199 protein-coding genes, 4 tRNA genes, 1 other RNA gene, 8 pseudogenes and 1 riboswitch are annotated in these 230,100 nt (G+C 65.3%); of the genes and pseudogenes, 75 read left to right on the top strand and 137 right to left on the bottom strand.

Going from position 1 to position 230,100, the window contains the following annotated elements; translation table 11 throughout:
• Positions 1-80: 80 nt before the first annotated feature.
• The 6 genes from C996_RS0105085 (at position 81) to C996_RS0105060 (ending at position 4,857) form a co-directional block, all read left to right on the top strand.
• Entirely contained in the window at positions 81-914 is an 834-nt protein-coding gene (locus C996_RS0105085; protein ID WP_018866373.1) for an alpha/beta hydrolase, read from the top strand.
• Positions 915-1,052: 138 nt separating this feature from the next.
• Positions 1,053-2,081 carry a hypothetical protein gene (locus C996_RS0105080; protein WP_026279206.1) on the top strand — a complete coding sequence of 343 codons (1,029 nt, stop codon included), beginning with the start codon at positions 1,053-1,055 and terminating at the stop codon, positions 2,079-2,081.
• A 71-nt stretch (positions 2,082-2,152) separates the two neighbouring features.
• Positions 2,153-2,899 carry a class I SAM-dependent methyltransferase gene (locus C996_RS0105075; protein WP_018866371.1) on the top strand — a complete coding sequence of 249 codons (747 nt, stop codon included), beginning with the start codon at positions 2,153-2,155 and terminating at the stop codon, positions 2,897-2,899.
• A gap of 26 nt (positions 2,900-2,925) precedes the next feature.
• Complete coding sequence (locus C996_RS0105070; protein ID WP_018866370.1) at positions 2,926-3,183, top strand: DUF167 domain-containing protein; 258 nt, start codon at positions 2,926-2,928, stop codon at positions 3,181-3,183.
• Positions 3,184-3,239: 56 nt separating this feature from the next.
• The gene (gene pyrC / locus C996_RS0105065) at positions 3,240-4,274 is read left to right on the top strand and encodes a dihydroorotase (RefSeq protein WP_018866369.1); all 1,035 of its coding nucleotides are present in this window, start codon (positions 3,240-3,242) and stop codon (positions 4,272-4,274) included.
• Between the two features lie 103 nt (positions 4,275-4,377).
• The gene (locus C996_RS0105060) at positions 4,378-4,857 is read left to right on the top strand and encodes a hypothetical protein (protein WP_018866368.1); all 480 of its coding nucleotides are present in this window, start codon (positions 4,378-4,380) and stop codon (positions 4,855-4,857) included.
• A gap of 10 nt (positions 4,858-4,867) precedes the next feature.
• Here the strand turns inward: C996_RS0105060 and C996_RS0105055 are convergent, their stop codons facing one another.
• Positions 4,868-6,832 carry a bifunctional diguanylate cyclase/phosphodiesterase gene (locus C996_RS0105055; protein WP_026279205.1) on the bottom strand — a complete coding sequence of 655 codons (1,965 nt, stop codon included), beginning with the start codon at positions 6,830-6,832 and terminating at the stop codon, positions 4,868-4,870.
• A gap of 115 nt (positions 6,833-6,947) precedes the next feature.
• On the opposite strand from C996_RS0105055, the gene C996_RS0105050 reads away from it, so the two are divergent.
• The 4 genes from C996_RS0105050 (at position 6,948) to C996_RS0105035 (ending at position 10,209) form a co-directional block, all read left to right on the top strand.
• A complete protein-coding gene (locus C996_RS0105050; protein WP_018866366.1) occupies positions 6,948-7,322 on the top strand; it encodes a DUF1992 domain-containing protein in 375 nt (124 codons plus the stop codon).
• Positions 7,319-8,419, top strand: coding sequence for a PA0069 family radical SAM protein (locus C996_RS0105045; RefSeq protein ID WP_018866365.1), 1,101 nt, complete (start codon positions 7,319-7,321; stop codon positions 8,417-8,419). The genes C996_RS0105050 and C996_RS0105045 overlap by 4 nt, the downstream gene beginning before the upstream one ends.
• A gap of 77 nt (positions 8,420-8,496) precedes the next feature.
• A complete protein-coding gene (locus C996_RS0105040) occupies positions 8,497-9,306 on the top strand; it encodes a hypothetical protein (protein ID WP_018866364.1) in 810 nt (269 codons plus the stop codon).
• A 15-nt stretch (positions 9,307-9,321) separates the two neighbouring features.
• Complete coding sequence (locus C996_RS0105035; protein WP_018866363.1) at positions 9,322-10,209, top strand: mechanosensitive ion channel family protein; 888 nt, start codon at positions 9,322-9,324, stop codon at positions 10,207-10,209.
• Between the two features lie 17 nt (positions 10,210-10,226).
• On the opposite strand, the gene C996_RS0105030 is transcribed toward C996_RS0105035, so the two are convergent.
• Both C996_RS0105030 and C996_RS0105025 read right to left on the bottom strand, forming a co-directional pair.
• Positions 10,227-11,936 (bottom strand): ExeM/NucH family extracellular endonuclease, encoded by a 1,710-nt coding sequence (locus C996_RS0105030; protein WP_018866362.1) that lies wholly within the window; start codon positions 11,934-11,936, stop codon positions 10,227-10,229.
• Positions 11,937-11,955: 19 nt separating this feature from the next.
• A complete protein-coding gene (locus C996_RS0105025) occupies positions 11,956-12,393 on the bottom strand; it encodes an Rrf2 family transcriptional regulator (protein WP_018866361.1) in 438 nt (145 codons plus the stop codon).
• Between the two features lie 200 nt (positions 12,394-12,593).
• On the opposite strand from C996_RS0105025, the gene C996_RS0105020 reads away from it, so the two are divergent.
• Positions 12,594-13,901: a methyl-accepting chemotaxis protein gene (locus C996_RS0105020; protein ID WP_018866360.1), complete on the top strand. Its 1,308-nt coding sequence runs from the start codon at positions 12,594-12,596 to the stop codon at positions 13,899-13,901.
• A gap of 96 nt (positions 13,902-13,997) precedes the next feature.
• Positions 13,998-14,876 carry an undecaprenyl-diphosphate phosphatase gene (locus tag C996_RS0105015; protein ID WP_018866359.1) on the top strand — a complete coding sequence of 293 codons (879 nt, stop codon included), beginning with the start codon at positions 13,998-14,000 and terminating at the stop codon, positions 14,874-14,876.
• Positions 14,877-14,904: 28 nt separating this feature from the next.
• Here C996_RS0105015 and C996_RS0105010 read toward each other — a convergent pair whose 3' ends face one another.
• Together C996_RS0105010 and C996_RS0105005 are read right to left on the bottom strand one after the other, a co-directional pair.
• Positions 14,905-17,439 carry an ABC transporter permease gene (locus C996_RS0105010; protein WP_018866358.1) on the bottom strand — a complete coding sequence of 845 codons (2,535 nt, stop codon included), beginning with the start codon at positions 17,437-17,439 and terminating at the stop codon, positions 14,905-14,907.
• On the bottom strand, positions 17,436-18,146 hold the full coding sequence (locus tag C996_RS0105005; protein WP_018866357.1) for an ABC transporter ATP-binding protein: 711 nt from the start codon (positions 18,144-18,146) through the stop codon (positions 17,436-17,438). Before C996_RS0105005 ends, C996_RS0105010 begins: the two co-directional genes overlap by 4 nt.
• Here C996_RS0105005 and C996_RS0105000 point away from each other — a divergent pair.
• Positions 18,145-18,837 (top strand): arylesterase, encoded by a 693-nt coding sequence (locus C996_RS0105000; RefSeq protein ID WP_018866356.1) that lies wholly within the window; start codon positions 18,145-18,147, stop codon positions 18,835-18,837. The genes C996_RS0105005 and C996_RS0105000 overlap by 2 nt on opposite strands.
• 15 nt (positions 18,838-18,852) lie before the next feature.
• On the opposite strand, the gene C996_RS0104995 is transcribed toward C996_RS0105000, so the two are convergent.
• From C996_RS0104995 to C996_RS0104975, 5 genes are all read right to left on the bottom strand, one after another.
• Entirely contained in the window at positions 18,853-19,179 is a 327-nt protein-coding gene (locus tag C996_RS0104995; RefSeq protein ID WP_018866355.1) for a hypothetical protein, read from the bottom strand.
• Positions 19,180-19,244: 65 nt separating this feature from the next.
• Positions 19,245-19,321: transfer RNA gene (locus tag C996_RS0104990), tRNA-Arg, on the bottom strand.
• A 116-nt stretch (positions 19,322-19,437) separates the two neighbouring features.
• Positions 19,438-20,355: an HPP family protein gene (locus C996_RS0104985; protein ID WP_018866354.1), complete on the bottom strand. Its 918-nt coding sequence runs from the start codon at positions 20,353-20,355 to the stop codon at positions 19,438-19,440.
• 101 nt (positions 20,356-20,456) lie between these two features.
• Positions 20,457-21,269: an OmpA family protein gene (locus C996_RS0104980; RefSeq protein WP_018866353.1), complete on the bottom strand. Its 813-nt coding sequence runs from the start codon at positions 21,267-21,269 to the stop codon at positions 20,457-20,459.
• A 3-nt stretch (positions 21,270-21,272) separates the two neighbouring features.
• Positions 21,273-22,115 (bottom strand): motility protein A, encoded by an 843-nt coding sequence (locus tag C996_RS0104975; RefSeq protein WP_018866352.1) that lies wholly within the window; start codon positions 22,113-22,115, stop codon positions 21,273-21,275.
• A 133-nt stretch (positions 22,116-22,248) separates the two neighbouring features.
• Between C996_RS0104975 and C996_RS0104970 the strand changes: the two genes are divergently transcribed.
• The 4 genes from C996_RS0104970 (at position 22,249) to C996_RS0104955 (ending at position 27,460) form a co-directional block, all read left to right on the top strand.
• Positions 22,249-22,839, top strand: a complete 591-nt coding sequence (locus C996_RS0104970; protein WP_018866351.1) for a LemA family protein — start codon at positions 22,249-22,251, stop codon at positions 22,837-22,839.
• A gap of 13 nt (positions 22,840-22,852) precedes the next feature.
• The gene (locus tag C996_RS0104965; protein WP_018866350.1) at positions 22,853-24,820 is read left to right on the top strand and encodes a M48 family metallopeptidase; all 1,968 of its coding nucleotides are present in this window, start codon (positions 22,853-22,855) and stop codon (positions 24,818-24,820) included.
• Positions 24,821-24,876: 56 nt separating this feature from the next.
• Positions 24,877-24,963 (top strand) — tRNA-Leu (locus C996_RS0104960).
• Between the two features lie 334 nt (positions 24,964-25,297).
• Positions 25,298-27,460, top strand: a complete 2,163-nt coding sequence (locus C996_RS0104955; RefSeq protein ID WP_018866349.1) for a diguanylate cyclase — start codon at positions 25,298-25,300, stop codon at positions 27,458-27,460.
• Here C996_RS0104955 and mnmD read toward each other — a convergent pair.
• The 4 genes from mnmD to C996_RS0104935 all read right to left on the bottom strand — a co-directional run bounded on the left by mnmD (position 27,430) and on the right by C996_RS0104935 (position 32,724).
• Positions 27,430-29,235 carry a tRNA (5-methylaminomethyl-2-thiouridine)(34)-methyltransferase MnmD gene (mnmD, locus tag C996_RS0104950; protein ID WP_018866348.1) on the bottom strand — a complete coding sequence of 602 codons (1,806 nt, stop codon included), beginning with the start codon at positions 29,233-29,235 and terminating at the stop codon, positions 27,430-27,432. The genes C996_RS0104955 and mnmD overlap by 31 nt on opposite strands.
• A gap of 124 nt (positions 29,236-29,359) precedes the next feature.
• Entirely contained in the window at positions 29,360-30,868 is a 1,509-nt protein-coding gene (locus C996_RS0104945) for a peptidoglycan DD-metalloendopeptidase family protein (protein ID WP_018866347.1), read from the bottom strand.
• Positions 30,869-30,967: 99 nt separating this feature from the next.
• Positions 30,968-31,750, bottom strand: a complete 783-nt coding sequence (locus C996_RS0104940) for an ABC transporter permease (RefSeq protein ID WP_018866346.1) — start codon at positions 31,748-31,750, stop codon at positions 30,968-30,970.
• Positions 31,747-32,724: an ABC transporter ATP-binding protein gene (locus C996_RS0104935; RefSeq protein WP_018866345.1), complete on the bottom strand. Its 978-nt coding sequence runs from the start codon at positions 32,722-32,724 to the stop codon at positions 31,747-31,749. The genes C996_RS0104940 and C996_RS0104935 overlap by 4 nt, the downstream gene beginning before the upstream one ends.
• Before the next feature lie 118 nt (positions 32,725-32,842).
• Here C996_RS0104935 and C996_RS0104930 point away from each other — a divergent pair, with 118 nt between their 5' ends.
• Positions 32,843-34,228, top strand: a complete 1,386-nt coding sequence (locus C996_RS0104930; protein ID WP_018866344.1) for a M17 family metallopeptidase — start codon at positions 32,843-32,845, stop codon at positions 34,226-34,228.
• 56 nt (positions 34,229-34,284) lie between these two features.
• On the opposite strand, the gene C996_RS0104925 is transcribed toward C996_RS0104930, so the two are convergent.
• Positions 34,285-35,712, bottom strand: a complete 1,428-nt coding sequence (locus C996_RS0104925) for a Glu/Leu/Phe/Val dehydrogenase (protein WP_026279204.1) — start codon at positions 35,710-35,712, stop codon at positions 34,285-34,287.
• Positions 35,713-35,768: 56 nt separating this feature from the next.
• Here C996_RS0104925 and dusA point away from each other — a divergent pair, with 56 nt between their 5' ends.
• Entirely contained in the window at positions 35,769-36,758 is a 990-nt protein-coding gene (gene dusA / locus C996_RS0104920) for a tRNA dihydrouridine(20/20a) synthase DusA (protein WP_019592963.1), read from the top strand.
• A gap of 22 nt (positions 36,759-36,780) precedes the next feature.
• Here the strand turns inward: dusA and C996_RS0104915 are convergent, their stop codons facing one another.
• Together C996_RS0104915 and purB are read right to left on the bottom strand one after the other, a co-directional pair.
• Entirely contained in the window at positions 36,781-37,953 is a 1,173-nt protein-coding gene (locus C996_RS0104915; RefSeq protein ID WP_018866341.1) for a cupin domain-containing protein, read from the bottom strand.
• 11 nt (positions 37,954-37,964) lie between these two features.
• Positions 37,965-39,332, bottom strand: coding sequence for an adenylosuccinate lyase (purB, locus tag C996_RS0104910; RefSeq protein WP_018866340.1), 1,368 nt, complete (start codon positions 39,330-39,332; stop codon positions 37,965-37,967).
• 118 nt (positions 39,333-39,450) lie between these two features.
• Between purB and C996_RS0104905 the strand changes: the two genes are divergently transcribed.
• A complete protein-coding gene (locus C996_RS0104905) occupies positions 39,451-40,830 on the top strand; it encodes a lyase family protein (protein WP_019592962.1) in 1,380 nt (459 codons plus the stop codon).
• A gap of 21 nt (positions 40,831-40,851) precedes the next feature.
• Here the strand turns inward: C996_RS0104905 and C996_RS0104900 are convergent, their stop codons facing one another.
• From C996_RS0104900 to C996_RS0104870, 7 genes are all read right to left on the bottom strand, one after another.
• Positions 40,852-42,801 carry a bifunctional diguanylate cyclase/phosphodiesterase gene (locus tag C996_RS0104900; protein WP_018866338.1) on the bottom strand — a complete coding sequence of 650 codons (1,950 nt, stop codon included), beginning with the start codon at positions 42,799-42,801 and terminating at the stop codon, positions 40,852-40,854.
• A gap of 29 nt (positions 42,802-42,830) precedes the next feature.
• A complete protein-coding gene (locus tag C996_RS0104895; RefSeq protein ID WP_018866337.1) occupies positions 42,831-43,670 on the bottom strand; it encodes an HDOD domain-containing protein in 840 nt (279 codons plus the stop codon).
• On the bottom strand, positions 43,670-43,999 hold the full coding sequence (locus C996_RS0104890; protein ID WP_018875491.1) for a hypothetical protein: 330 nt from the start codon (positions 43,997-43,999) through the stop codon (positions 43,670-43,672). The genes C996_RS0104895 and C996_RS0104890 overlap by 1 nt, the downstream gene beginning before the upstream one ends.
• A gap of 66 nt (positions 44,000-44,065) precedes the next feature.
• Complete coding sequence (gene acnA / locus C996_RS0104885) at positions 44,066-46,819, bottom strand: aconitate hydratase AcnA (RefSeq protein WP_018866335.1); 2,754 nt, start codon at positions 46,817-46,819, stop codon at positions 44,066-44,068.
• Between the two features lie 16 nt (positions 46,820-46,835).
• On the bottom strand, positions 46,836-47,465 hold the full coding sequence (gene hflD, locus C996_RS0104880) for a high frequency lysogenization protein HflD (protein WP_018866334.1): 630 nt from the start codon (positions 47,463-47,465) through the stop codon (positions 46,836-46,838).
• A 78-nt stretch (positions 47,466-47,543) separates the two neighbouring features.
• Complete coding sequence (mnmA, locus tag C996_RS0104875) at positions 47,544-48,671, bottom strand: tRNA 2-thiouridine(34) synthase MnmA (RefSeq protein WP_018866333.1); 1,128 nt, start codon at positions 48,669-48,671, stop codon at positions 47,544-47,546.
• Complete coding sequence (locus C996_RS0104870) at positions 48,668-49,129, bottom strand: NUDIX domain-containing protein (RefSeq protein ID WP_026279203.1); 462 nt, start codon at positions 49,127-49,129, stop codon at positions 48,668-48,670. Before C996_RS0104870 ends, mnmA begins: the two co-directional genes overlap by 4 nt.
• Positions 49,130-49,284: 155 nt before the next feature.
• Between C996_RS0104870 and icd the strand changes: the two genes are divergently transcribed.
• The 3 genes from icd (at position 49,285) to clpA (ending at position 53,255) form a co-directional block, all read left to right on the top strand.
• Complete coding sequence (gene icd, locus C996_RS0104865; protein WP_018866331.1) at positions 49,285-50,541, top strand: NADP-dependent isocitrate dehydrogenase; 1,257 nt, start codon at positions 49,285-49,287, stop codon at positions 50,539-50,541.
• 111 nt (positions 50,542-50,652) lie between these two features.
• The gene (clpS, locus tag C996_RS0104860; protein WP_018140091.1) at positions 50,653-50,979 is read left to right on the top strand and encodes an ATP-dependent Clp protease adapter ClpS; all 327 of its coding nucleotides are present in this window, start codon (positions 50,653-50,655) and stop codon (positions 50,977-50,979) included.
• Positions 50,980-50,984: 5 nt separating this feature from the next.
• Positions 50,985-53,255 carry an ATP-dependent Clp protease ATP-binding subunit ClpA gene (clpA, locus tag C996_RS0104855; RefSeq protein WP_018866329.1) on the top strand — a complete coding sequence of 757 codons (2,271 nt, stop codon included), beginning with the start codon at positions 50,985-50,987 and terminating at the stop codon, positions 53,253-53,255.
• Between the two features lie 90 nt (positions 53,256-53,345).
• Here the strand turns inward: clpA and infA are convergent, their stop codons facing one another.
• On the bottom strand, positions 53,346-53,564 hold the full coding sequence (infA, locus tag C996_RS0104850; protein ID WP_012982660.1) for a translation initiation factor IF-1: 219 nt from the start codon (positions 53,562-53,564) through the stop codon (positions 53,346-53,348).
• A 210-nt stretch (positions 53,565-53,774) separates the two neighbouring features.
• Here infA and fabD point away from each other — a divergent pair, with 210 nt between their 5' ends.
• The 10 genes from fabD (at position 53,775) to C996_RS0104800 (ending at position 62,538) form a co-directional block, all read left to right on the top strand.
• Positions 53,775-54,725, top strand: coding sequence for an ACP S-malonyltransferase (gene fabD, locus C996_RS0104845; protein ID WP_081623671.1), 951 nt, complete (start codon positions 53,775-53,777; stop codon positions 54,723-54,725).
• Between the two features lie 57 nt (positions 54,726-54,782).
• Complete coding sequence (fabG, locus tag C996_RS0104840; RefSeq protein WP_018866327.1) at positions 54,783-55,520, top strand: 3-oxoacyl-ACP reductase FabG; 738 nt, start codon at positions 54,783-54,785, stop codon at positions 55,518-55,520.
• 128 nt (positions 55,521-55,648) lie between these two features.
• Entirely contained in the window at positions 55,649-55,888 is a 240-nt protein-coding gene (acpP, locus tag C996_RS0104835) for an acyl carrier protein (RefSeq protein WP_017941560.1), read from the top strand.
• Between the two features lie 129 nt (positions 55,889-56,017).
• A complete protein-coding gene (fabF, locus tag C996_RS0104830; RefSeq protein WP_018866326.1) occupies positions 56,018-57,238 on the top strand; it encodes a beta-ketoacyl-ACP synthase II in 1,221 nt (406 codons plus the stop codon).
• A gap of 15 nt (positions 57,239-57,253) precedes the next feature.
• Complete coding sequence (locus tag C996_RS0104825) at positions 57,254-58,603, top strand: aminodeoxychorismate synthase component I (RefSeq protein ID WP_018866325.1); 1,350 nt, start codon at positions 57,254-57,256, stop codon at positions 58,601-58,603.
• Complete coding sequence (pabC, locus tag C996_RS0104820; protein ID WP_018866324.1) at positions 58,600-59,412, top strand: aminodeoxychorismate lyase; 813 nt, start codon at positions 58,600-58,602, stop codon at positions 59,410-59,412. The genes C996_RS0104825 and pabC overlap by 4 nt, the downstream gene beginning before the upstream one ends.
• Positions 59,399-60,433: an endolytic transglycosylase MltG gene (gene mltG / locus C996_RS0104815; protein WP_018866323.1), complete on the top strand. Its 1,035-nt coding sequence runs from the start codon at positions 59,399-59,401 to the stop codon at positions 60,431-60,433. The genes pabC and mltG overlap by 14 nt, the downstream gene beginning before the upstream one ends.
• Positions 60,434-60,448: 15 nt before the next feature.
• A complete protein-coding gene (gene tmk, locus C996_RS0104810) occupies positions 60,449-61,105 on the top strand; it encodes a dTMP kinase (protein ID WP_018866322.1) in 657 nt (218 codons plus the stop codon).
• Positions 61,106-61,108: 3 nt separating this feature from the next.
• The gene (locus tag C996_RS0104805; protein ID WP_018866321.1) at positions 61,109-62,098 is read left to right on the top strand and encodes a hypothetical protein; all 990 of its coding nucleotides are present in this window, start codon (positions 61,109-61,111) and stop codon (positions 62,096-62,098) included.
• 101 nt (positions 62,099-62,199) lie between these two features.
• Positions 62,200-62,538, top strand: a complete 339-nt coding sequence (locus tag C996_RS0104800) for a PilZ domain-containing protein (protein WP_017941553.1) — start codon at positions 62,200-62,202, stop codon at positions 62,536-62,538.
• 105 nt (positions 62,539-62,643) lie between these two features.
• Here C996_RS0104800 and C996_RS0104795 read toward each other — a convergent pair whose 3' ends face one another.
• Positions 62,644-63,777 carry an aminotransferase class V-fold PLP-dependent enzyme gene (locus tag C996_RS0104795; RefSeq protein ID WP_018866320.1) on the bottom strand — a complete coding sequence of 378 codons (1,134 nt, stop codon included), beginning with the start codon at positions 63,775-63,777 and terminating at the stop codon, positions 62,644-62,646.
• Between the two features lie 289 nt (positions 63,778-64,066).
• On the opposite strand from C996_RS0104795, the gene C996_RS0104790 reads away from it, so the two are divergent.
• Positions 64,067-65,437, top strand: coding sequence for a KamA family radical SAM protein (locus tag C996_RS0104790; protein WP_018866319.1), 1,371 nt, complete (start codon positions 64,067-64,069; stop codon positions 65,435-65,437).
• A gap of 24 nt (positions 65,438-65,461) precedes the next feature.
• Positions 65,462-66,820 (top strand): adenosylmethionine--8-amino-7-oxononanoate transaminase, encoded by a 1,359-nt coding sequence (locus C996_RS0104785; RefSeq protein WP_018866318.1) that lies wholly within the window; start codon positions 65,462-65,464, stop codon positions 66,818-66,820.
• Between the two features lie 233 nt (positions 66,821-67,053).
• Here C996_RS0104785 and C996_RS0104780 read toward each other — a convergent pair whose 3' ends face one another.
• From C996_RS0104780 to uvrB, 5 genes are all read right to left on the bottom strand, one after another.
• On the bottom strand, positions 67,054-67,806 hold the full coding sequence (locus C996_RS0104780) for an S-methyl-5'-thioinosine phosphorylase (protein ID WP_018866317.1): 753 nt from the start codon (positions 67,804-67,806) through the stop codon (positions 67,054-67,056).
• Positions 67,807-67,820: 14 nt separating this feature from the next.
• Complete coding sequence (locus C996_RS0104775) at positions 67,821-68,372, bottom strand: hypoxanthine-guanine phosphoribosyltransferase (RefSeq protein ID WP_018866316.1); 552 nt, start codon at positions 68,370-68,372, stop codon at positions 67,821-67,823.
• A gap of 135 nt (positions 68,373-68,507) precedes the next feature.
• On the bottom strand, positions 68,508-68,876 hold the full coding sequence (locus C996_RS0104770; protein ID WP_018866315.1) for a DsrE family protein: 369 nt from the start codon (positions 68,874-68,876) through the stop codon (positions 68,508-68,510).
• Between the two features lie 114 nt (positions 68,877-68,990).
• A complete protein-coding gene (gene nagZ / locus C996_RS0104765) occupies positions 68,991-70,034 on the bottom strand; it encodes a beta-N-acetylhexosaminidase (protein WP_018866314.1) in 1,044 nt (347 codons plus the stop codon).
• Positions 70,035-70,075: 41 nt separating this feature from the next.
• Positions 70,076-72,106: an excinuclease ABC subunit UvrB gene (gene uvrB / locus C996_RS0104760; protein ID WP_018866313.1), complete on the bottom strand. Its 2,031-nt coding sequence runs from the start codon at positions 72,104-72,106 to the stop codon at positions 70,076-70,078.
• Between the two features lie 84 nt (positions 72,107-72,190).
• Here uvrB and C996_RS0104755 point away from each other — a divergent pair, with 84 nt between their 5' ends.
• Positions 72,191-73,381, top strand: a complete 1,191-nt coding sequence (locus C996_RS0104755; RefSeq protein WP_018866312.1) for a pyridoxal phosphate-dependent aminotransferase — start codon at positions 72,191-72,193, stop codon at positions 73,379-73,381.
• An 83-nt stretch (positions 73,382-73,464) separates the two neighbouring features.
• Positions 73,465-73,540: transfer RNA gene (locus C996_RS0104750), tRNA-Asn, on the top strand.
• 66 nt (positions 73,541-73,606) lie between these two features.
• Here C996_RS0104750 and C996_RS0104745 read toward each other — a convergent pair.
• Both C996_RS0104745 and C996_RS0104740 read right to left on the bottom strand, forming a co-directional pair.
• Positions 73,607-74,527, bottom strand: coding sequence for a cytochrome c (locus C996_RS0104745; protein WP_018866311.1), 921 nt, complete (start codon positions 74,525-74,527; stop codon positions 73,607-73,609).
• A 9-nt stretch (positions 74,528-74,536) separates the two neighbouring features.
• Positions 74,537-75,004, bottom strand: coding sequence for a cytochrome c (locus C996_RS0104740; RefSeq protein ID WP_018866310.1), 468 nt, complete (start codon positions 75,002-75,004; stop codon positions 74,537-74,539).
• A 215-nt stretch (positions 75,005-75,219) separates the two neighbouring features.
• Here C996_RS0104740 and C996_RS0104735 point away from each other — a divergent pair, with 215 nt between their 5' ends.
• Complete coding sequence (locus C996_RS0104735) at positions 75,220-75,894, top strand: L-fuculose-phosphate aldolase (RefSeq protein WP_019583554.1); 675 nt, start codon at positions 75,220-75,222, stop codon at positions 75,892-75,894.
• A 13-nt stretch (positions 75,895-75,907) separates the two neighbouring features.
• Here C996_RS0104735 and C996_RS0104730 read toward each other — a convergent pair whose 3' ends face one another.
• Positions 75,908-76,468: an NUDIX domain-containing protein gene (locus tag C996_RS0104730; RefSeq protein WP_018866308.1), complete on the bottom strand. Its 561-nt coding sequence runs from the start codon at positions 76,466-76,468 to the stop codon at positions 75,908-75,910.
• Positions 76,469-76,591: 123 nt separating this feature from the next.
• Between C996_RS0104730 and hspQ the strand changes: the two genes are divergently transcribed.
• Genes hspQ through C996_RS0104715 form a run of 3 tightly spaced genes read left to right on the top strand, consistent with a single transcriptional unit; the run spans position 76,592 to position 79,362 of the window.
• Complete coding sequence (gene hspQ, locus C996_RS0104725) at positions 76,592-76,912, top strand: heat shock protein HspQ (RefSeq protein WP_018866307.1); 321 nt, start codon at positions 76,592-76,594, stop codon at positions 76,910-76,912.
• Between the two features lie 56 nt (positions 76,913-76,968).
• Complete coding sequence (gene ilvD / locus C996_RS0104720; RefSeq protein ID WP_018866306.1) at positions 76,969-78,660, top strand: dihydroxy-acid dehydratase; 1,692 nt, start codon at positions 76,969-76,971, stop codon at positions 78,658-78,660.
• 15 nt (positions 78,661-78,675) lie between these two features.
• Positions 78,676-79,362, top strand: a complete 687-nt coding sequence (locus C996_RS0104715) for a rhomboid family intramembrane serine protease (protein WP_018866305.1) — start codon at positions 78,676-78,678, stop codon at positions 79,360-79,362.
• A 24-nt stretch (positions 79,363-79,386) separates the two neighbouring features.
• On the opposite strand, the gene galU is transcribed toward C996_RS0104715, so the two are convergent.
• The 17 genes from galU to C996_RS0104630 form a co-directional block, all read right to left on the bottom strand.
• Complete coding sequence (galU, locus tag C996_RS0104710; protein ID WP_018866304.1) at positions 79,387-80,274, bottom strand: UTP--glucose-1-phosphate uridylyltransferase GalU; 888 nt, start codon at positions 80,272-80,274, stop codon at positions 79,387-79,389.
• A gap of 105 nt (positions 80,275-80,379) precedes the next feature.
• On the bottom strand, positions 80,380-80,661 hold the full coding sequence (locus C996_RS0104705; protein ID WP_018866303.1) for a ComEA family DNA-binding protein: 282 nt from the start codon (positions 80,659-80,661) through the stop codon (positions 80,380-80,382).
• Positions 80,662-81,072: 411 nt separating this feature from the next.
• Positions 81,073-81,801 (bottom strand): orotidine-5'-phosphate decarboxylase, encoded by a 729-nt coding sequence (pyrF, locus tag C996_RS0104700; protein WP_155985240.1) that lies wholly within the window; start codon positions 81,799-81,801, stop codon positions 81,073-81,075.
• The gene (locus C996_RS0104695) at positions 81,798-83,030 is read right to left on the bottom strand and encodes a tetratricopeptide repeat protein (protein ID WP_018866301.1); all 1,233 of its coding nucleotides are present in this window, start codon (positions 83,028-83,030) and stop codon (positions 81,798-81,800) included. Before C996_RS0104695 ends, pyrF begins: the two co-directional genes overlap by 4 nt.
• A 66-nt stretch (positions 83,031-83,096) precedes the next feature.
• On the bottom strand, positions 83,097-83,414 hold the full coding sequence (locus C996_RS0104690) for a lipopolysaccharide assembly protein LapA domain-containing protein (RefSeq protein WP_018866300.1): 318 nt from the start codon (positions 83,412-83,414) through the stop codon (positions 83,097-83,099).
• 7 nt (positions 83,415-83,421) lie between these two features.
• A complete protein-coding gene (locus C996_RS0104685) occupies positions 83,422-83,718 on the bottom strand; it encodes an integration host factor subunit beta (RefSeq protein ID WP_018866299.1) in 297 nt (98 codons plus the stop codon).
• A gap of 93 nt (positions 83,719-83,811) precedes the next feature.
• Positions 83,812-85,518 (bottom strand): 30S ribosomal protein S1, encoded by a 1,707-nt coding sequence (gene rpsA, locus C996_RS0104680; protein WP_255349356.1) that lies wholly within the window; start codon positions 85,516-85,518, stop codon positions 83,812-83,814.
• Positions 85,519-85,567: 49 nt separating this feature from the next.
• A complete protein-coding gene (gene cmk / locus C996_RS0104675) occupies positions 85,568-86,275 on the bottom strand; it encodes a (d)CMP kinase (protein WP_018866297.1) in 708 nt (235 codons plus the stop codon).
• Positions 86,272-87,576, bottom strand: a complete 1,305-nt coding sequence (gene aroA / locus C996_RS0104670) for a 3-phosphoshikimate 1-carboxyvinyltransferase (RefSeq protein WP_018866296.1) — start codon at positions 87,574-87,576, stop codon at positions 86,272-86,274. Before aroA ends, cmk begins: the two co-directional genes overlap by 4 nt.
• 6 nt (positions 87,577-87,582) lie before the next feature.
• Positions 87,583-88,464 (bottom strand): prephenate dehydrogenase/arogenate dehydrogenase family protein, encoded by an 882-nt coding sequence (locus C996_RS0104665; RefSeq protein ID WP_018866295.1) that lies wholly within the window; start codon positions 88,462-88,464, stop codon positions 87,583-87,585.
• On the bottom strand, positions 88,461-89,618 hold the full coding sequence (gene hisC, locus C996_RS0104660) for a histidinol-phosphate transaminase (RefSeq protein WP_018866294.1): 1,158 nt from the start codon (positions 89,616-89,618) through the stop codon (positions 88,461-88,463). The genes C996_RS0104665 and hisC overlap by 4 nt, the downstream gene beginning before the upstream one ends.
• Before the next feature lie 32 nt (positions 89,619-89,650).
• Complete coding sequence (pheA, locus tag C996_RS0104655) at positions 89,651-90,766, bottom strand: prephenate dehydratase (protein WP_018866293.1); 1,116 nt, start codon at positions 90,764-90,766, stop codon at positions 89,651-89,653.
• Between the two features lie 3 nt (positions 90,767-90,769).
• Positions 90,770-91,933, bottom strand: a complete 1,164-nt coding sequence (locus C996_RS0104650) for a phosphoglycerate dehydrogenase (RefSeq protein WP_018866292.1) — start codon at positions 91,931-91,933, stop codon at positions 90,770-90,772.
• A gap of 49 nt (positions 91,934-91,982) precedes the next feature.
• Positions 91,983-93,065 (bottom strand): 3-phosphoserine/phosphohydroxythreonine transaminase, encoded by a 1,083-nt coding sequence (serC, locus tag C996_RS0104645; protein ID WP_018866291.1) that lies wholly within the window; start codon positions 93,063-93,065, stop codon positions 91,983-91,985.
• Positions 93,062-95,680, bottom strand: coding sequence for a DNA gyrase subunit A (gene gyrA, locus C996_RS0104640; RefSeq protein WP_018866290.1), 2,619 nt, complete (start codon positions 95,678-95,680; stop codon positions 93,062-93,064). The genes serC and gyrA overlap by 4 nt, the downstream gene beginning before the upstream one ends.
• A gap of 142 nt (positions 95,681-95,822) precedes the next feature.
• Positions 95,823-96,899: an S-methyl-5-thioribose-1-phosphate isomerase gene (gene mtnA, locus C996_RS0104635; protein ID WP_018866289.1), complete on the bottom strand. Its 1,077-nt coding sequence runs from the start codon at positions 96,897-96,899 to the stop codon at positions 95,823-95,825.
• 4 nt (positions 96,900-96,903) lie between these two features.
• The gene (locus C996_RS0104630; RefSeq protein ID WP_051076895.1) at positions 96,904-99,216 is read right to left on the bottom strand and encodes a DNA internalization-related competence protein ComEC/Rec2; all 2,313 of its coding nucleotides are present in this window, start codon (positions 99,214-99,216) and stop codon (positions 96,904-96,906) included.
• Between the two features lie 215 nt (positions 99,217-99,431).
• Between C996_RS0104630 and C996_RS0104625 the strand changes: the two genes are divergently transcribed.
• Positions 99,432-100,019 carry a DUF2062 domain-containing protein gene (locus tag C996_RS0104625; RefSeq protein ID WP_018866287.1) on the top strand — a complete coding sequence of 196 codons (588 nt, stop codon included), beginning with the start codon at positions 99,432-99,434 and terminating at the stop codon, positions 100,017-100,019.
• Positions 100,020-100,038: 19 nt separating this feature from the next.
• Here C996_RS0104625 and C996_RS0104620 read toward each other — a convergent pair whose 3' ends face one another.
• Positions 100,039-100,758, bottom strand: coding sequence for an ABC transporter ATP-binding protein (locus C996_RS0104620; protein ID WP_018866286.1), 720 nt, complete (start codon positions 100,756-100,758; stop codon positions 100,039-100,041).
• The gene (locus C996_RS0104615) at positions 100,751-102,001 is read right to left on the bottom strand and encodes a lipoprotein-releasing ABC transporter permease subunit (protein WP_018866285.1); all 1,251 of its coding nucleotides are present in this window, start codon (positions 101,999-102,001) and stop codon (positions 100,751-100,753) included. Before C996_RS0104615 ends, C996_RS0104620 begins: the two co-directional genes overlap by 8 nt.
• A gap of 123 nt (positions 102,002-102,124) precedes the next feature.
• Here C996_RS0104615 and C996_RS0104610 point away from each other — a divergent pair, with 123 nt between their 5' ends.
• From C996_RS0104610 to C996_RS0104590, 5 genes are all read left to right on the top strand, one after another.
• Positions 102,125-102,472, top strand: a complete 348-nt coding sequence (locus tag C996_RS0104610; protein WP_051074646.1) for a hypothetical protein — start codon at positions 102,125-102,127, stop codon at positions 102,470-102,472.
• Complete coding sequence (locus C996_RS0104605) at positions 102,469-103,542, top strand: agmatine/peptidylarginine deiminase (RefSeq protein ID WP_018866283.1); 1,074 nt, start codon at positions 102,469-102,471, stop codon at positions 103,540-103,542. Before C996_RS0104610 ends, C996_RS0104605 begins: the two co-directional genes overlap by 4 nt.
• Positions 103,543-103,563: 21 nt before the next feature.
• Complete coding sequence (locus tag C996_RS0104600) at positions 103,564-104,460, top strand: carbon-nitrogen hydrolase (RefSeq protein WP_018866282.1); 897 nt, start codon at positions 103,564-103,566, stop codon at positions 104,458-104,460.
• 278 nt (positions 104,461-104,738) lie between these two features.
• Positions 104,739-108,209 carry a transcription-repair coupling factor gene (mfd, locus tag C996_RS0104595; protein ID WP_018866281.1) on the top strand — a complete coding sequence of 1,157 codons (3,471 nt, stop codon included), beginning with the start codon at positions 104,739-104,741 and terminating at the stop codon, positions 108,207-108,209.
• Entirely contained in the window at positions 108,210-108,887 is a 678-nt protein-coding gene (locus tag C996_RS0104590; protein ID WP_018866280.1) for a CsiV family protein, read from the top strand.
• A gap of 15 nt (positions 108,888-108,902) precedes the next feature.
• On the opposite strand, the gene C996_RS0104585 is transcribed toward C996_RS0104590, so the two are convergent.
• The 3 genes from C996_RS0104585 to C996_RS0104575 are packed head-to-tail and all read right to left on the bottom strand — an operon-like array spanning position 108,903 to position 111,557.
• Positions 108,903-109,868 (bottom strand): S49 family peptidase, encoded by a 966-nt coding sequence (locus C996_RS0104585; protein WP_018866279.1) that lies wholly within the window; start codon positions 109,866-109,868, stop codon positions 108,903-108,905.
• A 13-nt stretch (positions 109,869-109,881) separates the two neighbouring features.
• Positions 109,882-110,577, bottom strand: a complete 696-nt coding sequence (locus C996_RS0104580; protein WP_018866278.1) for an HAD family hydrolase — start codon at positions 110,575-110,577, stop codon at positions 109,882-109,884.
• Entirely contained in the window at positions 110,574-111,557 is a 984-nt protein-coding gene (locus C996_RS0104575) for an RluA family pseudouridine synthase (protein ID WP_018866277.1), read from the bottom strand. The genes C996_RS0104580 and C996_RS0104575 overlap by 4 nt, the downstream gene beginning before the upstream one ends.
• A gap of 435 nt (positions 111,558-111,992) precedes the next feature.
• On the opposite strand from C996_RS0104575, the gene C996_RS0104570 reads away from it, so the two are divergent.
• Positions 111,993-114,953, top strand: a complete 2,961-nt coding sequence (locus tag C996_RS0104570; protein WP_018866276.1) for an Rne/Rng family ribonuclease — start codon at positions 111,993-111,995, stop codon at positions 114,951-114,953.
• Positions 114,954-115,080: 127 nt separating this feature from the next.
• On the opposite strand, the gene C996_RS0104565 is transcribed toward C996_RS0104570, so the two are convergent.
• Positions 115,081-115,572, bottom strand: coding sequence for a low molecular weight protein-tyrosine-phosphatase (locus C996_RS0104565; protein WP_026279202.1), 492 nt, complete (start codon positions 115,570-115,572; stop codon positions 115,081-115,083).
• A gap of 360 nt (positions 115,573-115,932) precedes the next feature.
• Between C996_RS0104565 and C996_RS0104560 the strand changes: the two genes are divergently transcribed.
• Entirely contained in the window at positions 115,933-116,997 is a 1,065-nt protein-coding gene (locus tag C996_RS0104560; protein ID WP_018866274.1) for a flagellar hook-length control protein FliK, read from the top strand.
• Positions 116,998-117,000: 3 nt separating this feature from the next.
• Positions 117,001-117,372: an EscU/YscU/HrcU family type III secretion system export apparatus switch protein gene (locus C996_RS0104555; RefSeq protein ID WP_018866273.1), complete on the top strand. Its 372-nt coding sequence runs from the start codon at positions 117,001-117,003 to the stop codon at positions 117,370-117,372.
• Here the strand turns inward: C996_RS0104555 and C996_RS0104550 are convergent.
• The 34 genes and pseudogenes from C996_RS0104550 to purL form a co-directional block, all read right to left on the bottom strand.
• Complete coding sequence (locus C996_RS0104550; protein WP_018866272.1) at positions 117,367-117,792, bottom strand: DUF2802 domain-containing protein; 426 nt, start codon at positions 117,790-117,792, stop codon at positions 117,367-117,369. The two genes, C996_RS0104555 and C996_RS0104550, sit on opposite strands and share 6 nt — an antisense overlap.
• Before the next feature lie 148 nt (positions 117,793-117,940).
• Positions 117,941-118,126: a hypothetical protein gene (locus tag C996_RS0104545; RefSeq protein ID WP_018866271.1), complete on the bottom strand. Its 186-nt coding sequence runs from the start codon at positions 118,124-118,126 to the stop codon at positions 117,941-117,943.
• A gap of 63 nt (positions 118,127-118,189) precedes the next feature.
• Positions 118,190-118,648: a chemotaxis protein CheW gene (locus C996_RS0104540; protein WP_018866270.1), complete on the bottom strand. Its 459-nt coding sequence runs from the start codon at positions 118,646-118,648 to the stop codon at positions 118,190-118,192.
• Positions 118,649-118,776: 128 nt separating this feature from the next.
• Entirely contained in the window at positions 118,777-119,469 is a 693-nt protein-coding gene (locus C996_RS0104535) for a chemotaxis protein CheW (RefSeq protein ID WP_018866269.1), read from the bottom strand.
• The gene (locus C996_RS0104530; protein ID WP_018866268.1) at positions 119,466-120,266 is read right to left on the bottom strand and encodes a ParA family protein; all 801 of its coding nucleotides are present in this window, start codon (positions 120,264-120,266) and stop codon (positions 119,466-119,468) included. Before C996_RS0104530 ends, C996_RS0104535 begins: the two co-directional genes overlap by 4 nt.
• The gene (motD, locus tag C996_RS0104525; RefSeq protein WP_018866267.1) at positions 120,263-121,165 is read right to left on the bottom strand and encodes a flagellar motor protein MotD; all 903 of its coding nucleotides are present in this window, start codon (positions 121,163-121,165) and stop codon (positions 120,263-120,265) included. Before motD ends, C996_RS0104530 begins: the two co-directional genes overlap by 4 nt.
• Positions 121,166-121,172: 7 nt before the next feature.
• A complete protein-coding gene (locus C996_RS0104520; RefSeq protein WP_018866266.1) occupies positions 121,173-121,916 on the bottom strand; it encodes a flagellar motor protein in 744 nt (247 codons plus the stop codon).
• A 1-nt stretch (position 121,917) separates the two neighbouring features.
• Positions 121,918-123,030, bottom strand: coding sequence for a chemotaxis response regulator protein-glutamate methylesterase (locus C996_RS0104515; protein ID WP_018866265.1), 1,113 nt, complete (start codon positions 123,028-123,030; stop codon positions 121,918-121,920).
• Positions 123,031-123,032: 2 nt separating this feature from the next.
• Positions 123,033-125,153, bottom strand: coding sequence for a chemotaxis protein CheA (locus tag C996_RS0104510; protein ID WP_018866264.1), 2,121 nt, complete (start codon positions 125,151-125,153; stop codon positions 123,033-123,035).
• A 45-nt stretch (positions 125,154-125,198) separates the two neighbouring features.
• Positions 125,199-125,975, bottom strand: coding sequence for a protein phosphatase CheZ (locus C996_RS0104505; protein WP_018866263.1), 777 nt, complete (start codon positions 125,973-125,975; stop codon positions 125,199-125,201).
• A gap of 95 nt (positions 125,976-126,070) precedes the next feature.
• The gene (gene cheY, locus C996_RS0104500; RefSeq protein ID WP_017942246.1) at positions 126,071-126,451 is read right to left on the bottom strand and encodes a chemotaxis response regulator CheY; all 381 of its coding nucleotides are present in this window, start codon (positions 126,449-126,451) and stop codon (positions 126,071-126,073) included.
• Between the two features lie 41 nt (positions 126,452-126,492).
• Positions 126,493-127,260 (bottom strand): RNA polymerase sigma factor FliA, encoded by a 768-nt coding sequence (locus C996_RS0104495; RefSeq protein ID WP_018866262.1) that lies wholly within the window; start codon positions 127,258-127,260, stop codon positions 126,493-126,495.
• Positions 127,257-128,081: a MinD/ParA family protein gene (locus C996_RS0104490; protein ID WP_038035638.1), complete on the bottom strand. Its 825-nt coding sequence runs from the start codon at positions 128,079-128,081 to the stop codon at positions 127,257-127,259. Before C996_RS0104490 ends, C996_RS0104495 begins: the two co-directional genes overlap by 4 nt.
• Positions 128,082-128,249: 168 nt before the next feature.
• A pseudogene (gene flhF, locus C996_RS0104485) lies at positions 128,250-129,357 on the bottom strand (flagellar biosynthesis protein FlhF); the annotation flags it as partial.
• 48 nt (positions 129,358-129,405) lie between these two features.
• Positions 129,406-131,508, bottom strand: coding sequence for a flagellar biosynthesis protein FlhA (gene flhA / locus C996_RS0104480; protein ID WP_018866259.1), 2,103 nt, complete (start codon positions 131,506-131,508; stop codon positions 129,406-129,408).
• Positions 131,508-132,659, bottom strand: coding sequence for a flagellar biosynthesis protein FlhB (flhB, locus tag C996_RS0104475; RefSeq protein ID WP_018866258.1), 1,152 nt, complete (start codon positions 132,657-132,659; stop codon positions 131,508-131,510). Before flhB ends, flhA begins: the two co-directional genes overlap by 1 nt.
• A gap of 1 nt (position 132,660) precedes the next feature.
• Positions 132,661-133,434: a flagellar biosynthetic protein FliR gene (gene fliR, locus C996_RS0104470; protein ID WP_018866257.1), complete on the bottom strand. Its 774-nt coding sequence runs from the start codon at positions 133,432-133,434 to the stop codon at positions 132,661-132,663.
• 4 nt (positions 133,435-133,438) lie between these two features.
• Positions 133,439-133,708, bottom strand: coding sequence for a flagellar biosynthesis protein FliQ (gene fliQ / locus C996_RS0104465; protein WP_018866256.1), 270 nt, complete (start codon positions 133,706-133,708; stop codon positions 133,439-133,441).
• 9 nt (positions 133,709-133,717) lie between these two features.
• On the bottom strand, positions 133,718-134,470 hold the full coding sequence (gene fliP, locus C996_RS0104460; protein WP_018866255.1) for a flagellar type III secretion system pore protein FliP: 753 nt from the start codon (positions 134,468-134,470) through the stop codon (positions 133,718-133,720).
• Positions 134,470-134,913: a flagellar biosynthetic protein FliO gene (gene fliO / locus C996_RS0104455; RefSeq protein ID WP_018866254.1), complete on the bottom strand. Its 444-nt coding sequence runs from the start codon at positions 134,911-134,913 to the stop codon at positions 134,470-134,472. Before fliO ends, fliP begins: the two co-directional genes overlap by 1 nt.
• Before the next feature lie 2 nt (positions 134,914-134,915).
• Positions 134,916-135,500, bottom strand: a complete 585-nt coding sequence (gene fliN, locus C996_RS0104450) for a flagellar motor switch protein FliN (protein WP_018866253.1) — start codon at positions 135,498-135,500, stop codon at positions 134,916-134,918.
• An 11-nt stretch (positions 135,501-135,511) separates the two neighbouring features.
• Positions 135,512-136,486 (bottom strand): flagellar motor switch protein FliM, encoded by a 975-nt coding sequence (gene fliM / locus C996_RS0104445; protein ID WP_018866252.1) that lies wholly within the window; start codon positions 136,484-136,486, stop codon positions 135,512-135,514.
• A 10-nt stretch (positions 136,487-136,496) separates the two neighbouring features.
• A complete protein-coding gene (gene fliL / locus C996_RS0104440) occupies positions 136,497-136,994 on the bottom strand; it encodes a flagellar basal body-associated protein FliL (protein ID WP_018866251.1) in 498 nt (165 codons plus the stop codon).
• 291 nt (positions 136,995-137,285) lie between these two features.
• Entirely contained in the window at positions 137,286-138,380 is a 1,095-nt protein-coding gene (locus C996_RS0104435; protein ID WP_018866250.1) for a flagellar hook-length control protein FliK, read from the bottom strand.
• A 65-nt stretch (positions 138,381-138,445) separates the two neighbouring features.
• Positions 138,446-138,892, bottom strand: coding sequence for a flagellar export protein FliJ (gene fliJ, locus C996_RS0104430; RefSeq protein ID WP_018866249.1), 447 nt, complete (start codon positions 138,890-138,892; stop codon positions 138,446-138,448).
• Complete coding sequence (locus tag C996_RS0104425) at positions 138,889-140,271, bottom strand: FliI/YscN family ATPase (RefSeq protein ID WP_018866248.1); 1,383 nt, start codon at positions 140,269-140,271, stop codon at positions 138,889-138,891. The genes fliJ and C996_RS0104425 overlap by 4 nt, the downstream gene beginning before the upstream one ends.
• Positions 140,268-140,987, bottom strand: coding sequence for a FliH/SctL family protein (locus C996_RS0104420; RefSeq protein ID WP_018866247.1), 720 nt, complete (start codon positions 140,985-140,987; stop codon positions 140,268-140,270). The genes C996_RS0104425 and C996_RS0104420 overlap by 4 nt, the downstream gene beginning before the upstream one ends.
• Positions 140,984-141,994, bottom strand: a complete 1,011-nt coding sequence (gene fliG / locus C996_RS0104415; protein WP_018866246.1) for a flagellar motor switch protein FliG — start codon at positions 141,992-141,994, stop codon at positions 140,984-140,986. The genes C996_RS0104420 and fliG overlap by 4 nt, the downstream gene beginning before the upstream one ends.
• A complete protein-coding gene (fliF, locus tag C996_RS0104410; protein ID WP_018866245.1) occupies positions 141,984-143,648 on the bottom strand; it encodes a flagellar basal-body MS-ring/collar protein FliF in 1,665 nt (554 codons plus the stop codon). The genes fliG and fliF overlap by 11 nt, the downstream gene beginning before the upstream one ends.
• Before the next feature lie 32 nt (positions 143,649-143,680).
• Complete coding sequence (fliE, locus tag C996_RS0104405; RefSeq protein ID WP_018866244.1) at positions 143,681-144,019, bottom strand: flagellar hook-basal body complex protein FliE; 339 nt, start codon at positions 144,017-144,019, stop codon at positions 143,681-143,683.
• A gap of 128 nt (positions 144,020-144,147) precedes the next feature.
• A complete protein-coding gene (locus tag C996_RS0104400; protein WP_018866243.1) occupies positions 144,148-145,518 on the bottom strand; it encodes a sigma-54-dependent Fis family transcriptional regulator in 1,371 nt (456 codons plus the stop codon).
• A gap of 199 nt (positions 145,519-145,717) precedes the next feature.
• Positions 145,718-147,092: pseudogene (locus C996_RS13750) on the bottom strand (sigma-54 interaction domain-containing protein).
• A 90-nt stretch (positions 147,093-147,182) separates the two neighbouring features.
• On the bottom strand, positions 147,183-147,719 hold the full coding sequence (locus C996_RS0104390; RefSeq protein ID WP_018866242.1) for a PilZ domain-containing protein: 537 nt from the start codon (positions 147,717-147,719) through the stop codon (positions 147,183-147,185).
• A 66-nt stretch (positions 147,720-147,785) separates the two neighbouring features.
• Entirely contained in the window at positions 147,786-151,661 is a 3,876-nt protein-coding gene (gene purL, locus C996_RS0104385; protein ID WP_018866241.1) for a phosphoribosylformylglycinamidine synthase, read from the bottom strand.
• Positions 151,662-152,014: 353 nt separating this feature from the next.
• Between purL and ssrA the strand changes: the two genes are divergently transcribed.
• Both ssrA and C996_RS0104380 read left to right on the top strand, forming a co-directional pair.
• Positions 152,015-152,375: a transfer-messenger RNA gene (gene ssrA, locus C996_RS14050) on the top strand.
• 60 nt (positions 152,376-152,435) lie between these two features.
• Positions 152,436-152,855, top strand: coding sequence for a secondary thiamine-phosphate synthase enzyme YjbQ (locus tag C996_RS0104380; protein ID WP_018866240.1), 420 nt, complete (start codon positions 152,436-152,438; stop codon positions 152,853-152,855).
• A gap of 8 nt (positions 152,856-152,863) precedes the next feature.
• Here the strand turns inward: C996_RS0104380 and rlmM are convergent, their stop codons facing one another.
• The 8 genes from rlmM to C996_RS0104335 form a co-directional block, all read right to left on the bottom strand.
• Entirely contained in the window at positions 152,864-153,940 is a 1,077-nt protein-coding gene (rlmM, locus tag C996_RS0104375; protein WP_018866239.1) for a 23S rRNA (cytidine(2498)-2'-O)-methyltransferase RlmM, read from the bottom strand.
• Positions 153,941-154,037: 97 nt separating this feature from the next.
• Positions 154,038-155,771 (bottom strand): thiosulfohydrolase SoxB, encoded by a 1,734-nt coding sequence (gene soxB, locus C996_RS0104370; protein WP_018866238.1) that lies wholly within the window; start codon positions 155,769-155,771, stop codon positions 154,038-154,040.
• A gap of 474 nt (positions 155,772-156,245) precedes the next feature.
• Entirely contained in the window at positions 156,246-157,250 is a 1,005-nt protein-coding gene (locus C996_RS0104360; protein WP_018866236.1) for a class I fructose-bisphosphate aldolase, read from the bottom strand.
• Between the two features lie 150 nt (positions 157,251-157,400).
• Positions 157,401-158,573, bottom strand: coding sequence for an NAD(P)/FAD-dependent oxidoreductase (locus C996_RS0104355; protein ID WP_018866235.1), 1,173 nt, complete (start codon positions 158,571-158,573; stop codon positions 157,401-157,403).
• 73 nt (positions 158,574-158,646) lie between these two features.
• A complete protein-coding gene (locus C996_RS0104350) occupies positions 158,647-159,195 on the bottom strand; it encodes an RDD family protein (protein ID WP_019583584.1) in 549 nt (182 codons plus the stop codon).
• Between the two features lie 68 nt (positions 159,196-159,263).
• Positions 159,264-160,826: a phospholipase D family protein gene (locus C996_RS0104345; RefSeq protein ID WP_018866233.1), complete on the bottom strand. Its 1,563-nt coding sequence runs from the start codon at positions 160,824-160,826 to the stop codon at positions 159,264-159,266.
• 153 nt (positions 160,827-160,979) lie between these two features.
• Positions 160,980-161,056 (bottom strand) — tRNA-Val (locus tag C996_RS0104340).
• Between the two features lie 267 nt (positions 161,057-161,323).
• Entirely contained in the window at positions 161,324-161,521 is a 198-nt protein-coding gene (locus tag C996_RS0104335; RefSeq protein WP_018866232.1) for a ribbon-helix-helix domain-containing protein, read from the bottom strand.
• A 144-nt stretch (positions 161,522-161,665) separates the two neighbouring features.
• Between C996_RS0104335 and C996_RS0104330 the strand changes: the two genes are divergently transcribed.
• From C996_RS0104330 to C996_RS0104315, 4 genes are read left to right on the top strand one after another with little or no spacing between them, the layout of a single operon-like run.
• On the top strand, positions 161,666-161,887 hold the full coding sequence (locus C996_RS0104330; RefSeq protein ID WP_018866231.1) for a hypothetical protein: 222 nt from the start codon (positions 161,666-161,668) through the stop codon (positions 161,885-161,887).
• Entirely contained in the window at positions 161,880-163,118 is a 1,239-nt protein-coding gene (locus tag C996_RS0104325) for a site-specific integrase (protein WP_018866230.1), read from the top strand. The genes C996_RS0104330 and C996_RS0104325 overlap by 8 nt, the downstream gene beginning before the upstream one ends.
• Entirely contained in the window at positions 163,108-163,398 is a 291-nt protein-coding gene (locus tag C996_RS0104320) for a hypothetical protein (RefSeq protein ID WP_026279201.1), read from the top strand. Before C996_RS0104325 ends, C996_RS0104320 begins: the two co-directional genes overlap by 11 nt.
• Complete coding sequence (locus tag C996_RS0104315; RefSeq protein WP_018866228.1) at positions 163,391-164,353, top strand: TraI domain-containing protein; 963 nt, start codon at positions 163,391-163,393, stop codon at positions 164,351-164,353. The genes C996_RS0104320 and C996_RS0104315 overlap by 8 nt, the downstream gene beginning before the upstream one ends.
• A gap of 195 nt (positions 164,354-164,548) precedes the next feature.
• Here C996_RS0104315 and C996_RS14530 read toward each other — a convergent pair whose 3' ends face one another.
• The 12 genes from C996_RS14530 to C996_RS0104255 all read right to left on the bottom strand — a co-directional run bounded on the left by C996_RS14530 (position 164,549) and on the right by C996_RS0104255 (position 182,641).
• A complete protein-coding gene (locus tag C996_RS14530; RefSeq protein WP_155985239.1) occupies positions 164,549-165,088 on the bottom strand; it encodes a hypothetical protein in 540 nt (179 codons plus the stop codon).
• Positions 165,089-165,353: 265 nt separating this feature from the next.
• A complete protein-coding gene (locus C996_RS0104310) occupies positions 165,354-166,151 on the bottom strand; it encodes an HTH domain-containing protein (protein WP_018866227.1) in 798 nt (265 codons plus the stop codon).
• A gap of 107 nt (positions 166,152-166,258) precedes the next feature.
• Positions 166,259-166,987 (bottom strand): M48 family metallopeptidase, encoded by a 729-nt coding sequence (locus C996_RS0104305; protein ID WP_026279199.1) that lies wholly within the window; start codon positions 166,985-166,987, stop codon positions 166,259-166,261.
• On the bottom strand, positions 166,977-170,057 hold the full coding sequence (locus C996_RS0104300) for a type I restriction endonuclease subunit R (protein ID WP_018866225.1): 3,081 nt from the start codon (positions 170,055-170,057) through the stop codon (positions 166,977-166,979). The genes C996_RS0104305 and C996_RS0104300 overlap by 11 nt, the downstream gene beginning before the upstream one ends.
• Positions 170,054-172,639: an AAA family ATPase gene (locus C996_RS14525; protein ID WP_038035632.1), complete on the bottom strand. Its 2,586-nt coding sequence runs from the start codon at positions 172,637-172,639 to the stop codon at positions 170,054-170,056. The genes C996_RS0104300 and C996_RS14525 overlap by 4 nt, the downstream gene beginning before the upstream one ends.
• Positions 172,636-173,982, bottom strand: coding sequence for a restriction endonuclease subunit S (locus C996_RS0104285; protein WP_018866222.1), 1,347 nt, complete (start codon positions 173,980-173,982; stop codon positions 172,636-172,638). The genes C996_RS14525 and C996_RS0104285 overlap by 4 nt, the downstream gene beginning before the upstream one ends.
• Complete coding sequence (locus C996_RS0104280; protein WP_018866221.1) at positions 173,975-176,422, bottom strand: type I restriction-modification system subunit M; 2,448 nt, start codon at positions 176,420-176,422, stop codon at positions 173,975-173,977. The genes C996_RS0104285 and C996_RS0104280 overlap by 8 nt, the downstream gene beginning before the upstream one ends.
• An 86-nt stretch (positions 176,423-176,508) precedes the next feature.
• Positions 176,509-177,435 (bottom strand): HNH endonuclease, encoded by a 927-nt coding sequence (locus tag C996_RS0104275; RefSeq protein ID WP_018866220.1) that lies wholly within the window; start codon positions 177,433-177,435, stop codon positions 176,509-176,511.
• Between the two features lie 47 nt (positions 177,436-177,482).
• The gene (locus C996_RS0104270) at positions 177,483-178,742 is read right to left on the bottom strand and encodes a hypothetical protein (protein ID WP_018866219.1); all 1,260 of its coding nucleotides are present in this window, start codon (positions 178,740-178,742) and stop codon (positions 177,483-177,485) included.
• Between the two features lie 419 nt (positions 178,743-179,161).
• Entirely contained in the window at positions 179,162-179,392 is a 231-nt protein-coding gene (locus C996_RS0104265; protein WP_018866218.1) for a hypothetical protein, read from the bottom strand.
• A gap of 95 nt (positions 179,393-179,487) precedes the next feature.
• Complete coding sequence (locus C996_RS0104260) at positions 179,488-181,626, bottom strand: AAA family ATPase (protein WP_018866217.1); 2,139 nt, start codon at positions 181,624-181,626, stop codon at positions 179,488-179,490.
• Between the two features lie 163 nt (positions 181,627-181,789).
• Positions 181,790-182,641, bottom strand: coding sequence for a zinc ribbon domain-containing protein (locus C996_RS0104255; protein ID WP_018866216.1), 852 nt, complete (start codon positions 182,639-182,641; stop codon positions 181,790-181,792).
• Between the two features lie 674 nt (positions 182,642-183,315).
• On the opposite strand from C996_RS0104255, the gene C996_RS0104245 reads away from it, so the two are divergent.
• Together C996_RS0104245 and C996_RS0104240 are read left to right on the top strand one after the other, a co-directional pair.
• On the top strand, positions 183,316-185,124 hold the full coding sequence (locus tag C996_RS0104245; RefSeq protein WP_018866214.1) for an AAA family ATPase: 1,809 nt from the start codon (positions 183,316-183,318) through the stop codon (positions 185,122-185,124).
• Between the two features lie 57 nt (positions 185,125-185,181).
• Positions 185,182-186,150 (top strand): sensor domain-containing diguanylate cyclase, encoded by a 969-nt coding sequence (locus C996_RS0104240; RefSeq protein ID WP_018866213.1) that lies wholly within the window; start codon positions 185,182-185,184, stop codon positions 186,148-186,150.
• Between the two features lie 203 nt (positions 186,151-186,353).
• Here C996_RS0104240 and C996_RS0104235 read toward each other — a convergent pair whose 3' ends face one another.
• The 9 genes and pseudogenes from C996_RS0104235 to C996_RS0104195 all read right to left on the bottom strand — a co-directional run bounded on the left by C996_RS0104235 (position 186,354) and on the right by C996_RS0104195 (position 195,326).
• On the bottom strand, positions 186,354-186,809 hold the full coding sequence (locus C996_RS0104235; RefSeq protein WP_018866212.1) for an RDD family protein: 456 nt from the start codon (positions 186,807-186,809) through the stop codon (positions 186,354-186,356).
• A gap of 93 nt (positions 186,810-186,902) precedes the next feature.
• Positions 186,903-186,971 (bottom strand): annotated as a pseudogene (locus C996_RS14805) (zinc-ribbon domain-containing protein); the annotation flags it as partial.
• A 99-nt stretch (positions 186,972-187,070) separates the two neighbouring features.
• Positions 187,071-187,418, bottom strand: coding sequence for a hypothetical protein (locus C996_RS0104230; protein ID WP_018866211.1), 348 nt, complete (start codon positions 187,416-187,418; stop codon positions 187,071-187,073).
• Positions 187,419-187,557: 139 nt separating this feature from the next.
• The gene (locus tag C996_RS0104225; protein ID WP_026279198.1) at positions 187,558-188,259 is read right to left on the bottom strand and encodes a YajG family lipoprotein; all 702 of its coding nucleotides are present in this window, start codon (positions 188,257-188,259) and stop codon (positions 187,558-187,560) included.
• A 1,074-nt stretch (positions 188,260-189,333) separates the two neighbouring features.
• A pseudogene (locus tag C996_RS14735) lies at positions 189,334-191,085 on the bottom strand (hypothetical protein); the annotation flags it as partial.
• 1,231 nt (positions 191,086-192,316) lie between these two features.
• On the bottom strand, positions 192,317-193,348 hold the full coding sequence (locus tag C996_RS0104210; protein WP_018866207.1) for a YafY family protein: 1,032 nt from the start codon (positions 193,346-193,348) through the stop codon (positions 192,317-192,319).
• Positions 193,349-193,510: 162 nt separating this feature from the next.
• Positions 193,511-194,137 (bottom strand): outer membrane protein, encoded by a 627-nt coding sequence (locus tag C996_RS0104205; protein WP_018866206.1) that lies wholly within the window; start codon positions 194,135-194,137, stop codon positions 193,511-193,513.
• Positions 194,138-194,267: 130 nt separating this feature from the next.
• On the bottom strand, positions 194,268-194,894 hold the full coding sequence (locus tag C996_RS0104200; protein WP_018866205.1) for a hypothetical protein: 627 nt from the start codon (positions 194,892-194,894) through the stop codon (positions 194,268-194,270).
• Between the two features lie 153 nt (positions 194,895-195,047).
• A complete protein-coding gene (locus C996_RS0104195) occupies positions 195,048-195,326 on the bottom strand; it encodes a hypothetical protein (RefSeq protein ID WP_026142898.1) in 279 nt (92 codons plus the stop codon).
• 142 nt (positions 195,327-195,468) lie between these two features.
• Between C996_RS0104195 and C996_RS14045 the strand changes: the two genes are divergently transcribed.
• The gene (locus C996_RS14045; RefSeq protein ID WP_081623672.1) at positions 195,469-195,744 is read left to right on the top strand and encodes a type II toxin-antitoxin system HicB family antitoxin; all 276 of its coding nucleotides are present in this window, start codon (positions 195,469-195,471) and stop codon (positions 195,742-195,744) included.
• 306 nt (positions 195,745-196,050) lie between these two features.
• Here C996_RS14045 and C996_RS14520 read toward each other — a convergent pair whose 3' ends face one another.
• The 5 genes from C996_RS14520 to metK all read right to left on the bottom strand — a co-directional run bounded on the left by C996_RS14520 (position 196,051) and on the right by metK (position 199,394).
• A complete protein-coding gene (locus C996_RS14520) occupies positions 196,051-196,554 on the bottom strand; it encodes a hypothetical protein (RefSeq protein WP_155985238.1) in 504 nt (167 codons plus the stop codon).
• Between the two features lie 118 nt (positions 196,555-196,672).
• Positions 196,673-197,101 (bottom strand): hypothetical protein, encoded by a 429-nt coding sequence (locus C996_RS0104185; RefSeq protein WP_018866203.1) that lies wholly within the window; start codon positions 197,099-197,101, stop codon positions 196,673-196,675.
• 40 nt (positions 197,102-197,141) lie between these two features.
• Positions 197,142-197,555: a hypothetical protein gene (locus tag C996_RS0104180; RefSeq protein WP_017940755.1), complete on the bottom strand. Its 414-nt coding sequence runs from the start codon at positions 197,553-197,555 to the stop codon at positions 197,142-197,144.
• A complete protein-coding gene (locus C996_RS0104175) occupies positions 197,552-198,169 on the bottom strand; it encodes an HD domain-containing protein (protein WP_017940754.1) in 618 nt (205 codons plus the stop codon). Before C996_RS0104175 ends, C996_RS0104180 begins: the two co-directional genes overlap by 4 nt.
• 40 nt (positions 198,170-198,209) lie before the next feature.
• Positions 198,210-199,394 (bottom strand): methionine adenosyltransferase, encoded by a 1,185-nt coding sequence (metK, locus tag C996_RS0104170; RefSeq protein ID WP_018866202.1) that lies wholly within the window; start codon positions 199,392-199,394, stop codon positions 198,210-198,212.
• A 336-nt stretch (positions 199,395-199,730) separates the two neighbouring features.
• A riboswitch (SAM-I-IV-variant riboswitch) is annotated at positions 199,731-199,837 on the bottom strand.
• Positions 199,838-199,897: 60 nt separating this feature from the next.
• Here metK and C996_RS14515 point away from each other — a divergent pair.
• From C996_RS14515 to C996_RS0104155, 4 genes are read left to right on the top strand one after another with little or no spacing between them, the layout of a single operon-like run.
• Positions 199,898-200,509: a hypothetical protein gene (locus C996_RS14515; RefSeq protein WP_155985237.1), complete on the top strand. Its 612-nt coding sequence runs from the start codon at positions 199,898-199,900 to the stop codon at positions 200,507-200,509.
• Between the two features lie 23 nt (positions 200,510-200,532).
• On the top strand, positions 200,533-200,727 hold the full coding sequence (locus C996_RS14730; RefSeq protein WP_026279197.1) for a hypothetical protein: 195 nt from the start codon (positions 200,533-200,535) through the stop codon (positions 200,725-200,727).
• Positions 200,728-200,784: 57 nt separating this feature from the next.
• Positions 200,785-201,777, top strand: a complete 993-nt coding sequence (locus C996_RS0104160) for a hypothetical protein (protein ID WP_012982514.1) — start codon at positions 200,785-200,787, stop codon at positions 201,775-201,777.
• Positions 201,774-202,577, top strand: a complete 804-nt coding sequence (locus C996_RS0104155) for a DUF3320 domain-containing protein (RefSeq protein ID WP_018866200.1) — start codon at positions 201,774-201,776, stop codon at positions 202,575-202,577. The genes C996_RS0104160 and C996_RS0104155 overlap by 4 nt, the downstream gene beginning before the upstream one ends.
• 1,248 nt (positions 202,578-203,825) lie before the next feature.
• Here the strand turns inward: C996_RS0104155 and C996_RS0104150 are convergent.
• The 4 genes from C996_RS0104150 to C996_RS0104135 all read right to left on the bottom strand — a co-directional run bounded on the left by C996_RS0104150 (position 203,826) and on the right by C996_RS0104135 (position 207,116).
• Positions 203,826-204,107, bottom strand: a complete 282-nt coding sequence (locus tag C996_RS0104150; RefSeq protein WP_012982512.1) for a helix-turn-helix domain-containing protein — start codon at positions 204,105-204,107, stop codon at positions 203,826-203,828.
• Entirely contained in the window at positions 204,104-204,454 is a 351-nt protein-coding gene (locus C996_RS0104145; RefSeq protein ID WP_018866199.1) for a type II toxin-antitoxin system RelE/ParE family toxin, read from the bottom strand. Before C996_RS0104145 ends, C996_RS0104150 begins: the two co-directional genes overlap by 4 nt.
• 171 nt (positions 204,455-204,625) lie before the next feature.
• Entirely contained in the window at positions 204,626-205,294 is a 669-nt protein-coding gene (locus tag C996_RS0104140) for an SOS response-associated peptidase (RefSeq protein WP_038034395.1), read from the bottom strand.
• 139 nt (positions 205,295-205,433) lie between these two features.
• Positions 205,434-207,116: a class I SAM-dependent methyltransferase gene (locus C996_RS0104135; RefSeq protein WP_018866198.1), complete on the bottom strand. Its 1,683-nt coding sequence runs from the start codon at positions 207,114-207,116 to the stop codon at positions 205,434-205,436.
• Between the two features lie 298 nt (positions 207,117-207,414).
• On the opposite strand from C996_RS0104135, the gene C996_RS0104130 reads away from it, so the two are divergent.
• The gene (locus C996_RS0104130; protein WP_038035629.1) at positions 207,415-208,224 is read left to right on the top strand and encodes a hypothetical protein; all 810 of its coding nucleotides are present in this window, start codon (positions 207,415-207,417) and stop codon (positions 208,222-208,224) included.
• 32 nt (positions 208,225-208,256) lie between these two features.
• Here the strand turns inward: C996_RS0104130 and C996_RS14510 are convergent.
• The 4 genes and pseudogenes from C996_RS14510 to C996_RS14030 all read right to left on the bottom strand — a co-directional run.
• Positions 208,257-208,529 (bottom strand): annotated as a pseudogene (locus C996_RS14510) (IS5/IS1182 family transposase); the annotation flags it as partial.
• 10 nt (positions 208,530-208,539) lie between these two features.
• Entirely contained in the window at positions 208,540-209,493 is a 954-nt protein-coding gene (locus C996_RS0104125; RefSeq protein WP_018866196.1) for an IS1595 family transposase, read from the bottom strand.
• Between the two features lie 89 nt (positions 209,494-209,582).
• Positions 209,583-210,293, bottom strand: a pseudogene (locus C996_RS14035) (IS5 family transposase); the annotation flags it as partial.
• Positions 210,294-210,404: 111 nt separating this feature from the next.
• On the bottom strand, positions 210,405-211,949 hold the full coding sequence (locus C996_RS14030) for a DUF945 family protein (protein WP_081623669.1): 1,545 nt from the start codon (positions 211,947-211,949) through the stop codon (positions 210,405-210,407).
• Positions 211,950-212,140: 191 nt separating this feature from the next.
• Between C996_RS14030 and lexA the strand changes: the two are divergent.
• From lexA to C996_RS13740, 4 genes and pseudogenes are all read left to right on the top strand, one after another.
• Positions 212,141-212,829 (top strand): annotated as a pseudogene (gene lexA / locus C996_RS14720) (transcriptional repressor LexA).
• 338 nt (positions 212,830-213,167) lie between these two features.
• On the top strand, positions 213,168-213,446 hold the full coding sequence (locus C996_RS0104100) for a type II toxin-antitoxin system RelE/ParE family toxin (protein ID WP_026279196.1): 279 nt from the start codon (positions 213,168-213,170) through the stop codon (positions 213,444-213,446).
• 11 nt (positions 213,447-213,457) lie between these two features.
• On the top strand, positions 213,458-213,730 hold the full coding sequence (locus C996_RS0104095; RefSeq protein ID WP_012982509.1) for a HigA family addiction module antitoxin: 273 nt from the start codon (positions 213,458-213,460) through the stop codon (positions 213,728-213,730).
• A gap of 87 nt (positions 213,731-213,817) precedes the next feature.
• A complete protein-coding gene (locus tag C996_RS13740; protein WP_038035627.1) occupies positions 213,818-214,108 on the top strand; it encodes a nucleotidyltransferase family protein in 291 nt (96 codons plus the stop codon).
• Positions 214,109-214,129: 21 nt separating this feature from the next.
• Here the strand turns inward: C996_RS13740 and C996_RS14715 are convergent, their stop codons facing one another.
• The 3 genes from C996_RS14715 to C996_RS14710 all read right to left on the bottom strand — a co-directional run bounded on the left by C996_RS14715 (position 214,130) and on the right by C996_RS14710 (position 220,447).
• Positions 214,130-217,291, bottom strand: a complete 3,162-nt coding sequence (locus tag C996_RS14715) for an integrase (RefSeq protein WP_231367131.1) — start codon at positions 217,289-217,291, stop codon at positions 214,130-214,132.
• The gene (locus C996_RS0104085) at positions 217,291-219,315 is read right to left on the bottom strand and encodes a hypothetical protein (protein WP_018866192.1); all 2,025 of its coding nucleotides are present in this window, start codon (positions 219,313-219,315) and stop codon (positions 217,291-217,293) included. Before C996_RS0104085 ends, C996_RS14715 begins: the two co-directional genes overlap by 1 nt.
• Before the next feature lie 634 nt (positions 219,316-219,949).
• A complete protein-coding gene (locus C996_RS14710) occupies positions 219,950-220,447 on the bottom strand; it encodes a hypothetical protein (protein WP_231291122.1) in 498 nt (165 codons plus the stop codon).
• 391 nt (positions 220,448-220,838) lie between these two features.
• Between C996_RS14710 and C996_RS0104075 the strand changes: the two genes are divergently transcribed.
• The 7 genes and pseudogenes from C996_RS0104075 to C996_RS14490 all read left to right on the top strand — a co-directional run bounded on the left by C996_RS0104075 (position 220,839) and on the right by C996_RS14490 (position 228,478).
• Entirely contained in the window at positions 220,839-221,741 is a 903-nt protein-coding gene (locus C996_RS0104075) for a complex I NDUFA9 subunit family protein (RefSeq protein ID WP_018866190.1), read from the top strand.
• Positions 221,742-222,070: 329 nt separating this feature from the next.
• The gene (locus tag C996_RS0104070; RefSeq protein WP_018866189.1) at positions 222,071-225,559 is read left to right on the top strand and encodes a DNA methyltransferase; all 3,489 of its coding nucleotides are present in this window, start codon (positions 222,071-222,073) and stop codon (positions 225,557-225,559) included.
• Positions 225,556-225,714: a hypothetical protein gene (locus tag C996_RS14505; RefSeq protein ID WP_155985236.1), complete on the top strand. Its 159-nt coding sequence runs from the start codon at positions 225,556-225,558 to the stop codon at positions 225,712-225,714. Before C996_RS0104070 ends, C996_RS14505 begins: the two co-directional genes overlap by 4 nt.
• 75 nt (positions 225,715-225,789) lie before the next feature.
• A complete protein-coding gene (locus tag C996_RS14500) occupies positions 225,790-226,842 on the top strand; it encodes a hypothetical protein (RefSeq protein WP_155985235.1) in 1,053 nt (350 codons plus the stop codon).
• Positions 226,843-226,998: 156 nt separating this feature from the next.
• Positions 226,999-227,340, top strand: a complete 342-nt coding sequence (locus tag C996_RS14495; RefSeq protein WP_155985234.1) for a hypothetical protein — start codon at positions 226,999-227,001, stop codon at positions 227,338-227,340.
• Positions 227,341-227,586: 246 nt separating this feature from the next.
• A pseudogene (locus C996_RS13735) lies at positions 227,587-227,952 on the top strand (nuclease-related domain-containing protein); the annotation flags it as partial.
• Between the two features lie 151 nt (positions 227,953-228,103).
• Positions 228,104-228,478 (top strand): hypothetical protein, encoded by a 375-nt coding sequence (locus tag C996_RS14490; RefSeq protein WP_155985233.1) that lies wholly within the window; start codon positions 228,104-228,106, stop codon positions 228,476-228,478.
• A 375-nt stretch (positions 228,479-228,853) separates the two neighbouring features.
• Here the strand turns inward: C996_RS14490 and C996_RS14010 are convergent.
• Positions 228,854-230,031, bottom strand: a protein-coding gene (locus C996_RS14010; protein ID WP_155985232.1) for an IS3 family transposase whose coding sequence is annotated in 2 segments (ribosomal slippage) — positions 228,854-229,764 and positions 229,764-230,031 — 1,179 coding nt in all. Because the reading frame shifts where the segments join, the coding sequence is not laid out codon by codon here.
• Positions 230,032-230,100: the final 69 nt, after the last annotated feature.

The following is a 230,100-nucleotide window of genomic DNA, read 5'->3' as shown; positions in this document are numbered from 1 at the left end:
GTCCGGGCGCACGGGCGAGAGCGCTTCACACGCTCGGTGTTTGCCTTGCACAGGGGCGACTGGGCGGTCAGGATCGGGATATGGCCAATCTGTTCAAGATCCTGGGACTCGCGGGGCTCGGATACGCCCTGATGACCGGGTTGATCTTCGTGACCCAAGACCGTCTGGTCTACATGCCTTCCAGCAACCTGACCGGCACGCCGGAACGCATTGGACTGGACTACGAAGACGTCGAATTGGTGACTGCCGACGGGGTGCGGCTGCATGGCTGGTTCGTGCCGTCGCCGCAGGGCGAGGAGTCGCCGGTCTTGCTGTTTCTGCATGGCAATGCCGGCAATATCAGCCACCGACTGCACTCCCTGCAGCTCTTCCATGAACTGGGACTGGCCGTCCTGATCATCGACTACCGTGGCTATGGCCGCAGCGCGGGCCGCCCGGACGAGGCGGGCACCTACGCGGATGCCCGCGCCGCCTGGGAGTACCTGACGGAAGCGCGCTCGATCGCCCCCGACTCGGTCGTGGTGTTCGGGCGTTCCCTGGGGGCGGCGGTGGCGGCGGATCTGGCCACCGGGGTGGAGCCGGGCGCGGTGATCCTGGAATCGGCCTTTACCTCGGCCGCGGATCTCGGAGCGCGCCACTATCCGTGGCTGCCGGTGCGGGCCCTGTTGCGCCACGAATACGACACCCTGAGCCGCATCGAGGCCATCACCGCGCCGCTGCTGCTGGCCCACAGCGTGGACGACGAGATCGTGCCGTTTGCCCACACCGAACGGCTGTACGCGGCCGCCGGGCAGGCTCGACTGCTGGAGATGGAAGGCGGCCATAACGAGGCCTTTCTGGCCACCGGGGATGCCTACCTCGAAGGCCTGCGGGGATTTCTGACCGACGCGGGTATCGAGCTTGACGAGCCCTGACGGAAGCCCAGCGACATTCTGGCGGGCCCCGGCCCGCCAGGAGACCGTGTCTCCAGCGCGGGAGATTGGTAGACTGCGCCGCTGTTCTGGCCGGAATGGATGCCGATAGAGAGGCGATGCGCCTCCCGCTCCCACCGAATGATGGAATCCGCTGACAAAGCCCCGCTGACGGTCACCTACCGTCGAGCACAGGATCCGGACGGCGCCTCGGCGTCCGTGGTGATTCGTTTTGGTCGCACCTGTGGTGTCGAGCGCAAGCCCGGACGCCTGGAGATCCACGTGGGGCTGGAGCCGCTGGGCCGCGATACGGACTGGGTGGAGTGCTGGTCGCTGCCGGACGGCGTACGCGGGGAGACAGGGGCAGACGGCTCGCTGACCTACCTGCGCGGCCGCGACTGCCTGGTGGGCTGCTGGCACGCGCCGCTGGATGCCCGCGCGGACCCGGAACCGCTGACGGAACGCGCCTACCGCGAGATCCTGTCCGGTTGTCGGGCGCTGGGCTTTGACCACCTGGTGCGGGTCTGGAACTACCTCCCGGCCATCAATGATCCGGTCGACGGGCAGGAGCGCTATCGCGGGTTCTGCAGCGGGCGTGCGCAGGTCTTCGAGGCCTTGCCGGAGTACGAGCGCATCCTGCCGGCGGCCACGGCGATCGGCACGCACTCCGACGGCCTGCTGATCTACTTCATTGCGACGCGCGAGCCCGCGGCGCGCATCGAGAATCCGCGCCAGGTCAGTGCCTACCGCTACCCCCGGCAGTACGGGCCGCGCAGCCCCTCGTTTGCCCGCGCCAGCCTCTGGCAGCCGGGCCCGCAGGCCGCCGAGCTGTTCATTTCGGGCACGGCCAGCATCGTGGGCCATGAAAGCCGCCATGTGGGGGATCTCGAGGCGCAGATTGACGAGAGCCTGCACAATATCGGGGCTTTGCTGGAGCAGGCCTCCACCCACCACCCGGTGCGAGCGGAAACGCCGCAGGCGCTCTCGCTGCTCAAGGTCTATCTGCGCCACGCCGAGGATGCGCCCGCCGCCGAGAACCACCTGCGTGCGCGCCTGGGTCACCACATCCCCTGGCTTCTGCTGCATGGCGACATCTGTCGCGAGGAATTGCTGGTGGAGATCGAGGGACAGTACTCGGAGCGCCTGTGCGAGGCGCTCGCAATGCCATGACGAACTGACGCCGGATCGGGTCGGCCGCCGTGTCTGGTCGGCCCCTGGTCCCCTGCCTGGGAGAATACGCAATGCAGCCAACGACCAAGAAGCCGCACCCGGTCCTGAAGGACTACTACGGGGACGAGGGCAGCCGCCGCGCCTACGTCGACGACCTGTTCGACCGGACGGCCCCGTACTATGACCGCATCCTGCGGGTCGGTTTTTTCGGGACGGGGCAGGCCTATCGCCGCTTCGTGCTGAAGAAGTCCGGCCTGAAGGCCGGGATGAACGTCCTGGATGTGGCGACCGGGACGGGGCCGGTCGCGCAGGAGATCCGGAAGGTGGTGGGCGACGACCATCTGACCTGCGTGGATCCGAGCCGGGGCATGATGGACATCGCCCGCACCAAGATGGACGCGACCTTCGTCCAGAGCCTCGGCGAGCAGATGCCGCTGCCGGACCGCCAGTTCGACCGCCTGTACATGGGTTACGGGCTGCGCCATGTGCGGGATCTGCATGAACTGTTCAGCGAGTATTTCCGCGTGCTCAAGCCGGGCGGTCGCTGCACCATCCTGGAGGTCTCGCGGCCACGGACCCGGCGCCAGTTCGCGTTGGCGCGTTTCTATTTCCGGGACTTCGTGCCGTTCGTCGGCAAGGTGTTGACCCGCGATCCCGACGGCCACCTGTTGATGCGCTATTTCTGGGACACCATCGACCAGTGCGTGCCGCCGGAAGAGATCCAGGACACCCTGCGCGCGGTCGGGTTCGAGGACGTGCAGCGGGATGTGCAGTTGGGCGTGTTCAGTGCCTACATGGCGACGCGGCCCGCCGAGTAGAGCGTATACATGGCTCAGTGTTTCGCATGGCGCGGCTGAAGGTGAAGGTCGCTCCGGGCAGCAAGCGCAACGCGGTGGCCGGCTGGATGGGGGAGGCCCTCAAGCTGCAGGTCCAGGCGCCTCCGGAGAAGGGCCGCGCCAATGCGGCCGTGATCGAGCTGCTGGAAGCGAAACTGGCATGCCCGAAGTCGGCTGTGCGGGTGGTGGCAGGCGCGAACTCGCGTAACAAGACGTTACTGGTGGAGGGCTGGTCCGAGACCGACTTGCGCTCCGCGCTATCCTGATAACTGATGACTGTGACGGGCCCGTACCGTGCGGGCCCCTGCGAAGGGAACTACGGATGAACCGCCTGACCCTGACCCGACCGGACGACTGGCACCTGCACCTGCGGGATGGCGATGTGCTGGCGTCGGTGCTGCCGGATACCGCGCGCCGCTTCCGGCGCGCGATCATCATGCCCAACCTGAAGCCGCCGGTGACCACGCTGGAGGCCGCGGCGGAGTACCGCGACCGCATCCTGGCGGCGTTGCCGGAGGAGGCCGATTTCGAGCCCCTGATGACGCTCTATCTGACCGAGGGCACGACCCCGGGCATGATCGACGCGGCAAAGGCCTCCGGCTTTGTGCACGGGGTGAAGCTGTACCCGGCCGGGGCCACGACCAACGCGGCCAGCGGGGTGACGGATATCCGCCGCTGCTACCCGGTGTTCGAGGCCATGCAGCGGGTGGATCTGCCGCTGTTGATCCACGGCGAGGTGACGGATCCGGACGTGGACATCTTCGATCGCGAGGCGGTGTTCATCGAGCGCCACCTGGAGCCCTTGATCCGCGACTTTCCGGAGCTGCGGGTGGTGCTGGAGCACATCACGACCGAGTCGGCCGTGCAGTTCATCCAGGACGGGCCGGCCAATGTCGCGTCCACCATCACGCCGCAACATCTGCTCTACAACCGCAATGCGCTGTTTGCCGGTGGGATGCGCCCGCATCACTTCTGCCTGCCGATCCTGAAGCGCGAGCGCCATCGCAAGGCACTGGTGGAGGCCGCGACCAGCGGCCATCCGCGCTTTTTCCTGGGCACGGACAGCGCGCCGCATCCGCGCCACGCGAAGGAGTCGGCCTGTGGCTGCGCCGGAATCTATTCCGCGCATGCGGCCATCGAGCTGTATGCGGAGGCCTTTGCCGCCGCGGATGCGCTGGATCGTCTGGAGGGATTCGCCAGCCATTTCGGGCCCGATTTCTACAAACTGCCGCGCAACACCGACACCCTGACGCTGGAACGCTCACCCTGGACCGTGCCCGAGGCAGTACTCTTCGGCCATGACCCGGGCGTACCGCTGCGCGCGGGCGAGACCATTGCCTGGCAGCTGGCCCGGTAATCAGGGGCCGGGCCGTAACCAGGGTGCGATCGGACAACGCGAACCCTGAAGGACGCGCGCGGTCAGCAGGTCAGGCAGCCACCGACAGGACGAGGACCAGGATATGACGGAACCGAATGTGCAACGCGGAACCCTGTGGTTCTGGCTGGCCATCAGCCTGGGGGTGGCGCTGCTGATCATTGCGCTGGGGGTCGGGCTGGAACCGGCCGGGGCGGCCATCCTGCGGGCCCCGCTCAGTTCGCCCGCGGCGGGTGCGCTCGGCTTCGGCCTGCTGATGGTCTGGGCCGCGTACGCCTATGCCCTGTCCGCCGGACGGGCGGCGGGGAGCCAGGAGATGGGGGTCGTGATCCTGAATCTCGGGCTGCCGGTGGCGCTCATCCTGCTGTGGCGCGCGGAGCTCAACGCCCTGGCGTTCTTTGTCGCGATCGGGTGGACGCTGACGCTGGGCGGGATGGCCGTGCGCCTGTTTCGGCGCGAGGCGCTGGCCGGGGTGATGATGCTGCCGATCATCGGGGTAAGCCTGACGGCGATCCTGCTGTCGCTCACGCTCTGGGTGGTGCCGGCCGCGACCGGCGGCGCCTGATCCCGGGCCGCTACCCTCCGGTCGACGGTGCCACCGCACGGCTCGGTGCCGGGATTCCCTGGCAATAGTCGAGAAAGGCGCCGGCCTCCATGGGGCGGGCGAACAGGTAGCCCTGGAAGCGCAGGTTCCCGTGCGTGGCCAGCCACTGGTACTGGGCCTCGGTCTCGACCCCCTCCGCGACGACTTCCAGCTCGAACTGCCGGGCGATGTCGCAGATGGTCCGCACCATCGCCTGATCACCGGGGTCGTGGTCGACCTGGCGCACGAAGCTGCGATCGATCTTGAGTTCGTCGAAGGGCAGGCGCTTCAGGTAGCTCAGTGACGAGAACCCGGTGCCGAAGTCGTCCATCGAGAAGCGCAGGCCCATGTCGCGCAGGGCTTGCATGATGTACACGACGCGGTCGGTATCCTCGGCGACGACGTGTTCGGTAATCTCCAGTGTGATGCGATGCGCGTGTTCACGGCCCAGGTGGCGCGCGATCAGCTCCTGCATGCGCTGCACGAAATTCAGGTGAACCAGCTGGCGCGGGCTGATGTTGATCGCGAGCTGTTCCAGGTGGAAGCCGGCGCGATCCCAGTTGCGCAGGGTCTGGAAGGCCCGAGCGATCACGGTGTCGCCCAGTTCGCTGATGAAGCCGGTCTGCTCGGCGATCGGGATGAATTCCGCGGGGGAAACCGGGCCCAGTTCGGCGCTGTTCCAGCGGATCAGGCTTTCGGCGCTGCGGATGCGGCCGTCGCGGTCGAGCTGCGGCTGGAAGAGCACCTCGATCTCCCGGTTCTGCAGCGCGAAATGCAGGCAGCGCTCGATCTGCAGGTGCCGTTCCACCGCCCGCGACAGTTCGTCGCTGAACACCACCACGCCGTCGCGCCCGCGGTCCTTCACCTCGTACATGGCGATGTCGGCCTCGCGAACCAGCTGGTGCGAGTCGATCCCCGGGTGCGGCTCGATCAGGCGGATGCCGATACTGGCGCTGACATGCAGGTGATGATTGCGGATGATGTAGGGCGTCTTGACCACCCGCAGCAGCGAGTGCGCCAGGCGCCGGGCCGCCCGTTCGCAGGTATGCCGGTCTTCCTTTCCGGGGGCGACGATCACGAACTCGTCGCCGCCCAGACGGGCGAGATGGTGGCCCGGCGGCAGGGTGTTGGCGAAGTCGCGGGTCACGGCTTTCAGCAACTCGTCGCCGATGTCGTGGCCCAGGAGGTCGTTGACCGTCTTGAAATGATCCAGGTCGATCAGCAGCAGAAACGAATGCTGGCGATGATGCTGCAGCACCTCGAGGCTCTGCTCGAGGTGCTCGATGAAGGCGGCGCGGTTGTTGAGCCCGGTGAGGGCGTCGTGCGAGGCCTGGTACAGGCTGTCGCGCAGCAGCCCGAAGCTGCTGCTGGCGGCGTAGTACAGCACCAGGGCCAGGGTCGCGGAGAAGGCGGCCAGCACGTAGCCATACCAGTCACCGATCAGCAGGAAGTAGCCGGCCAGCGGCACCATCATGGCCGGGATCAACGGGCGGAAGACCCACGGGGCCGGGTAGAGCAGGGCCGCGACGACCGTGGTGGCGCCGATCTGCGTGAAGATGGCGATGTAGTGCAGGTTCTGCGCGTCGAGGCGCACGAAGACCAGAAAGATCCAGGTCCACAGCGCCAGGTAGAGATAAAGAAAGAGCGTCAGCCGCAGGCGCCAGCGGCTGCGCTGCTCCGGTGACAGCGGCGATCGGTGGTACCGCCAGAAAAGCTGGACTCCCCAGAGCGAGGCGGCAAACATCACCGCGTACCAGGAGGCGGCCGCGACAAGCGCATCGTGCAGGGCGCCCAGCAGGATATACCCGAGCCCGGGCAGCAGCGATAATGCCACCAGCACCGGGATCTGCCGAGTCAGGTAGGTGTCGAAGCGCGGGTCCGCGCGCAGGGCCTCGCGGGCCGGCGCGAGGGAACGCACGGCGGACGCCGACGGGTTGTCTCGCGAAGTGGCTGCCATCGGGGTCCGTGCGCTGGTCGTGTTGTGCGGGTGCAGCGGACCTTACGGTAAACCCGTTCGGTCCTCAACAGGGCGGGTTCGGCCGGCATAACGGACGCGGTTGACGGGGCGAGCGATGCTGCTTAATGAGGCACAAATCGAGGCGAAACTGGCGGATGCGGCGCGTCGCGGGGCGTTCGACGACCTCCCGGGGGCTGGCCGGCCGCTGGAGCTGGACGATGACCGCGCGGTGCCGGAAGAGCTGCGCATGGCCTATCGCGTGCTGAAGAATGCCGACTATGTGCCGGAGGCGGTGCGGATCCGGGGCGAGATCGCATCGGCGGAGGCCCTGCTGCAGGCGGCGGATGACGAGGCCTCCCGGCAGCACGCCGCGCGGCGCCTGCGGCTCCTGCTGGACCGGCTGAACCAGAGCGGCGAAGGCCGGGCGATGGTGTCGGAGTCCGGCTACTTTCGCCAGCTGTGCGAGCGCATGGACGGGTCGGCCCGATGACCGAGCGCTGCGGTCCCACGAGGGGGCTTGCACGGGGGCGCGGGGCGACTCTGGACCCGTATGCCCGCTTCGAGCCCACCCGGAGCGAACCCTTCGATGATGGCTGGGAAGGCGATGGCGAGGCGCCGCCGCCCCTGCGTACGGAGGTGACCGTCGAGCATCCACGCCGCGTGCTGTCATGGAACCAGTCGCCGGATGTGCCCTTCGAGCTTTCGCTGAACCCGTATCGGGGCTGTGAACACGGCTGTGCCTACTGCTTCGCCCGCCCGGCGCATGCCTACGTCGGGTTGTCCCCGGGCCTCGACTTCGAGAGCCGGCTGTTTGCCAAGGTGGGCGCGGCCGAATGCCTGCGGCGCGAGCTGGCCCGCCCGTCCCACCGTGTGACGCCCCTTGCGCTGGGCATCAACACCGATGCCTATCAACCCGTGGAACGGGATTGGCGGATTACGCGGCAGCTGCTGGAGGTCCTGGCGGAGACCGGGCATCCGGTGTCGATCGTGACCAAGTCGGCCCTGGTGGAGCGCGATCTGGATCTGCTGGGCCCGATGGCCGAGCGCGGGCTGGTCCAGGTCGCCGTATCGGTGACGACGCTGGACCGCAACCTGTCGCGCCACCTGGAGCCGCGCGCCGCGGCTCCGCAACGGCGTTTCCGGACCATCCAACGGCTGAGCGCGGCGGGCGTGCCCGTGAGCCTTCTGGTGGCGCCCCTGATCCCGGTGCTGACGGATGGCGAGGTGGAGTCTTTGCTGGAGGCGGGTGCGACCGCCGGGGCGGTGGCCGCCGGATATGTGCTGCTGCGTCTGCCACGCGAGGTGGCGCCGCTGTTCGAGGACTGGTTGCGCCATCACCACCCGCTCAAGGCAGACCATGTGCTGCAGCGCCTGCGTGAGGCCCATGGTGGCAAGCTCTATGACGCGACCTTCGGGCACCGCATGCGCGGGGCGGGGGCGTATGCCGAGCTGCTGCGCCAGCGCTTCCGGCTGGCCCGGCGGCGGGCGGGCCTGGGTGGCCGCTTGGTGGAACTGGACTGCAGCCAGTTCGTGCCGCCGGCGCGCCCGCGGCAGAGACGCGAGGAGGGGCAGCTGGACCTTTTCTGAGCGGGGAACGCGCGGCGCCGTCTCCCGGGCGTCCGTTTCTGGTTTACAGTGAGGCGGTGCATGGCAAGGACGGGATGATGGCGGAGACCTCGACAACGCGAACCGATCCCGCGACCTGGTGGGGGCGCCGGCCGCTGGCCTCGGGCGCGCACGGTCGCTGGTCCATCGGTCCGCTGGACCTGTGGCTCCTGCATGGGGCGCAGGAATGGCAGATGGTGATGGAACGACCGCGCGACGCGGCGGACGCGACCCTGGCGATCGACGTCCCCTGCACTGAACCCTTTCCCGCCGGTGCCCGGGACCTGCTGCGGTTTGCCGGGGCCCCGGCCGATGCCGAGCCGGAACTGCGCGTGGCCCTGGCCGATCGTCCGATGGTGAGCCGCCCGCAGAATCCGTTCTACGTGCCGGCCCATGGGCAGGTCACCCTGTACCTCAGTTCGCCGGCCTGGGTGCAGCTGCACCTGGGGGCGGCGCGGGTGCAGGAATTCCCGGTGTATACGCCTTCCGATACCTGGTTCGGCCCCAACACCGTGAATGGCGAGCTGTGCTACGCGACCCGGACCCAGGCGCGCCTGGACCTGGCGGATGTGCCGGAACGGCCGCATCGTGTGGTGACGCCGCTGACCATCGCCAACAAGGCGGACGATGCCCTGTTCCTGGAGCGCGTGAACCTGCCGGTGCCGCGACTGCCGGTGTATGCCGATCGCCACCATCGGCTGTGGACCCCGGCCGTGCGCATGGAGCGCGAGGAGGACCGTGACATGGCGGCGATGAAGATCGACCCGGGGCCGCCCGGGGCCGCGACGGGGGCGCAGCGTATCGCCGAGCCCCGCGAGGCCGGCGGACGGCATTTGATGGTGCGGGCGTTCAGCGCCCTGTTTCAGTAGGGGGCGACGCACACGATGAACGAATGGCTACAGGCCGCGCAGGCCTTCGTCACCAGCGAGGCGTTCCTCGCGGCCGTCCGCGCGGCGGTTTATCTGCTGGTGGGTCTGCTGGTCGCGCGTCTGGTGTCGCGCGGGCTGGCGCGGGTGCTGGAAGACAAGCTCGATGCCCAGCAGGTGATGCTGACCCGGCGCATCAGCTTCTATGTAATCGTGCTCCTGGTGCTGGCCTCGGCCCTGCGCGAGCTGGGCTTCGACCTGACCGTGCTGCTGGGTGCGGCCGGGATCCTCACGGTGGCGCTGGGCTTTGCCTCGCAGACCTCCGCCTCCAACCTGATCTCCGGGCTGTTCCTGATCGGTGAGCGGCCGTTCTCTGTCGGGGATGTGATCAAGGTGGGGGATGCCACCGGCGAGGTGCTGTCCATCGATCCGCTCTCGGTGAAGCTGCGGACCTTCGACAACCTGATGGTCCGGGTGCCCAACGAGAGCCTGGTGAAGTCCCAGCTGACCAACCTCAGTCGGTTCCCGATCCGTCGGCTCGACATGCAGATCGGGGTCGCCTATCACACCGATCTCAAGCAGTTGCGCGACGTGCTGATGGGGGTCGCCGAGGGCAACCCGGTCTGTCTGGAGGAGCCCAAGCCGTTGTTCATCTTCCTCGAGTACGGCGACTCCGCGTTGAAGATCCAGCTCTCGGTCTGGGCGCGGCGGGAGAAATTCCTGGACCTGCGTAACTCCATGCACGAGGGGGTGAAGGCGGCACTGGACGAGGCCGGTATCGACATCCCGTTTCCGCAGAGGACCCTGGGCAGCCTGGGTGGGCCGTTGCCGGTACGGATTGTCGACAACGTGTCGGCGGCCGAGGCGGAGGCCGCCGTGCCTGCGGAACCGGACGCCCGCGACTGAGTGGCCGCAGTCACCGACTAGTCCAGGTACAGGTCGGCCCAGACCGGATCGTGATCCGAGGCGCGCCAGGGCCCGTCGGCGGGGGCGCGGCCATCAAATCCGAGGAATTCCGGCTCGTCGGCGTTGACGGGCCAGGTGGCGCCGTCCCGGACCCGTTCACGCAGCGTGTCGGGCCCCAGCAGGTAGTCCAGCTGCCCGGCCTGGCCGCGAAAGACGTAGGTATGGGCGGTACTTGGGTCGTCGTGCACGAGATCGTGTTTTCCTGCGGCATGGAGGACGCGCAGGGGGTCCTCGGCGGCATAGGCGTTGAGATCGCCCAGGACCACGACGGGAGCATCCGCGAACTCGCCGGTTTGCTGTTCGCGTATCCAGGCGACGAGACGCTCGGCCTGCGCGGTACGGCGCTGGTTCCAGCAGCCCTGGCCCCGGTCGATATCGCCACTGTCGGGGCAGCCGCTCTTGGCCTTGAAGTGGACGACCACGGCACCGAAACGCTCGCCGGCTCCGACCGATTCGAACCATCCCAGCAGCGGGGGGCGGTGATGGACGGTATCGCGGTCGGCGGCTGTGCCGACCAGACGCAGGCGCTCCGGCCGGTAGAGCAGGCCCACCTTGATCGCATCGTCCCCCGACGCCGGGTGCGCGATGGCCGAGTATTCGCCGCGCTCCCCGGGGCGGGCGTTCAGGCGCGCCACCAGGGTCTCGCGCGCGGACGCGGCATTTTCCAGCTCGACCGCGCCCAGCAGATCCGCATCCAGACCTTGCAGCAGCGCATCCAGCTTGGCGGTCTGGCGTCGACGCTCGGCCGGGGTTTGGGCACCACGCTCGCCCAGCGTGACGAAGTCATTCTCCATGTTCGCGGTGGCAATGCGCAGGTGATCTGCATCCGCGGCCGGCACCGGGCCGGGACGCTCGCCGCCGGTCCAGGCAACGGGCTCGATGGGGTGGACCCGGTAGGTGCCAAAGGCGTGGGTGAGGATGCCGGTGAGCCCTTCCACCGAGCTTCCCGCGCGGCGGGTCCCCTGATCGTCGAGGTAGGGGATCGGGTCGGGGTTCGCGCGATAGCTCCCGTCGTCCAGTTCGATCCGGCGGTCTGCACCCTGGTGCCCTGGACTGTCCGCGGGGTCGGTCTGGCCCGGGTGCATCAGGCGCCCGTCGGCGGCCAGCGTCAGGCTTCCGTAGCGCCCGAGGTCCCGGTTGTCCGTGACCGTCAGGCGCTGCGGGAAACGGATCGGCTGGTCGATATGGTCGCCCAGCCGGTCGGCATGGTCGGGCAGGCGCAGGTCGACGGGGGCGGGCGGTTCGCCGTCGGCGCAGGTGACCACCGTGTCCAGTTGCGAGAGTTGGGGGCGGCCCCGATGGCGGGTAAAGGTGCCGTGCACCTGCAGGCGCTGGCCGACCGCGACCGGGTCCCTTCTCGGGGCGTAGACGAACAGGCCTGTGGCCGCGGCGCCCGAGCCCTGTTGCAGGTAGAAGCCCCCCAGCTGGTCCGAGTCCATGAAGACGCCGGTTACGGTGCCTTCCGCGACCACCTCCGTTCCTTCGGGTACGGTCCCCGTGCGCAGTTCGGCGAGGGGGGTGGGTGTGGACCCGGGATCGGGACAGGCCTGGCGTGCGTCGGCGCTTGCGAGCGCCAGCAGGCACGGCACGGCCACGGCCAGCCAGCGGGCCCCGGCGCGCGCGTGCAGGGCGGTTCGTTTACGGGGTGCCGGATCGGGCCGTTCCATGGCCGAAGGATACCGGCGTTCAGGCACTCTTGCCGGGGTGGAGGAGCTCGTAGAGGTAGTCGGGCGCCTGGGTCACATCGGCAATGGTGTAGCGGTCGAGCACGGCGAGGAAGGCGTCGCGTGCGTCGTTGAGCACGCCGCGCAACTGGCAGCCGGGCAGGATCGGGCAGACGGGGTTCTCGCAGTCGACCACGTTCAGGTTCGGCTCCATGTCGCGGATCACGCTGCCGACGTTGATCTCCGCGGGTTCGCAGGCGAGGGAGATTCCACCCCCCTTGCCGCGCCGGGTGATGATGTACCCCTTCTGGCCGAGCTGGTGCACGATCTTGACCAGGTGGTTGCGGGGGATGGCGAACTGCTCGGAGATGTCGCTGACGGTTACGCGCTGCTCGCGCGGCTGCACGGTGAGGTACATCAGGACGCGAAGGGAAAAATCGGTATAGCGGGTGAGCTGCATAGGAGGGTTTCGTCGGTTCGCGGTGATCGAGGATATGCTTGAACGTATATTTCAGAGAACCTTAATTGGTCCGGACCTGCGTCACAAGCGCATGCGTTGCGTTCGCGTGAAGCACAGGTGCGCCACGGCCTATAGTTTCGGGCCGGTGGGTCGTTACAGCGATAACAAAAGCCGGAGTGTACCGGCATCAGGGGGCAGCAATGGAGCAGGAGAGTGGGTGGCTGAGTCGCCTTTCGCTGGCGGGACGTTTCTCGCTCGCATTGAGCGCGATTGTCGGGGTGTTTTTCCTGATCGCCGCGGCAGCGGTGTTCTGGCACACGGCCACGCTGAAGGGCGGGATGGAGGCGACCCTGGAGCAGGTGATGCAGGAGCACGAGACCACGCCGGCCCTGGAGACCGAAGTGGCCGCCGCGGTGGATCGGCTGCTGGATGTCGCGGCCTGGCAGGTCAACGCGATGATGCTGGGTGTGGCGATTGGCGTGATCGTGGTGGTGTACTTCCTGTTCGTGTTCATGATCCGTCGCCGCCTGGCTGGACTGGCCGGGCGCTTCCGTGCGGTCTCGGAGGGTGAGGGGGACCTGCGCCAGCGCATCGAGGCCCCGCGCAACGACGGCATCGACCGCCTGGCTCGTCTGTTCAACGCCTTCATCGAGCGTCTGCAGCGCATGGTCTCCGAGATGGTGGAGCATGCACGGGAGCTGGGGGAGTCGGTTGGCACCCTGCACCGCGTGGCGGAGGAGACGAATCAGGAGGTGCAGCAGCAACAGGCGCGGCTGGGCCAGGTGGCGACGGCCATGAACCAGATGACGGCCTCGGCCGAGGAGATCGCCCGCAACGCGCGCACGGCCTCCGAGGCGGCCGACCAGGCCGAGACCGAGACCCGGACCGGCTCCGGCGTGGTCGACACAACCGTGCGCACCATGCGCGAGCTGGCGAGCGAGATCGGCACCGCCAACGAACAGGTGGCGCGTCTTCAGGCCGAGTCGGACCAGATCGGGTCGGTTCTCGATGTGATACGCGGGATCGCCGAGCAGACCAACCTGCTGGCACTGAATGCGGCCATCGAGGCGGCCCGCGCGGGCGAGCAGGGTCGGGGGTTTGCCGTGGTCGCCGACGAGGTCCGGACGCTCGCGACCCGGACGCAGGAGTCCACGACCGAGATCCAGGCCATGATCGAGCGGCTGCAGGCGGGTGCGCGCTCGGCGGCCGGTGCGATGGAGCGCAGTCGGGAGAAGGGCGAAACGGGCGTGGACGAGGCCGCCGGTGCCGGCGAGGCCCTGCAGTCGATCCGCTCGGCGGTCGAGCGGATCCGGCATCTCAACAACGAGATCTCCGGTGCCGTGTCACAGCAGGCGGAGGTCGCGCGCGAGGTCGATGGCACCCTCACGGAGGTCAGTCAGGGGGCCCAGGTGACAGCGGCCAATGCCGAGGCCACCGCCAGCGAGACCGATACCCTGGTGGCGCGCATCGAGCAGTTGCGAGGTCTGACGACGCAGTTCCGAGTGTAGCCGGGCTTTTGCCGGCGGTGCGACGCCGGTACCGACGCCTGGTGGGTGGTTTGCGTATACTGCGGCCCGCCTCGGGATCACGGAGTCGCACCTGTCATGACAGTCTGGGTCGCCACCCTGCTCGGGATCGTGCAGGGCATCTTCATGTTTCTTCCGGTCAGCTCGACCGCCCACCTGGTTCTGACCCAGCACTGGCTGATTCGTCAGGGTGAGCCACTGCCGCCCCCGGAAAGCCCGGAGATGATCCTGTTCGATCTGGTGGTGCACGTCGGCACGCTGGTATCGATTGTCTTTGTCTTCCGCAAGAGCCTGCTGCGGCTGAGCGGCGGGATCGCCCGCGAGAGCTGGCAGTGGGCCTCCGCCCGGGGCTCCGCGGGGCGCGAGATGCTGTTCCTGCGCCTGGCGCTGCTGTGCGGGCTGTCGGTGTTCGCGACCGCCGTCGTGGGTTTTACCCTGAAGGCCGGGTTCGAGCAGGTGTTTGCCCACCCGACGCTGATCGCCGGGACGCTCAGCCTCACCGGCGTGCTGCTGTGGTGGACGGACCGGTTGCAGCGGCGCCCGCTGGGCCTGCGCCAATTGAGCCCGAAGATCGCGGCGATCATCGGCGTGGCGCAGGGTTTCGCGCTGATTCCCGGGCTCTCGCGCAGCGGTATGACGATCGTCTTCGCGCTCTTCACCGGGCTCAAGCGGCGCTGGGCGGCGGAGTACAGCTTTTTCCTCGCGATTCCCACGATCCTGGCGGCGACCGCCGTGCAGTCGCTGGACGTCCTGAACGGCAACGGCCTTGGGGACCTGAACTGGACGGCCCTGGCGGTGGGCTTTGTGGTATCCGCGCTGGTCGGGATTGTGTCGCTGAAGATGGTGTTGTTCTTCCTGTACCGCGCCAACCTGAAGGTCTTCTCCTTCTACCTCTGGGCGCTGGCGCTACTGGTCCTGTTCGGTTTCCTCGACGTGGACATCATGTACGGCCACTGATCGGGGCACGCGAGTACCCCGGCTCGGCTTATTCCGGGCCGCGCAGCACCGCCAGCGGGGCCTGGTCCAGCACCCGGCGCGTCCCCAGCCAGCCGGCCAGGGCGATCCCCAGCGTACCGCCCCCGATCCCGTAGACGAAGGTCAGGGGATTGACGCTGTAGTCGAACTCGAACACCTGCCAGGCGAGCAGGGCGCCCACTGCCGTGGCGATCACGGCCGCGAGCAGCCCGGCCAGCAGGCCCAGGGTCCCGAATTCCGCCAGCAAGCCGTTGCGAATGTGGTCGCGACGTGCCCCGAGGGTGCGCAGCAGGGCGGCCTCCCGTCGTCGGACGTCGCGGGTGGCCTGGACCGCGGCGTAGAGCACGGTCAGCCCGGCGATCAGGGTGAACAGGAAGACGTATTCGACCGCCCGCGTGGCCTGGTCCATCACATCGCGGACCTGCGCGAGGATGGCGCTCACGTCGATGGCCGATACCGCGGGGAACTCTCGCAGCCACTGGTTCTGGGCGCTGCGCTGGTCTTCGGGCACGTGCATGGCCGTGATGAAGGTCCGGGGCTGCTGGTCCAGCAGCGGAGGCGGGCCGATGACGAAGAAATTCACCTGGAAGCTGTCCCAGTCGACCTCGCGGACGCTGGTGATCGGACTGCGGATGGGCTGCCCCCCGACCCGGAACGTCAGGTAGTCGCCCAGTGCCAGGTCGAAGCGTTCCATGAGTCCGGCCTCCACCGACCAGCCCCGGTCGGGATCCTGCCCGGCCTCGCCGAACCAGTGTCCGTCGGCGATGCGATTGTGCGCCGGCGGGGTGTGCGCATACGACAGGTTGAATTCGCGATCCACCAGTCTTCGGTCGCGATCATCGTCAAAATCCTGCGGATGAACGCGTTCGTCGTTGATCTCGATCAGGCGGCCGCGGATCATCGGGTCGAGTTGCGGGCGTTCGAGGCCGGCCGCCTCGACCCGGTCGGCGAAGGCCTGCTCCTGGCCCGGCTGGATGTTGATGAAGAACTGGTTGGGGGCGTCCTCCGGGATGCTGGCATCCCAGGCCTCCAGCAGGTCGACGCGCACGATCGCCAGCAGCAGCAGGGCCAGGATCCCGACACTGAAGGCCACCAGTTGCACCGCGCTGAGGCCGCCGCGCCGGGACAGGTTGGCCAGCCCGAAGCGCAGGGCCATGCCGCCGCGGTTGCGCAGAGGCCTCAGGGCGAGCACCAGCCCCATCCCGAGGACGGCCAGCAACGCGATGGCCACCGCGGTGCCGATCAGGACCCAGGCGGCGAGTTGCGGGTCGGCGGCCTGCCAGTAGAGTAGGCCGCCGAAGGCGAGCAGTGCGAGGGCGCCGGAGAGCCATACCGAGGTGGGCGGCAGGCCCAGATCGCGGCGCAGGACGCGCAGCGGCGAGACCTGGCCAATGCGCAACAGCGCGGGGAGGGCGAAGCCAACGGCGGTAATCAGTCCCACGCCCAGGCCGGCGACCAGTGGCCGCGCCCCCGGAGGAGGGAGATCCCCGTCAAGCCAGCCGCCGAGCAGGGACGCGAGGACGAACTGCGCGGCGAAGCCGATGGCGAGCCCGACAGCGCTGGCCAGCAGGGCGACCAGCACCACCCGGCCGAAGTAGGTCAGCAGGACCCGGCGGCCCCTGGCGCCCAGGGCGCGCATCACGGCCGCCGGATCGGCGCGGCGCTGGGCGAAGTGATGGGCCGCCACGGCAATCGCGGCCCCGGCCAGTAGCACCGCCATCAGCGAAGCGAGCCCGAGGAAGCGCTCGGCGCGCTCGATGGCCGTGCGCAGCTCCGGGTTCGCATCGTCCAGGCCCAGGAGGCGTTCCCCGGCCTCCAGTTCGTCCCCCAGCCAGGCGCGGAAGGCGGCAACCTCCGCACTCGGTCCGGCGGCAAAGAACTCGTAGCGCACCCGGCTGCCGGGGCCGATCAGTCCACTGGCGTCCAGGTCGTCGAAGGCGAGCATCAGGCGCGGCGCGATGTCCAGCAGGTTGCTGCCACGGTCGGGTTCGTGCGCGAGGATGCCGGTGACCTCCAGATCCAGGTCACCGACCTCGACCCGGTCGCCGACCTGCAGTCCCAGCGCCTCGAGCAGGGTGGATTCCAGCCAGGCAGTACCGGGTTGCGGCCCGCGTTCGCGCGGTTGCTCCTCCCCGTCCGGTCCCGAGCGGGTGCGGGCCTCGCCCTTCAACGGCCAGCTGGGCTCGACTGCGCGCAGGGCCGCCAGGCGCGACTGGTCGTCCTTGCCAAAGACCACGCTGGGCAGCGAGGCGGTGCGCGCCGTGTCCAGCCCGCGGTTCGCGGCTTCGTCGGGCCAGCCCGCCGGCAGCGGGTTGTCACTGACCACCGCAAGATCACCGCCGAGGAGGGCGGTGGCCTGCTGGGCCATCCCGCGATCCACGCGATCGGTAAAGAAGCCGACGGCGGCGACCGCGGCGACCGCGACGACCAGCGCCGCGGCCAGTACCCGCAGTTCGGCGGAGCGCCATTCCCGCCAGGTGCCGCGCAGCAGCGCGCGCAGGGGATTGCGGCCCTGACCCCGGGTATGGATGTGGCTTGCCGTCATGCCAGCACGCCATCCTGAATGGAGATGATGCGGTCGCACTGCGCCGCCAGTTCCGGATCATGGGTCACCAGCACCAGTGCGGTGGCGGGCCCGTCGCCGTCCGGATGCCGGGCCAGGCCGAACAGCAGCTCGATGATGCGCTGCCCGGTCTTGCCGTCGAGATTCCCGGTGGGCTCGTCGGCGAACAGGACCGCCGGGTGGTCGACAATGGCGCGGGCAATGGCCACCCGTTGCTGCTCGCCCCCCGAAAGCTGGTGCGGGTAATGCGCGGCGCGTTCGCCAAGGCCCACGCGCTCCAGGGCCTGGCTGGCCCAGCGGTTCAGGGTGGCCTGATCTTCGCCGGCATGGGCCGGGTTCAGCTCCAGCGGCAGCAGGGCGTTCTCCAGGGCCGTCAGCGCCGGGAGCAACTGGAAGGACTGGAACACGAACCCGACCCGTCCGGCGCGCAACGCGGCGCGGCCATCCTCGTCCAGTTCGCTGATGGTCCGGCCCAGCAGGCGAACTTCTCCCGCGCTCGGGGCGTCCAGACCTGCAAGGAGCCCGAGCAGGGTGGACTTGCCCGATCCGGAGGCGCCGAGGATCGCGACCGTCTCGCCGGCCTGGACCGCCAGCGATATGCCGCGCAGGATGTCCAGCGGCCCGCTGGGTCCGCTGATCCGCTGTTCGATGTCCCGGGCCTCCAGTACATATGACGAGGATGCATCCATGTTGCGTATTCCGTTGGTCGTGATGGGCTTGATCGCGTTGCTATGGAGTCCCGTCGCGCCCGGGAATTCCCCGGAAGACGAAAATCGCTCCGCCGAGGCGCTGCGAATCCTGGTGTTCGGGGATTCGTTGAGTGCGGCCTATGGCATGCCGGAGTCTGCCGGGTGGCCGGCCCTTCTGGAAGAGCGCCTGGCCGAGCGCGAGCGGGAATGGGTGGTGGAAAACGTCTCCATCAGCGGTGACACGACAGCCGGCGGCCGGGCGCGTCTGCCAGAGGTACTGGAGCGCATGGACCCCGCCCTGGTGATCCTGGCCCTCGGGGGCAATGACGGCCTGCGGGGCCTGGCACCGTCGGCCATGCGCGAGAACCTCGAGGCGATGGTGGACGCGATCGACGCCGCAGGGGCCGAGACCCTGCTGCTGGGCATCCGCATCCCGCCGAATTACGGGCGGCGCTACACCGAACGCTTCGAGGCGGTCTTTGCCGACCTGGCGGCCGCGCGGGATCTGGCCTTCGAGCCATTCTTTCTCGAGGACGTGCTGCTGGAGGACGGCATGCTGATGGATGACGGCATTCACCCCAGCGAGGCGGCGCAGCCGCACCTGCTGGATGCCGTGTGGCCACGCCTGGAACCCATGGTGGAGGACGCCGAGGCGCGCAAGCCGCCACGCGGTGACCGCGCGGCCGGGTAAAGCCCGCGATTCGCCTCAGTCGGCCAGCAGCGCCCGCAACTCCGCCACAACGTTGTCCGGAAGCAGTTGCCGCAGGACGGGATGCAGGTCGCGCTCGACCTCGGACAGCAGGGACAGGGTGCGGACCTCCGAGTGCCGGCAGAGCGGATTGCCGTACTGGTTGGCCTGGATGCTGCGCCGGGAGCCCATGCTCATCAGGGCCACGCCGGGCAGCCCGCGCGGGCCTTCGTCGAGGACCTCGACCAGTTCCACCATGCAGCCATCCACTTCGCCCTGGATCCCGATCAGCGGGGCGAGGCGATCGATCATGCGGCTGGACTGTTCGGTCGTCAGCATGGCCATTGGCCTACCTTACGACCGTTGCGGTCGCGGCGCTAGGGGGAATCCCGACGGCCTGCGAGAGAAAATGGTGTCCCCGGCAGGATTCGAACCTGCGACCTGCCCCTTAGGAGGGGGCTGCTCTGTCCAGCTGAGCTACGGAGACCTGGCAACCTGTCGGACTGGGCTTCGCGATCCCGCCACGCTCGTGACGATCACCCTAACCCGACTTACGCCTGGCGCGAGAGTATAAGCGCCGGGTAGGTAGAGGCCCAAACGCACTTACTCGTCCGGGCCGTATTCCGGCTCCAGCCGGTGATGGGCCCAGGCGAGGAAGTCGTCCAGATTGGCGCGGTCTTCACCCGGGGCCTCGGGGCCCGCCAGGTGGCGGTAGATCACCTGCGCCCCGTCGCGCCGGAGCACGCGGCGAACCGCCCAGTCGGCGTCTGTTCCGCCGTTGCTGAAGCAGGCCCCGGGCTGGATGGCCTCCGGGGTGATCGGGTCGGGGTGCTGGTGATGGCGGCGGGCCAGCAGGTACAGGCGTGCCAGATCGTCCTCGGTCAGATCCAGATACAGGTTCATCTCGCGCATGGCGTGCTCGAGATCCTCGCGGCCGAGACCGGCCCGCTCCAGGGCCGCCAGCGGGCTGTGTTCCGGGCTTTCGGGGGACGGGGTCAGGCTCGCGGGATAGCGGCGCCAGGGGAACGGGTAGTTGATGATGACGGCCACCATCAGCATGACCCCGACACTGGTCAGCACAGGGTGCAGCAGGAACCACGGTCCCAGGGCCGTGACCGAGTCGCCGCCCACGACCGCATAGAGCGCCGTGGCGCCGCCAGGGGGATGCAGGCAGCGCAGGTAGTGCATCAGCCAGATGGCGAGGCCCACGGCGACGGCGGCGGCCAGCAGGGGGTGGGGCAGCAGGTCGCGTATCAGTATCCCTACGATGGCGGCAACGCCATGACCACCGAGCACGTTCCAGGGTTGCGAGAGGGCGGCATGCGGCGCGGCGAACAGCAGGACGGCGGTGGCGCCGAGGGAGGCGAGGATCAGACCGTTGATGCCGTTGTCGGTTACCGAGGCGGCGACCTCCAGCGACAGGTAAAGGCCGATCATCCCGCCCATCAGGGCAATGAGCTTGTCCCAGTGATTGGTGGTGTCGAGGAAGTCGCCCAGCAGGGACCCGCGTCCGGTACGCACACCAGCCTCCTTAAAGTGCAAGTGTTGCGCATCTTCTATGGGGGTCGCGCGGGCGTCAAGTGGCCCTGCGGGCTCGCGGAATGCGGGTGGGGCGTCGGGTATCAGTTCGCTTCGGCCTCCAGGATCAGTGACACGCGACGATTCTCGGCGCGCCCACCCGGTGTCTCGTTGCCGGCTACCGGCAGCGTGTCGGCGCGCCCGACCGCGCGCAGCCGCGAGGGCTCCAGCCCCTGCGCGACCAGGTGCCGCACGACGCTGCTGGCGCGCGCCGCGGACAGTTCCCAGTTGGAGGGGAAGCGCTCGGTCGCGATGGGGACGTTGTCGGTGTGCCCCTCTACGGTGATGAGGCCCGGGTGGTCCGCCAGGATGGTCAGCAGTCCTTCCAGGAGCGTTGCGCCGTCCGAACGCAGATCGGCCTGGGCGGTGGCGAACAGGATCTCGTCGCGGATGCGCAGTTCCAGACGGCCGGGTTGCTCGACGATATCGACCCCCTCCGGGGCCCGATCCCGCAGTTGATCGGCATCGGCGCCGGTTCCGGTTGTTTCGGCGGACGTTTCGGGGGGCGCCGGGTCCTCGGCGACGCTGTCGTCGAGGTCGGCAAGACCGAGCAGCGTGGGGTGGACCAGGGGCTCGACCAGCGCGCTGCGGTCGGGATGGGCCAGCGCGACGGGGCTGGCGGACACCGCGCGGGGATCGTCGTCGCGCGGGTCCATGAAGGTCAGCAGGATGACGAAGACGACGATGACCAGGGTCAGCACGTCGAGGTAGGTGAGGATCCAGGCGTGTTCGTCGTCGCGCTGGCGTTCGCCGGGGTAGGAGGCGAGAAATGCCTGTTCCGGGCGGGTCGCCGCGTGGGCGTCCATTTCGGCCTGCAGCGCGGCGCGCTCCGAGGTGGAGTAGGCGGGGCCGGGCATGGTTCAGCGACGCTCGTTCGACGGGTCCGGGTCCCGTGGGTCCGCGGCGGGTTCTTCGTCCCCGTTGGTGGGGGCGGCCTGGCGGATTTCGTCGCTGTGGTTCTCCATGAACGAGCGCAGGGTCTCGCGGATGTATCCGGGCGAACGGCCCTTGCGCATGAGCATGATGCCTTCCAGCACCATGGTCATGAGGACCACGCGTTCCTCGGTCCGTCGCTCCAGCTTGATGGCGATGGGGCGAAACACCAGGTTGGCCAGGAGGATGCCGTAGAAGGTGGTGATCAGCGCGATGCCGAGGTTGACCGCGATCACGGTAAAATCGTCGCTCTCGGTCGTCAGGAGCAGGTTGATCAGCCCGATCAGGGTGCCGAGCATGCCAAAGGCCGGGGCATAGGTGGCCATGGTCCGGAACATCTGGGCGTCGGCCTGTTCGCGGGCGCGCAGGCGGGCCATGCGCCAGTTCAGCAGGTCGGAGACGTCGTCCATCGGGGTGTCGTCGATGACCAGCTGGATGCCGGTGCGCAGGAATGGGTTGCGGATCTGGTCCAGGCGGTCCTGGATGCGCTGCAGGTTCTGGGAGAACCAGTAGCGCGAGACCTGCACGATCTCCTCGAGGTCCTGGCTGGCGTCGTAGCGTTCCTCGCGGATCGCGTTGGCCCCGGCGCGGAAGACGCGCATGACCTCGTGGAAGGGGTAGCTCATCAGGGTGGCCGCAATGGTGCCGCCCACCACGATCCCCAGTCCCGGCAGGTTCAGGAAGGCGTCGAGGTCCTGGGAGGAGAACGCGATGACACTGCCGAACACCAGCAGGCTGCCGAGGATGCCGAGCAGGGTGGAGAGATTCATGCGAGGTTCCGAGGATGGCCTGGCGCAAGGATAAAGCACGGCGGCGGTTGCCGTCTGCGCCCGAGAATCCTCTCGCGGGGGACCCGTCCGCCGCGTACACTCGGCCGGGTAAACCGCAAAGGAGCTTTGCACGATGGATACGAAGTGGGTGGTGCTGGCGATTCTGGTCCTGCTGGTGGTCTGGGGGGTATGGACGTACAACCGGCTGGTCACGTCGCGCAACCGGTACAAGAACGCGTTTGCCCAGATCGATGTGCAGCTGACCCGGCGCTACGACCTGATCCCCAATCTGGTGAAGGTCGCCGAGCGCTACATGAGCCACGAGCGGGATACCCTGGAGGCGGTCATCCAGGCCCGGAATCAGGCCCAGCAGAGCCTGCAGGAGGTGGCCGGCGACCCGACCAACGCGGAGGCCGTGCGCAAGCTGTCCAGTTCGGAGCAGGGGCTGTCCGGCGCCCTCGGGCGGCTGTTTGCGCTGTCGGAGGCCTATCCGGATCTGAAGGCTAACCAGAACATGATGCAGCTGTCGGAGGAGCTCACCAGTACCGAGAACCGGGTCGCCTATGCCCGTCAGGCCTTCAATGACGCGGTCATGCAGTACAACATCCTGCGCGAGATGTTCCCGAACAGCCTGATTGCCAACAATCTGGGCTTCCGTCCGGCGCAGCTCCTGGAGATCGAGGATCCGCAGAAGCGCGAGGCGGTCGAGGTGAATTTCTCCTGATGGCCCGGGCGATATGAACTTCTTCGAGCATCAGGACCGGGCCCAGCGACGCACCCGCTGGTTGCTGTTCCTGTTCGGACTGGCGGTGCTGGCGATCGTGCTGGTGATGAACGCCATTGTGCTCGTGCTTTTCGGGCAGGCCGAGCCGGTGGCGGCGGGGGAACCCTGGCTGACCCGGGAATTTCTGGCGCGCAACGTCGAGGTGATGGTCTGGACCAGCGTGCTGACGATCGGGCTGATCGGGGTCGGCAGCCTCTATCGCACCCTGGGGCTGCGCGATGGCGGCGGGGCCGTGGCCCGCGAGCTGGGTGGCACCCGGGTGGACGGCGATACCCGCGACCCGTTGCGGCGGCGCCTGATGAATGTGGTCGAGGAGATCGCGATCGCCTCCGGCGTGCCCGTGCCGGAGGTCTATGTGCTGGAGCAGGAGGCCGGTATCAACGCGTTTGCCGCGGGGTACTCGCCGGACGACGCGGCCATTGCCGTCACGCGCGGGGCCCTGGAACAGCTGGATCGCGACGAACTGCAGGGGGTGGTGGCGCACGAGTTCGGGCATGTCCTGAACGGCGATATGCGCCTGAATATCCGCCTGATGGGGATGTTGTTCGGGATCCTGGTGATGGCGCTCATCGGGCAGCGCGTGCTGCTGGCCATGCGCCTGTCGCGCAACAACCGCAACGCCGGGGGCATTGTTGCGGCGGGTCTGGCGTTGATGGTGGTGGGCTATATCGGGCTGTTTTTCGGGCGCTGGATTCGCGCCTCGGTCTCGCGCCAGCGGGAGTACCTGGCCGATGCCTCGGCGGTGCAGTTCACGCGTCAGCCGTCCGGCATTGCCGGTGCCCTGAAGAAGATCGGGGCCGGACACACTGCGTTGCGCGCCGATACCGAGGAGGTGGGGCACATGCTGTTCGCCTCCGGCGCCCTGGGCCAGATGTTCGCGACCCATCCGCCGCTGGTGCGGCGCATCCAGGCCATCGAGCCCGGGTTCCAGCCGGAAGAACTGGAGACCATCCGCGAACAGATGGAGCGGGATGCGCAAACCCGTCGCAGGGAACAGGAGGCGCAGGCCGAGGCGGAGGCGCGCGAGCGCGAACAGCCGCGCGAGTCGGGCAATATGCTGCTGAATCCGGAACGCCTGATGGAGAACATCGGGGATCCGGGCCTGGCACAGATCCTGGGCGCCGGACTGTTGGTCGCGGCGATGCCGGGACCACTGGAGCGCGCCGCGCATTCCGATGCCTGGGCCGTGGAGGTGCTGCTCTATCTGCTGATCAGCGCCGACCCCGAGGTGCGGGATCACCAATTGCTGCGGATCGCCGCGAAGCGGGGCGGAGAGAGCGAGTCGCGTGTGCGTACCTTGCTGGACGCTGCGCCGCACCTGCGGCCGGACCTGCGCATCCCGCTGCTGGAGATGAGCTTCCCGCCCGTGCGCCACCGTCCGTCGGAGGAGCGCCAGGCGCTGGAGGCGCTGATCGACGAACTGGTCCGGGCCGACGGCCGGGTGTCGGCCTTCGAATACGCCACCGGCCGGCTCCTGCGGCGCCAGCTGCGCGACCTCGATCAGCCGGCCCGCGCCCGCCCGGGTGGACGGGATCGGCTGGAACGCCACGAACGCCATGCGCGAAGTGTGCTGGCCGTGCTCGCCCATCACGGTCATCCGGAGGACTTCGAGGCCGCGCGCGAGGCGCTGCGGGCGGGCCATGTCGCCCTGGACATCGCAGATCCGGCGAAAGACGTGTTGGATACGGCCCTGGAGGCCGCTGCGGACGCGGCGGCCTGGGCGGATGAGCTCGATCGCGCCCTGGAGGCGCTGGACGCACTGCGTCCGGCCGACAAGCAAAGGCTGGTCACGGCAATGCTCGCCACCATCACCCATGGCGGGCAGACGGTGATCGCCGAGGTCGAGCTCCTCCGGGCGATCGCGGCGTCCCTGCACGTGCCGTTGCCAGTCGCGGAGATGCCGGCCGCGGAAGCGGAGTAGGCTCCGCCGGGTTCGGGTGCGGCATCGTGGCACGCACGGTATGATGCGGCGGCTCCGGGGGCGTGGCGGAACTGGTAGACGCATCGGACTTAAAATCCGCTGGCCGCAAGGCCGTGCCGGTTCGATTCCGGCCGTCCCCACCAATCCCAGATCGTTCCGCTCGGCGGGCCCCTTGGCCACGGTGCCGAGCGAGCAGTGGTCGCTGGACCGGCGGCCAACCCGCCCACGTACGGGCGAGCGCCCGGCCGCTTCATGCGGGGGCCGGGTTGGCCCGTGTGAGCGGGGCGTCAGCGGGGCATTTCCGGAGCCGTTTCGGTTTGCCCCCCGTTGGCGCATAGTAGAACCCTGTGCGCCCGCAAAAGACCCGGCATGAGCCCACCACCGGACACCTCGGAAGCTTCCGATGCCCAAAACGCCGCCCGTGACAGCGCTTCGTCGTCGCGGGTCCGCACCACCGAACCGTATGTGCGGGGCCCGATGGTGGCCGCGCTGTTCGCGGCGCTGCTGTTCGCCCTGCTTTTTCTGGCCATCGATCAGGGCTGGAAGCAGCAGATGGCCGATCGTTATGAGCAGTCGCTCGCGACCGAGGCGAACAGCCTGCGCTCCCGCCTGGAGAGCGTGCTGAATGCGTCGGTGCACGCCACCATCGGGCTGGCGGCCTACGCCTACGTCCATCCGGAGTTGAACGAGGAGGAGTTCGCCCGCGCCGCGGAACGGCTTTACCGGGGGCAACCCGATCTGATCCGGTCGCTGACGCTGGCACGCGGCGAGGTGCTGGAGCTGGTCTACCCACGGGCCGGTAACGAGGGCGCGATTGGGCTCAACCTGGCCGAGCATCCCCAGCAGTCCGCGTCCTTCCATCGCGTGCTGGAGAGCCGCGAGACCGTGGTCGCCGGGCCCTGGCCGCTGGCCCAGGGCGGCCGCGGGCTGCTGGTGCGGGCGCCGGTCCTGACCGAAGCTGAGGACGAGGACGTGTCGGGTGCCGCCAACCCGTGGAGCCTGTCGAGCATCGCGCTCGATTTCGACACCCTGCTGCGACAGGCCGGGTTGGTACCCGGCTCGGAGCGCCTGAAGCTAGCCCTGCGCGGCCGCGACGGGGCCGGTGCCGAGGGCGAGGTGTTCTACAACCCGCAGGCGCTCGATGTCGAATCGGCGCCATTGCAGCTCGATGTGACGTTTGCCGGGGGGCAGTGGCGGCTGCTGGCAAAGCCGGTCCCCAGCCCGTCCGCCACGGCCCGCCCCGCCGCCTGGTGGGTCCTGGGCGCAGTGGGCCTGATGGCGGTCAGCGGATATACCTTCCGCATTGGGCAGGGGATGCGGCAGCGCCGCGAGGCCCTGGGCCGCTACCAGGCCCTGGTCAACCGTCTGGAGGACGCGACGCTGGTCGTCGCCGGGCGGCGCGTTCTGTGGGCCAACCCGGCCTTCGCGCGCATGACCGGGGTGTCGCCGAACCCCGGGCAGGCCCTGGCCACACTGGATGTGATCCATCCGGCGGATCGTCCGCGTCTGCCCCCCGATCTCGATTTCACCCGCGCCGCGGTGCCGGAGGAGCCCCGGGGGCGCGAGATCCGTGTGAAGGCTGCGGACGGGGATCAGCGTTTTCATCTGTTGCGCTGGGTGCCGATCGACTGGGACGGGCAGCGGGCCTGTCTGCTGAGCTTCGTCGACGTGCACGAGAATCGCATGCTGTTCAATGCCCTGAGCGAGGCGCGGGACCTCCAGGACGCCCTGTTCGAGGCCATGCCCGGCGATGCCCTGGTGATCGATGCGTCCGGGCTGGTGCGGCGGGTGTTCGGCGAGGCGCGCCATGGCCGCGACCCGCACACCACGGCCGTGGGGCATACCCTGGCCGAGTTGTTACCCCCCGAGGTGGCGGAGCGGTTCTCCGATATCGTGCAAAGGGCCCTGCGCGAGGGGGCGATGCAGGAACTCGAGTACCGTCTGCAGGCCAGTGCGTTCCATGCGGGCGAGCCGGGGGTGGCAGCGGACGAGACGCGTTGGTACGAGGCGCGGGTCCGTCCGATTCACACGCCGTTCGAGGGTTCCGCGGCCGTGGTCTGGCATGCCCTGGACGTGACCGAGCGCAAGCAGCTGGAGGAGCGCATGCAGGCGCTCGCGTGGGAGGACCCGCTGACCGGCACCGCGAACCGGGCCGCGCTGGACCGCGCGTTTCCCCGCCTGGCAGCCCGGGCCGACCGCAAGGAGGGTCAGCTGGCGCTGCTGTTCATCGACCTGGATCGCTTCAAGCCGGTGAACGATCAGTATGGCCACGCGGTGGGCGACGAGTTGCTGCGGCTGCTCGCCAGGCGTCTGGCCGGCAGCCTGCGCACGGATGACCTGCTGGTTCGCCTGGGCGGGGACGAGTTCATCGTATTGAGTGCCCCGCTGCACCACGCGGAGGAGGCAACGCGGCTGGTCGAGCGGCTGCAAGAGGCCTTCCGTGAGCCCTTTGAGCTGCACCCCGGGCATATGGATACGGTGGAGGTGAGCCTGTCATGCAGCATCGGCGTCGCCTTCTATCCGGGTGACGGACAGCGGCTCGCCGACCTGATGATGGCCGCGGATCACGCGATGTACCGGGTGAAGGCGGCGGGCCGCAACGATGTGGCCTACGCCTCGTCGGAGGCTCCCGGGGCCTGACCCGCGTGTCGGGCTGGGTCCAGCCGCGCGGCGGTAGTGGTCTCCAGGGGTTCGATGAGGCCCAGCCAATGGTCGGCCAGCCACTCGGCGGCCAGGGGTGCGTACAGCAGGCCGCGTGAGCCATGCGCGAGGTTGAGCTGGACGCGGCCGCGCGCGTCCATTCGGCTGGGCCCGACCAAGGGCAGGCGATCGCGGACCACCGCCCGTTCGCCGGCCCAGTGGTCCAGGACCTGGGTGGCGGGATCGTCCAGGCCGGGCACCCAGGCCAGGTGGCGAAGGTTCGCCGCGTCGTCCGTAGCCAGGAGCGTGTCGGCCTGACGGATGCCGGGGCCTTGCGTGCGCCGGTAGGTCGCGCCGATCCATGCTGTTTGGTCGGGGGACGGGATGCAGTAGCCCTGTCCGGTGGCGACGAACCCGCCCCAGTCGGGCAGGGTGGCCGCCACTCGGGTCATCTGGCCGGTGACCGTCGAGACCGCCCCGTGTTCGGGGCTCAGGGGCGCCCCCTGACCGGCGCCATTGGCCAGCACGACGGCATCGAATGACTCCCGGCCGTACTCCGTCTCCAGTTGCACTGCGTCTTGGCCGGGAGTCAGGTGGATGTGCGTGACAGCCTCTGCGCGGGGCGCCGGCAGGGTGCCGGCAAGGGCACGACAAAGAGCGGCCATATCCACCGCCAGGCCCTCGGGGTAGTACAGATGCGGGGCGTCGGTGCATCCCGGGCCCGCCGGATCAAAGAGCAGCCCGGTCGCTTCGCTGCCGGCCTTGAGCAGACGGGTCACCCGTTTCTTCCCGTGGGCGCTGATGCCGTGGAAGGCGACGCCGGAGGCCAGCCGCAATACTTCCCCCGTATGGGCCTCCAGTTCGTTGATCAGGGTCCGGGTCCTGCGCATCCCGGCCAGGGCCAGGCGGTTCAGGTCGGCATCGCGCGGGTGCAGGTTGGGCAGCAGTACGGCGGCCGGGTTGCCGGACGCACCACCGGCGACCCCGGCGGGGTCGAACAGGGTGGTGCGGATGCCGCGACGTTCCAGCGCGTGCGCGCTGGACAGCCCGGCCAGTCCGGCCCCGACGACGGCCACGTGGCGGGGCGCCTGCGGTGCCGGCGTCGCCGGTTCGGCGGACGGCGCGTGGAAGGCCCCGGTCAGGCGCTCGCGCTTGCGTCCGTGGCCCGGGACGCGCCGGACCGTAAATCCGACACCCTCCAGATCGCGCCGGACCTGGCCCGCGGCGGTGTAGGTGCCGAACGTGGCGCCGGGCGCGGACAGCCGGGCGATCTGGCGAAAAACGCCGGTGTTCCACAACGCGGGATTGCTGCGCGGCGCGAAGCCGTCCAGGAACCAGGCATCGATCCGGCCGCGCACGCCCGCAAGCATTGGCGCGGCGTCGCCCAGGCCCAGGGTCAGGGTGGCGCGCGCCCCGGGGAATTCGATCCGGTGCAGTCCCGGTACCGGGGGCGGGTACTGCGCGCGCAGGGCGCGGCTGTCGGCATCGTCGAGCCCGAGGTGTTGGTGCAGGGTGGCGAGGTCCTCCGGCGAAAGGGGGTGTGCCTCCAGGCTGAGCAGTGAGAGGAAGGCATCCGACGGGGCGTGCCGGCGCCATTGCTCCAGCGCCAGCAGCAGGTTCAGCCCGGTGCCGAAGCCGGTTTCACCGATCGCGAAGTGGCGGCAGCCGGAGAACCGCTCCGGCAGGCTGTTGGCCTCGAGGAAGACCTCTTGCGCTTCTGCGCGCGGCTGGCGCGATCCAAAATAGCCGTCGCCGTAGTCGACAGCAAAGGGCATGCCGTCGCGCCAGTCAAGACGCGCCCAGTCGAGCAGGGGAGACAAGGGAGAGGAGGCCACCACGCAATCAGGACCCCGGCGATGAACGCGAGGCGCCCACCGCCGGGACCCTCGGATCAATCCCTCAACGGGTCAGCTCTTCGAACGAGGTGAAGGCGACCTGCTGGTTGCGCACCCCGTTGTCCAGCTGGGCCAGCAGTGTCTGGCTGATGGACTTGAAGCGGTCGAGTTCGTCGCCTTCCAGGGCATCGCTCTCCGGGAGCTCCACGCGCATCGGGTTCTGCGGCCGGTTGTTCACGTGGATCTCGTAATGCAGGTGGGGCCCGGTGCTGCGGCCGGTGTTGCCGGACAGGGCGATACGGTCACCGCGCTCCACGGTCTGCCCGGGGCGTACCAGCTGTCGCTGCAGATGCAGGTAGCGCGTGGAGTATCCCTGGCCGTGCTCGATGACGATGAAACGCCCGGCGTAGGGGTGATTCTCCACGCGGGTCACGCGGCCGTCAGCCGGCGCGAGGATGGGTGTGCCCACGGGCATGGCGAAGTCCGTACCGTGGTGGGGGGCCACACGGCCGGTGACCGGATGGCGGCGGCGGGGGTTGAAACTGGAACTGATGCGGTAATTGCCCGCAAACGGGCGACGATCGAATGGCGGCAGCAGGCTCTCGCCCTCGGGCGTGTAGAACCGGCCGTTGACGTTGCGGGCGGCGCGGATCTCGATGCGTTCGCCTTCGTAGTCGAAGGCGAGCAGGCGGAGGTTGTGCGGGGTGTCGTCGCCGACCAGCGTCTCCTGTTCCACCAGCAGGGTGAACTGGTCACCGGTACGGGCATGGGTACGCACGGGCAGGTAGCGGTCGAGCAGTACGGCCAGGGCGTTGGCCGCCCCCGGGGAGATATCCGCGCGTTCGCTCAGCGCGGACGCGATGTTCCCGTCGATCTCGGCGCTGATGATCAGGTGGCTGACCTCGCGGCCATTCTCGACCTCGCCGCGTTCGAAGTCCCAGCCCTCGGCCTCGCGGATCCACTCGTGCCCGCTGGCGCGGGAGGTCCACAGGCGCATGCGGGTCAGATAGCCCTCGTCGTCCACCTGCCATTCGATCTCCTGGCCGGGACGCACACGGTTCAGGATGGAGGCGTTCTCGTCATCATCCAGCAGGCGATAGAGCGTCGCGAGGGGAAGCTCCCATTCGCGTTCCCAGAGCCCGGTCAGGCGCTCGCCATCCTTCAGCGTATGGCTGTGCCATTCGTCCTCGGTCGCGTCCGCCTCGACGGTGCTATCGCCGTCACCGTCGAGGTCGAAGGTTTCGTAGGAGGTGGGCGCCTCCGCGTCCGGGTCGATGGGGTCGTCGTGGTAGCCGGTGCTCGGGTCGTCCAGCATGTCGGTGGCAAACGCGACGGTCTGCGCGCCCGCATCGAACGACGCCGACGGTGCCGGGCTGATCGACGCGCCTCCGGCCGGGTGGTCCGGGCGTGCGAGGGACAGCTTGGCGACGGGGAGCGGGTTGCCGGCACCGATCTGGAGCGGCTGGGAGGTCTCGGCGGGCTGGGAGGCGAGCAGGAGGCTGGTACCCACCAGGATGGCGAGTCCGGCGGTGCCCGCCAGAAAGAAATGCGATGTCTTTCTGTTGTAACCCATATGGCCCTTGCCCCGGAGAGTTTCCGCTTTATACCACGTTTTTTCGGGCAATAAACACCGTCGGAAGCCGCTTTCCGGCGGTTTCGCCGGGGCTGGGCGTCAGGATCGGATTCCGACGCCGCGATTGAGCAGGATCAGTGCCACGGAGTAAAGGACGGCGATGAAGCCCGCGATGATGGCGAAGGACATGGCCACGGGGAAGTCGCTGTGGCCGAGACTGCCGTAGCGGAAGGCGTCCACCATGTACAGGATGGGGTTGAGCATCGACACGCCCTGCCAGAACTCCGGCAGCAGGCTGATCGAGTAGAACACCCCGCCCAGGTACGTCAGCGGCGTGAGCACGAAGGTCGGGACGATCGCGATATCGTCGAAGGTACGGGCGAAGACACCATTGATCAGCCCGGCAAGGGCGAACAGGATCGACGTCATCAGCACGATGACCAGCATGACCGGGGCGTTGTGCACGCTGAGCGGACTGAAGAACAGCGACACCAGCAGGACGGCAACTCCCACCGCCAGGCCGCGGGCCACGCCGCCGAAGACGAAGCCGAGGATGATCACGCTGTTGGGGATCGGCGAGACCAGCAACTCCTCGATATGGCGCTGGAACTTGGAACCGAAGAAGGACGAAACCACATTGGAATAGCTGTTGGTGATCACGGCCAGCATGATCAGGCCGGGCACGATGAAGTCCATGTAGCGGTAGCCTTCCATCTCGCCGATTCGCTCGCCGATCAGGCCACCGAAGATGATGAAGTACAGGGCCGTGGTGATCACCGGCGGCAGCACCGTCTGCACCCAGATGCGGGCGAAGCGCAGCACCTCCTTGGTGACGATGGTGCGGAAGGCGGTCCAGTAGTGACGCAGGTGGGTGCTGCTCATGCCTGGTTCTCCGGCTGCTCGCTGGCGCCGCTGGCACCCGGCGTGAGGTGACTGGGGCTCTGGCCGTTGCGGGTCATGCGGATGAACAGTTCCTCCAGGCGGTTGGCCTTGTTGCGCATGCTCTGAACGCGGATTCCGGCCTGATCCAGGACCCGGAACAGATCGTTCAGGTGCTGGCCGCGGCGGATGTCGGCCTCCAGCGTGAGCTCGTCGACCTGGCGCAGGGCCACCGGCGCATGCTCGGGGAGGCCCGGCGGTGGTTCGCTGAGATCCAGGACCATGGTCTCCGTCTCGAGCTTGGCGAGGAGCTGCTTCATCGTGGTGTTCTCGATGATGCCGCCGTCATCGATGATCGCGATGTTGCGGCACAGCGTCTCCGCCTCCTCGAGATAGTGCGTGGTCAGGATGATGCTGCGTCCGTCGGTGTTGATACGGGTCAGGAAGTCCCACATGGAGCGGCGCAGTTCGATATCGACGCCGGCGGTGGGTTCGTCCAGGATCAGCAGCCGCGGTTCGTGCACGAGGGCGCGCGCAATCATCAGCCGGCGCTTCATGCCCCCGGACAGCGTACGCGCCATGTCCTTGCGCTTTTCCCACAGGCCCAGCTCGTTCAGGTAGTGCTCGCAGCGCTCCCAGGCCTCGCGCCGGGGGATGCCGTAGTAGCCCGCCTGGTTGACGACGATCTCGCCGATCGGCTCGAAGTTGTTGAAGTTGAACTCCTGCGGGACCAGCCCGATGGAGCGCTTGACCGCCTGCAGGTCGGTGTCCAGGTCGTGGCCGAAGACCTTGACCGTGCCCGCGGTCTTGTTGATCAGCGAGGTGATGATCCCGATGGTGGTGGACTTGCCGGCCCCGTTGGGGCCCAGCAGGGCAAAGAAGCTGCCGGGCGCCACCTCGAGGTCGATCCCCTTGAGGGCCTCGAATCCGTTCTTGTAGGTCTTCTTGAGCCCGCGAATCTCCAGCGCTGGCGTCATCGTCACATCCTGTAGGGCCCCGGCACACGGAACCGCGCACCGGCTGAGTGGGTACGATCCCGGGGGATCGACAAGATGCGTATTATGGCCGTATTGGATCGATTTCGAGGAAAGCCGCGTGGATTCTGTCTTTGTTGCGTCGTCCGAAACCGCTGTCCCGCTGATCCCGGTCAGCCGCGAGTCACTCCCGGTCCGCCTGGAGGCCGCGCCGGAGAGCTGGCGCAAGTGGGTCGAGGCCTCCGGCTTCGAGGCGGAGCCGGGCGCGATCCTGCGTATTCCCGACGCGGACGGCGGGCTGGCGGCAGTTCTGGCCGGGTTCGACGCCGAGACGCCGATCTGGATGCTGGCCGCGGCGGCGGAGACACTGGGCAGCGGCGACTATCGTCTGGAGACGGACTTTCTCAACGCCGACGTCCAGAACCTCGCCGCCATCGGCTGGGGCCTGGGGCGCTACCGCTTTGACCGCTACCGCGAACCGCAGGAACGCACGCCACGGCTGGTCTGGCCGGAAGACGCCGACCCGGCCCGGGTTCAGGCCTTTGTCGAATCGATCGGCCTGACCCGCGACCTGATCAACACCCCCGCCGCCGACATGATGCCGGCCAACCTGGCCCTGCAGGCCCGGGATCTGGCTGAGGCCTTCGGTTGCAGCCTGCATGTCGTGAGTGACAGCGACAAGCTGGAACAGGACTTCCCCTGCATCCACGCGGTGGGTGCGGCCAGTGACCACGGCGCGCGGGTGATCGAGCTGACCTGGGGGCCGCCGGATGCCCCGTCGCTGGTGCTGGTGGGCAAGGGCGTGTGCTTCGATTCGGGCGGGCTGAACCTGAAGCCCGGGAATTCCATGCGTCAGATGAAAAAGGACATGGGCGGGGCGGCCATCGCGCTGGGTCTGGCCCGCCTGATCATGGCGCAGGCGTTGCCTGTGCGCCTGACCGTGCTGATCGGCGCGGTCGAGAATGCCATTGGTGCCGGGGCGTTCCGCCCGGGCGATGTCCTGACCGCGCGCAACGGCAAGCGCATCGAGATCGACAACACCGATGCCGAGGGGCGGCTGGTGCTGGCCGACCTGCTGGATCGGGCGGGATCGTTCCACCCCGACCTGCTGGTGGATTTCGCCACGCTGACCGGTGCCGCGCGCGTGGCCGTGGGGACCGAGATCAGCGCCTGTTTCACCGAGGACGAAGGCTGGGCCCGGGCGCTGGTCGAGCCGGCTCGGGAATGGGACGATCCGGTGTGCCAGTTGCCCCTGCATACCCCGTATCGCTACATGCTGGACAGCGACGTGGCCGACATCGTGAACAGTTCCAGCAGCGGTTACGCCGGTGCGATCACTGCGGGGCTCTTCCTGAAGGAATTCGTCCCCGAGGACACGACCTGGCTGCACTTCGACATCATGGCCTTCAACGATCGGGCTCGGCCGGGCCGGCCCAAGGGCGGCGAGGCGATGGGCCTGCGTGCCCTGTTCGCGGCGCTGGAGTCGCGGTACGGGCCGGCGGGTTAGGGGCATGGGCAGGGGAGGGAATTCCCCGGATCCCCTGCGTTCGCGGAGCGTGTGGGTCAGATGAGCTTGAGGTCGCTGCGGGCGCGGATGATCTTGCGCAGGGCGATCAGATAGGCGGCGGTGCGGTAGTCGAGTACCTCGCCGTTGCTTTCCACCTCGCGGACCTCGTGCATCTCGCGGAACGCCTCGCGCATGGTGTCCTCGAGGCCGGAACGAACCAGATCGATCTCCTCGGCACCGCGAACCACCGCGTCGCGAATCCATTCCGGGATGCTCTCGTTGGTCATCATCTCGATGGCCGTCACGATGTGCTGGCCCTGGGACTGGTCGTAGCGCCGCTCCAGGCGCCCGAAGCGCATGTGCGACAGGTTGCGCACCCATTCGAAGTAGGACACGACGACACCACCGGCATTGACGTAGACGTCCGGCAGGATCGTGATCCCGCGGGCCCGCAGTGCCTGGTCGGCCTCCCAGGTGCAGGGCCCGTTGGCGGCCTCGGCGATCAGCCGGGCCTGGATGCGGTCGGCGTTGCCGCGATGGATCGCGCCTTCCAGCGCCGCCGGGATCAGGATGTCGCATTCGCGTTCCAGGATGCGGTTGCCGTCGCGCTCGAACTCGACGCCGGCAAAGCCCTCCATGGTGCCGCTGCGGCGGACGTAGTCGTGCAGCGCCTCGACGTCGATACCGTCTTCGCAGTACACGCCGCCATCGCTCTTGATGACGCCGACGATCTTCACGTGATCGTCCTGCTGCAGGAAGCGCGCGGCATAGTAGCCGACGTTGCCGAAGCCCTGAATGATGATGCGCTGTTCGCCCAGGCCACCCTCGAACCCGGCCTCGCGGGCGGCCAAGCCCTCGCGAAAGAACGCCTGTAGCGCGTACTGCACACCGCGTCCGGTGGCCTCGAGACGCCCGACGATGCCCCCCAGTTCGACGGGTTTTCCGGTCACCGAGGCGGCATGATCGAGATCTTCCGGATGCCGTTCGCGGTAGGTCTCCATGATCCAGGCCATCTCGCGCTGGGAGGTCCCCACATCGGGGGCCGGCACGTTTTGCGCGGGGCTGATGTAGTCACGCTGGATCAGTTCGTGGGCGAAGCGCCGGGTGATGCGCTCCATCTCCCACTCGTCGTATTTCTGCGGATCGATCCGAAGCCCGCCCTTGGAACCCCCGAAGGGGATGTCCACGATGGCGCATTTGTAGGTCATCAGGGCCGCCAGGGCCTCGGCGTGCTGCTGATCCATGGTCGGGGAGAAGCGCAGACCGCCCTTGGATGGCAGGCGATGCGCGGAGTGCACCGCGCGCCAGCCCTTGAACACCTCGATGCGGTCGCGAAAGCGGATCGGAAAGCTGACCTGAATCACCGAGTCGCAGGACTTCAGGGCCTCGCGCGCCCCCTCGGGGAGTTCGAGGTAGGCCATGGCCCGGTCGACCATGTGTGAGACACTATCAAGAAAGGTTTCAGGGACTTCGCTTTCCGACATGACGGCAATCCTTTATGGCTTTGCGAGGCGGCCTGCGCGGCACGGGGGCTTCGCGGATGGGTGACGCGGGCCACTTTCCCGACCCGCGGTTCTCGGTTGCACCGATGATGGACTGGACGGACACCTGGTGTCGCCGGTTCCATCGGCTGCTCACCCGACGGGCATTGTTGTATACCGAGATGGTGCATGCCAACGCGGTGATCCATGGCGATCGCGACCGCCTGCTTGGCTTTGCCGCGGAGGAACACCCGATCGCGCTGCAGCTGGGCGGGTCGGACCCGGCCACGCTGGCGCAGGCGGCACGCATCGCCGCTGCGCGCGGTTTCGATGAGGTTAACCTGAATGTGGGTTGTCCCTCCGACCGCGTCCAGTCCGGGGCGTTCGGCGCCTGCCTGATGGCGGATCCGGGGCTGGTGGCCGACTGTGTGGCGGCGATGCGCGACGCGGTGGAGGTCCCGGTAACCGTCAAGCACCGGATCGGCATCGACGACCAGGACTCCGAGGCCGATCTGCATGCCTTCGTGGAGCAGGTCGCCGCGGCCGGCTGCCGGGTGTTCGTGGTGCACGCGCGCAAGGCCTGGCTGCAGGGGTTGAGCCCCAAGGACAACCGCGATGTCCCGCCGCTGGACTACGCCCGCGTGTACCGCCTGAAGGCGGAGTTTCCGCATCTGACCATCGTATTGAACGGCGGGCTCGACGATGTATCGGGTGCCCGGGCCCATCTGGAGCAGGTGGATGGCGTGATGTTCGGACGCAAGGCCTACCACGAGCCCTGGAGCCTGTCCCTGGTGGATCGGGTGTATTTCGGTGCGGAACAGGATCCGACACGCGAGGGGGTGCTGGAGGGGCTCCTGGAGCTGGCCGAGGGGATGCGGCGAGATGGCGTGCCGCTGGCTCGCCTGACCCGGCACATTCTGGGACTGTTCCACGGGGAGCCCGGGGCCCGTCAGTGGCGGCGTGTCCTGACCGAGGGGGCCCATCAGCCCGGCGCCGGCCCGGAGCTGATCGAGCGCGCCGCCCTGGCCTGTCTGCCCCGGGCGGCCTGACGCCTCACCACCGTACAGGCGGCTACTCGGCGGGCGTCTCCGGGGCGATCCAGCCCGCCTCGAGCCCGTCCGCCAGGATCTGGCGGATCGCGGGGATCGCCTCCTCCCATTCCGCGACGCTGAGCGTCTCCGCGCGGCAGAACGTCTCCAGGATCTCGGGCGTGACGCGCTGTGCGGGATAGTCATTGCCACCGACGCACAGGACCGGGCCGTCGGGGCCCTGGAACCACGCGCGGCGGATACCGGGGTGGAGGACGAAGCGTTCCGCGGCCCCGGCGCGGGCCGCGATCCCGGGGTCTTCCGGAGCGAGCTCGATGTTCCCGGCGGGGCGGGTCAGGAATCGGCCGAGATAGGCGTCCAGGTCGTGGTCCTCCGCGGCGAGCAGCGCGCGCAGGGCCTCGCGCAGTTCCCTGCGATCCGCGGCGGGGAGTTCGGCGGGGCAGGCAGCCGGGTGACGCCCCGGATCCTCGAAACGCGCCTGGTCGCCGATCACGTTCGCGCGCTCCTCGAGGAAGCCGGTCAGGACGTCGAGGATGGTCGGGGCGCGAAAACCGACCGACCAGGTCATGCACTGCGCATCCAGCGACAGGCCGTAATGCGGCAGACCGGGCGGCAGATAGAGCAGGTCGCCGGGGCCCAGCTCCCAGGTCTCGCTCGGGTGGAACTCGCGCAGGATGGCGAGCGGCAGGTCGTCGTGGCAATCCAGCGATCCCGGTGGGTCCTGGATCTGCCAGCGGCGGCGTCCTGCCGCCTGGAACAGGAACACGTCGTATTGATCCACATGCGGCCCGACGGAGCCCCCGGGCGGGGCATAGGAGATCATCAGGTCGTCCCGGCGCCAGCGCGGGATAAAGTCGAAACGGGCGAGGAAGTCCGACCCGCCGGGCCAGAAGCGTTCCACGTCGGTGACCAGCAGGGTCCAGTCTTGCGCGGGCAGTTGCCCCAGGTGCTCGGCGTCGAAGGGGCCGTACTCCACGTCCCAGTCCTGGCGGTCGACATGCCCGCGGACGATGCGGCTGGCGGCATCCGGATCGGTCGCCAGGCCGGCCAGATCGTCGGGCTCGATGGGATTCTCGAAACCCGGGACCGCATTGCGCACGAGCAGCGGGCGTTGCTGCCAGTAGTCGCGCAGAAACTCGGCAGGCGTGAGCCCGCCAAGCAGGACCAGCGGTTGGTTCGGATCCGGGGCCGCCATGCCGTGCGGGATCAGAGGTCGCGCGCGAGTTTCTCGGCGATGCCGGTGTAGGTGCCCGGCGTCAGCTCGCGCAGGCGCGCGCGGGCCTCTTCCGGGATCTCGAGGCCGTCGATGAAGGCCGCCAGGGCCTCGGGCGTAATGCGCTGCCCGCGGGTCAGTTCCTTGAGCTTCTCGTAGGGCGACTCGATGCCGTAGCGACGCATCACCGTCTGGACCGCCTCGCCCAGGACCTCCCAGTTCTGGTCCAGGTCTTCCGCCAGGCGGCCGGGCTCGATCTCCAGCTTCCCGAGGCCGCGATCGAAGGCCTTGTAGGCGATCAGCGACCAGGCGAACGCCAGGCCGATGTTGCGCAGCACGGTCGAGTCGGTCAGATCGCGCTGGAAGCGCGACACCGGAAGCTTGCCCGCGAGGTGATCGAACAGGGCATTGGCCAGGCCCAGGTTGCCCTCGGCGTTCTCGAAGTCGATCGGGTTGACCTTGTGCGGCATGGTCGAGGAGCCGACTTCGCCGGCCACAACCTTCTGCTTGAAGTAGCCCAGCGAGATATAGCCCCAGATGTCGCGCGCCGCATCCAGCAGGATGGTGTTCGCGCGCATGAAGGCATGGAACAGCTCGGCGAGGAAGTCATGCGGCTCGATCTGGGTGGTGTGGGTATTCGGTTCCAGCCCCAGGCCCTCGATCATTCGCCGCGACAGGGCCGGCCAGTCGACCTCCGGGTAGGCCACGCTGTGGGCATTGAAGTTGCCGACCGCGCCGTTGATCTTGCCGCGGCAGGCGACGGCGGCGATCTCGTCGCGCTGGCGCTCCAGACGCGCGACCACGTTGGCCAGTTCCTTGCCCATGGTGGTGGGGGAGGCCGGCTGGCCGTGGGTGCGCGCGAGCATCGGCTGTTCGGCGAAGCGTTCGGCAAGCGTGCGCAGGGGGGCGAGCACACTGTCCAGGGCCGGCAGCATCACCTGGTCGCGGGCCTCGCGAACCATCACGCCGTAGGCGAGGTTGTTGATGTCCTCGGAGGTGCAGGCGAAGTGCACGAACTCGATCTGGCTCTGCAGGTCGGTGCGGTCCGCCATCTGTTCCTTGATGTAGTACTCGATCGCCTTCACGTCATGGTTGGTGGTCGCCTCGACCTCCTTCACCCGGGCGCCTGCGACCTCGTCGAAGCCGAAGGCGATCTCGTCGAGGAAGGCATCCGCCGCGTCGGTCAGGGCCGGCACCTCCGGAATGGCCGGCTCGGCGGCCAGGGCCTTGAGCCAGGCGATCTCCACGCGCACGCGGGCCTGCATCAGGCCCTGTTCGGAGAAGTAGGGCGCCAGGTCGCGGGTATGGCGCGCGTAGCGGCCGTCGACAGGGCTGATCGCGGTCAGGGGGCTCGGGGACATGGGCATTCCGGGGTCGGGTTCGAGTCAGGCGGCGCAGTATACTAAGGCGTTCAGTTGCAATACAGCATCGCGCCGGGGAGAGCCCGGCTACCCGCGCGGACCCAACCAGGAGAACGGCATGTCGAAGCCCGCAATGCGTCAGGAACAGGACAGTCTCGGACTGGTGGAGGTCCCGGAGCAGGCCCTGTGGGGCGCCCAGACCCAGCGTGCGGTGGACAACTTCCAGATCGCCGGCCGCCCCCTGCCGGCGGCCTTCATTCGCGCCCTGGCGCAGACCAAGGCGGCCTGTGCCGAAGCCAATCAGGCGCTGGAGCAGCTGCCGGCGGAGGTGGCCGGGGCCATTGTCGCGGCCGCCGAGACCATCGCCAGCGGCGAACATGCGGATGCCTTCCCGGTGGATGTCTACCAGACCGGATCGGGCACCAGTACCAACATGAACATGAACGAGGTGATCGCGCGCCTGGCCTCCAGCGAGGCCCTGCCGATCCACCCCAATGACCACGTGAACCGTTCCCAGAGCTCGAACGACGTGATCCCGACCGCGTTGCACGTGGCGGCATCGACCCAGCTGGAACAGGAACTGATCCCGGCGCTGCGTCACCTGATCGCCACCATCGCGCGGCGCGAGGGCGAACTGACCGCGATCGTGAAGACCGGGCGCACCCACCTGATGGACGCGATGCCGGTGCGCATGAGCCAGGAGTTGTCCGGCTGGCGCACGCAGCTGGAGCTGGATGTCGAACGCCTGCGCGCGACCCGCGACCGGGTAAACCGGCTGGCGATCGGTGGCACCGCGGTGGGTACGGGGATCAATGCCCCGGCAGCGTTCGGCGAGCGTGTGGCACAGCGCCTGGCGGAACGCACCGGCATTGCCTTCGAGCGCGAATCCAACGGGTTCGCGGGGCTCGCCAGCCAGGACACGGCGGTGGAACTGTCGGGGCAGCTGCGCACCACGGCCACCAGCCTGATCAAGATCGCCAACGACCTGCGCTGGATGAACTCCGGTCCGCTGGCGGGGCTGGGCGAGATCGCGCTGCCGGCCCTGCAACCGGGCAGCTCGATCATGCCGGGCAAGGTGAATCCGGTGATCCCGGAGGGCGTCATCATGGCCGCGCAGCAGGTGATCGGTCTGGATGCGGCGATCGCGGCCGCCGGGCAGGGCGGCAATTTCCAGTTGAACGTGGGATTGCCGATGATCGCCGACAATCTGCTGAATCAGACGGGCCTGCTGGCGCGTGCGGCCGGGCATCTGGCGGACCGCGCCATCGCGGGGTTCACCGTGAACGAGGCGGTCGTGCGCGCCGCCCTGGACCGCAACCCCATCCTGGTGACGGCGCTGAACGCGGAGATTGGCTACGAGGCCGGTGCGCGTATCGCCAAGGAGGCCTACGCGACCGGGCGGCCCATCGTCGAGGTGGCGGCGGAACACACTGACATCCCGCGCGAGCGCCTGCAGGCCCTGCTGGACCCCGCGAACCTGACCGGCCCGTCAGAATAGGTCGCGGGGCAAAGGAGGGCGTCAGGCGGTCGCGAGCGGGAGTGCCACGCCTGGCTGGAGCAGCTCGCGGAAGTCGGCAAACGGGACGGGGTGCGAGTAGAAGTAGCCCTGGGCCGTGTGGCAGTCGAGGTCCTGCAGGATCTGCGCCTGGCGCTCGGTCTCCACGCCTTCGGCGATCACGTCGAGCCCCAGGGTGCGGGCCATCAGCACGATCGCGCGCACGATCTGCGCATGCTCCTCGCCGTGGTCGAGATCCTTCACGAAGGAGCGGTCGATCTTCAGGGTATCGGCCGGCAACTGCTTGAGCTGCATCAGCGAGGCGTTGCCGGTGCCGAAGTCGTCGACGGCCAGGGACATGCCAACCTGGCGCAGGCGCTGGAAGACGCGCGCGGCACCCTTGGGGTCATCCATGATGCTGGTCTCGGTGAGCTCCAGTTCGATGCAGCGGGTGGGGATGCCGGCCTCGCGGATGATGCGATGGAAGCCGCCGGCCAGATCCGGCTGGCGCAGCTGGCGGGCGGAGACATTGATCGCGACCCGCGGGAGCTCGTCCTCCCCCATGCGCAGGGATTGCAGGTCGCGGCAGACCTGACGCAGCACCCATTCCCCGATCTCCTCGATCAGGGTCATGTCCTCGGCCAGTTCGATGAAGTGGCCGGGCGGCAGCAGGCCCAGCTTCGGGTGCTGCCAGCGGATCAGGGCCTCGGCGCCGATGACCCGGCCGGTCGCGAGCTCCACCTTGGGCTGGTAGTGCAGCACCAGTTGCTCATTGGCAATGGCCTGGCCCAGCTCGTTTTCCAGCTCGAAGTGACGGAAGGTGCGGGCGTTGAGGTCCTGGGTATAGAAGCGGAACCCGTTGCGCCCGCGCTGCTTGGCCTCGTACATCGCGGCATCCGCGTTGCCCAGCAGGGTGTCCGCGTCCTCGCCGTCGTAGGGGTACACCGCGATACCGCAGGACACGCTGCTGACCACCGGCTGATCGAAGATCTGGCGCTCGGTTGCCGTCTTGCGGACGACGTCGGTGACCAGGCGGACGATACCCTCCAGCCCCTGGCTGTCCTCCACGAGGATGCCGAACTCGTCGCCGCCCAGGCGCGACAGGGTGGTGCGCAGGTGGCGGCCGGAACGCTCGCGCGCATGGTCCAGCAGTTCGGAGAGGTCCTGCGCGACCTTGCGGATCAGCTCGTCGCCGGCGCGATGGCCAAGGGAGTCATTGGTGCGCTTGAAATTGTCGAGGTCCAGCAGGATCAATGCCACGTGACCGGCGGCGCCGGCATGGCGCTCCATGGCCTGTGACAGGCGGTCGCTGAACAGCATGCGATTGGGCAGGTTGGTCAGCGAGTCGTGCGACATGTGGTGCAGCAGTTCGCGCGACTGGCGCTCGGTGATCCGCTGCAGGGCCTTCTGGCGCCGATCCATCATCTGGAACAGGTCGGCGCTCTCGAGGGCATAGGCGGTATTGAAGAGCACCATGGTCAGGGTCGACAGGATCATCTCGTACCGCTGCAGCTCCGACTGGCGGAAGTGGGCGACGAACATCCCCCGAATCCGGGTGCGCGTGGAGATCACGTGGAGCATGACGCTCTCGCCGTCGACCGGCGAGGGGAGGCAGACCGGGTGATTCTGATGCAGCGCCCAGGAGAACTGCCCGTCGCGGATCAGCTGTTCCACGGTGTCCGCGAGGTCCGGCTCCAGCTCCTCCGGGCGCTCCTGGTACGCGAGATTGAAGGAGCAGTCGTTGTCCAGCACGTAGACCGCCATGTCCTGTGCCGGCAGAAGCCGACGAATGGACTCGATGCTGTTCTGGATGATCAGCTCGGGGCTGCGGTTGCGGTCGGTATCGCCAAAGATCGCCGTGGTCGAGGCGAGCACGTCCATCGCGTAGGCGTTGGCCTCCAGGGCCTCCTCGAGGAAGCGGATCCGCTCATGGAGGGCATTGACCTCCTCGGGCGTGCGATACGATGGGCTCATGCAACAGCGTCCTTTGCCTGCATACGGGCTCAGTCGAGGAGGATCGCCTGCATCTGGTCCAGATGCTTGCGGGCGTGGCCGATGATGTCTTCGTAGACCGGCATCTCCAGGCCGATCCGGTCGAAGGTCTCGGGGCTTACCGGGGGCACGAAGCGCTCGCCGGACGATCCCAGGCGCAGCGAATTCGCGATGCTGTCGGCGACGTGCACGATCGCGGTTTCCACCGGGAAGGCGCGTGCCTCCTCCGGGGCATGGTGGTAGCGCGTGGCCTCCACCTGGGCCGGGGTCATGCCCCATTCCTCCAGCAGGGCGGAGCCGATGGCGGCATGATCGAAGCCGAGCAGCTCGCGTTCGGCCTCGAACAGCAGGCACTGCTCGCGTTCGCGGATGTTGATCAGCTCCTCGGTGCGGGTGCCCAGGCGCAGGAACAGCAGCAGCCGCCCCAGGTCGTGCATGATGCCGTAGAGGTACAGCCGTTCGATGTTGGCCTCGCGGCGGAACCGTGCGATGGAGCGACTGAGCACGCCGACCGCGATGCTGTGGCGCCAGAACGACTCCATGTCGACGCCGATGACCGGCAATCCACGGAAATGCTCAATGACGATTGTCGACAGCACGATCTGGCGCATCTGCTGCAGGCCGATGATGGAGACCGCGCGGTGCAGGGTGTCGATGGGCTCGGGAAAGCCGTACAGCGAGGAGTTCGCCATGCGCAGCGTCTTCGCGGCGATGGTGGGGTCCAGCTCCACTGCCTCGGTGATCCCGGCGACGTTGGCCGTGGGATCGCTAAGACGGGTGAAGATCGTGTTGTAACTGCCGGAAAAGCTGCACAGCGAGTCGTCCTGCTCGAGGAACTCGGCGACGGTCATCATGCACCTCGGGACCGGTGCCCGCGTCGCATCAGCTCATCCAGCAACTGCTCACGGGCGAGCTGGTGGAACCCGTCCATGGGGTGGGCGTTCACGTCACAGTGGCGGAAGCGCTCGGACAGGATGGTATCGGCCTGTTCCTCCATCTCCGGCGTGGGCCGAGTTTCGGGCGGGAGCTCCACAGGCTCGTCCTGACCATCATTGGCCGCTGCCTGCTCGTCCTCGACCACCTCGACCGTGCTGATACCCCAGGACAGCAGCACGCGGATCTGCTTGTCCTGCAGCACCATGCCGGCGGGGATCAGGAGACGGCCGGAGCGGTCATGCACGGCGGTCGCCAGTGTCTGACCGGATTGGATTGCCTCCGTGGAGATCCGTCGTCCCATGCCGAAACCTTATGCGGAACCCGCGAGCTGGCGCAACACATAGGGCAGGATGCCGCCGTGGCGGAAGTAGTCCACCTCCTGCGGGGTATCCAGGCGTACACGCACGGTGAAGGTGGTGCGCTGACCGTCGTCGTCCACCGCGGTCACCGTCGCCTCGCGGGCCTCGCCGTTCTCCACGCCGGTGATGCTGTAGGTCTCGTGCCCGGTCAGTCCGTGGCTGGCCGCGTTCTCGCCGGGCAGGAACTGCAGCGGGAGGACACCCATGCCCACCAGGTTGGAGCGGTGGATGCGCTCGAAGCTCTCGACGATCACCGCCTTGACTCCCAGTAGCAGGGTCCCCTTGGCGGCCCAGTCGCGCGAGGAGCCGGTCCCGTATTCCTGACCGGCGATCACGATCAGCGGGGTGTCCTCTTCCTGGTAGCGCATGGCGGCGTCGTAGATGGACATCTGCTCGCCATCCGGCAGGTGCTGGGTGACGCCGCCCTGGGTGCCCGGGGCCAGCAGGTTGCGCAGGCGCACGTTGGCGAAGGTGCCGCGCATCATCACCTCGTGGTTGCCGCGCCGCGAGCCGTAGGAATTGAAGTCCGCGGGCTTTACGCCCTTGGATTCCAGATACTTCCCGGCGGGGCTGTCCTTGGCGATCGAGCCGGCCGGGGAGATGTGGTCGGTGGTGACCGAGTCGCCCAGCAGGGCCAGCACGCGCGCGCCCTGGATGTCGTGCCAGGGCATCGGGGTCATGCCCATGCCCTTGAAGTAGGGCGGGTTGCGGACGTAGGTGGAGTCCTCCTGCCACTCGAAACGCTCGCCCTTGGGGGCCTCCAGGTTGCGCCAGCGCTCCTCGCCGGAGTAGAGATCCCCGTAGGCACTGGTAAAGCTGCCGGCGCCGACGTGGCTGGTGACGGCCTCGCGCACCTCGTCGGTGGTCGGCCAGATGTCCTTCAGGTAGACCGGCGCGCCCTCAGCGTTCTCGCCGATGGGATCGTTGTACAGGTCGATATTGCTGCGCCCGGCCAGGGCGTAGGCGACCACCAGGGGCGGCGAGGCGAGGAAGTTCATCTGCACCTCGGAATGGATGCGCCCCTCGAAGTTGCGGTTGCCGGAGAGCACCGAGCTGACGATCAGGTCGTCCTTGATGATGGCCTCGGAGATCGGCTCGGGCAGCGGACCCGAGTTGCCGATGCAGGTGGTGCAGCCATAGCCGACCACGTGAAAGCCAAGGGCCTCCAGATCGGTCAGCAGGCCGGACTTCTCCAGGTAGTCGGTGACCACGCGCGAGCCGGGGGCCAGCGAGGTCTTCACCCAGGGCTTGACCTGCAGTCCCGCCTCGCGCGCCTTGCGCGCGACCAGACCGGCACCCAGCATCACCGACGGGTTGGAGGTGTTGGTGCAGGAGGTGATGGCCGCGATCACGATGTCGCCGTGATCCAGCGTGAAGGTCTCGCCGTCCATCTCGATGGCGGTGTGATGAGGCTCCTCCGCCTGGTGTTCCACGCCGACGGCGGTGTGCCCGCCCTCGGCCGCGAAGCGCTCGGCCTCGGCCGGTTCGTCGGCCCCGCTCTCGCGCTCCTTCAGCATGGTGTCCAGATGGCGGCTGATGGTGGTGCCGGCCTGGCTCAGCGGGATACGGTCCTGCGGGCGCTTGGGCCCGGCCAGGCTGGGTTCGACCGTGGACAGGTCCAGCTCCAGCATGTCGCTGTAGCGAGCGATCGGGGCGCTGTCGTCACGCCACAGCCCCTGGGCCTTGGCATAGGCCTCGATGAATTCGATATGGCCGGCGTCACGCCCGGTCAGGCGCAGGTAGTTCAGGGTCTCGTCGTCGATCGGGAAGATGCCGCAGGTGGCGCCGTATTCCGGTGCCATGTTGGCAATGGTCGCGCGGTCGGCGAGGGGCAGATCGGCGAGGCCGTCGCCAAAGAACTCGACGAACTTCCCGACCACGCCCTTCTTGCGCAGCATCTCGACGATCACCAGCACCAGGTCGGTTGCGGTGGCGCCCTCGGCCAGCTTGCCGGTCAGGCGGAAGCCCACCACCTGCGGGATCAGCATGGAGATCGGCTGGCCGAGCATCGCGGCCTCGGCCTCGATGCCGCCCACGCCCCAGCCGAGTACGCCGAGGCCGTTGATCATGGTGGTGTGGGAATCGGTACCGACCAGGGTATCCGGGTAGGCCATGCAGCCCCCCTCGGCCTGGTCGTCCACGAACACCGTACGGGCCAGGTATTCGAGGTTCACCTGGTGGACGATGCCGGTGTCCGGTGGCACCACCTTGAAGGTATCAAAGGCCTGCTGGCCCCACTTCAGGAAGCTGTAGCGCTCGCGGTTGCGGGAGTATTCCAGCTCCGCGTTCAGGTTCATCGCGTTGGCGTTGCCGTGGGCATCCACCTGGACCGAGTGGTCGATCACCAGCTCCGCCGGCTGCAGCGGGGTGATCTTCTTCGGGTCGCCGCCGAGGGCCTCCATCGCGTCGCGCATCGCGGCGAGATCGACCACCGCCGGCACGCCGGTGAAGTCCTGCAACAGCACGCGGGCCGGTCGGAAGGCGATCTCCTGGGCCGGCTCGGCCTTCGGGTCCCAGTCCAGCAGGGCCTCGATGTCGGCACGCCGGACGGTGCGCTCGTCCTCGAAGCGCAGCAGGTTTTCCAGCAGCACCTTGAGGGCAAAGGGCAGATCCTTCGCGCGGGCGTCGTCGGTGATCGGCACGTAACGGCAGTCGAGGCCGCCAGCGGACAGGGTCTGGGTGTTCTTCGGGTCGGCGTGGCTCATGATGCGTCTTCCGCGTTCAGGTATTGAGTCGATTGAGGATGTGGTTCGCTTCGCGAATCAGCCGCTTGCGGCCAAAAAGCAGTTTCCAGCGCGATCCGCCGGCCTGGCGCCAGAGGACCGCGGCCCGAATTCCTGCCAGCAGCAACGCACGAATGCGCGCGGCGGTCTCCGGGTTGGAGAGGTTGTTCTGTTCCCCCTGCACGATGATGCGCGGGCCGAGTTCGGAGATGGTTTCCTTGTAGATCTCGGCGAGTCGCGCGATCACGCTCTCATGGGTGATGTGAAAGTAGTCGATCTGGCGTTGTGCGCCCTGCAGACCGTCGGTCAGCGTCTGCAGCATATCGTCGCGTTTTTGCAGCTTGCGCTCGAGGAAGATCAAGCCGATCGCGTAGCGGGTGATCTCCATGTCCGGCGGCTTGCTGCCGTTTTGCAGCTGGCTCTCGATGCGTTCCAGGCCGCTCTTCAGGCTGACGGCCTCGCGGTAGACCGCCTCCGGTGTCTCGGCATCGAAGGCAAACAGGCTGCCGATCAGGACCTCGAACTCGTATTCGTCGCAGCTGCCGCGCCAGGCCAGATCCTTGACCAGGCTGGCGCACTGGAAGAGGGCGGCAAGCGCCAGCGTGCGGTTGTGATCGGAGCGGTCCAAGCCAGTTCATTCCTTGGTGGGTCGAGGGCGGGGCGCCAGGCAGGGCTCACTATACCGGAAGTGACCCGGCGGACTCACTCAGGGAGACGCGGATTGAATGGCGCCTGCGTGGTGGTCCAGCGTGGTCCGGGTCGCGATCACCGCGCCGCCCAGGCAGACATCACCGCGGTAGAAGGCGATGGACTGCCCGGGGGTGGCGGCGCGCTGCGGGCTGTCGAACACCACTGTGGCACCCGTCGGCGCAAGCGCCTCGATGCGGCAGTCCTGCAGGGGCTGGCGGTGGCGCAGGCGGGCCCGGAGCGGCTCGTCCGGGGCAGGCACGTCGTGGATCCAGTGGACCGGCTCGGTGACAAGCGTCGGGCTCATCAGTCGCGGATGCTGCGGCTCCTGGGCGACGACCAGGGCGTTGTGCTCGAGATCCTTGTCGACCACATACCACGGGGCCTCGGCGAAACCGTCGACCCCGCCAATGCCGAGACCCTGGCGCTGGCCGAGGGTGTAGAACATCAGGCCCTGGTGGCGGCCGACGACCTGACCCTCCGGGGTGCGCATCTCGCCCTCGGCGGCGTTCAGGTACTGCGCGAGAAAGTCGCGGAAGCGCCGCTCGCCAATAAAGCAGATCCCCGTGGAGTCCTTGCGGGCGTGGTTCGGCAGACCCAGTTCGCGGGCCCGCTCCCGGACCTGGTCCTTCGGGATATCCCCCAGCGGGAACAGGGCCGGGCGTAACTGCTCCTGAGTCAGGGTATGCAGGAAGTAGGTCTGGTCCTTGTTCGAGTCGGCCGCCATGCACAGCTCGCTGAAGTCCGCATGATGGCGGACCCGCGCGTAGTGACCGGTGGCGATCCAGCGGGCGCCCAGCTCGCGCGCGTGGTCGAGGAAGGAACGGAACTTGATCTCGCGGTTGCAGAGGATGTCCGGGTTGGGGGTGCGCCCGGCCTCGTATTCGTGGAGGAACTGGGCGAACACCCGCTGGCGGTAGTCCTCGGCGAAGTTCGCCTTGTGCAGGGGGATCTCGAGACAATCCGCGACCTCGCGGGCCATCGCGTAGTCGGCCTCGGCGGCGCAGTATTCGGCGTCGTCGTCATCCTCCCAGTTCTTCATGAACAGGCCTTCGACGCGATAGCCGGCCTCCAGCAGGCGGCTGGCGGCGACGGCGGAGTCGACGCCTCCGGAGAGGCCGATGATGACGCGCTCGCCGCCGCTCATGGCGCGACCGCCCGAACCAGCCCGCCGACCGCCGCGAGCGGGAGGCGCGGGCCAGCCTGGTAGCGATGGATGCTGCGCATCACCAGGGGGCTGCGCAGGGGCCAGTCGCGTTCGGCCGCCTCGGGTGTCAGCCAGTGCAGGGCATGGATCGCCGGGTCTCGCGGGCCGGGCGAAGGCAGGGGCGTGGTCGAGCCACAGAAGCTGGTGCGCAGGATGACGGCGCCGCTGGCCAGTTCCAGGAGATCGCAGCCGAGGGTGGCCTCGGGGGTGAACGCGAGGGAGGTCTCCTCGCGGACCTCGCGCACGACCGCCTCGATCAGGTCTTCGTGGGCGTCCAGGTGCCCGGCCGGCTGGTTCAGGACCCGGCGCCCGCCGTCGGTCTCCTCGACGAACAGGAACCGGCCTTCGCGCTCGATCACGGCGGCCACGGTGATGTGACAGGGGAGGCGTTCGGTCATGCGGCGGATGATAACGCAGGCAATGGCGCACACGACCATGTCGGAACGTCGATTTCACTCGCTCCGGGCCCCCGGAGATGGCGGTTGGGCATGTATAATCGAGGCATACCCGATTGACCGATCCATTGATCTCGATTTCCGTACAAGGAGTTGGCATGGCCTATCAGCACATTCAGGTCCCGGAGAAGGGCGAACGCATCACCGTCGACGAGCAGGGGAAGCTGCAGGTGCCGGATCATCCGGTGATCCCCTATATCGAGGGTGACGGCATCGGGGTCGATATCACCCCGGTGATGCGCCGGGTGACCGATGCGGCCGTGGAGAAGGCCTACGGCGGGAAGAAGGCGATCGAGTGGATGGAGGTCTATGCCGGCGAGAAGGCAACCAGGGTCTACGACGATGATTCGGGCCTTCCGGACGAGACCCTGGAGGCGGTGAAGGATTACCGCGTGTCCATCAAGGGCCCGCTGACTACGCCGGTTGGTGGCGGTTTCCGGTCCCTGAACGTGGCGCTGCGCCAGAAGCTGGATCTGTACGTGTGCCTGCGCCCGGTGCGCTACTACGACGGCACCCCGAGCCCGCTGAAGGCGCCGGAGAAGACCGATATGGTGATCTTTCGCGAGAACTCGGAGGACATCTACGCCGGCATTGAATTCGAGTCCGGCACGCCGGAAGCGAAAAAGGTCATCGACTTCCTGCAGGGCGAGATGGGCGTGACCCAGATCCGCTTCCCTGATACCGCCGGCATCGGCGTGAAGCCGGTCTCCAGCGAGGGCACCAAGCGCCTGGTGCGCAAGGCGATCGAGTACGCGATCGACAACGACCGCCCCTCGGTGACGCTGGTGCACAAGGGCAACATCATGAAATTCACCGAGGGCTCCTTCAAGGCCTGGGGCTACGAGCTGGCGCGCGAGGAGTTCGGTGCGAAGGACCTGGACGGCGGCCCGTGGCAGACCTTCAAGAACCCGAAGACCGGCCGCGACATCGTGATCAAGGACGTGATCGCGGATGCCTTCCTGCAGCAGATCCTGCTGCGCCCGGAGGACTACTCGGTGATCGCCACGCTGAACCTGAACGGCGACTACATCTCGGATGCGCTGGCCGCCCAGGTGGGTGGCATCGGCATCGCTCCGGGTGCGAACCTGTCCGACACCACCGCGATGTTCGAGGCCACCCACGGCACGGCGCCGAAGTATGCCGGCCAGGACAAGGTGAACCCCGGCTCGCTGATCCTGTCTGCCGAGATGATGCTGCGGCATCTGGGCTGGCCCGAGGCGGCGGACCTGGTGGTCAAGGGCATGGGCGGCGCGATCAGCGCCGGCGAGGTGACCTACGACTTCGCGCGGCTGATGGATAACGTCGAGCCGATTGCCTGCTCGGCCTTTGGCGAGGCGATGATCAAGCACATGTGACGGGACGGGTCGGTGGTCGGAGTGTCCGTAAGGGCACTTGGCCTCGGCCCGGAACCATTCGAGGATGGAGACGACCCAAACGAGTAACCGCTGAAGGCGCGAGTTCGACCGATGAGTGATGACAAGCCCCAAAACCCCGATCGAGACGACTCGGTAACGGTCGAAGAATCGAGGCCGGAGCTCAAGCCACCGCGACAGTACAAGGTGGTCCTGCTCAACGACGATTTCACGCCCATGGAGTTCGTGATCGAGGTACTGGAGACCTTCTTCAGCATGGATCGCGAAAAGGCCACCCGGGTGATGCTGCACGTGCACACGCGCGGCAAGGGAGTATGCGGCATCTTTACCCGGGATGTGGCCGAGACCAAGGTGGCGCAGGTGAACGACTACGCCCGCAGCCATCAGCACCCACTGCTTTGCTCGATGGAGGAGGCCTGACTCCCATGCTCGACAAGGAACTCGAATTCAGCCTGAACATGGTCTTCAAGGAGGCCCGCGAAAAACGTCACGAATTCGTGACCGTTGAGCATCTGCTGATGGCGCTGGCGCAGAATCCCAGCGCGGCCACGGTGCTGCGGGCCTGCGGAGGCGATCTCGATCGCATCCGCGACGAGCTGGAGGCCTATATCGACGAGAACACGCCGCGCATCCCGCCGAACGATTCGCGCGAGACGCAGCCGACGCTGGGCTTCCAGCGCGTGCTGCAGCGGGCCGTGTTTCATGTGCAGTCCAGCGGACGCAAGGAGGTCTCCGGCGCCAACGTCCTGGTGGCCCTGTTCGGCGAACAGGACAGCCAGGCGCTGTACGTGCTGGGGCAGCAGAACATCTCGCGCCTGGATGTCGTCAACTTCATCTCGCACGGGATCTCCAAGGTGGGTGAGGACGAACTCGGGGCGCAGCCGAACCCGAACGAGTCCCAGGCCGAGCCGGTGGAGGGCGAGCGCGAGGAAAAGACCAACGCGCTGCAGCTCTACGCCACCAACCTCAACGACAAGGCGCGCAAGGACGAGATCGACCCGCTGATCGGGCGCGATCACGAGATCGAACGCACCATCCAGATCCTCTGCCGCCGGCGGAAGAACAACCCGTTGCTGGTCGGTGAGGCCGGGGTCGGCAAGACCGCCATTGCCGAGGGTCTGGCGCGGCGCATCGTCGACGAGCAGGTGCCCGAGGCGATCGAATCCGCGACCGTCTATGCCCTGGACCTGGGGGCGCTGGTCGCCGGGACCAAATACCGCGGCGACTTCGAGAAGCGCCTGAAGGGCGTTCTGGCCCAGCTCAAGAAGGAGCCGGGTGCGGTGCTGTTCATCGACGAGATCCACACCATCATCGGGGCCGGCGCGGCTTCCGGCGGGGTGATGGACGCCTCCAACCTGATCAAGCCGATGCTCGCCTCGGGCGAGCTGAAGTGCATCGGTTCCACGACCTACCAGGAATACCGTGGCATCTTCGAGAAGGATCGCGCCCTGGCGCGGCGTTTCCAGAAGATCGAGGTGCCCGAGCCGACGGTCGACGAGACCGAGCAGATCCTGCGCGGCCTGAAGTCCCGTTTCGAGCTGCACCACAACGTACGGTTTACCAAGCCGGCGCTGCGGGCGGCGGCGGAGCTGGCCGACCGTTACATCACTGACCGCTTCCTGCCGGACAAGGCGATCGACCTGATCGACGAGGCCGGGGCCAGCCGCCAGCTGCAGCCGGCCAGCCAGCGCAAGAAGACCATCGGTGTGCAGGATATCGAGAGTATCGTGGCGAAGATCGCGCGCATCCCGCCGAAGTCGGTCTCCAGCTCCGACAAGGAGACCCTGCGCAACCTCGATCGCAACCTGAAGATGACCGTGTTTGGCCAGGACGAGGCGATCGGCACCCTGGCGACAGCCATCAAGATGGCACGCTCCGGTCTGGGCGACATGGACAAGCCGATCGGCTCGTTCCTGTTTGCCGGGCCGACCGGGGTCGGCAAGACCGAGGTCACCCGTCAGCTGGCGCAGCAGATGGGCATCCACCTGGCGCGGTTCGACATGTCCGAGTATATGGAGCGCCACACGGTCTCCCGCCTGATCGGGGCACCGCCCGGCTATGTGGGGTATGACGAGGGCGGGCTGCTCACTGACGCCATCCTGAAGCATCCGCATTCCGTGCTGCTGCTGGACGAGATCGAGAAGGCCCACCCGGACGTCTTCAATGTGCTCCTGCAGGTCATGGACCACGGCACGCTGACGGATGCCAACGGACGCGAGGTGGACTTCCGCAATGTGATCCTGGTGATGACCACCAACGCCGGTGCCGAGCAGGCCAGCCGCCCGTCGGTGGGCTTTACCCAGCAGGACCACTCCAGCGATGCGATGGAGGCGATCAAGCGGACCTTTACGCCGGAGTTCCGCAACCGGCTGGACGCGACCATCCAGTTCGGGCCGCTGGACGAGGCGACCATCCTCAATGTGGTCGACAAGTTCCTGACTCAGCTGCAGGCCCAGCTCGACGAGAAGAAGGTCCACCTGACGGTGGAGCCGGACGCCCGGGCCTGGCTGGCCGAGCATGGCTACGACGTCAAGATGGGTGCGCGACCGATGGCCCGCACCCTGCAGGAGCACATCAAGAAGCCGCTGGCCGACGAGCTGCTGTTCGGCCGTCTGGCGCACGGCGGCGAGGTGGTGGTCCGACTGGGCGAGTCCGGGCTGGAGCTGGATATCCAGGAGACGGCCGTGTCCTCCTGATGCGGCGTGCTGGCATAAGCGGGCCCGCGCAAGGGCCCGCAAATGAAGAAGCCCCGGTCCTGCCGGGGCTTCTTCGTTGGAGAGGCGAACTTACTTGTTGCGGTAGACGATGCGACCCTTGGTCAGGTCATAGGGCGTCATCTGCACGATCACCTTGTCGCCGCGCAGGATCCGGATGTAATGCTTGCGCATCTTGCCGGAGATGTGCGCCGTGATCGTGTGCCCATTTTCGAGCTCCACCCGGAAGGTGGTGTTCGGGAGCGTCTCGACGACGGTACCCTCCAGCTCGATTTCGTCTTCCTTCGCCATACAGTTCCTCTCGTATTGAATCAAGGTGGCGACATTATCCGGATGCACCAGCGGAACACAAGTCATGGCGCGCCTCGCAGGGCCGGTCCACGGCGTGGATGGACGGGGCGACGACCTCGGTGTACGTGCGGAGCGAGTCGGCCGCCGCGTTTGCCGCCATTTCCCTGACCGCCTACACTACGCGCGCTTTCACGCGCGAGACCATTGCGAATGACAACTTCTTGGGCAGCCGTTTTTCCCGGCCAGGGGTCCCAGTCCACCGGCATGCTGGCCGCTCTCGGCGACGACCATGCCATTGTCCGTGACACCTTTCAGGAGGCGTCGGACTGCCTCGACGCCGATCTCTGGAGCCTGTGCCAGCACGGCCCGGTCGAGCAGCTGAACCAGACCGAATGGACCCAGCCGGTGATGCTGGCCGCGGGGGTCGCCGCCTGGCGACTGCTGAGCGAGCAGACCACCGCGCGCCCGCAGGCGGTCGCCGGTCACAGTCTCGGCGAGTACAGCGCCCTGGTGGCCGCGGGCGTGCTGCGCTTCCCCGATGCGGTAAGGCTGGTCGCGGAACGCGCCCGGGCGATGCAGGCGGCGGTCCCGGAAGGCGAGGGCGCGATGGCCGCGATCCTCGGGCTCGACGATGCCGCGGTGCAGGCCCTTTGCAGCGAGCATGCGGGTGGCGAGGTGCTGGAGGCGGTCAATCTGAACGCCCCGGGCCAGGTGGTCATCGCGGGTAATGCCGCGGCGGTGGACCGTGCGGTGGGGGCGGCGAAGGACGCCGGCGCCAAGCGCGCCCTGAAGCTTCCGGTCTCGGTTCCCTCGCACTGCGCCCTGATGCAGCCGGCGGCCGAGCGCCTGCAGGCCGCGCTGGACAGCACCCGCTTCAGCTCGCCGAGCATCCCGGTCTGGCAGAATGTGACGGCCGCGCCGGCGGATTCGGCGGAGACCATCAAGGACAACCTGGCCGCGCAGCTGTACCGGCCCGTGCGCTGGGTCGAGACCATTCGCGGTCTGCGCGAGCAGGGCGTGGCGGTGCAGGTCGAGTGCGGGCCCGGGCGCGTGCTGACCGGACTGGCCAAGCGCATCGACCGCGATCTGGAATTGTTCGATGTCGCCGATCGCGACACGCTGAACGCCACCCTGGAACGCCTGGGGTCGGACGCATCCTGAGCGCGCTCGCGCCGCCGCGGTTCGCGACTCCCTCTCACATGAAGCAAAGGCACAACCATGTCTGACAGCAAACGTGTAGCCCTGGTAACCGGCGCCAGCCGCGGCATTGGCGCCGCCATCGCCCGGCGTCTGGCCGAGCAGGGCCTGCAGGTGGTAGGCACCGCCACCAGTGACGCCGGCGCCGAGCGGATCACCGAGGCCCTGAAGGAATGGGGCGGCCGCGGCATCGCCATGGACGTCACCGACGCTGATTCCGTCGCCGCCGGCCTGCAGGCGATCCAGGCGCAGGAAGGCCCGATCGAGGTGCTGGTGAACAACGCCGGCATTACCCGCGACAACCTTTTCATGCGCATGAAGGACGAGGAGTGGGATGCGATCATCGACACCAACCTCTCCGCCGCCGTGCGCCTGACCCAGCGCCTGCTGAAGGGCATGATGAAGCTGCGCCGCGGCCGTATCATCCTGATCGGGTCGGTGGTCGGCTCCACCGGCAACGCGGGACAGACCAACTATGCGGCGGCCAAGGCGGGCCTGGCCGGGTTTGCCCGGTCGCTGGCGCGCGAGGTCGGCAGCCGCAGTATCACGGTGAACACGGTCGCCCCCGGGTTCATCGATACCGACATGACCCGCGAGCTGGGCGATGACACGAAAGCGGCCCTGCTGGGCCAGATCCCGCTGGGGCGCCTCGGCGCGCCGGAGGAGATCGCCGCGGCGGTGGGTTTCCTCGCGTCCGAGGAGGCCGGTTACATCACCGGCGAGACCCTGCACGTGAACGGCGGGATGTTCATGCATTGATCACGGCGGGCAGGCCGCGTGCCGCCCGCATGGCTCGCTGCACGGATCGCTAGATCGCGGCGGGGCTTTTCTCTAGAATGGCGGACCTTTCAACGAAGCCGCCTCACACCGAAGGGGATTTCTGAACCATGAGTAGCATTGAAGAACGCGTCAAGAAGATCGTTGTCGAGCAACTGGGAGTCAAGGAAGAGGACGTGACCAACGCCGCCGCTTTCGTTGACGACCTGGGTGCGGACTCGCTGGACACGGTGGAACTGGTGATGGCGCTCGAAGAAGAATTCGAGACCGAGATCCCCGACGAGCAGGCGGAAAAGATCACCACCGTGCAGCAGGCGATCGACTATATCAACGAGCACATGAAGGACTGATCCGACGCCTCCGGGCGCCGGTCAGGACGACGCGAACGGGCCTTCCTGCGCGCAGGGCGGCCCTTCGTCGTTTCGCTGAACGCGTATTTCAGTCTTTCGAGGAGAACATCATTGGCTAAGCGACGTGTCGTGATTACCGGACTGGGGATCGTGTCCCCGGTCGGATCCACTATCGACAAGGCCTGGAGCAACATCAAGGCCGGCAAGAGCGGCATTTCCCCCATCGATGTCTTCGATGCCTCGGACATGCCGGTGAAGATCTCCGGCGCCGTTCGGGATTTCGAGGCCAATGATTACGTCCCGACGAAAGATCAGAAAAAGATGGACACCTTCGTCCTCTACGGGCTGGCCGCGGGGCTTCAGGCCCTGGACGACTCCGGACTGGAGGTGACCGAGGAGAACGCCGAACGCATCGGGGTCGCGATCGGCTCCGGCATCGGCGGTCTGCCGTATATCGAACGTTCCTACGGGGCATACCTGAAGGGCGGGGCGCGCAAGATCTCGCCGTTCTTCGTGCCCAGTGCGATCATCAATATGGTGGCCGGCAATCTGTCCATCATGCGCAACCTGCAGGGCCCGAACATCTCCATCGTCTCGGCCTGTGCCACCGGCACCCACAACATCGGCGACGCGGCGCGCATGATCGCCTACGGCGACGCCGATGCGATGGTGGCCGGCGGGGCCGAGATGGCGACCACGCCGCTGGGCATCGGCGGCTTTGCCGCGGCTCGCGCGCTGTCCACCCGCAACGACGATCCGGAACGCGCTTCCCGCCCCTGGGACCAGGATCGTGACGGCTTCGTGCTCAGCGATGGTGCTGGCGTGATGATGCTGGAAGAGTACGAGCATGCGAAGGCTCGCGGGGCGAACATCTACTGCGAGGTCGCGGGGTTCGCCTGGAACGCGGATGCCCACCACATGACGCAGCCCATCCAGGATGGCTCCGGCGCCGCCAAGTGCATGCACCGGGCGCTCAAGGATGCCGGCGTGAATCCGGAAGAGGTCGGGTATATCAATGCGCACGGGACCTCGACGCCGGCGGGCGACCTGGCGGAGACCCAGGGGCTGAAGAAGGCCTTCGGCGACCATGCCTACAAGCTTCTGGTGAACTCCACCAAGTCGATGACCGGCCACCTGCTGGGGGCCGCCGGCGGGATCGAGGGCGTTTTCACGGCGCTGGCCCTGCGCGATCAGGTGTCGCCGCCGACCATCAACCTGGAAAACCCGAGCGAAGGCTGCGATCTGGACTATGTGGCCAACGAAGCGCGCGAGATGAACACCAAGGTCGGCCTGTCCAACTCCTTCGGGTTCGGCGGCACCAACGGCACGCTGGTGTTCCGCAGCATCTGACGCTGCTGCGCCGCCATGGCGGTCCATCCACTGGCCGCCGGGGTCGATTTCGCGGCCCTGGCGCGGCGATTCCCCGAACGCTACCCGCACCTGCTGGAGTCGGCCCTCATCGGGCAGGCCCCGGCGCGCTTTTCCATCCTGTTTGCCTTTCCCGGTCGAACCCTTTCGACCGCGGCGGGCGAGGATATCCTGCAGGCGCTGGACCAGGACCTGTCCGGGGTACCGGAGCTGGCGCCGGACGACACGCCCCATGCCCATCTCCCGTTCCTCGGAGGGTGGTTCCTCTACGCGGGATACGAGCTGTCCTGGGGCCTGGAGCCGGCGCTGGGTGAATGCCGGTCGGATCCCTGGCTGCCGGACGCGCTGCTGACCTATTTTCCCGCGGCCCTGATCCATGATCACCACGCGGGCCGTACATGGTTCGTGGACGAAACGGACGATGCCGAGCGCCGGGCGCAGGTCGAGCGGGACCTGGAGGCAGTACAGGAGGATGCGGACGCGGCGTGCAGCCCCTTGCCCGATCTTTCCTTGCAGGAGGAGGATCCGGCCCAATACCGCGAGGCGGTACTTCGCGGCCTCGAGTACATTCGAGCCGGCGATACCTTCCAGGTCAATCTGTCGCGGGAATGGCATGCCACGGCGGCCGCACCGCTGGATCCGGCGGTGCTGTATGCGCGCCTGCGTCAGGCGAATGCGGCCCCGTTCGCCGCCTGGCTGCAGTTGCCGGGGGCCCACGTGATCAGCTCCTCGCCGGAACGCCTGGTGTCGGTAGAGCGGGGCGAAATCGAGACCCGGCCGATCGCGGGAACCCGCAGACGGGATGCGGACGCCGATAAGGATCGGCGTCTTTTCAGTGAGTTGAACTTCAATCTTAAAGAGCGGGCCGAACATGTGATGCTGGTGGACCTGGAACGCAACGATGTCGGGCGGGTGGCCGAGATTGGCAGCGTGCGGGTCGCGGAGCTGATGACCATCGAGAGCTATCGCCGGGTGCACCACATTGTCTCGAGCATCGTCGGGCGCCTGCGCCCCGGGACCACGGCCGCTGATGTCCTGCGGGCGGTCTTCCCCGGGGGCACCATCACCGGGTGCCCGAAGATTCGCAGCATGCAGATCATCCAGGAACTGGAGCAGTACGCGCCGCGTGGCGCCTATACCGGCGCCTGTGGCTACGTGAGCCGGCACGGGCGCATGGATACCAACATCCTGATCCGTACGCTCGTTGCGCACGGGAACGAGCTGCGCTTCCGCGCCGGTGCCGGCATCGTGGCTGACTCGGACCCGGAGCGCGAGCTGGAGGAGACCCGACATAAGGCACGGGGTCTTCTGGAGGCGCTCGGCGTGCACAACGAGGCGCTTTCGTGATCCTGGTGAACGGGGAACCGGACGAGAACGTCTCGGCGGGTGATCGCGGGCTGCTGCTCGGGGATGGCCTGTTCGAGACCCTGCGCGTGCGGTCGGGCCAGCCGCAATTGTGGGCGTACCACCGGGCTAGGCTGTGGCGGGGTCTGCGCCAGCTGGGCTTCCCGGAGCCCGAGGAAGGGCAGATTCTCGAGGAAGTGGCCCGGGTGGCGCACGGGCCCGAATGCCTGGTGCGGGTGACGATTACGCGTGGCGGAGGGCCCCGAGGGTACGCGCCACCCGCCCATCCGGCACCCACGCGGATTGTCAGTGCCGGGCCCGCGCTGGACGCCACGCCACCCGGCGAGCGGAGGCCCCTGGTCCTGGGCTGGTCGGCCGTCCCGGTTGGGGTGAATCCGGCGCTCGCGGGGCTCAAGCACACCAGCCGCCTGGAACAGGTGATGGTACGCAGCCACTGGGAAACTGGCTGGGAGGAAGCGATCGTTTGCGATGCACTGGGGCGGGTGATCAGCGCCACGCAGGGCAATCTCTGGGTGCGTGAGGGGCAGCGCCTGCTGACGCCCCCGCTCGACCAGGCCGGGATTGCCGGGACCCGGCGGGCCTGGATCCTCGATCATGCGGCAGGGTTTGGAATCTCCGTGGTCGAAGAGTATCCGGAGACCGTACGGATCAGGCAGGCCGACGGTATCTACATAACCAATGCACGCCTCGGGATGACCCCGGCGGTGCTGGCTGAAGCGGACAATCCGGGGCGCGCGTGGCAGGATGATCCGCTCTACCGCATGGGAATCGCGTTGCATGAAGCGCATTAGTTTCGCCGTCCTGGCCCTGGTGGTCGTGCTTGCCCTGGGCACCGCCTGGTGGTTGGGCGAACACTACCGGGCACAACTGGACACGCCCCTGGCGCTGGACGCCTCGGAACGCTATCAGCTTGAATCCGGTCAGGGGCTGCGCTCGGTCAGCCGCTCGTTTGCCGAGCGCGGCTGGATCGAGTCCGCCTGGGTGGCGGAGGTCTACGGGCGGCGCCAGGGGCTTGCGCCGCGGCTACAGGCCGGCGAGTACGCAGTGACCCCGGGGATGACGCCGCGCGATCTGCTGCACGCGATGGCCCGGGGCGAGGTCGTCCAGCATCGCCTGACCTTTCCCGAGGGCTGGACCATCCGCCAGGCACTGAGCGCGCTGCGCGAACATCCGGAGCTGGTCGGTCCGCCGGAGTCGGTCGGGGTTCACAACCTCCTCGAGACCCTGGGCTTGTCGGACCTGGATCATCCGGAAGGCTGGTTTCTTCCGGATACCTATTTCTTCGGCTCCGGCACCGAGGCCCTGACGGTGCTGGAGCGCGCCCATCAGGCCATGCGCCTGCACCTGGAGCGGGCCTGGGAAGGCCGTATCGAGGACCACCCGGTGGATTCCCCCTATGAGCTGCTGATCCTGGCCTCGATCATCGAGCGCGAGACCGGGCGTGGGGACGAGCGGGACCGGGTAGCGGGCGTATTCGTGAACCGGCTCAAGCGCGGCATGCGGTTGCAGACCGACCCGACCCTGCTGTATGTGCAGGAACCGGGCGTGCAGCGGCTGACGCGGGCCGAGCTGGATCGTGACCACCCCTACAACACCTACACGCGGGCCGGGTTGCCCCCGACGCCCATCGCGCTGCCGGGTCGGGCCGCCCTGGAGGCCGCCGCGCGGCCGGCGGATACCGACGACCTGTTCTTTGTCTCGCGCGGCGATGGCAGCCATCATTTCTCCCAGACCTATCGCGAACACCGCGAGGCCGTGATCCGCTACCAGCTGGGCGGGGACGGCAGCCGCTACGGCATCCGCAACCGCTAACGGGAGCCCCTGCGCATGGATCGCTCACCCCATCCTGGTCGTTTTCTGGTGCTTGAGGGTATCGAGGGCTCGGGCAAGACCACCCAGATCGAGCGGCTGGAGGCTCGATTGCGCGCCGCCGGCCACAGCCTGCGCGTCACGCGCGAGCCGGGCGGAACCGCGCTGGGCGAGCGCCTGCGCGGGTTGCTGCTGGATCCGGATCTGCCCGGGATGTGCCCGGAGGCGGAATTGTTGCTGATGTTCGCGGCACGGGCCCAGCACCTGGCCGAGATCATCCGGCCAGCCCTGGACGCGGGCGACTGGGTGCTCAGCGACCGCTTTACCGACGCCTCCTTCGCTTATCAGGGCGCGGGGAGGGGCCTGGGCGACCACCGAGTGGCCCGTCTGGAAGACTGGCTGCAGGGCGAGCTGCGCCCGGATCTGGTGATCCTGCTGGATATTGCCCCCGAGACGGGACTGGAACGGGCGGTGCAGCGGGGGCGCCGTGACCGGATCGAGCGAGAGGCGCTGGACTTCTTCGAGCGCGCGCGCGAGGCGTATCGCCAGCGCGCGGCAAAGGCCCCCGACGGGTACCTGGTGGTGGATGGAGCGGCGGATCCGGACACCGTGGCCGAGCGGATCCTGGCGGGCGTGCGGGAGCGCCTGCCGCTGCACGCGCTGGGGGGCGGCTGAAGGATGGAGGGAACCGACACCCGGGAGGCGCTGCCGCCCTGGCTGCAGGCGCCGTGGAGCGGACTGGTCCGGCGCGGACGTGACGGCCGCCTGCCCACCGGTCTGCTGATCCACGGCGCGACCGGGGTGGGCAAGGCCCTGCTGACCACCGCGCTGGTTCAGGCACTGTTGTGCCAGCGCGCCAGCGGCGAGGAAGCGGCCTGCGGCGAGTGTAACGCCTGCCGCAGCTTCAGCACTGGCGTGCACCCGGAGGTGATGGCCCTGGAGCCGGAGGAGGCCGGTAAGGAGATCCTGATCGCCGCGGCCCGCGAGGCGATCGACTTCCTGTCGCTGTCCGGGTCGGGGGATCTGCGCTCCGTGATCATCCGCCCGGCCGACGCCCTCAACGCGAATGCCGCAAATGCCTTGCTCAAGACCCTGGAAGAACCGCCGACCGGGGCGATGCTGATCCTCGAGGCGGCGCAGCCCGCGCGCCTGCCGGCGACGATCCGCAGCCGCTGTCAGACCATCGAGATCGCCAACCCGGCCCCTGCGGACGCGACGGCCTGGCTGCGCGGATTCTCGGATGACCCGGCGGCGGTGGACGAGGCCTACGCGGCCAGCCTCGGGCGACCGCTGGCCGCCCGCGAAATCCTGACCGACCCCGAACGCATGGGTCGCTGGGAACAGGACCGGGAGGCCCTGACCGCGTTGCTGCGTGGCGCCAACGTGCACGCGATGGCGGCCACCCTGCAGCGCAGCCTGCCGGAATCCCTGATCCCGCGTATCCAGGCCCTGCTGGTGTCGGCCCAGCGCCTGGCGGTCAGCGGCGAGTCGGACGCCTTTGGTCGGCAATTCCCGCGCGATCTTCTCGATGGCTTCGCCCGGCGTGCCGGCCCGCGACGCCTGGCCGAGCTGTCCGCGCGGGCGCTAGTCTGGCAGCGCCAGGCGAGTCGTCAGCTGAACCCGCAGCTGCGCATGGAGGATATCGCCCTGGAGTTCCGGGCGAAGTAGCCGCACAACGTACGCCGCGAGCGGTTACGGGGTGGCGCGCGATCGCATCGATGGGCGATACTCCATGGCCCAGCAAGAAATCAGGTCACACGGGAGGGTCTATGGCCGGGCAGGGCATGCTCACCTTGGCAATCAAGGAAAAACCCGCGCTGTATGCGGCGTACATGCCGTTCGTGACCAATGGTGGGCTGTTCATCCCGACCGACAAGGCCTACAAGCTCGGGGACCAGGTCTTCCTGCTGCTGTCACTGCTGGAGGATTCGGACCGCCTGCCGACGCCGTGCACGGTAGTCTGGATCACCCCGCCACGGGCGCAGGGCAACCGCCTGCGTGGCATCGGCGTTCAGTTCAACAAGTCCGACAAGGGCGTGACTCATCGCCGCATCGAGGAGCACCTGGGCGGTATGCTGAACTCGGACCGCAAGACCCACACGTTCTAGCCGCCAGGCAAAGGCCAGGGTGTTCGGGCGGGCTTGCCGTTCGAGCCCGTCATCCGCCGCAGTTCGCCGCGTCCGGGTCCCCTTGTCGACCCGAATCCGCCACCCTCAGCGCACGCCTGCAGCCGCGTTCTCGCGGATGGCCTCGGCCAGGCACTCCAGCGCGCGGTCGATCTGCTCCCGCGTCAGATAGAAGTGGGGTGCAAATCGGATTCCGCCGCCGCGCAGGGCGCACAGCACCCCGTACCCCTGAAGCCGTGCGTACAGCGCATCCAGATCGTCCACCGGCGGCTGGAAGGTGAGGATGCCGGCGCGCCGGCCGCGCGGTGTCAGGATGCGGCATCCCTGACTCTGCAACCCGTCTTCCAGGTGCAGCCAGTGCTCACGGATCTCGTGGTCGATGGTCTCGAGGCCGGTCTCGAGCAGCAGCGAAAGGCTCGCGTGCAGGGCGTGAATCCCCAGCATGTTCGGGCTGCCCGGCTCGAATCGCCGGGCGCTCGTGGCCGGTTCGATGTCCGGGTTGGAGAAGTCGCCGGCATGCGCCAGCATGTTCCAGCCGTATTCCTGCAGCGTCAGCTGCTCGCGCGCCTCAGGGTTCACGTAGAACACCCCGATACCCTCCGGAGCCAGCATCCACTTGTGGGCATCCGCCATCACGAAATCGGCATGACAGCCGGGCGCGTCAAAGGGCAGGGCGCCCAGGTGCTGGATCGCGTCGACGCAGAACAGGATGCTGCGCGCACGCAGTTCAGCGCCCAGCGCCTGGATGTCGATGCGCATCCCGGAGTCGTAGCGTACGGCGCTGGTGGCGACCAGGCGCGTATGCCCGTCGCAGGCGGCCAGAAGATCGCGTTCCGGCTCCGGGCCGACCGGGACCTCGCGGGCCTCGATGCCGAAGCGCTCCGCCGCGGCCAGCCAGACCACGCGATTGGATGGAAACTCGTGGTCCGGGAACACGACGTTGTCGCCCGGGCGCCAGTCGAGGCCGAAGGCGACCATCGACAACGCCTCCGAGGTATTTTTGACGAAGGCGATGTCCTCGGCCGACGGGGCACCGATCAGCGCGCGGGCGAGCGCCCGGGTTGCATCGACATGCCGCAGCCACTGGAGGTAGTCGCGCGAACCATGGACGACGTTCGCATGGGCGAACTGGCAGACCGCCTCCTCGGTGCGTCGCGGCCATGGGCCGACGGCGGCATGGTTGAGATGGATAATCCCTTCCTGCGGAAATTCCGGGTGCATGCGATCCTCCTGGGCCGGGCCCGAAGGGTAACCCAGTCGGGCGGCCCGTAGAACACCGTGCGCGCGCCAGAGCCGCCGTGACCGGTGCCGCGTGTCAGGCGCTTGTTGTGATTCCCCGGGCAAGTTGTTAATTTGCCGGCTCCCTGAATACCCCGGGTCTGCGCCTCAATCCATGTCATCGGGTTTGGTGAACGGGCCCTCGCAGCGGCCGCATGGCCTCGTCCACCGCGCCTTCCGGCCTCCCGCAGGCGCTGCGCCGTTTTGCACCTTGCCAGTACAGGAGGGACGGATGAATTCCGTTGTCCAGTTCTATCGGGACCCCGAGCTCGGGGCCGTCGAGTCGCGCGAATTCCGGGTCTTCAATGACCGTTCGCTCGACCGTATTCCGGCGGTCGCGGCGCTGCCGGAGGCCATGCGGTTCGAAATGCGCGTGGTCGCCAGCGTGCTGCCGTTCCGGGTCAACGACTACGTGATCGAGGAACTGATCGACTGGGATCGCGTCCCCGACGACCCGATGTTCCAGCTGACCTTCCCGCAGCGGGAGATGCTGGAACCGGGGGCCTTCGAGCGTATGGCCGATCTCCACCGCAAGGGTGCGTCACGTGGCGAGATCCAGGCCCTGGCGCGTGAACTGCGCGAGGACCTGAACCCGCATCCCGCCGGCCAGATGGAACTCAACCGGCCCAGCGAGGAAGCCGGCGAGGTGATCAACGGGCTGCAGCACAAGTACCGCGAGACGGTCCTGTTCTTCCCCGGACAGGGGCAGACCTGCCACAGCTATTGCACCTTCTGCTTTCGCTGGGCCCAGTTTGTCGGAGACAAGGAACTGCGGATCGCCAGTACCGATGCCGGATTGCTGCACGACTACCTGCGCAGCCACACGGAGATCAGCGACCTGCTGATGACGGGCGGCGACCCGCTGGTGATGAAAACCAAGCACCTGAAGGTCTACCTGGAGGGATTGCTGGAGCCGGATCTGGCCCATGTCCAGACCGTCCGTATCGGCACCAAGGCCCTGACGTTCTGGCCCTATCGCTTCGTCACGGACAGTGACGCGGACGAGCTCCTGCATCTCCTGGAGCGACTCGCGGAGGCGGGGAAACACGTGGCGCTGATGGCCCATTACAACCATCCCCACGAGCTGCGTACCCCGATCGCGCGCGAGGCGATCCGCCGCGTCCGGGATACCGGCGCCGAGATTCGTGCCCAGGGCCCGCTGCTGCGGCACATCAACGATGACCCGGGCGCATGGGCGGATCTGTGGCGCGAGCAGGTCCGCCTGGGGATCATCCCGTACTACATGTTCGTCGAGCGCGACACCGGCGCCCGACGCTATTTCGAGGTGCCACTGGCCCGGGCCTGGGAGATCTATCGCGAGGCCATGCAGCAGGTTTCCGGCCTGGGTCGCACCGCCCGGGGCCCCTCGATGAGCGCGGAACCCGGCAAGGTCGAGATCCAGGGCGTGGCGGAGATCCAGGGCGAGAAGGTATTCGTGCTGCGGTTTATTCAGGCGCGCAATCCCGACTGGGTACAGCGGCCCTTCTTCGCACGCTATGACGACCAGGCCACCTGGCTGGACCAGTTGCAACCGGCCTTCGGCGAAGAGCGCTTCTTCTTCGAGGATGAGCTGGCCGCGATCAAGGCCGCATCCGGCGAGTAACCGCCCCCTGACAGCAAGAGCCCCATGGACAACGACACCCTGAAGCAGCGTGACCTGCGCGCCCTCTGGCATCCCTGTACCCAGATGAAGGACTACGGCGAGGAGGGGACCCTCCCGCTGCTTCCGATCCAGCGCGGGGAGGGCGTCTGGTTGTACGACTTCGACGGCAACCGCTACCTGGACGCGATCAGTTCCTGGTGGGTCAATCTCTTCGGTCATGCCAATCCGCGAATCGGCGATGCGGTCAAGGACCAGCTGGACCGGCTGGAGCACGTGATCCTTGCGGGCTGCACCCACGAACCGGTGGTCGAACTCTGCGAGCGCCTGATCGACATCACCCCGGACGGCCTGGAGCGGGTCTTCCTCGCGGACAATGGCAGCGCTGGGGTCGAGGTCGCGCTGAAGATGAGCTTCCATTATTGGCGCAACGTCGGCCGCCCGCGGAAGACCCGATTCATCCGGCTCTCCAACAGCTATCACGGCGAGACACTGGGGGCGCTTTCGGTCAGTGACGTGCCGCTGTACAGCGCCACCTACGAACCGCTGATGCTGGACGTAATCACTGTCCCGGCGCCCGACTGCTTCGAGCGCGAGGCGGGCGAGAGCTGTGCCGACGTCGCCCGGCGGCAGTTCGCTCACATGGAGGAAGCCCTGGCGGCACATGGCGACGAGGTGGCCGCGGTCATCATCGAGCCGCTGGTGCAATGCGCCGGCCATATGCGCATGTACGATCCGGAGTATTTGCGCCTGTTGCGCGCGGCCTGCGACCGCCACGGCGTGCACCTGATCGCCGACGAGATTGCCGTGGGCTTTGGCCGCACCGGCACCCTGTTCGCCTGCGAACAGGGGCCGATCACGCCCGATTTCCTGTGCCTGTCGAAGGGGCTGACCGCCGGCTATCTGCCCATGGCCGCGGTGCTCACCACGGACTCGATCTACCAGGCGTTCTACGACGATTACGAAAAGCTCAACATGTTCCTTCACTCGCATTCCTACACCGGGAATCCGCTGGCGTGCAGGGCGGCACTGGCGACACTCGACATCTTCCAGGCCGATCCGGTTATCGAGCAAAACCGTCAACTTGCCAAACATATCGCGAAACGACTGGAACCTCTGACGGCGCATCCGCACGTCGCCGACGTGCGCCAGCACGGCATGATCGCGGCGGTGGAACTGGTGCAGGACAAGGCGACCCGTACGCCATACCCGTGGCAGGAACGCCGCGGCCTGCACATCTATCGCCACGGACTGACGCGCGGTGCCTTGCTGCGACCGCTGGGGAACGTGAGCTACCTGATGCCGCCGTATGTCATCACCGAAGACCAGATCGACTTTCTGGTGGAGGTGATGACCGAGGGGATCGAGAAGGCCGTGCACGCGTGATCCGACGACAACGCGGGCACTTCGCCAGGGATTGAGGGCGAGTCTCGTGCCGTACGGCTGTACCCATAACGACGCATAATACATATTATGTTAAATAGAAGGTGAGCGACGGTTGGAGTCAGGTCAGTCGCCGGGGTCTCCCCCGGTCTTGCCGTCGCCGGGGTCTCCCCCGGTCTTGCCCCGGTCTTGCCCGTCCGGGCCCGAATCCGGCCTTGGCCGGGCTCCGGCGGTTCTCAGGAAAGACTGCTGATCACGTGGGTCAGGATCTGTTTCACCCGCGTCATGCCCACATCCAGATTGGCCGCGATGTCGTCCATGGTGATCTCGCCCTCGGCCCGGCCGGCGGCCCAGTTGGCGATCACGGCGCAGCAGGCATAGTTGAGGCCCACTTCGCGCGCCAGGGCCGCCTCGGGCATGCCGGTCATGCCGACCAGGTCGCAGCCGTCGCGTTCCAGTCGGTCGATCTCCGCGGCCGTCTCCAGGCGTGGCCCCTGAGTCGCGCCGTACGTCCCGTGCTCCACCGCCTCGATCCCGAGCTCGTCGATCGCCCGGATCAGGGTCTGGCGAACCGCCTCGTTGTACGGCCAGGTCATGTCGATATGGGTGACCTCTTCCAGGTCGCCGCCTTCGAAAAACGTGTTCGCGCGTGACCAGGTGTAGTCGATGATCTGGTCCGGGATCGCGACCACTCCCGGCTTCATCTCCTCGGTGATCCCACCGACCGCGGCGACGGCGACCACGTTGTCGATACCGGCGTTGTGCAGTGCCCAGATATTGGCCCGGTAGTTCACCTGGTGTGGCGGGATGGTGTGGCGCGCCCCGTGGCGCGGCAGGAACACGATCTCGATGTCGTTCAGCCGGCCAAAAACCAGCGGGCCGGAGGGCTCCCCATAGGGCGTGTGCATCACCTGGCGTCGGGTGATCTGCAGGTCTTTCAGTCGGGTGAGACCGGTGCCGCCGATGACGGCGATGCGGGGTGCGGACATTAATCAGTGCTTCCCTAGTGGTCGGCCACGGCGAAGATGCCGGGCGCGTTGCGCAGGTAGTCCTGGTAGTCCATACCGTACCCGAACAGGTAGCGGTTGGGCGCCTCCAGGGCCGCGTAGTCGACGGTGATCGCCGGATCCCGGTCGGGGTTGTGCTTGTCGACCAGGACGATGGAGATGACCTGCCGAGCGCCCTGCTCTTCGCAGAAGGTCTTGATGCCTTCCAGCGTAATGCCGCCGTCGAGGATGTCGTCGACGATCACGACGGTACGGTCCTGCAGGGCCGCCTGGGGACGCGCAAGCCAGTGCAGCTGGTCGCCGCCGCGGGTGCCGCCGCGATACCGCGTGGCATGCAGGTAGTCGACCTGCATCGGGAACGACCAGCGCGTCAGCAGCCCGCCCATCAGCACCACACCCCCGTTCATCACGCCCATCACCAGCGGATTGCGGTCCTTCAGCGCGACCGCCGTGCGTTCGGCCAGACGGTCGATCGCGGTCTCGACGGCGTCACGGCTGAAGAGACAGTCGGCATCGCGCAGCGTGGCTCGCGCCTGTTCCGGGCTCATGGCATGTCCTGGGGGTGTCGGTGCGGGAAATCATGTCCGAGCATCCGGAGCGAGGCAAGCTCGCAAATTCCGGACCCCGGAAACGCAACCGGCCGGCACAAGGGCCGGCCGGCTGGCAGACGAAGGTCGAGGACCTTAGTAGGTGAAGGTCACCGTGTCGTCGTCCATCGCTTCGGAGATCACGTAGGCGCCGCCCACGGTTTCCTCGATTTCCGGGATCAGGTCGTTGCCCCACAGATCCAGGGTCGGGGTGCAGACCTTCATCACGACGCCGGCCTCGTGGGCATCCTTCATGAAGTCGTAGACGCTCTTGCTGGAGCCTTCCTGCACGAACAGGTTTTCGGCCACGCCCTTCTTGGCGAGTTCGCCGGCACGACCGGTCATCACGACTTCAACGTCGTATTCCATCGCGGCGGCGACAGTGGCCTGGAAGAACGGGGCACCCAGTTCGGAAGCGTTGCTCGGGTCGGTGTTGACCATGACGATCAGGAGCTTGTCGGCCATTTTGGATCTCCAACTTCAGTGGTGAGTGTGAATATTACTAGCTGCTCAATCGCAGACCGGTGGCGCATTATAGGCGCCTCGACGCGCGGGCGCCAATGCGCCGCCCGGCACGGTTCAGGCGGTGGCGAGCTGGCTTGCGCGGAGCCAGCGATCGAGCTGCGCGCGAAGCGCCGGGATGCGGTTTGGATCGACCTCCACGGGACGTGCACGCAGGCGTTCCAGGCGGCGCGCCGACTCGGCGGACAGGGGCTGATCCTCCTGGGCCTCCAGGATCCGGTCGGCCTGTTCCGGCTCGTTGCAGATCAGCACCATGTCGCAGCCGGCGGCGCGTGCGGCGGCCGCCCGTTCCGCGGGGTCGCCGATCCCCTCGGCGCCGGCCATCGCCAGGTCATCGCTGAGGATGGCGCCGCGATAGCGCAGTTCGCGGCGGAGGATGTCCTGCAGCCAGACACGCGAGAATCCGGCGGGATAGCCGTCGACCTGAGGGTACAGGACGTGCGCCGGCATGATCCCCTCGAGATCTCCAAGCACGGGCCGGAAGGCCTCGAGATCCTGATTCTCGATTTCGGACAGGGGGCGATCATCCACCGGCAGAGCGACGTGGGAATCGGCCTTCACGGCCCCATGCCCCGGGAAGTGCTTGCCGACCGCGGCCATGCCGGCGGCAGCCAGGCCCCGGATCAGTTCGCCGGCGAGGCGTGCGATCACGTCCGGGTCGTAATGAAACGCGCGGTCGCCGATGACGTCGCTGATCTCCAGATCGCGGTCGAGGACGGGCGTGAAACTGAAATCGATATCCAGTGCGCGCAGTTCCCGCGCGAGCAGCTCGCCGGTCGCATGCGCCAGTTCACAGGCCTTGTTGCGGTCGTAGTCGTAGACGTGGCCCAGCTGGCGCATGGGCGGGATCGCAGTGAAACCCTCGCGCAGGCGCTGCACGCGCCCGCCTTCCTGATCCACGGCGATCAGGATGCCGGGGCGCTCGGCGCGGATCGCGGCGACCAGCGCCTGGATCTGCGCCGGCGTGCCGGCATTGCGGGCAAACAGGATCACCCCGCCGGTGGCGGGATGTCGCAGGCGTTCGCGATCTTCCGGGGTGAGCTCGATTCCGGTGACGTCGAGCATCACCGGACCCAGGGGCAAGGGGTCGTTCTGGGACATCACTCAAGGCTCGAATCGGCGCTCCCGCGGGAGCCATCTTTTCAGGATAGCGAGGCTTCGGGGAGAAAGGCGAGTGCCTTGAGCTTCTCGATGCGATCGCGGATGCGGGCCGCCTCCTCGAATTCGAGGTCGCGTGCTTTTGCGAACATCTCCTGTTCGAGGCGCTCGATCTCCTTCGCCGCGTTCTCCGGCGCCCCCAGATAATCAGCGCCCTCCTCCGCGACCTTCCGCCCGCGGCGGCCGCTGGAACCGGGCGTGGCGTTGCGCGCCTCGAGGATGTCCGCGATGTTCTTGCGGATGCCCTGGGGCGTGATGCCGTGGGCCTCGTTGTGCTCGATCTGTTTGGCCCGGCGGCGCTCGGTCTCGTCGATGGCGCGTTGCATGGAGCCGGTGATCTTGTCGGAGTAGAGGATGGCCTTGCCGTTCACGTTGCGCGCGGCGCGGCCGATGGTCTGGATCAGCGAGCGGTCGGAGCGCAGGAAGCCCTCCTTGTCCGCGTCCAGGATCGCCACCAGGGAGACCTCGGGCATATCCAGCCCTTCGCGCAGCAGGTTGATCCCGACCAGGACGTCGAACTCCCCCAGTCGCAGGTCGCGGATGATCTCCATGCGTTCCACCGTGTCGATATCCGAGTGCAGATAGCGCACGCGCACGCCGTGTTCGGTGAGGTAATCCGTCAGGTCCTCGGCCATGCGCTTGGTCAGGGTGGTGATGAGAACCCGTTCGTCGCGTTCGACGCGATCGCGCACCTCCGAGAGGACGTCGTCCACCTGCGTACCGGCCGGACGGACCTCCAGTTCCGGGTCCAGCAGCCCGGTCGGGCGGACCACCTGGTCGACAATCGCCCCGGCATGTTCGCGCTCGTACGGGCCGGGGGTGGCCGAGACGTAGATCGTCTGCGGCATCAGGGCCTCGAACTCCTCGAAACGCAGCGGACGGTTGTCCAGAGCCGATGGCAGGCGGAAGCCGTATTCCACCAGGGTCTCCTTGCGCGAGCGGTCGCCCTTGTACATCCCCCCGACCTGCGGCACCGAGACATGGGATTCGTCGATGACCAGCAGCGCATCCTTCGGCAGGTAGTCGAAAAAGGTCGGCGGCGGCTCGCCCGGGGCGCGTCCGGAGAGGTAGCGCGAGTAGTTTTCGATCCCGTTGCAGTACCCGATCTCCAGGATCATCTCCAGGTCGAACAGCGTGCGTTGTTCCAGACGCTGAGCCTCGACCAGCCGATCCTCCTTGCGCAGGAAGTCCAGGCGCTCCTTGAGTTCGTCGCGGATGTGGTCCACGGCCTCCAGCAGGGTCTCGCGCGGTGTTACGTAGTGCGTCTTGGGGTAGATCGTCAGACGCGGCACCGTGCGCAGCTGTTCGCCGGTTAGCGGATCGAAGTACGACAGCCGCTCCACCTCGTCGTCGAACAGCTCGATGCGCACCGCCTCGCTGTCGGATTCCGCCGGGTGGATGTCGATCACCTCGCCGCGTACGCGGTAGGTGGCGCGGCGCAGCTCGGTGTCGTTGCGGGTGTACTGCAGCTCCGCCAGACGGCGCAGCAGGTCGCGCTGGTCGATCCGGTCGCCGCGCTCCACGTGCAGCACCATCGACAGATACTTGCGCGGGTCGCCCAGGCCGTAGATGGCCGACACCGAGGCCACGATGATTGCGTCGCGCCGCTCCAGCAGCGCACGGGTGGCGGACAGGCGCATCTGCTCAATGTGATCGTTGATCGAGGCGTCCTTCTCGATGTAGGTGTCCGACGACGGGACGTAGGCCTCCGGCTGGTAGTAGTCGTAGTAGGAAACGAAGTACTCCACCGTGTTGTGCGGGAAGAACTCCTTGAATTCCCCGTACAACTGCGCCGCCAGCGTCTTGTTGGGTGCCAGGATGATGGTGGGGCGCTGTACCTGCTCGATCACGTTGGCGATGGTGAAGGTCTTGCCCGATCCGGTTACGCCGAGCAAGACCTGGTGCGCGAGGCCGGCCTCCAGCCCTTCGGTCAGCGCACGGATCGCCGTCGGCTGATCGCCCGCCGGCTGATACTCCGATACGACCTTGAATTGTTCGCCTTCGCCTGGCTGCACCTTATCCTCCGCGCCTGATTTCAGTATCATTTCGCCCCGACCGCCCGCGCGGCCCATCGACCCGATCACACAGAGGCCTACCCCTTGGATATCGAGCTTTCCGACCGCGTCCAGCGCATCCAGCCCTCCCCCACTCTCGCCGTCAGCGCGCTGGCCGCTCAGCTTCGCGCGGAGGGGCGGGACATCGTCGGGCTGGGGGCCGGAGAACCGGATTTCGATACCCCCGAGCATATCAAGCAGGCGGCGGTGGACGCGCTTGCCCGCGGAGAAACCAAGTACACTCCGGTGGACGGTACGGCCAGCCTCAAGGCGGCCATCATCCGCAAATTCGATCGCGACAACGGCCTGACGTTCACCCCTGACCAGATCCTGGTGTCCTCCGGTGGCAAGCAAAGCATCTTCAATCTCTGCCAGGCCCTGCTGAATCCCGGGGACGAGGTCGTGATCCCCGCCCCCTACTGGGTGTCCTACCCGGATATCGCCCTGCTGGCCGGGGCGCGCCCGGTGATCGTCAGCGCCGAGCAGGATGCCGGCTTCCGCATCACCGGGGAACAGCTGGAGGCCGCGATCACCCCGAACACCCGCCTGGTGTTCCTGAACAGCCCGTCCAATCCCACGGGCGCGGCGTATTCGGCCGCCGAGTTGACCGAACTGGCCGAGGTGCTGCGGCGCCACCCCCGTGTGGTCATTGCCACGGATGACATGTACGAACATATCCGGTTTGGCTCGGCCCCGTTCGTGAACATCGTCAACGTCGCCCCGGATCTGCTCGAGCGCACCGTGGTGCTGAATGGCGTATCCAAGGCCTATGCGATGACCGGCTGGCGCATCGGCTACGCCGGTGGTCCGAAGAACCTGATCGCGGCGATGAAGAAGATCCAGTCGCAAAGCACCTCCAATCCGACCTCCATTGCCCAGGCCGGCGCCGAGGCCGCATTGAACGGCGACCAGGGCTGCGTGGTGGCCATGTGTTCGGCCTTCGCCGAGCGCGCTCGCCACGTCGTGGACGGCCTCAATGCCATCGAGGGGCTCGACTGCCTCATGCCGGACGGCACCTTCTACTGCTTCCCTCGCGTCACCGGCCTGATGGCGGCAGCCGATATCGACACCGACGTCGCCCTGACCAAGCAGCTGCTGGACGAGGTGGGCGTGGCCCTGGTTCCGGGGAGCGCCTTCGGCGCGCCGGGCCATGTGCGTGTCTCGTTCGCCACCAGCGTGGACCAGCTCGACAAGGCCCTGGAGCGCCTGCGCGAGTTCGTGGCGCGCCACCACTGACGCCGGGTACGGCGGCGAAACGCGTCGGGCGGCCAGATTTTCCTTGACGCCCCCGCCCCGCCCGATTAGGATTTGCGCCCAATTCCCCGGTAGCTCAGTCGGTAGAGCGGGTGACTGTTAATCACTAGGTCGGCGGTTCGAGCCCGTCCCGGGGAGCCAGACAAAGAAAAAGCCAGGTCACCATGACCTGGCTTTTTTCGTTTGGGGGGTTACGGTCCCGTTACCCTACTCCGGCTCGTGCTCGAGGGGCTCCAGCGACTGCAGGTAGACGGCAATCGCGCGGCGGTCTTCGTCGGTCAGATGAGCGGTGCCGTGGTCGATCACGTCGGCCATGGCGCCGCCGGCAAAGTCGCCGTCGCGGGTCAGGCCCATCTCCAGGTAGCGGGCGATATGGCGTTCGCCCCAGCGTCCGATGCCGGTCTCGCGATCCGGGGTGATGTTCGAGGCGACATCCCCGTCCGGCAGGCGGGCCCCGGCGCCCAGACGCTCCAGGTCGAGACCGCCGGTCCGAGTGCGCGGGGTGTGGCACTCCATGCAGTGGCCGAGGGCCAGGGTCAGGTAGGCGCCGCGGTTCCACTGCTCCGATTCGTCCGGGTCGGGTTCGAAGGCCCCCGGCTCGAAATGCAGCCACTTCCAGCCCATCAGGGACGGCCGGAACCGCGCGTACCAGACCAGGTCGTGCGGCGTGTTCTCCCGCGCCACAGGCTCGACCTCGGCCTGCAGGAAGGCCCACAAGGCCTCGATGTCCTCGTCCTTCATGCGGGTGTAGGAGGTAAACGGAAACGCGGGATAGTAATGCCGCCCGTCCGGCCCGCGGCCCTGCTGGAGTGCGCGCTTGAAGTCGTCCTCGGACCATCCGCCGATGCCGTGTTCCGGATCCGGCGTGATGTTCGGACCGTAGAACACGCCAAAGGGGCTCTCGATGGGGCGCCCGCCGGCCAGAAATTCGCCGTCTTCCGCCGTGTGGCAGGTGACACAGCCCCCGGCCCGCAGGACGTATTCGCCATAGGCGATGCGATCCTCCGCGTCCGCCTCGGGCTCCAGCTCACCGATCGAGGTGTCCGCCAGTATGGGGGCGGACCCGATCAGGCCGGCAAGACAGAGGGCCGGCAGCCAGGCTGTCGGCCCTCGTTTGGTACCCGCCATTGCCACCGATCAGTCGCGGCGGAAGTCGTCGTGGCAGGCCTGACAGGACTGCCCGAGGTTGCGGAAGCGAATGGCGTATTCGTCTTCGTTGCCCGCCTCCACGGCGGCATGGAGCGCCTCGGCGGCCTCGCGGGTGTCGTTGGAGAGTTCCTCGAAGCGCTCCCAGTCATCCCAGATCTCTTCCTTGGCATCGGTATCCGGGAAGTCGCTGCCCTCGGGGAACAGGCTGGGGATATCCTGACTGAGCGCCACCAGCTGGCTGGTGTGCATCTCGAGGTTGTCCCCGAAATCGGCTCCATCCACGACCACGGCGGCGATGGCCCCGACGTTCCCGCCGATCGCGCGCATCACGCCCTGACGGTAGTCGATGGTCGCCTCGTGTTCGTCAAAGGCGTGGACGGTGCTGCCAGCGCTCAACCCGAGGGTCAGTGCGGCGGCCACGGCCGAGGCGGTGACAAGACGTGCGGCATTCTTCATGGTGCTTCCTCCCTGTAACGAAAAGAATCTCGCCCGTGGCGGGCGAGCCGAAGCCTGAACGCTACCCGAGAACTGTAGACGACCCGCCGGCCGCCTTGCCACGGGGCGAAGGGTCCCGCGAAAACTCGCCAGACCTGCCCCATTGACCCTGCTCCGCGCGCGGGGTTCCCGGAGGCCCGTTACAATCGCCCGGCACCCAGTCGTCTGGTACCCACATGCACGAATACAGCCTCCCACCCGCCGACGCGACCGCTTTGCGCGAGGCCGTCATCCACGCCGGCCTGGAGACCAACCGCCGCGGCCTCAATCAGGGCACGTCGGGCAACATCAGTGTGCGCCTGGGCGATGGCATGCTGATCACGCCATCCGGTGTGCCCTACGAGGCCCTGCGTCCGGAGGACCTGGTGTACGTGGATGCCGCCGGGCGCTGGGACCCGCAGCGCAAGCCCTCCAGCGAGTGGCACTTCCACCGCGCGATCCTGCAGGCCCGCCCGGAGCTGGGCGCGGTTGTCCACGTGCACTCTGTGTACGCCAGCGTGGTGGCCATCCAGGGACGCGACATCCCTGCCCTGCACTACATGATCGCGGCGGCGGGCGGGAACTCCATTCGCTGCGCGCCGTATGCGACCTTCGGTACGGAGGCGCTTTCGCGCCTGGCGGTTGAGGCCCTCGAGGACCGTACTGCCTGTCTACTCGCCAACCACGGCATGATCGCCACCGGGCCGGACCTTGAGCGGGCCCTGTGGCTCACCGAGGAAGTCGAGCTGCTGGCGCGCCAGTACGTCCTGAGTCTGCAGATCGGCGGGCCCACGCTGCTGGATGACGCGGAGATGGACCGGGTGCTGGAGAAGTTCCGCCACTACGGGCCGCAGCGCGACGCGCCACAATAGTCGCCAGAATGGTTCAGAGCCCCGGCACCGCTTCGTCCGCCTCCGGCAACGGCGCCGAGCGCGGGGCGAAGTCGATCCGCTCGCGGGTTTCCAGGTAATGACGCAGCGCCCAGCTTACGGACGGGAACGCACGTTCCTCCAGCGGCGGCAAGGCGTCGAACGGGAACAGCTTCACCTCTTCGGACTCCGGGCCGGGGGCGATCGTGTCGCTCAGCAGGCGCGCCCGGTAGATCATCTGCACATGCCCGACGTGCGGCACGCTGTACACCCCCAGCAACTGATCGACTTCCAGCTCCGCGCGGGCCTCCTCCCAGGCCTCGCGGCGGGCGCCCTCACCCGGGCTCTCGCCCTTTTCCATGAAACCGGCCGGCAGGGTCCAGTAACCACGGCGGGGCTCGATCGCCCGGCGACATAGCAGGACGCGATCCTCCCATATGGCCACGCTCCCGACGATGATTCGCGGGTTCTCGTAGTCCACGAAGCCACAATGGTCACAGACGCGGCGCTCGCGATCATCGCCCTGCGGGACTTCGTTGTGGAAACGTGGACTCAGGCCGGTCGGGTTACGATTCATGGCGGTTCCGTGAGGGCGTGTCAGGAGCTGCAAACAGGTAAACCGGCGCGGCGTGCCCTGAACATGCAACGCCGGTGGCGGTCCACAATAGAAAAGGCGCACCGACGCAGTACAGAGGGGATCATGACCACACGCACACGCTTTACCGTCGGTGAACTGGTTCACCATACCAAGTTCGATTACCGCGGTGTGATCGTCGATGTGGACCCGGTATACGCCGGTTCCGATGAATGGTACGAGACGGTGGCCAGGAGTCGTCCGCCGAAGGATCAGCCGTGGTATCACGTACTGGTGGATGGCTATTCGCACAGCACCTACGTGGCCGAACGCCACCTGGAACCGGATCCGCGCGGGGAGCAGATCGAGCATCCGGCCCTCGGGCAGTTCTTTGACCGGTTCATGAATGGACGCTATTCGCGCCACGGGGACCCCGGCGCCCATTGATCGCGGCCGCCGCTTCTTGGGGCCACCCCGTTCAACCCAATACGACAGGGACGCATATGGCACAGGACAACCGGCGCAGTCGCGTCGTCACCGAAGGCCCGCGCCGGACGCCGAATCGCGCGATGCTGCGCGCGGTCGGTTTCGGAGATGACGATTTCCGGCGCCCGATCGTGGGGATCGCCAATGCCCACAGCACCATCACCCCCTGCAATATGGGGATCGGCGCCCTCGCCGCCCGAGCCGAGCAGGCGGTGCGTCAGGCCGGGGGCATGCCCCAGACCTTCGGCACAATCACCATCTCCGACGGCATCTCGATGGGCACCCCCGGGATGAAGTACTCCCTGGTCTCGCGCGAGGTCATCGCGGATGCCATCGAGACGGTCGTCAATGGCCAGAGCCTGGACGGCATCCTGGCCACCGGTGGCTGCGACAAGAACATGCCCGGAGCGATGATCGCGCTGGCCCGGCTCAATGTGCCCGGGATCTTCGTCTACGGTGGCACGATCAAGCCGGGGCACTACAAGGATCAGGACCTGACCATTGTCAGTGCCTTCGAGGCCGTGGGCCAGCATGGGGCTGGCAAGCTATCCGACGAGGATCTGCTGGGCGTGGAAAAGAACGCCTGCCCCGGCGCCGGTTCCTGTGGCGGCATGTTTACCGCCAACACCATGTCCAGCGCCTTCGAGGCCATGGGGATGAGCCTGCCCGGCTCCTCCACCCAGGCGGCGGAGGACCCGGAAAAGGGCGATTCCGCGGCGCGTTCGGCGGAGGTCCTGCTGGACGCAATCCACGCCAACCGCCGGCCACGCGACATTCTGACCCGCGAGGCCTTCGAAAATGCCCTCGCCGTCGTCATGGCGCTGGGCGGTTCCACCAATGCCGTACTCCATCTGCTGGCGATCGCGCACGCGGCGGATGTGCCGCTGGACATCGACGATGTCGAGCGGGTTCGACGCAAGGTCCCGGTCCTGTGCGACCTGAAGCCTTCCGGGCGCTATGTCACCACCCAGTTCCATGCGGTGGGCGGGACACCCCAGGTGATGAAGATGCTGCTGGATGCCGGGTGGTTGCACGGCGACTGCCTGACCATCACCGGCGCGACGCTGGCCGAGACCCTGCGCGATATCCCTCCGACTCCCCCGGAGGACCAGGACATCATTCGCCCCCTCGACCGGCCGCTGTATCCACACGGGCACCTGGCCATCCTCAAGGGGAATCTGGCCGCCGAGGGCGCCGTGGCCAAGATCACTGGTCTCAAGCGGACCGCGATCTCGGGCCCCGCGCGCTGCTTTGATTCCGAGGAAGAATGCCTGGACGCGATCCTGGCCGGACGGATCCAGGCGGGGGATATCCTGGTCATCCGCTACGAGGGCCCGCGCGGCGGGCCCGGCATGCGCGAGATGCTGGCCCCCACCGCAGCCATTATCGGGGCTGGTCTGGGCGATGCGGTCGGCCTGATTACCGATGGTCGCTTCTCCGGCGGCACCTACGGGATGGTGGTTGGCCATGTCGCGCCGGAGGCCGCCGTCGGCGGCACGATCGCGCTGGTCCAGGACGGCGACATCATCGAGATTGATGCCAGCGAGAACCGCCTGGCCCTGCAGGTCGATGACACCGAGCTGGAGCGTCGGCGCGCCCGCTGGACGACCCCCGCCCCGCGCTTTGATCGCGGGGTGCTGGGCAAGTATGCCCGGCTGGTGGGTTCGGCGAGCCGGGGCGCCGTGACCGACGACTTCAGCGGCACCTGACGCCCGCCCGCGCCCATGACGCATCCGGATCCGCGGCACCCCGATTTCAGCATGCTGCCGCCGGTGATCGGCTTCCTGCTGATCACCAACGTCGCTCTGTTTCTCGCGATGCCCTGGCTGGGGGACTGGCTCGTCAACCATTTCGGGCTCTGGCCCGTCGGGACCCCGGCCACCGTCCACCAGGATGGCTCGTGGATGCGGGTGCCGGACTTCCAGTTGTGGCAGCTGGTGAGCTACGGCTTCCTCCACGGCGGCCCGATTCATCTGTTCGTGAACCTGTTTGCCGTGTGGATGCTGGGGGTGCAGATCGAGAATGCCTGGGGCTCGCGCACTTTCGCCGTGTATTTCCTGGTCTGCGTGATCGGGGCCGGGCTGGTGCAGCTGTTCGTGACCGCCTACGGCAACGGCGACATGATCTATCCGACCATCGGCGCGTCGGGGGGCGTATTCGGGGTGCTGCTGGCGTTCGGGATGATGTTCCCCAACCAGCGCCTGTTCCTGATCTTCCTGCCGATTCCGATCAAGGCGAAGTATTTCGTCATCGGCTACGGGGCGCTGGAACTGTACCTGGGAATCTCGGGCACCCTCGCCGGCATCGCCCACTTCGCCCACCTGGGCGGCATGGCCTTCGGCTTCTTGCTGATCCAGTACTGGCGAGACCGCCTGCCCATCCGGCCGCGCCAGCGCCGTTTCTGGTGGTAGCGGCCCGGGTTGTGACGGACTCGATCAGCCCGCCGAGCGGGCCCGGAGGTATGCGGCGAAGTCGTCCTTCAGTTCCGGATGGTTGAGTGCAAACTCCACCGTGGCCTCCAGGTAACCCAGCTTCGACCCACAGTCGAAGCGACGCCCCTCGAAGTTGAAGGCCGTCACCCGTTCCAGTTCGAGCAGGCGTGCGATCGCGTCCGTCAGCTGGATCTCGCCGCCCGCCCCCGGCTTCTGGGTCGCCAGCATTTCGAAGATCTTCGGGGTCAGGACATAGCGCCCGACCACCGCGACACTGGACGGCGCATGGTCGGGGTCGGGCTTTTCCACGATGCCCTTGACGTCCCAGCTGCGCGGTCCGGTCTGCACCGGGTCGATAATGCCGTACTGGTGGGTGCGATCGGGCGGTACCTCCTCCACCCCAAGGACGCTGCAGCCGTGCTCGGCGTACTGCTCGACCATCTGCCGCGTCGCCCCGCCGTTGGCCGATTCGATCAGGTCATCGGCCAGGATTACCGCGAAGGGTTCGTTGCGGACGATCGGATGCGCGCAGGCCACCGCATGTCCGAGACCGAGTGCGTCGGACTGACGCACATAGACGCAGGTCACATTGGGGGGAACGATGTTCCGAACCTGCTCGAGCAGTTCGGTCTTGCCCCGCTCTTCCAGCTCGTGTTCGAGTTCGTAGGCCTTGTCGAAGTGATCCGGAATGGATCGCTTGTTTCGCCCGGTCACGAACACCAGGGTCTCGATGCCCGCGGCCACCGCCTCCTCCGCCGCGTACTGGATCAACGGCTTGTCCACGACCGGAAGCATCTCTTTCGGGTTTGCCTTGGTCGCCGGCAGAAAGCGCGTACCCATCCCGGCAACCGGGAACACGGCGGTACGGATCGGGGCGTGATTCTGGCTCATTCCTTCTCCTGGTGACTTCACAGCAAACCCCCGGCCAACGCATCCTTTCGGACCCGTCGACCGGGGGCCGGTAGTAAGTGGCGGCCCATGCCGCCACCCGTCTCGCTACTCGACGACGATGCGGTCGAGGTTCATCTCCACGGTGCGCTCGCCAATCCCGGACACCTCGGTCAGGGCCTGGACCGAGGCGAAGTCACCGTGTGCCTCGCGGTGCTCCACAATGGCTTGCGCCTTGACCGGTCCCACGTTCTCCAGTGCGGCCAGCTCGTCGGCCGATGCCCCGTTCAGGTTAACTGGCTGGCCACCCGAGGCGGTCACCATGACCAGTGGCAGGACACAGAGGCCCGCCAGGGCCCAGCACTTCGCGCATTGGAACAGCTTGTTCATGAAAACGCTCCTTATCTTCGTTGAACGATCGGTGCATCCGTGCACCGCGGGGTAGACCCGGATTCCAACCTTCAACCCGAGACTACCCGGGCATCCTAGCGAGAACAGCCCCGCCGGAAAACCCCCTCATTCCACGGCGTCATTCGGTCTGCCTAGGGCAACACTGATTCATGTGCACGCTCGCGTTGGCACCCCAGGTTTTCCGAGGCAAGGCGCGTCGTGCAGCGGGTAGTGGTTCTACCCGCAAGCGGCGCAACGCAGGATCGGGGAACCTGGGGTGCCAACCCCGAAGGGGCTCGGCCGCTTTTGCGCGCGCACGGCGTTGCGGCTCCCTTGTGCAGAATGACTGCACGGCGGTCGCCGCGCCTTGTTCGCACGCAAAAGCGACTCGAGCGCGAGCGTGCACATGAATCAGTGTTTCCCTAGTCGTGTGACGAAGGCCTCCATCGCCGCGGCCGGGTCGGGGGCGCGGGTGATCGGCCGGCCGACCACGATCGCGCTGGCGCCCGCCTCCAGGGCCCGCTCGGGGGTCATGACACGCTTCTGGTCATCGCCTCCCGAGTCTTCCAGCCGGATCCCCGGTGTCACCAGCAGTGGCCGCTCGCCCAGCCGGCGCCGCAGCATGGCGGCCTCCTGCGCCGAGCACACCAGGCCCTCCAGCCCCGCCTTTTGTATCGCCAGTTCCCCCAGCAAGCCCACCTGATCGGCCGGCTCGCGACTCACGCCGATCTCACGCAGGGTGCCGGCGTCGCTGGAGGTCAGCACCGTGACGGCCAGAAGCGAGGTTGTGTCGTTGGTTTCGCGTACCGCTTCGTGTGCGGCCCGCATCATCTCCAGGCCGCCGCTGGCATGTACGTTGATCAGCCACACGCCGGTACGCGCCGCGGCCCGGCAGGCAGCCGCCACGGTATTCGGGATGTCGTGAAACTTCAGGTCCAGAAACACCCGAAAGCCGAGGTCGTGGAGCCGTTGCAGCAGCGCCGGACCGGCGACCACGAACAGTTCGAAGCCGACCTTCAGGGCGCACTGCGCCGGGTCGAGTTGTCGGGCGAATGCCAGCGCCGCATCGGCCTCTGCAAAGTCGAGGGCGACGATCAGGCGCGTGGCGGGTTCCGGGGTCACTGTCGTGGGTCGGCTCATGGGTGGTGGCTCCCTTCGCGGATCAACGCCTCCTCGGCGGCTTCCGTCGTCTGGTCGATATCGAAATCAAGCCCGCGCAGGGTATCCCAGCGCCGGCAGCTCGGGCACTGCCATACATGCGCCCGTCCCTGGTAGCCGCAGTTCCCGCATTGGTACAAGTGTTGGCTGCCAAGCTGGTCGGCCAGGGCCTTCTCGAACGCCGAGAATTCCGTGCTGTATTGCTGCACCGCCGGCAGGATCTTCATCCAGCGAACCGCCTCCAGCAGGCCCGAGGTCGGGACCGGGCGTTGCGCCAGGATCTGCCCCAGTTCGGAAAGCGCGGCGTCCAGCCGTCCCGTGCGCCGGTACAGCCGCATCAGGGCAATCCGCGCCATGGTGATCCCGCGACTTCGGGCCAGGTCGTCCAGGAGTTCCTCCAGCTGCCCCAGACGGTTCTCGCCGGGCAGTTCCTGATGCAGGCGCTCGATCCGGGGCACCAGGAGAGGCGCCAGTTGCGGGGTGCGCGCCACGGCATCCCGCCCGAACCGGATCGCCTCGCGGATCTCGCCGGCGCGCGCCGCAATCTCCGACTGGATCAGCAGGGCCCGCGACAGACCGGGAACCAGTTCCTCGGCCTGTTTCGCGCGCGCCCTCGCCTCCTCGTGGTCGTCCTGGTCCAGCGCGATCCGCGCCAGTTCGCAGTGGTAGTGGGCGATCCGCAGCTGTTCATGGGCGACCCCTTGCGCCTTCAGCCGGTCGCCCACCTCGATCGCCCGCTCCCATTCCCGCTGGGTTTCGTAGACCTGGCGCAGGCCCTCCAGGGCCGGCACGGCCTGGTGCGGCGAGTCCGCGAGTTCGCGAAAGACGGCCTCGGCCCGGTCCAGCACTCCCGCCAGCAGGAAGTCCTCGCCGAGCTCGCAAAGGGCCTGGGCCCGCTGGGCCGTCGGCAGCGTCGGGCGCGCCACCAGGTTCTGGTGGATGCGAATGGCGCGATCCACCTCGCCCCGGCGCCGGAACAGCCGCCCGAGGATTACATGCGTCTCGAAAGTCTCGTGATCGACCTCCACCATCTCGATGAAGGCCTGCAGCGCATCATCGGTGCGATCATCCAGAAGGTGGCGTACGCCCTCGAGGTAACGATCCAGTGACGGCTCGCGCTCTTCCTGGTCTTCCGGCACGCCATAGCGTGCCAGCCACCAACCACTTGCCGCGGCGAGCGGGAGCAGCAACCAGAACCAGTCATTGATCATCGGCGAGTACGCTCCCCGGGTACGGACAGCGAAGCAAAAGGTATGGAAGACCGCATGGCGATGCGGCTAGTAGAAATCCCGCATGGGTGCGGTACGCAGCTGCTCGACCTCGACCTTGAGGGCATGGTTCTGCTCGCGCAGGTCGGCGATCTTCTGCCGCAGCCGGCGCAGGCGCAGCCAGAGCACCAGCGAGGCCAGGATCACTCCAAACAAGGCGGCAAACCCGAGGAACACCACTAGGGGGGCCTCGATCTCGAGACCCGGCAACACCAGTGTCACCAGGGCTTCGTTCAGAACAACAAGAATACCGACCGCGGACGAGATCAGGATCAGCGCGACAAACGCCACGGTGTTGCGAATCTTCTGTCGCCGCCGGTCGTCCATGGACGGTCTAGCCGTTTTCGGCTACAGAATCGTTTACCCGTTCGCGCAATTCCTTGCCGGGCTTGAAATGAGGGACATGCTTGCCGGGCAAGGCAACGCCTTCACCGGTCTTGGGGTTCCGGCCCAGTCGGGGTGGCCGGAAGTGCAGCGAAAAGCTGCCAAAGCCGCGAATCTCCACCCGTTGCCCGTTCGCCAGCGCGTGGCTCATGCGTTCGAGCAATGCCTTGACGGACATCTCCACGTCCCTGGCTGGCAGATGAGGTGACTTCCGGGCGAGGTTCTCGATCAATTCCGATTTGGTCATCTGGCACTCGTCACAGACAGGAAGGAAATCCGGTTTCCCGGTACAAAATGGCCCACGGCACCCCTTGGCACCGCGGGCCACGACGGAACGGACTTAGTCGTTCTTGTCCATCTGTTCCTTCAGCAGATCGCCCAGCGTGGTACCGCCGCCGGCATTACTGCCGTAGTCGGAGACCATCTCGGCTTCTTCCGCCCGGTCCTTGGCCTTGATCGACAGGCTGATGGCGCGGGTCTTCTTGTCGACGCCCATGAACTTGGCCTCGACCGTATCGCCCACCTTCAGCACGGTGCTGGCGTCTTCCACGCGGTCCTGGGAGATATCGGCCGCGCGCAGGATGCCGTCGATGCCGTCAGCCAGTTCGACCACGGCTGCCTTGGCGTCCACTTCCTTGACCGTGCCGGAGACAATGCTGCCCTTGCTGTGCTCGGCCACGAAGTTGGCGAACGGATCGCGATCCAGCTGCTTCAGGCCCAGGGAGATACGCTCGCGCTCGGGATCCACGGACAGGACCACGGCCTCGACCTCGTCACCCTTCTTGAAGTTGCGAATGGCTTCTTCGCCCGCTTCGTGCCACGACAGATCGGAAAGGTGGATCAGGCCGTCGATGCCGCCTTCCAGGCCGACAAACACACCGAAATCGGTGATCGACTTGATCTGGCCGCTGACCTTCTCGCCGCGGTTGTGGTTGGCCGCGAAGTCGTCCCACGGATTCGACTGGCACTGCTTCATGCCCAGCGAGATGCGGCGGCGTTCTTCGTCCAGGTCCAGGATCATCACCTCGACCTCGTCGCCGATCGCGACCATCTTGCCCGGGTTGACGTTCTTGTTGGTCCAGTCCATCTCGGACACGTGCACCAGGCCTTCCACGCCGTCTTCGATTTCCACGAAGCAGCCGTAGTCGGTGATGTTGGTGACCTTGCCGAAGATGCGGGTGCCGGTCGGGTAACGGCGGGTGATGTTCTCCCACGGATCCTCGCCCAGCTGCTTCAGGCCCAGCGACACACGCATGCGCTCGCGATCGAACTTCAGGACCTTGACCTCGACTTCCTGGCCGATCTCGACCACGTCGGACGGATGCTTGACGCGCTTCCAGGCCATGTCGGTGATGTGCAGCAGGCCGTCGATGCCGCCCAGATCCAGGAACGCACCGTAATCGGTCAGGTTCTTGACGATGCCCTTGACCTGCGCGCCTTCCTGCAGGTTCTTCAGCAGTTCCTCGCGCTCGGCGCTGTATTCCTGCTCGACCACGGCGCGGCGCGACACGACCACGTTGTTACGGCGGCGATCCAGCTTGATGAGCTTGAACTCCAGCTCCTTGCCTTCCAGGTACGCGGTATCGCGCACCGGACGGACATCCACGAGTGAACCCGGCAGGAACGCCCGGATATCGCCCAGCTCGACGGTGTAACCGCCCTTGACCTTGCCGGAGATCTTGCCGGTGACGTACTGCTCTTCTTCCATCGCACCTTCGAGACGGTCCCAGGCCTTGGCCCGCTTGGCCTTTTCGCGCGACATGCGCGTCTCGCCGAAACCGTCTTCCGGGGTCTCTAGGGCCACTTCGACGACATCGCCGACCTTGACCTCGAGCTCACCCTCGTCGTTCATGAACTGCTCGGTGGGGATGACCCCCTCGGACTTCAGGCCGGCGTTCACCACGACGACGTCCGGGGTGACCTCAATGACGGTGGCACTGAGGATGGCACCCGGCTGCATCTGGGTGTAGGCCATGCTCTCTTCGAGCAGTTGCGCGAAACTTTCACTCATGGATTTGTGAACCTGTGGTTTAACAAATGCTTGCAGAAACTTCCTGCAACCAGTTCTAGACGTTGATGATCCCGCTTCCGACGGCTTATTCCGCGGGGCGGGGGCTTTGTTCCGGGAGTACGTCCCGGAGGCGCTCCAGGATCATGTCCACCACGCCAACGATGTCGAGGTCCGTGGTATCCAGTTCCCAGGCATCTTCGGCGGGCTTGAGGGGGGCCACGCTGCGTTCGCGGTCGCGACGGTCGCGGGCCTCCATCTCGTCCTGAAGGGCGGAGAGATTAGCACTAAGTCCTTGTTCCTTCAACTGCATGTAACGCCGGCGTGCCCTTTCCTCCGCGGAGGCGGTGAGAAAGATCTTCAGGTCCGCCGCGGGGAAGACCACGGTCCCCATATCGCGCCCGTCCGCGACCAGCCCGGGGGGCTTGGCGAAGCCTCGCTGGCGCTCCAGCAGGGCCTCGCGCACGGCCGGGATGGCGGCCACCTGGGAGGCGTCGCTGCCCGCCTGTTCGGTGCGCAGCAGCTGATCGACCGGCGCCCCCTCAAGCAGGGTCGTGACCGCCGTAGCGTCTCGATTCACCTCGAAGTCGACGTCGAGACCGGCGGCCAGTCGAACGAGCGCGGCCTCGTCGGTCAGCTCGACCCCGTGCTGGCGTGCTGCCAGCCCCAACAGACGGTACAGCGCGCCGCTGTCCAGCAGATGCCAGCCCATGGCGGCGGCCACGCGCATGCAGACCGTGCCCTTGCCGGCCCCGCCCGGGCCGTCGATGGTCAGTACCGGAACTTCCGAACTCATGCGGCCTCCAGCTGCAGCCCGGCCTCGCGCGCAAGCGCCACAAAGCCGGGGAAGGATGTACCCACGTTCGCGCAATCGTGGATCAGGATGGGGGCGGTGGCCCGCAGCCCCGCCATCGCGAACGACATGGCGATACGGTGGTCGCCATGACTGTTGATCTCGCCACCGGTGAAGCCGTCGCCACCCCGGATCCGGATACCATCTGGCTGCACGGCGCAGTCGACCCCGAGTGCGGCGAGGCCGTCGGCCATCACCTGGATACGGTCGCTCTCCTTGACCCGCAGCTCCTCGGCGCCGGTCAGTACGGTCTCGCCCTCGGCGCAGGCCGCGGCGACGAAGATCGCGGGGAATTCGTCGATCGCCAGCGGCACCAGGTGCTCCGGAATCTGGATCCCCTTGAGCCGGGCGGCCTCGACCTCCAGATCCGCCACCGGCTCGCCGCCCGCTTCGCGTTCGTTGAGGATGCGGATCTCGGCGCCCATCAGGCGCAGGATATCGATTACGCCGGTGCGGGTCGGATTGATGCCGACATGCTCCAGGCGCATGCGCGAACCGGCCGCGATCGAGGCACCGACCAGGAAGAAAGCGGCCGAGGAGATATCCGCCGGCACATCGACCGGACTGGCGATCAGCCGGCCACCCCCCTCGACGCAGGCCCGTGGCCCGTCGCGTTCGACCGCGTAACCGAAGCCGGCCAGCATGCGTTCGGTGTGATCCCGTGTGGGTGCCGGCTCGGTCACGCAGGTCTTGCCATCCGCCCACAGGCCGGCCAGCAGCAGGGCCGACTTCACCTGGGCGCTGGCCACCTCGAGCACGTGATCGGTACCCCGCAGAGGGGCGCCGCCATGCACCCGCAGCGGCGGCGTCCCGGCATCGCTGGTCTCGATCCTGGCCCCCATGCGGGCCAGCGGGTTGGTGACCCGGCGCATCGGACGCCCGGAGAGGGAGCGATCGCCGACCAGTTCACTGTCGAAGGCCTGCCCGGCGAGGACCCCGCACAGCAGCCGCATCGCGGTCCCCGAGTTGCCCATGTCCAGCGCAGTCGGCGGGGCCTGCAGCCCGCGCAGGCCGGCGCCCTGGATGCGCACGCAGCCCGGTCCGGTGCGCTCGATGGCCACGCCCATCGCGCGGAAGGCCTCCAGCGTGGCAATGCAATCCGCCCCTTCGAGAAAGCCGGTCACATGGGTCTCGCCCTCGGCCAGCGCCCCGAGCATGATGGCGCGGTGGGAAATCGATTTGTCGCCCGGCACGCGGGCGTGGCCCGCAAGCTGGCCTCCGGGCTGTACGGTAAAGGTATTCATGGGGTTTCAGGTATCCAGTTGTGCATCCGCGGGGTCGCAGAGGCGATCGCGGGTTTCCTTGGCATGTTCAAAGCTTTGTTCGATGGTGGCGGCATCGCCGCGTTCGATCGCGCCGCGCAGCGTCTCGAGGTCGTTCTGGTATTGCCCGATGACCTCGAGGATGGCGTCGCGGTTGGCCAGGCAGATATCGCGCCAGACCACCGGGTCACTGGAGGCAATGCGCGTGAAGTCGCGAAACCCGCCGGCGGCGTAGTGAAAGATCTCGTCGCGTTCGCTCATGTTCGCCAGCGACGAGACCAGCGTGAACGCCAGCACATGCGGCAGGTGGCTGGTCGCGGCCAGGACCCGGTCATGATGCGCCGGGGTCATGTATTCGACCCGCGCGCCGGCGGCCTGCCACATGGCCGCCACGCGGTCCGTGGCCAGCGGGTTGGTGGCATCGGCCGGCGTCAGGATGACCAGGCGATCGCGGAACAGACTGGGGAAGGCGGCCCCTACCCCACTTTTCTCGGTCCCGGCGATCGGGTGGCCGGGCACGAAGGCGCGCGGGACCGCACCGAAGCCGGCGCCCACCGCATCGATCACCGCCTGCTTGCTGCTGCCCACGTCGGTCAGCGGGCTGTCCTCGGGCCAGGCGGCCGCCAGGTCGCGGGCGAGCGGCTCCATCGCGCCCAATGGCACGGCGAGCACGCCCAGGTCGGCGCCCTCCGCGGCCGCGGCGACGTCCGTGGTCCAGCGGTCGATCACGCCCAGCCGCTGAGCTTCGCGCAAGTTGTCGGCATTGCGCGAGCAGCCGACGACCTCGCGGACCGCGCCGGCCTCGCGCAGGGCCAGCGCCAGCGAGCCGCCGATCAGGCCGACCCCGAAGATGACCAGCCGTTCGATCACGCCAGGACCTTGTCGAGTGCCGCGAGGAAGCGGTCGTTGTCTTCCCGGGTCGAGATGGTGACCCGCAGGTGACCGGGCAGGCCGTAATTCTCCACCGGCCGCGTGATGACGCCCTCGCGCAGCAGGCCTTCGTATACCGGGGCCGGATCACGCCCGGTGTAAAAGGTCACGAAGTTCCCCACGGACGGGATCACACGCAGCCCCTTATCCCGCAGGGCCGCCGTCACCTGCCGCAACCCGTCACGGTTGACGGCCACCGACTTCTCCACATGCGCGGTATCGTCCAGCGCCGCAAGGCCCGCGGCCTGGGCAATGGCGTTGACATTGAACGGCTGTCGGACCCGGTTGAGCAGGTCGGCGACCGCCGGGGAACTGACCGCGTACCCCAGGCGCAGTCCGGCCAGGCCCTGGATCTTGGAGAAGGTCCGGGTCACGATCAGGTTTGGATAGCGATCCAGCCACTGCGTAGTGTCCGGATACCCGGCTGCCTCGACGTATTCGAAATAGGCCTCGTCCACGACCACCACGGTGGTCGCCGGCATCGCCGCCACGAAGGCCTCCAGCGCCGAACCCTCCAGCCAGGTCCCGGTGGGATTGTTCGGATTGGCCACGAACACCACGCGCACGTCGCCATCCACCCGTGCCCGCATGGCCTCGAGATCATGCCCGAAGGGCTGCTCCGGATGGTCGGCCCCCAGCGCGGGCGCGACCCGTGCCTCGGCATCGACCGCCTGGGTAACCAGCGGGTAAACCGCAAACGCATGCGCGGAGAACACGGCTGCCCGGCCCGGTGCCAGCCAGGTGCGCGCGACCAGCTCCAGCACCTCGTTGGAGCCGTTTCCGAGCGTGATCTGTTCCGGGGCGACGCCATGGCGCTCGGCCAGTCGCGCCTTCAGCTCGAAGCCGTTCCCGTCGGGATAGACATGGGCCTCGGCCAGCGCCGCGCGGCCCGCCTCCACCGCAAGCGGCGACGGGCCCAGGGGGTTCTCGTTGGAGGCCAGCTTGATCGCCTGGCGAATACCGAGTTCGCGCTCCAGTGCGGCGACGGGCTTGCCGGGCTGATACGGGCGGAGGCCCTGGACCCCGGCGACCGCCAGGGCCACGGGATCAAAGCCCGGGCCGGCCGCAGCGGATACGGAAGGGTTGGATGCCATGCGGGAAACCTCGGGGATAGCGGGTGGGCGTGTCAGGTGGCGGCCTGGGGATAGCTACCCAGGACCTTGACGGTATCGGCACTGGCGCGCAGCTGCTCCAGGCAGTCGCGGATCAACGGGTCCTGCTGGTGCCCGACCAGATCGAGGAAGAACACGTAGTTCCACGGCGTGCAGCGCGAGGGGCGCGACTCGATCCGGGTCAGGCTGATGCCGGCCTCCGCGATCGGCTTGAGCAGCGAATACAGCGACCCTGGCCGGTTGGCGGTACTCAGCATCACCGATGTACGGTCCGCCCCGCTGGGTTGCGTGGTCCCCGAGCCGATGATCAGGAAACGCGTCGTGTTGTCGGCGCGATCCTCCACATGCGGGGCCCGCACCGGGACGTCGTAGTGTTCGGCAGCCGCCTGGCTGGCCAGCGCCGCCGCGGTGGGATCCTGCGCCGCGATCTCGGCCGCCCGGGCGTTGCTGGAGACCGCCTCGCGCTCGGCATGGGGCAGTTCGCTATCCAGCCACTGGCGGCATTGCGCCAGCGCCTGCGCATGCGCGAGGACCCGCCGCACCTGCCCGAGATCCTCGGCCCGGGACAGCAGGTGGTGGTGGATCGGGGTCACGACCTCGCCACAGATCTGGAGGGAGGAATCCATGAAGCAGTCCACGGTGTGGGTGACGACCCCCTCGGAGCTGTTCTCGATGGGAACCACGCCGAACTGCGCGCGGCCGGTCTCCACCGCGCCGAACACCGCATCGATCGAGGCCAGCGGCTGGGTCTCGACGGCATGGCCGAAGTGCTTGCGCGCCGCCAGGTGAGTGAAGGTCCCCACCGGTCCGAGATAGGCGACATGGAGCGGATGCTCGAGCGCCAGGCACTCGGACATGATCTCGCGGAACAGCCGCGTGATGGCCTCGTCGGACAGCGGACCGGGATTCCGTTTGCGCACCCGCCGGAGGATCTCGGCCTCGCGCTCCGGACGGTAGAACACCGGGTCGCTCTCCTGGCTGCGCTTGACCCGCGCCACCGCCTCGGCGCAGCGGGCGCGCTCGCTCAACCGCTCCAGGAGCTCGGCATCCAGCGCGTCGATACGCGCGCGCAGGGCCGCGAGATCTTCGCGGTCCTCGGCGGATGGCGACGAATGCGGATCCCCGGCCATCGCCTACAGCACCCGGGCCCGCAGCACGCCGTCGATCCGGTGCAGGGCGTCCAGGGTCTCCGCGTCGGGGTGGCCGTCCACGTCCATCAGGGTGTAGGCCAGATCGCCACGGGAGTCATTCATCAGGTGCAGGATGTTGATATTCGATTCGCCCAGCGTGTGCGAGATGCGGCCGACCCGGTCCGGCAGGTTCCGGTTGATGATCGCGATGCGGGTATCCCCCTTGCGGTCCAGCACCAGGGTCGGCAGGTTCACGGAGTTCACCACGTTGCCGTTCTCCAGGTAGTCCCGTAGCTGGTCGGCGATCATGACCGCGCAGTTCTCCTCGGATTCGGTCGTCGAGGCGCCCAGATGTGGCAGGGTAATCACCCGCGGGTGGCCCACCATGCCCTGTACCGGAAAGTCCGTGATGTAGGCATGCAGTCGATCCGCATCCAGTCCTTCCCGCACGGCCGTGTCATCGACGATCCCCTCGCGGGCCAGGTTGAGCACCATGGCCCCGGGGTTCATGCCGGCCAGCGTCTTCGCGTTCACCAGGTTGGCGGTGTTCTCGGTCAGCGGCACGTGTACGGTGACGGCGTCGGCCCCTTCCATGGCCGCCTCCACCGAGCGCGCCCGCTCGATGCCGGAATCCAGGCGCCAGGCGTTTTCCACCGTGACCTTGGGGTCGAAGCCGACCACTTCCATGCCCAGCGCACGGGCGGCGTTGGCGACGCCGACCCCGATCGCCCCAAGGCCCAGGACGGCCAGACGCCGGCCCGGCAGTTCGAAGCCGGTGAACTTCTTCTTGCCCTGTTCCACCGCGGACATGAAATCTTCCTTCGAGGGGTCCAGCTCCTGCACGTAGCCAGCCGCCGGCAGCAGGTTGCGGGCACCCAGCAACAGCCCGGCGATGACCAGTTCCTTCACCGCATTGGCATTCGCGCCGGGGGCGTTGAACACGGCCACGCCGCGCTCGGACAGGGCCGCCACCGGGATATTGTTGACCCCGCTCCCGGCGCGCCCCACCGCCAGGACCGAATCCGGGATCTCCACCGAATGCAGGTCGAAGGAGCGCAGCATCAGCGCGTCCGGCTGATTGATATCCGAGGCGACCTCGTAATGGTCACGCGGGAAACGATCCAGCCCGCGCACGGCGATGTTGTTGTAGGTCTGAATCCGGTACATCACGACCTCCTCGTCCGGTAGCGTCCCCGGCAACAGCGATTCGACGGGATCAGGCGTGGCGGTTCTCGAAGTCCGCCATGAACTCGATCAGCGCATCCACGGCGCTCTCCGGAACGGCGTTGTAGATGCTGGCGCGCATGCCGCCCACCGACCGGTGGCCCTTCAGCGAGGACAGGCCGGCCGCATCGGCCTCGTTCAGGAAGGACCCGTCCAGGGCGTCGTCCGCGAGGATGAACGGCACGTTCATCCAGGAGCGGGCCGCGGGCTCCACCGGGTTCCGGTAGAAGGCGGAATTGTCGATGTACTGGTACAGCTTGGCCGCCTTGCGCTGGTTGATCTCGGCCATCGCCTCCAGGCCGCCCTGCTCCAGCAGCCACTCGAATACCAGCCCGGCCAGGTACCAGCCAAAGGTCGGCGGGGTGTTGTACATCGAGTCATTCTTCGCTTGCAGGGCCCAGTCCAGCACCGCCGGCACGGGTGCCTGGCGCTCGCGTTCCAGCAGGTCGTTGCGCACGATCACCACGGTCAGGCCGGCCGGGCCGATATTCTTCTGCGCCCCGGCATAGATCACGCCAAACTTCGAGACATCGATCGGGCGCGACAGGATGGTCGAGGACATGTCCGCGACCAGCGGCACGTCACCCACATCCGGGATATCGGGAAACTCCACGCCGCCGATGGTCTCGTTCGGCGTGTAGTGCACGTAGGCGGCATTGGGGTCCAGGTTCCAGGAGGCACGATCCGGGATCGAGTCGTAGCCGCTTGCCTGCGAACTCGCCACGATGTTCACCGGCCCGTATTTCTGGGCCTCCTTGATCGCCTTGCCGGACCAGGCCCCGGTATCGATGTAGTCGGTGCTCTGGCCATTGGCCAGGTTCAGCGGGATGGCCGCGAACTGTCCGGTCGCCCCGCCCTGCAGGAACAGGACCGAATAGTTCTCGGGGATGTTCATCAGCTTGCGCAGGTCCTGCTCGGCCTTCTCGGCCACGGCCATGAACGGCTTGCCGCGGTGACTCATCTCCATCACCGACATCCCGGACCCGCGGAAGTCCAGCAGCTCGTCACGCGCCCGCTCGAGTACCGCCTGCGGCAGGGCCGCCGGCCCCGCGCTGAAGTTCATCACTCGCGTCATGCCTGTTCTCCATCGTCGCTGGATTCGGGACCCGTCTCCGGGTCCGCTCCGGTTCCCATCTCGTCGGATTCTTCGTCGCCGGCCTCGCCCTGCAGCTGGGCCACGCGGGCCAGCTCGACCAGGTTCTCGCCTTCGTCAAGCCGAATCAGCCGCACGCCCTGCGTATTGCGCCCGATCAGCGGAATCTGATCCACCGGCGTGCGCACCAGGGTCCCGCCGTTGGTGATCAGCATCACCTCGTCATCGTCCAGGACCCGCGAAGCCCCGACCAGCGGGCCGTTGCGCCCCTCGGTCTGGATCGCGATCACGCCCTGGCCGCCACGGCGGTGGACCGGGAACTCGTCGAAGCGGGTGCGTTTGCCGTAGCCATGCTCGGTCGCCAGCAGCGCCGATCCCTCGTCTACATTCAGCAGGGCAATCACCCGGTGATCGCCTTCCATACGCACCCCGCGCACGCCACAGGCGGTACGCCCCATGGCGCGCACGTCGCTCTCGTGGAAGCGCACGGCCTTGCCGGCCGTGGTCACCAGCATCACGTCGAGGGTGCCGTCGGTCAGGGAGACGTCCACCAGGTGGTCGCCCTCGCGCAGATCCACGGCGATGATGCCGGAGGCCCGGCGGCGCGAGAAATCCGTCAGCGGTGTCTTCTTGACTGTCCCCTGCGCGGTGACCATGAACACATAGTGGTCCGGGTCGTATTCGCGCACCGGCAGGATCGCGTTGATCCGCTCGTCGGACTCCAGCGGCAGCAGGTTCACGATCGGCTTGCCGCGCGAGGCGCGCGAGCCCTGCGGCAGCTCGTAGACCTTCAGCCAGTACACCCGACCCCGGCTGGAGAAGCACAGGATCGTGTCGTGGGTGTTGGCCACCACCAGACGGTCGATGAAGTCCTCTTCCTTGAAGCTGGTCGCGGCCTTGCCACGCCCGCCCCGGCGCTGCGCGCGGTAGTCCGCCACTGGCTGGTACTTCACGTAGCCGGCGTGCGAGAGCGTGACGACCACGTCCTCCTCGCCGATCAGGTCTTCCAGGGTCAGGTTGGCCTGGCGTTCGCGGATCTCGCTGCGGCGCTCGTCGCCGAACTGTTCGGCCACGGCCAGCAGCTCGTTGCGGATCTCCAGTTGCAGGCGATCGCCGGAGCCGAGGATATCCAGCAGGTCGTCGATCAGCTCCAGCAGCTCGCGGTACTCGTCCAGGATCTTGTCCTGTTCCAGCCCGGTCAGGCGGTGCAGGCGCAGGTCGAGGATCGCCTGCGCCTGGGCCTCGGACAGGCGATAGCCGTCGTCCCCCACGCCGTATTCCGGCGCCAGGTCCTCCGGTCGCGAGGCGCTGGCCCCGGCGCGGTCCAGCATGTCGCTGACCACGCCCAGCGGCCAGCCGCGGGCCAGCAGGCCGGCCTTGGCCTCGGCCGGGTTGGGGGCGGCACGGATCAGCTCGATCACGGGATCGATGTTGGCCAGCGCGATCGCCAGGCCTTCCAGGATATGCGCGCGCTCCCGGGCCTTGCGCAGATCGAAGATCGTGCGCCGGGTGACCACCTCGCGGCGATGCCGCAGGAACGCCTCCAGCACCTGACGCAGATCCAGCACCTTCGGCTGTCCGTCGACCAGGGCGACGATGTTGATGCCGAAGACGTTCTGCATCTGGGTGTGCATGTACAGGTGGTTCAGGACCACCTCGGCCATCTCGCCACGCTTGAGCTCGATGACCAGACGCATGCCGTCCTTGTCCGACTCGTCGCGCAGCTCGGAGATGCCCTCGATGCGCTTCTCCTTCACCAGCTCCGCGATCTTCTCGGTCAGGCGTGCCTTGTTCACCTGGTAGGGCAGCTCGGTAACCACAATCGCCTCGCGCTGGCCACCCTCCAGCGGCTCGACATGCGAGCGTGCCCGGATCAGGACCCGGCCGCGACCGGTACGGTAGGCCTCGCGAACGCCCTCGATGCCGTTGATGATGCCGGCCGTCGGGAAGTCCGGGCCCGGCAGGTGTTCCATCAGACCATCGATGGAGATCTCGGGGTCGTCGATCAGGGCCACACAGGCGTTGATCACCTCGCGCAGATTATGCGGCGGGATGTTGGTCGCCATCCCCACCGCGATCCCGGCGGAGCCGTTGACCAGCAGGTTGGGGAACTTGCTCGGCAGCACCGCCGGCTCGCTCTCGGAGCCGTCGTAGTTGTCGATGAAGTCGACGGTTTCCTTGTCGATGTCGGCCAGCAGTTCCGCCGCGATGCGCGCCATGCGCACCTCGGTGTACCGCATGGCCGCCGGGGAGTCGCCGTCGATGGAGCCGAAGTTGCCCTGCCCGTCGGCCAGCATGTAGCGCATCGAGAACGGCTGCGCCATGCGCACGATGGCGTCGTAAACGGCGGAATCGCCATGCGGGTGGTACTTACCGATCACGTCACCGACCACACGCGCCGACTTCTTGTAGGGCTTGTTGTAGTCGTTGCCCAGCTCGCGCATCGCGTAGAGCACGCGGCGATGGACCGGCTTGAGGCCGTCACGGACATCGGGGAGGGCCCGGCCCACGATTACGCTCATTGCGTAATCGAGGTAGGACTGCTGCATCTCGTCTTCGAGATTGACCGGGAAGATTTCCTTGGCAAATTCAGCCATCGAGGGTTACGCCGTCCGTCTGAACAAGCTCGCGATCATACCACAGGGGTAACCACTGGGGCTCGGCTTTTCGCGCCTCAAAACGGTTCTCCGGGCCTCTCAGGCCCGAAGACCGTCCACCGGGGGCGCGTTTGAGCGCTCGTCAGTGAGCGGATGCGAGCGTCTCCGGGGCCGTGGGCTCGCGCAGCGCCGCGAGCCGCTCCGCCGTCGGCGCCTCCACGACCCCGCGTTCGGTGACGATGGCATCGATCAGCTCCGCCGGGGTCACGTCGAAGGCCGGGTTGTAGCCTCGGGCGCCTTCGGCCGCCACGCGCTGACCCGCCAGCGCCAGCACCTCGTCCTCGCCGCGCTGCTCGATGGGGATACCGGTCCCGTCCGGCATCTCGAAGTCGATGGTCGCGACCGGCGCGGCCACCATGAACCGGACCCCGTGGGCACGCGCCAGGAGGGCCAGGCCGTAGGTCCCGATCTTGTTTGCGGTGTCGCCATTGGCGGCGATCCGGTCCGCCCCGACAATCACCCAGCCGACGCGGCCCGAGCGCAACAGGCTGGCCGCGGCGCCTTCGCACAGCACCTGTACGGGGATCCCGTCATGTACCAGCTCCCAGGCGGTCAGGCGGCTCCCTTGCAGCCAGGGCCGGGTCTCGTCGGCGAAGACCTCCTCGATCCGTCCGGCATCCCAGGCGGCGCGGATCACGCCGAGGGCCGTGCCGTAGCCCCCGGTGGCCAGCGAGCCCGTGTTGCAGTGGGTCAGCACCCCCTGCCCCGGCTCGATCAGCCTCGCGCCGAGCGCGCCCAGCCGCCGGTTGCCGGCGATGTCCGACTCGAGCATCCACTCCGCCTCGGCCTGCGTCGCCGCGACCGCCGCCTCCGCGGACGGGCTCGCGTCCACCAGCGCCTGCATGCGATCCAGCGCCCAGAACAGGTTCACCGCCGTGGGACGCGCCGCGCGCAGGGTTTCGATATCCGCCGCAATGCTCGCACGCCAGTCGTCCCGCCCGGTCGCCCGCTGGCAGGCCAGTACCACCCCGAAGCCCGCGGTAATCCCGATCGCCGGCGCCCCGCGCACCACCATGTCGCGGATCGCGGCGGCCACGGCCGGCGCATCCCGGTAACGCTGCCAGAGGTTCTCGCCCGGCAGCCGACGCTGGTCGAGCAACTGAAGTTCGCTGTGGTGAAAGCGAATCGGGCGAATGGTGTCGGAGTGTTCACGGTTCATCCCGTCATTCTACCAGCCCGCCTGCGGTTTCGGGCCCGCGCGGACAGCCTGGCGGCAGGGGCGCTCCGGCGTCTGGCGCGGGCCGCCACAACCGCCGGGAACCCGCCCGGTGGCCGGGCCCGACCTTCAGTTCCGTATCCGCCTCAAGCCGCAGGGCCCCCTGGCGGCCGGTCCCCTGCAGCGGGACGCAGGCCCTGTCCAGGCGCTGGCGTGCCGCGCCGGCCAGCCCCCTGCCCTGCGCATCGGTGCTGGCCCAGGCCATGGCGGGGCGGGCGTCCTGCAGCCAGCCGCGGCTCAGGCTGTCGGCGCCGGCCCCGCGGGGCACGACCAGCAGGTCGCTGCTTCGCTGTTCCGCCCCTTCCTGCATCAGCACGGCCTCGCCCAGGCCGCCGAGCCCGCCGGTCAGTACCAGCCGCACACCGCCAGCCGTCTCCACCGCCAGCACGCAGGAGGCCGAGGCGCTCCCGTCCCAGCCGGCGGGTGGATGGAGAATCTCGAAATCGACGCCATCCCATTCCCAGACCTCGCCTGCCTCGCAGGGCCGTTCCCCGGGTCCTTGCGGGCGGCGCCGCAGGACCTCGCCCACAGGTAGCGTCGCGCGTACGGCGGCGGCCCCGCCGGAATGCGCGGCATGCTCGTGGCTCAGGATCATGCGGTCCAGGCGGCGTACCCCCTCCGCACGCAGGCTCGGAATCACGATCTGATCCCCCGCGCTGTAGCCCCCGGCGCGCCCGGGACCGGCATCCCATAACAACGCATGGTGGCGGGTCTGCAGCAAGAGCGACTGCCCGTTCCCTACATCCAGGAGAAGCGCCCGTACGCTGCCCGCATCGATCTGCGGACGCATGGGCAGGGCCAGGGCGATGCCGGCCAGCACCACCCACGGAGCGGCGAGGCGCAGGCGCGGCAGCAAGGCGACCAGCACCGCGACCCCGCCCAGGAGGCTGGCCGCCAGCGGCACCCGCCGCTCGTCCACCAGCACGGGCACGTGCGAAAGGCCGTCCAGTAGCCCGACCAGCAGCATCAGGATCCCGTCGCCGAGATGCAGGAACGGCTGGCCGAGCGGTGCCCACAATGCCGCCAGACCGGCCCCGACCAGCAACAAGGGCAGCACCAGCAGGCTGATCACCGGCACCGCCACCAGATTGGCGACGGGCGCCACCCAGGACCCCAGCTGGAACCAGGCCAGGCTGAGGGGAAGCATGGCCAGCGCGAGCATCACCTGAATGCTGCCGGCCGCGCGCCAGCCCGGACGGCCCGAACGGCCCTGCAACAGCAGAAGAATCACCGCCACGGCGCCGAAGGAAAACCAGAAGCCCGGAGCCAGCACACTGGTCGGCCGCCACAGCACCACGGCGATCGCCGCCAGCATCAGTCCGCGCCAGGCAAACGCCTCGCGCCGCCACAACAGCGCGGCCATAAAAGCCGCCAGCATGATCAGCGCGCGCTGGGTCGGAATGCTGAAGCCGGCCAGCGCGGCATAGAGCGCAGCCCCGGCGAGGCCCGCCAGCGCCATGAAGGCCGGCTTGCGTATCCGCGCCTGCACCGGGACGAGCCCGGACCAGGCAAGCCCCGCGAGCAATCCGACAAACCCGGCGACGAGGCCGACATGCAGGCCCGAGATCGCCATCAGGTGGTTGGTCCCGGTCCGCAGGAAGGCCTGCCACTCCTCGTCGGTCATGCCCTGCCGGTCGCCGATGACGAGCGCCTGCACCAGCCCGGGGTGGCGCAGCCCCGGGGCCGCCTGTTCCAGGCGCTCGCGCAGCGCACCGCGCATGCGATGCAACCCGGCCCGCCAGCGGGCGTCCTGAATCCGGGGTGCCCGGGCGTCCTCTAACGCCTCGAAGTCGAGCAGTGTCGCGGATCCATGCAGGCCCTCGCGGTAGTACCAGCCGGCACGATCGAACCCACCCGGATTCGCCGGCCCCCGGGCCGGCCGCAGGCGCAGGGTCATGTAGCCATGCGATCCCGCCTCGAGATCGGGGCGCGCGGGGTACGTCGAAACCAGCAGTTCGCGCGCCCGAAACGCTTCCGGTCCCGATCGGGTCGCGGCCACCCGTATCCGGAAACGGCTGCGACGTTCGCCATGTTCCGGCAGACTGATGATCGTGGCGAACACGGTGGCCTCCTCCCCGGCCAGGGCGGGAGGCAGCGCATGTTCCAGCCAGGTGTCCGCGTTCTGCTGGACCAGCCCCCAGGCGAGCAGCGCACCCAGCGCCAGCGTCCAGGGCCAGAGGCCCGGATAGCCGAGGCGCCGCAGGCCGAGGCTGACGCCCGCGGCGGCCAGAAACAGGGCCAGTATGGGTCCCGGCATCAGCGGAACCGGTTCGGGCAGCCGGTGAAGGCCCCACGCCGCCGCGATCAGCCCGAGGGCAAAGCCCGTCACAAAAGGCCTCGTTGACCGGGCGCCATGGCCGGACCGGATTTGGCTTGCCCCGCCGACCATGGTCCCGCACGTACAATAGCGGCGAGAATGCACGGCAGGTGCGCGGCGGCGCACCCACGCACGACGGACCATCGGCAGCCCGGTACATGGCAAGACACATCATCAAGAAGATGTTTCCCGGCATGGAACACATGCGCGGGCACAAGGCGCTCGCCCCGCTGGGGCCGCGCCTGGGTTCGCCGGATTTGTGGCATCTGAACCGCCGCTCCGTGGCTGGTGCGTTTGCCGTCGGGCTCTTCGTGGCCTTCCTGCCACTGCCCATGCAGATGCTGATCGCGGCCGCCGTGGCCGTGCTGGTCCGCGTCAATCTGCCGATCTCGGTGATCCTGGTCTGGATCTCCAACCCGGTCACCATGCCGCCCATGTTGTATCTGGCCTACACGATCGGGCGCAAGCTACTGGACGAACCGCGTCGCGACATCCATCTGGACTGGAGCTGGGAGTGGTTCTCCACGGAGCTGCTGACGATCTGGCAGCCCCTGCTCCTGGGCAGCGTCCTGCTCGGCGCGGCAGCCGGCCTCTCGGGGTACTTGCTGGTGCGTTTCCTGTGGCGGCTGAACGTCGTCCAGCGCGTGCGCAGCCGGCGTTACCTGCGACGGCTGCGCAAGGAAATGGCGGAACGCCAGGCGGCCGCGCGGCGGGATGGCCGCCCGCCGGATGACCGGGGCGCCTGAAGCGAGAGAGACACGCGGTCTATTCGTGCGTGGCGAGCTGACCGTCGAACGGTTGCAGCTCCAGGTGGCCCTTGACCAGTTGGACCGAGCGATCAAGCTCGCGCGCCAGGGTGATGTCGTGGGTCACCAGGGCCAGAGCGGTCCCGGTGGAACGGTTCATCGCGCGCAGCAACTCGAACACCTGCGCCGCCCGTTCCTGATCCAGGTTGCCGGTGGGTTCGTCCGCCAGGATGGCCGAGGGGCGCGTCACCAGCGCCCGGGCGATCGCGACCCGCTGGCGTTCGCCACCGGAGAGCTCCGCGGGTTTGTGTTCCAGGCGGGGTTCCAGGTCCACCTGGCCCAGCCAGTGGCGTGCCTCGGCCCGGGCCTTGCGGTTGGAGACCCCGCGGATGAGCAGCGGCAGGGCCACGTTCTCCGCCGCGGTCAGCTCGGGCAGCAGATGGTGAAACTGGTAGACGAAGCCGAGGTGCTGGTTGCGCAGGTGGCCACGTCGGGCCTCGCTCATGCGGGTCCAGTCCATTCCCAGCAGGCGCACGGACCCCGCCGTCGGGCGGTCCAGCCCGCCCAGCAGGTGCAGCAAAGTGCTCTTGCCGCTCCCCGAGGCCCCGATGATCGCCGTCTGGTCGCCGGGCTGCAGGGCAAAGTCCACCCCGCTGAGAACGGCCACGTCCAGCTTGCCGTCGCGGAAACGGCGCTCCAGACCGACCGCCTCGAGGACCGGGGTGTCGTGATCAGTCATAGCGCAGCGCCTCCGCCGGCTGGGTGCGGGCGGCACGCCAGGCCGGGAACAGTGTGGCCACCACGGTCAGCAGGAAGCCGAGCACCCCGACCCGGAGCACATCCGCAAGCTTGAGCTCCGAGGGCAGGTCGCTGATGTAGTACACCTCGGCGGACAGGAACTCGATGCCGGAGACCCGCTCGATGAAGGGGACCACCACGTCGATGTTCGCGGCCAGCGACACCCCGGCGATGGTGCCCAGCAGGATCCCGATCGCCCCGATCACCACCCCCTGGACCATGAAGATCACCATGATCCCCGCCGGCGACAGCCCGAGCGTACGCAGAATGGCAATGTCACCCTGCTTGTCGGTGACCAGCATGATCAGGGTCGAGACGATGTTGAAGGCCGCGACCGCGACGATCAGCGACAGGATGATAAACATCACCATCTTTTCCATCTGGATCGCGCGGAACAGGTTGGCGTGCTGGCGTGTCCAGTCGGACACCCGGAAAAGCCCGTCCAGCTGGGCCGCCACGTCGCGGGCCACCACACCCGCTTCCATCATGTCGGTCAGGCGCAGCCGCAGCCCGGTCACCTGTTCGCCCATCTGAAACACCGCCTGGGCGTCTTCCAGGTGGATGAACGCCGTCCCGCGGTCGTACTCGTACATCCCCACCTCGAACAGGCCGGAGACCTCGAAGCGGCGCATGCGCGGCATCACGCCGGCCGGCGAGACGGAGGCCTGGGGCGCCATCAGGATGATCGAGTCGCCGACCCGGACGCGCAGTTCGGCCGCCAGTTCCCGCCCGAGCACCACCCGGTAGCGCCCCGCCTCCAGGCTGCCCAGCTCGCCCTGCAGCATGTGCTCGGCAATGCGCGCGACGCGCTCCTCTGCCTCGGGCTCCACGCCCCGGATCAGTGCCCCGGAGATATTCCCGCGCGCACTCAGCATGGCCTCGCCCTGGACATACGGCGCGGCCGCGACCACCCGCTCGTCGATCTCCGGGGCCTCGCGCTGCAGGCGTTCCCAGTCCCGCAGCCCGCCATTGGCCTCGCGGATCGTGGCATGCGAGGCCATGCCCAGGATGCGGTCGCGCAACTCGCGTTCGAACCCGTTCATCACCGACAGCACCGTGATCAACGCCATCACGCCCAGGGCCAGCCCGATGATGGACACCACCGAGATGAACGAGATGAAGTGATTGCGCCGCTTCGCGCGCGTGTAGCGCAGGCCGATGGCGAGAGTCAGGGGGCGAAACATCGCGAAATCATGCCAGAGATACCCGTTCGCGCCTATAGCCCGGCGGACCTGCGTTGAGGGAGGGGAGGCATGGCGTCACGCTAGACGCTACCATGGGACTGTCCAGCAAACGGAGAGTCGGCCATGCCAGGGAAATGCAACGCCTCTAACCCCACCCCGAAGACCACTGTGCGCACCGTCGCCAGCGCCCTCGTCCTGGCATTGTTTGCCGGGGCCATGGCGACTGCATCGGCCGACATCCTGCGCAGTCCCGATGGTGGATTCACCGTGAAGGAACGCGAAGGGGTTCCCACCCGTGGCCAGACCCAGGCCGCGGTAATCCGCCAGCACGGCGAGCCCGAGCGACGCCATGCCACGGTGGGCGATCCGCCGATTACGCGCTGGGACTACGCCGACTTCTCCGTGGTCTTCGAGGGCGAATACGTCCTGCACAGCGCCGTGCGCAACGGATCCAGCGCCGATCGTCCATGAGCACCGGGGAAACCGCCCCGGCAGTCACGCAACGCCGGCTCCCGGCCGAATGGGAGCCCCAGGGCGCGATCCAGCTCACCTGGCCGCATGATGACACCGACTGGGCCCCGGTCCTGGAACAGGTGCATCCGGTGTTCGCGCTGATCGCGGCGAGCATCAGCCAGTACCAACCGGTGATTATCGTCGCGCGCGACCCTGAACACATCGAGGAGATCTCCGGCTTTCTCACCGAGACCGCGATCCGTCCGGATCGCCTGTGGTTCGCGCTGGCCCCCAGCAATGACACCTGGGCGCGCGATCATGGCGCTATCACCGTATTCGATGGCGACCAGCCGCGCCTGCTGGACTTCACCTTCAACGGCTGGGGGGGCAAGTATCCCGCGGACCTCGACGACGGCATCACCCGGGCCCTCGCGAGCCAGGGCGTCTTCGGGAGCTGCGTGCCGGAGCCGACCGGCCTGGTCCTGGAGGGAGGCTCCATCGAATCGGACGGCGCCGGCACCCTGCTGACCACCGCGCGCTGTCTGCTCTCCGCCACCCGGAACCCGCAGCTGGATCGCGCGGGCATCGAGCAAAGCCTGGCCCGATGGCTGGGGGCCCGGCGCGTGCTCTGGCTGGAACACGGCCAGCTGGAGGGCGACGACACCGACGCCCATATCGACACGCTGGCGCGCTTCTGTGCGCAGGACACCATCGCTTATGTCCAGTGCGACGACCCGCAGGATCCACACTACCCGGAACTGCAGGCAATGGAACAGGAGCTACGGGCCCTGCGCCAGCCGTCCGGCGAACCCTACCGCCTGATCCCCCTGCCCTGGCCCGCCCCGATCTTCGAGGATGGCCGGCGACTGGCCGCGACCTATGCGAATTTCCTGATCCTGAACGGAGCGGTCCTGCTGCCGGTGTATGACGATGCCGCGGATGCCGTCGCCCGGGACCGGCTCGCCGAGGCCTTTCCGGGACGCGAGATCGTGGAAATCGACTGCCGCCCCATCATTCGTCAGGGTGGCAGCCTTCACTGCCTGACCATGCAGTATCCCGCGGCCGCCCTCGGCATCCCGCAGGAATAACCGCCAGCACGAGTCCCCATCATGTCCCGTGACACCCTGTCCGTTGCCCTGATCCAGCACCAGGACGCCGGCAGCGTCGAGGCCAACCTCGACGCCACCGCTGCGGCCGTGGCTACGGCCGCGGCGAACGGCGCCCGCCTGGTGGTCCTGGCCGAACTGCATACCGGCCCCTATTTCTGCCAGACCGAGGATCTCGCCACCTTCGATGCGGCCGAACCGATCCCCGGTCCCAGCAGCGAACGCCTGGCGGCGATCGCGCGCGAGCACGGCGTGGTCCTCGTCGGCTCCCTGTTCGAGCGGCGCGCCCCGGGGCTCTATCACAACACCGCCGTGGTCTTCGAAACCGACGGCCGCCAGGTCGGCACCTACCGCAAGATGCACATCCCGGACGACCCGGGTTACTACGAGAAGTACTACTTCACGCCGGGCGATACCGGCTTTGTGCCCATCGATACCTCCGTCGGCCGGCTTGGCGTCCTGGTCTGCTGGGACCAGTGGTATCCCGAGGCCGCGCGTATCATGGCGCTGTCCGGCGCCGAGCTGCTGATCTACCCGACCGCGATCGGCTGGGACCCGCAGGACACCCCCGAGGAACAGCGCCGCCAGCAGGAGGCCTGGATCACTGTCCAGCGCGGCCACGCGGTGGCCAACAACCTCCCGGTGATCGCCTGCAATCGCACCGGCCACGAGCCCGACCCCTCGGGGCATTCGCCCGGCGCAACCTTCTGGGGCACGAGCTTCGTCGCCGGGCCTCAGGGCGAATTCCTGGCCCGGTCCGGCGAGGACGCGCCGGAGATCCTCGCTGTCGAGCTGGATCGTATCCGCACCGAGGCCGTGCGCCGCCAATGGCCCTTCCTCCGCGACCGCCGCATCGACGCCTACGCCCCCATCCTCAAGCGCTACATCGACCCCGACTGATTTCCCTGAACGCAAACAAAAGCGTTTACAGGAAGAAGGGAAGATTGGAAGGGGGATGATTTGAGCGGCCGCAGGGGCACGACAGGCGCCGTGTCAGGCAACGGCGTCCTCATGATTTCTTCGCCCTGAAACCCTTTTTGCCTTCCAGGCTTCCTGTGAATCGCCCTTGACCGACACGCTTCCTGTGAATCGCCCTTGACCGACACAAGGACCTCGCGCACCCGTGCGGCGGAATCCGTATAATCGCGACCCTTTCCGCAGCCCCGATCCGCAGGCCCATGTCCGAAAAACGGCGCAATCCGCTTCAGCCCGGCCGCCTCCCCGGCTCCGGTTTCGAGATCTGGTCGGGACTCAACGCCACGGCGGCGACCCTCGCCCTCTCCCGCAATGCCGCGGCGTTCGATCGCCCGCTGCTGGTCATCACGGAATCCAACGAGGCCGCCGACCGCTGGCAGGAGGAATGGGAGTTCTTCGCCGGCGACCAGGACCTTCCGCTGCTGCGCCTGCCGGACTGGGAAACCCTGCCGTTCGATGTCTTCTCCCCGCACGAGGACATTATTTCGGAACGCCTGCGCACGCTGTACCACCTCCCCGGTCTGGAACGCGGCATTGTGCTGATGCCGGTTTCCACCCTGATGCAGCGTCTCCCGCCGCGCGACTGGCTGACCAGTCAGGGGCTCTCCCTGCAGACCGGCCAGCGGCTGGATCGCATGACCCTGCGCGAGAATCTCGCCGAGGCCGGTTACAACGCCGTGCAGCAGGTCATCAGCCATGGCGAGTTCGCGGCCCGCGGGGAGATCCTGGACCTGTTCCCGATGGGTGCCGACGAGCCCGTGCGGATCGAGTTCCTGGATGACGAGATCGACTCCCTGCGCCAGTTCGATCCCGAATCGCAGCGCTCCACCGAAAAGGTCGAGCGCCTGGAGATCCTCCCCAGCCACGAGTTCCCGCTGAACGATACGGCCATCCGCGAATTCCGGACACGCTACCGGGCTCAGTTCGCCGGCGACCCCACCCGGCACCCGATCTACCGCGACATCAGCGAGGGGCTGGTCCCGCCGGGTATCGAGGCCTACCTGCCACTGTTCTTCGAGGGCATGGACACGGTATTCGACTACTGCCCCGAGGCCCAGGTGGTGCAGCTCGGCAATATCGCCGGCGCCGCGGAGGAGTTTGCGCAGGAGATCCGCGATCGCTTCGAGCAGTTGAGCCACCAGTACGATCGCCCGCTGCTGCCGCCGGAGCGGCTCTATCTGGATATCGACCAGCTCGGGAACGCCCTGCGCGCGCACTCCGGCGTGGCCATGGGCCACCCGGCCGCACCACTTCCCGCGGACCGTGGCGCCGAGATCGCGTTCACCTGCGACCCGCTCCCGGAACTGGGGATGCAGCAAGGCCGTGAAGACCCGGCCCAGCGGCTGAAGGCGTTCATCGAAGGTCAGCAGCGAGTCCTGCTCGCCGCGGAATCGGCCGGGCGGCGCGAGGCCCTGCTGACCCTGCTGCGGGAACAGGCCGTCCCGCACCATCCAGTGGAGAACTGGGACGCTTTCCTCGATGCCGGGGCGGGCCTGCACGTCACCGTCGCCGCCCTCGGGGAGGGTTTCGTCCTGCCCGATGGCGTCGCGGTCGCCCCCGAGGCCGCGCTGCTCGGCGAACGGGCCCGCCAGACCCGCGGCCGCAACCGCAGCACCCGGGACGCGGATGCGGTGGTGCAGAACCTCAGCGACCTCACCATCGGTGCGCCGGTGGTGCATGAGGAACAGGGCGTGGGCCGCTACCTCGGGCTGCAGACCCTCGACTTCAACGGCCAGCCCTCCGAGTTCCTGACCCTGGAATACGCCGATGGCGCCAAGCTCTACGTGCCGGTCTCCTCGCTGCATCTGATCAGCCGCTACACCGGTGCCGATGCCGAGCACGCCCCACTGCATCGGCTCGGCAGCGAACAATGGGACAAGGCGCGCCGCAAGGCCGCGGAAAAGGCGCGTGACGTGGCCGCGGAACTGCTGGACATCCACGCCCGGCGCGCGGCGAAACAGGGCACCGTCTTCGCCACCGACACCCCCGAATATCACGGCTTCGCCGCGGGATTCCCGTTCGAGGAGACCCTGGACCAGCAACAGGCGATCGACGCAGTCCTCGCGGACATGGCCGATACCCGGCCCATGGATCGCGTGATCTGTGGCGATGTCGGCTTCGGCAAGACCGAGGTGGCGATGCGCGCCGCGTTCGTCGCGGTGCAGAACAAGAAGCAGGTGGTGGTGCTGGTCCCCACCACCCTGCTCGCCCAGCAGCATCACCAGAATTTCACCGACCGTTTCGCCGACTGGCCGGTCCGCATCGAGTCCCTGTCGCGCTTTCGCAGCGCCAAGCAGCAGGCGGCGGTGCTGGAAGGCCTGAAGGACGGCAAGGTCGACATCGTGATCGGCACCCACAAACTGCTGCAGGCCAACCTCGACTTCTCCAACCTGGGCCTGGTGATCGTTGACGAGGAACAGCGCTTCGGCGTTCGCCACAAGGAGGCGCTGAAGAAGCTGCGCGCCGAAGTGGACATGCTCACCCTGACCGCGACCCCGATCCCGCGCACCCTGAACATGGCCCTGGCCGGCCTGCGCGACCTGTCGGTGATCACCACCCCGCCGCGCGAGCGCCTGGCGATCAAGACCTTTGTCAACGAATGGAACGACGCCATTATCCAGGAGGCCTGCCTGCGCGAGATCCGCCGTGGCGGCCAGGTGTACTTCCTGCACAACGAGGTGAACACCATCGAGCGCACCGCCCAGCGCGTGCAGGAGCTGCTGCCCGGTGCGCGGGTAGGAATCGCGCACGGCCAGATGCGCGAACGCGAGCTGGAACAGGTGATGCTCGACTTCTATCACCGGCGCTACAACATTCTGGTCTGCACCACGATCATCGAAACCGGGATCGACGTCCCCACCGCCAATACCATCGTGATGAACCGTGCCGACAAGCTGGGCCTGGCGCAGATGCACCAGCTGCGCGGGCGCGTCGGCCGTTCGCACCACCGCGCCTATGCCTACCTGATCACGCCACCGGAAAAGGCCATGACCGCCGACGCGAAGAAGCGCCTGGAGGCCATTGCCTCGCTGGAAGACCTGGGCGTCGGTTTCACCCTGGCCAGCCACGACCTGGAGATCCGCGGCGCTGGCGAACTGCTGGGCGATGAACAGAGCGGGCAGATCCACGAGGTCGGCTTCTCGATGTACAACGACCTGCTCAACCGCGCGGTGAACGCCCTGCGCTCCGGCAAGATCCCGGAGCTGGAGGGGCCCGAGGCCACCGGCACCGAGGTCGAGCTGGGCCTGCCGGCCCTGCTCCCGGACGACTACGTACCCGACGTGCATACCCGGCTGATCCTCTACAAGCGGATCAGCAGCGCCGCCTCTGCCGACGCCCTGCGCGAGCTGGAGGTCGAACTGGTGGACCGCTTCGGCCTGCTCCCCGCCCCGGCCAAGGCCCTGATGGAGGCGGCCCGCCTGCGCCTGAAGCTCACGCCGCTCGGCATCCGCAAGCTGGAACTGGGACCGGCCGGGGGCCGTCTGGTCTTTGGGCCGAGTCCCAATCTGGACATCGCGGCCCTGATCCAGCTGGTGCAATCCGATCCGCAGGCGTACAAACTGGACGGCCAGAAGGCCTTCCGCTTCTTCGCACCAATGGAGACACTGGAGGCCCGGGCGCAGGCCGTTCTGCGTCTACTGGATACCATCAGCCCCGAACAGCAGGCCGCCTGAATGCCCAAGAACACCTTCCTCGCCCCGAATCCCCTGCGTCGCCGGATCCTGACCGGACTGGCCGCACTGCCCGTGGTCGGCCTGAGTGGCCCGGTAATCGCCCAGGCCGGGCGCCGGTACCGCATCGAACTGGTGATCTTCGAGCACCGCACAGAGGAGAGCCGGCGGCTGCAGATGGAGCTCGCGGCTCCGCGCGAACCGCTGTTCGGCGAATCGGAGCTGGGTGGGCGGAACTACCGGGATTCGCGCCGCGGCTTCGAACTGCAGCGGGTGGTACGGCGCGTGGAGGATTCCGGCGCCGGGCGTATCATCGCCCGCCTCGCCTGGGACCAGACCGGGCGCGACCATGCGTCGGCCCCCTGGCTGCGGGTCCAGCAGGGGCGGCGCCTGGGGGTGCACGATGCCCTCGGGGATGCGAGCGGCCTGTCACCCCGCCCGCTGGCCGAAGCCGTCGAGGAGCGCTTCGAGCTGGAGGGCCGCCTGCGCATCTGGGTGGGACGCTTCCTCCACCTGGAGACCGACCTCATCTACCACGTCGAGGAGCCGCTGGATGACCGCCCCCCACGCGCAATCACGGTGCGCGGCAGCCAGCGCATGAACTCCGGCGATGACCTGTTCTACCTGGATCACCCGGTGATCGGCATGATCGCCCGCGTCACCCGCATCGACGAGACCTGACGCGCCCGAGGCCGGTCAGCGCCACTGCGGCGTGGATTCCCAGGTCATCCACTGCTGGAAGGCGGCCATGCCGAGGTCCTCGAACAACAACTGCAGCGGGCTGCGGCGCGGCTTGAACACCACCAGCTTCTCCACGCCGATCACGTCCCGGGCCACGCTCCGGTCGGTGCCCAGCCCGTCGATCAGGCCCAGCTCCACCGACCGGTCCCCGGTCCAGATCAGGCCATTGAACAGGTCGTCCCGCTCCACGAGGCGATCGCCGCGCCCGGTGCGCACCACGTCCACGAACTGCTGGTGCACGCCCTGCAGTACGCCGTCAAGGTGGTTCACATGGCCCTCGTCCAGCGGCAGGAAGGGGTCCAGGAACCCCTTGTTCTCGCCCGCGGTGAACAGGCGGCGCTCCACCCCGATGTTGTCGATCAGGTCCACCAGTCCAAAGCTGTCCATGCGGACCCCGATGGAGCCGACCATACTGGCCTGGCTGGCATAGATCTCGTCCGCGGCCACGGCGATGTAATAGGCGGCCGAGGCCCCCACGTCCCCGATGACCGCATACACCGGGATATCCGGGTGCTTCTCCTTCAGCCGCAGGATCTCGTCGTGCACGTTCGCGGCCTGCACCGGGCTGCCGCCCCCGCTGTTGATGCGCAGCATCACCGCCTGGGTACCTTTGGCCTCGAACGCCTCGTTCAGGACCTTGGCGATATCCTCGGCGTTGGCCGCCGCGCTGGAGGCGATCAGACCCTCGACCTCCACCACCGCCACGTGTTCGGAGGGCTCGCGCTCGGTCTCGAACAGGCCGGCAAGGCCCATATCGCCGCCGCGCACCAGAATCAGCAGCGCGACCAGGTAAAAGAAGAACAGCAGCTTGAAGAAGATGCCCCAGCGCCGGGCCCGACGCTGCTCGATCACCTGTGCCTGGACCAGTTTCTCCAGGGTCTCGCGTTCCCAGCCCGGTTTGTTCTCGTTTGCCCAGCCCATCGTGGTTCCTTGTTCAGGTTGTACGCTCGGCCTGCCGGAAGGCCTCCAGCAGCGCTGCCAGGTTCGGCAGCAGGGCCAGCGGCTCGGCGCCCTGCAGTCTCTGTGGCGGATGTACGCCGTGGGTTATCCCCACCGCGGGCACACCGGCATGGCGAGCCATTTCCAGATCATAAACGCTATCACCGACCATGCGCGTGCGCCCCGGTTCCACACCCGCCCGCTCCATCACGCAGCGGAGCATGGCCGGGTTCGGCTTGGACGGGTGTTCGTCGCCGGTGGCGGTCGCCACAAAGTAGCCCGCCAGACCGGTTGCCTCCAGCGCCTGGTCCAGGCCGCGGCGTGACTTGCTGGTGGCCACACCCAGCAGCACCTCGCGCGCATCCAGCCAGTTCAGGAGCTCGGGCACGCCGACAAACAGCGGGGTCTCCGGGGCATCTTCAGCCTCCAGATAACAGGCGCGGTAGGCGGCGGTGAACTGGTGAACGAACGCCTCGTCCGCGCCCGGGTACAGCTCCTGCACCGCCGCCTGCACCCCGAGCCCGATGATATTGCGCAGGCTGGCCTCGTCGCGCTCCGGGGCGCCGGTCGCGACCGCTGCCCGTTGCAGGCAGTGGACGATGCGGCGCGGCGAGTCCATCAGGGTCCCGTCCCAGTCGAATACGATCAGACGCAGGTCCGCGTCGCCGGGCGGCAGGAGCGGGATGCTCATGCGTCGTCCCCGGTGCCGGCATCCAGGTGCGCCAGCACCTCGCCCAGCTCGTCCGGTAGCGGTGCGGAGAACACATGCCGCTCGCCGTCCGCCGACTGATAGGCCAGCGCCTGGGCATGCAGGAACAGCCGTTTCAGGCCCTGCTTGCGGAGGTGGCGGTTGGCATCCGGCAGGCCGTAGTCGTGGTCGCCCGCCACCGGGTGGCCAATCGCCTGGCCGTGCACGCGAATCTGGTGCGTGCGCCCCGTCCCGATCCGCACCTCCGCCAGCTGGTACGCGCCATGCACCTCCAGCGGCTGAAAGACACTCTGGGCAGCACGAGCCCGTGGCCCGTCATCCCCGGCCTCCCCGCCGGCGCGCATCCGGCGCCGGCCGTCATCCTGGCGGCCGCTGGCGATCGGGGCATCACACTCGATGGGCTGGCCACCCGGGAACGGGCCCACCAGCAACGCCAGGTAGCGCTTCTCCACCCGGCCCTCGCGGAGTGCGGCGTGGAAGTCCTGCAGCGCGGGGCGGTTCTTCGCCAGCAACAAGCACCCGCTGGTCTCGCGGTCGAGGCGGTGGCCCAGCTCGAGCTCCGTATCCGGCCGCAACTGGCGCATCGCCTCGATAATGCCGAAGGCCAGCCCGCTGCCGCCGTGCACGGCGAGGCCCGAGGGCTTGTCCAGTACCAGCAGGTCATCATCCTCGTGGATGATGACCCGCCGCAGTCGATCCAGCACCTTCGGCGGGATCTCCGAGGCGGCCGCTTCCGGCCGATCGAGATCGGGCACGCGAACCTCGTTGCCCGCCGCCAGGCGTTTGTGGGCCTTGGCCCGGCGTCCGTCGACGCGCACGGCGCCCTGGCGTACCAGGCGATAGATCAGCCCCTTGGGCACGCCCTTGAGTTCGCGGAGCAGAAAGTTGTCGAGCCGCTGCCCGTCACCACGCTCGGTGACCCGGAAGCTGCGCGGGCCGGAGGGTTCACGCCTTGCATTCATGACGCGGGATGCTACCGGAGCGGCGCTTCCCGGGCTACTGCACGCGGCGTTCCCGCGGCCGAAAAAACTTGCCCATACGGGGGGTTATGCCCTACATTGGCGCACGGTACGTTGCTGCGAGTTGCCGGCAACGCGCCTCGAATCACCCGCCACTTCGACCCACGAGCTTTCGACAGCTCCCGGTCGAAGGGCCATCGCCGCAAAGCGACACTGTGACGCTATTTCTTCTAACCCAGTCCTGTCTCCCCGGCTCCGCCTCCAGCAGGCGACTGATCCCGTGGTTGCTGGTGAACACCTGGCTGGCGCGCTGGCTTTCGCTACGCGCCGCCGCTGCGAGCACGCGTGCGCAAGCGTTGCCGTGCCGCCGCTCGATCGCCGCACCCGGGGTCCCGCGGTTCCCCGCCGGACGCCAGGACGCCCTACCGAGTCCATTGCATGAAACGCATCCTGATCAATGCCACGCAGCCGGAAGAGCTGCGTGTCGCCATGGTCGACGGCCAGCGGCTGTACGACCTGGATATCGAACTGCCCTCGCGAGAGCGCAAGAAGGCCAATATCTACAAGGCCAAGATCACCCGAGTCGAACCGAGCCTGGAGGCCGCGTTCGTCAACTTTGGGGCTGATCGCCACGGCTTCCTCCCGTTCAAGGAGATTGCCCATACCGCCGTTGGCGCCCCCGCCGACAGTGACAAGCCGATCCGCGAATTCCTGAAGGAAGGCACGGAACTGCTGGTCCAGGTCGAGAAGGAAGAGCGCGGCAACAAGGGCGCCGCCCTGACGACCTACATCAGCCTCGCGGGCCGCTACCTGGTCCTGATGCCCAACAACCCGAAGGCGGGGGGCGTCTCCCGCCGCATCGAAGGCGAGGATCGCGCCTCCCTGCGCGATGCCCTCTCCGGGCTCAACATGCCGGAAGGCATGGGCGTAATCGCCCGTACCGCCGGCGTCGGGCGCAGCACCGAGGAGCTGCAATGGGACCTCGACTACATGACCGCCCTGTGGGCCGCCGTGACCGAGGCCGCGGACAAGGCCAAGGCCCCGGCACTGATCCATCAGGAAAGCAACGTCATCATCCGCGCCCTGCGCGACCACATGCGCAACGACGTGGGCGAGGTCATCATCGATGACAACGGGGTCTACCAGCAGGCGGAAGACTTTGTCCGCCTGGTGATGCCGAACAGCCTGCGCAAGCTCAAGCGCTACGATGACCCGGTCCCGCTGTTCAACCGCTACCAGATCGAGAGCCAGATCGAGAGCGCGTTCGACCGCGAGGTCACCCTGCCCTCCGGCGGCGCCCTGGTGATCGATCACACCGAGGCCCTGATTTCCATCGACGTCAACTCCGCCCGTTCCACCAAGGGCGGCGACATCGAGGAGACCGCCTTCCACACCAATCTGGAGGCTGCCGAAGAGGTCGCGCGGCAGCTGCGCATCCGCGATCTGGGTGGCCTGATCGTGATCGATTTCATCGACATGAACGCCAACAAGCACCAGCGCGAGGTCGAGAACCGCCTGCGCGAGGCGCTGGAGATGGATCGCGCCCGGGTTCAGGTCGGGCGCATCAGCCGCTTCGGACTGCTGGAGATGTCGCGCCAGCGGCTGCGCTCTTCGCTTGGGGAATCCAGCCAGAACACCTGCCCGCGTTGCGAGGGCCACGGCCAGATCCGCAGCGTGGAATCCCTGGCGCTGTCGATCCTGCGTCTGATCGAGGAAGAGGCCATGAAGGACCGGACCGGGCTCGTGATGGCCCAGGTCCCGGTCGACGTGGGCACCTTCCTGCTGAACGAGAAGCGCGAGTCGATCACCGACATCGAGGGTCGCCACCAGGTCGACATCAGCATCATCCCGAACCCACAGTACCTCACCCCGCGCTTCGAGGTCCGTCGCGTGCGCGGTGACGAACGCGAGGAGACCATCAGCGATCGCGGCTCGCACGAACTCGTGGAGATCGTCGAGGACGACAGCGATCCGCATCAGGAGCGCCGCAGCAAGGTCGAGAAGCCGCTGGTCCAGGGTGTCAAGATGACCGGGCCCGCCCCCGTCAGCGAAGCCGCACCCATGGCCCCCGAACCGTCGGAGCCGGTCACACAGCCGGGATTCTTTGCCCGTATCTGGTCCTCGCTGTTCCCCAATGCCGCGCCCGCATCCGACCAGGAACAATCGGAAGGTCGTCGCAAGGAAGGCGGCCGCGACCGTGGCGGCAAGGGTGGCGGCGCGCGCGGCGGTTCCCGGAAAAAGGCCGACAGCGGCAGCCGCAAGTCCGGCGACAAACGCGGCGACAGCAGCAATGGGCGCAAGGGCGGCCCCGACAAGGCCGATGGCGCCAAGTCCGATAACGCCAGGTCCGACAAGGGTGATGGCGGCAAGGGTCGCTCGCGGCGCGGCGGCAAGAAGGACAGCGAGGCCGACAAGGGTCCGGGCCGCGATGCGACCAAACCCGCGGCCGAGAGCCGGGGCCCCGAGGGCCAGACTGCTGACAAGACCGCCGGTGACAAGAAGGGCAACGGCAAGCCGGCGGAGAAGCCGCCTGCGCGAGATCAGGATCAACCCGCGACCGGCGACACCGGCGGTGCCCCCGCGGGCAAGGGCCCCGAGAAATCCGACGAGGACGACGGCAGCAAGGGGCGTACGCGGTCCCGCCGCTCCCGCCGTGGAGGCCGTCGTCGCGGTGGCCGTAGCCGCTCCGGTGACAATGCCGGCGACACCGGGGGCGATGGCACCCAGAGCACGTCGGGGGATGCAGACGCCACCGAGTCCGGTCGGGACGCGCCGACTCCGGCCGATTCCGCCCCGGCCTCCGGGAAGCCCCGGGACGCCCCGTCAGGGGGCGGTCGGCAGCCGCAAACCGAATCGACCCCCGCCTCGCCGGACGCTGCACCGGAGCGAACACCGGCGAAAGCGGACAGCGATGAAAGTGTGGCGGATGCGCCGTCAGCCAAGGGTCGTACCCGCGGTGGACGCGGCCGCAAGCCTGGCGCCGATGCCGACCCGACCGGGGATGTGAGCCCGGCCTCCAGCGAAAGCCAGGGCGCAGCGAAACCGGAAAAGTCGGAAAACGCGCCCGCCCCCAGTGCCGAGGCGGCACCGAAACCGGAGGCCGACAGCCCGGCCCCGGCCAAGCGTCGGCCGCGTGGTGCCGCGAAGACGGGAGCCGGCGAAGCGACCCCGGACCCGGGCGAAGCTACGCCGAAGGAATCGACCGAGGCACCGGCCACGGCGAAGAGCGCGCGCTCGAAACCGACCCCGGAACGGTCCGGCGACGAAGCCGCCGCATCCTCTGCCCCTGCCCCGTCGAAGCCCGACGAGGCAAAGGCCGAACGCGTCTCGACGCCCAAGCCTGCCCCGGAACCGGCCGACACCACGGCCGGCGACACGGAGCGCAAGGGCAACGACTGAACGGAACCAGCCGGTTCCAATCGAAAAGGGCCCGCCTTTCGGCGGGCCCTTTCTTTGTGGGTCCGGCTCCGCTATCCCCGGACCCGTTCCTATCATCGCGATCAGGCGTTACGGTCCCGGGGTCGGCTCAGGAGGCCTTCAGCGTGTGACGCTCGCGGATGTGGGCCAGAAGCCCGTCGGCGGCCGCCTCCACCAGATCCATGACGTGCACGAAGCCCTCGTCTCCGCCGTAGTACGGATCCGGGACTTCGTGTTCATCGAACTGCGGGGCAAAGTCCAGAAACCGCAGCAACTCGGCCCGCGCCTCGGGCGGACGAATCGCCTCGGCGTTGCGGTAGTTCGCGTCGTCCATGGTCAGGATGTAGTCGAACTCGAGGAAGTCCTCCGGCTCCAGCTGGCGTGCGCGCAGATCATCCAGGTCGTAGCCGCGCGAACGCGCCTCCTGGCTTGCGCGGCGATCGGGCTTGGCACCCACGTGATAGCCCGCGGTCCCGGCCGAGTCCACCTCGATCGCGTGTTCCAGCCCGTGTTCGCGGATGCGCGCCGCGAACACCCCGTGCGCCATGGGCGAACGGCAGATGTTGCCCAGACACACCATCAGTACACGTATCTTCGCCATCTCCATCGTCATCCCGATCATCAAAACACGCAGGATACCAAACCGGAATGCGCCGGCGGATTCGTTTCATGCCCGGCCCCGCGGTGTGCGATGCTGAGCCTTTAAACTCAGGAAGTGGTCATGGTCGACCTTGGCGGCCCGCGAATCCCCGGCTGGACATCCCCCGGCACCCTGACCGGGGGTGCCGGGAGTCGTGAAGCCACAAGCCTCCAGGTTGGGGCCCGTATCGAGGTTCGTGTTCTGGATGTCCTCCCGGATCGCAGCGTGCGCCTGCGTCTGGGACCCAGTGCGAATACCGCCGGTGCGAACACCGCGGGGACAGCCGGAGCAGCAGCGCGACCTACGGCGAGCCCTGCGCTGGTGACGGCACAACTGGCCGGCGCCCTGCCCGATGCACTGGTGAATCGCCCCGCGGGTGGCTCGGGTCCGCCGGTGATGCTCGCCGAGATCACCCGGACCCAGCCGCGCCTGGAGGTGCGTCTGCTACCCCTGACGCTGGACCGCGCCGGCCCGCGACCCGCCGGGCTTGGCCCGTCGGCCAGTCCCGCTCAGCAGTGGCTCGGGCAGGAACTCCGCCAGCACCTCCCCGGGGCGCGTCCATTGGGCCCTACCCTGCAGGCGCTGCTACCACCCGCCGGCGGAGCTCCACGCGGCGAAGCGCCAACGCAGGCCACCGGAGCGGTGGCGCCGCTACCGCCGGCGCTCCAGCGTCTTGTCGATCTCCTCCCGACGCCGGCACAGCTGTCACAGCCGGAAAGCCTGCGCCAGCAGGTTCAGCAATCCGGGCTCTGGATGGAGGCCATGCTGGGGCTCGCGGCCCGGGGCCAGGGCCCGGCCCATCCCCTGGCCGCCGATCTCAAGGCCCAGTTGCTGCGCGCGGCCGACCAGCTCCGCCAGGGAGGCGAAGCCCGCCCCGCGGCGGCCCCGCCGGCCCCCGCGACGCCAGCGAACGCACCCGCCCTGCCAGCCCTGACGGGGCTGCTGGAAGGCTTGCTGAAGCGCGTCACCTCCCTGCAGCTCCAGTCGCTGCAATCCTTCGCCAGCGACGAACCCGGGAACAGCCGCTGGTTCTTCGAGCTGCCGCTACGCAGCGAGCAGGCCGTCCACGGCGTCTTCGGCGAGATCCAGCGCGAGTCGCCCACTGACGAGGAGCCGGATCCTCCCTGGTCGATCGTGCTGACCCTGGATATCGGGGACCTGGGACCGCTGCGTGTGGCAGCGGCCGCCCGCACAGCAGGCGTTAACGTGCACTTCACCGCAAGCGAGCCCGAGACGGTCGCGCGCCTGCGGCAGGAACTGCCCCGGCTGCGCGAACGTCTGGACGAGCGCGAATTGACGGTCACCGGGCTGTCGGTCCGCCAGGGCGAGGTGGACCCCGAGCCGCGGCCGCCGGGCACCCACCGTATGCTCGACGAGCAGGCCTGAACGGTGGCACGCAGGGACACCGGAGAGCGAAAGGCCGGGCGCGACGGGGCGCCCGAGCGGGCGGTTGCGCTGGAATGGGATCGGCGCCGGGCGCCGAAGATCACGGCCAGTGGATCGGGAGCCACCGCCGAGGCCATCCTGCGGATCGCCGAGGAGCACGGCATCCCGCTGCATCAGGACCCGGCCCTCAGCGAGGCGCTGGCGCAGATCCCCGTCGGGAGCGAGATCCCGGAGGAACTGTACGTGGCGGTGGCGGAGATTCTCGCCTTCGTCTTTCTCCTGGCGGGCATTACCCCCGATGACCGCGCCGGTGGCTATCGGGATGCATCGCGCAGCCGGGGACGCTCGGGCGGCGGGCCCGAGCCGGAATCATGAACGCCCGCTAGAACCCGTTGGCGCCGCCGTGCCGGTCCCGTGCAGGCTGAAAAGCAGGTCGAGCTCGGTGGATGTGAGCCCGCAGCGCCGGCGCACCTCTTCGCGCCCCAGGCCCTGCTGGATCAGACGAATGGCCTGCTCGTAGGCACCGCTGTCCCCTTCGCGGGCCCGCAACTCGCTGTGCTGGTCATGCAGGCGTTCCAGGGCCCGCTGCACGGAGGCCTGGGCCTGGCCATGGGTGGCTACACCCTCGGACAGGGCCTTCATGGCCCCCTGCAACGCCATCACCGAGGTGGCCTGGCGCTGATAGTCCTGGCGCAGGGCGGCGAGCTGGCGCCGCAGCAGGATCACCAGCCCCACGGAAAATGCGGCCACGATGGTCGCCAGCAGCGCGATCAGCGCGACCAGCCAGATCACCATTCCCTCTCCCATTGCGCGCACTCTCCTGAATACCGGGCCCGGTGATTGTCGCGTGAATCGTGGGCGCCTGACCAGCGCAGCGCAATTGCCGGAGCGTGATCAGCCCGGGTTTGCGGATTTCTCGCAGCGGCGCGCGCGGACGCAGGTGTCAGGCGTAATCGTCGATCAGACCCCGCCGCTTGCCGCGTTCCTCCTTGCGTGGCGGGCGCTGCTGGGTCGGACGCACCGCGGGCCGAAAGACCGGGTCGCGGTCGTGATCGTCGCTCAGACGGCGACCGGGAACGGTGGTATGCACGGGCCGGACCGTGCGATCCGGCTGAAACTCGTCGACCATGGCTCACCTCCCGGCTTGCGCCCAATGGCCCGCTTGTTCAGGGAGTTGGACCCGACGCCCGCGCTACAGTTCGCGCAGTTGCGCCCACTCCTCGTCGGACAGCAGCTTGTTCAGGTCCACCAGGATGGTCAGCCCCTCCTCGGTGCTGGTGACCCCCTGGATGAAACGGCTGCTGTCATCGTTGCCGACCTCCGGCGCCGGTTCGACCGCGTCCGGGGCGATCCGCACGACCTCGGATACCGAGTCCACCAGGATCCCGACGTTCTGGTTGTCCACGTCGATGATCACGATCCGCGAGGCCTCGTCGGATTCGCGATCGTCCAGCCCCATGCGCCGCCGCGCGTCGATCACGGTCACGACATTGCCGCGCAGGTTGATGATCCCGAGGATGTAATCCGGAACGCCGGGGACCGGCGCGATCTCGGTGACCTTGAGGACCTCCTGAACCTGCAGGACGTCGATCGCGTAGGTTTCCTCCGCAAGGCTGAAGGTCACATACGGAGCGGTGTCGGCCTTGGCCATGGCTTCTACGTCTTGTGCGCTGCTCATGTCGTCCTCGATGTTCCGTGCAGGCGGGTTTCGCCCTGTGGTGTCGTCCTGACCGGGTTATCGGCCGCTCGCCGCGAGGCTTGAATGCCGCGCGGGGTGCTTCAGTCCCAGCCGCCCTCGTCGAGGGTCTGGTCCAGGGCCTCGAGATCCAGCAGTGTCGCCATCTTCTCGCGCTCCACCCCGGCCAGCCAGGGCAGGCGCCGCCGGTGGCTGCGCCAGCGCAGCGAATCCGGCTGGATCACGCGGGTCCCGTGGATCGCCCGGCAGGCCAGGGCGAAGCGGGAGCCGGCCAGGAACACGACCTGGCGGGCGGTATCCGGCTCGTATTCGCGGTCCTCCGGCGTCACCACCGCGGCCAGGTCGATCAGCTGCACCCGGCCCTGTTTGGTATCGGCCAGCCCAAGGTACCAGACGGAGTGATTCGGGGTCGGTCGCACCTCCAGGCTATCCAGCGGGGCCACACCGCCCAGCGCGTGGAGCGGCGCCAGTAGCGTCAGGTTGCCGGCCTCGATCACCAGGGCGGAGAACGACTCCTCGGGGCGCGGGTAGTCCCGCTCCGCCGGATCGTCGGGCGGTGCGGGCGGTGTCGCGGCAGGCGCTACCTCCGGCTCCCCAACCGACGTCGAAGTGTCGACCTCCGGAACGGCTTCCGCCACCGGCGCGGGCGGCTCCAGCAGATCCTGACGCAACAGCGTCCGCACCGGTTCCGGTTCGTCGAGCAGGCTGCCGAAATAGTCGTCCAGCGCGTCCGGTTCCGCCTTCAGGGCCAGGTTGTCGACTGTGGATCGCTTCATCCGCGCCGCCTCCGTTCATGGGGTTCGGACAGCTGTCCGCCGATCGCCTCCAGCAGGTCCGAGTATGCGAGCACGCCGCGTGCATCGGGGATCATGAAGCAAAGCGGCTGACCGGCGCTGGAGGCATCCCGAAACTTCGTGTCCACCGGGATCACCCCGGGCCACACGTCGTCCCCGTACAGCCGGCGCAGCTCGGCCAGGGCCTCGTGCGCGGCGCGCGTGCGGCGATCGAAAAGCGTGGGGATGATCCGGTACTGCAGCTCGGCCTTGCGCGACTTCTGTACCATTTTCAGGGTATTGATCATCCGTTCAAGCCCCTTCAGGGCGAGGAATTCCGTCTGTACGGGCACCAGCAGCTCGTCGCAGGCCGCCAGCGCATTCACCATCAGCACACCCAGCATCGGCGGGCAATCCAGCAGCACGTAGTCATACTGGTCGGAGACCTTCTCCAGCGCGTGCCTCAGCACCAGGCCCATGCCGCTGCGCGTCCCGAGCTGGCGGTCCAGAGTGGCCAGGGCGGTGCTCGCGGTCAGCAGATCCAGCCCCGGGAAGCGGGTCTCGCGGATCAACCCGTTGGGATCCGGGTCGGCCCCTTCGGCGCACTGGCTGAACAGTTCGTATACCCCGCGCGTGGCGGTTTCCGGATCGTGGCCGAAATAGGCCGTCAGCGAACCATGCGGATCCACATCCACCAGCAGCACACGCTGCTCCGGACCGGAGAGCAGGCCGCCCAGCGTTACGGTGGTCGTGGTCTTGCCCACCCCGCCCTTCTGGTTTGCCACCGCCCAGACCTTCATGGTGTGTCTCCATCCGTCGGGAGCGGCGCGGGCGGAAGATCCTCGCGCAGGCGCTCCGGTTCCTGCGCCCCCTCGGCGCGTGGCCGCGCCCCGGGCAAGACCACGATGGACACGCGCCGATTCTCGGCACGGCCCTCCGCCGTTTCGTTGCTGGCCACCGGTCGGTGTTCGCCATACCCCAGGGCCACCAGATTCTCCGGGTCCACCCCGGTCTCCTCGAACACGCTGACGACCGCCGCGGCGCGTCCCGACGAGAGCTCCCAGTTGGAAGGATAGACCGCCGTCTGGATGGGGACGTTGTCGGTGTGCCCCTCCACGTGGACGCGCGACACCCGCGGGGCCAGGATGCCCCCCACTTCCTGCAACAACGCCTCGGCCTCCGGGTTCAGCGTCGCCGACCCGGACGGGAACAGCAGGCGGCTGGTGATCTCGATCTCCAGCCAGTAGGCCTCCCGGGTCACGCGAAGGTCGCCCTGGTCGATCCACTGCGCCATGGCCTGTTCGATCTCGCGGGCGGTCTCCGCCAGTTCGTCGAGAAAGGCCTGCATGCCGGCGTCGTCGGGGCTGTCGTCCAGCATCCCGCTCAGGGCCATGTCGATGGGCTGCGGACCGTCCTCCACCAGCCCCGGCTGGACCTCGATCGGCACCAGTGCGCGCAGATCCTGCGGGGAGCGGTCGCGTGCCACGGTGGGATCCCCCACCTGAATGGGCTCCGCCTGCATCGGCGCCCGGAAGGCATCCACCAGGGACTCCGACAGCACGCGATACTTGCCATCATCCACCGACGAGATCGCGTACATCACGACGAAGAACGCAAGCAGCAGCGTGACCAGGTCCCCGTAAGGAATGGCCCATGCTTCGTGATTCTGATGTTCCTCCGCCCGCTTGCGTCGCGCCATGGTGACCTCACTCGTGGATGAAGCCACTCAGCTTGCTTTCGATATTCCGCGGGTTCTCGCCCTCGGCGATCGCGATCAGACCTTCCATCAGCATTTGCTGGTGTTGCGAGCGGTTCTGAATAATCGACTTTAACTTGTTGGCCAGCGGAAGGAACAGCAGGTTGGCCGAGGCGATCCCGTAGATGGTCGCCACGAAGGCCGCCGCGATCCCCGCCCCCAGCTTGCTCGGATCCGCCAGGTTCTGCATCACCGCCATCAGGCCCATGACTGCCCCCACGATACCCAGGGTCGGCGCATAGATGCCCATGCTCTCGAACACCTTCGCACCCTGCATGTCGAAGTGCTCGCGGTTGTCGAGGTCGGCCTCGAGGATCTGGCGGATGGTCTGCGGCTCGCTGCCGTCGACCAGCAGTTGCAGCCCCTTGCGGGCGAAGCCGTCGCTCTCCTCGTCGGCCAGGGTCTCCAGCCCGAGCAGGCCTTCCTTGCGCGCCACATGCGACCATTCCACGATCTGCTCGACCATGGCCCGGTTGTCGATCTTCGGCGGCTTGAAGGCCCACGGCAGGATCCGCATCCCGTGCATGAACACCGTCAGGCGCGCCTGCACCAGGGTCGCCCCCAGCGTCCCCAGCACCACGATCACGAACGCCGCAGCATTCCACAGTGCGCCCAGGCCGCTGCCCTTGGCAATGCTGCCTCCAAGCACGGCCACCAGCCCCAGCGTCACCCCGATGAGGCTCAGGATATCCATGTCAGCAGAACCCCTTGACCAGCGCGGGACCGATCTCGGGCAGCGGATAGACGTGATCGGACAAACCGGCCTCTGCCACCGCCGCCGGCATCCCGTAGACCACGCAGGTCGCCGCGTCCTGCGACCAGACCTGCGCCCCGGCCCCTTTCAGCGCCCGCGCACCCTCGCGCCCGTCCGCACCCATCCCGGTCAGCACGACCGCAAGGACCTGTCCGCGCAGCGCATCCACGGCGGAGCTGAATGCGGCGTCCACGCTTGGCTTGTAGATCGTGCCCAGCGGGCTCTCCGCGATGCGCACATGGGTCTGGCTGCCCCGTTCCAGGGTCAGCTGCATGCCCCCGGGGGCCAGCAGGGCCACGCCTGGCTTCAGGGCATCGCCGTCCTTCGCCTGGCGCACCTCGATGTTGCACATCGCGTTCAGCCGGTCGGCAAAGGCCGGCGTGAAGCTGGCCGGCATGTGCTGGACCAGCACAATCGGCAACGGGAAACTGGCTGGTAGCGGTTTCAGCACCTCCTGCAGGGCGACCGGCCCCCCCGTGGAAGTCCCGATCAGGACCGCCCGCAGTTGCCGCAGGGGTGTTGGCGGCCGGGTGCGCGCGACCGGCGGCTGTTGCTTGGCAGCGTCTGCGGCCTGACGGTCGGCCTCTTCCCGCCGCGCGGTCGGCCGCGACTCGCGGGCCGGTGTGCTGGTGCCCGGCGCGCTGGCCGAGCGCGCGCGGCTGCGCGACAGCGAACGCACCCGGCGGCGCAGCAGCATGCGGGCGCTGTCCTCGTCGCCCGCCATGTCGCTGAACCGCTTGGGGAGGAAGTCCACCGCCCCGGCCTCCAGCGCATCCAGGGTGGCCTGGGCGCCTTCGGTGGTCAGGCTGGAGAACATCAGGATCGGCCGCGGACTCTCGGCCATGATCTTGCGTACCGCGGTGATGCCGTCCATGACTGGCATCTCGATATCCATGGTCACGACATCGGGGTCGAGCTCGCGCACCTTTGCGATCGCCTGCTCGCCGTTCTCGGCCGAGCCGACCACCTCGATGCCCGAGTCGGAATCCAGAATCTCCGCAATGCGTCGACGAAAGAACCCGGAGTCGTCGACGACCAGAACCCTGATCGGCATCCTCAGCCCTCGCTCGTGCGCGATGCGCGGCGGGGACGGCCGGACATCTGCAGTTGCCGCATCAGGATGGTCACCAGATCCGAGACATCCAGGATCAACGCGATCCCGCCATCCCCGGTAATCGTGGCACCCGCCAGGCCCTTCACGCCCTGCAGATTCTGCCCAAGGGGCTTGATGACCACCTCTTCCTGACCGACGAGATCATCCACCACCAGACCTACCTTGCGATCGGCGGTATGCACCACGACCACATGGGCGTCCTTGCGCGGCTCGGGCTCGTGGCCCGGCTTCAGCCAGCGCTTGAGGTAGTGAATCGGCAGTGCCTGCTTGCGCACGATGATGACCTCCTGGTCATCCACGTAATGCGTCTTCGTGAGGTCCAGATCCAGGATCTCGGACACCGACGCCAGCGGGATGGCGAAGCGCCGGCCGTCCAGGATCACCATCAGCGCGGGCAGGATCGCCAGCGTCAGGGGCAGCTTGACCCGCAGCGTGGTGCCCACGCCCACCTCGGAGTCGATTTCGATGGTGCCGTTGAGCTGCGAGATCTTGGTCTTGACCACGTCCATCCCGACCCCGCGGCCGGAGACGTCGGAGATCTCGGTCTTGGTCGAGAAGCCGGCCATGAAGATCACGTTGAAGGCCTCGCGATCGGTCATGCGCTCGGCCATGGCCGGTTCCATCAGGCCTTTCTCCACGGCCTTGCGCCGCAGGGCCTGCGGGTCCATGCCGCCGCCGTCGTCCTTGATCAGCAGCGCGATGTGATCGCCTTCCTGGGCGGCCCCCAGCACTACGGTCCCCTTGCGCGGCTTGCCCGCCGCCTCGCGTACCTCGGGGGTCTCGATGCCGTGGTCCACGGCATTCCGGACCAGGTGCACCAGCGGATCCGACAGGGCCTCGACCAGGTTCTTGTCGAGGTCGGTGTCCTCGCCGAAGATCTCCAGCTCGATCTCCTTGCCCAGATTGCGGGAGAGATCGCGGATCACGCGCGGGAAGCGGTTGAAGACCTTCTTCACCGGCTGCATGCGGGTCTTCATCACCGAGGTCTGCAGATCCGAGGTCACCAGGGCCAGGGAGCTGATCGCCTTGCCCAGCTCGTCATCGACATGCTGCGAGCGCAGCATGCTCAGCCGGTTGCGTACCAGAACCAGTTCGCCCACCAGGTTCATGATCTCGTCCAGGCGCTCGGTATCGACGCGCACGGAGGTCTCGCCCTGCGGGGCCGCGCGTCCACCCCCCTCGGCACCTCCGCCTCCAGCACGCACGCCGCCGCCTCCGCCCTGGCCTCCCGCGGGGGTATCGGCGGGTGCGGCGGCCTTCTCCGGTTCGGCGGGTTCGGGCGAGGCCGGCGAGGCTTCCGCAGGTTCTTCGTCCGCGGGGCTGGGGACCGCCCCGGTAGCGGCCGGCCCGGCGCCCTTGGCCTGCAACTCGTCCAGCAGGTTCTCGAATTCGTCGTCGGTGATCAGGTCGCCGGAGCTACCCTCACCCTCCGCAGCCGGTTCTTCTCCGGCCGCATCGCCCGCGGTGGAGCCCGTCTCCACGGGCTTCGGCGGCTGATCGCCGTGCAGGCTGTCGAGCAGGGCCTCGAATTCGTCGTCGGTGATCTCGTCACCGGCACCGACCATCGCTTCGCCATCCGCCGCCGGTTCCGCATCCGTATCCGCTTGCGGTTCGGGCTCTGGCTCCGGCTCGGGTTCCGGGGGCGGCGGCGCGGCGGGCTCCGCCGCCACGTCCTCGTTGTTCGCCATGCGCCGGAGGTTTTCCACCAGGTCGGCCTCGGCGGGCGTGGGATCCACGCCGGAGCGCAGGTCCCCGAACATCACGTTCAGGGTATCCAGCACCCGCAGCATGGTGTCCATCAGGTGACTGTCCGCCCGCCGCTCACCGTTACGCAGCAGGTTGAAGACGTCCTCCGCGTGATGGCACACGGTCACCAGGGGATCCAGGCTCAGGAAGCCGGCCCCGCCCTTGATGGTATGGAAGCTACGAAAGACCGCATTCAGCAGATCCCGGTCATCCGGATTCTGTTCCAGGTCGATGAGTTGCTCGTTGAGCCCCTCCAGCAGTTCCCCGGCCTCGATCAGGAAGTCCTGAAGGATTTCGTCATTGGGGTCGATGGCCATTCAGTCTCTCCGGTCGCGTGGCGCCATTCGCATGAGGGGAACTGCCTAGAAGCCCAGGCTCGATAGCAGATCGTCCACCTCGTCCTGTCCTTGAACGACATCCGCGGCGGAATCTTGAGTCTTGGGCACGCTGGGACCGTGACCCTTGCGGTCCGCCTCGCGATCCTCCTCGCGTTGTTCAAGCGACGCCTCGGCCGCCTCGACCTGCTCCATGCGCCCACTGGAGAGCCGGATCAGGGACACCAGGTTCTCTTCCAGGTCGGTCACCAGCTGGATCACGCGGCGAATCACCTGGCCGGTAATATCCTGATAGCTCTGTGCCATCAGCACCTCGGAGAGCAGCCGGCGCAGCTCCTCGGTGTCTTCCCCCGCCTGCGCGAAGAACGTGTCGAGCTCGCGGGCAAAGTCCCGGAACTCCTCCACCGAGAGCTGGCGGTTGCGAAAGCGCGTCCACTTCGCCGTCAGGTCGGCCGCCTGCTGACTGAACGACTCCGCGATCGGCAGGCTCGACTCGATGGCATTCATGGTGTCGTGGGCCGCCTGTTCGGTCATCGTGACCACGTAATTCAGGCGTTCCTTTGCGTCCGGGATCTCCGCCTGGGTCAGTTCGACCAGACGCGAATCGCCGCGGAAGCTTTGCAGGGCCTCGTGAAGATCACGGGTCAGCTTGCCCAGCTCGTCGAAGAGTTCGCGGTCATAGGGGCGCGCCAGATCCTGCACCAGCGCCCGGGCGCCCGTGTCGTCGCCCGCCTCCAGCGTCTTGACCAACTGCCGCGCAAGCTCCAGCTGATCGTCGCGTGGTGGGTGTTCCTGTTCAGTCATGAGAAGCCTCTTGCGGGTACGGCGCGGAAGGTTTCGGACGACGCCCGCGGCGGTCGGTGCCACGGGCGTCGGGCATATCGGTCACAGGCCCATGATTATCCCTGTGCTTCAATGCGTTCGAAGATCTTGTCGATCTTCTCCTTCAGCGTCTCGGCGGTGAACGGCTTGACCACGTAGCCGTTCACGCCCGCCTCGGCCGCCTCGACGATCTGGTCGCGCTTGGCCTCCGCCGTTACCATCAGCACCGGCATGGACTTGAGGTTCGGGTCGGCGCGCACGGCCTTCAGCAAGTCGATCCCCGGCATGTTGGGCATGTTCCAGTCGGTGATCAGAAAGTCGAAATCCCCGTTCTGCAGCATCGGCAGCGCGGTGCTGCCGTCGTCGGCTTCCTGGGTATTGTTGAAGCCAAGATCACGCAACAGGTTCTTGATAATGCGCCGCATCGTGGAAAAGTCGTCCACGATGAGAATCTTCATTCCCTTGTCCACACGTCACTCCGGGATTCGTAGGGTGGGTTTTAGAATAACTGCAAAGCCGTACCGTCTTCGAGCCACGAACCCAGGCGGGCGCGCAGTCGAATGGTGGCCTGACTTCGGATCTGGCTGACGCGCGACTCGGTCACGCCCAGCACGGCGCCGATCTCGCGCAGGTTGAGCTCTTCGATGTAGTAGAGCGACAGCACCAGCCGCTCGCGTTCGGGGAGGTCGCCGAGGGCTTCGGCCAGTTCCTGACGGAACTCACCGGCCTCGAGGGTGCGGGCCGGCGACACCTCCTGCCCTTCGATCACGCGATCGGCCCCGTCGTCACCCCCGCCGAGGTCGTCCAGGGCGAACAGGTGGGCCCCGGCGTGATCCTGCAGCATCTCGTAGTACTGGTCGATCGGCACGTCCAGCTCGGCGGCGACCTCGCTGCCACGCGCCGCCCGCCCCTCGCGCGCCTCGACGGTCTGGATCGCGGCGGCAATACGCCGACTGTTGCGGTGCACCGAACGCGGTGTCCAGTCACTGCGGCGCAGCTCGTCGATCATCGCGCCACGGATGCGGATCCCGGCGTAGGTGGCAAAGGTCGCGCCCTGGCCGCCCTCGAACTGGCGCGCCGCCTCGAGCAGCCCGATCATGCCCGCCTGAATCAGGTCATCCACCTGCACCGAGGCGGGGAGCCGCGCCATCAGGTGATGGGCGATGCGGTGGACCAGCTCGACGTGATCGGCAATCAGCTCCTCGTGCCCGCCGCTGGCCGCGGAGGCCGCCTGATAGCCGGAAAGTCGATTACGCGTCGTCATCATGCGCTCTGCAGCATCCGTTCCACGAAAAACCCGACGCCACCTTGGTCACCGCCGCCCACCGGCCAGCGGTCCACGGTCCGTGCCAGTTCGGCAAAGGCCTTCCCCGCCGGGCTCCCGGGGTACTGCTGTACCACTGGCGCGCGTTTCTGCACCGCCTTGCGCAGGTGATCATCCATCGGAATATAGCCGGCCAGGTCGAGCACCACCTCCGGCAGGTAGTTGCCGCAGACGGTATTGAGTTTCTGCATCAGTCGCTCGGCGCCTTCGCGGCCGTCGACCATGTTCGTCACCATGCGGAAGCGACGCAGGCCATGATCGCGGTGCAGGACCTTGATCAGGGCATAAGCGTCGGTAATCGAGGCGGGCTCGTCGCAGACCACCACCAGGGTCTCCTGGACCGCGCGGCAAAACGACGTCACGGATTCCTGCAGGCCGGCCGCGGTGTCCACGATCAGCACATCCAGGGGTTTGCGATAGGCGCTGAAGGCATGGATCAGACCGGCATGCTCGGCCGGCGTCAGGTTGGCCATCGCCGCGATCCCGGAAGCCGACGGCACCACCTTCACCCCGTCCGGTCCCTGGACGAGCACATCTTCCAGGCTCTCCACATCACCGGTCACCAGGTCGTGCAGCGTGCGCTCGGGACGCATCCCCAGCAGCAGGTCCACGTTGGCCAGGCCCAGATCGGCGTCGAACAGCATGACCTCGCGCCCGAGCCGGGCTAGGCCCACCGACAGGTTCACCGATACGTTGGTCTTGCCCACCCCGCCCTTGCCCGAGGCAACCGCGATGACCTTCAACGGCTTGTTAGTGCGTGGCATAGCGCCCCTTCCCGACCGGTTGAATCAGTTCCAGCGTGGCGGGCTCCGCCGCCCGTGCCGGACGTGCCTGGGCGCGCGCGCGCCGCGGCGGTTCCATCTCCGCCAGGCGCTCGGCCGCCCAGGTCTCGCGGGCATTGGCCGCTGCCCCGGGTTCATCGGCGGCATCCTCCAGGGCCAGTCGGGTCAGATACCCGGTATCGACCCGGTGAAAGTCCTCGGCAATACGCTGGCCATCGCTGACGAACCCCAGCCCCAGGTGCTGATCGAGCAGTACGGACAGGACCTCGCCCAGCTCCTCGGCCTCGTCCAGCTTGGTCAGCACCAGCGCCGAGGGCTCCGCCTTGCGAAATGCCTCCAGCACCCGCCGCAACGCGCTCCCCTGGGTCGTCGCCGACACCACCAGCCAGCTCTCGGCCCGGATGTCCGGCGGCAGGTGCGCGAACAGGGATTCGTCCTCCACTGCCCGCGGGGCCTGTCCCGCCGTATCCACCAGGATCAGGTGCCCATCCTCCACGCGGCGCGCCAGTTCGCGCAACTCTCTCGCGTTCTGCAGCACCCGCACCGAGATCCCCGCCATCTGGGCGAAGGCCTGCAACTGGCGCGTGGCCCCGATGCGCTGGCTGTCCAGGGTGACCAGCGTAACCGAATCCGGGCCCATGCGGCGGATCTGGCGCAGCGCGATGCGGGCCAGCGTGGTGGTCTTGCCAACGCCGGTGGGCCCGACCAGCGCCAGCAGGCCGCCCTCGTCCAGGATGTCCGGCCGGTGGGTGGCAATCGCGCCCGACAACCGCGCCCGCAGGCGTTCCCAGGCCTGTTCCGGCGAGCTGTCATCGAGAATGCTTCCGGCCAGGCTGCGCGCCAGGGCGTCGCTGAACCCGCGGTCGATCAGGCGCGCCTTGCATTCCGCCGCCAGCGGGTGGCGGGCCGCCCAGCGCGCCTCTTCGCTCTCCGCATACTGGCGCGTCATCAGGCTGCGCAGGTCGCGCAGCTCCTGCCGCATGGCGGTCAGCTCCGGGTCGGCCGGCCACGACGCTGCGGCCTGACCGGCGCCGCGCTCGCGGGCCGGCCGGGCGGTTGTGCTCGCTTCGCGGCTCGTCGCGGGCGCGTCCTGCGCGGCTACCGGCTCCGACGCGGCGCCGTCCTCCAGCGCCGCGACCACCTCCAGCCAGCCGTCGACCCGGCGACTGGACAGGATGACCGCGTCCTCGCCCTGCTGCTCGCGCACCTGGCGCATCGCATCACGCATGTCCCGGGCCCGATATCGTCTGACGTTCATGCTTTTTCTCCTGCGCCGCTCGCGCGGCGGAACCCTTCATCGTGTCGTTCAGGCGGACTGCTTCTGCGACTCTTCCTGGCCGACGGTGGCAACCACCCGGATCCGGCGATTGTCCGGAATCTCGGTGAAGGCCAGCACGGTCAGACTGCGGACCGCGCCGCGCAGCCACCCGGCGATCCAGGAGCGGATCTCCGGTGCCACCACCAGGACCGCCGGCTGTCCGGCCGTCTCCTGGCGGCGGGCCGCATCGGCCACCGAGCGCTGCAGCCGCTCCGCCAGCCCGGGCTCCAGTCCAACCGTGCCGCCCGAGCTCCCCTGCAGGGACTTATGCAAGAGCTGTTCCAACGACGGATCCAGCGCGATCAGGGGCAGCTCGTCCTCCGGCCCCACCAGGTCCTGCACGATCGAGCGCGCCAGGGCCACCCGCACCGCCGCGGTCAAAGTGCCGGGATCCTGACTCTTGACCCCCTCGTCTGCCAGGGTTTCGGCGATCGTGCGCAGGTCGCGGATCGAGACCTGCTCGGCCAGCAGGTTCTGCAGCACCTTCAGCACGATGGACAGGGACAGCGTCTTGGGCACCAGGTTTTCCACCAGCTTCGGCGAATGGCGCGCCAGCTGGTCGAGCAGGTGCTGCGCCTCCTCGTGGCCGATCAGGCGATGCGCGTTCTCGCGGAACACCTGTGACAGATGGGTCGCGATCACCGTGGCGCAGTCGACCACGGTATAGCCGGCACCCTGGGCCTGGTCGCGGTCCGCCGGGTCGATCCACAGCGCATCCAGATTGAACGTCGGGTCCTTGGTCGGCGTGCCCGGCACCGTCCCGAACACCTCGCCCGGATTGATCGCCAGTTCGCGCTCGGGGAAGACCTCGGCCTCGGCCACGGTCACGCCCAGCAGGCTGATGCGGTAGGCATTCGGGCTCAGTTCGAGGTTGTCGCGGATATGCACCGGCTGCAGCAGGAATCCCAGCTCCTGCGAGAGCTTGCGCCGCACGCCCTTGATCCGGCCCATCAGCTGGCCGTCCTGGGTGCGATCCACCAGCGGGATCAGGCGATAGCCCACCTCCAGCGACACCAGATCCACCGGCGGCACGTCTTCCCAGGTCAGGTCGCGATCCTCGGACCGGGCCCCGCCCTCGTCCTCCTGCGGGATGCGCTCCACCTCCACCTCGGCCTCGCGGGCCTGGCGCTTGAGCAGGTATGCCCCGCCGAAGATCAGCGCGGCCAGGCCCAGGAACACGGCATTGGGCATGCCCGGCACGATCCCCAGTGCGGCGATCACACCCCCGGCCACGTACAGCACGCGCGGGTTGGAGAACATCTGGCCGAAGACCTGCTGCCCCATGTCCTGGCTGCTGGTCACGCGGGTCACGATGATCGCGGTCGCGGAGGACAGCACCAGCGACGGGATCTGCGCAACCAGACCATCGCCGATGGTCAGCAGCACGTAGTTGGTCGCGGCATCGCCGATCGTCATGCCGTGCTGGACGGCCCCGATGGTCAGGCCGCCGATGATGTTCACGAACAGGATCAGGATGCCGGCGATCGCGTCACCGCGAACAAACTTGGAGGCCCCGTCCATGGAGCCATAGAAGTCCGCCTCGCTGGCGATCTCCTCGCGGCGCTTGCGTGCCTCTTCCTGGGTCAGGATGCCGGCGTTCAGGTCGGCGTCGATCGCCATCTGCTTGCCGGGCATGGAATCCAGGGTGAAGCGGGCGCTGACCTCGGAGACTCGCCCCGCGCCCTTGGTCACCACCACGAAGTTGATGATGATCAGGATGGCGAACACCACCAGGCCGACGGTGTAGTTGCCGCCCACCACGAAGTCGCCGAAGGCCTGGATCACCTTGCCCGCCGCGTCGGTCCCGGTGTGGCCTTCCAGCAGGATCACCCGCGTAGACGCGATGTTCAGCGCCAGGCGCAGCAGCGTTGCCACCAGCAGTACGGTCGGGAAGACGGCGAATTCCAGCGGCCGCGGTGTATACACCGCAACCATGATCACCACCAGCGACAGCGCGATATTGAAGGTGAACAGCACGTCCAGCGCCAGCGGCGGCAGCGGCAGCACCATCATCGACAGCATGGCGATCAGCAGGATCGGCGCGCCCAGCCCCCACTTGCCGACGTTCCCGAGGCGGTCGAAGAAGGCCATCAGCGATCCCTCCGCTTGCCGCGCTGCTTGTCGGGATCGAGATAATCCTCCGGCACTGGCAGGTCATCCGGCATCTGCGCGTCGGCGTCGGCCCGCTTGAGCTGGTAGACGTAGGCCAGGATGCGTGCGACGGCGACGAACAGGCCGTTGGGGATCTCCTGGTTCAAGTCCGTGGTGAAATAGATCGCGCGGGCGACGCGCGGCGCCTCGACGCGGACGATCGCGTGTTCCTCGGCGACCGCACGGATCGAGGCCGCGACCTCGTCGGCGCCCTTGGCCACTACCTTGGGCGCTGCCATGCGCGAGGCCTCGTAGACGATGGCCACGGCGTAATGGGTCGGGTTGGTGATGATCACGTCGGCCTTCGGGACCTCCTCCATCATCCGCCGCTGCGCCATCTCCTGCTGCAGCTGGCGGACCTTCTGCTTGACCTCCGGCTTGCCGTCGGTCTCCTTGTATTCGTCCTTGACCTCCTGGCGGGTCATGCGCAACTGCTTCTGGTGGTTCCACATCTGGAACGGCGCATCGATGGCCGCCACCACGATCAGCGCGGCCGATACCGCGATAAAGGTCCCCAGCACCAGCTGGGCGGTATGCGCGATACCCTGATGGATCGGCTCGTAGCCCAGCATCAGCAGGCGATCGGAAAAGGTGGCGAGCACCGCGACCGCGACGCTGGAGATCAGCACGAACTTGGCGAAGGTCTTGCCGAACTCCATCAGCCCCTGCCAGGAGAAGATGCGCTTGAGCCCCTTTCCGGGATTCAGCTTGGAGGCCTTCGGGGCCGCCGCCTTCCAGGAGAAGTTCGCGCCCCCGATCACGATCGGCGCCATCACGGCCGCGACGATCAATACCCCGAACAGCGGAAACAACGTGCGCAGGGTGCGGAAGATCTCCTGGGCCAGGTAGGGCAGCAGCAGCGACGAGTCGTACGCCATTTCGGGATCGAAATCGAAACGACTGGTCATCTGTTCAGCAAGTTGTGCGCCCATATTCGGGCCGTACATCAACATGAACGCCCCCGCGGTCATCAGCACCAGGAAGGTGCTGAGCTCGCGTGACCGCGGGACCTGACCCTTCTCCTTCGCCTCGCGCAGGCGTTTCGGAGTGGGCTCTTCGGTTTTTTCCTGCCCGTTCTCGTTCTCGGCCATGTCAGAACCCCATCCGGGTCTGCATCAGGTGGAAGGCCTCGAGCATCAGCTCCCCGAAGCGTTCCGGCAGCCCCGGAAAAGTGAACATGAGCAGCACAAAGCCGATCAGGATCATCATCGGGAAGCCCACCGCGAAGATGTTGAGCTGCGGCGAGGCGCGGGTGATCACGCCCATGGAGATATTCACCAGCAGCAGCGAGGCGACCGCCGGAAGCGCCACCAGCACCGCGCCAACGAACATCGTCGATCCGAACGCGACCAGCGCGTAGAAGGCCTCCGCATTCAGGCCGGTCGGGGCGATGGGCATGGTCTCGAAGCTGGTCAGCATCAGTTCCAGCGCGATCAGATGGCCGTTCATCGCCAGGAACAGCAGCGTCGAGAAGATCACGAAGATGGTCGACACCACCGGCACCTGCACGCCCTGGGCCGGGTCCACGATGGAGGCGAAACCCAGCCCCATGCCCAGTGCGATCACCTCGCCCGCCTGGGTCACGGCGGAGAAGACCATCTGCAGGATGAAGCCCATGAACACTCCGATCGCGATCTGGTGCAGGGTCACCACCACGCCTTCGAGGCTCAGGGGGTCGATATCGGGGAGCACCGGCCCCTGCATGGCGACAAAAATGGCCAGCAGCAGCGCCAGCCCCATGCGCACCCGAGCGTTGACCGTGTCGGCGCCGAAGATCGGCATGGCGACGAGCATGGCGCCGATGCGCGCGAACGGCCACAGGACCGCCCCCACCCACAGCACCAGCTGTTCCGCCGCCAGGGTCATCGGTCTACCCCACCATCCCCGGCGCGCCCTCGTAGAGGCGCTCGGTGTAGTCGATCAGCAGCGCCAGCATCCAGTGTCCACTGATCAGGAGGGCCGCGAACATGGCCAGCAGCTTGGGGATGAACGACAGGGTCATTTCCTGCACCTGGGTGGCGGCCTGAAGCATGCCGATCGCCAGGCCCACCGCCAGCGCCGTCAGCAGCGGCGGCGCGGCCAGAAGAACCACCACCGTGAGCGTCTCGCGCCCGATATCGACCACCAGTTCGGGTGTCATCGGAACCTCCTAAACAAAAAAGCTGGTGGCAAGGGTGTTCATCATCAGCGCCCAGCCATCGACCAGAACGAACAGCATCACCTTGAACGGCAACGAGATGATCAGCGGCGAGAGCATCACCATCCCCATCGACATCAGGACCGAGGCCACCACCAGGTCGATGATCAGGAACGGGATCAGGATCAGGAAGCCGATCTGGAACGCGGTCTTGAGTTCGCTGGTGATAAACGCCGGCACCAGCAGGCTCAGCGGGATATCGTCGGCATCCTCGAAGCCGTCGATCCCGTTGATCTCGGCGAACATCGCCAGGTCACTCTCGCGGGTATGAGCCAGCATGAACTCGCGCAGGGGCTGCACCCCGGCCTGCAGCACCTCCTCGGTCCCCATCTCCTCGTTCACGTAGGGCACGAACGCGGTGTCGTAGATCTCCTCGAACACCGGGGCCATCACGAACAGGGTCAGGAAGAACGCCAGACCGATCAGGATCTGGTTGGACGGCGTCTGGGTCGTACCCAGGCCCTGGCGCAGGATGGCCAGCACCACCAGGATGCGCGTAAACGCGGTCATCATGATCAGGATCGACGGCAGCAGGGTCAGCAGCGTCATCAGCAGGATGATCTGCAGCGTCACCGAATAGGTCTCGCCACCATCCCCGTTGGTGGTCACCGTCAGGGCCTCGATCCCCTGCGCGACCTGCGCTCCGGCCAGGCCCGGCAGGGCCAGCAGAGCCAGCCCCAGCCCGATCCGCAGCAGCACCGACATCACGACTGCCCCCGCTCGCCGGTGGCCGGCGCACGCCGCGTCACCGCGCGCTTCAACGCACTGGAGAAGTCCGGGGTCTCGCCGGCCGGCGCCAGTACCGGTTCGTTCATGGTGTGCAGCGTGCGCATGCCGGCGGGCCCAACCCCGACCAGGACCTGTTCGTCCCCGACCTGGACCAGCACCAGGCGCTCGCGCGCGCCCACCGAGCGCGCCGCGACGATCTCGATCACCTGGGAGCCGCGATTGAGCCCGCCCTGTGTGCGCCGCAGGACCCAGCCCAGCACCACGATCGCGCCGATCACCAGGACCAGACCGCCGATCAGCTGGGCCAGATACCCGGCGGCGCCGCCGCCACCCCCCTCGGCGAGGGCGGTCAGTGGCCAGAGGCTCCCCGTGGCGGCCGTCAGGACGAGGGCCGCGATGTGCGTATAGCGTTGATTCATGGCTATTTAAGCTTGCGGATCCGTTCGCTGGGGCTGATCACGTCGGTCAGCCGGATACCGAACTTCTCGTTGACCACCACCACCTCGCCATGCGCAATCAGCGTCCCGTTCACCAGCACGTCCAGCGGCTCGCCGGCCAGGCGGTCCAGCTCCACCACCGAGCCCTGATTCAGCTGGAGGAGGTTGCGGATCGGGATGCGCGTGCGGCCGATCTCCATGGAGATGGTCACCGGTACATCCAGGACCATCTCCAGGTTCAGCTCCTCCCCGTCGCCCTGCACCACGCCGGAGAGCTGCTCCGGTTGCAGGGTTTCCGCGCCCGGGTCCGGCTTGTGCTTGCGTTCCCGCTTCTCGGCCTTCGGCGTTTCCTGCGCCGGTTCCTCGGACGCCCCGCCCTGTGCCTCGTTCAGCAGCGCGTCGGGGTCGGCGGCTGCCTCGCCATCCTCGTCCTTCTGCTCCGCCAGGGCGGCCGCCCACTCGTCGGCCAGGGCCTGGTCATCGGAACCGCCCTCCGTCTCCAGATTCTCGGCGGCGGCCTCCGCGTCGGGGCCGGGGGTGTCCTGTTTGGGATCGTCGGTGTCTGCCATGCTGCGGCCCTCTATCGTTTGATGATGCGTTCCGAAATCTGGATCGCATTCAGCCCATTGGATACGCCGAACTTCCCGCGGAACATCGGGATATCTTCGACCTGCAGGGAAATCTTTTCGGGGAGATCAACCGGGATGATGTCGCCCGGCTGGATATCCAGCAGCTCGCGCACGGTCACCTCGGTCTCGGCCAGGATGGAGCTGATCTCGACCTCGGCGGTCTGGATCTCCTCCTGGAGTGCGTGCATCCAGCGCTGGTCCACGTCGGAGCGGTCCGACTGGATACCGGTGTCCAGCTGCTCGCGGATCGGCTCGATCATCGAGTACGGCAGGGTCACGTGCAGGTTGCCGCCGCCCCCGTCGAGCTCGATGTGGAACTCGCTGATCACCACGATCTCGGTCGGCGAGACGATATTCGCGAACTGCGGGTTGACCTCGGAGTTCAGGAACTCGAACTCCAGCTCCATGACCGGCTGCCAGGCCTTCTGCATGTCCTCGAACGCGCCTTCCAGCACGCCGTGCACCACCTTCATCTCCATCGGGGTGAAGTCACGCCCCTCGATGCGGGTGTAGTAGCGCCCGTCGCCGCCGAAGAAGTTGTCCACCAGGATGAACACCAGCTTCGGGTCGAACACGAACAGCCCGGTGCCGTGCAACGGATGCGCGCGCACCAGGTTCAGGCTGGTGGGCACGAACAGCGAATGCATGTACTCGGAGAACTTGGTGATGCGGGTGCCCACCACCGAGATCTCGGCGGAGCGGCGCAGCACGTTGAACAGACGGACCCGAAGGTGACGCGCGAAACGCTCGTTGATCATCTCCAGCGTGGGCATGCGCCCACGCACGATCCGGTCCTGGGTGGCGAAGTTGAATTCGCGTGCCTGGCCATCACTCGGATACGGGTCTTCGGTCTCGACGTCGCCCTCGTCCACGCCGTGCAGGAGGGCATCGATCTCGTCCTGGCTGAGGATATCCGTCTGTGCCATGACGGGGCTCCTACTGCATCACCAGTTCGTTGAACAGCACGGCCTCGACCGCGTCCGGGGCATCGCGGGAACGCAGGATCCCGGCGATCGTCTCTTTCAGTTCTTCCGCCAGGGCCTCCTTGCCCGCGCGGGTATTGAGATCCTCGTAGCGCTGTTCCGCCAGGATGCCCAGCAGGTCGTTTCGGATTGCCGGCAGGTGCCGTTCGAAGGCCTCGGCGACCGCCGGGTCATGGGTCACCAGAGCAAGTTCCGCGCGCAGGTAGCGGATGCGCCCCGGGGCCTCGATGTTCACCGTCATCGGCTCGAGGCTGGTGTACAGCCGCTCGGGCGGGCCGGCTTCGACCTGCTCGGTATCGTCACCGTCCGCCATCAGGAAGAACCAGGCGGCGGCCGCACCGCCGGCTACGAGAAACAGGACGACCAGGATCAGGACGATCAGCTTGCCCTTCCCGCCCTTCTTCGGGGCGCCGCCTTCGTCGTCGTCCAGATTGACTTCCTTCTCTGCCATATCGCACCCGCTGTCCGGTAAACCGAGGATTCGTTCTCGGTACAGACCATAGCAAGGCTGATGCCAGAAGTCGTTTTAGTCTTTGTAATCCGTAAGTTACGCTTGTTTACTGGCGGTTTTCCGGGGTAAACGCGGGCGCGGAAAACATGAAGAACGTCAAGAATCGGCCGCCCGGCCGCCGTGAAAGACGGAATCTTGGCGGCACACGGGAACATGGGGGAAGCCGGCATAAGCGCAGGAACGGGCCTGCAGCCACGGCCGCAGGCCGCGGCTGCACCCAAGCACGGCCGGTCAGGCAAACAGGTCCAGGCGCCGGTTCAGCATGGAGAGCGTGCTGCCATCGGCGGCCTCGCGGTCCTCGGCCTCGGCGGCCTCGTCATCCGCCGCGAGCGCCGTCTCGCCGGCCTCCTGCTCCGCCTGCTCCTCGGCCGCGTGGTCGGACACGGTCGCATCGTCCAGCATCAGGCCGCTTTCGGCCAGGCTGTCACGCAGGCGCGGCATGGCCGCCTCCAGCACCTCGCGGGTCACCGGATTGGCACTGATGAACTGGATACTGGTGCGATCACCCTCGACCAGCACACGCACATCCAGGCTGCCCAGTTGCGGCGGGTGCAGCTTGAGTTCGGTACGCCCGCCCTGCGCCTGGGCCAGCATGCGAACCTGGTCGGCCAGCTCCCGGGCCCCGTTGGGCTGCTGCAGGAGTCGTGTCAGATCGAGGCGCGGCAGCGCCCGCGCCCCGTCCGTCCCTTCGGCCTGCCCGAGCCCCTGGGCCGGCAGCACCCCGCTCAGGGGGTCGGAACGGCCGCGGCGCGCCTCGTCACCCCCCTGCCCCATCCACTGGGCGAGGATCTCCAGGACGTTGTCGCGGGCCATGCCTCCCTGCGCACCCATCACGTCGGGCTTCAGGGCAACCGCGCCATCGCGTCCGGCGTTGGCCTGGGCCGCTTCGACGAACAGCCGCATGACCGCGGCCGGCAGCGGCTTCACCGGCAGGGCCCGCTCCTCGCCTCCTCCCCGGGCGGGGGTACCTTCGGCGCGGGGCACCTCGGCTCGTCCCGGTTCCTGGGTCGCAGCCATCAGCGCGGCGACCGGCAAGGCATTGCCACCCCCTTCGGGATCCGCGGCCAGGGGCTGCCCGTCCAGCAAGTCCTGGAGTCGCGCCAGCATCGCCTCCAGGTCCAGGCCTTCCAGTTCCTCGCCGGGAACGCCCAGGCTGGCCAACAGCGACTCCATCTGGGGCTCCAGGATGGCCAGGAAATCCTCGCCGTCCTGGCCCTTGAGGCGGCCTTGCAGGCCTTTCAGGTCGTCCAGGCCCTGCATCGAGCTGCCGCCCAGCAGTTGCAGCAGCGGCAGCATGCCCTGGCCCGTATTCTGTGTTGCGATCATTGCCGGATCCTCGGTCTGCCGGGGTCATCCCCGGGCCTTTGCCTCAATCGATACTCAGGGTCCATTCAAGAACCCTGCCAACGCGCGTCTGCCTCGCGCGCATGGGCCTGGCGGGTGGCCCACATATCCTGTTCCGTCTGCTGGCGCCGCGCGTCATGCCGCGCGGTCTCGGCCCGCCGGCGCTCGAGCAGCTTCTCCAGCGAGAGGCTGTTTCGATGGCGTTCCAGCCACTCCTGGCGCGCCGTCTCCACCTGGGACTCGGCCGCCTGGATGCGCAGATCCTGCTGCTCCAGCGCGGAGCGCAGCTGGTCGCGCATGCCGGCCAGCCACTTCAGCGCATTGGCATCGTCCGGCAGGGTTGCCTGCAGGTATTCCCGCTGATAGGTCTCCAGGCGCTCGCGCTGGCCGGCGATGGCATCCAGTTGCTGCAGCCGCTCGCCCAGCTGGCGCGTCGCCTCGCTTTCCTCGATCTTGCGCAGCCGCAGCAGGCGCTCCAGGCGCTTCGGGTTCATGCCGCGCCACCCCCGACCAGGGCCAGCAGATCATCCCGGGCGCGGTCGAAGCTGACGGCCTCGTCGCGGCCCTGCCCCAGATAGGCCTCCAGGCGTTCATGCATCGCCACCGCCTCGTCCAGATGCGGATCGGCGCCCTTGCGGTAGGCCCCCACCGCGATGAGGTCGCGATTGCGCATGTAGGTGGCGGCCAGATCACGGAAGCGGCGGGCCGCGCGTTCGTGTTCCGGAGTGATCAGTGACGACATCACACGCGAGACCGACGCCCCGACATCGATGGCCGGGTAGCGACCCGTCTCCGCGATCTCCCGCGAGAGCACCACATGGCCGTCGAGGATGGCGCGCGCCGCGTCCACGATCGGGTCGTTCTGGTCGTCACCCTCGGCCAGCACGGTGTAGAAGGCCGTGATCGAGCCCCCGCCGACATCGCCATTGCCGGCCCGCTCCACCAGTTGTGGCAGGCGCGCGAAGACCGACGCCGCATAGCCCTTGGAGGCCGGCGGCTCGCCAATGGCCATCGCGATCTCGCGCGCCCCCTGGGCAAACCGGGTCAGGGAGTCCATCAGCAGGAGCACGTGCAGCCCCTGATCCCGGAAATGCTCGGCCACCGCCGTGGCCACCCAGGCACCATGCTGGCGCAGCAGCGGCGACTGATCCGCGGGAACCGCCACCACCACGGTACGGGTACGCGATTCCTCGTCCAGGATCTCGTGGATGAACTCATTCACCTCGCGACCACGCTCGCCGATCAGGCCGACCACGATCACGTCCGCTGTGGTGTTGCGCGTCATCATGCCCAGCAGAACGCTCTTCCCGACCCCCGAACCCGCGAACAGGCCCAGCCGCTGGCCGCGCCCCACCGACAGCAGGCCGTTGATCGCCCGGATCCCGACATCCAGCGGCTCGCGCACGGGCGCGCGCTGCAGAGGGTTGATCGGACGCCCGGCCAGTGGCCCAAAATCATGGGTACGGATCGGCCCCTGGCCATCCAGGGGCGCCCCGTTGGCGTCGATCACCCGTCCCAGCAGCCCCTCGCCCACCGGGATCTGGCGCTGGTTGTCCAGCGGTTCGATGCGCGCCCCGGGCGTCAGCCCCGTCGCCAGCTCCTCGGGCATCAGGAAGGTGCGCTCGTTCTGGAAACCGACCACCTCCGCCGGCACCGGCTCCCCGGTTTCGCCGTGGATCAGGGCGCGCCCGCCAATCGGCAGGCGCAGACCCTCGGCCTCCAGCGTCAGGCCGGTCAGGCGCGACAGATGCCCCTCCGCCTGGGGCGGGTTGACCCGCTCCACGCGACCCCGGGACTGCTGCAACCGGTCCAGAAGCCCCGTGCTCAGACGTTCGCGGCCCTTGCGGCGCAGTTCGTCGATCGGAGTGCTCATGACTCCTCCGCATCCGGGCGGTCGGACGCCTGATGGGCGCTGTCATCCCGGGGCTCGGCCTCAGCGGCCGGGGCATACTCGCCGTTCCACAGGGCCTCGACCGCATGCTGCAAGCGCCGCTCCAGGCTCGCGTCCACGCTCGCCGCGCCTGCCTCCACCCGGCACCCGCCCCGCGCCAGGCCCGGATCCGGGACCCAGGTGATGCGCACGTCCGCGCGCTCGGCGTAGGTCTCGACCAGCCCCTGATCCTCCGGATTCAGATGCACCCGCACCTCCTGGTTGCGTCCCGGCAACTGCGCCAGCGCGCCCTCGAGAACCGCCCGGATCTGCTCCGGCCGGGACTCCAGCTCGCTCTGCACGACCTTGCGCGCCAGGACCGTCACCAGGGCCAGAAGCTCCGGCTCCAGGGCGTCGGCTGCATCGGCCAGCGGATCGGCGAGACTACCGGCCACCGCCTCCAGTGCGGCCACCGTTTCGCGCAGTTTCTTGTCCTCGCGCGCCCGGGCCGCCTTTTCCGCCTCCTTCTGGCCCAGTTCGTGACCTTCGGCATAGCCAGACTCGAAACCGTTCTTGCGCGCCTCTTCCTCGATCGCCTCGATCTCGGCGGCGGTGGGCAGACGGCGCGGCGGATGGACACCGTCGTCACCGATCTCCGGCGGCTCCCACAGCGACGCCGAGGCGTCGGTATACAGCCTGGCCGCCGAGCTGTCGCTCACAACATGGCCTCGCTACCGCCACCGCCAAGCACAATGTCGCCGTTCTCGGCCAGGCGCCGAGCCACCGACAGGATCTCCTTCTGCGCGGCCTCGACCTCGCTGACACGCACCGGGCCCTTGGCCTCGAGATCCTCGCGCAGCATCTCGCCGGCACGTTTGGACATATTGCGAAAGATCTTGTCCTTCAGGTCGTCGTCGGCGCCCTTCAGCGCAAGCACCAGGGATTCGGTCTGGATCTCGCGCATCAGCGTCTGGATGCCACGGTCGTCGATATCCACCAGGTTATCGAAGACAAACATCTCTTCCTCGATACGCGTGCCCAGATCGGAATCCGACTCCTTGATCGTCTCCATGATCTCGGCCTCCCGCGAACCCTCCATCAGGTTCATGATGTTGGCCGCCGAGCGCACGCCCCCCAGCATCGAGGTCTTGCTCGCCGCATTACCGGAGAGTTGCCGGTCGAGGATCTCGTCGAGTTCCTGCAGGGCCTGGGGCTGCACGCCATCCATGGTGGCGATGCGCATCACGATGTCGGACTGCACCCGCGCGGGCAGGTACTGCAGGGTGTCGGAGGCCTGGTCGGAATCGAGATGGGACAGCACGATGGCCACGATCTGCGGATGCTCATTGCGCAGCATGTCCGCGATGGCGCGCGGGTCCAGCCACTTGAGGGCCTCGATGCCCTTGGAATTGCGTCCCAGCAGGATGCGGTCGATCAGGCCCGAGGCCTTGTCGCCCAGCGCGCTCTCCATGACGCTGCGCACGTATTCGTCGGCGCCCACGCCCAGCGCGGTCTGTTCCTGCACATGGGTGGAGAACTCGTGCAGCGCGGCGTTCACATCGCTGCGCGAGATGCGGTCCATCGAGGCCATGGCGGTGCCGATCTTCTGCACCTCCTTGGGCCCCATGTGGCGCATGACCTCGGCGGCGGCATCCTCGCCCAGGCTCATCATGAACACGGCGGCGCGCTCGGCGCCTTCCAGCTTGGAGTTCTTGTCAGCGGCCATCGTCACCCAACCAGGTCTTCATTACCTGCGCCACGCGCTTGGGATCCTCGCGGACCATCTCGCGCACGGCCTCCAGATCCATCTCCTGCTGATCCGGACCCTTGGGACCCGTCAGCGCGGCCACGGCCGAACCCTCGCTCGGCCCCATGCCGGCCTCGCCGCCGGACTCGTCGGTCAGGGCCTCGCGGTCATCCTCGCGCCGCGGGGGCGGTGCCGGACGCTTCATCAGTTGCTTCATTGCCGGGCGCACCACCGTCAGCAGGATGATCAGGGCCAGCAACAGCGCCGCCACGATCTTCAGCACCTCGATAAACCAGGGCTGCTCCCAGAAGGCGATCTCCTCCGCCGGGATCTCGTCCGCGGGCGCCTCGAACGGCGCGGTCACCACATTGATCGTATCGCCTCGTTCGGCGTTGAATCCAACCGCCTCGCGCACCAATGCCTCGATGCGCTCCAGTTCCTCGGCGTCCCGCGCCACCTGCACCGTCTCGCCGTCCTCGTTGACCTCCTGACGGAAGTCCACGACCACCGCGGTGGAGACCCGGCGCACGCCGCCCGGCATCTCGCGGATGTGGTTGATGCGGCGATCGACCTCGTAGTTTCTGGTCACGTTGGTGCTGCGACTGCCCGGGAGCGGCGCCGGAGCAGCGGCACCTTCCTCGCCCTCTTCCCCGACCACGCCGCCCTCGGGGGGCTGATTGGTCAGCGCGCCCGGGACGCCCCCGGCACCGCCTTCGGGACCCGTGCGCTCTTCCTCCCGGCTTTGTTCGGACCGCAGCGCGATGGTCTCGGGATCGTACAGCTCCTCGGTTCGCTCCACGCGCGAGAAATCAATATCGGCATTGACCTGAACGCGCACCTTGTCGCGCCCGACGATCGGGATCAGGAGATCCCGAACGCGGTCGGTATAGCGGTTCTCCACATCCCGTGTGAAGTTCAGGCGATCGCCACTGCCGCCCATGCCCGCCTCGCCGCCGTCCTGGGTCAGCAGCGTGCCGCGCTGGTCGACCACGGTGACCCGCTCGGGATCCAGATCCGAGGTGCTGGAGGCCACCAGATGCACGATGGCCCCCACCTGCGTCTCGCTCAGGGATCGTCCGCCGCGCAGGTGCACCACCACGGAGGCGCTGGCCGGCCGGCGGTCGCGCACGAACACCGACTGTTCTCCCTCGGCAATGTGCACTCGCGCGCGATCCACCGCATCCAGGGAGGCGACCGTGCGCGCCAGCTCGCCTTCCATCGCCCGGTGATGACGCGCCCCCTCGATCATCCGACTGGTGCCAAGCCCGGTGTCCTCCTGCAACAGTTCGAAGCCGAGGTCGCCGGAGCGCGGCAGCCCTTCGCCGGCCAGCTGCAGCCGCGCGTCGGCGACATCGCCCTGCGGGACCTTCACCTGCCCGGTCGTGGAATCCACCTGGTACTGGATGCCGGCCTGGGACAGCACCTGCACGACCTCGGCCGCGTCCTCGGCGTCCATGCGCGGGAACAGCGGCACGTAGGTGGGGCGCATGGCCCAGTAGAGCAGCGCCACGATCACCACGATCGCGCCGGCCAGCATCCCGATCAGGGCAAGCTGGCGGCCCGCGGGCATCCCGTTGAACTCCTTGAATCCCCCGGTCACCACCGCGGGCAGGGACTGTGCATTGTCGGCCATCGTCCGTTCTCTCCCTCAGCCCGTCCGGCCGATCAGACCTGCATCCGCATGATTTCCTGGTACGCCGTCAGCAGCCGGTTGCGTACCTGGTTGGTCGCCTCGAAGGCGATACTGGACTTGCTCATTGCGGTCATCACCTGCGGCAGGCTGACGCTGTCGTCGCCCAGCTCGAAGCGCGTCTGCAGATCCGTAGCGGCCTGTTGGGTCTGGTTCACGCCGCGCAGCGACTCGGTCAGCACGTTCTGGAAATCCGCCCCGCCCACCCGCTGCGGTTCGCGATTGGGCTGGGCCGGGTTGGTCCCCTCGATCCCGCTGGTCTGCGTCAGCTGACGCATCTGCTGCAGGACGTTCTGAATCTGCATCTCGCTCATCTTTCCTACCCTCGGGGGTTCTCGCTATGGCGACCCGGCGCTCTGCACGGAACCCTTGTGCTCCCATGTGCGCGGCTTACCGTTTTCTTCAAAACTCCAAGCAATCCATATGCCAGCCTCGCTGGGCGTCATCCCGACGCCGGAACCGCAAAGCCGTTCTCGCGCAGGCGCGCAATCTTGTAACGCAATGTTCTGGGGCTGATTCCCAGTCGGTCCGCGGCCTCCTTGCGCCGCCCGCCGGACTCGCGCAGGACATTCAGGATCACCCGGCTCTCCTGGGTCTGCAGGGTCTGCTCCAGCATCGGCGTCGGGTTTTCGTCGCTGGCCGACCACTCGGGCGTGTTCATCCGGATCGCCTGATGGCCGGAGTCGCCCGAGCTCCAGGGCGCCAGCATGTCCGCATCCAGCCAGACCGCCTCCAGCGTCACCCGGTCGTCATCGCCTTCGTGCAACGTGATCGCGCGCTCCATCACATTGGCCAGCTCGCGGACATTGCCCGGCCAGTCGTGCTCCCGCAGTCGCCGCTGCGCCGCGGCGTCCAGTTCCCCCAGGCGCCCGCGGCTCAGCCGCCGCAGCAGGGCCTGTGCCAGTGGCACGATATCCTCCGGGCGCTCCCGCAGCGGCGGGATGCAAAGCGGGAAGACGTTCAGGCGGTAATACAGATCCTCGCGCAAGTGGCCTTCGGCCACCGCCTCGCGCAGATCGCGATTGGAGGTGGCGATCACCCGCACATCCACACGCTGTGCCTGGCGCCCGCCCAGCGGCTCTACCTCCCGCTCCTGCAGCGCCCGCAACAGCTTGGCCTGCAGGTGCACGGGGATTTCGGTCACCTCGTCCAGCAGCAGGGTCCCGCCGTGGGCCCGCTGGAACTTGCCGGGCCGGGCCTCCAGCGCACCGGTAAAGGCGCCCTTGGCATGCCCGAAGAGCATCGCCTCCAGCATGGCCTCCGGGAGCGCGGCGCAGTTGATCGCCTCGAACGGCCCGCGGCTGCGGGGGGAGCGCGCGTGCAGCTGCCGCGCCAGGACCTCCTTGCCCACCCCTGACTCGCCGGTCACGAAGACCGTGGCGGCGCTGCGCGCGATCCGCGATACAAAACGATCGATCCCCTGCATCGCAGCACTGCGGGCCACCAGCGCCGGCGCCTCGAATTCCTGCGCCGAGACCAGCAGCGGCCGCAGCCACTCGGCCAGGGTGTCCCCCATCTCCGGCAGGGCAAAGTGCGCGTCCACCCCGGCTCGCATGGCCGACAGCTCGCGTTCGCGACTGGCCTCCAGACTGATCGCGGCGACGCAAGATCGCGGTTCGGGAAGGACTTCTCCGCTCAGGGCGGGTTCACCGCCCAGCAGCACCGCTGCGGGACGGGCCCCTTCCACGGTTTGCGGCAGGTCGGCCGCTTTGCAGGCCTGCAGTCGGACTCGAGGAATCGTGGCCAGGACCCGGACCACGGCCTCGCGCAGTGCCGGTTCGGCATCCACCAACAGGATTGTGGCTCGCGACATGAACGTCTTCCCATAGAAATTCGGGGAAGGTTCAGCAAAAAACGCGCCAGCGTTACAGGTTATTGATTAAGAGGGGTTTTATCCAAACCGGGAGGCCGATCCGTCAAGCATTCGTCGACCGTCGCGCGGGAATTCAGGGCTTTTGGTGACGGGATCCCGACCTCCACTACGGTCCGGGCCCGTCTGGCCCGAGGCCGGCTCAGGCCTTGCCGAGCCCGAACTTGCGCATGCGCTCGACAAGTGTGGTGCGGCGCATCCCGAGACGACGCGCCGCGCGCGCGACCACCTGTCCGGTCTCGTCCAGCGCACGGACGATCATGTCGCGTTCGAGATCGTTGAGGAAACTGCGCAGATCCACCCCCTCCGGCGGCAGTCCACCGGCCAGCAGGCTGGCGCCCGCCGACCCCGACTCGGTGCCGCCGGGTGTGGGGGGAGGTCACGGCCAGATCCTCGATCCCTTCCGGCCGGACCCGGGGGGGCAGTTGTGCGAGGTCCACCGGCAGGTCGGGATACATGATCGCCAGCTGTTCCAGCAGGTTGGCCAGTTCGCGGATATTGCCGGGCCAGTTGAGCTGCCCCAGGTGCGCGACCACGGCCGGCGTCAGGTGGGCCGGGGTCATGCCCTGCTCGCGCAGCCGTTCTTCCAGCGCGCCGATCAGTTGCGGCATATCGCTGGTGCGTTCGCGCAGGGGCGGCAATTCGATGGGGAACACGCTGAGGCGGAAGAACAGATCCTGGCGGAAGCTGCCATCCGCCACCGCGTCATCCAGGTTGCGATGGGTGGCGGCAATGATCCGGGCCCGCGCCGGGAGCGACTTGTTGGAACCCACACGCTCGAAGACGCGTTCCTGCAGCACGCGCAGCAGCTTCACCTGCATCGGCAGCGGCATGTCGCCGATCTCGTCCAGGAACAGCGTGCCGTCCTCGGCCAGCTCGAAACGCCCCGCGCGGGCGGTGAAGGCACCGGTGAAGGCCCCCTTCTCGTGCCCGAACAGCTCGCTCTCCAGCAAGTCTCCGGGGATCGCGCCGCAGTTCACCGCCACGAACGGCTTGTCCGCCCGGTCCGAGGCGTTGTGGATGGCGCGGGCCACCACCTCCTTGCCGGAGCCGGTCTCGCCCAGGATCAGCGCGGTGGCGTCGGTGCGGGCCACCTGGCCCACCAGGCGCTTGACCGCCTGCATGGTCGGATGCGACCCGACCAGCCCGGGCATGTCGTCGTATCCCGGCTCGCGGCCGAACCGAAGCCACTGCAGGACCTGCGAAACCCGCGCGATGGAAAGCGGGTGCTCCACCACGCAGTCCACCCCTTCGCCCTGGACCTCGCCCCCGTCGGTAGGCTGCACGACCACCGCGGCGTCTTCCGTTCGTGCATCCTGCAGCCGGGCGGACAGCTCCGCGGCGGGTCCACAAAGCCAGATCGCGGCGGGGGCGACGTTCTCGAAGGTGCCAGTGGCCGGCTGATGCTCGGCCTCGCAGCCCAGGCAGTTCAGGATCGCCCGGGTGGCATCCGTCGTGCCCGAGTCACCGCTGAGTGCAATACGCATCGCCTGTTGCTGTTCGCCCGGATCCCGCATACCGCTGTGCCCCGATGTTCGCGACCGGATGTGGCAACGGGTGACGCCCGGCCCGCATCCGATGATGTGATCGAGTTCGCAGTATCCTGTCTAATTGCGATTGCCGTCAACTTTCTGGCGTTTCTCCGCCACCTCGCGGCGGTGCAGGCGGAAGATCCACCGCCCGAGCGCCTCTTCCAGAGGCCCCTCGACCCCCGTCCAGCGAGTCATTTGCTGGCCTCCGCGGGTTGTCGGAGTCTCGACACCCAGGACGCAGGGCTGCGGCAGCAAGCGGCTCAGATAGACCTCCACCCGCTCGCAATCCTCGGGCAGCGTACCCGCGGGCAGCACCATGCCACGCCCGCTGAGTACCAGCTCGACCGGGTCCGGGCGTTCCGGGTGCAGCGACTCCGCCACCAGATGCAGCAGCAGGTCCAGCTTGTGTTCCAGGCGCTGCACCTCGGGGGCGCCCTCGTCCTCGTGGGGCATCGCTCCGCGCGGGTGTGCGTCGTCGAACAGGTCGAGGCTCTCGATCAGGCGCTGCGCCAGCACGGGGTCCGTAACCGGGCGTTGCGACGGGCCGATCATGAGGGTCGTCGTAACCCGCAGGTCCTCCCCGAGGAATTCGTCCTTGCTGGCGTCATCCATGTCCGTACCCGCCTCGTCTGTCCGCCGACCAAATGCCTTCGTTATAGACCATCGACCCGGCGCGCTTCAGCCGACGAATGCGCGCGCATTGCGGAACAGCCGCAGCCACGGTCCGTCCTCGCCCCAGTCCGCCGGGTGCCAGCTGTGCTGCACCGTACGGAACACGCGCTCCGGGTGCGGCATCATGATCAGCGCGCGACCGTCCTCGCTGGCAAAGCCCGTGGCGCCGCCCACGGAGCCATTGGGGTTCGCCGGGTATTGCGACGCCGGCGTGTCATCGGCCTCCACATAGCGCAGCGCGGCCTGGTCGTGGATCGGCGCTCCATCGGCATAGTATGTACGCCCCTCCCCGTGCGACACCGCCACCGGCAGCACCGAGCCGGCCATCCCCTCCAGCAGGATCGCCGGGCCCGGTTCGATCCGCACCTGGGACAGGCGCGCCTCGAACTGCTCGGAACGGTTGCGCACGAATCGCGGCCAGTGGCCCGCCCCCGGAATCAGCGGGGCCAGGTGGGACAGCATCTGGCAGCCATTACAAACCCCCAGGGTGAAGGTCTCGGGGCGTTCGAAGAACGCCTGGAAGGCATCCCGCAGCGCCGGGTGGTTGAGGATGGTCTGCGCCCAGCCCCCACCGGCACCCAGCACATCGCCGTAGGAGAATCCACCACAGGCGGCCACGCCCTGCATCAAACCCAGATCCTGGCGACCGTCCAGCAGGTCGGTCATGTGCACGTCCACCGGGGCAAACCCCGCGCGCTCGAAGGCCGCCGCCATCTCCAGCTGGCCGTTAACACCCTGCTCGCGCAGGATCGCGATTCGGGGGCGTTCCCCGCGCGCGATCATCGGCGCGGCCACGTCCTCGGCGGGATCGAAGGTGACCCGCGGCTGCAGGCCGCCGTCGGCGTCCACCCGGGCGAGCTCCTCGTCGGCGCACTCCGGATCGTCCCGCAGCCGCTGCATCCAGGCCGAGGTCTCCTGCCAGTGGCGCTGCAACGCCGCGCGCGTGGCGGAGAAGGCCTCCTGGTCGCCATGGCGGATCACCACGCGCTCGTCGTCGGTCCGTCGGGCCACCGGATGCAGATGCGCCTCCAGGCCAGCCGCCGCCATCGCGTCGCGCAGGGCCGATTCGGCACCGGGCGCGACCTGCACCACGGCGCCCAGCTCCTCGTTGAACAACCACGCCCCCGGCGCTTGACCCTCCGGGACCGCGATCTCCAGCCCACAGCGCCCGGCAAAGGCCATCTCCAGCAGGGTCGTGATCAGGCCACCGTCGGAGCGGTCGTGGTAGGCGCGCAGCAGGCCGTTGCGACGCAGGGTCGTAATGGCCTCGAAGAAGGCGCGCAGGCGTGCGGCATCGACCACGTCCGGCGGGGTCGCGCCGACCTGCCCGTAGGCCTGGGCCAGGGCGGAGCCGCCCAAGCGGCCATGGCCCTCCCCCAGATCGATCAGCCAGAGCCGGTCATCGGCCTCCGGGTCGGGCTGCGGCGTCAGCGTCCGGCGCGCATCGGCCACCGGGGCAAACCCGGATACGATTAGCGATACCGGCGCGTGCATGTGCCGCGCCTGCCCGTCCGCGGTCTCCCAGACCGTCCGCATGGACAGCGAATCCTTGCCCACCGGGATCGAGATGCCCAGTGCCGGGCACAGGTCCTCCGCGATCGTGCGGACGGTGTCGAACAGGTTGGCGTCCTCCCCGGGCACGCCGGCCGCGGCCATCCAGTTGGCGGACAGGCGGATCGCGTGCGTACCGTCGATATCGGCTGCCGCCAGATTGGTCACGACCTCCCCGATCGCCATGCGCCCGGAGGCCGGGGCCGACAGGATCGCCAGCGGCGTGCGCTCGCCCATGGCCATCGCCTCGCCGGTATAGCCGTCGAAGTCGGTCAGCGTCACCGCGCAATCCGCCACGGGGACCTGCCACGGCCCCACCATCTGGTCGCGTGCGACGAGGCCGCCCACGCTGCGGTCCCCGATGGTGATCAGGAAGTGCTTCGCGGCCACCGACGGCATGTGCAGCACCCGTTCCAGCGCCTCGGCGAGTGGACAGACCTCGGCATCGAACGCCGTTTCCGGCGGTGGCAGTCGCCGGTCCTCGCGCGTCATCCGCGGCGTCTTGCCCAGCAGCATGCCCATGGGCATGTCCACCGGCGGTTCGTGGAACAGGCTGTCCTCGACCTTCAGATGGCCCTCGTCGGTCGCCCGGCCCACCACCGCAAACGGCGCCCGTTCACGCGCGGCCAGGGTGCGGAAGGTCTCGAGATGCTCGGCGGCGATCGCCAGGACGTAGCGTTCCTGCGCCTCGTTGCACCACAGCTCCATCGGCGACAGGCCGGGCTCCGCGGTCGGCAGGTCCCGCAACTGGATTACGCCCCCGCGCCCGGCGTCGTCGAGGATCTCCGGGATCGCGTTGGACAGCCCGCCGGCGCCCACGTCGTGGATCGACAGGATCGGGTTGCCGGCCCCCAGGGCCGTGCAGCGATCGATCACCTCCTGGCAGCGGCGCTCCATCTCCGGATTGCCGCGCTGTACCGACGCGAAGTCCAGTTGCTCGGAGCTCGCCCCGCTGGCCATGGAAGAGGCCGCGCCGCCCCCCAGCCCAATCAGCATGGCCGGACCGCCCAGCACCACGATCGGGGTCCCCGCTGGCACATCCTGCTTGTGCACGTGCTCGCCACGGATCGACCCGACCCCGCCGGCCAGCATGATCGGCTTGTGGTAACCATACAGCGTCTCGCCACCCGCCGGATTCGGCAGCGCCATCTCCAGCGTACGGAAGTATCCGGCCAGCGCCGGACGGCCGAACTCGTTATTGAAGGCCGCCGCGCCAATCGGGCCATCCAGCATGATCTGGCGCGCGCTCTCGATGCGCCCGGGCCGGCCGAAGTCGCGCTCCCAGGGCTGCTCGCGGCCCGGGATCCGCAGGTTCGATACGGAGAAGCCAGTAAGCCCTGCCTTCGGCTTGGAGCCTTGCCCGGTGGCGCCCTCGTCGCGGATCTCGCCCCCGGAACCCGTCGCGGCGCCGGGGAACGGCGAGATCGCGGTCGGGTGGTTGTGGGTCTCCACCTTCATCAGGATCGGCAGATCCAGCGTTTCACGTCGGTATTCACCGGTGATCGCATCCGGCATCAGGCGCACGCCCGTGTGACCGGCGATCACCGAGGCGTTGTCGCTGTAGGCCGACAACACCCCCTCGGGATGGCGCGCATGGGTCTGGCGGATCATCCCGAACAGCGTGCGTTCGTCGGCCTCGCCATCCAGCACCCAGGCGGCATTGAAGATCTTGTGCCGGCAGTGCTCCGAGTTCGCCTGCGCGAACATCATCAGCTCGGCGTCGGTCGGAGCACGCCCCAGCGCGGAGTATCCGTCCGCCAGGTAGTCGATCTCGTCCGGGGACAGCGCCAGTCCCAGTTCCCCGTTCGCGCGCTCCAGGGCGGCGCGGGCGTCCTCGCCCAGCTCCACGCGCGCCAGCGAGCGCGGCGTCTCGCTGTGAAAGAGCTGTGCCGCGGCCGCGGGATCCTCGATCACCGCCTCGGTCATGCGGTCGTGCAGCAGCGCGGCCAGCGCCTCCAGGTCCGCGCCGGCCGCCGCGTCGCCCCCGATCTGCCAGTGAATGCCGCGCTCGATCCGTTCGACCGCGTCCTCCAGCCCGGCGTGATGGGCAATCTCGGTGGCCTTCGACGACCACGGGCTGATCGTGCCGAAGCGCGGGATCACCACCAGCTCTCGCTGCACGGCGAACTCGGGCGCCACCCAGGTCTCGCCCTCCCGCAGCAGGCGCGTGAGCACCGCCTCCTCGTCCGGCGTCAACCGCCGCCGGGTCTCCACGAAATAGACAAACCGCGCGGCCAGCGGGCCCGCGCCCGGTACGCTTGCCCGCAGCCCTGCCTCCAGAGCCCGCAGCCGAAACGGCGAGACCGCCGCGCCCCCTTCCACAACCCGCATTGCGCTTCCTCGAACCGGACGTGCCAAAAGCAGCGCATTGTACCGGACCCGCCCCCCGCGCGGGACCTGTTGGAACTATGTCACCACGGAGTTCACAGAGGGCACGGAGAAGGTCAAGGTCAAGGGCTTGTCTACAGGAAGACGGGAAGGCAAGAAGGTTTTGGGGTGTCGAGGATCGTCCTGGAGGGTGCCAGTCATCCCGTCAAAAATCTTCCTGTCTTCCAATCTTCCTGTAAATCGCCCTGCCCTGTGTCCTCTGTGCCCTCCGTGGTGAACCCGCCCTTGACCTTCTTTGGTCCGACAATCACATGGCCGGGGAACTTTGGATGCGCTACCATGTCCATGAAGTACTTGGGGGCGACTTGGCTTCGACGCGGGTCGCGAAACCTTAGGTGCATGCCGAGGCTGTAGTGGACCTCGTAAAAACCGCTGCAAAAAAATAGTTGCCAACGACGACAACTACGCACTCGCCGCTTAAAAACCGGTAGATGCCGTCCGACTGGAGCCGTGCTTATGCGTCCAGTATCGGGCGTCGACTCTCATAAGCTCGTGGTGAAGCGTGCCCGGCGTGGATCCATTAAAACTCAACCGGGATCGCCAGTTGCATTCCCTGCCTGTCGGGTAGCGGCTGGTTAAACTCAAAGACAGAATAAGCATGTAGAGCCGAAGGCGGAGGTCCTGCGGACGCGGGTTCGATTCCCGCCGCCTCCACCAAATTAGACCGACCAATCAAGCGCCTGCGGGCGCTTTTTTGTTTGCATTCGAGGTAGATGCATGGCCGTGTACCAGGACACCCTGACCCAGCAGACCCGCGGCCGCGGCACGCTGAACATCACCCAGGCCGTGGAGCACATCGTCCGTGCCTCCGGCATCACCACCGGCACCTGCCACGTCTTCCAGCACCACACCAGTGCCTCGCTGCTGGTCACCGAGAACGCCGATCCCGACGTCCGCCACGACCTGGAAACACTGATCGCCCGCATGGCCCCGGACGGCGACCCCGCCTACCGCCACGACATGGAAGGCGACGACGACATGGCGGCCCACGCCCGGGCCATGCTCACGCACAACGACCTGACGCTCCCGGTCGGCCAGGGGCGGCTGATCCTCGGCACCTGGCAGGGCGTCTTCCTGTGGGAACACCGCTACGCCGCCCACACGCGCCGGCTGACCATTACCGTGCAGGGCGAATAACGCCCGACTCAGTCGCGCTGCACGTGGACCGTGATCTCCTCGCGGTCGTGGTAGAGCTGTCGCGCCTGCATCCGGTGGGCGATCCGGGCGTCCAGCAGGCGCTCCTCGATATGGTCCAGGCACTGGTCCACCGTCTGCCAGCGCCGTTTCATCGGCAGCTTGAGGTTGAAGATCGCCTCGCGGCACCAGCCCGCCTCCAGCCAGTCCGCCATGCGCGCCGCCACGCGCCCCGGCTTGTCGACGATGTCGCAGACCAGCCAGGTCACCGGATTCGGGGGTTCCCACGAAAACGCATCCTCGCGGTGATGCTCCACCTGGGTGGTGGCCATTAACCGGTCATCCATCGGCCCGTTGTCCACCGCGTGCACGTACATCCCGCGGCGTACCAGTTGCCAGGTCCAGCCACCGGGTGCCGCCCCGAGATCCACGGCCTGCATGCCTTGCGCCAGGCGCGTGTCCCAGTCCTCCCGGGGGATGAAGGTATGCCACCCCTCTTCCAGCTTCAGGGTCGAGCGGCTGGGGGCCTCGCGCGGCGAGCGCAGGTGCAGGATGCCGCCCGGCCACTCGCTGCGCTCCCCCGGCCGGCTCACACCGAGCTGCACGCAATCGCCCGCATGCCAGAAGACATGCAACCGCTGCCCGTCCGCCTGTGCCCGCAGCACCCCGCGCTTGCGCAGTACTGCGGCCAGCGGCCGCTCGACGGCCTTGACCAGGCGGCGCAGCCCTTTCCCTTCGTTGGTATCCGGCATCTCGTGCCAGACGGAATCCACTGCCAGACCGGAGGCCTCCGCCTGCTCGATGATCGGCGTCAGCCGGTCCGCGCGATCCAGCCCCTCGAGGACCGGAAACGCCGGGAACACCTGCCGCGCGAAGATCAGCGCGGAGAACGGAAGCACCCCCGCGAGCGCCTCGACGGAGCCATCTGCCGGCTCGAAGTGAACCGAGCCGCTGCCGGCGTGCACGCGCGCGAAGCCAGCCAGCCCCGCCCGCGCCGCGCGGTCGGTCAGTTCCGCCGTCAGATCCGCCTCGAACCCCGGCCGGCAGTACAGCAACAGGCCCGAGAAGCCCGGTCCGTTTGTCTCCATCTCCGGATCGCTCCCACAAAAAAGCCGCCGTGCAGGCAGTGCACGGCGGCTGCGAGACTAACCGGCCCGCTCGCGCGGGCCAAGCCAGAGGGGTCGATCAGCGATCCAGACCGGGATCGCCCTCGACGTTCTTCAGTCGCGGCAGGTAGGGCTTGCCGGGGCTGATGGTGTCGTGCTCGCGCAGGTAGTTGGCGACTACGTCCCAGACCGGGTCCGTATCCAGCGGCTCGTGGACATTCGCCCAGCCAGCGACCACGTACTTCCTGTCCGGATCCAGCGGCTCGCCGTTGATGTGCATATCACTGATGCGGCTGCCCATGGATTCATGCGGATCGATGGTGTACTCGATCCCCGAGGTCCGGACCATGTCGCCCCCCCGGTGGTGATAGGGGTTGGAGTTGAAGATCGAGTTGGCCACGTCCTCCAGCGCGTTCTTCAACTGCTCGCCGGTCATCTCGTTGCGCTGGGTCTCCGAGTAGGTGGTCGCGGTCTGCGTCATCAGCTCCTCGAAGGTGATGGGCGAGCCCGGCAGCACACTCACGCCCCACCGGAAGCCCGGCGAGAGGGCCACCTCGGCATCCATCTCCTTGATCATCGCGTCCATGATCACTTCGTCGAAGGTGCCGTTGAAGTTGCCGCGGCGATACAGCACGCCGTCGGTAACCGCCAGCTCTTCGCTCAGCTTGTCCTCGTAGGGCTCGCGAACCTTGCGGATATGCTCTTCCATCTCCGCGTCCGCCTCGATCAGGTTGGAGAACACCGGCAGCAGCGTGAACTTGTAGTCGCGGATGCCGCTGTCGGTCACATCCAGGTCCATCACGCCCACGAACTTGCCGTTGGAACCGGCGTTGGTCACCAGGGTCCGCTCGCCGCCGGCATTCTCGATCTCCATCGCCCCGGGCACGGCATCGTGGGTGTGGCCACCCAGAATCACGTCCACGTCGCGCAGGCGGCGGGCCATCTCCATGTCCGTGACCATACCGTTGTGCGAAAGGATTGCGACCACCTTGGCGCCCTTCTCGCGGCACTCGTCGATCATGCGCTGCATGTTGTCGTCGCGGATGCCGAAGCTCCAGTCCGGGAACATGTAGTCGGGGTTGGCCACCGAGGTATACGGGAAGGCCTGGCCGATCACCGCCACCGGGACCCCGTTCATCTCGCGGATGGTGTAGGGCTCGAAGACCGGGTCGCCCCAGTCGCGATCCTCGATGTTTTGCGCCAGGAACTCGATGTTGTTGGGCTTGAAGTCGTTCTCGATGACCTCCATCACCCGTTCGTCGCCAAAGGTGAACTCCCAGTGGCCGACCATGATGTCCACGCCCAGCAGCTTCTGCGCATCCACCATGTCCTGGCCGTTGGTCCACAGCGACGTGGCCGAGCCCTGCCAGGTGTCGCCACCGTCCAGCAACAGGGAGTTCGGGCGTTCCGCCCGGAGCTTCTGGATCAGCGTGGACAGGTGGGAGAACCCGCCCAGGCGTCCGTACTTCTCGGCCGCATATTTGAAATCCATGTGCGTCACGGCGTGCGCAAGCGGCGTACCGGGCTTGATATCGAAGTATTCCAGCAGTTCCTTCCCGGCCATCACCGGCGGCTTGCCCTGCATGTCGCCAACCCCGATGTTCACGTCCGGCTCGCGGAAGTACACCGGCTTCAGCTGCGCGTGGCAGTCCGTGTAGTGCAGCAGCGAGACATTGCCGAACTTCGGCAGGTCATACATATCCGCATCGGCCGGTCGCCAGGATCCCTTCTCGCCAGCCCAGGCATTCATCGAGAAGCCGGCGGCGCTTGCGGCCACCATGGCCTCCAGGAACTCTCGGCGTGTCAGACTCATGTCGCTCTCCTTGGTGATCTTCTGGATTTCTCGTCAAACGACGGGGCATTACCGCGGCCCCACGCAGTTCCCGACGCGCAAAACCCATTAATGTTCCGCCAGAGCCGGCCAAGCGAGCCTGCGATAACCACATTTTCCCGGACATGGGCAGGAGAAGCGCCCACCTTCGCCACCCCTTCCCGCGAGATCGCGAAACTTTGAATTCCTGAGGAATGCGTCACAGTTCGGCAGGCAATCGACACAAAAAAGCCTGCTATCCGGAGATAGCAGGCCAAGACGCGACATACACCGTCGGAAGCATCCGGCCGCCTGCACGCTGGGGGATCGTGCGCTCCTTGGCGGCCGTTGTTCGGATCCGACGGTTTCAGGCTAGTCAGCCATCCGCCGGTCTTTCTTGATCCAGATCAATAGATCCCCCAATCCGTGGACCTGGCTGTGGTTCCGGCCCTGGATCCAGGCCATGCGGCATTAGCTTCAGGCCGCGTACTTGCCCTGGGCCGCCAGCCCGTTGTCGCGGGCGCGCTCGTACACTGTCTGCTGGGCCTTCTCGAAGTTGGCGCCCATGTCCTTGCCCCACAGCTCCATCGCCGCCTGCTGCATGCCGCGACCATAGGAGAAGGACAGCGGCCACGGGGCCCCGCCGATGCGGTTCATCGCATCCAGGTGATTGGTGGCGTCGGCATCGCTCTGCCCACCGGAGAGGAACACGATCCCGGGCAGGATCGCCGGCACCGCGGACTCCAGGCAGCGCAGCGTCGCATGCGCGACATCCTCCACGCTGGCCTGCTCGGGGCAGTCCTTGCCCGGCAGCACCATGCTGGCCTTCAGGATGGTGCCCTCCAGCAGGACATGATGCTCGTAGAGCGCCTTGAACACCGCGCGCTGGGTCGCCTCGGTCACGCCGTAGCAGGTCTCGATGTCGTGACTGCCGTCCATCAGGACCTCCGGCTCCACGATCGGGACGATGCCCTGCTCCTGGCACAGCGCGGCATACCGCGCCAGCGCGTGCGCATTCGACTCGATGCAGGTGTCGGTGGGCATGGTGTCGCCAATCGTGATCACCGCGCGCCACTTGGCGAACCGCGCGCCCATTTTGGCGTATTCCTCCAGGCGTTCGCGCAGGCCATCCAGGCCCTCGGTCACCTTCTCGCCGGGGAACCCGGCCAGGTCCTTCGCGCCGGTATCCACCTTGATGCCCGGCAGGATGCCGGACTCGTTCATTACGTCGACGAACGGCTTGCCGTCGCGGGTCGACTGGCGGATGGTCTCGTCATACAGGATCGCGCCCGAGATGTACTCGTTGAGCTGCGGCGTGGTCAGCAGCAGTTCGCGATAGGTCCGCCGGTTCTCCTCGGTGTTCTCGACCCCGACCGCGCCGAGCCGCTTGCCGATCGTCCCGGTGGATTCATCGATGGCGATGATGCCCTTGCCGGGGGCCACCATCGCTTCGGCCGTCTCTACCAACTGATCGATCTTCATGCCAGCTCCTTGCGTTGCTGCTTGGGAATTTGAAGAGTAGTCACCCACCCCGGGTTCTTCCAACACGGGTCCTTCCAACCCGACAGGCGAAACCCCAGCACAGTTTCCCGAACAGCACGAAAGGCCGTGTTCGCGGCGCACAAAAACCGCTCAGACGTACATGCCCGCCGCGTACCCGGAGGCCCAGGCCCACTGGAAGTTGTGCCCGCCCAGATGCCCGGTCACGTCCACGACCTCGCCAATAAAATAGAGCCCCGGGATCGAGCGGCACTCCATCGTCTTCGAGGACAGGGCGGCGGTATCCACCCCGCCCAGCGTCACCTCCGCGGTGCGGTAGCCCTCGGTCCCGGACGGCCAGACCGTCCAGGGCTGACAAACCCCCGTTACCTGCTCGATATCGGCATTGCTCAGGCGCTCCAGCGGCCGGTTCTCCACCCACAGCTCGCACCAGCGCTGCGCGACCCGGCGGGTCAACTGCTCCCCCAGCACGCTCTTCAGCTCCAGTTTCGGGCGCTGCTCCCGCAGCTCGCGCAGATGGGCGGCCAGGTCCATGCCCGGGAACAGATCGATCGCCACCGGCTCCCCCTCCACCCAGTACGACGAGGCCTGGAGCACCGCCGGCCCGCTGAGCCCCCGATGCGTGAACAGCAGGTTTTCCCGAAACCCCATGCCCCCGGCGGTGGTCACCGTGTCCAGCGACACACCCGACAGCCCCTCCAGCTCCTCCAGGGGCCGCCCGCTCAGGGTGAACGGCACCAGGGCCGGCCGGGTGGGCTGGACCGCCAGGCCCAGCGAACGCGCCAGGTCCAGCCCGAAGCCCGTGGCCCCCATGCGCGGGATCGAATAACCGCCCGTGGCGATCACCAGCGACTCGCAGGCAATGGCATCCCCGCCGGCCTGCAGCCCATGCGGCGCCCCTGTGGCCACATCCGTCACCGGTGTATCCGTGCGCACGGTCACGCCGGCCGCCGCGCACTCGTCCAGCAGCATCCGCACGATGTCCTTCGACGACCGGTCACAGAACAGCTGCCCAAGCTTCTTCTCGTGGTACGGGATGCCGTGCTTCTCCACCAGGGCGATAAAGTCCCACTGGGTGTAGCGGCTGAGCGCGGACTTCACGAAATGCGGATTCGCGGAGATGAAATTCTCCGGCTCGCAGTACATGTTGGTGAAGTTGCAGCGCCCGCCACCGGACATCAGGATCTTCTTGCCCACCCGGTTGGCGTGGTCCAGCACCAGTACCCGCCGCCCGCGCCCGCCCGCCGTCAGCGCACACATCAGCCCGGCCGCGCCGCCGCCGATCACGACCACGTCGAAGTCCACAGTTGCCCGCCCCGGTTCCGTCACCAAACGTTCCCCGAGGCCAGCGGGATGTGGCGCAGCCGCCCGCCCACGCTCAGCGCACCCACTCCTTGCGCACCACCAGGGTCTGCGCAATCAGGTCGTGCAGCGCCTGCCGGCGCCGGGTGAAGGCCACCATGATGTAGCCGATCATCAGGATCATCCCGGACAGAATGGTCGCGAAGTGCCGCCCGGTCGCGCGCAGGAACGAGATCCGCTCGCCGTTGAAATCCACCACCCGCAGCCCGAACACCATCTTGCCCAGCGTGGCCTGATACCGGGAGCTGTGCATGCCCGCCCAGTACAGCCAGGCCACCAGCATATTCACCAGAAACCAGGCCACCTCCGCCGGCGGCACCGGCTCATCCGGTCCGCGAACCGCCATCGTCTCCGGGCTGATCACGGCCTGCGCGACGATCTGCGGCACCCCGATGATCACACCATCCACCAGATAGGCCCCGACGCGGACCCAGAACCCGCCATAGGCCGCGCGGTCCTCGGGCGGGCCGTCGTGCCCGCCGCCTCCGGCCGCCATCGGCGCTCCGCACTGGATGCAGAACCGCGCGTCCGGCGGGTTCTGCTTGCCACACTCTCCACATTCCATGATCGCTCACTCTCCTTTCCTTGAGTGTCTGGGCCGCTGGCCGGCCTCTACCCTCCGGCGGCCGGCCCCTACAATAAAGGCTCGACCGGAAGAATCCGGGTCACGCCGGAGACGAACCGCCGCCACAGCCCCGCCTTGGGCTCGTAACGGTGGGCATTGCCGGACCCGTCCCGCCACACCAGGCCGCCGGTCGCATCCCGCCCCACCCGGTAGGCCACCTGCGGCCGAATCCCTTGTTGATGCAGCGCCGCGAGCCGCTCCACCAGAACCGGCTCGCGCAGGAACACGCCCGACTCGCTGTTGGTATGCGCCGAGCGCGGATCCAGATTGAACGAGCCCACAAAGGCCTCGCGGCCGTCGAACACCAGCAGCTTGGTGTGCAGGCTGGCCTGCGAGGCATCGATCCCGCGGTCGCGCTCCAGGCGCGCCCAGCGCGGCGGCCCCGTGGGGCGCAGCTCGAACAGCTCCACGCCGGCATCCAGCAAGGCGTGGCGCCGGCTCGCATACCCCGCATGGGTAAAGGCCACATCATTGGCGGCCAGCGAATTCGTCAGCACCTGAATGCGGACCCCCGCCTCGCTCATGCGCGCCAACTGGGCCGCCCCGTCGCGCCCCGGCACAAAATATGGCGACACGATCAGCAGTTCCTCTTCCACGCCCAGCAGCCGCTCGCCCAGCGCATCCGCGACCCGCGAACCCTCGCCGCGCCCGCGCGCCTTGGCCTCGTCATCCACCACGAACTCGGCCTGCGTAGTCCACACATAGGCCGCCGCATCCGCCACCGGCTGCGGCACCGGCAATCCGTTCAGGGGCTCCATCTGCATCAGGGGGTGGGTGTGGTTCTGTGCCAGCCAGGCGCGCAAGGCCCCCTGCTGCATCGCCAGCCGTTCCGGCGAGGCATTCTCCCGCGCCAGACGCGCGACCCCGATCGCCCCCGGACTGTTCCAGAACTCCACAAACGAAAGATCGATCTCCCGGACCAGCGGCCCCACCACCACCAGGTCCAGGTCCGCGAAGTTGTAGTCCGGGCTGGCCTCGAAATACTCGTCCCCCACATTGCGCCCGCCCGTGATCGCCAGATGCCCATCCACGATCCAGGCCTTGTTGTGCATCCGGTGGTTCAGGTCGCTGCCGCGGAAGAAGAACTCCGCACTCGCGCGCAACAAGCCCTCGCGGCTGCGAAACGGGTTGAAGACCCGCACCTCGATATTCGGGTGCTGATCGATCGCGGCCAGGGTGGCGTCGCGCCCGCGCGCATCGATGTCATCCAGCAGCAGCGACACCCGCACCCCGCGATCCGCCGCCCCCAGCAGCTCGCCCATCAGCACCCGGCCCGCCGCATCGTCGCGCCAGATGTAAGACTGAACCTGAATGCGCTCGCGTGCCATGCGCACGCTCATCACGCGCCAGCGAAACGCTTCCGCCCCCTCGTCCAGCAACCGGAAGCCCGTCTTGCCCTCGTCCCGGGCCGGCGGATGCCCCTGCAGCCACGTCGCCAGCGGCCCCTCGCTCGACGGCGGCTCCAGCCCCTGCCAGGCACGCTCCGGCGCCGGCTGCAGCGGGGCACAGCCGGCCACCAGCGCCAGCAACAGCACCGCCACAAGCCAGGAAAACCAAACCGGATAACGCATCACCAAGCCATCGCCGGACGCGAAGCCCCCCTTTCTAACCCCACGCGAGCGCTCAGCCTGCCGCCTCTACTCGGCCCTGTCGACGCGCCCGCCCGAACCCCGGACACAAAAAAAGCGAGCCGGGCGGACCCTGACTCGCTTTTTTCTACAAACTGGTAGGCGCGATTGGACTCGAACCAACGACCCCTACCATGTCAAGGTAGTGCTCTAACCAGCTGAGCTACGCGCCTGTCGTCTTCGAGCTGCGTATTCTACCGACTCCCCGCCCCCTGTCAAAGCCTCCGTTAACACGCTGTTTTCTAGGCATCCTTTCGATCCGGACCACCAATAGAACGGGTCAGACAACGGTAAGGCTCCCACCGGCATTCCACCCCCCCGTCAGTGGCTGAGACACTTCTGGGACACAAGTGAGACAGATCTGGGGCAACCGCCTTGTCGGCCCAACGAATCCAAGCCTCCGACTTTGAGCACTACCCCACCATCGGGCTCGTCGGAGCTCAGCTCGTCGGACCGCGCCCCGTCCCAACACCTCGGTTCTCCAGGAATTCCTCAATGGCCATCCGCACCACGTCCGAGCGAGTCGGAATATTCGCGAATTGATCGCGGAGCTCGGTACGGCAGGTATCAAGCCGCGCGAGCGTTTCGTCGTCCAGACGGATATTCACCTGCTTCTGCTGCGTTCGAGAGGGCTTCATCCGATATCCAATCTTTCTGGTTAAGAGCGAATTATAGGCGCCCCCCGTATAGCCGTATAGCTCGCTTCCAAAGATCTTGACACCAACGTATAGCCGCTATACAGTTGAGTCATGCCGTATAGCGGCTATACATACGGAGGAATCATGACTTATCTGACTTCAGTAGAACTCGCCGACAAACTCCACATGAATCCGCGCTACGTGAACAACGTACTCAGGAGGGAAGCCTTATCCGAAGGCCGACACTACGTTCGACCCTTCGGTCGACGGAAGGTCCTCTACATCTGGGAGAACATCGAGGAGGACATGTACACCGACGCCATGCCGGCAATCCCGATGGCCAACGGGGGTGCCTGCCATGGGTAATATCCGCGCCAGAAAAGAGAACGGCCGCCTGTACCTGGATTTTTCCTACCGGAAGACCCGCTGTCGGGAGTACACCGCGCTCGACGACACCCCGTCAAACCGGAAACGACTCCAGAAGATGCTCGAACGAATCGAAGCCGAAATCCTTGTGGGCACCTTCGATTACGCCAAGACGTTTCCCAACAGCCCTCGCGCGGAACGATTCTCTCAACCCACGTCTGTGCTACAGGCCGCCGAAGGCCCGGACGCAGGCCCTACGTTCCAGGAATTTGGGGAGACCTGGTTTGCCGAGAACGAGCCCACCTGGAAGCCGTCCTACCGGACGAAGCTGCGGGACATCTTCGATAAGCAACTGGCCCCGCAGTTCGGGGAGAAGAAAGTCAGCGACATCCAGAAATCCGAGATCCTCCAGTACCGCGCCGAACTCGCCAAAGTATGCCGCGCCACTGGAAAAACGCTGTCTGCGTCCCGGATCAATCAAATCATGAATGTGCTCCGGCAGATCCTGGTGGAAGCCGCTGACCGATTCGACTTTATCACGCCCTATCAGGGCATCAAGCCACTGCGTGTCCCTCGCACGCAGGTCGACCCCTTCTCCCTGGAGGAGGTCCAGAAGTTCCTCGATACCGTCGATCCCAGGTGGCGGCCGTACTTCATCGTCCGGTTCTTCACGGGTATGCGGACGTCCGAGGTGGACGGACTGAAATGGCAGTACGTCGACTTCGACCGACGGGAGATCCTCATCTATTCGGCCCGCGTCAACGGTGAGGACACCACGACCAAGACGGACGGATCGATGCGCACCATCCAGATGTCGGAGATGGTTTACCAAGCCCTCTTGCAGGCCCAAACAGACATGCGCGGGCGACCCGTTTCCTGTCGGAGCGATTACGTGTTCTCCAGTCGTTTCGGCTATCCGCTGTCGTACCACAACGTGAATCACCGGGTGTGGTACCCGACGCTCAAGAAGGCCCAGCTCAAGCGCCGCAACCCCTATCAGACGCGCCATACGGCCGCGACGCTGTGGCTTGCCGCCGGCGAAAATCCGGAGTGGATTGCCCGTCAGATGGGCCACTCGAACACCAAGATGCTGTTCACCGTGTACTCGAGGTATGTCCCGAACCTCACTCGCCAGGATGGTTCCGCCATGGAGCGACTGCTGCGGTCGCGCATGCAGCTTCCTCAGGCCGCTGTCGAATCGCTCACCGAGGGGGTCTCAGATGATCAGTAAGTCGCCGAAGACAACCCGCGTCGGTGACCACCTGACGCATACCGAAGCGCCTCGACAGATGGCATACGCGCTCATTCAGGCATACCAGCTCGAGCACCGGCCCGACCTCGCGCAATCGCTGGGTACCGATCCGAGCGAGCCCGTCCTTGAAACGGTCGCTGCATGGATCGCCAGGGAACTTCATTGCATACCCCTGGCATTGGACGGCGCAGTGATCAACTGGCTCGCATTCCGCCTCGAGGAAGAGCTCAAGGCTCAGGAGGCGACTGGGCATGTGTAGGACCGTCGTAGACGTAAAAAGCCTGCTGGCAAACCCGGAGTTCGAGATCGACGTTCCCGTCACAGGGATCTTCGGTGCGGAGATTGGCAAACCGAGTTCCGGCCGGAATGGCGTGGCGTACTATCCCGTGTATCTCTGGGATTACACCGGCAGCGTTCGGGCCTTCGCCCCAATGACGGACTGGCAAGAGATCCACCCTGGTCGGCCGGCCACACTGGAGTGCGGAATCGAATTGCAGCGAGACCGCAACGGGCAAGTTCAGGCGGTCCTCCATCCCACTCTGGACACCGACAACCAGAGGCCCTCAATCGAACTGCTTCCTGGCCATGTCGCCCCCAACGTCCAAGACCTGGAACGGCTCGTCGACCTGGCCAACGCCCTGCGCACCCCTGCCTATCGCGCATTCCTCGAGAACGTCTTTCGTGACCTGTCCTTCACTCAGCCCTTCGTGACCCTCCCCGCCTCCAAAAGCTGTCACCACACGGATGCCGGTGGCCTGCTCGCTCACAGCCTGGAAGTCGCAGAGGCACTTAAGGCGGCCACGCGCGAGCTACCGAACACTCCGGTGTTGTTCGCCGAAGCCGCTGTGGTAGTGGCCCTGCTTCACGATGCCGGGAAGGTCCTGCTGCGCGGACCTGACGGCCATCGTTACCCCTGCCGGCACCACGAGCACGACAAGCTGTTGGAATTCGCTCTCAGCGCTCCTCTGACTCAGCTCAAAGAGACGCACAAGGATGCGGCAGGCGCCCTATGGGGAACGATCAAGGCATATCAAACCGGCGACTCCTACAACATGCCACTGGCAGGAGTCATCCGCGGCCTGGATGGGACAAGCGCCCAAAACAGCGGGGTCAAGACGCATCTCGCCTCAAACCCTGGCTGCTACTGGACGACCCTCGGAGGGCGACGCCCGGTCTGGATCCCGCCAGCTATCAGTCATACCAGCGTACCGTGAGCTGGGGTACCGTTCGCTTCATCGGCCTTGGACACGACACCAGCGCGCCAAGGCCCCCACCCATCAAAGCACCGCCCTCGTTTCCCCGCATGTGCCGCAGATTCACCACGGGGCCTTGTGGTCCGTCCCCAACTGTTGCTTTCGCACTCCGAAAACACGCACGGCTTAAGTCCGGTCTACCAACCCTTCGGCGTTTTAGAACAATGAGAAAGCATACTGACTATTGGGAATGTACCTGACAATGCGGTTCTTGCCCGGTAACTCCCTGCCTGAAGACTCAAATGCCGAGTCGATCAGCGTGCGCAACTCTGGCTTTGGTTTCCTCCGATGGATCCCCAATACCCAGAAACTACGAAGATCTACTTCACTCGCCTTAACTTTTGAAATTTTATCAATGTCTTTGATCATACTTGAGAAGCATTCCTTTGCCTCCGGATGTTGTTTTACCTCTAAGGCCGCATAAGACCCCGTTCGCCACCCCTTCTTTCGAACAAGAAAATCCGCACGACAGAAAGTGCGCCGCTTTTCCTTGCGACCGTCGAATGCTACGGGCCACTCTCTCCACCACTCAGGTTCTGATTCATGCTGGACCAAGAAGTTGGCGAACTCAATCTGGAACCACACCTCCCAACCCGAGATCTCCTGTTGTTCAATAATCTGAAAAGATCTAGCCACTCTCCGCTGCCGAAAGAACGCATCCACCAATTCTGCAATATATTTTAAGTCTGTGTTCACATCAGCCTCGATATCCTTATATCCCGAGAACCCGAGAACCCGAGAACCCGAGAACCCGAGAACCCGAGAACGCAAGTACCAACCCTTTTAGCCCTTCCTACGACACCTCAACCTGCATATTGCCGAAATGAAAGAACAAGTCTCCGGATCTCAAGTACTCCAGAGCATCATCGATGGTGCAAACGGCTTGGACCACCGGATAGCAGAATGGGGACCCTAAGCACCAAGCGTATGTAGAGGGCGAATAGATTTTTTGGTGTTCAAACTACTTGAAATTGCTCGCCAGCTTGTCGAGCACCTGCTGCGCTTTCCGCTTCTCGACCTGAGGATCTTCTTGCTGCAGATACTCGACCGCGGATAGGTCATCGCCCCGCTTGCGGTTCTGCCGAGGCTCCAAGGCCTCAATCAGTATGGCCTCTAACGCAGGGACGATTTTTCCGGCTCCGTATGCCTCAGGCTGGTCCTGCAAGGCTCCTTTGTCTGAAACCGGCAGAACGCCGAACCAGGAGAATCGATCCCAGCGGGTCGAAAGACGGTCGAGCGTGTGCTCATAAAGGCGTCGACCAAGTGGCCGATCAACCGAGCGTCCCACATAGACCACTTCGCGACCGTCATAGAGCAGATAAATACCGAGCTGCCCACAGAAGTCGACCGGCTCAGACCCTATCTGCTGGATACCAAGAATCTTGGGTGTCCCGCTCCAAACAACGAAGTCGCGACGCCAGAACATCCCGAAGGAGGAAACGACATCATATTGCTCTTCACTTTCCCCGTCGGGGTCTTTGGCATCGGGCTTGGCTCCAGCCTTCGCCTTCGACGCAGCAGCAGGACCGTCATCCTTGAGCATGTATACGCCGCGATCCACCTTTCGAAATGGTGACCTATCTCCTTCCTTGCTGATCGAACTTGAAATGTTCGCGTTGACGGTCGCAGGAGGCGTTGCGCCCACGTTTTTCCGGAGTCCGTCTGCCACGATCTGCTCGGCGATGTCGGTGTAGTGCATCGCGCCACCCGCGTCGCTCAGCACTCGCTCGATGGCCTTGCGCCACGTCAAATCCGTCATTCCATACCTCAAAGTTAGGTCCCGCCGTGACGGGAAAACGTTCGCGAGAGGCTCGCCCACGACATGGTGCCCGAGAGGCCGGCCTCCGATTTCGGGACTTGAACCCCTCAGTAATCCCAGCCCTGATGGGCGAGCGGCGACTGGTTGAGCTGATCTCTGCGTAACCGCCAGTCCGGCAGGAAGCGGTCCATGAGAGTCCGGAAGCGATCGTTATGCTGTCGCTCCAGCAGGTGCACCAACTCGTGTACCAGGATGTATTCAAGGCAAGGCTCAGGTTTCCTGATTAGGTCCAGATTCAACCAGATTCGCCGGGCCTCGATGTTGCAGCTACCCCACTTCGTCTTCATCTGCTTGATGCGACATTCGGCGACTTCTTCGCCCACGACGCTTTGCCACCCGGGGAGAAGTTCGTGGATTCGCTGACGGAGCTGTTCTCGGTACCAGCGCTGGAGGAGGCGCTGCCGGGCCTCTAGATCGCTTCCTGGGGGGGCGGTGAGTTCCATCGTGTGATTCCTCACGAGACGAACGCCGGTTGCCCCCCTTTGTTCAGTAACGTTCAGCCGATAACGCTGACCGCGGAAGTAGTGGCTCTCGCCTGTCACCATCTCGCGGCCCGACTCCCGCGGCTGGGCCTGAAACATTCGCTGCTGACGGCGGATCCAGGCCAGTCGCGACACCACTGCCAACCGGATGGCCTCCTCGTCCATGTGCGCCGGCGCAGCCACCCGCACCCGGCCTTCCGGTGGGTACACCCCGACGTGAAGATTTCGGATCGACTTGCGATGGACCTCTACGGCCAATCCGCCCACGTCGATTTGCCGTAGCTCAGTACTCACTCTGTGCCTTCACCATCTTCATAACTTCGTCGACATCGTACTCTCCGATCTCACGGACCTGCTCTTCCAATACTGCCCGAACGGCCCGTTGGACTTCCCGCTCACGGAACGTATTGCCCCGCCAGTCCGCTTTCTTCACATTGCGCACGCGTTCGTCCAGCCGCAGTGCCAGAGTCTCATCCTGTCCCAGGTTGTCGTACAACGCCCTTTGGGCCGGTGTCTCGAGACCCGAGGGGTAGGTTGACCTTCCCTTGCCCCCGGCCGCCTGACGGGTGAGTTCGATGACCTTCTCAAGGTATTCCCGGTATTCGAGAGCCTCTTTCCGCCGTTGCTCGATGAGCGCATCGAGGAGCTCGGACATCCGCTCGTAGTACTTCGGGTTAACCGCCATCTCATCGATGATCAGGCGCCGGACATTGTTCTCGATCGTTTCCGCCATGGCCTCCGGGTCGCTTTTTATCGATTCAGGCAAAGCATCAACCGCTTCCTCTCCCCGGTCGATAATCAGCTCCACGAGGGTCATGTCATCGAACTCTGAAAGCTTCTCGCTATCCTCCGCCCGGACATAGCTGTCCAGAAGATGCCGCATGGCCGGTTCATAGAGCTTCATGTCGATGTAGTCGCCACTGGCGAGCTTCACCTCCTCGCGCACCTTCTCGTAATGCTCCACCTCGGCCTTGATCTCGGCCGCCTCGGCATCGCTGTAGCCCGCAGGCCCCATCTCGTTGGCCAGGTTCGCGTACGCCCGCAGGAACGCACTGACATGCTTGTACAACGCCACCCGCTTATGCTCGTTGTCCTTCTGCGTGTCGGGATCGTCACTCGTGCCCACGAAATAGCGGCGATACGCCGCACTGTCGCGCGGTGGCTCCACGGCCTCGCAAAGCGCGTGGATGGCCTCGCGCGTCTCATCGAGGCGCTCACGCGCCTTGGTCAGCCGGTCTTCCAGCAGACCCTCGACATCCTCCGAATCGAACGCATCAAAGGCTCTACCGGTGTAATCCTGGATCGACTGCTCCAGCGACCTGAACAGGTCCTTGTAGTCGATGATATAGCCGACTTCCTTGTCCTCCGTATGCAACCGGTTCACCCGGCAGATCGCCTGGAACAGGCCGTGATCCCGCATGTTCTTGTCGATGTACAGGTAGGTTGCGGGCGGTGCATCAAACCCCGTGAGCAGCTTGTCCACCACGATCAGCAGCTTCATCTGCCCTGGCTCGTCGATAAACCGCTTCTTGACCTCCTTCTCGAAGGTCTCCACCTTCCCCATCGCAGTCTCTGGCGACTCGTCAAAGTGCGCGGCCAGCATCTGACGGTAGATCTCGTACTGATGGAGCTTATCCGTCTCACCCTCCCCGGTCGCTTCGCCCTTGATGTCCGCGGTCGACGGGGCATAGGAGGTCACGATCGCGCACTTGCCCTTCAGCTCGGTGTTCTGAAACATCTCGTAGAGCCGACAGGCCGAGTAGATGCTGCCCGCTACCAGCATCGCGTTGCCATGACCGCTGAGCAACCGGTCGCGTGTCGCCATGTCCCACAAGATGTCGGCCACGATCTTCTCCAACCGATCGCGCGAGCTCAGCACCTTCTGCATCGTGCCCCAGCGCTTTTTGAGCTGGGCACGGGCGTAGTCATTCAGCCCCTTGGTCTTCAGCTCGAACCATTCATCCACCTTCTGCTGGTTTGTAAGCTGCTGGTCGATGTCCCGGGCTTCGTAGCGCAGATCCAGCACCACACCATCACTCACGGCCTGATCGTACTTGTAGGTATGGATATAGGGGCCGAAGATCTCGATGCTCTTGCGCTTGTCCTTCTGCAAGAGTGGGGTTCCGGTGAAGCCAAGCAGCGTGGCATCGGGCAGAAGCGCCTTCATCGCCTCGTGCAGCTTGCCCGACTGGGTGCGATGGCATTCGTCGACGAATACGAAGAGATTCCCCGGCACCCTGAAACCCTTGGGCAGTTGCCCCTTCAGGTCGCGGACGAACTCGTCGACATCGCCTTCTTCCGAGCTACCGAACTTGTGCACAAGCGAGCCGATCAGCCATTCCTCGCTGCTCCCGAGCACTCGGATCAGATCCGCGCCGCTGCGGGTCCGATGGATCTGCTCGTCGACCCCCTTGAACACCTTCTCGATCTGCTCATCCAGCTCCGTACGGTCCGTGATCACCAGTACCCGGGCATCGGTTACGTTCTCCCGAATCCACTTGGCCAGCCAGACCATGGTGAGAGACTTGCCGCTCCCCTGGGTGTGCCAGATGATCCCGCCCTCGCGCCGGCGCACAAACTCCTGCGCCGCGCGAATGCCGAAATACTGATTGTGCCGGCACGTCTTCTTGGTACCCGCATCGAACACGATGAAGTCGTGGATGATCTCGAGCAGCCGATCCTTGCGGCAGACCTGTTCCAGGCCGCGCAGCAGTAGATCCTCGTTCACCGAGTCTTCTTTCCACTGCAGCCAGTGCTTCTCCGGCGTCTCGATCACGCCGTATCGCAAGCCCTCGGTCGGGTTACCCGCCATCACCAGTTGCACCGTGGAAAAGAACGGCCGGATAAAATCCTGCTTCTGGTTATCCAGGTTCTGCCGGATACCCTCGGCCACCGCCACGGTGGAGCGCTTAAGCTCCAGCACGCCCAGGGCGATGCCGTTGACGTACAGCACCACGTCCGGGCGCTTGGTATTGGCCCCGTCCACCGTGACCTCCTCGGCCACGGCAAAGTCGTTGTTCTCGGGATTGGCCCAGTCGATCAGCCAGACCGTGACCGTCTGCTCCTGCACCGATGGCTTGACGTGTACCCCGTAACGCAGCTTCTCGTAGACGGCGCGATTGGCGTCATAGAGGGTCTTGCTACCGGCAATCGCCGCCGCCTGGTCCAGCTCGCGCAGGGCGCGATTGATCACGCGCTCCTCGTGGCCCTGTCGCGCCAGCCAGTCTCGCAGCAGATCTTCCTCGATATTGCGGTTGCCCGCCCGGTCCTTCCAGTCGCCCAGATAGCGATAATCCAGCTCGTCCCGGAAGAAGCGCAGCACCTGCTGCTGGGTGAGACGTTCCCGTTGGCCGACGGTGCTCATATCATCTCCTCGGCGGGCCGCTTTTTGAACTCCTCTCGCCATACTCTCAACGACTCGATGTCTTCTCTAAGTTCGGCTTCATCCGGAATCCGGACCGGCGTTTCCGGCGACTGGCTGTGCTCGAACGCCGAGTACTTGGTCATCAAGCCGTCGACGAACTGACAGTCCTCGCCAGTTATTCTAGGCAGCCATTTGAGCCTGTTGTCAGTCTGAACACTCCGTCGGTTACGCTTGACGATCTCATAGAGGAGGTCGTCCTCAATCGTCCGCTCCAGGAGTTTGCGAAAATCCGTGCAGATCCCTTGGGCATGACGCCGATAAGCATCCCCTCCACCCGTTTCACCTGCCTTTTTCGCTTCATCAAGTCTGTGCAACAGGTTGGTGTTTGCGGTTTTCGTCTTGGCGCTCCAGGCACTTTCATCAGCGGAGTGGCCGGTGGTTCCGCTAAACGACTCAATACATCGTCGCTCCAGATTTTTATTCTTCCAGTCGTCGCCGACCTTCTTCGCAGCCCCTTCTGCCGCCCCATATAGCGAAAGCCGGTGCGTAAACACTAGGACTTGCCGCTCTTTACCTAGTTGTGCGAGCCGCAAGGCAACGTACCACTCGAACTCTTGATCTAGAGAGGAGATGGGGTCATCGAAAATGAAGGGTGCTGGGTGCGGCTTTTCACCAACGTCCGCAAGGAACGCTGCCAGGGAGATAATGCGACGTTCTCCCTCGCTCAAGACCATATCGGGCGAAGCTTTCGGCCAAGTGGCATCTTTCAGCGCAACCCGATGAAGCGCTGTGCCCTGCTTCGTCCGGGTTTTAACGACCTCGACCTTGATATGTGCCGCTCCGAGTCGCTTCAACTCGTCACGGAAACGAGTCAAATACGCTTGCGAAATGGCTTTCTCCGCAAGTTCACCAGCTTTGAGAGAAATACCGCGCGGATTCGCCTGTCGCGCCCACTCGTCGTATTTGGCTACCTGATTCAGTCGCGCCACTTCCGCTTTGACGGCATCTGCCTGTTGCGCCACCCAGCGTTTTGCTTCCAGGTTAAGGCGGTCCTGCTCAGCTTGCTTGCGGTCAAAGTGTTTCGCATCTGCATCGTATTGAAGAGCTCGCTGTTCAAGGGATTCAGCACGCTCCGTGAGCATCTTCAGCAACTGCTCGGGCCATGCAACCGGGCGCGCTTCGCTATCTCGCTCTTCGTGGAGCAGACATTGCGTGGCTCGTTCTGCCTCCTCCCAGAACTTCTCAAGCCGTTCCACCCAGCCTTCTTCATGCAAATCGGCCGCTTCGCAACGAGTTCGAATCGAATCTTTAGTCAAGCTTTGCGGCAACTCATCCAGCGCCTTTTTGTATGCCAACTCGGCCTTCTTGGCCTCGTCTTCCACTGTGCCCTGAACAAAAACCTCAAAGTCACGCAGGCGTTGCTGCGCATCGGGTTCAAGCGTTTGATGACACAAAACGCAGCGGCTCCCGTCATCCGTTACTGGAAACTCCTGTTCCGGGTAGGCACTTTGCGAATACGCACGAGCCGCCTCCCATAATGCGATCCACGTTTCGGAGCCGATCCCCTTGAGTTCAGCGGAATCGATCTGTGCTGCCTCACTTGCAGCCCGCCGCTTCGAGGCGGCATGTTCGCGAGCTTGCCGAACGGCCTTTACACGCTCAGCGCTACAGCCAGAAGCGGTCGATTCCAATTGCTGGATAAGCTGATCGACCTGACTCTTCGTGCGCCGAGCCTTTTGCGCGTGCGAAGCCGGGTCAGCCGTCTTGAGACGCTCTTCGAGCTGGCTCAGCGACTTTTCATTGTCATCTGTCCATTGCGTTAGCCGCTCGATCTCGCCTTGCGCCATGGCGGATTTCAATAAGCGATATGCCTTGCCGCTCGGGCTTTGCTCGTATTTTGATGGCAGTGTTGGCAAGCTGCTCTTCAGACTCTCTTGGTCACTCTTCAGGCATGTCTTAACCCGTTCGCATGCCGAGGCCAGTCGCTCAAACAATGCGATTTGGGGTGGCACATAGGATGTCTCCGTCTCGCTGGTCAGGTAGTACGAAGCTGCTTCTGAGTCGAAAATGTCCACCGTGCGCAATGTGTCAACGCCAGCCCCATCCGCCGACCAGGCGACGGTCTGTTCACTACCTGCGACGCTGTACGTAATGTTGCACTGTTGGCTGCGCGGCGGCTGCTGGAAGATATTTGGCCTCAGCTCCGCGGCCCGTGGATGACCGCAGGCCCGCTTCAGAATTCGCGTATAACCGCTTTTGCCGGACCCATTGTGGCCGTACACGACTACTAGATTTCCCTGGCCGAAGGAAATGGGAACTCGGGGTGCGAGATTCTCGATACCTTGAATGTCCCCGATTGACACCAACCGTAATTCGTCGACGCTAGAATTCCCCCCGCCAAGGCCGTCGAACGTTCTATGTGTTGAAACCCTTCGTCCGTCTTCTGTTGTCAAATATTGCGCGATTCCCTGAATGTCGCCGTCGCTCAGGTTGCCAGAGGCCAATAACCGCTCGGCAGCCGCCTGAAGCCAATCCGGCCTTGCGCGGAGCCAATCGACAATTTCCTGGGTAACGTCTGTCATGCTGCTTTCCCTGGTTTAACTAAGCGCACCCGCCCGGTGAGGAGCTGTTGCATCATGCCCTGCTTGATCTGGCGGGCCTTGTCGCGACGGCGTTCCAGGGCCTCGATTTCGGTATCCATATCGGAGAGGACGGTGGCGATGGCGGTTTGTTCATCTTCCGGCGGCAGAAAAACTTCCACTAGCTTCAGTGACTCGCTATTGAGCGTGTAACCTTTTACCGCTTGCTTTCCGTAGAGTGAAAAGTCGGTTCTACTAAGTGCGTAGTAAATAAATTCTTCATCAGCTTGAAGATCGGTAAAGCTGCATATCGCTTCGTTGGTAAACAAATCACAACCAGCAAAGCACAGGCGACCAATTGAGAGCTTAAAGCTCATCAGCAAAGTGCCCTCCGGAATAGGCGTCATCCCGGCCGCTGCTAGATCCGTGATCTGCTCCTTAGATTCCTTTACCACCTTACCGTGCAGATCTGCGATCGAGAGCCAGACGTGACCACGGCCCCAAAAGGCGGTGTTGTTCCGACTGGGTGTACGGCCCATCGCTATAGTTGAAATATCCCCCAACCGCTTCGTCTCCCACTCGCCGGTGAAGCCGGGTAGGCGGGTCTGGCCGGTGAGGAGTTGTTGCATGGCGGCCTGTTTGATGGCGCGCTTTTTGGCGATCAGGCGGTCGAGGGATTCGATCAGCGCATCCGCGTCCGACAGGGCGGTGGCGATGGCGCGTTGCTCCTTCTCTACAGGACAGGGGACCTTTAGATTGAGCAGGCTGCCTTTTGCAATGTTCTTCATGCTTCCACTTGTGCCAGTGGCAATCTCTTTTAGGTACTTCCGATATTCAGGGCTACTCAGAATATAGGCAAGCCACCTAGGCGAGAACCTAACAGTTTGTCTGAATATGGTCATCCAGATCCGATCTGGCAAAAACAAGTGATCGTAGTCTTTTCCAACGAACCCAGACTCACCAACCAAGTTTGGTGTGTTCATACGGCTGATCAGTATTGTTTCAGCCTTAGGACTCAGCTTCGCCCGACTGCGGTCCTTGGGCGTAATTGGCTTTGCTTGATCTGGAGAGAAGATGCCAGCCTGGATGCATGATGTCTTCAATACTGAGGGTACGTCATCTATCGGTTGATCCGATGTGCTTGAGTTGACGCTCACCCCTGCGTGAAGGGCACTAACAAAGTAGGCGAGTGCCTCTACCCTCCAATCCTCCGGAATCACCCCCACCTCGGTCCGCTTATACCCGGGCGGTAAGTCCTCAGCAGTCGCGATATCGGGCTCCACCGAATAGACGGCCGACCCATCCCGCACGGCCTGCTCCTCCACCGCCTCGCTGCGCTCAGCCATCGACCCGCACCCCCATCTTTTCCAGGTGGCCGGTGACTCGGGTGGTCAGTGCTTCCACCTCGCGCTCGATGCTTGGCAGGGGTTCGGCGTAGCGCTCTTCCAGTTCGCGCACGCGACCGGCGAGCTGGTTGGTGATGCGCTCGACTTCGGATTCGATGGCGGCGCGGATGTCGGCCAGCCATTTGTCGTCCACGGCGAGCTGCTTGATCTCGTCCTCGGTGAGCTCGGCGTAGCGGGCCAGTACGGCCTGGTCAAGTTCGGTCTGGGCTTCCTTGACGGCCTTCTTGGCGGCGGCCTCGTTGTCCATGAGTTTCTTGCACTGCTTGAGGGCGGCGATTTCGTCGTCCGCCTCCGGCTCGCCCTTGAGGGCCTTGAGGCGCTTGGGGATCTCGGTCTTGGTGACCTTGCCCTTGTCGTTCTTGACCTCGCTCAAGGGGTCTTCCTCGCCGTCCTGTTCCTCGATGAATTCCTCCAGCTCGCGGCTGGCGGTCTCGAGCTCTGCCTGGAGGGTGTCGAGCCGGGCCTGTTCGTCGGCAAAGTAGCGGGCAATGACCAACGCGGGTGGGATCAGGTCGAGCTTGTATTTCTTCGCCTTCTTGCCGCTGCCGATAGTCAGGTCGGGCTCTTCCTTGAGCTTGCGCTCCTTGTTCTCGATCACGCCCCGGGGCCGGGCCGCCTCGACCCAGCCCTCGGCGGCGATGAGGTAGACATCGTCCTGCATGACATCCGCCCAGTAGTCCATCAGGCGCTGGTAGACGGCGTAGCGGTCGAGCAGGGGCACATCGGTGAAGCGTTGCAGCAGGTCCTCGGACAGGCCGTGGATCACGTCGCGCGGCTTGTCGCCCGCTTGCAGGGCGTATAGGTCCGGGCGATGCGCCGCCTGCCAGTCGTCGGTGACGCCGGCCACGCGCTCGGCGAAGGCCGTGAAGGTGGCGTGGCCCAGCACGGTGGCCTTGACTTCGCGGGCGTCGACCCGGGGTTCAAGGTAGCCGGGCCGGCCGTTGTCTTGAAACAGCGCCTCGCGCAGGCCGGGCAGTACGGACCAGTAGGGCTCGAGCGCGTCCACGTCGCGCTTAGGCGTGCCGCCGTTCAGGTGGGCGTAGAGGTCGTGCCGGTCCTCCGCCTCGCCGGCGTCGATGTAGCGCGGGATGTTGAGGTTGTAGTCGTTGGCATCCGAGGCGATCTCGGTCAGCGGCACGCGGCGGGCATAGCCGGGCAGCTCGCGCTGGTGGTTGAACACGTCCACGATCTTGTGGATGTCGCGGGAGCGCAAGCGGTTCTTGTTGCCGTCCTTCATGAACTCGCGGCTGGCGTCGATCATGAAGATGTGCTCGCGGTCGGCGGCGTGTTCCTTGTCGATGACCAGGATGCAGGCGGGGATGCCGGTGCCGTAGAACAGGTTGGCCGGCAGGCCGATGATGCCCTTGATCAGGCCGCGCCGGATCAGGTTGCGGCGGATATCAGCCTCCTTGTGGCCGCGGAAAAGCACGCCGTGGGGCAGGATGATGGCGCCCTTGCCGGTGGACTTGAGCGACTTGATGAGATGCAGCAGAAAGGCGTAGTCGCCGTTCTTGGCCGGCGGGATGCCGTACTCGAAGCGGCCGAACTCGTCGTTGGCCGGGTCCAGGCCGTTGGTCCAGGACTTGGCGGAGAATGGCGGATTGGCCACGGCGTAGTCGAAGGTCTTGAGGCTGCCGTCAGCGTTCTTGAAATAGGGGCGCGAGAGGGTGTTGTCCCGCCACAGCTCGGCCGTGGGGTAGTCGTGCAGGATCATGTTCATCCGGGCCAGCGCCCAGGTGGCGTTGTCGTTTTCCTGGCCGTAGATGCTCAGGCCCTGCGGGGCCTCGTAGGCGGCGCGCAGCAGCAGCGATCCGGACCCACAGGTCGGGTCATACAGGGTCTCGTCCTGACGGGTGTCCGGGCCGATGCCCACCACCTGGGCGATCACCCGCGAGACTTCGCCCGGCGTGTAGAACTGGCCCTTGCTCTTGCCGGACTCAGTGGCGAAGTGGCGCATCAGGTATTCGTAGGCGTCACCCAGCAGGTCGTCGCCGTCGGCGCGGTTGGCGCCTAGGTCGAGCTGATCGAAGGTCGCCACCAGCTTGGACAGCCGGTCCTGCATGTCCTTGCCGGAACCGAGCTTGGTCTCGTCGTTGAAATCCGCCTGGTCGATGACGCCCTTGAGGTCGTTGGCCTCGGCGAGCCGGCCGATGATCTTGTTGATCTTGTCGCCGATCTCCTTGTCGCCCTTGAGCGCCACCATGTCGGCGAAGCTTCCGCCCTCAGGGACGTCGATGAGCGAGTCCTTCTTGTCGCTGACGTACTTCATGAACAGCAGCGTCAGCACGTAATCCTTGTACTGCGAGGCATCCATGCCACCGCGAAGCTCGTTGCAGGACTGCCACAGGGACGAATAGAGCTGGGATTTCTTCAGGGCCATGGTCGGATTCTGTTTCCTTCGACGGTCAGTCGTGGGTATTCATTGACTTGCGGCATTGCGCGTGGACACGGACCAGAGCCGCGCCCTCAGCCGCGGTACACCTGTTCGTTGTGCCAACGGATAAACTCCGGGTCCGGACGCTGCCAGACCGTTTCCGGCACGCGTGCCAGGCGCTCGCCGTGATGTCGGTAGTACTCCCGCCCGTTCTCGTATTCCTCGCGAATGCGCGGGCTCACCTCAATGTGGTGATCGGGCGTCACGGTTACATAGCCATCATCAAACAGTCGATGCCAGTCTGAGCGCAGAAGCAGACCGTTCGACACCTGGTGCGGGCCATGCTCGGCATAGGGCCTGATATGTGCCGCCTCGAGCGTGGGCAGCGTGCGCTCGCCCGTGACGGCACAACGCCGGTCGTAGGCATCGGTGACCAGCACCCGGAATGCCCCCTGCCCAAGACGGGCACGAGCCAGAAACGCGCGCCCCCATCGGTCATCGCCACCCTCCTGCACATGTCCACCCGGGGGCAATAACTCGTGATTGCTCACCCGCATGGCAACCTGCTGGTAGAACTCGGCCCCCTCGCCCTCAGTGCCGTCGTACGTCTTCGCCGTAACGATGTTCTTGCTCCAGCTCCCGGGTTGCGGGATCCAGTCGTATTCCTCGAAGAAAAACGGATGCGCCAGGATATTGCAGCCGATCTCCGTGGTCCCGGCCGTTTCTTTTCGTCGATAGTGGGCGATCCTCGTCCGGAACTCGGACAGAGAATCCACGCCATTCATCGGCCCGAATGCCTCCCAGGCAAGTCGTACCGGCAACGAGGTGCTGCGCACGAAGAATCCGCCCCCGGCAATAGCGTTGTAAGGGCTGTGCAGCTTGAACAGAAACAGATCGCCCGGCTGCAGCCTGCGAATACGGCGCCCCCCGCCTGGCTGCCAGAAATTCACCTCCTCCGGCTGCCGCGACCGAAGCTTCTGGAACCAATCCATGTCCGTTACCGCCACCCAGATGTTCATGCGCTTCCTCCTTGCCACCAACTTCACGCGCCTTAAACTCAGCCGGCCTAACGGCCGTTGGGTGTCGGGCTTTCGGATGGCACATCCGCATCCGCCTCTGTCTTACCATTCGCACGGTCAATGAACTTTTGCCGTTCCGCTTCCAGCGATCTCGAGGACTCAGCTATGCCTGAGGCTGTCGCTTGTGCATGCGGATCACTAACCACGATTTTCCAGCCTTTCCAAAGCAACAGAAGAACCGCGATCGGGACGAGTACTGATTGCAGGAGGAACACCACCAACAACTGGATAAACGAGCCAATCATCCTCTCCGAGAACTCGACGGTGTTGCCGATAATCTCCCCTGCCGAATCCCAAATCGCCCGCGCTCGAGCGATGACGCCACCGTCTTCTGCTGCGCCCTCAACCTCCTCGAGCTCCTCGACGGATCCCGCCACCTCCTGCAATTCTCTGTCCTGCCGGTCTTCGAGGACAGCTCCGGAGATAACGGCGACAACAGCGAGACCCAGCGGGAGAAGAACGCGCAAAAAGATCCAAAGACCGATCACCAGCTTCGTCAAGGCGACAAACCGTGCGGAGGTGGGACCCGTTGTAATCGTCGCGATCATAAGGAGCACGGCCGCCACCGACAGCAGCACTGGAACTGCAATCAGAGGCACCACCTCCACGAGAAAATGTTGGAGAACCAGGGCCGCGATAGCCCACAACATCACCTCGGAGAATCGCTCCAGGAGGTCTTGCAGGGGCTTTAGCCGCATGCCTGGCTTCATCGACGCACCCGCTACACCGACCCCGCCGCTCACGGTCGTCTCCGTGACCATGGAGATCACTCGATCGAGAGCGCGAGCGCTGCCGTAGGCCGCCGTCGCATTAATCAAAGCAGTCGTCAGGTACTGATCGGCCTTCTCGTCGGCCGCATGCATGACCGGGTCGACAAGGTGTTGCCCTAAGAGGTTGGTGGCCGAAAGCCCTAGAAGCACTAGAAGCCCGATCGACACGGCAGCCTTCTTATGGGACGACCGCTGTCCGCGGTCCCTAACGATTTGAACAAGTTCCCGTCCAGTTCCCTGGTCTACTCGGTAGAGACTCCAGGTCCAGTAAAACGGCAAGATCACCACCAACGGGTACCCGAACCAACGGACCTGGATCTCATCCTCGCGGACAACTCGAACAAAGCTTCGCAGCCCCAGAAGGACACCGGCCAGCGTCACATATGCCCACCAGTGATGATGTGCGATCGCCAACCAAAACGAAGCGAGATAGATTGCATCACACGCCAGGGCCCCTATCTTCCTCCAATCCCCCATGACTCCCCCTGTTCTTTTTTGTCTCTTGATCAGAGCCTGAAGCCACCGCCTTCCCTATCGATTTCGGTGCCCTCATGAAAGCGAAATCAAGACCAGACCCCATGCGCCAACGGCCTCTTCCTCTCCATCACCCCCGGCTAACTGGATACAGCCCCCCTACCCCAGGCCCAACCATGTCGCAGAGGCACCATATCAGCCGCGGCAGCCGCCAGGCGAACCTCCCGCCACACTGAGTCTCGTGTACAGCTATCGAAAAACCTAAGTGGTTTCAGTGCTCGAAGCTGGTTGAGGAACATACACCGACAGACGACACGTGAGGGAAGCTTTCCACGAGCACGCACCCACCAATCATGGGGTGACTTGGGCGCCGTCGCCTGTATCCAACTTCTGTCGCTGGCCGGGCTCCGTACAGGCCACATTCATCCGCCCGACAATCGCGACAACCAGCCCAGGAACCCCTCCATTACGGCAAACAAAGACACGCATTCGTCCATGAAACCCAGAAAGGCAAACAGACATGTGACGCCATAAACCGCGCCCATGAGTATCGCGGCAACGGCGCCATATGCGATCACCTCCCACAGAACGATCTGCCCGAGTGGGGCTCCCCTGTCTTGACCCGTCAGGCGCTCCCGCAGTCTATGAAGCATCCGTCTTCTCCTTCGTGTCGCAGCACATACGCCCAGCTTCACGCGCCCCGGATTCTGCGCACTCGTGACTTCGCACCGACTGGATGGAAGGCATCTTACGCGAAGCCCGCTCGACGCTTCGCCACACCGGGCTTCAGTGCGTGCTCGGAAAGCACAGCGTCCAAGATGGTACCGACATCCACATGTTGGCGGTTCGGCCGCGTCTGAAACCGTCTCGCAACGGTAGCCAAGTCCCCCGGGGTCAGATTGTCGAGGCCGGAAAGAACGTGGCGTTGCCCAGCGGACACCTCCGACGGATCCAGGCCCAATGAGCGGAGCAGTTCGCTGAACATCGTTTTTCGCTGCTCGGCATCTAGTGCTCGCAGTTCGAGCTTGTAGTCGAAGCGGCGCAGGGCGGCGGAATCAATCGCGCCAAGGAAGTTGGTGGCGCAGATAACAATGCCGTGGAACTGCTCGATCTGGACAAGGATTTCGTTGGTCTGGCTGACCTCCCAGCGTGCGCGAGCGGTCTCCCGGTTCCCGACGAGGCTGTCGGCTTCGTCGATCAGCACCACAGCGCCCTCGTCCTCGGCCGTGCGGAAGAGCCGGGCGATGTTCTTTTCGGTCATGCCGACATAGGGCGACAACAGGGCCGAAGCCGGGCGCTGGATCAGGGGCCGGTCGGCCTGCTCGGCCAGATGGGTTGCCAAAGCCGTCTTGCCGGTCCCCGGTACACCATGCAACAAAAGACTCCCCTCCCCCGCAGCCGCCAGATGCTGCACGACCGGCTCGATCGCCTGATCCGTGTTGAGCATGCTCAGGTCGTAGCGCAGCAGATCGGATCCGCGCCGCCGAACCGGTGGCCGGCGCTGTTGCAGATGCGCCTGACGCGCAAGCTGCTCGTCCAGGAACGATTCGAGCCCTAACTGCGGATCCTCGGCATGTAGGAGGCGCGCCACGCGGAAGGCGCTCTGCACTTCGGCCGGGGTCAGCCCTTCGATCTGTGAGGCCCGCTCGATCCAGGCGTCCGAGACGGGCAAGTCGCCCCGGGTATGTTCGAGCAGTGATCGGCGCACCGAGCGAGGGGGCTGGCGCAGCTCCAGGGTGTAGTCGAACCGACGGAGATAGGCGCGATCGATCTGCCCGACATGGTTGGTGATCCAGATCGCGGGCGTTGCGTTGGCCTCGAGCATCTGGTTGGTCCAGGCCTTGCCACCCGGGCGGTCGCCACGGCTGCCGACGCGCATCCAGCCGTTACGGGCGTCGAACACGTCCTCGATCTCATCAAACAGGACGGCATGACCGGGGGCGCGCGCCACCACGTGCTGGCACAACTGATAGGCCCGCTGGCGACTGCGCGGCTCCAGCGGGTCACCGCTCTCGTCTTCAAAGTTGACCTCTACCGCCGTGAGGCCCGCCTCCGCCGCTGCGGAGCGCGCAAACTGTGTCTTGCCCGTACCCGGCTCACCGTGAATCAGGATATTGATCCCCGCGGCGCCCTGCCGGGATGCCTGACGGAGAAGCGCCGCGACGCGCGCACGCTCCTCCTGCAGATGGGTCATCGGCAGCATGCCGACCTGAGGTGCCGGCGAAGGTCGAAAATACGTCCGAAAGATCGCATCGGGCGACGCGTCGGGTGCGTCCAGCTCCAGGCCGATGCCGCGCAGCAGTTCGTACTCCATGTGCGCGGTGTCCATGCCCATCCGGACATTGGGCTGAATGAGCCCCGATCGGATCAACGTGCCATCCGCCGAGAGCGCCACACGTACATCCTGCTCCGGGCAATCGAGCGCTACGGCCATCACCTCAGTGCTGCTCATGGCGACCGCCTTGCGAGCAATGGCCACCATGCTGGACAGGTCGGTATCGATCTCGTGAAGGACGAGGAAGAGCAGCACCTGCTGCTCGCAATCGGTCAGCCCCAGGCGATCACCCAGCATCCGGATATTGGTAGCGAAGCGCTGACGCTGGGGCCTCGGGGGATGCCGGCTTACGCGCTCGAGCTGCTGCTCCAGCGCCGCGTCGATCCGTTCCGGTTCCAGCGCCTCATCGAAGTCCTCCATGTCGGGATCCATGGAGGGGTCGATCCCAAGGTCCGTCAGCGTTTCCGGCTGAAGCTCCTGGAGCAGCCAATCGCCATGGTCGCGCCGTCGCGCCGCGACCCACAGGCGCAGGGCCCACAGCAACGCTTCACCGCGCAGCGGTCGGGACTGGGAATGAAATCTGCGGGAACGCATGCGTCCGGTGCGCGGCATGATGGATCTCCTGGTCAATCTGGAGCATCAGTATCCGCCACGGAGGCGACGGTTTTCGTCGCCTGATGATTCTTGCTGCCCGCAATACGGAGGCAGCCGACGCAAAAAAGCCCGGGGTCCTTTCGAAGCCCGGGCCATTCCATCGACAGTGATTGAGAAGGTCCTATTGGAAAGGGTTCTGCAGGCCAGCGCGAGCGTCAGCGATCGCGGCATCCATCAGTAGCCAGCTCCCGAGATACACCGCTGCGATCACCAAACCGGGTATGAGCAGATTGGCAAACCCGTAATGGCGACGCTTGTAGAGATAGGCCGGATAGCACACCACCCACAACATCAGAACCAGGAAGAACCAGGCGGTCGGCCCATAGCTCCCCTTCTGGCGATTTGTCTGCATACCGGCGCTGGCAGCTTCCACCGAAGCCAGTACTGCGGTGATCAACAACGTGCCGAGGCCGATACCCATAAGGGTCGTCTCTGGGGACTGCAGCAGATTCATGTTCCCCACCCAACCCCAGATCAGCACGATCGCCAGGATCGGAACGCCCAGCAGGAAGATGCCGAGGTCAGGGGATGTCCGCACCGCACGCGACTCCCCGGTTTCAGGTGCCCCGGTGGACGTCAGATCCGACCCGCAGTGCTTGCACTTGATCGCGACCGCACGGACCGTCTCTCCACAATATGGACAGGCCTTGGTATCCGAGGCGGCCTCCGATGCGCTTGCCTCCTCAGGGGCACGCGCCGCCTCGGACGCTCTCGGTTCCGCGCCGGCCTGGATTGTCTGCGACTCGGCCGAGGGTGCCCCCGCGCCGACCGGTTTGGGCTCCTGAGCCTTCGGATCGTTGGGGTGCGCGATCCGGATCGCCTTGCTACCCGGTTCGAAGGGGTCGTCGACGAAGCTCAGGTCGTGCTCCGGATACTTGTCCATGAGCTGCGCCAGCAGCCTTTCCGGGTCCAGGTTCTCACTGGTCTCGAACTGAACGCGATGCTCCCCTCGAATTCTCCGTACCACTCGCATAATCGGCCCTCCCTGTATTGCCGGCTGGAGGGATCATTCTTCCGTAGCGGCGCGACGGTATTTGTCGCGTGTCCGGCTGGAGGCTAATCGAGCACGATCCGGTTTAACTCGAGACCATGCTCTCCAGATCCGAGGTACTTCACTTCACCCTGGAGTGTCACGCGCCAGCCCGAGGCCGAACGGCGCCCCAGGACCTGCAAGCGAGCGTTGAGCGGTAGATGCTCCGCATCGGCCGTCAGCGGGTTCATATGACCCGCAACAGCGAGTGACTCGAGCGCGCCATCTTGGCGTCAACTTTTGTCGCACCCCTCTGTGAAGCTGAGGCTCCCTGAACCCAGGAGTGCCCAATGCCCTTGAACCTTCGTCGTCGACCGCGCAGACACAGCATGCGATCCAGCCGTCCGTCCCCGTCGGACGACGTGCGAAACATGAGAACGCTTTGGAGCCTGCGGATCCTTGCGACGGCCCTGCCTCGGGATGCGAGTGACAACCTGACTTCATGGGCAAACAGAGGCGAGCTGAAAGGGCTTGGCATACACCTCGACGAAGAAGACGAGGATGATCATCTGGCCTTGGAGCGAGCCGTTCAGGAACGACTTCATGCAATCGAGGGCGATGACTCGGGGCTCCAAGACCGTTCAATCGCGCGCAACATCCGGATCCTTGCTGAACCCTTGGGCCTGCACGAAACAGAATGCGAAATCCTGGAGTTTCTCACCCTCTACACGTCCCACTACAGCTTTGAAAAGCTGTTATCCGAAGTTCGCGAATCCTGCGATCTGGCCTCGGCAGAAATCGTCGCGCTTGCCCTGAACCGGGCCACCCGTGAGATCCAGGATGCGCTCTCGCACGGCGCAACCCTGGTCCGTTCCGGTCTTGTCACGGTGTCCTCATCCAACGGGCGCGATCTCGGGTTCGACTTGCTAGACAGCCTCGCCTCCCAACTGCTCGGAACCCTGGATTCCCCGGACAGCATCTTTGCGGGCTTTTTCCGTGACGCGCCCGATCCCGAGGAGAATCAACTTGCCCTGGCGCACCTCGAACCCGACATCGCACGAATCAAGACGCTACTCCTCCAGGCTGCCGGGGATGGCGTTCAGGGTGTCAACATCTTGTTGTATGGCCCCCCGGGCACTGGGAAGACCCAGATCGCGCGGCGTGTCGCCCATGAAGCCGAGCTCCACGCACGGGAGGTGAACCATGAAGACGCCCACGGCAGCCCCATGGAACCCAGCCATCGGCAACGAGCCTACCAGCTCTGCCAGTACCTGCTGCGCCGGGCCAAGGATGCCCTAATCGTCTTCGACGAAATCGAGGATGTGTTCGAGGTCAATTCAGGCACGGCGCGGTTTGGTGGCCACCCCCGCTCGCAAAACCGCGGGAAGGCCTGGACCAACCAGATGCTGGAGGATAATCCCGTTCCGGCGATCTGGATCACCAACCATTGGGATCAACTGGACCCAGCCTACCTGCGCCGTTTCGACTACGCCCTCGAGGTAGGGCACCCACCACGCTCGGTCCGACGCGCACTCCTCGCGCACGCCTGCGAAGATCTCGACGTGACCGAGGCCTGGCTAGATCACATAGCCGGGACCGAAGCCCTGACCCCCGCCGAGATCCGCCGTGCGGCCCGAGTGGCGCGGCTCCTGCGTAATAGCCCGGATACGCCGGAATCGATCATGGCGAATCACCTGAACCAACAGGCCGAGTTTCAGGGTCGTCCGCCATTGACCACGCCTCGCGGGCTGGATGCACTGAATTACGGTCTGGAATACCTCAATACCGACACGCCGATCGAGGCGGTCATCCAGGACCTCGTCGCTGGTGGGCAAGGCACCCTGCTCGCGTATGGCCCTCCAGGTACAGGCAAGACAGCGCTGGCTCATCATCTTGCCGAACAGGCCGACCGTCCCCTGCGCAAGCGCACTGCCTCGGAACTCATCTCGCCATACGTGGGGATGACCGAGAAGAACCTGGCCCAGGCTTTTCGCGAAACGCGGAAGGAAGGCGCCGTATTGTTACTGGACGAGGCCGACAGCTTCCTCACGGATCGGTCCCAGGCCCGCCAGACCTGGGAGATGACAAAAACCAACGAACTCCTGGTCCAGATCGAGGCCTTCGACGGCATCCTCGTGTGCGCCACCAATTTTCTGGAAGCCCTGGACCCTGCCGCCCTGCGCCGCTTCGATCACAAGCTGGAATTGCGCCCACTGGATCAACAACAGCGCGCGCAACTCTTCGATCAACTTGTCACGCGACTGCAACCGACCGATGCAGCCGACCGTGCCGCACACGATACCGCTCACGCCATCGTACGCCAGCTCGACGGCCTCACCCCTGGCGACTTCGCGACGGTGGTGCGAAGCCAATCGCGCCGGAGCACGTCACGCGAGGGCCTCACATTGCAGTCACTTGCCAATGCCCTGATCGCCGAGCATCGGATCAAGCCCGGTGCGAGCACACGACGTGCGGGATTCGCCTGACCAAACCCACCTCAAACACGACGTAACACAGACGGCACAGGGGCAGGAGCACACCACATGGATGACATTCAAGATTCAACGCAAGCTGCCACCATTGCCGCCTTGCAAGCGGAACGGGATCAACTCCTCACGCTGCTGAAAGCCCTCCCCGACATCTCATTCGTGCTTGACGAGGACGGCCTCTACATCAAGGTTCTCGGCGGGGCCAACGAGGCCATGTACGCGAACGGCAAGTCACTGGAAGGCCATACGCTCTCGGACGCTCTTCCTCCAGCAGTCGCAGAGGACTGCCTCACCCACGTGAGGGAAGCCCTCCGCACTGGTGAGGTGCAGACGCTGGAGTATCAACTCCGGGTGGCCGATGTGTCGTTGCTGCCTCCAGCCGTTCGGGATTGCGATCATCACCAAGCCGAGCAGTGGTTCGAGGGCCGAGCCATGCCGCTTCCCAGCTACAACCACCCAAAGCCGGTGGTGCTTTGGGTCGCCATCAACATCACACCGCGCAAACAACTCGAGCGGTACTGGCGCGAGGCCGCCTACAGCGATCCTCTGACCGGCATCGCCAATCGGAGGGCCCTCTTCGAGCACGCTGAGCATGAAATCGAACGGGCTCATCGCCACCACCGTCCCCTTTCGCTACTCGTCCTGGACATCGATCACTTCAAGACGATTAACACTCAGTACGGTCACGCCCAAGGGGACGAGGCCCTGCGCCAGTTCACACAGGGGTGTGCCAGCCTGTTGCGCGATACAGACTTCATCGGGCGCATTGGCGGCGAAGAATTCGTGGTACTCCTGCCGGAAACCGATCAGGTGGGCGCTGAACAGCTCGGTGCGCGCGTCGTCGAGGCAATACCAACCCTCGACGTTCCCGGGATGAATCACGGGCACAGGATGACCGTATCGATCGGAGCCGCGACTCTGCTCGAACACGAAGGGTTTGAGGAACTTCTTCGTCGGGCTGACGACGCTCTATCCACAGCGAAACGTTCAGGTCGAAACCGACTACGGCTAGGTGAGCGCTAACATGTAGCGCCGGCGCGACTGGTACAGCCAGCACTGCCAAGGACACCCATGGGCTTGGGCCAACTTCAGCAGAAACGCCTCCTTAAGGTGGCGATGCGTGAAGAGCTCACGCCCACCCTAGGGCATTGGTGCGACCAAACCGGTCGCACGGCGCAGGCCATGCTGTGCGGCTCGATGAACGGAGCGTATCGAGGCGGCGGGATTCAGCGGCGCAGCACAAGCGTTGAGGCGATCAGGTCGTGCAGGCCCTGCTTGCGACGGGTGAAGGCCACCATCAGGAAGCCGATAAACAGGATCAGTGCCGACAGGATCTTAGACCAGTAGCGGGCATTCGCTCGGCCAAAGCCAATCCGGTTGCCTTCGGCGTCCGTCACGCGGAGCCCCAGCATCCGTTTCCCGGGGGTCGCCTGCCAGCCGGAGGACTCGAAAACCGTCCAGTACAGCCACGCGATCACGATGCCGAGAATGTGCCCGAGCCCTTCCGCACCCGCCTCGATCTCCGGCCCGGTCGCAGACTCCATCATCATGATCCCGTACAGGAACCCGATGGGTAGGACGATGAACAGCGTCACGATCAAGGAGAGGACGTAGTCGATCACCCATGCGAGCACGCGATACCAGAAACCCGCGTATCGCGGATCGCTAAGAGGGTCGGTCACTGGCCATTCTTCCTGCCCCCGCGCTCCTGACCCACCTTGAACTGGCACCGCCGGCCTGAGGTTTCCCGAGGTCGTGTCCATGGATCGCGCTGCTCCGCACTTCCCACAAAACCGTGCGCCCTCGGCAAGCGACGCACCACACTGTGTACAAAAACCTTCCATGTTCGACTCTCCGTGTCGTCCGTACGCAGGATTCCTACCGATGAAGGCGGGGTATGCCAACCAATTGCCGAGAGGGGATATCTGGAAAGAGGGATACCTTCACGAAGCAATGCCCTTTGAGGCCTGCTTCCGCTCGAGGAAACGCCCAACATCCTCGCCATGCGGCACCTCGATCTGGAAATGCTCACTCAACCAGGCCGCAGAAATGGGGGACAGCAGAATCAATTGCGATACGCCTGAGCCCTCTACGCTTCCAAGCAAGAAGAAGCGGTTTCGTTCGATGGTTTGGATCGTATAGTTCTTATGCTGCACGCCGCAGGGATAGTTCGCGTGGAAGAAGTCCAGGCCAAAGCGCCTGGAGCCGTCGTTGGATAGCCGCACACCGAACACTTTCACGGGGGAGTACGTGCGAAGTGATGGACCGAATTCCTCACCCAGCAATTCCATCGCGTACCAACCCCCTGCTTCGAGTGTGAACCGTGGACCTGAAGTCATAGGCTCGCGAGCGCGTTCATGGCCGACTCAGCGACCTTCTCATCAAGGCGGCGCCCCGCAAGCCCCCTCGGTTTGCAACGGCTCATCACCATTAGTCCACCAACTGAAGTACGCGCTCGCGGTACTCCTCTTCCGTAATCACACCGCGGTCTCGAAGCCTTCGAAGCGCCTCGATATCCGCCTCCAGCTCGCTGGATACCTGAGCCTCCGCTGGTCCTTCGGCAATGGTCTGGTGCAGTCGTCGGTCGTCCAGGGCCTCGTCGATGGTCTCCCAGAGGGTCCGCGTCAGGATCTCTTCCAGCTTCTCGATGGATGCAAACACGCCGCCCCCGGCACCGCCCTCGACGTTGCTCGAGCGAACCGAATTCTCGTAGGCAATCTGGCCCGAGCCCGGTTCGATCAGGGTGACATCGAGTCTCGAATGCGCCTCGCGCCGCATCACTTGGTTCGAATCCAGTTGCTCGATATCAACCTCGAGAATGAACTCCCCCTCGCCTTCCTGCGCCAGCATGCCGCGCTGTTCCAGCCCCGTGATGAACTGTTCGCGGACCACCTCGGATACCGGCTCCTCGGTCTCGAGCGTCTGCAATGGATTCCCGAAACCGCCCCGAATGGCCCCCAGCCAGTTCGCGCCGTGCTGGCGACGGTCGGTAACAGACCCCATCTCCACATTTGCCTCGCCGGCCACAGCCGCATCGCGGCTCGAGGCCGGATCCAACGTGACCGGTGTAGTCGTACACCCGGCCAGAAGTAGCCCGCCCAACACCAACCCTGCCAGTCGTCCGATGATCACCCTGTCTCCTTTTCGAGTTGCGCGGGCCGCGCCCGCGGGTTGGCGTATGCATCGCGCCGGATCAAACAGGCGCGCTGGCTCCACGATGGATTTCGATCGCCGCGTCTTCGCGGAAAAGGTCATGACCGCGTTCGCAACAAACGCGTGTGGTCGAGACGGTGAATGCACCATCCTGGGCTCTGCCCTCTTCCTCCACCCACGGGGACGCCACCAACGCCTGGCACTGCATACAACGAAGGTCTCCCGCGATCGCTGCCAGGATCTCCCTGTAGCGGCCCTGCACCTCAGCTCGAAACGCCTCCGGAAGCTCCGTGGTGGCGTCGCCTAGATCATCCGCGGCCTGGAGCCACGGGTGGAAAGCCCGTCGGAACCCATCCGGCCTAATCGCGGCCACGCCATGTTGATAAATGTCGCAACTCTGTGTCCAAGGTATTGACTTTGAACACTTCATCACCATCGGTGAGGCAGCAGAAGCTTTACCGTACACCGCTTCAACCAGCCTTCTTCGCCCATCATTCCCTCTGCTGGCGACCAACCCGCCTAACCAACTGTCAAGAAAACAATGTCACATCCGCACCGCGGCGATACGTGCGCCTCATCCCGCACTCAGTCTCGCCAAGTCAATCCATCCATAAGCTCGTATAACGACTTGGTCTGTTCGTCGCCAACGGAAATCACACCATCCCTTATCTCCCAATCAATACTAATCCGTTCGCCTCCCACACCCATATCCTCCACGTCGCTAATGAATCCCCTTAACATCTGCTTACGTTTCTCTACCCTCGGTTCCACACTAGTAAACACCTCATACTCTTCATCAAGAGAGAAAATCCTGTTCGCGACCAGCTCAAGCAGCTCCCAGTCCGCTTCCAATTGAACCGATCCGGTCGCATCTTTCATCGCGGCGGCCGCGCTCCATGGAGATACCTCTGCTTCACCTGTATCTAACTTCAACGATGCATCAATAACATTACCGTGACTATCACGAACACGGAAATCGTCCAGCTCAATGAGAAACCTTTCAGATAGCGCACTCTTCAGTATTTCGAAATAGTCGTCTACGACTCCATGGTGATCGACTAACAGGATGAAATACGGCGAGCCGTAGAGATTGAGGGCATTGATCGCGAAGATCGTGTCCTCCAGGAACCGCTGTTCCTCTTTCTGGATCGAAACCACGCCCTCATCATGTAGGACCTCCATATACAGCCCCTGCAGCCCGGCGTGGAGGATGCGGATCATGAGGTCCCGCACCTCGTCGCTGCGGCCGGGCGACAAGCGGCGCTCGATCTCCTCGTCGACGGCCGCATAGCCTCCCTCGGCGAATAGGCCCATCAACTCGGCTGTGGTGCGTGCAATGGCCTGGTTCTCCTCATCGGGCACGGAGTCATCGTCACGCGCGACTTGGCGGGCAATTTCGTTGCGCACATCGTCGTCCTGGAGCATGGTCAGGTAGGCCCGGAAACGCTCCAGCGAGTCATCAGCGTCGGCCGGAAGGAAGACATATGAGAACTCCTCAGTCGAGCTCTCGCGCACTCCGCTGAGGAAATACCTCGCCCCTCCCTGAGGAACCGGATTCTGGTAATTGCGGTAATACGTTCCCCCTCCGGTCGGGTCCACCAGCCGGAAATCAACTCTCGGACCGAGAAGAAGGTTCACTTCTTCGCCCGCGTTGTTGCGCAGGCGCTGGGTATTCGTTGCGGAGAAGTCGATTAACTCAACCGTCAGATCCCCACCCCCGGGGGCCACGATGTCGATCTCATCGAAAATCCTGCCCGAAAAGCCCACGCTGTGAAGGGCATCATCGGAGTTCATTGGAAATACCTCCATTTCAACTCGAGTAACGTACTCCCCCTTCTCGACTTTTCGCTGAAGCTTGAAAGCTTCCTCAATTGCTTTGGCCGGAAGGTTAAAAGATAGATTGCTGTTGAACTCGTCTAGACCCTGACCACCATCAACGCGCAACCTGCCCAACCCAAGAGCCTGTTTGTGTATTATGCGAGACCCATCCTCTTGGATCGAACCACCGAAATGGATGTCCGAATACAAAAACTGACCGACCGACGTTTCTCCTCGAACCCGACCCACCTCAAAATTGGTATCGACACCAAACGGTATGATCTCGCCTTCGCCTAGATTCTGAACATCCCAACGTATTTCATCCACCAATAAGTCCAACACGCCGGGAGACTCGACCCACACCGTCGGGAAATTTCCATGCCAACGCTTAAATCGGCCTTCGCTGTTCAATATTAGATTAGTTGACCATTCTTCGAGGAACACCTCCGCTGATTCTTCGCCGCCCTTGGTTAGGATCGCTTGTCCGTCATATTCCTCTCCATACAGGCTTATCCCTATTGTGCCATTCCGGTTTAGGTCAATTAGTATCCGGGCCCAATTCTCATGTTGCCAATCTGGTAAGGCATCAGTAGCGCCATCAGGCCATAGGAGTTTTCCATTTATGCGGATAGGGCGCCTTAGAAGCCAATCTAAGACCGAGTACTTCCCTACTACGAGCTCTCCCGCTGCACTGAGGCTCGGTTTTTCGGGTCCCTGCAAGACGCCGATGATGGGGTGAATTCGATCTGTAGAGTCCGGCCGGTAACGCAAGCGATACCTTATCGTTTTGTCATCCTTGTTATAGTCAAGTCGGATTACATCCAATCCGTGCTTCGACTCGGAATGGCCTTCAAATTTTGCGAGTGCTTTTTGGATATTGCCAACCGCCCGTTCGGACACGAAGTAATCGGCCACGAACCATACTGCTACTGCCACCAGCATCACTCCGACCACGGCCCCGAATTTATACGACGTTTTCATAAGCATCAATTAGTCTCTGGTTTTTCGTACAACTAGCGCAGGCTCACCTAGCAAAACCCTCTGAGGATCAGGAATAAAAACAATTAACAAAACCCTGGCTCAAGAAACTTTGTACATCCCTGTTTATCATAAGTAAAAATCGGCTTCCGCCCCGGGACTACAACCCGTTACGACCGTTTCGATTATACGGCGGCTTCATCCTTTCGACCAAAAACTCTTCAACCGCCGGAGCCTCAAATGCTCGATCCTTTGGGATCCCAATCGAATAAATTATGCGGGCCTCCTCATAACCCGAGAACTTATGTACACCTTCCGAATCCGAATCGCCCCATTTAAAATAGCTACCCAGCCTTGAGGTGATCGTGCTATTGCACGAGGCTTTCCCGATTCGGAGAACCAATCCTTTTCGATCGATTATCACGTAAACCCCAGGCAAATGACCATTTGGGTACGGGTTAGAGAATTCACGACCGATATCATAGGGTCCTTTGATCTCTAACTCGCCCATGTTCGGTCGCGGATATTTTTGATTGAACTCGTCCAAAACAAGCATAATGTCTGATATTTTAGCCATTTCTTAACCCCGCAGCCCAATAAAAAAGTATGAAAGGTTCGCTCGCCAAAGAACACCCTGCCGTACGTCCCAGTTGTCGCTTACAGAAACGGTCTCCTACTACATAAGCACGCTGATAGTTTTGATGTTCTGTCCGAAATAACGGGCGCTGAATCGTGCCGTTCTGAACCGTTCATTCCGGCTCAGCCTCGTCCAGACGCATAAGGCTCTGTCCAAGATTTTGTCGTCCTACACGTCTTCCAGACACCTCACGATCTCATCGCGGAGCACGTAATTGACCTTACCCGCGAACGTCGGCATGTTCTCGCGGAAACGGCCTCGCTAGTTCGCCTAGAACCCTTCCGAGAAAGCCGAAACCCTATCGATTCGCTCTCTCGCGGCGTGCAGGCACAAGCGCATGGTCTGGCGGGTGCGCCCGGGTTTGCCATCACCATTGGCGACTGAAGCGATACCAGCCAAGGCTCCCGATCTCGATCCGAGACGATCCGCTCAAAGCCGACGCTGGGTGGCCCGAAGCGGGGGAAAGGTGCCGGACACAGGGGGTGCATCACGCCAGCTCGAGCAGCAGCTTGGCCACAGTCCTGGCCCGGAGTTCCTGTTGCGAGACCGGGCACCGGCGTCCCGCAGAAACGTTCCATCCATCGCGGAGATCACTCAGACCGTTCACGCGGGATGCTCCGTTCGGTAGGCTACCCGAGCCGACTCCAACTCCTCCGCAATGGCCTCGCGCAGGGCCGTGGGGCCTACGACCTGGACAGCCGCACCCAGCCCCAGCAACCACCACTTGAGCCTTGCGGTGTCGCGCACAGTGGCGGTTACCCGCGAGATCCCATCCGACCCGCATTGGATGGATTGATCCTCGGACAGGCGCGCCTCGCGCAAGTGATAGGCCAGTTCGGCGCTGACGCGGAGTTCCAGCTCGATCAAATCGCCCTCGGGGTAATCGAAGGCGCCATCCCGGATGAGTTCATCCAGGTCGAACCCATCGTCGGGATCGCCGGCGGGGCGGTCCGTCAGCGTGGCCGCCTCGATGCGGTGGGCTGCCAAGTGAAGGACATCCTGATGGGGTTCGATGGTCGCGAGCAGGTAGGTGACCGGCTCGCGGAACACAAGGGCCAGCGGGTGGATCCGGTGATCCTTCACGCGCCCACGCGAGCGGGAGCGGTAGGTGATATCCAGGCAGCGGCGCTCCAGCAGGCCCTGTTGAAGGACCGGGAAAACACCCTTGGGCATTTCGGGCGGATCCAGCGGGGGACCGTTCGAGAGGATTCGGATCCGCTCGGGCCACAGGCTCAGACCGGAGTCCTGCCCGGCGGCATCCAGCACGTCGCGCGCTCGTGCGATCTGCGGCTTCAGGCGCTCGCGCGCGGATGGCGGCAGCAGCCGGGCGGCATGGGCATCCAGGATCTGCAGCGTCAGGGCCGTCTCCGGATCGAGCGCGGGAACATCCTGAAGCGGCGCCTCAGACAGCCAGTACCACCCGTACGGCCGATCACGCTCATCTCGACCCAGTGGCAGGAAGCCGGATAGAGCCTCCAGGTCCCGCTCAATGGTGCGTAGCGTGGTGGGCAGCCCACGCGCCTGCAGGTGGTCGACCAGAGCCGGCGCACTCACACGGCGAGGTTGCCTTGGGATCATCCCCAGCAGCAGCATCCGCCGCTGCAGCGTGGCACGCATTCCGTTGCCCTGACTCATTTCCGGCTCCCTGTTCATCCGGCGCAGACCCCTGCCCCCTGTTCAGACTGACAGGCGGCCTGTCCCAACGCAAAACCGGGCGATGACGACAACGCCACCTCCCGGGATTGGGTACTGCTCGGCGCGGTCATCCCGCGAGCGCATCAACGCGCGGTTTGCCCTTCAGAACCGGTAGCCAAGACCGAATTGCACACGAGTCGCACCGGGGTCGATCTCCAGGTCGCCATACGACTCGCTGCTGTAGGCGGTGTAGGACACCTCGCCCCGCATGAACCATCCGGTATCACGCTGCACTTCCACGCCCGCCCCGATTCGAGGGCCGCTGATACGGTCGGTATCCGAGCCATTCACGAAGCCCGGACCGCGCACGCTGCTGCGGACTTCCGTTTGCTGGTAGCCCAAAAGCCCGTAGACGAGCACGTTGTCGCTCACCAGCCCGCCGATACGTCCGGTGACTCCGTAGCTGTGACGGGCCTCGACACCCGCAGTGCCTTCGCCGTCGATCGACACCGTAGCATCCGCGTCCTCGATCTGGGCGTCGATCTCCACGCCACCGTAGACACCGCCGCTGGAGACACCACCGTACCCCGCAAACAGGCCCCCAACAGCCCCGGTTCCGCTGAGACCCGACAGGCTGCCCAGCCCGCTCACCGAGGCATCGATGTCGTAGGACGCCCCGCCCACCTGACCGCCAATGTAGCCACCGTCAAAACCGGAGGCCTGAGCGGCCGTGGCGCCGAAGCCCAGCATGGCGATGAGGCCGGCGGTCGTGATGATCCGTTTCTGCATGTCGATCTCCCTAGTCTGGATGAACCACCCGTATGCGGGCGGGATTCAGAGACTGAAGAAGAAAGGCGACCATCCCTGACGCCTGGAAATAAAGCCCTGACATCGGACTGCGAACCACGCGCGAATGCCGCTATTCTCCAAACAGGCAAATCGTCATCGTTTCTCCGTCTTTGATCGACAGCGGTGCCGCCAGAACCAGGTCGGAACCGTCGGGCAGCTTTCGAATCACGGATTGTGCAACCATATCCGCTGTTGCCGGCGTCACCGTGGCGTCGACCGGAAGCACCACCAGAGCCGCGGACACCGAACCATGCCGGCTCACCTCTATCGCGAGATTGCTTCCTACGGCATCCATATCGCGCTGCGCTCTGGGGGGCGGATACTCGGCCAGCACACCCAACCCGCCACGCGCCGGAAGCACCGAGAACAGATCGGCAGCGTCGATACCCATCATCCCCGGAGTGAGCGCACGCTGAAGAAGTCTGGCTACCGCTGAGGAGTGCGCGCACGGAAACCGTATGCACTTGGCGCTCTGCTCATGCCCGCCCACAAGGATCTCGGCAACGGAGCCATCCTCGTCGTCCTCTACGTGGAGGCTCAAGGCGGCATTCGTTTCACGTCCCATCACGCCGCGCCCGTCTGGCAGGTTGCCGGGATAGCCCTCGAGGATCGCGAATGGCCCGCTTCCAGGTTGCTGGACCCAGAGCGTCCAACCGCCGTCAACGTGCTCCACAACCCGGCTCTCGAAATCTTTCATGCCCCCCCCTCGCAGTTATCGGTTCCAACCGCCCAAAATCCCTATGAGAACGAACTTCGCGGTTGATAGACGGCCGCTCGCGCCGGAAAACACCACCCCCATCCGCAATGAGGGCCCTGCGTAGTTGAAGGAATGATCTGCAGGACGTCCCATTCAGTCGATCTGCCGCAAGATCCGGCCGTCCGTATCCCGTATACGCGTGGGGGCCGAACCCGGTCCCTCTTCAACCGTGCCCAGGATTCGACCGTCAGGGGCCCGGATATAGGTGGGTCCGAACCGCTTTTCGTCGATGTATCCGGTGATACGCCCGTCGGCGTCTCGGATCATGGGCTTGCCGACATGACGAGCGTCGCCCCCAGACGGCGGCACCGTGGCGCAGCCAACAAGCGTGATCGCTATGAGGGCAACCAGGCCCATTCGGATGGTGCTCATGGCAAAGTACTCTCGAATCGAGGTCCACGTATCGCCACCCTCTCACGCCGAGGCGTCGATTCCTGTCGCCTCACCGCGTCAGAATGAAAATCGACGAAGCACCCAAGGGGCTGAAAAAGCCCCGAATCTCGGAGGAATCGAGATATCCGCAAACAAGTACCCCGTTCGCATTGAGCGCGACACCACCGGGCGCTACCTGTGCACCTGTCGCGACGTGCCAGAGGCCCTCACCGACGGCGACGACCGCAGCGAGGCCAAGACGAAGATGGCCGATGCGCTGATGGTCGCGCTGGAGGGCTATCGGATGGCTGCCCGTCCGCTCCCGACAGCCTCGCGTCCGGAACCGGCCGAAGTCATAGCCCTCGCGCATTCAACCTGGCGGTTGAAGCCGGCACGCAGTAATTCCCTCGTGAATTAAAGTGTCGGCATCGCTAGGAGCGTTCACCCGGCGCTCCCGAGAAAAATACGGAGCTGTATAGTCTGATCCGCCCCCGCGTGCCTTCATCTCGCGTGACGATGGGGCTCCGGCCGCACGTTAGGGTGCCCGAAGGACCGGGACACAGTCCCGTAATTGTCCAAGGCCGCGATTACAGGGCGTACACCAAGCTACCGAGGGACAAATACTATTCCAAAAACACGTTGGCGGACCAGGACGCCAAATACAACACCATTGATCCGCATCTCCCTAGCCGCCAAGACGCCGATCCGGTGCGTGGACTCAGGGTCAATCAATACTTAAACCAGCATCATAATAAAAGAGAAGAATTATCAAAAACGGAGCTGCTAACCGAATGCGCCAATCAGGCCAAACTCCGCTAGCCAATCGGCTCAATCCGGCGATTGCATGAGATATTGCAAGACTCACCAATACGAGCGCAAAAGCTCCAGACAACGAACGAAGAAAAATTAGATCATAAAGAAGCCCATTTTTGAAAGCAGTTATATACAACCAACCCAGAACACCGAAACCATACAGAAGAAAAAACTCCGCCCACTTGCTGCGCTTCCACCCACCCCCAACTCCCAATCGCAATCTCGGGCGCGCGGAACCACCCCCATCATCCTGCTCCACCCCCGCTTCTGCTCCTCCATCGAACACTACTATTTCGATGTCCACATCTTCACACTCATCGATCAGCCTAGCTACGATAGATTCTTTTTCTGTATCCGATCGATACTCCTCGGTGCCCGAACAGTCTTTTCCGAAATAGTTAATCTTTCCTTTCATATTGCCACCCAAATTAGCTCCCAACTCAACCGGCGAGAGATCATAGTTGATAAGGACGCAACTGAGGAAACAGGAAACGACCGACGATTATATATAATGCCTAAAAAGGCAGAATCTTTTACCGATCGATCGATCCATCCTCACATGCCTTCTTCAGATCATCATAGCCATCGCTAAACCCGGCGTCGTGCGAGATGAAGTATACGAAGCCCACCCTTCGGTCACCCAGGCGATAAACTGACACCCGGCCGGCCCCTGCGCCGGGCCCAGCGCTATCCCAGTCCTGATAAGCGACTTCGCATATGGCACCCGACTCCTTCAACTCATAGATGGCGATGTCCACGGGGAGATCAAGCATACGATTAAAGCACTCAATCGGTTTCTGCTCGGCTAAAACCAAATGATCTTTTTTGCCGTCCGCGAGATACCATAAATCCCAACCACGATCCGGATCCATTTCGAGAAGATATCCGAGTTCTCGATCGTCCTCATCTAACGGGTCTTGTGAATCCAAATGAACCCGCATGATGTCTTGCTTTTCTGCCATGACGTTTCTTGCCTCTGTTCGATCACCCGGATTGGCACCACTAGTGCCGGATGGGCTTTAGCGTGGCGATGTCCACGGGTTCGTCCATGACGGAAGCTCGTGGCACCCGGGGAGAATCAATCGGAAACTCAGTCTCCAGCTTCAAGCCTCCCGATGGTGGTTCGTCGCTATCGTTCACCGAATCTTTCTCCACGAAAGTGCAGCTTTTGGGACCCCAGACGATACACATGCGAAAGCCTTTTTCGCGAACAGCACGCTGAACACCGTCGATCAAGAGTTCGCGACAGTCGGGACTCATGCTCCCATCCGGAAGCAGGGGATCCGGATGGCGAACATAAGAGTCGCCGCGACTCACTTCCATCGCCTTTCCGCCCTGAACGATGTGCACGGGTTCACGCTGGTAAATGGCCGCGAATACGCGGACCACGATGAATGGATAGGTGATCTGGCTCATACGTGCTTCTCCTCGGTCGAGTCGCCGGCCGGGTTGTTGTCTGCGACACAGGCAGCACTGAGCTCCTGCAGGATACGCTCCAGTCTTTCCGCAAGGTCATGCGGGCCGCGCGCCGCGAATACTCGGGACAGCGCCCCGTAATACCAAAGCGTCTCATCCCGGCTCGCATTGAAACGGTCCCACAAACGATCACCGACCTGGTGGAAGTCGTCGAGGATCGATCGAGCGTTGTGGAGCTTGTCGGCGCACGAGACCAACAGGACAGAATCGTCGGCATCCTCCAGATGCTTGAGGTAATCCTCCTTCCGCTTGCGCCAGGCAGGTTTCTCCGTCTCAAACGTGTCCGAGCATGCCGCGACGATGTCGCCGACTCGGCTCCCGAAAAGCTGTCGGATCTGGTTCAGGGTAGCCTCGCCGCCCTGATCTTCAGGCCCGTCGTGTAGCAGGCCCGCGATGGCCTCGTCTTCGTCGCCCCCTCCTTCGAGCACAAGCCCGGATACGGCCAGGAGGTGGGAGATATAGGGAACCTCGGTTCCTTTTCGCTTCTGTGTCGCGTGCAGTTGGGTCGCATAGACCAGCGCCGATTCATATCGGCGGGTGAGTACGGTGGACATAGGTGGACTCCTTGAAAGATTCGGCAATCAGATTGGAAACTCAGGCGCGCAGTGCCGAGCGAATGTCTTCCAGGCGCGTCAGGGACTCCCACTGGTGGAGCGCCGGCGTGCGGTACGGGCCAAAATGGCCGAGTCTCGCTGTGTCCTGGTAGACGGGACGATTCAGTTTCAACTCTTCGATGATGCTGACTGGCGTAAGGTCGAACACCTCCCGGATCGCCTTGACCAGCAAATGCTCCGGGACAGCGCCAGTGCCATGGAGGTCCACCCCGATCGAAACGGGCTCCACTTCACCAATTGCATACGAGAGCTGGACCGTGCAGCGACGAGCAAAGCCGGCTGCCACCACGTGCTTGGCCACGTAACGGGCCGCATAGGCGCCCGAACGATCCACCTTGGATGGATCCTTACCCGAGAAAGCGCCGCCGCCATGCGGGCACGCTCCACCGTAGGTATCCACCATAATCTTCCTACCCGTGAGACCCGTGTCGGATCGCGGGCCACCAACGCTCCAGGCACCTCCCGGATTGGCCAGCGTCCTGAAACCGGCCAAGCGAAGTTCGTTGGGGATGATTTCGCCCACGACAACGCTTGATAGGAACTCGCGAATTTCGTCGATGGAATGAGCGGGGTCGTGCTGCCAGGACAGGACGACGGCCTGAACACCAGAAGGCTTACCGTTCTCGTACGCCACGGTGACCTGGCTCTTCGCATCGGCCAAGAGGTGAATGCCCTGCCCCCTCGCGATCTCCGCTCCACGCGCGACCAGATCCGTCGCGAGAGCCCAGGGCAAGGGCATCAGATGGTCGGTCTCGTCCGTCGCATGGCCGAACATCATGCCTTGGTCGCCTGCGCCGAGATCCCGCAAGCCGCCATCCACGGCCCCGGCGATCTCAGGACTCTGGCGATTGAAGCGGATCTCGACCTCGCAACTGTCGGGATCAATATCCGATTCCGCAGAGCGATAGCCGACCGCTTTCAGAGTATCCCGAACAAGCGCCTCTGCGGACTCGCGGACGGTCTCGTAATGATCACGATGGGCGGTTCGGAATTCCCCGGCCACGCTGACCTTGTCGCGGATTGCGAAGGCCTCGCAGGCCACACGGGCGTGCGGATCCAGGGCCAGAAATGCGTCGAGGATGGCGTCGGATATCTGGTCGCAGGCCTTGTCGGGATGGCCCGCCGATACCGATTCGGACGTGAAGAGTCCGTCTGAAAAAAACATGGCTGTTCTCCGTTTTAGCCGTTTTGGCGCAACGCCGGGGACGGCAAGCTGGATCAAATCCCCCCGGCCCGTAGGTGGGCCACGCCGTCTCTGCTTCGTGATCGCGCTGGGCGCGCCTCCGCATGCGTTCTACCTGCCCGAGGCTACCTCCAGGGAGAGAAGGCACTCTATCCGGCCAGTAGCATCAGTGAGCTGCTGATGAAGGATAGCGGTAACCATTGGGGCGTTCAGGAAACGGGCACCCAACATCTTCCGGCCGGCTACCAGGCCATCCGGAATTGCGTGTCTGTTCGCGGGCGATACCAACAAAAAAACCCTCCAGGACAGGAGGGCCGACGGTGCCTGTCAGATTGCTCCACTTGGAGCCACATCTGCTTTCGCAGTCCACCTTGCCCAGGTTCGGCAGGTTGGCTTGGGCGTCGGCCCAACTCTTGATGTACGCTAATCATGGACCAATTTGGGTTGCGTATGCAAGCAAGCACCCGACTTCGCTGGAAATACTAGTGAAACCCTTTCAGCGCACCAGTGGGAGAGAGGGACGCAAGTTTGTCCCAATAGCATCTGTCGAAGTGCAAACCGCTCCCTCTACCAGAGACATCAAGAACGCCATGACTTTATCAAAACACACCCCCCCAAGAGATCAAGCCTCCGATCCTGAAAAGTCTCACGAGGAATGGAGCCGAGAAGTCGGAGCGGCGTTCGTTAGAGCTCTCAACAAGCGCACGAGCCATACACACTGTCAAAAACCAGATCGTCAAAAAGCGTCGAAGGAATCGAAGACGGAGGAAAGCGCTGACCTTCTTGCTACGCTAATGGAAGACCGCCTCAATAAACCCCCTGAACTTAGGGAAAAACAGCGTCGATTACTCGAAATTCTTGCGGCGGAATCAGATAAGCCTCAAGCAACTTCTTTTTCTGGAAAAGAAAAACCAAAACGCCCTCACAAGGAGAGCCTTTTAAAAATCCGATTGATAACGGCGATCGGCTTTATCGGGGCACTGGTATTAGCTACGTTAATTGCAATGATTTTCTCCCAACCTTTATATGCAATCATGGGCCTTTTTGTCGCATTTTCTACCCCAATCATAATCTGGCACGAGAAGAAAACACGATAATCGAAATCGCGCTCGCACGATCGGTGCCGTACCCGCCCACGGATCACCCGGAAGCTCCAGAAGGACTTACCCTGCACCCCGAGTTCGTGCGGATCGACGACGGCTCCCGCGTCGTCCTGCTACGCGAAGACGAGTTCGTGCAGATGATCGCCGCGCTTCGCCAATACGAAGCATTGCGCGCGCATCTAGGGGGAGACCCGCTTGTGGATCCTGACTGAGCGGTGGTTCCTACACCGGCGGCAGTCCGCGCTCGGCTTGGGTGATAGGCTCAGCCCATGGCATTACTGAAGGTTGGCGAAAAGGACCGCGACGGCCGGCAGAAGCGCATCGAACACACCGGGCGCTATCTGCGAGCCAGTCGTACCGGCGGGCTGTCGCTGCGGGCGCAGACGCGGGCCGCCGGGATCAACTTGACCGGCAATACCAACCACGGCGTACGGGTGTCTACGCGTCTGGCGAAAAACACCCAGGTCGCCTTCCAGAACGGTCGCTTCATTCTGCGCGGACGCTATGGCTCGGATGCAGCCAAATTCAACCTGTCGAAGTCGGGCGTCACCGTCTCCACCAAGACCCCGATCGGCTCGTTCAACTGGATCCGGCCCGGGCGCTCGTCAGCCAAAATTGCGGGGGTTCAACTGCGGGGGCACAACGCAGCCGCCATCCAGGGGATCTTTGCTCTTTTCGCCAGCGTTTACTGGCTCCTCGGTGGGGTCCTGCGACTCTTCGCGGGGCTTATCGGCGGGATCGGGCGCCTCGCCGCCGCGGCCCAGGCCCGCCGCCAGCTCGCGGAGGAGGAAGCGGCACGCCCTGAGTTTTCTTTCGAGACGGTGCGGGCACTGGGCGACCAGGTTCTGGCCGAGCACGAGGTCGACCCCTCGACCTGGTCTGGCCGGGATCAGCTTGCGACCCTCGCCTTTGCGTTCCTGGCCCTGGGCCGCGGGGCTGCACTGCCGCACCCTTCTAACGAGAGGGACTCGACTCCTGCGGTTGAGGCGGCCTTGTTCGAGGACATGCAAACCGCCAGCGAGCACTGGCGCATCTGGCTGGGACCTCTGCCGCCGGAAGATATCGAACCGGCCATGGGGATTGTGACGATCCTGGCGCAGAGCCTCGGACAGACAGCCGATTCGGAGTGGCGCGGCGAGGTCCTGCTGGCCCTGGATGACGCCTGCCTGCGCGATGGGCCCAAGACCCTGCTGCAGGAAGCGATGATCGACCTCACCGCCGAGGCCATGGGCGTAGAGCTGGTCCTGGAGGGCGAGCAATGAGCGAGACAGCTCCTGGGGCCCTGGAGGCCCTGGTCCGGGCACACCAGCATTTCATCCAGCACCCCGGACCGAATGAGACCTGTGCCGCCTGGCGCTCGTATTGCCGAGATCATGATTGCGAATGGGTGACCACCTGGGATACGCAGCCCTACCGGGAGACCGAGACGAATGGTCTTGCTCTTTCGGGACATGACCGGTTCGACGACATCCCGCAGGAGGCACTCGACCGGGCTCTGTTGCAGATCGTCGACACCGAAGGGCCGGTTCACCTCGTCATCCTCACCCGGCGACTGCTGGAGGCCGCAGGGTTTTCCCGGGCCGGGTCCCGAATCCAGGCGCGCATCCATGAGCGTCGCGCGGCCTTGGGTGCGCAGGGTCTCATCCGACTGGAAGATGAATTCTCTGGCCGTGACGAACAGTTCGCGGTGCCATGCCTGCGGGACTGGAGCAATCTGCCGGATGCGCTGCGCCAGCTCGACCACGTCCCCGATACCGAACTGACGTTATCGCTGGTTCGGACGGTGGCTGAAGCCGGCACACTCGACCGCGATACGGCCATGAACGATGCCCTCCACCGGATGGGGTTCATCCGCCTGACGGACAACGCGCGGGACCGATTGCAGGACCCACTGGCGAAAGCACTCGAACGGGGACTGCTTGTCGAATGGCAGGAGATCCTCGAAGCCGGCGCGAATGCGTTCAGGAGGCCCCGGAACCGGCGGGAGCAAAATGAGAAAGTGGGCACCCGTCTTCTTCCAGGCGCCACACCGTCATCCCGAGCGCAGAGTCGGGGTTTCTGACGCCAGGATTAGCCTCGGCGCCCGAGATCTCAGATAACCGCTGTGCGGTTTTCGGGATGGCAATACGATCCAACATTCATAGTTGGAAGACAGGCCCCGTGAACCTCCGCGCTCGGTGCACTCAATCACCACCGAAAGGCTGTCCGTCAAAGGCTGGATTCGCTAGAGTTCCTCTGTTCCCGCTCTACTGCTGGTATCGGGCATTCGAGACTGCGTCCAAGGTCCGTCCGGCGCAGCCAAGCCAGGACACGTTCGATGAAGAACCGGCCTGGCTTGCGGCATAGCCCTCTTCGCGAGGGCTATTTTCTATCTTTCATAGCCTCCTGACCCAAACCTGCCTGTCAGATTTCTTCCAGCGCTGTTCACGAAACCTCGGACATCTCGATGGCTGTTTCAACTGTCCGTGGATAGGACGGTGTGGGCTAGGGTCTCCACAAATCCGCGGTAAGCGCCAACTCCAGCAATCCGACAGGACGCGACTCTCCAGCAACCAGGGACTGCTCACGTTCGCCGCTACCGGCGTAACCGTCCGTCACGCAGTACAGGGGATCGCGTTCCCCGCAACCGCGGGGATGCTCCGGGCTTGTAGGGCCCCGGGCAGTTGACGTAGGCGCGTTCCCGCAGTCACGGGCATGAACCGGCGATCGAGTGCCCTCAAAGAATAGCCCCCGCACACGGTTACCGGGCGCGGCCGTTCACCCAGACCCCGCCCATTACCGCAGGAACTGGATAGCTAAGATCAGGGTTTGTCGCTCGAGCTGGTCCGGCGCCTCTGACGTGCCAAAGCGAGATCCTTGCGCTCCAGATACAACGCTAGGGCGATTACGCCGGCTCCACCGATCACCACAAGCGCGAAGATGGACCAAATCATGGCTTGGCGTGCCTCGCAGCAAATACGCGGGGATGAACGCACCAGCACTTAGACAGATACACCATTTCCACGCTCCAGTCGGTCGGATCCACACGATTCTGCCCCACCGAAGTGGTGGCACAGGGAGATTCGGCGAAACACATGGACCAATATGGCATGCTTCGATTGTAGCAATCCAAACACCGGCAGGATGCGATGTGCGAACCGAGAGTCAACCGGTGCGACTCTGCCCAAGCTGCTCAGCCGCAGCGCAGTTCAGTCTGTCGCCTTCGTCGCCGAGGGCGACCAATGGACCGCACGCGTAAAGGTCTGCCCCCCATGAAACGCTCACGGTAGGCCGACGCGAGAACTTGTGCGATCAGGAGATGCGGACACAGCTACGCGGCGTCGAGGACCCGCAACTCAACGTGCAAGCCGGCGGCCGCTGCCATGTTCACCAGGGCATCGAGGCTAAACACGTCGATCTTTCCTCGCATCAGATCAGAGACTCGCGGCTGCGTGACTCCGAAGAGTTTCGCGGCCTCGCCCTGTTTCATTTCCGAGCGAACGAGATGGTCCTTGAGGGCCCTCATCAGAGCGGAACGCAGCTTCAGGTTCTCCGCTTCTTCCGGGGTGTTCTCAATCGCATCCCACACGCTGTCGAATCGGTGCTCGGTCATTGGTCTATCTCCTGCAGCAAATCGCGATAACGCTGAGCGGCCAAGTCCAGATCGCTCTTGCGGGTCTTTTGTGTCTTCTTCCAGAAGCAATGCAGCACGTAAACCGCATCCCCGAACTTGGCGACATAGAGGACCCGAAATGCTCCGGCCTCGTCTCGGATCCGGATTTCTCTGACACCCTTCCCCACGGACTGTATCGGCTTCCAGTCGTCGGGGTCCCTTCCATGCTGGACTTGGTCGATCTGGTGCCCGGCCTCCCGTCTAGCCGACAAGGGGAAAGCACGGAGATCGTCCAGTGCCGTCGCTCGGAACACGACTGGCTTGGGGCCTGAACCGGACATACTCATAGCCTATACAATTTTTTGTATCTTTGCATCAAGCCTGGGGCTCCTGGGGCTCGCGCTGACTCACTCGGACTTGGACGAACGCTTCGGGATGCTCTGCTCCTGCACATCCAGAGAAAGACAACGGCTGGGAGATGCCCCCTAGCGACGGGCCTCGGGCAGGCAAACGGTGGATTAAGCCCGGTCTACGGGATCAAGCAACGACCGATCATCATTCGCCGGCCGATTCACTCGGGTGGAAACTGGATACGCCCGCAAAGCGGAGGGCGGCATACGGCGAGTGATATGGCGGACCTGCTCGCGGTCGGTGATCTCGGGGTCGAGCCAATCCCATCGGCATTCGGCGTCGAGCGCGAGTGGCTGCCGGTCGTGGATCTGCGCCAGGTGCTCGGACGCAGGCTCGGTGATGATCGCGCAGCAGGCCCCGCCGTCCGCGGTCGGCGCCCAGATGCCCGCCAGGAACAGCACGTCCTGCGTCGCGTCGTCGGTCAACGTGATGAAATGCGGCTGCTTGCCCTGTTCAGTTTTTTGCCACTCGTACCAGCCATCCGCCGGGACGATGCAGCGCCGATGCGCGAAGGCGCTGCGGAAATACGGACTGCTCGCGACCTTTTCGGCCCGGGCGTTGATTGGGCGAGGACCCTCCTGCACCCGCTTTGGCCGAAAGCCCCACAACATTGACTGAAAGGCGGCGGGAGTTTCGTCCCCGGCGCTGAATGCTTCAAGGGGGGTACCGGGCGCGACGTTGTATCGAGGTGCGTCAAACGCCACGTCGACCGGCACCTGGAAATACCGCATGGCGAGCTCGCTGGTCGCGCTGTAGCGCGTCATCCGTCCGCACATGACGCAGGATCCTCGTGCTGAGGGTGGCAAGGTCCACCCACTAATCTCGACACCGCTACCAATCCCTTCATTCGACCACTCTGGTGCGGCATCACATGGGTACAAGTGTCAGGGGTCTGGCAGAGCGCCGTTTGTACGTTCAGGCGCCTGCGAGGCCGTGCCATTCGGCCAAGCGCTGGTTCATTTTCAATCGCAAGCGCTGCTGCAACACCCCGTCGAACAGTCCCTCGAGATCTTCGGGGTGTTCCACTGGCAAAGCGGCACGCGCCTGAAGGAGAAACGGGCGCTCAAGCTCGGTTCCGACATACGCATGTTGCCACCAGTCGAGGATACGCGGCCGGGCACGCTCCAGCAGGGGGGCCGAGGGCAATCGGTCACCCTTGCTGTTGTTGGCCCGCCGGCTGGCCGGTAACAGGTTCCAATAGTCGTTGTTGCGCCAGCGGATCCATGGAAAACAATGGTCGACATCGTAGCTCCGTCGGAGGGCGGTTTCGGTCCAGACACACTTCACGGTTGCCCCTTCGTCTCGAAGGGCCTGAACACGATTCCGCACCTGGTAGGTCTGTCGTATACCCTCCTCCCATTCCATCGCGCTCACCAGCGTCTCTACCGATGCATCGCGATTGTACTGACGAAGCAGTCCGATCCATTCATTCACGATCGCGGGTTCAAGCCAGCACGCATAGCGACTGCAGCAATCCCAGATCGCGGTCGGAATCCGAAAGACACCGAACCGTTCCAGCCCTTCCGGGGTCAGTCGGTCGAAATCCGTCTTGCGCTGGCGGGAGCCCGGCGCGACTTCGAAGATTCGGTTGCTCGTGCCCGGATAGGTCGTGTACCGCACGGGCATGTTCTTAATCGTCTGGCAAGCGTCATCGATGGCCTCGCCAACGATGTCCGCTTGTTCACGGTCCATGGCCAGCCCGATCCGCAGATCGAAAGGCGAAATGTTCCCGAGTGCCCAGAAGGCGGACTTGGCGAAGCCCGGGTTGGCGCGCGGCAACTGCTTCAGACGCTCCCTGAGCAGTAACGGCATGTACAGTTTGATCCAGTACAGGCCCAGCGCCCCGAACGGGACCTCCACGCGGTCATCATCCCGCCTCAGCACCAGACCCGGCGCATCTTCCGCCAGTCGCACCACCGCGCGCAGCAGCGCCAGCTTGTACGTCGAGGACTTGTCGTCGTTGACGATGATGTGGCGGAGCAGCGGCAGGACACCAGTCCCGTCGTCGGCAAGACGGAACACCACCGTCTCCCAGGAAACGCCCGGGCGTCCCTGAGTGTCGGGAACGTCTTCACATGAAACAGACACCAAGGCCTGCTGCCGTGCGAAGTGCTCGAGCTCATCCCTTGAAACGGGATGGAAGGTCCGCTCGTCCGGGCTTGCACCATGGCGCAGGGTAATCACCAGCACGCCACCCGGAGCCAGAAGGTTTGCGAGAATCCGGAACGCCCGCTCTCGTTGATGCTCCGGCAGATGCATCCAGACGGCTGAGACCAAGATCAGATCGAACTGGTAGCTCAACGACCGCACGCGGCTCAGATCCGGAAGTTGATCAGCCATCCACTGGACTGGCAAACCCCGATCACGCGTGGAGGACTCTCCCCGGGATTTCAGTCCCTCGGAGGGTTCAACAGCCAGCACTTCCCAACCACGTTCGGCCAGAGCAGCCGCATCGCGCCCACTCCCCGCGCCGACATCCATCGCAAAGCCCGGCCGATCCGGCAACAAGTGCTTCCATGCGGCATGTACGTTCTCAAACGTCAACGCTTCATACTCTGAAAAAAAGCGCTCTGCTTGACCGGAGTAGAAATCCTTCATCAACGCACCTTAGGATGAACCCCAGTGGTGAGCCCGCAGTCAGGGACACGTCAACTTCGCTCCACGCCCGATACCTCTTTCGTTCTGGAAGGCACCCCTTTCTGCTGAATGCGTCCTCACGGAGCACTGAGTCGGCTCCCAAACGCCCCTTTCCATGCCGACCGCTCAGTGCCATTCTCATGGTAACCATCGTCGTACACGCCATACTCACTGGAAATGGCCCGACTGCCAAGGCCACGGGCCCATAGACGTGCAAGGACGACCTCACCTCCGCCTTTGGATCTTATGGGAATAACAAATGAAGGGAATGCCATTATTCGCGGTACTGATCGCAGCGGCTTGTATTTTCTTGCTTGCGGCATCACCTGCCTTGGGTTCAGACAACGGCCACGACAATTTTCGGGACCTACTGACCTCCGATGAACTCATCGACAATGCAATCGATTACTGGTCCCCCCCCGAAGAAGCCCGCCCGATCTTCAGACAGCACCTGGAACGTCTCCTGTCCGATGAGGCCATTATCGATCTGATGGTTGAGAACGCCCTAGTTGTCATGGAGTTTATGGATGAAGCGGACCCGTCCGATCATGAACGCATGGCTTTCGAGCTCAGCCAAGCCTCCATCGCCGAGTTGGCGGCGTTGGGTCTGCGTCGCATCAGCACCGACGATCTCAGATTCATGTATACGCACATCCGGCAGATGGCTGCGGGTCTTGACAATCAAACGTGTGCGGCGTTCTTCCGTGGAGATTTGCCTGGAGAGACTTCCACTAGGGTCGAGATGGAATATGCGTGGAGCCTGTCGCGCTCGGATCTGCGTCGATATCTGGACATTTCGCGCCGAGCCATTCTCGCAGAGGCCCACATGGATCCAAGCGTACAGACTCTGACTCCGACCCAGCGATCCCTTGCGGAGCGGGTTCTGGATAATCGTCTCGCGCAACACCCGGAGGCCACGGCTCTGGGGCAGGCATTTTTGCTGCCTTCGGCTGTCTCGGATGAACATTTCTGTTGGGCAATGGAAAAGCTGCTGGACGTGGCCCTCCGAGATTCCGGTTCAGTATCCGGATGGGTCCTGAGACTCTTGATCCTCGATCAACAGCCTTGAGCTTCGGCGTTAAGAGGGTGTTTACAAAAGGATCATGCCGTAAGTCGCCGTAGCAGGCGACGCGCTTCGGTGAGCCATACCCAGCTCTCTGCGACGCGGAGCAACCGATCGTGGTGCATCACTAGGCGCCGAGCCCGTTCGATCCAGGCATGGGTGCGCTCCACGGCCCAGCGCTTGGGCAAGGCCACAAAGCCTTTCGGATCCGCCTGTACAGTAAAAAGGTCCGGCGGTTCCGACGCCGTCCATCGGCCCACGTTGCGATTGGCGGGATGGCGGACCACTTGCACGTCAATGGCCTGGCATTGAGCCACCTGATTAGCAACGAGAGTCAGCTAGTCGCAGAACCCGCTCGGGCACGGGCCGGCAGTGTACGGCGGCGACCAGCAGTCGCGCCGGCAACATCGCCAGATCAAAGCGTCGGTTGAAGCGGTAGGCGAATGCCGCGAGGTAACGGGCCGCGTACTTGGCGAACGCAAATGCATGGTAGCTCCCGCTGAGGCTGGTCTTGAGGTTGCCGAGCACGGTGTTGATCCATTGGAATTCGGGAAGATCCTGGGGTTTGCGCCTGGCCACGACCGTCGGCTGGTGCCGGCAGACGGCCCTTGCGACGGCGCGGAAGCACGCCAGGCCATCGGAGTGAACCGTGCTTCCCGGAGCCAGATAGGCCCGCGCCCATTCGGTGACGGCGTGGAAGCTAAAGCCCGCGACCGGGGTCAGCTTGACCCGCAAGGGATGCCCCGCGTCGCTGAGCGACACGGCGGCGACGAACGGAACCTTGTTCTCCGACCCGCGGCCAGCCTTGCCGCCGGTGCGCTCGCCACCCAGGTAGGCATCGTCCAGTTGCACGGTGCCACTGAGCCCATAGCGCGCTTCCCGCTCGGTCATCGCCTGCATCAGCTTGTGCTGCAGGGCCCAGGCGGTGCGGTAGCTGACGCCCAGCTGGCGTTTGAGCGCCAGCGCCGAGAGCCCGGTCTTGGCCTGGCTGAGCAGATGGATGGCCAGAAACCAGGTGGTCAGGGGCAGCTTCGTTCCCTGCATCACGGTGCCGGCGATCAGCGAGGCCTGATGCCGACAGGCGTTGCACTGAAACAGCTTGCGCGGGCTGCCGTGCAGGACGCAGTGGGCTTGGCACCCGCAACGCGGGCAGCGGAAGCCGGCCGGCCATCGGGCCCGCTCCAGCGCCGCCTCGCACTGGGCCTCGGTGCCGTACTGGGCGATGAATGCCGGCAACGACATCCCCGGCTGAAACTGAATCCGATTCTGCGCCATGAGGCCACTCTCCGCTCACTGTGTAGCCTCAACGTACGCCCGGGGGTGGCTCACCCAGTGAGCCTGGCTGACTCTCGTCGCTAATCAGGTTGAGCCATGGCCCGGGCGCAGCGGCCGGCATACCCCGAGTCGACGAAGAGCGCCTCGATGCTCGGGTACTTGTCCTTTGCGTCGGCTACTACCGACGGGGCGCCGTCCCGATCCTGGACACTAGGGGCCGTGACACTGACCGCCAGGAGCAGGCCCAGCGTATCGACCACCAGGTGCCCCTTGCGTCCTTTGATCTGCTTGCCCGCGCCATAACTGGTCTCGCCCCCTTGCGGCGATCCGCGCGTGGATTGCGCATCCAGGCGCGCCTCGAGGATGTCCGCGATCACCGCCGCTGTGGCCGCATGCGTATGCTCCTCGCGCTCCCGCCACTGCGCCCGCAGCCGATCATGCATCTGTTCGAACTTGCCCTGCTCGCTCCAGCGACGGAAGGTCCGGTACACGTTCTGCCAAGGCCGGAACCCCTTCGGCAGTAAGCGCCATGCGCAGCCGGTTCGCACCACATAACAGCACGCATCGACCAGCTCCCGCCGCGAGTACTTCGGGGGTGTTCCCCGGCCTCCAGGCCGTTCTAACAGATCTGCAATCCGCTCCCACCCCGCATCCTTGGGGGACGTCGGGTACCGCCCCTCCGGGCTCGCTTGCCGATGATGGACCTGATACCCATAGCGAACCGTGCCTTCCTCCTGAACGGCGAGCTGAACATCGGCGCCATCTCGTACTCGCTCAATGCCCGCTTTTTTCAGCGCCTTCCAAAGATCCCTAAATGCCAGTTCATCGCCATGAAATCAAACTGATGGTCGCCATCATATTATCCCGTACAGCAATGCAGCGACACCACCGCACCAAAACCAGACGATCGCCTACTCGTGCTCAACTCCAGAATCCACGAAGAGCCACTCAACCCAAGCCTGATAAACCTCAGTCACATCGCGTCGTCCCCGAAATATCCGGCCATTGTGCGCACGTAACCGAATGGTGTATCCATCAGGCTGTTCCGAAAGACCAAACTCCTCGAGATATCCCCTCTTTAGCTCCCTTCCCCACAATGCGTTCAAAAGCTCGTCATCGAAATCCAAGACTAACCTAAGGTTCGGCTCAGGCCAGAGCAGGACCAAGAACGGATACGGCTGCGAAAGCAGATTCGCCACGTCTAGCCGCGTCTCTCCGCGCACACCCCATTCGCCATCGGAAGTCCGACCGCGTACATCTGCAGACAACGGAAGCCCGCTCCCTGCCGGACCGCCAAACGCTGCTTCAGCCGCCTCACGCGTCGCAATTCCATAACCTTCTGGCCCTTCATAGAAACCAAGGGGATCGGAGCGGAGATCCCGCACCTTGTCCCGAAACTTAATTAAATCGCGAGGCGGTATCCTTCTAATGTCCATACGGCCTTGAAAGTCCGTTAAATCCAAGAACGGTACATCCAAGTCGTTATACGACCAGTTAAGCTGAACGTTACTATACCCACCATCAGTTGAGACACCTGCTTCCATGGTTGTCTCGCCAGTTTCGAACGTCTCGTCACCATCCCGACTAATAACTGAGCTCGCCGAGAATACGATGTCCCAATCCCAAACCGCATCCCAATTCACTCCATGACCGCGGCCCAGAACCTGGATCTGCGACTCTCCTAATTCCCACTGGTTAGGTGCGTCGCCCCTCCGTGCACCTCTTTCAATGCTAAACGCTTCTTCGATGCCAACCGATAACGAGAACACGGGCCCGCGCCCCGCGCTAAGGGGTTCATAGTCAAGAGATGCCTTGATCGACTCCATTTCACCCTCGGCCATTTCCTTATCGATCCAATCTACATCCGAGACATCGTGCAGCCAGCGCCAACTATCTATTGAGACATCTAAAGACCAGCCTTCTGAATCTCCCTCGAACCACATTGACAGATTCTCTATGGCTTCAGTGGACGGAAATTCTCCCGAAAAGGTTTCTACGTGACGATCCACCACGAGATTGCCACTAACCCGGTCATCTAAAACCCCCGTCACAACGCTACTATCCGAGACCGGCACGATCATCCCTAGGAACAGAATTTCGTGTATCTCGGCTTTGGCCGCGGAACCTGTTTTTCCACTCGACCACCCTAATACTGGACCATGCTGAATTGTTGACGATAGTCCTATCGGTGGGAAGCCTTCGGTCGACCTATTGCCGAAACCCGAGTTTTCCTGATCTGCAAAGTGGACCGCAAGAAAGAACTCGGTAGACAAAAACCCTCGAGTCTTCTCGTAGGCGACAGACTCAACATAAGCCAAGCCCGCAATTCGCTCGACTTCCTGCTCCAGCCTCTCGTTTATGGTAGCCCCCAAGTACCAAGTAGAGCCGGCCCACCCCATAACCAGGAGAATGATGAGGGCTAGTGATCCACCAACCAATCCTCTTAGGCTTGCCATGCGCTTACTCTCCTGCTGTCGAGTTACTGTCGAAAGTGGTGTACGGGGGGGTTGAGGAAGGCAGCGTATCCGGCTGGAATGGAAGCACCACCAACCAGTCAGCCAGAGGAGATACGCCACCATTGCTCACAATACGACAGGGAACCCGAACGGACCAGAGGACCCGTTGACGGATCTGCTGCCCTGCGCGAATGCGTTCAGGAGGCCCCGGACACCGGCGGAACCAAAGCGAACTTAGGGAGGCACTGACCCCACACCAGCGTCGAGTGCTCGAGGCCTTGCTGCGCTTCGCGGCGGAGGGGCACGCCCCGAACCTCGATGAACTGGGACAGGCCCTGGGCCTGCTGTCACGCGGCTCGTTGCACAAGCACATCCGTGCACTGGAGGCGGCGGGTTACGTACAGGCCGCCCGCGGCGCCATCGGGGGATTCGGCTTACGCCTGATGTTCTCGAGGCGTTAGCCACCGATCCCGGAGCCGCATCCGAGGAACGAAGTGCTACTACCCTGCCCCTGCTGGGCCGTATCGCGGCCGGTCAGCCAATCGAAGCAATGGAAAACCGGGAACCGGTAGAAGTGCCTCAGGGCCTGCGCGGTAAGGGTGAGTGCTATGTACTCGAGGTGAAAGGCGACTCCATGCAGGACGCCGGCATCCTGGATGGCGACTGGGTGGTGATCGAATCCCGCAGCCACGCGAGCAACGGTGACGTCGTGGTCGCTCTGATCAATGGTGAGGAAGCCACCCTTAAACGGATCGAGCAGACGCCGAACGGGGTGCTGCTCCATGCAGAGAATCCGGCGTATCCGCCATTACACGTTGCCCTGGACCAGCTTCAGATCCAGGGCGTACTCGTGGGGCAGATGAGGCGTTATTCACTATGAGGCCGCCGCGGAGGGCCGACTACTCTTCCTTCATCATCCACCAGAGCACCCGCCGAGACTGAATTGACCGATCCAGACGACAGACTCATTCGACGCGCAACGGTCTATGGGAAGCGGAGTTGGCACAAGCGGATGCCATGCGCTTGTTGTGAGAGGCTGATGAGAGCACATTCACTGGCGCTCCGAACCCGTCTGATACACGACAATGCGGAGGGGCCGCAAATCGCCCGTTTCTCTGTTGCGGCGGATGATGGAAACAGCCAAGCCTTGATCTGGAACTCAGGCGCGATGCCAAAGCCCAATTGCAATGCGTATAGTCTCGCTATACGATACCAGATGTGATCAAGAGCTTCCGGCACAAAGGTCTTCAGCGATTTTTTGAGACGGGCTCCAAGGCCGGCATCCAAAACGGACATGCCGCAAGACTGTCGCGCCAACTCGCAGTGCTGAACCGAGCCAGTGGGCCATCGGACATGAACCTGCCGGGCTGGGCGCTACACCCGCTGAAGGGCCGCTTGTCGGAGCATTGGTCCGTTTCAGTCAGCGGTAACTGGCGGCTGACGTTCAAGTTCGATAACGGTGACGTGATCCTGGTCGATTATCAGGATTACCACTGAGGAGGGTCACTATGACGATGCACAACCCGCCGCACCCCGGAGAGCTCCTGCGCGATGATGTGCTGCCAGCCCTGGGCCTGTCGGTAACGGCCGCCGCCCGGGAACTGGGCGTCACGCGGGCAGCGCTGTCACGGGTGCTGCATGGTCACGCGAGCATCTCGCCCGAAATGGCTTTGCGTATCGAACGTTGGCTCGGCGTCGAGCGAGGCGGGCGCGCCGAAGTCTGGGCGGGCATGCAGCTCGACTACGATCTCTGGCGTGCCCGCCACGGCCAAGCTGCGTAGCGTTCGAAGGGTGCAGGGGCTACCCCGCTGCTGTAGTTAGCCATTGTGCAGTAAGATTTTCTCATAAAGCAGCCGAGACGCCGGACCATGCAACCCTCGAAGGCCGTAGAGAAACACCGCGATGCCATTAGGCGAGTAGTCGAACGTCACCACGCCAATAACGCACGTGTTTTTGGCTCGGTCCTTCGTGGACAGGACACCCCCGACAGCGATCTGGATTTGCTCGTCGATCCGACTGAAGAGACCTCTCTACTGGACATCGGTGCAATCCGCGTTGAATTGACTGAACTGCTCGGGGTGGAAGTCGACGTCGTCACCCCCGGCGCGCTCCCCGAAAAGTGGAGATCTCAGGTGCTCGAGACAGCGCGAGTCATATGAGCGAAAGGGCCGGAGCACGCGCTATGGCGTCAGCAGTGCCAGTTCTGAATGCTCGTCGTTCGCCTTCAGCATAACGAGAGCCCAACAAACCCCGTACACCCAGCGGCGCCGGGCAGCCTCGCCACTTCGTCGGTGCTGGGCAACCACGACGCCTCTGCGTTTCTCGGGGAGATGCTCCGCGAACGGCGCGGGATTGGCGTCACCAGACTCGAGCGTGACCGGTACGCGCTGCGCCCAGTATCGATACTGCCCCATCGGCGTTTCTCGGCCTTCACCCTTACCTGAGAAATGCATGTATTCGAAGGCATCATCGAGCTGCGTCTCTCGGAGGAACCGCACCCATAGATTGAGCGCGGGCAAGGACGGCAAGACAACGTCGAGCGGACCAGTCGCTAGCTTGCCTGACAGAAAGATCCGAAGAAGCCGGGCGCGCTCTTCCTTGCTCCAGTCGCCCTTCACACCCAGGAGTCGCTGGACCGCTTCCTTCGATAACCCCAGTCCCTGTTGAGTCCGGGGCGGAGCAATGATCCGGTGAAGGCGCCCTGTGGGAGGTCTGCGAAAGTGGTCCGGAAGGTCCGATAGCCAGGCCCTCACGGCATCCAGTGTGGGCCCTTGCCATGGTCCTACAAAACGAACGACCTTAGGGTCGTCCTCCGAAGCTCGATTCAAGTGCTCAGTCAAAGACAGGAGTGCTGCATGCGGATCACGCGGCGGGAGTAGCTGCTTGTGCCCTCCTGCATCCATTTCCGCAGGGACCGGGCTGCCGAGACGACGGTCCAGCATCCTCTCCAATAGAACCACTGGGTTCTCTGTCTGAAACGCTCGCTCGCTTCGTTGAACATGTTTGAGGGACACACCCAGCATTCGAGACACATCATGGAATTCCAGCGGGGGGAGCGCTCCCCGCACGGCTTGGCCCCAAAGAAGATCCGTCAGATGAACGTAGTGATTCATCGTGATCTCGGTCGTCAGGTGCCCCATGAGCGCGCTGATTAGCCGTAGGCTGCGGCGCTGAACCGGGGAGTCGCCAAGAAGGGTTGTTCGTAACTTCGCGATGTCTTCAAATCCGATCAGGGGATCAACCCGCTCGACCACCAGCGCATCATCGCTGTGCTCGTGCCGCCACAACGCAAGCAAGAGCTGATTCGCAAATGAATGCCGGAGATGGTGATAGCGCACGCTCCCATCACCTGTCACCCGTATCAGTGCATCCGTAATGCGTTCCAGATCGCGATCGAAACGCCTGAGATTGTCATTCTCCGCTCCCTGTTTCCGGGGACGATAGAACAACGGAACCGTTGCAGGATCGCCACCATCCGCAACCACAGTTTCTCGGCGAGCTGCCCACCAATGCTTCAGTCGGTCCAGATAGCGCGCAGGCAAAAGCACACCCAATGGCACGACTCGGTGCGCACTTGAGCTCTTGAGTCCCCGATTCCGGTTCGGTCTCACGACGCAGTCCCACGCGGGTTCGCCATCGAGATCACCGATGAGCAGCCCAATCGCTTCAGAGCGCCGCAGGCCCGCAAAGTAGCCAAGGCACGCAAGCAACACGAGGCTTTCCCGCAGCGCAGGTTCCTCGGCGTAACGATAGTCCAACCAGCGTACCGCCCATTCAAACGCGCGCGGTTCGATGAAATTGGCATCGACGGCGTGGGGCTGGCGCCCGCGAACCGTGAAGAGACCCGCCGACGCAATATCTGGTGCCCCTTGCGCGTTCCGCAGGAAGTCATGAAAGCTCGCCAGAGCTGCGGCTAACCGCTTGCGCTTTGACAAAGTATCGGCTGTTTCAAGGACGGCGGTGTAGACCTCCACGAAGTCGTCCACGCATTCGAACGCGGCCGGATCCTCGTTGCCGAGAAAGCCAGCGAGAGGGACGGCCAATGCATTGAAGCGATCGTAGGCCGTCTTGGGTTTCATGGGTCGGGCACCGGCACGACTCGAAAACAGCCAACGCTGGGCCCACTCTCCCATCCTCACAACACTCGGTGGTACCGAGTCAGGCTCAGATCCCTCACCATTCGCTTGGCGTTCAAGCCAGGCCGCCACACGTTTGGGGTCCGCCGCCGATCCCCCACGGATTGCACTTCCCAATTCGCGAATCCAGAGGCCCGCGGGCGGGGCAATTGGCCTGCCCTGGCTGTCAGCATCTTCACCAGCAGCCGGCTGTCCTACTGGCACTACGCCTTCAGAGGCGGCAGTGACGAGGCCTTCGCCCGAAGGCACCTGACCAGGGGGGAACTCCATTCGCTGAATTACTTCCGGCGACAACGATACGGAGTTATAAAAGCCCGTGGCGTACCCCATCAGGTGCGGTGGGACGTACAAGGCCAGACGGGTTTCGACGAAGTCGCGCAATTCCGTCCAGTTGTCCGGAATCCGTAGGCTGGGGTCCAAACGTCGCAAGTAGGAACCAATCACGCGACTGAGAAACGCCGGGCTCCGTCCCTTACCAGGAGGCATCTCCGGCCAACCAACATCTCTCCAGTGCATCACCACCGAACGCGTAATCGGATCCAGGTAATGCCGACGAATCACCGCTCGTTGGTTGTCAGGCAATGACCGCTCGATATCCAGCCAATGCAAATGCGCCGGGGCATGTTTGAGCGAATTCGGGACCGCGGCAAGCCACGCTGGCTGCACCAGCCCCCCGAACAAGAGGAACGAACCGAGAATCTGCCCCCAAGCCATGCGTCCATCATCGAGGTCCCCAACATCGGCTCCCAACCCCTCCACGAAACGCGCATACAACGGCTCGTACTGAACCATGCGCTCGAAGCTATCAGGGCGAAAAGTCGGTCTCCCGGGCGGTGGGATCGGAGCTGGAATGTCATACAGTGGGATCTTCCACACACCCAATCGATTACCGGCATCGAGCACTTCGGCTACCCGCCAGCGTGCTCGAAAAGAGAACCCCCGCGGGGCCGCTCGACGGACCGTGTCCATCAGGGCCACAAACTGTTCACGGGACCAGACCGACCTGGGAATCCGGTCTCGCCTAAGGACCTCCGGGTGATGCTTTTCGATGGCCGAAATGACTCTGCCAAGCGCCGAACCGGTATCCCGCGAAAGATCGTCGCGAACGCACCAGAGATGATCCCTGTGGGCTAACAGGTCTTCCATCGGCTCCACAAGGTGACGCCAGAGCGAACAGACCTGCTGGGTTTCCGGGGCGTCAGACATCAGATCCGGACAACCTCGAATTTCAGGTGGTCCAGCATCTGGTCCAAAATCGGTTCAACTTCATTCCGTAACCGCACCGGATCCATTGCCGAGTAGGCGGTCCAGGGCTCCTCGCCGTAGTGCCAATGCCCCATCATCGTGTTAATGACCGTCGAGGGCACATCCAACCACGTCAGATAGGTCCGATGAAAATGGCGCGCCTGGTTCTCAATAGGCCACGAATTCTTGCTCACTTGCTCGCACTGCTGTTGCAGGCTTTTCCCGGTCATCTCCACCGGACGCCACTCGTCCCTCGCTACCTCCTCCCAGAAATAGAGGGATTTCCTAAGGTCCAGCAGAAAGCCTTCCGCCCCGTAGCGGCTCCGATCCCGGCTTTTGGTCGCCTTGAGTTGAAGCACCGTTGGCATGTCCAACGAACCCGAAAGAAAGCTCCGTTGCAGCCAGGTGAGATAGATCTGTACCTGGTCGTACACCCGTTGCGGCATCAGAGCGAGACGAGCGTGCAAACCGTCACCACGGTCCTTCTCTTGCAGGCAGAGCGTTCGGGTTGGCCCATGGATCGCAGTGAGATCTGGGATGGGGGTACGGATGGCGCGGGCCCCCGTTACGAGAACCAACGCCAATGCCGTATAAAGGGCGAGCCGGTTATGGAGCGTATACGCAGATCCAACGTGCGCGGCCACGATCCGGTCGCGGACTTCCTGCAGAAAATCGGCCATCGGCGTGATGCGTGGCGTCCGATCATCCCCAACCCAGGTTTTCTTTTTAGGGTCAATCGTCGCCTTTGTACATGAAGCCGCCGGGCATCGAGCCAGAACAGCGTCATTCCGTTGATCGACTGTTGGAAGTGCGATAGCGGCACCCAGGTCATCCAGGACCTCTTGAAACCTCTGCGCGAGCTTCTCCCGGTTAACGGCGGTGTAGAACTGGTGCGTAGCCGCGAGCGGATCTTTCTGTCCGAATAACATCGAGGCGCTGACATGCTCACCCTCTTCCAGGCCTCTGAACCAGGCCGGCAACACCGCCGCAATACCGTCAAATGTCTGGTGACGGTCCGACACACCCATCCGCTTGAGCAGAGGACGAACCCGGCGATCCCATACGTCGGTGTACGTATCCAGTTGGTGCATGGCGAACGGCTTTTCGCCAATCGCCGTCCCGTTCTTCCATCGAAGAAGGCCCCAGACATCCGGGATCAAAACCTTTTGTGTGCTCGGAATCATCTCACTCGCGACGTCCTCTCGAACCTTCCTGCGTTCCGGTCCTTCGTAGCTACGAACCCATACTCCAGACGCCAGGTCGATATTGAGTTCGCTCGGCGGTTGCCCTATATCAGCCTCCACGAGAATTCGCGCATTCCTCACAGCCTGGGCCGGCGTGCCTGTGACCAGGCACGCCGCGGCGAACTCCACCGTGCGACAAAGCTTTTCGCGCTCAGACGCGGAAATTTCGTCGGGCAGTTGGCTGGAGCTCGCCATCCTGTAAACATCGTTCAGACCGCTAACGAGGCGCTTGATCTCCTGGAGCCTAGGTCGCGACCGAGCGATTCGGAGTCGCTGATTTTGGACCGCGATATGGCGGCCTCTGTGCGCCGCCTTGGCGAACACTGTCGAAAGGTGGGGCAATGCACCCAGATCCGACATGTCCGGGTCGAACCCCAGTACATCTTCAATCGCAATCGCGGCGCCTTCCGGATCCCCGAACTCCGCAGGATCTATGTCCGCATCGAGCAGTTCCTTTCGAGCTTCGCCACTCGGAACGTAGAACCCCAGCTCGATCCCTGATTCTTTCCACAGTTGCACATCCTCTATGCGCTTGAGGATGGACCAGTACATCGCATGGTGGGAGTACAGAAACTGGGCTGGAAGGCGCCCATTTTGCGTTCGCTTCTGAGGCGCCTTCGAGTCCCCGTCAGATCGATCGTCCGTAAATCTGTACGCAATCGAAAGCAGATCGCCGAACGCTTTCAGATCCGCCGGCAATGATCGATACTGACCGCGCCGTTTCCCCTTTACCGGCTCCATTGCCCTTGGATCCTGCCAATCCGGACCAATTTGCTCGCCTTGGTATTTCAGCGATTCCATCAACTCCCGAGGATGCTGACAAGACTCCTTCAAGCGGTCTAGAAGCCACTCAGTACGCTGATCATGAAGGTTCCTGATCAACCGACCCGCCTGGCAACGGCGATCATCCAACAGTTTTTTTGGAAGGTCGAATCGCCGTCGAACTAAGATCGATGCGATGAGGGCTTGAGCTTGCAACCAACCATACGTATCCCCCCGATCAGTTCGCGAATGCGGATCCCAAAAACGAAACCACATCGCGGCCCAAATGCCATGTTTCGTATACACGCCGTGCAAGGGTGGGCGGATACGATCGCGCTCAACATGCCCGTAGAAGAGTTCCGAGAAACCGACCCGGAGAATTTCGTTATTTTTGAGGTTGTCCACCTCTCTAGCCCATCGAACAATCTGCTCTGTTCGGTGTCCCCAGCCCTCCTCCAATACGGACAGCTTGGGCTCAAGATCGACGAGATTTTCAGCAATCAGCAATAGCCCTTCACAACCTTCGGGCAATTGCAGATCTTCCTTAAAACTCTCCTGCAAGCGGCACAGATCGGGACCTAGGAGTTTGCAGACCGATGAATAGATTGAGGCCTCAGCCACCTGCTTCGCCCCCTTTTTTGACCACCCGCTGCACCGTCTGTCTGCTTACCCCCAAGAAATCCGCGATCCCCTCCCGTGTGGGATCAACCCACATAAAACGCAGCCATTTCTCGTTCTGATCCGCAGCCTTTAGGTATCGGGAAATCGTCTCTTCGTCAGTTGGTGAGCCCAAGAGCGGACACACCAATTCGTCCAATACCGCGACCATCTCGGTGTTCTGGAACGACGTCGATACGACCCACGTAAGACGCCCTGGATCGTCTGCCAATGCGCGGATAATTCGGTAGGTTCGATGACCACCACAAAGGCTCATATCCGTCTGGTCAACGACTATCGGATGGAGTAACTCGAGCGTCGAAAGGTGTGGCGAAAGCTTCTGGATCGCGACCCTGATGGATGCTTCTGGGAGTCGCGCTTGAGGGCTATTCGGTGGAACAACGATGCTGCCGAAGGGCACCTGCTTCCATTCAGGCTTGCGTCTTGGTGGCATGGGGTGGTCTGTGCTGAGTGGTGTTCACTCTAGAGTGCCACATCGGCACAGACTAGGGATCTTGTCTTGAGACACAATTAGAGACGTTTTGAGCCCAACAGGGGATCTGGGATGACTTCAGATGCCTCGTAAGGCCTTGAATATGGGAATTTCGAGGGAGGGCCTGAGGACGCGGACTACTATGTCAAGGTAGTGCTCAACCAGCTGAGCTACGCGCCTGTCGTCTTCGAGCCGCGTATTGTACCGACTCCCCGCCCCCTGTCAAAGCCCATCGCAACGCATCGCCGTCCGGCTTTCCCAGGGGCAACACGGCGCCGCTGACCCGGCCAGTCTGCGCGACAAGCCGTCGCTCAGTCATACCGCCCGGCGAACTTGAACCAAGGGGCTCACCATGCACCCGAAGCGCATCACGGTATTCGGCGGCACCGGCTTTCTCGGCCGCGCCACGGTGCACGAACTGCTCGACGCCGGGCACACCGTGCGCATCGCCTCGCGCCGCCTGGTACTACCCGATTCTCTGCAAAATCACCCCCGAGTGGAGCACTGCCGCGCCGACATCCGGGACGATGCCGATGTCGCCCGCGCCGTGGAAGATGCCAGGGGCGTTATCAACGCCGTCAGCCTGTACGTGGAGCAACGCAACCTGCGCTTCACCACCATCCACGTCGAAGGCGCCGCGCGCCTCGCCCGCGCCGCCCGGAACGCGGGCCTGGAGCGCGTCGTGCAGATCTCGGGCATCGGCGCCGACAGCCGCTCGCCATCGTCGTACATCCGTGCCCGAGCGCAAGGCGAAGCCGCTGTCCTGCACGAATTCCCCAACGCCGTCATCGTGCGCCCCAGCGTCCTCTTCGGCCCGGGCGACGCCTTCCTGCGCAACCTGGCCGGCCTCGCGCCCCTGCCGGTCATCCCCCTGTTCGGCCGCGGCACCACCCGCCTGCAACCGGTACACGTCAGCGACATCGCCCGCGCCCTCGCACGCCTGTGCGCAGACGAGCCGCCCACACACCCCATCTACGAACTCGGCGGCCCGGACATCCTCACTTACCGCCAGATCGTGGCCCTGGTCCTCACGCACCTGAGCCGCAAACGCCCCATGCTGCCCATACCATTTACCGTCTGGCACGCCCTGGCCGCCCTCGGCTCACTGCTCCCCAACCCACCCCTGACCCGCGACCAGCTCTACCTGATGCAACAGGACAACATCGCCAACCCCACCCTCGGCACCTTCGCCGACCTCGGCATCACCCCCCACTCGCTCGAACAATCCCTACCCGACTGCCTCCCAACCCATTAACCCCACCCGAAGAAATTACCCGACCAGCCCGCCTCCCCTTGTGGGAGCCTGCTTGCAGGCGAAGCCCCTGCCAAAGCCAGACACAGTCAAAGGCTTCGCGTGCAAGCACGCTCCCACAGCACACTCCCACAATTTGTGCCCCACCACACACCGTCATCCCGCCCGCAGCACCCGCTCGTCATCCCGCCCGCAGCGAAGCGAAGAGCCGAGATCTCCCACGCACGAACCCACCACGGCACTACACAGCTCACCCAAGGGCCGCACCCCACAGGACAATCGCCAACAGAATCGGTAAGGTCAGGCCCAACACGTAAACGGACATGCGTCACATGGATGGACTCGCGGCCCGCCCGGCCCACGCCGAAGAATCCGGCCCCGCCCCCATTGCCCCGCCGGACCAGGTCGAGGCCTTCCTCGACCGCTGGCAGGAGGCCGGCGGCAGCGAGCGCGCCAACTACCAGCTCTTCCTCACCGAGCTGTGCGCGCTGCTGGACCTGCCCCAGCCCGACCCGGCCAGCGACGACACCGCCGACAACGCCTACGTGTTCGAACGCCGCGTCACCATCCGCAACCCGGACGGCAGCGAGAACCGCGGCTACATCGACCTCTACCGCCGCGGCTGCTTCGTGCTGGAGGCCAAGCAGACCGGCAAGGGCCTGCACACCCAGGGCTGGGACAAGGCCATGCTCGCCGCGCAGAACCAGGCCGACCAGTACGTGCGCGCCCTGCCGCAAGACGAAGGCCGCCCGCCGTTCATCGTGGTTACCGATGTCGGCCGCAGCCTGGAGCTCTACTCCGAGTTCTCCCGCTCCGGCGGCACCTACGTCCCCTACCCGGACCCGAGCCGCCACCGCATCCGCCTGGAAGACCTGCGCGACCCCGAGATCCAGCAACGCCTGCACCATCTGTGGCTGGCGCCCGACCAGCTCGACGCCAGCAAGCACGCCGCCCGCGTCACCCGCGAGGTCAGCGCGCGCCTGGCCGAACTCGCCAAATCCCTGGAACAGCAGGGCTTTGATGTCGAGCGCGTCGCCCACTTCCTCAAGCGCTGCCTGTTCACCATGTTCAGCGAGGACGTCGAACTCCTGCCCAAGGGCAGCTTCACCGCCCTGCTCGAGCGCCTGCAGCAGAACCCCGAGCACTTCCCCGACGCCATGCGCTCGCTGTGGGAGACGATGAACACCGGCGGCTATGAAGGCCAGCTGATGCACAAGCTGCAGCGCTTCAACGGCGGCCTGTTCCAGAACATCGACCCCATCCCGCTCACCGCCGACCAGATCGGCCTGCTCATCCAGGCCGGCAAGGCCGACTGGCGCTTCGTCGAACCCGCCATCTTCGGCACCCTGCTGGAACGCGCGCTGGACCCGCGCGAACGCCACAAGCTCGGCGCCCACTACACCCCGCGCGCCTACGTGGAACGCCTGGTCATGCCCACGCTCATCGAGCCCCTGCGCGCCGAATGGAACACCGTGCAGGTCGCCGCCGAGGCCTGGCTGCAACAGAACAAGCCCGACAAGGCCCTGGACGAGCTGCGCCGCTTCCACCACCGACTGTGCGAAACGCGCGTGCTCGACCCCGCCTGCGGCTCGGGCAACTTCCTCTACGTCGCGATGGAACACCTCAAGCGCCTCGAAGGCGAAGTGCTCAACCTCATCCGCGACCTGAGCGCCGGCCAGGCCACCTTCGACACCGAAGGCCTCACCGTCGACCCGCACCAATTCCTCGGGCTGGAGATCAACCCGCGCGCCACCGCCATCGCCGAAATCGTGCTGTGGATCGGCTACCTGCAATGGCACTACCGCCTGCACGGCCGCCTCAGCCTGCCCGAACCCATCCTGCGCGACTTCCACAACATCGAATGCCGCGACGCGCTGATCGACTTTGATGCCCGCGAACCCATGACCGACGACCACGGCCAGCCCGTGACCATCTGGGACGGCATCAGCTACAAGAAAAGCCCCGTCACCGGCGAACTCATCCCCGACGAGACCGCCCGCACCACCGTTTACCGCTACATCAACCCGACCAAGGCGGATTGGCCCGAAGCCGACTACATCGTCGGCAACCCGCCCTTCATCGGCACCAAACGCATGAGGTCAGCCTTGGGCGATGGCTACGTCGATGCGCTCAGGGCAACGTACAAGAAAGATGTGCCGAACTCGGCCGACTTCGTCATGTATTGGTGGCAACTCGCCGCTGAAAAGGTGCGCAAAGGGGACATCCTGCGCTTCGGTTTCATCACGACAAACAGCATCGGTCAGTCATTCAATCGTCGGGTAATCGATCCACACCTCTCTGCCCAAAAACCCCTCTCCATCATTTTTGCCATTCCGGATCACCCATGGGTGGACTCTGCAGATGGGGCCGCCGTCAGGATCAGTATGACAGTCGCAGAGGCTGGTAATAACGATGGTGATATCAAGCGCGTTCGGTCGGAGAAAGCATACAGCTCCGACTACGCTCAGGTAACTCTCGAAAGCCTTCGTGGGAAAGTCTTCTCTAATCTTCGCATCGGCGCCAATGTCGGTCACGCTACCGCCCTATCCGCATCCCGCGGCGTTAGCGGAATGGGCTCCGCTTTACACGGGTCTGGCTTTGTCCTCGACCCAACAACGGCTCAGAAATACCGCCAGCACGGTACGTCCGTGATCCGCCCTTACCTAGGTGGAAAAGATCTACTACAAGCCCCTAGAGAAAGATACGTTATTGACTTTTCAGGAATGAATGAGGAGCAGGCAAGGGAGGCAAACCCGGTCGCTTTTCAGCATCTTCTCGACCGGGTAAAACCCGAACGAGACCAAAACCGAAGGGAATCGATCAGAATCCTCTGGTGGCGTTTCGGATGGGAGCGCCCCAAATTACGACAAGCGACCGAAAACCTTGACCGGTTCATCGGCACAACCGAAACCGCCAAGCATCGTGTCTTTCAGTTCATACCCTCATCCTATGTTGCAGACCATATGGTTGTCTGTATTGCCACAAGCAATCCCTATCACCTAGGGGTTCTTTCCAGCCGGACACACTTTCGCTGGGCCAACGCTAACGGCGGCTCCTTGGGCGCGTACGTTGGCGACGTTCGCTACAACAAGACCCGCTGCTTCGAGACCTTCCCCTTCCCGGAACTCGACGATCAGCAGGCCACCACCATCGGCGACCTCGCCGAACGCATCGACGCCCACCGCAAAGCACGCCAGGCCGAACACCCGGACCTCACCCTCACCGGCATGTACAACGTGCTGGAAAAACTGCGCGCCGAAGAACCGCTGACCGCCAAGGAACGCACCACGCACGAACAGGGCCTCGTCTCCCTCCTGCGCGAGCTCCACGACAACCTCGACCGCGCCGTCTTCGACGCCTACGGCTGGAACGACCTCGCCGACCGCCTCGTCGGCCGCCCCGGCGCCACCACCCCGCTGCCGGACAAACCCGCTGACCAGGCCGAAGCCGAAGAAGAACTACTCGGCCGCCTCGTCGCACTCAACGCGGAGCGCGCCGCCGAAGAAGCCCAGGGCCACATCCGCTGGCTCCGCCCCGACTACCAGGCCCCCGAAGCCACCCAGACCACCGCCACCCTGGAAGCCAAACCCGAGGCCGCCGCCGATACCCCGACCGAACCCGCCAAAAAGCCCACCTGGCCCAAATCCATGCCCGACCAGGTCGAAGCCGTCCGCCGCCTCCTCACCATCGGCCCCCAGACCCCGGAAGCCCTGGCCACCCACTTCAAGCGCAAACCCACAAAGTCGATCACCCAAGTCCTCGCCGCCCTCCAAATCCTCGGCCAGGCCACCACCGACAACGACCACTGGCGCCTGATATGACCAATGACTACGCCAACGAACGTCTGTCGGGCGTGACTAAGTCGCCGACCGCACAAACCACGCGCGGCACAACCCGTTTTAAAAATAAACTGGTCAGAGTTATTGGCGTTGCCCGCCTGGGCGTGAAGCTAGTGAAGTTTTGTGAAATTGAATGAAGCAAATGCTAAACCTCATAAAAGAGGGTGGGGCTAGTCAGGCCTCGTGAAGGTTAACGCGAAAAAGGAGCACTAATGGAAGTAGAAGAGCTTTATGAGCTTACCGATTGGGTTAATAACGAAATAGTCGAAACCGGCATCCCTCAAAAATACCAGCAGCTGCAAAAGATTCTGATTCAGAATGCTCAGTCAAACCAGCAGAAGCAACCATTTCAGAAACAAAGGGATACGTTGATTGATGCAATACATACGGTGCCATTGGAGGAGCTTTCATTAGGTCAAATAGATATTCTAGAGAAGCTGGGGGTCGCTCAAAATATTGGCAAAGATGGGGTTAATAGGGTCGAAGGGATTCTATTTAGAAATTCTCTTGATATAGCCAGTGCGGCTCAGGGTATCAAGCAGTGTTCGACCGAAATAAGCGAAGGGGTCCAGTGGGTAAAGCAGCAGAACGAACTTCTCGAGAAGATCGTTGGGTCGGAAGGTGTTACTGTTGTTGAGGGTCAGGTTCTTCTCCGGGTGCATTTTTCCGGCGACGCGAGTGTTAGAAATATTACCGATCTAAGAGATTGGAGTAAGACTTGGTGGGATATAGCTCGAGGTGTATCGATGGCTCACAATCAGTCCCCAGAGGCTTTATCTGTTACTGGGGCGAGCAAGGGGTCGATAATAATCTCGCTGCTAACCGTGTACGGGATTGCGACGACTATAAGCGGTATTCTATTGCAGTCTCTTAAAGTGGTGGAAAGGTATTATGATATAAAGCGAAAAGCGCAGGAGGTGCGGGAGCTTGAAATTAATAATAGGGAAGCAGAGGAGGCCTTGGAAAGAGCAGCACAGAAGCACAAGGAAAAAGCTGTCGAGGAAATAGCTGGGGCCACTATTAGGGAGCTCGGCATAGATTCTGGCGCGGAAGGGGATAAGGTTGCTGAATTGACAAGTTCGATAAGAAAACTTTTCGACTTCATAGAAAAAGGAGGAGAGATCGATTTTGTTATGCCTGAAAATGATGAACAAGACGCAGAGCAGGCGCCGGCCGCCACAGAGAAAAATAGCCTTCGGGATCGATTCAAAGATATCAGGAGGCTGGAGAGGGAAGTGAAGCGATTAGAAGAAAAAGATGATTAATGCGCGAAAATGGGGACAGACTTATTTTCTGGGAGTCTTGCAAAAGAAGCTAAGAAAGAGGACCTCCATCTTCTTCTCGGCCCCGGACGGGTTACACTGCGCTTCGCTCCGTTACCGCCGCCGGTTATTGAGGCGTTATATTGTCAGGAGGCAGTTATGGCATCTTTTCCTAACTTAGGTTTTTCCAGCTGTGAGCTCGCGGGGGCCGTCGCGGAGGCGGCGATTCATGATTTGCGCGTGAACCGCTTTTCCTTTTCTGGTTTTCCCCAAATTGACGTGAGCTGGAATGAAGAAGATATGTTTTCAGTGGTGCTTAGTTGGAAGGGCGAAGCTAACGTTCAGTTTCAGTTATCAAAGGCAGAAGCAAAAGCAGCCGTAAAGAAGTTCAAGGACCAATCGGGATTTGATCGCGCGATATTTGATCGCGTGCAGAAAGCTCTGGCCCAACTTGAAGGACGGGCTTCTGAGGCGCGGCTGCGAACTCATGGGGCAACCTAACCCTCGGCTCCAGGCGATGAGGCCATAACGGGGCCGGACCACGCATGACCGGGTCGGACCACTGCAGACGGATAACGGGGTCGGACCACGGTAACTATCGGTATTGCAGACGATTAACGCCCCCTGAAGGCTTGTTCAACGCCTTAAGGCGCCCATTTTGACGCTGAAATCGGCCGCTGGGGGCGCCTGGCGGAAATCGTGTAGGGCGGCGACGGAGAGGCTGTACGACTCAACTCAGGAGATTCGATGATTCTTAAGGAGAAGGACGGCCCAAACGGCCAGGATGAACGCTCAAAGGCCGGGCACCAGCAGGAACAGGATGTCGCGTTCTACCTGCGGCGCGAGTTTGGCGACGATGAGACTGTGCGGATCATCAACGATCTGCGCATCGAGCATAACGGGGAGCGCGCACAGGTCGATCATCTGGTGGTGCACCCCTATGGGCTGGTCATCATCGAGTCAAAGAGCATCTATGGCGAGGTGAAGGTGAACGGCCATGGGGAGTGGTCGCGTAGCTACCGCGGCGACTGGTACGGCATGCCCTCGCCTGTGCGGCAGGCGGAGCTGCAAGAGGCCTTGGTCAAGGATCTTCTTCGCCAGAACGTGGAGAAATAAAAGGACTTTGGGGTCAGACCTTGCCTTTAGCCCCGCATCAAGGGAGAGGCAAAAGGCAAGGTCTGACCCCATGACTCCTAGCGCCGCAAAGTGTGTGTGTGCAATGTTCTGCAGACGCCCTGATCTGTCATTTAAGTATCCAAAACGGATGTATGAAGAATTTGGTCAGCGAATCTTCAGTGAGGAAAACAGAGAAATAATTTATTACGCTAGCGCACTGGCCCTTTACCGCTTTCACCTTCTTACTTCAAATAACACGATTCCGCAGAATATGCGTCGATTTAAGTGGCACATTCTTCCTTTGGTGGCAGCAATAGTCTCCGGAAGGGAGGCGCCTCCGCTTGGGGCTCGAAAAATGGAAGGTTACGCTCAGAAAATCATCGACACATTCAAGCACCATAGCGCGGATGGAACAGCTGTATTCACACAAGCAGTGGAAATAATTGAGAGTTTAGGGGAGATAACAAACGATCGCCTCAAGCGCCAAGCGGTTTTGGACGAGATGCTCGCGAAGGTTGGCTAAACAATAGCGGGTCACGTCAACTAGGGGTCAGACCTTGTCTTTTGCCCACGAATCAAGGGAGAGGCAAAAGGCAAGGTCCAAACGGCAAGGTCTGACCCCATGCAAGCACATGATTTTCCAGGCCAGGGACTGAAAGAAAGAGGACACCCACCTTCTTCCGGTTCTCTCGCAGTCATCCCAGCCGAGCGTAGCGAAGAGCCGGGATCGCAATAACGAGGTTCTAACCCGGCGCCGGAGATCCCGGATAACCGCTACGCGGGTTCGGGGATGACGACCGGCTCGGGATACGAACGAGCCCCGGTAGATACCGTCTTGCCCTATGTGGTGCAAGGGGGCGCGTGACGGGGTAGAGCTCGCCGCAGGAGAATGTGGTGGTCAAGTGATTTCGGACACCGCGTTAGGTGGATTGGCTGCCGTTGGTTGCTCGTAGATGCTGGGAGGCAGGTAGCCCAGCGTCGAGTGGATGCGAACGGTGTTGTAGAACCGAGCGATGTAGTCCGTGATATCCCGCCGCGCCTCGCCGTGGTTTGCGTAGCGGCGCTGCCAGACGCGTTCCGTCTTGAGGCTCAGGAAGAAGCGCTCGACGACGGCATTGTCCCAGCAGTTACCCCGGCGGCTCATGCTCGCCTGGATCTGGTGCCGGGCCAGTAGCCGCCGCCAGGCGGCGCTGGTGTATTGGCAACCCTGGTCGGAGTGCAGCAGCAGTCCCGGCTCCGGTTGGCGCTGCTCCAGCGCCATGCGCAGCGCCTCGCAGGTCAGGCTCGCCGGCATCTGCCGATCGAGGGCCCAACCGATGACCTTGCGCGAGTACAGGTCGAGGATGACCGCCAGGTAGCTCCAGCCGGTGGCGGTTGGGATATAGGTGATGTCGGACGCCCATGCCTGGTTCGGTCCGGCCGGGGTGAACTCGCGGTTGAGGTGGTTTTCGGCGACAGGGGCCCTGTCGTCGCGTTGCGTGGTGGTCACGAAGCGCCGCCGCCAGACGGGCCGCAGGCCGCGCTCGCGCATCAGCGTCCGCACCCGGTAACGGCCCACGACGGTGCCATCCGCCTGTAAGGCTTTTGCCAAACGCCGGCTGCCGTAGGTTCGCCCGGAAGCCGCGAACACCCGCTCAAGGTGAGCGCCAGCGGCGCAGGGCACGCTTGGGCGTTCGGCCCGTGCCCGCGCCTCGTAATAGCCGGCCCGGCTCACTCCCAGCAGCCGACAAAGACGATGGACAGGGCCTTCTCCGCTCAACCGCGTGATGCAGCGATGCATCACTTCAGTTCCCGGGCGAAGAAGGCCGACGCTTTTTTTAACAGCTCCTTGTCCTCCTTCAACCGCCGGTTCTCCTCCTCGAGCTGGCGAATCCTTTGTTGTTCCGCCGTCAGCGGCCGACCCTCGCCCGGTTGCCCCGTGCGCTCCGCCTTGAGCTGATCGACCCAGCGGCGAACGGCCGTCTCGCCTAGATCCTGATCCCGGCATACGACCGAGACCTCCAGACCGTCATCGACCACCATCCGGGCCACGCGCTCCTTGTATTCGCTTGAAAAACTTCGGCGCTTGCGTGCCATGGTTGTTCTCCTCGTCCAGGGGGTATCGTCCCACCTAACGAGGTGTCCACGGAAATTAGACCAGCTCAG

Origin of the sequence: Thioalkalivibrio sp. ALE25 (genome assembly GCF_000377285.1) — a bacterium.
Classification (GTDB): Bacteria; Pseudomonadota; Gammaproteobacteria; order Ectothiorhodospirales; family Ectothiorhodospiraceae; genus Thioalkalivibrio.
The sequence above is the reverse complement of the archived record's forward strand: the minus strand, read 5'-3'. Positions and strand labels throughout refer to the sequence as shown.

What these genes read in the sequence shown, in the direction of transcription:
- C996_RS0104915 (WP_018866341.1), bottom strand. Translation starts at nt 37,953, where the DNA reads ATGGCGGCCCCGGATCCGAACCAACCGCTGGTCCTGCTTGGCGGGCTC.
- C996_RS0104945 (WP_018866347.1), bottom strand. Translation starts at nt 30,868, where the DNA reads ATGGGTTACAACAGAAAGACATCGCATTTCTTTCTGGCGGGCACCGCC.
- nagZ (WP_018866314.1), bottom strand. Translation starts at nt 70,034, where the DNA reads ATGTCCCAGAACGACCCCTTGCCCCTGGGTCCGGTGATGCTCGACGTC.
- C996_RS0104650 (WP_018866292.1), bottom strand. Translation starts at nt 91,933, where the DNA reads ATGTACCGGATTCAGACCTACAACAACATCGCCGTGCGCGGGCTGGAT.
- C996_RS0104965 (WP_018866350.1), top strand. Translation starts at nt 22,853, where the DNA reads ATGAACTTCTTCGAGCATCAGGACCGGGCCCAGCGACGCACCCGCTGG.
- C996_RS0104095 (WP_012982509.1), top strand. Translation starts at nt 213,458, where the DNA reads ATGACGATGCACAACCCGCCGCACCCCGGAGAGCTCCTGCGCGATGAT.
- C996_RS14030 (WP_081623669.1), bottom strand. Translation starts at nt 211,949, where the DNA reads ATGGCAAGCCTAAGAGGATTGGTTGGTGGATCACTAGCCCTCATCATT.
- C996_RS0104625 (WP_018866287.1), top strand. Translation starts at nt 99,432, where the DNA reads ATGGCAAGACACATCATCAAGAAGATGTTTCCCGGCATGGAACACATG.
- C996_RS0104795 (WP_018866320.1), bottom strand. Translation starts at nt 63,777, where the DNA reads ATGCACCCGGAATTTCCGCAGGAAGGGATTATCCATCTCAACCATGCC.
- C996_RS0105010 (WP_018866358.1), bottom strand. Translation starts at nt 17,439, where the DNA reads ATGACGGCAAGCCACATCCATACCCGGGGTCAGGGCCGCAATCCCCTG.
- C996_RS0104075 (WP_018866190.1), top strand. Translation starts at nt 220,839, where the DNA reads ATGCACCCGAAGCGCATCACGGTATTCGGCGGCACCGGCTTTCTCGGC.
- ilvD (WP_018866306.1), top strand. Translation starts at nt 76,969, where the DNA reads ATGGCACAGGACAACCGGCGCAGTCGCGTCGTCACCGAAGGCCCGCGC.
- dusA (WP_019592963.1), top strand. Translation starts at nt 35,769, where the DNA reads ATGGGTGACGCGGGCCACTTTCCCGACCCGCGGTTCTCGGTTGCACCG.
- C996_RS0104925 (WP_026279204.1), bottom strand. Translation starts at nt 35,712, where the DNA reads ATGTCGGAAAGCGAAGTCCCTGAAACCTTTCTTGATAGTGTCTCACAC.
- mltG (WP_018866323.1), top strand. Translation starts at nt 59,399, where the DNA reads ATGAAGCGCATTAGTTTCGCCGTCCTGGCCCTGGTGGTCGTGCTTGCC.
- C996_RS0104260 (WP_018866217.1), bottom strand. Translation starts at nt 181,626, where the DNA reads ATGCCGCGCACCGGACGCATGCGTTCCCGCAGATTTCATTCCCAGTCC.
- acnA (WP_018866335.1), bottom strand. Translation starts at nt 46,819, where the DNA reads ATGAGCCACGCCGACCCGAAGAACACCCAGACCCTGTCCGCTGGCGGC.
- C996_RS0104620 (WP_018866286.1), bottom strand. Translation starts at nt 100,758, where the DNA reads ATGACTGATCACGACACCCCGGTCCTCGAGGCGGTCGGTCTGGAGCGC.
- C996_RS0104605 (WP_018866283.1), top strand. Translation starts at nt 102,469, where the DNA reads ATGAGCACCGGGGAAACCGCCCCGGCAGTCACGCAACGCCGGCTCCCG.
- C996_RS0105055 (WP_026279205.1), bottom strand. Translation starts at nt 6,832, where the DNA reads ATGGCAGCCACTTCGCGAGACAACCCGTCGGCGTCCGCCGTGCGTTCC.
- C996_RS0105085 (WP_018866373.1), top strand. Translation starts at nt 81, where the DNA reads ATGGCCAATCTGTTCAAGATCCTGGGACTCGCGGGGCTCGGATACGCC.
- C996_RS14500 (WP_155985235.1), top strand. Translation starts at nt 225,790, where the DNA reads ATGGAAGTAGAAGAGCTTTATGAGCTTACCGATTGGGTTAATAACGAA.
- C996_RS0104935 (WP_018866345.1), bottom strand. Translation starts at nt 32,724, where the DNA reads ATGACGCCAGCGCTGGAGATTCGCGGGCTCAAGAAGACCTACAAGAAC.
- C996_RS0104310 (WP_018866227.1), bottom strand. Translation starts at nt 166,151, where the DNA reads ATGACGGATTTGACGTGGCGCAAGGCCATCGAGCGAGTGCTGAGCGAC.
- soxB (WP_018866238.1), bottom strand. Translation starts at nt 155,771, where the DNA reads ATGAGTCTGACACGCCGAGAGTTCCTGGAGGCCATGGTGGCCGCAAGC.
- infA (WP_012982660.1), bottom strand. Translation starts at nt 53,564, where the DNA reads ATGGCGAAGGAAGACGAAATCGAGCTGGAGGGTACCGTCGTCGAGACG.
- C996_RS0104615 (WP_018866285.1), bottom strand. Translation starts at nt 102,001, where the DNA reads ATGTTTCGCCCCCTGACTCTCGCCATCGGCCTGCGCTACACGCGCGCG.
- fliL (WP_018866251.1), bottom strand. Translation starts at nt 136,994, where the DNA reads ATGGCAGAGAAGGAAGTCAATCTGGACGACGACGAAGGCGGCGCCCCG.
- C996_RS0104345 (WP_018866233.1), bottom strand. Translation starts at nt 160,826, where the DNA reads ATGCGTTATCCGGTTTGGTTTTCCTGGCTTGTGGCGGTGCTGTTGCTG.
- C996_RS0104550 (WP_018866272.1), bottom strand. Translation starts at nt 117,792, where the DNA reads ATGGTGATCTGGCTGGTCGCGCTGATCGCGCTGCTGGCGACCATCGTG.
- C996_RS0105050 (WP_018866366.1), top strand. Translation starts at nt 6,948, where the DNA reads ATGCTGCTTAATGAGGCACAAATCGAGGCGAAACTGGCGGATGCGGCG.
- fliG (WP_018866246.1), bottom strand. Translation starts at nt 141,994, where the DNA reads ATGGCCGCTGACAAGAACTCCAAGCTGGAAGGCGCCGAGCGCGCCGCC.
- fliO (WP_018866254.1), bottom strand. Translation starts at nt 134,913, where the DNA reads ATGAATCAACGCTATACGCACATCGCGGCCCTCGTCCTGACGGCCGCC.
- C996_RS0104335 (WP_018866232.1), bottom strand. Translation starts at nt 161,521, where the DNA reads ATGAAGCCCTCTCGAACGCAGCAGAAGCAGGTGAATATCCGTCTGGAC.
- C996_RS0104175 (WP_017940754.1), bottom strand. Translation starts at nt 198,169, where the DNA reads ATGTCCACCGTACTCACCCGCCGATATGAATCGGCGCTGGTCTATGCG.
- C996_RS0104825 (WP_018866325.1), top strand. Translation starts at nt 57,254, where the DNA reads ATGGCGGTCCATCCACTGGCCGCCGGGGTCGATTTCGCGGCCCTGGCG.
- metK (WP_018866202.1), bottom strand. Translation starts at nt 199,394, where the DNA reads ATGTTTTTTTCAGACGGACTCTTCACGTCCGAATCGGTATCGGCGGGC.
- C996_RS0105025 (WP_018866361.1), bottom strand. Translation starts at nt 12,393, where the DNA reads ATGCAGCTCACCCGCTATACCGATTTTTCCCTTCGCGTCCTGATGTAC.
- C996_RS0104270 (WP_018866219.1), bottom strand. Translation starts at nt 178,742, where the DNA reads ATGGGGGATTGGAGGAAGATAGGGGCCCTGGCGTGTGATGCAATCTAT.
- C996_RS0105035 (WP_018866363.1), top strand. Translation starts at nt 9,322, where the DNA reads ATGAACGAATGGCTACAGGCCGCGCAGGCCTTCGTCACCAGCGAGGCG.
- C996_RS0104785 (WP_018866318.1), top strand. Translation starts at nt 65,462, where the DNA reads ATGGACAACGACACCCTGAAGCAGCGTGACCTGCGCGCCCTCTGGCAT.
- C996_RS0104435 (WP_018866250.1), bottom strand. Translation starts at nt 138,380, where the DNA reads ATGATCGCAACACAGAATACGGGCCAGGGCATGCTGCCGCTGCTGCAA.
- C996_RS0104275 (WP_018866220.1), bottom strand. Translation starts at nt 177,435, where the DNA reads ATGAACATCTGGGTGGCGGTAACGGACATGGATTGGTTCCAGAAGCTT.
- C996_RS0104905 (WP_019592962.1), top strand. Translation starts at nt 39,451, where the DNA reads ATGTCGAAGCCCGCAATGCGTCAGGAACAGGACAGTCTCGGACTGGTG.
- C996_RS0105045 (WP_018866365.1), top strand. Translation starts at nt 7,319, where the DNA reads ATGACCGAGCGCTGCGGTCCCACGAGGGGGCTTGCACGGGGGCGCGGG.
- C996_RS0104870 (WP_026279203.1), bottom strand. Translation starts at nt 49,129, where the DNA reads ATGACCGAACGCCTCCCCTGTCACATCACCGTGGCCGCCGTGATCGAG.
- C996_RS0104240 (WP_018866213.1), top strand. Translation starts at nt 185,182, where the DNA reads ATGGATGACATTCAAGATTCAACGCAAGCTGCCACCATTGCCGCCTTG.
- C996_RS0104140 (WP_038034395.1), bottom strand. Translation starts at nt 205,294, where the DNA reads ATGTGCGGACGGATGACGCGCTACAGCGCGACCAGCGAGCTCGCCATG.
- C996_RS0104955 (WP_018866349.1), top strand. Translation starts at nt 25,298, where the DNA reads ATGGTGGCCGCGCTGTTCGCGGCGCTGCTGTTCGCCCTGCTTTTTCTG.
- C996_RS0104350 (WP_019583584.1), bottom strand. Translation starts at nt 159,195, where the DNA reads ATGGAATGTGGAGAGTGTGGCAAGCAGAACCCGCCGGACGCGCGGTTC.
- C996_RS0104535 (WP_018866269.1), bottom strand. Translation starts at nt 119,469, where the DNA reads ATGAAGCGATCCACAGTCGACAACCTGGCCCTGAAGGCGGAACCGGAC.
- mnmD (WP_018866348.1), bottom strand. Translation starts at nt 29,235, where the DNA reads ATGCCCTTTGCTGTCGACTACGGCGACGGCTATTTTGGATCGCGCCAG.
- C996_RS0104185 (WP_018866203.1), bottom strand. Translation starts at nt 197,101, where the DNA reads ATGGCAGAAAAGCAAGACATCATGCGGGTTCATTTGGATTCACAAGAC.
- C996_RS0104770 (WP_018866315.1), bottom strand. Translation starts at nt 68,876, where the DNA reads ATGGCCGACAAGCTCCTGATCGTCATGGTCAACACCGACCCGAGCAAC.
- fliJ (WP_018866249.1), bottom strand. Translation starts at nt 138,892, where the DNA reads ATGAACCCGAAGCGCCTGGAGCGCCTGCTGCGGCTGCGCAAGATCGAG.
- C996_RS0104210 (WP_018866207.1), bottom strand. Translation starts at nt 193,348, where the DNA reads ATGAGTCAGGGCAACGGAATGCGTGCCACGCTGCAGCGGCGGATGCTG.
- C996_RS14520 (WP_155985238.1), bottom strand. Translation starts at nt 196,554, where the DNA reads ATGAAAGGAAAGATTAACTATTTCGGAAAAGACTGTTCGGGCACCGAG.
- C996_RS0105030 (WP_018866362.1), bottom strand. Translation starts at nt 11,936, where the DNA reads ATGGAACGGCCCGATCCGGCACCCCGTAAACGAACCGCCCTGCACGCG.
- C996_RS0104205 (WP_018866206.1), bottom strand. Translation starts at nt 194,137, where the DNA reads ATGCAGAAACGGATCATCACGACCGCCGGCCTCATCGCCATGCTGGGC.
- clpS (WP_018140091.1), top strand. Translation starts at nt 50,653, where the DNA reads ATGAGTGATGACAAGCCCCAAAACCCCGATCGAGACGACTCGGTAACG.
- C996_RS0104705 (WP_018866303.1), bottom strand. Translation starts at nt 80,661, where the DNA reads ATGAACAAGCTGTTCCAATGCGCGAAGTGCTGGGCCCTGGCGGGCCTC.
- C996_RS0104155 (WP_018866200.1), top strand. Translation starts at nt 201,774, where the DNA reads ATGAGCGAGACAGCTCCTGGGGCCCTGGAGGCCCTGGTCCGGGCACAC.
- C996_RS0104330 (WP_018866231.1), top strand. Translation starts at nt 161,666, where the DNA reads ATGACTTATCTGACTTCAGTAGAACTCGCCGACAAACTCCACATGAAT.
- C996_RS0104505 (WP_018866263.1), bottom strand. Translation starts at nt 125,975, where the DNA reads ATGACTGAACAGGAACACCCACCACGCGACGATCAGCTGGAGCTTGCG.
- C996_RS0104740 (WP_018866310.1), bottom strand. Translation starts at nt 75,004, where the DNA reads ATGAAGAATGCCGCACGTCTTGTCACCGCCTCGGCCGTGGCCGCCGCA.
- hisC (WP_018866294.1), bottom strand. Translation starts at nt 89,618, where the DNA reads ATGGCATCCAACCCTTCCGTATCCGCTGCGGCCGGCCCGGGCTTTGAT.
- C996_RS14495 (WP_155985234.1), top strand. Translation starts at nt 226,999, where the DNA reads ATGGCATCTTTTCCTAACTTAGGTTTTTCCAGCTGTGAGCTCGCGGGG.
- mtnA (WP_018866289.1), bottom strand. Translation starts at nt 96,899, where the DNA reads ATGAACCGTGAACACTCCGACACCATTCGCCCGATTCGCTTTCACCAC.
- C996_RS0104695 (WP_018866301.1), bottom strand. Translation starts at nt 83,030, where the DNA reads ATGATCAATGACTGGTTCTGGTTGCTGCTCCCGCTCGCCGCGGCAAGT.
- C996_RS0104200 (WP_018866205.1), bottom strand. Translation starts at nt 194,894, where the DNA reads ATGAAAGATTTCGAGAGCCGGGTTGTGGAGCACGTTGACGGCGGTTGG.
- gyrA (WP_018866290.1), bottom strand. Translation starts at nt 95,680, where the DNA reads ATGGCTGAATTTGCCAAGGAAATCTTCCCGGTCAATCTCGAAGACGAG.
- C996_RS0104135 (WP_018866198.1), bottom strand. Translation starts at nt 207,116, where the DNA reads ATGAAGGATTTCTACTCCGGTCAAGCAGAGCGCTTTTTTTCAGAGTAT.
- C996_RS0104900 (WP_018866338.1), bottom strand. Translation starts at nt 42,801, where the DNA reads ATGAGCCCATCGTATCGCACGCCCGAGGAGGTCAATGCCCTCCATGAG.
- tmk (WP_018866322.1), top strand. Translation starts at nt 60,449, where the DNA reads ATGGATCGCTCACCCCATCCTGGTCGTTTTCTGGTGCTTGAGGGTATC.
- C996_RS14525 (WP_038035632.1), bottom strand. Translation starts at nt 172,639, where the DNA reads ATGACAGACGTTACCCAGGAAATTGTCGATTGGCTCCGCGCAAGGCCG.
- pyrF (WP_155985240.1), bottom strand. Translation starts at nt 81,801, where the DNA reads ATGAGCCGACCCACGACAGTGACCCCGGAACCCGCCACGCGCCTGATC.
- C996_RS0104995 (WP_018866355.1), bottom strand. Translation starts at nt 19,179, where the DNA reads ATGGCCATGCTGACGACCGAACAGTCCAGCCGCATGATCGATCGCCTC.
- C996_RS0105020 (WP_018866360.1), top strand. Translation starts at nt 12,594, where the DNA reads ATGGAGCAGGAGAGTGGGTGGCTGAGTCGCCTTTCGCTGGCGGGACGT.
- mnmA (WP_018866333.1), bottom strand. Translation starts at nt 48,671, where the DNA reads ATGAGCGGCGGCGAGCGCGTCATCATCGGCCTCTCCGGAGGCGTCGAC.
- C996_RS0104320 (WP_026279201.1), top strand. Translation starts at nt 163,108, where the DNA reads ATGATCAGTAAGTCGCCGAAGACAACCCGCGTCGGTGACCACCTGACG.
- C996_RS0104600 (WP_018866282.1), top strand. Translation starts at nt 103,564, where the DNA reads ATGTCCCGTGACACCCTGTCCGTTGCCCTGATCCAGCACCAGGACGCC.
- aroA (WP_018866296.1), bottom strand. Translation starts at nt 87,576, where the DNA reads ATGAATACCTTTACCGTACAGCCCGGAGGCCAGCTTGCGGGCCACGCC.
- purL (WP_018866241.1), bottom strand. Translation starts at nt 151,661, where the DNA reads ATGCGGGTTGTGGAAGGGGGCGCGGCGGTCTCGCCGTTTCGGCTGCGG.
- pyrC (WP_018866369.1), top strand. Translation starts at nt 3,240, where the DNA reads ATGAACCGCCTGACCCTGACCCGACCGGACGACTGGCACCTGCACCTG.
- pheA (WP_018866293.1), bottom strand. Translation starts at nt 90,766, where the DNA reads ATGGCCGGGGATCCGCATTCGTCGCCATCCGCCGAGGACCGCGAAGAT.
- C996_RS0104895 (WP_018866337.1), bottom strand. Translation starts at nt 43,670, where the DNA reads ATGACCGTCGCCGAGTTCCTCGAGCAGGACGACTCGCTGTGCAGCTTT.
- C996_RS0104125 (WP_018866196.1), bottom strand. Translation starts at nt 209,493, where the DNA reads ATGGCGCAGAATCGGATTCAGTTTCAGCCGGGGATGTCGTTGCCGGCA.
- C996_RS0104520 (WP_018866266.1), bottom strand. Translation starts at nt 121,916, where the DNA reads ATGGATATCCTGAGCCTCATCGGGGTGACGCTGGGGCTGGTGGCCGTG.
- C996_RS0104195 (WP_026142898.1), bottom strand. Translation starts at nt 195,326, where the DNA reads ATGAGCACCATCCGAATGGGCCTGGTTGCCCTCATAGCGATCACGCTT.
- fabD (WP_081623671.1), top strand. Translation starts at nt 53,775, where the DNA reads ATGACAACTTCTTGGGCAGCCGTTTTTCCCGGCCAGGGGTCCCAGTCC.
- C996_RS0104360 (WP_018866236.1), bottom strand. Translation starts at nt 157,250, where the DNA reads ATGAAGATCGATCAGTTGGTAGAGACGGCCGAAGCGATGGTGGCCCCC.
- cmk (WP_018866297.1), bottom strand. Translation starts at nt 86,275, where the DNA reads ATGAGTTCGGAAGTTCCGGTACTGACCATCGACGGCCCGGGCGGGGCC.
- motD (WP_018866267.1), bottom strand. Translation starts at nt 121,165, where the DNA reads ATGGCGCGACGCAAGCGGGCGGAGGAACATCAGAATCACGAAGCATGG.
- hspQ (WP_018866307.1), top strand. Translation starts at nt 76,592, where the DNA reads ATGACCACACGCACACGCTTTACCGTCGGTGAACTGGTTCACCATACC.
- C996_RS0104400 (WP_018866243.1), bottom strand. Translation starts at nt 145,518, where the DNA reads ATGTCGCGAGCCACAATCCTGTTGGTGGATGCCGAACCGGCACTGCGC.
- C996_RS14710 (WP_231291122.1), bottom strand. Translation starts at nt 220,447, where the DNA reads ATGCCACCAAGACGCAAGCCTGAATGGAAGCAGGTGCCCTTCGGCAGC.
- C996_RS0104590 (WP_018866280.1), top strand. Translation starts at nt 108,210, where the DNA reads ATGCCCAAGAACACCTTCCTCGCCCCGAATCCCCTGCGTCGCCGGATC.
- C996_RS0105040 (WP_018866364.1), top strand. Translation starts at nt 8,497, where the DNA reads ATGGCGGAGACCTCGACAACGCGAACCGATCCCGCGACCTGGTGGGGG.
- C996_RS0104510 (WP_018866264.1), bottom strand. Translation starts at nt 125,153, where the DNA reads ATGGCCATCGACCCCAATGACGAAATCCTTCAGGACTTCCTGATCGAG.
- C996_RS14715 (WP_231367131.1), bottom strand. Translation starts at nt 217,291, where the DNA reads ATGTCTGACGCCCCGGAAACCCAGCAGGTCTGTTCGCTCTGGCGTCAC.
- serC (WP_018866291.1), bottom strand. Translation starts at nt 93,065, where the DNA reads ATGACGCGAGTGATGAACTTCAGCGCGGGGCCGGCGGCCCTGCCGCAG.
- C996_RS0104735 (WP_019583554.1), top strand. Translation starts at nt 75,220, where the DNA reads ATGCACGAATACAGCCTCCCACCCGCCGACGCGACCGCTTTGCGCGAG.
- C996_RS0104300 (WP_018866225.1), bottom strand. Translation starts at nt 170,057, where the DNA reads ATGAGCACCGTCGGCCAACGGGAACGTCTCACCCAGCAGCAGGTGCTG.
- C996_RS0104230 (WP_018866211.1), bottom strand. Translation starts at nt 187,418, where the DNA reads ATGGAATTGCTGGGTGAGGAATTCGGTCCATCACTTCGCACGTACTCC.
- fabG (WP_018866327.1), top strand. Translation starts at nt 54,783, where the DNA reads ATGTCTGACAGCAAACGTGTAGCCCTGGTAACCGGCGCCAGCCGCGGC.
- C996_RS0104390 (WP_018866242.1), bottom strand. Translation starts at nt 147,719, where the DNA reads ATGGATGACGCCAGCAAGGACGAATTCCTCGGGGAGGACCTGCGGGTT.
- C996_RS0104145 (WP_018866199.1), bottom strand. Translation starts at nt 204,454, where the DNA reads ATGAGTATGTCCGGTTCAGGCCCCAAGCCAGTCGTGTTCCGAGCGACG.
- C996_RS0104490 (WP_038035638.1), bottom strand. Translation starts at nt 128,081, where the DNA reads ATGCCACGCACTAACAAGCCGTTGAAGGTCATCGCGGTTGCCTCGGGC.
- C996_RS0105070 (WP_018866370.1), top strand. Translation starts at nt 2,926, where the DNA reads ATGGCGCGGCTGAAGGTGAAGGTCGCTCCGGGCAGCAAGCGCAACGCG.
- fliN (WP_018866253.1), bottom strand. Translation starts at nt 135,500, where the DNA reads ATGGCAGACACCGACGATCCCAAACAGGACACCCCCGGCCCCGACGCG.
- C996_RS0104690 (WP_018866300.1), bottom strand. Translation starts at nt 83,414, where the DNA reads ATGGACGACCGGCGGCGACAGAAGATTCGCAACACCGTGGCGTTTGTC.
- C996_RS0105075 (WP_018866371.1), top strand. Translation starts at nt 2,153, where the DNA reads ATGCAGCCAACGACCAAGAAGCCGCACCCGGTCCTGAAGGACTACTAC.
- C996_RS0104255 (WP_018866216.1), bottom strand. Translation starts at nt 182,641, where the DNA reads ATGCGAGTGGTACGGAGAATTCGAGGGGAGCATCGCGTTCAGTTCGAG.
- C996_RS0104380 (WP_018866240.1), top strand. Translation starts at nt 152,436, where the DNA reads ATGGCCGTGTACCAGGACACCCTGACCCAGCAGACCCGCGGCCGCGGC.
- C996_RS0104580 (WP_018866278.1), bottom strand. Translation starts at nt 110,577, where the DNA reads ATGAGCATCCCGCTCCTGCCGCCCGGCGACGCGGACCTGCGTCTGATC.
- C996_RS0104940 (WP_018866346.1), bottom strand. Translation starts at nt 31,750, where the DNA reads ATGAGCAGCACCCACCTGCGTCACTACTGGACCGCCTTCCGCACCATC.
- C996_RS0104495 (WP_018866262.1), bottom strand. Translation starts at nt 127,260, where the DNA reads ATGATGACGACGCGTAATCGACTTTCCGGCTATCAGGCGGCCTCCGCG.
- C996_RS14505 (WP_155985236.1), top strand. Translation starts at nt 225,556, where the DNA reads ATGACCAATGACTACGCCAACGAACGTCTGTCGGGCGTGACTAAGTCG.
- C996_RS0105060 (WP_018866368.1), top strand. Translation starts at nt 4,378, where the DNA reads ATGACGGAACCGAATGTGCAACGCGGAACCCTGTGGTTCTGGCTGGCC.
- acpP (WP_017941560.1), top strand. Translation starts at nt 55,649, where the DNA reads ATGAGTAGCATTGAAGAACGCGTCAAGAAGATCGTTGTCGAGCAACTG.
- C996_RS0104730 (WP_018866308.1), bottom strand. Translation starts at nt 76,468, where the DNA reads ATGAATCGTAACCCGACCGGCCTGAGTCCACGTTTCCACAACGAAGTC.
- C996_RS0104970 (WP_018866351.1), top strand. Translation starts at nt 22,249, where the DNA reads ATGGATACGAAGTGGGTGGTGCTGGCGATTCTGGTCCTGCTGGTGGTC.
- mfd (WP_018866281.1), top strand. Translation starts at nt 104,739, where the DNA reads ATGTCCGAAAAACGGCGCAATCCGCTTCAGCCCGGCCGCCTCCCCGGC.
- C996_RS0104530 (WP_018866268.1), bottom strand. Translation starts at nt 120,266, where the DNA reads ATGAAGGTCTGGGCGGTGGCAAACCAGAAGGGCGGGGTGGGCAAGACC.
- C996_RS0104715 (WP_018866305.1), top strand. Translation starts at nt 78,676, where the DNA reads ATGACGCATCCGGATCCGCGGCACCCCGATTTCAGCATGCTGCCGCCG.
- C996_RS0104980 (WP_018866353.1), bottom strand. Translation starts at nt 21,269, where the DNA reads ATGCCCGGCCCCGCCTACTCCACCTCGGAGCGCGCCGCGCTGCAGGCC.
- C996_RS0104070 (WP_018866189.1), top strand. Translation starts at nt 222,071, where the DNA reads ATGGATGGACTCGCGGCCCGCCCGGCCCACGCCGAAGAATCCGGCCCC.
- flhB (WP_018866258.1), bottom strand. Translation starts at nt 132,659, where the DNA reads ATGGCCGAGAACGAGAACGGGCAGGAAAAAACCGAAGAGCCCACTCCG.
- C996_RS0104160 (WP_012982514.1), top strand. Translation starts at nt 200,785, where the DNA reads ATGGCATTACTGAAGGTTGGCGAAAAGGACCGCGACGGCCGGCAGAAG.
- C996_RS0104610 (WP_051074646.1), top strand. Translation starts at nt 102,125, where the DNA reads ATGCCAGGGAAATGCAACGCCTCTAACCCCACCCCGAAGACCACTGTG.
- C996_RS0104745 (WP_018866311.1), bottom strand. Translation starts at nt 74,527, where the DNA reads ATGGCGGGTACCAAACGAGGGCCGACAGCCTGGCTGCCGGCCCTCTGT.
- C996_RS0104265 (WP_018866218.1), bottom strand. Translation starts at nt 179,392, where the DNA reads ATGCTTCATAGACTGCGGGAGCGCCTGACGGGTCAAGACAGGGGAGCC.
- C996_RS0105000 (WP_018866356.1), top strand. Translation starts at nt 18,145, where the DNA reads ATGTTGCGTATTCCGTTGGTCGTGATGGGCTTGATCGCGTTGCTATGG.
- fliM (WP_018866252.1), bottom strand. Translation starts at nt 136,486, where the DNA reads ATGGCACAGACGGATATCCTCAGCCAGGACGAGATCGATGCCCTCCTG.
- rlmM (WP_018866239.1), bottom strand. Translation starts at nt 153,940, where the DNA reads ATGGAGACAAACGGACCGGGCTTCTCGGGCCTGTTGCTGTACTGCCGG.
- C996_RS0104570 (WP_018866276.1), top strand. Translation starts at nt 111,993, where the DNA reads ATGAAACGCATCCTGATCAATGCCACGCAGCCGGAAGAGCTGCGTGTC.
- C996_RS0105015 (WP_018866359.1), top strand. Translation starts at nt 13,998, where the DNA reads ATGACAGTCTGGGTCGCCACCCTGCTCGGGATCGTGCAGGGCATCTTC.
- C996_RS0104285 (WP_018866222.1), bottom strand. Translation starts at nt 173,982, where the DNA reads ATGGCTGAGCGCAGCGAGGCGGTGGAGGAGCAGGCCGTGCGGGATGGG.
- C996_RS0104540 (WP_018866270.1), bottom strand. Translation starts at nt 118,648, where the DNA reads ATGGCCAAGGCCGACACCGCTCCGTATGTGACCTTCAGCCTTGCGGAG.
- C996_RS14490 (WP_155985233.1), top strand. Translation starts at nt 228,104, where the DNA reads ATGTATGAAGAATTTGGTCAGCGAATCTTCAGTGAGGAAAACAGAGAA.
- fliF (WP_018866245.1), bottom strand. Translation starts at nt 143,648, where the DNA reads ATGGCCGACAATGCACAGTCCCTGCCCGCGGTGGTGACCGGGGGATTC.
- C996_RS0104085 (WP_018866192.1), bottom strand. Translation starts at nt 219,315, where the DNA reads ATGGAGCCGGTAAAGGGGAAACGGCGCGGTCAGTATCGATCATTGCCG.
- C996_RS0104565 (WP_026279202.1), bottom strand. Translation starts at nt 115,572, where the DNA reads ATGGCGAAGATACGTGTACTGATGGTGTGTCTGGGCAACATCTGCCGT.
- C996_RS0104150 (WP_012982512.1), bottom strand. Translation starts at nt 204,107, where the DNA reads ATGACCGAGCACCGATTCGACAGCGTGTGGGATGCGATTGAGAACACC.
- C996_RS0104545 (WP_018866271.1), bottom strand. Translation starts at nt 118,126, where the DNA reads ATGGTCGACGAGTTTCAGCCGGATCGCACGGTCCGGCCCGTGCATACC.
- C996_RS0104130 (WP_038035629.1), top strand. Translation starts at nt 207,415, where the DNA reads ATGAAGGGAATGCCATTATTCGCGGTACTGATCGCAGCGGCTTGTATT.
- purB (WP_018866340.1), bottom strand. Translation starts at nt 39,332, where the DNA reads ATGTCCCCGAGCCCCCTGACCGCGATCAGCCCTGTCGACGGCCGCTAC.
- cheY (WP_017942246.1), bottom strand. Translation starts at nt 126,451, where the DNA reads ATGAAGATTCTCATCGTGGACGACTTTTCCACGATGCGGCGCATTATC.
- C996_RS0104280 (WP_018866221.1), bottom strand. Translation starts at nt 176,422, where the DNA reads ATGGCCCTGAAGAAATCCCAGCTCTATTCGTCCCTGTGGCAGTCCTGC.
- galU (WP_018866304.1), bottom strand. Translation starts at nt 80,274, where the DNA reads ATGAGCCAGAATCACGCCCCGATCCGTACCGCCGTGTTCCCGGTTGCC.
- clpA (WP_018866329.1), top strand. Translation starts at nt 50,985, where the DNA reads ATGCTCGACAAGGAACTCGAATTCAGCCTGAACATGGTCTTCAAGGAG.
- icd (WP_018866331.1), top strand. Translation starts at nt 49,285, where the DNA reads ATGGCCTATCAGCACATTCAGGTCCCGGAGAAGGGCGAACGCATCACC.
- fliR (WP_018866257.1), bottom strand. Translation starts at nt 133,434, where the DNA reads ATGACCCTGGCGGCGGAACAGCTGGTGCTGTGGGTGGGGGCGGTCCTG.
- fliP (WP_018866255.1), bottom strand. Translation starts at nt 134,470, where the DNA reads ATGTCGGTGCTGCTGCGGATCGGGCTGGGGCTGGCTCTGCTGGCCCTG.
- flhA (WP_018866259.1), bottom strand. Translation starts at nt 131,508, where the DNA reads ATGGCCTTCTTCGACCGCCTCGGGAACGTCGGCAAGTGGGGGCTGGGC.
- C996_RS0104315 (WP_018866228.1), top strand. Translation starts at nt 163,391, where the DNA reads ATGTGTAGGACCGTCGTAGACGTAAAAAGCCTGCTGGCAAACCCGGAG.
- fliQ (WP_018866256.1), bottom strand. Translation starts at nt 133,708, where the DNA reads ATGACACCCGAACTGGTGGTCGATATCGGGCGCGAGACGCTCACGGTG.
- C996_RS0104790 (WP_018866319.1), top strand. Translation starts at nt 64,067, where the DNA reads ATGAATTCCGTTGTCCAGTTCTATCGGGACCCCGAGCTCGGGGCCGTC.
- C996_RS13740 (WP_038035627.1), top strand. Translation starts at nt 213,818, where the DNA reads ATGCAACCCTCGAAGGCCGTAGAGAAACACCGCGATGCCATTAGGCGA.
- C996_RS0104780 (WP_018866317.1), bottom strand. Translation starts at nt 67,806, where the DNA reads ATGTCCGCACCCCGCATCGCCGTCATCGGCGGCACCGGTCTCACCCGA.
- C996_RS0104575 (WP_018866277.1), bottom strand. Translation starts at nt 111,557, where the DNA reads ATGAATGCAAGGCGTGAACCCTCCGGCCCGCGCAGCTTCCGGGTCACC.
- C996_RS0104685 (WP_018866299.1), bottom strand. Translation starts at nt 83,718, where the DNA reads ATGACCAAATCGGAATTGATCGAGAACCTCGCCCGGAAGTCACCTCAT.
- C996_RS0105005 (WP_018866357.1), bottom strand. Translation starts at nt 18,146, where the DNA reads ATGGATGCATCCTCGTCATATGTACTGGAGGCCCGGGACATCGAACAG.
- fliE (WP_018866244.1), bottom strand. Translation starts at nt 144,019, where the DNA reads ATGAGCGAGATGCAGATTCAGAACGTCCTGCAGCAGATGCGTCAGCTG.
- C996_RS0104805 (WP_018866321.1), top strand. Translation starts at nt 61,109, where the DNA reads ATGGAGGGAACCGACACCCGGGAGGCGCTGCCGCCCTGGCTGCAGGCG.
- C996_RS0104775 (WP_018866316.1), bottom strand. Translation starts at nt 68,372, where the DNA reads ATGAGCCCGGAACAGGCGCGAGCCACGCTGCGCGATGCCGACTGTCTC.
- C996_RS0104800 (WP_017941553.1), top strand. Translation starts at nt 62,200, where the DNA reads ATGGCCGGGCAGGGCATGCTCACCTTGGCAATCAAGGAAAAACCCGCG.
- C996_RS0104515 (WP_018866265.1), bottom strand. Translation starts at nt 123,030, where the DNA reads ATGCCGATCAGGGTTCTGGTCGTCGACGACTCCGGGTTCTTTCGTCGA.
- C996_RS0104585 (WP_018866279.1), bottom strand. Translation starts at nt 109,868, where the DNA reads ATGGGCTGGGCAAACGAGAACAAACCGGGCTGGGAACGCGAGACCCTG.
- C996_RS0105080 (WP_026279206.1), top strand. Translation starts at nt 1,053, where the DNA reads ATGATGGAATCCGCTGACAAAGCCCCGCTGACGGTCACCTACCGTCGA.
- C996_RS0104180 (WP_017940755.1), bottom strand. Translation starts at nt 197,555, where the DNA reads ATGAGCCAGATCACCTATCCATTCATCGTGGTCCGCGTATTCGCGGCC.
- C996_RS0104975 (WP_018866352.1), bottom strand. Translation starts at nt 22,115, where the DNA reads ATGAATCTCTCCACCCTGCTCGGCATCCTCGGCAGCCTGCTGGTGTTC.
- C996_RS0104425 (WP_018866248.1), bottom strand. Translation starts at nt 140,271, where the DNA reads ATGAGCACTCCGATCGACGAACTGCGCCGCAAGGGCCGCGAACGTCTG.
- C996_RS0104325 (WP_018866230.1), top strand. Translation starts at nt 161,880, where the DNA reads ATGGGTAATATCCGCGCCAGAAAAGAGAACGGCCGCCTGTACCTGGAT.